The organism is Taylorella equigenitalis ATCC 35865 (assembly GCF_000276685.1).
Lineage (GTDB): Bacteria > Pseudomonadota > Gammaproteobacteria > Burkholderiales > Burkholderiaceae_B > Taylorella > Taylorella equigenitalis.
On record NC_018108.1, the window covers coordinates 865,073 to 1,095,758 of the forward strand.

Consider the following 230,686-nt stretch of genomic DNA (forward strand, 5'->3'; position numbering starts at 1 on the left):
AAAGAAATCTCTGAAGATGATGATAGACGTGCTCAAGAAGTAATTCAAAAGATGACAGATAAATTTGTTGGTGAAATCGACAAGATAGTTTCAGAAAAAGAAGCTGAAATTATGAAAGTCTAACTTAATGTCAACTACAAGCTCCACTTTACAAGTTCCTGAACAAAATGTAGTACCAAAACACATTGCCATCATTATGGATGGCAATGGTAGGTGGGCTACTAAAAAAAATCTTCCCCGTACTTCAGGACACATAAAGGGTGTACAAGCTGTACGCAATGCAGTAGAGTTTTGCATACGTAATGGGATAAGTTATTTGACCGTATATGCTTTCAGCTCCGAAAATTGGAGAAGACCTGCTAGCGAAGTTGCTCTTCTTATGAAGTTATTCAAAAAAGTATTAACTAAAGAGATTGTAAAACTTCATAAAAACAATATTAGGGTATGTATAGTGGGGGATAGGTCAAGCTTTTCAGAGGATCTTCAAAAACTTATGGATTCTGCTGAAGACTTAACAAAAAATAATTCCGCCCTTTGCGTTAATATTTGTGCAAACTACGGCGGAAGATGGGATATTCTAAATGCAATTAATGAATTAATTAAAAACAATAATTATTCGTTTTCTTCTATACCTATAAAAGAAGAGGATTTTGCTCCGTACATATCATTAAGTGATATACCAGAACCAGACTTGTGTATTAGAACAGGTGGTGAGCAAAGACTATCAAATTTTCTTTTATGGCAAACTGCATATAGTGAGCTTTATTTCACTAATAAATTTTGGCCAGATATGAAATTAGCTGATTTTGAAGATGCATTAAAAGCTTTTCAAGCTAGAGAAAGAAGGTTTGGCATGACTTCGGATCAATTATAAAAATGCTTTTTACTAGAACTATTACATCTGCTATTCTTCTAGCTATCATATATTTTGTTTTCACCACTGGAAACCAATTCTTTTTTGCATTTTTTATTAGCCTAGTATCTTGTATAGGTTTATATGAGTGGCTCAAGATGCTTTATTATTCTAAAAAAAGAAAAACTAAAGCCTTGATTATTACTCTAATAACAGCAACTGTATTTGCTTTGTTATATTGTTTAATCTTTAAGGACAATCAGATTATTTCTGCCCTTTCCCATCCTAAAATATTTAACCTTTACCCCTGGGGTACGGGTATCTTTGCATTGCTTATGACAATGCAATTTTTTATAAGTTTTACATGGTTATTCTTAGTGCCTATTCATCTTTATCAGCCTAAACTGGATATTAGCAATAATGGATTATTTCATCAGATTTTCGCTATAGTTGCAGTCTTAGGAGGATGGATTAGTGCCTTAACAATATATGAGTTTAAGGGGGCTTGGTATTTTCTAAGTATCCTTATTACAGTTTTTTGTGCAGATGTTTTTGCATTTTTCGGTGGAAAATTAATAGGTGGAAGAAAATTAAATGCGACTATAAGTCCAGCTAAAACATTATCAGGATTTATTTGTGGTTTAGTGGCTTCTGTAATATGGTTGGTTGCCAGTTATTTTATTAAGGGTACGTTTTCAAATTCCTTATCATCTGAGTTGAATATATTAGTAATCGCTTTTATTGGTGTATTGTTTGCCACTCTTTCTGTAATTGGGGACCTATATGAGTCCTTATTAAAACGCAGAGCTCAAATTAAAGATTCTGGTTCATTATTGCCTGGTCACGGGGGTTTATTAGACAGATTAGATTCCATTTTTCCTGTTTTATCTTTTTCCATGACTATAGTTTTTATTTTCCATCTGGTGATATAAAAGATAAGAGATGAATAGTAAAAAGCAAAGAATCGCTATACTAGGTGCTACAGGCTCAATAGGGTCTAGTACTTTAGATGTAATTAGGTCCAACCCTAAAAAATTTGATGTCTTTGCTGTCAGTGGATTTTCAAACATAAAAAAATTACACCAAATAGCTCAAGAATTTTCTCCATCATGTATTGTTCTTCCAGACGAAAGTTCTAGAGAGAAATTCCTTTCATTGCCATCCCTAAATTATCAATATGAAATTCTTTTAGGTGAAGAAGGGTTGTGTTCAGTAAGTACAGCTACAGAGACAGATGTAGTAGTTTGTGCAATAGTAGGGGCTGCGGGACTTAAAAGTGCCTACGAGGCAGCAAGAAAATCAAAAAAAATTCTACTTGCAAATAAAGAAGTATTAGTTACAGCTGGCGCTTTGTTTATGAGTGCTATATCAAAATATGGTGCCCAATTAATTCCAGTAGATAGTGAACATAACGCCATATTTCAATGTTTGCCACCATCTAAAAATTCAACTTACATTAGAGATATAAAAGATTTAAAAAGAGTTCATATCACTGCATCTGGTGGTCCTTTTTTAAAAAGACCGCTTGATACTTTTGAATCTATAACATTAGAAGAGGCTTCTAAACACCCAAATTGGTCTATGGGACGCAAAATTACAATAGATTCGTCCACTATGGTTAATAAAGGCTTAGAGATCATAGAGGCAAAGTATCTATTTAATTTAAATCCAGAGCAAATAAATGTTCTTGTACATCCTCAAAGCATTGTGCATTCATTTGTTGAATATATAGATGGTTCACTGCTCGCACAGCTTGGTCATCATGACATGAGAATTCCTATTTCATATGCATTGGGATATCCTGATAGAATTAATCATACTGGAGCTCAATTTGATATTAAAAACTTGTTTGGACTTGAGTTCTCAGAGCCAGACTATAAGAGATTTCCCTGTTTGAAATTAGCATTTGAAGCACTTATGGATGGAAATGTTGCCTGTCAAATTTTTAACACATCAAATGAAATTGCCGTTGAGAGTTTTATAGCTGGAAAAATAAAATATATTGATATTCCTAAGATAATTGCAAAACAACTTGAAACCATTTCGCAAACTGAACTCTTAGAAATTAACGATATTATTGAATTTGACTTTAGAATCAGAGAGTTAACAAAATCTTATATTACTAAATGCTAATTAGCTTAATCGCCTTCATAATTACCATATCAATCGTTGTAGTCTTCCACGAATGGGGACACTATTTATTAGCAAGAATTAATGGTGTTCATGTCGAGAAATTTTCTCTAGGCTTTGGTCGCACTTTGCTTTCAAGGGTCGATTCTAAGGGTACAGAGTGGGCTTTATCCATGCTTCCTTTAGGAGGGTATGTAAAGCCTCTTGATATTGCTGATCCGGATCATAGATTTTACAAAATGGGCAAAAGCATATCAGAAAAAAGTGCATTTCAAAAGGTAATAATTTATGCTGCTGGACCTTTTTTCAGTTTCTTATTGGGCATCATAATTTATTTTTTAATTTTTATGATTGGCGTAAAGGAACCCATTGCCATACTCGGTCAGCCATTTGAACAATCAATTGCCTATAAAGCTGGAATTAGGGCTGGAGATAAAATTGTTTCGATTGATGGGTACGATGTTAACAGTTGGCCACAAGCATTGGAGATGTTATTAGGACCAGCAACTTTAGGTCAGGAGACTACATTAACCCTTATAAACAGTGAGGGCTTAGCTAAAAAAGCAACTTTTAAATTCCCTGTGGCTAAGGGAAGCCTTGAGGAATATGATGTATTCGGACAAGCGGGATTAAACCTTAAATTACCTAAACCTAAAATTATAAAAATTATTAAAGACAGTGCCGCTGAAAGATACTCTTTAAAAGAAGGAGACCTGATATTAAAAGCAGATGGGGTTAATATAGCCGATAGTTTGCAGTTAATACAAACTATTAAGAAATCTCCAAACAAAGAGATATTGCTTGAAGTTGACAGAGGAGGCTCTGATATTTTAATCCCCGTTATTCCAGAGATGCATGAGGAAAAATCAGGTATTAAAGTCGGAAGATTAGGAGCTCAATTAGGTGGAGATTATCCTTCAACTCTTGTTAGATATGGAATCACAGACTCTATTCAAAAGGCCACTAATAAAACTTGGAATACAGCCACCATTTCTCTTAAGCTTTTAGGTCGTATGATTACAGGAGATCTTTCTATTAAAAATTTATCTGGACCCATTTCTATTGCTCAATATTCAGGACAAGTTGTTCAGACAGGTTTTATGAACTTTACGCAATTTATTGCTTTAATCAGTATAAGTATCGGATTACTGAATTTGCTTCCTGTGCCAGGTTTAGATGGGGGACAGATGCTTATTCATACTGTTGAAGCTATTTCTGGTAGGGAATTATCCGAAAAGTTTATGAAAGGTGTTGTAACTGTAGGATATGCCTTGCTCTTATGTATGATGTTTATAGCTTTTCGGAATGATATCCTAAAGCTTATAAATTACTTTTAAAATTCGCTTTAATGCTAGAATATAGTGTTAAATTTATTATAAAGATTTGGAACTATTTATGTCCTCTTCGTTACAAAAAAAACAATCTAAAATATTAACTTATTTATTTGGGGTCCTTCTTTCTGCACTTACTTCTTTTTCAAGTGCCTATGCCCAGTTTCAACCTTTTAAAGTAAAAGACATTATCGTTAGTGGTTTACAAAATACCGAAGCAATTGCGGTATTTGGATTTATACCTGCTAGGGTTAATTCTACATTTACTCCTGAAATCGCTAGTGATACTGTGAAGCGTATGCATTCTACTGGTTTATTTGAGGATGTAAAAATATCACATAAAAACGGTATTGTTTATATTGATGTTGTAGAGAGACCAGTTATAGCATCTGTTATTTTTGATGGAATGAAAATTTTCGATTCCAAACAAATCACACAAAGTCTAAGTGATTTAGGATTTGGTGAGGGTAGACCTTTAAATCCATCATTATTAAATCGGGCTGTGGGTGAAATTAGAAATCAGTATGTTAATTCTGGTAATTATAGTGTTGATATTCAGCAAGTTTTTACTCCATTGCCAAACAATCGGGTAGGCGTTAATTTTCAAATCAATGAAGGTAGAAAGTCTAAGATTAGAGATATAAATTTCGTCGGAAATAAGGACATTTCATCTTCTAGACTTAGAAGTCAAATGAATTTAACTACTCCTGGATTTATGACTTGGTATACTGGTACCGACAAATTCTCTAGAGATAAGCTTAATCAGGACATAGAAATAATCCGTGATTATTATATGGATAGAGGTTATTTGGATGTACGCATTGACCCTCCGCAAGTAAATATCTCCCCAAATCTAGAAGATATAGGGATTAATATTACCCTTTCCGAAGGGAAACCTTATAAGATTCGTAGCATTAAATTAGCTGGCTACACAGAAGGGCTTAATGAGGAAATTTTAGATCGTGTTGTTAATCGTGTAGGCAGGACATTTAAGGTTTCTGAAACCCGTGCCTCAGTAAATGATATTAAATTGTACCTAGGAAGCCTTGGTTATGCTTTAGCCGAAGTAAACCCTGTTCCTACACCAGTTTCTGGCACTCAAGAAGTTGATCTTGTTTTCCATATAAACCCAGGTAAGCGTATGTATGTTCGCCGTATAAATATCGGCGGTAATACTAGAACTCGCGACGTTGTGATTCGCAGAGAGCTACGTCAGGATGAGGGTGCGTGGTATGATGCAGAACGTCTAGGTCTTTCAATAAACAGAATTAATAGACTTGGGTATTTCAATGATGTATCTATGTCTCAAGCTCCTGTACAGGGTACAGATGATCAAGTTGACGTAAATATCGATGTTCAAGAAAAACCGACAGGTATTATTAATGTTGGCGTTGGTTATGGATCAACAGATAAATTATCTTTCCAAGCAGGTATAAGCCAGGATAATATTTTTGGTTCTGGTACAAATTTAGCTTTATCATTTAATACTGCCAAAACCAATAAAAACCTTAATCTTGTACATACTGATCCGTATTGGACTAGCAACGGAATAAGTAGGACTACAAATGTTTATTACCGTTTGGACAAACCTTACAGTAACTCCGTTGATCAAAAAGAAGATACCTATCAAATTAGGGGTATAGGTCTAAATATGTCCTTTGGAATTCCAATATCCGAATACGATAAAATCTTTATGGGGTTAGGATTTGAGAGAAATGAAACAATTCTACCATCCGTTGAAAGTGGTTATTTAATTCCCGCAGCCTACCGAGATTTTGTTAAGGAATATAAAGAGAAAAATAATTCTTTTACCTTCAGTATAGGTTGGTCTAAAGATACTAGGGATAATGCGATTGCCCCTACAAAAGGTTACTATACGAATATAAGTGTTCTAACCTCAGTTGGAGATTTAAAGTACTATAAACTTTCTGCTCAACAACAATACTTCCTACCTCTTAATAAAGATTACATTCTAGCTTTTAACCTAGCAGCTGATTGGGGTCGTACTTTTGGTAGTGATAAAAAATTCCCAATCATTAAAAATGTTTTTGCTGGTGGTATCGGATCAGTAAGAGGGTATGAAGGTGCTTCCCTAGGTCCAAGAGATGTTTTAACTGGTGACTATTTAGGTGGAAACTCTAAAATTATTGGTAATATTCAGTTGTACTTACCTTTCCCTGGTACGCAAAATGACCGTTCTTTGAGATGGTTCTTATTTGCTGATGCTGGTAAAGTTGGCGTTTCAGGCGGTAAGAATAACTGCACAACGGGAAATCCGAATTATGGTGGTATAGTGGATGACCCTTGTGGATGGCGTTATTCGGCTGGTGTTGGTTTGTCGTGGCAGTCTCCTATTGGACCGCTTCAACTATCCTACGCTTACCCACTTAAGGATAAAGAAGGGGATAAAAAACAAAGATTCCAATTCCAAATTGGTGCCTCTTTCTAAGATAATTTTAATAAGGATTTAAAATGATTAAAATTAATAGATTTTTAGTTTTTTCGGTAGCATCTCTTGCTTTCAGTGTTTCTGCTATTGCCCAAAATCAAAAAGCACCAGCACCAGTAGCTAAAGATATTACTAAATCAACAGAAACCAAACAAACTGAAACCAAAACGACAGAAAATAAATCTTTTGTTCCTAAGATTGGATTTGTAAACACAAATAAACTTCTCTCCGAATCTGCGCCTGCTAAAGAAGCAGAGAGAAAAATCGAAGAGGAGTTCAAAAAACGAGATACAGAACTTCAAAAATTGGCAAATGATTTGAGAACTAAGTACGAAAACTTCGATAAGAATGCCCCTGTTATGACAGATTCTGATAGAGCGAAGGCACAAAGAGAACTTTCTGACTTAGACACAAATCTTCAAAGAAAAAGAAGAGAGTTCCAAGAGGATTTCAATCGACGTCGCCAAGATGCATTTGCACAAATCGTAGATAAAGCTAACTCCGCTATTCAACAAATTGCATCTGAGGAAGATTATGACATTATTATTCAAGAGGCAGTAGCTGTAAGTGATAGAGTTGATATTACCGAAAAAGTTATAAAGGCTCTTGAATCTAAGAAATGATTCAAATTGAAAGTTTTGTCGAATTAAATTCATTAATTTCTGAAATTGACGAATCTGGGTTGCCTCGTGAAGTAAAAGTCTATTCTGACGAGCAACCCAAAATAAAAGGGATTGCCTCACTAGATGAGGCAGATCATAACCAAATTTCTTTTTTATCCAATCCTAAATTTTTTCCTCAATTAGCCACTACCAAAGCGGCTGCAGTTGTGCTTACACATAAAGCATTTGATGCATTGAGTGTATTGCCAGAGATAAACCCATCTAATCCTCCTTTTGCTGTGGTTATATGTGAAGACCCTTATTTGATGTATTCACGATTAACTCAGTGGTTTTATAAAAAAAATCGCTCATCTAGAATTCCTAAAATTCACTCAAATGCTGTTATAGATACTTCAGTTGATTTAGGTGAGAATCTAAATATTTCAACTAATGTTGTAATAGAGGAAAATTCTAAAATTGCAGACAGCGTTTATATAGGTGCCGGGTGCTATATAGGTAAAGGAGTGCACATAGGCGAAAATACATTAATACATCCTAACGTAACCATATACGATGGGGTTATTATTGGTTCAAATTGCATTATACATAGTGGAGCTGTTATTGGATCTGATGGCTTTGGCTTTGCTCCCGATAATTCAATTTCTAAAGGAGGATGGTCCAAAATTTACCAGTTAGGTACTGTTGTTATCGAAGACGATGTAGAAATAGGGGCTAATACATGTATTGATAGGGGTGCTCTAAAAGACACCTTGATTAAGAAAGGTGCAAAATTAGATAATCTCATTATGATTGCACACAACTGCCAGATTGGTCAAAATGTTGCTATAGCTGCATGCGTAGGCATCGCAGGCTCTACCACTATAGGTGATCGATGTACTTTAGCAGGTGCTGCGATGGTTTCTGGTCATCTTAATATATGTGATGATGCCCATATTTCAGGTGGTACTGGAGTTATGGAAAATATTACAAAACCCGGAAGATACACTGGTTTATACCCAATTGAGGCTCATAAAGATTGGCAAAAAAATGCGGCTACTTTAAAAAGTCTACATGACTTAAGAAAGAGGGTCATGGAGCTTGAAAAGTTAGTTAATAATACCTTATTATCAAGTAAAGATTAATTTTTAAAAATATTAATAGGTCTGAAGAATGTCTGAGATTAATGTTGCACAGTTAGATATAAAAGAGATTATGGAGAGAATTCCCCACAGGTATCCTATGCTTTTGGTGGATAGAGTCCTTGAAATGGAACCTGCAAAAAGAATTGTTGCCATAAAAAATGTGACTGTTAATGAACCCTTTTTTACGGGACATTTTCCTGAAATGCCTGTTATGCCAGGTGTATTTATTATTGAAGCTATGGCTCAATGTGCGGCTATTTTTTCTTTTGCCAAACCTAATTCCAGTGCAGTAGATACGCAAGAAGAAATTTATTATTTGGTTGGTGTGGATGATGCACGTTTCCGCAGACCTGTAGTGCCAGGAGATCAACTAAGATTTGAGGTTGATGCGATTAGAATCTCAAAGGTTATGTGTAAGTATGATGCAAAAGCTTATGTAGACAATCAGCTAGTTGCAGAAGCGAAACTAATGTGTGCTGTTAGGAAAGTTACTGAATAGGGGGTTAAGTTGTCTAATTCCACTCTGGATTCATCTAATAGGGATGTAACTTCAATTGTATATGAAGGAGCTGACTTGCATCCTTCTGTTAAAGTAGGTGCATATTCAATTATTTATCCTAATGTTAAGATTGGAGCTGGTACAGTTATTGGGGACCATTGTGTTATTGATGGTCACACTACCATTGGAGAAAATAACAGGTTTTATAGATTTTGTTCTGTTGGGGGTATGCCTCAGGATAAAAAATACAACGCAGAAGATACCAAACTTGAAATAGGTGACGGAAATACATTTCGCGAATTTGTGACCATAAATACTGGCACTGTTCAAGATGTAGGTGTCACTAGAATTGGAGATAACAACTGGATTATGGCTTATGTACATATTGCCCATGATTGCCAAATCGGAAGTAATACTATACTAGCAAATTCAGTTCAATTGGGCGGACATGTCCATATTAATGATTGGGCAATTATTGGAGGTATGTCTGCTGTACATCAGTTTATTCATATAGGAGCTCATTCTATGACAGGAGGCATGTCAGCTATTAGACAAGATATACCTCCATTTGTTTTAGGTGCTGGACAGCCTTATAAATCTGTTGGAGTAAATTCTTTAGGGCTTAGACGTCGTGATTTTACAAACGATCAAATTCAAGACATTAAGGAAGCCTACAAAATTATTTATTCCAAAGATTTAGTGGCTGATGATGTAGCAAAAGAACTTATAGCCCTTAAGGAAAGTAGCCCCTCATCTAAGAAATATATTCAAATGTTTATAGACTTTTTGGAGTCCAGTGCAAGGGGTATCTCTAAAGAATCATAACCCAAATTTAAACCTTAATATTCCTTAATTTATTCATATGACATCAATCTCAATTGTGGCTGGAGAACCCTCTGGCGATTTGCTTGCTTCAAGAATAATTCGAGGACTTAATCAAAAATTCAACGATCTAGAAACCTATGGTATAGGTGGTGATCATATGGCTAAGGAGGGATTTAAAACCCTGTATCCCATGTCTATACTGACAGTATTTGGATATGTAGATGCTTTAAAAAGATTACCCTCACTAGTGTCTACATATAAAGGGTTAAAGAGGACTTTAATTAAAAACAAACCTGACGTATTTATTGGGATTGATGCCCCAGATTTTAATCTTAGGCTTGAAAAGCAACTTAAAAATAATTCTATCCCCACGCTTCATTTCGTAGGTCCTTCAATATGGGCGTGGAGATACGAACGCATATATAAGATAAAAGACTCAGTTTCCCATATGTTGGTACTATTTCCATTTGAAGAGGAAATTTATAAAAAAGAGGGGATATCAGTCACCTATGTTGGACACCCGTTAGCAGCTCAAATTCCACATGAAGTAAATAAAAATATTGCCAGAAAATCTTTTGGTTTAAACCTTAAAGAAAATGATATTGTTATGGCAATACTACCTGGAAGCAGGAATTCTGAGATTAACCAACTATCAGATTTGTTTTTTCAAACGGCATTGAGGATTCAAAAAGCCATAGAAGGGATTCAATTTTTAGTTCCCGTGGCAAATGAAAGCTCTAAAAAACTTATCGAAGATAAATTAACTCAATTTGAGAATGATAATATTCATTTAATAAGCACTAATCGTCTAGATTCGTCAAAACCAGCTTCTTGGGCCGTTATGCAAGCGTGCGATTGTGCATTGGTATCTAGTGGTACGGCTACATTAGAGTTGGCTTTACATAAGAAACCTATGGTAATTTCTTATAAGCTAACACCACTTATGATTAAGATTATGAAGTGGAAATCGGGTCAAACTAAACCTTTAGTTCCTTGGGTAGGATTGCCAAATATTTTATTAAATGAATTTGCCGTACCAGAATTTTTACAGGATGAAGCTACTGTAGAAAATCTTTCTTCTGCTTGCTTAGATATGATCAACAATATCGGGTCTCAAAAAGAGAAAGAATTGATTTCAAAATTCTCTGCCTTGCATAAAACCCTAAATATCAACACTCCACAAATTGTGGCAGATGTAGTTGCTTCCTATGTTTGAAAAATTAGTAATTGGTGTAGATGAAGCTGGTAGAGGACCTTTAGCTGGTGATGTGTTCGCAGGAGCTGTGTTATTAGGAAGTCCCGAAATTGTTGGTTTAACAGATTCAAAAAAATTAAGCCCCAAAAAGCGGGAAGAGCTTGAGGTACTGATAAAAGGTGCATCAGTTAGCTATTTTGTAGCTTGTAGCACTGTAGAAGAGATCGATTCCTTAAATATTCTTAATGCAACTCTTCTTGCTATGAACAGAGCAATAGATGGGGTATTAGGTGCATTGCCACCAAAATACCAATCTTCCCAAATTAAAGTGATAATTGATGGCAATCAAATCCCAAATCCATTAAAGAGGGAAGGGATATTTGACTATCAAGGTTTCAAGATAGAAGTAAAGTCCCAAATTAAGGGAGATTTACTTACTCCTACAGTATCTGCCGCCTCAATTTTAGCTAAAACAGCTAGAGATAGGCATATATTGCAATTACATGAAAGTGTGCCTCAGTATAAATTTAATGAGCATAAAGGCTATGGTACCGCCTTGCATCTTGAAATGATTAGAAAATACGGACCAAGTATTTTTCATAGGAAATCTTTTAATCCAGTTAAATCCCTTATACAGGGAAATTTATTCTAGTTTTTCCCATTAATTGCCACAAAATATTACAGAAACACGAAAAATCTTACACCGTTTGAAAATTAAGTGTTATTATTAGAACAATTTTTTAAACACGGTTTTAAATACTATTTAAATATGACACCAGATAAAACAACTGACATGGGTCTAAACTTAGATCCTCGTCCATTGGCTCCGAATGAACAACTTCCTCATAGAAAGATTATTCGTAGCTGGACACAACCTTTTGCTTCTAAAAACACAGCATGGGGATTATTTCTTATAGCTATAGATTTTGTGATTTTAGGTGCTTTGCTTTTCGGTACAGTTCATTTTTACGCTTGGTGGGCTAAACTAATATTTGCCCTTTTAGCTGGCTTCTGGATTGGCCGTATTTTCGTGATTGGTCATGATTTATGTCATCAAGCTTATTTTCAAAGCAGAAAACTTAATCATATATTTGGAAGAATATGTATGCTTCCATCTGTATCGCCATATAGCTTATGGGATATTGGGCACAATGTTGTACATCATGGGTATACAAATCTTAAAGATGTTGATTTTGTTTGGCAACCAAAATCCCCTGAAGAATATAAAGCCATGAGTGCTGGACGAAAATTTTTAGAAAGAATCTACAGAAGCGGTTTGGGTTCTGGTATTTACTACATCATTGAAATTTGGTGGAAAAAAATGATGTTCCCATCTAAAAAGCAAATGCCTACTCAAAGAAAAATTTTCTTTTGGGATAGTATGTTATGTGCAGGCTTTGGTATATTGTGGGCGGCTGTAGTAGTTTGGGCTGCTTACGCTACTCATCAATCTCCTTGGGTGCTGTTGTTCTTCTCTTGGTTTTTGCCACTATTGATGTGGTTTTACATGATAGGCTTTGTAGTTTACGTCCATCATACCCATACTAAAGTTACATGGCATGAAGATAAAAAAGAGTGGGCAGCTGCACAACCTTTCGTTTCTACAACTGTGCATTTAACTTTCCACTACAACATGGGTGCATTAGTGCATCATATTTTTGAACATACAGCTCATCACGTTGATATGTCTATACCCTTGTATCACTTGAAATCTGCACAGGCTAAGCTTGAGCATATCCTACCAGAAAGAATTGTGATTCAACCATTCTCATGGGGCTGGTACTTTAGAACAGCAGGTGCTTGCAAACTTTATGATTATAAAAACAAAGTTTGGACTGATTTCGATGGAAATCCCATAACAAAACATCAAGTTTAATTCTTGATTTTTGATATTAGCCTTCATTATGATTATTAATGAAGGCTTTTATATGCACATCTAAATGGAAATAATTACCTCAAAAGAAAATCTATACTACAAAAACTTAAAAAAAGCATTGAGCAATAACAAATGCACTCAAACTGTGCTCGAGGGTCCACATTTAGTAAAACAATGGCTCGATTCTGGTAGGGCATTTAATAAATTTGTTATGTCTGAAACCCTCTACAATAAAGGAGGTAATGATTTTGAAGGCTACACAATTTCAAATCCAATTGTTCTATCTGATAATTTATTTAAATCACTTAGCGAAGTAGTAACAAACCAAGGAATCCTGCTTCTTATAGATATCCCTACTTACAACATTAATAATCTAAGTATGCAAAATACTATAGTCCTGCTCGACTCAATCCAAGACCCTGGAAATCTAGGAACTCTTTTAAGGACTTGTGTCGCTGTTGGGATTAGTGATGTTGCACTCAATAAGGGGTGTTCGAGTGCTTGGTCTAGTAAGGTTCTACGCTCTGCTCAGGGCTCACATGCCTTTTTAAAGATATATCATCACGTTGATTTAATTGGCTTAATTGAAATATTACAAGCTGGAGGTTATGAAATCATTGCCACGGCATTGGATTTAAGCTCCAAAAACTTATTTGAATTAAATTTAAATAAAAAGATTGCTTGGATATTTGGCAATGAAGGTAACGGCGTTTCATCTGAGATTCTTAGTCTAGGGCTTGAAAAATGCATCATACCGATAAACCAAAATATTGAATCTCTCAATGTAGGGGTAGCGGCCAGCATTTGCCTATATGAGCAATATAGACAGAAAACTAGCCGATAGTTTTAGGGTCTATTTTAAGAATCTGTAAAATTTGAGTTGATATCTCTTCGATTGATTTAGTGGTAGATGAAAGCCAAGAAATATTTTCCATTCTGAGCAGTCGTTCAGCTTCAGCAACTTCATAACGGCACTGCTCGATAGAAGAATATTTGCTGTTGGGGCGTCTTTCACTTCTAATTTCGCATAATCGATCTGGATGTATGGAAAGCCCAAATAATTTATGTCTAAATGGTTGGATTGTTTTAGGAAGTTGACCTCTTTCAAAATCCTCAGGAATTAGTGGAAAGTTAGCTACTTTTAGGGCGTACTGCATGGCCAAGTAAAGGCTAGTAGGCGTTTTACCGCTTCGTGACACACCGACTAATATTACATCTGCCTGCTCTAAGCCATGAACAAACTGTCCGTCATCGTGAGCAAGAGTGAAATTAATGGCTTCAATTCTCTGTCTATAAGCATCAGAGCCCACATTGTGATGCGATAAACCTATGGCAGGTTGAGATTTTACGTTTAAAGATAGCTCAAGAGTATTAACACAGGCAGTAAAAATGTCTAAAAAAATTCCTTTTGAATTTCGGATTTTCTCTACAATTTCCTCTTGAACTAAAGTACTAAAGATAATAGGAGGTGAATCCTTAGTAGCTATCTCATCAATTCTTCTAATAATATCCTCAATTTGAGGTACAGTCTTGATGAAAGGCTCACGAACCATCTTGAAACGGTAATGATGCAGAAACTGGCTTAAAACAGAATTTCCGAATGTCTCAGCAGTAATACCTGTACCATCAGATATAAAAAAAACGGTCTTAATGGGCAAGGTCATCTACTATCCTCGTTGCATTTCATTTAGTAATCAAAAGGTTTACAATATTCTGACATAAATTATAAATAACTATTTAATTCAAGAGGCTTATTTATTTAAAAATTTTTTTACAGATTTTTTAATAAATTGGCTTTTTTTATTATTGGAGAGACCTATGTCTTATGTTATACCTTTTGAGCATCTTCGTATGCAGGATGTAGATATTGTTGGGGGCAAAAACTCCTCGCTCGGTGAGATGATTTCTCAGCTATCTTCAGCTGGTGTTAGGGTGCCAGGTGGCTTTGCCACAACTGCACAAGCTTTTCGGGATTTTTTGAAATATTCAGGACTTGAATCAAAAATTTCAGATAAGTTAAAAGCACTTAATCCAGAGGATGTTCGCGAATTGGCAAGTGCCGGTCAGGAAATCCGTCAGTGGATAATTGAAGCACCCTTTTCAAAAGAATTTGAAAGTGCAATCAGAGAAGAGTTTGCAAAATTAGATTCGGATGGTAATGGAAGTTTTGCAGTTCGCTCTTCTGCTACTGCTGAGGATCTTCCAGATGCATCATTTGCTGGTCAACAAGAAACATATTTAAATGTTGAGGGTATAGACGATGTGCTGGACAAGATTCGCCACGTTTTTGCCTCTCTTTATAACGACAGGGCTATTTCCTATAGGGTTCATAAGGGTTATGAACATGCTGAAGTGGCGTTGTCAGCAGGTATACAAAGAATGGTGAGATCAGATGTAGGTAGTGCAGGTGTAATGTTTACTATGGATACAGAATCTGGTTTCCCTGGGGTTGTATTTATTACATCATCATATGGCTTAGGTGAAACTGTAGTACAAGGTGCTGTAAACCCTGATGAATTCTACGTTTCCAAAGAATCTTTGAATCAAGGAAAATACCCTATCGTTAATAGAAGGATAGGCTCTAAGTTCATAAAAATGGAATTTAATAGCGAGCGTAAACCAGGGGAATCATCAGTAAGGACGGTTGACGTTTCACCAGTTGAACGAAATAGATTCTCATTATCTGATAATGAAGTTATTGAGCTAGCTAAATACGCAATGATTATTGAAAAGCATTACCAAAGACCCATGGATATAGAGTGGGGTAAAGATGGTGTTGATGGTAAGTTATATATTCTTCAAGCGAGACCTGAAACTGTTAAATCGTCTGAGGGGTCAAGCGGTGCTTCTCAGCAAAGGTACAAACTTAAGGCTACTGGTCAGGTAATTTGTTCTGGTAGAGCCATTGGTCAAAAAGTTGGAGTTGGCAAAGTAAAAGTTATTCACGACCTTGATCAAATGGATGAGGTTAAAGAAGGTGATGTACTGGTAACCGATATGACTGACCCAAATTGGGAACCAGTTATGAAGAGAGCTAAGGCCATAGTTACAAATCGTGGCGGTCGAACATGTCACGCAGCGATTATCGCTAGGGAACTTGGAATTCCTGCCGTTGTTGGCACTGGCAATGGGACTGAAGTCCTTCTAAATGATATGCAAGTTACTGTATCGTGTGCCGAAGGAGATGAGGGTAAGATTTATGACGGTTTACTTGAAACTGAAGTTGAGGATGTAGTACGTGGGGACATGCCACAAATTCCTGTAAAAATCATGATGAACGTAGGTAATCCACAGTTAGCCTTTGATTTTGCCCAAATTCCGAATAACGGTGTAGGTTTAGCTAGGTTGGAATTTATTATTAATAACAATATTAACATCCATCCTAAAGCAGTTTTGGATTATCCAAACGTAGATTCTGATTTGAAAAAAGCGGTAGAGTCTGCAGCTAGAGGATATGAAAGCCCAAGAGCCTTTTTTGTGAAAAAGCTAGCTGAAGGAATCGCTACTATTGCCACAGCCTTCTATCCAAAACCAGTAATAGTTCGTATGTCCGACTTTAAATCTAATGAATATCGTAAATTAGTCGGCGGAACTCGTTATGAGCCAGAGGAAGAAAATCCTATGTTGGGTTTTAGAGGTGCTTCACGATACATTGCCGATGATTTCCGTGAATGTTTCAAAATGGAGTGTGAGGCATTAAAACTAGTTCGTGAAGATATGGGGCTAACAAATGTTGAAGTCATGATTCCTTTTGTTAGAACAGTTAAGCAAGCTCAAAGAGTTGTAGAACTTCTTGCTCAAAATGGTTTGAAGAGAGGGGAGAGTGGTCTACGTCTAATTATGATGTGTGAACTTCCTACTAATTCTATTCTTGCTGAGGAATTTTTAGAGTATTTCGACGGGTTCTCAATCGGATCAAATGATATGACTCAGCTAAGTTTAGGTTTAGATAGGGATTCTGGTATGGAACTACTAGCTCAAGATTTTGATGAAAGAGATCCTGCAGTTAAATTCCTACTTGAACGTGCCATTGGAGCATGCGTCAAAGCAAACAAATACATTGGAATTTGTGGTCAGGGACCTTCAGATCATCCAGATTTTGCTAAATGGTTGATGGAAAAAGGTATAAAATCAATTTCTCTCAACCCTGATACTGTAGTCGAAACTTGGCAAAAACTAGGAGAATAATATGATGTGGGTATGGTTTGCCCTGTCTGCTATTTGCTTAATCTTAGAGCTAATGACGGGTGGTTTTTTTCTGTTATTTATCTCTATTGGGTTACTAGCAGCAGGTGTTCTTGCTTTCTTTGAGTTGCATTTATATTGGTCTTTAGGTGCTTTTGCACTTATATCCCTTTCTAGCATTTTCTTTTTAAGAGTGTTTGGTATACGAAAATCACCTGCTAAAAAACCTGCACTAGATAAAAACGTAAATCTTGATATTGGAACTTCGATTTTTGTAAATTCATGGAATGGAAATCGTCGTACACAGGTAAATTATAGGGGTGCTCAATGGCAGGCAATTTTGGCAGATCATATCACTTCTATACCAGAAAATAGCGGTTACTATAAAATAATGGCAATCAATGGTTTAGTTTTAGTTTTAGAACCAGTTGGATTTAAGGTGGAATAAGGGGGAGAGATATATGTCACCATTAGATATATTTTGGATAATTCTGATTGTCCTTGTGATTATTTTAATTTTCAAATCGGTAGCTATTGTTCCTCAACAACATGCTTGGGTTGTAGAGCGATTAGGTAGGTTTGATAGGGTTCTTACACCAGGACCTCAATTTGTTGTGCCACTAATTGAAAAAGTTGCATATAAACATATGCTAAAAGAAATTCCATTAGATGTACCGTCTCAAATTTGTATTACTAGGGATAATACTCAACTTCAAGTAGATGGTGTCTTATATTTCCAAGTAACTGATCCAAAACTTGCTTCTTATGGTTCATCTAACTATATTTCTGCTATTACACAATTAGCTCAAACTACATTACGTTCCGTTATCGGTAAGATGGAACTAGATAAAACTTTTGAGGAACGTGAAGTTATCAATGCGGAAGTGGTTTCAGTATTGGATGAGGCTGCAGCAACTTGGGGAGTAAAAGTACTCCGTTACGAAATTAAAGACTTAACACCTCCAACTGCAATTCTTCAAGCCATGCAACAACAAATCACTGCTGAACGCGACAAAAGGGCTAGAATTGCGGTTTCTGAAGGTGAAAGTAGAGAGAAAGTAAATATTGCAGAGGCTCAAAGAACTGCTGATATTTATAGATCTGAAGGTGAAAAACAAGCCCAAATCAATAAAGCAGAAGCTGAAGCTGAATCGGTTAGAAGAATTGCTGAAGCTACTGCAAAAGCGATTTCAGAAGTTGCTCAAGCAATTAATCAACCTGGTGGACGTGAAGCTGTAAACCTTAAAATAGGTGAACAGTACGTTGATGCTTTTGGAGAACTAGCTAAGAAAGGTAATACTCTAATTTTACCTAGTAATATGGCTGACATGGGTGGTTTAGTTGCTTCTGCTCTTACAATATTGGATACACATAAAAATAATAAAATAAATCCTTAATGAGCATTACCGAAAACAAAAGAGCCCGTCACGATTATTTTATAGAGGATAAGTTCGAGGCGGGCTTAGTGTTAGAAGGCTGGGAAGTCAAAGCCATTAGAGCTGGAAAAGTTCAATTGCATGATACTTACGTTATAGTTAGAGATGGAGAACTTTTCTTGCTTAACATGCACGTAAATCCGCTTTTATCTGCATCTACTCATGTTCATCCTCAAGCATACAGAACAAGAAAACTTCTTATGCATCGTAGAGAAATCAATAAACTAATAGGTAAGGTTGAACAAAGAGGGTATACATTAATCCCCTTAAATCTCCATTACAAAGCAGGAAAGATTAAATTGGATTTTGGTCTTGCAAAAGGTAAAAAAGACCATGACAAGCGCGACACTCTTAAAGAACGAGATTGGCAGCGCCAAAAAGAAAGAATAATGAAAACAAATAGGTTATAAGCAAAATGCCTGTTATTAAAAAATCTGTTTTAGTTCCATATTCTGCGAGTCAAATGTTTGAATTAGTTGATAACGTAAAAGAATATCCAGAATTCATGCCATGGTGTGGTGGTGCCACGGAAATACAAAGAACTGACTCAACACTGATAGCTACAGTTGTTATTAGTATTGCCGGACTAAAACAGTCATTTACTACTAAAAATCTTAATACTCCTCCAACAAAAATCAGTCTAACTCTTGTAGAAGGTCCTTTTTCCGCACTGTCAGGAGAATGGAATTTTAAACCTCTAGCAGAAAACGCCTGTAAGGTCTCATTCGACCTTAAATATGATTTTAAAAGTAAACCCTTAGCATTAATAGTAGGGCCTGTATTTAATACCATTGCAAGCACCTTTATAGATTCTTTTACCAAAAGAGCACAAGCCAAATATGGAGAAGCAAGTCTCTAATCTTATAGTCGTTGAATTTATTTGTTCAAACTCCGACGGCACTATTGAATCTAAAGATCTATTACTAAAACAAGGCACCCTTATGTCCGATGCCCTTGCACATTGCCCCTTTGAAACATCAGGTCGTGGTATTTCTATATTTGGAAAAAAAGTCCCTAAAAATTATGTTCTTCGAGACAAAGATAGAATTGAAATTTGCAGACCCTTAATATTTGACCCAATGATTTCACGTAAGAGAAGGGCAGATATAGCCAAAATGGGCATACTAAAAAAAGAAGCTCAAAAAAGAAGAAAAGTTAAGTTTGACTCAAATTAATCATGTATGGAAGAGGAATCAATTCCAGGTCAGATTGATTATGTAGGCTCTCTAAACTACTTAGCTGTATTTCAGCTAATACATAGTTACCCCCCTCAAAGTGAGAAATATTAATAACACTTCCGAAATCATAAATGTCAGCACCCTCTATAAGAGAATGCTCACTAAACCTCACAGGAAATGCACGTCTTTTAGGCTTGCTCTTGTAATGTAATCTAGCAATAACCTCCTGACCCACATAACACCCTTTATTAAAACTTATTGCATTTATGATATCTAAATTCAAGCTTTGAGCTAAGAATTTTTCATACGTTTTATCAGTAATCCACGGCAAACCGCTAAGAATATCTTGAGTAGCCCATTTCTGGTCTTCATCTTCTCTTTCAACACCCTTATGCTCAATAAGTTTTATTATTAATTTCCTACTAATATTAGCGTTAGGGCTTGGAAATCCTACAGAAAACAAACCAGCACCTTTATCGCAATGCAGTAATGGAAAATGAGGCGTACCTCCGTTGGTTAAGTCGCTTTCAGGTTCATATACCGCCTGAATTGAAGACTCTACTTGTTCTATTAAAACTTTTGCCCTTAAAACAAACATACTTAATCGTTTTTGTAGCAAGGTGGCAATGCTTTTGTGAACCATCATAAAGATTGATTCATCTATATTAGTTTCGTCAACACTATCAGACCACATAACTCCTGTAGCAAGTAATCTTCCTTGATTATTGCAGTAACCAAAAAATTGTGCCTGTCCAGCAGATACTCGATTTATATCCTGTGTAAGTTGACCTTGAAGGAAATTTCGAACATCAGCTCCTGATAGTTTTAATAAAGCAAATTGATTAATCATAAGAATAAAAAAACGATTTTTATTAAGCTTACTTCAATTGGATTTCCTTATCAAATAAGACCCTACATATAAGCTAAAATACTAAGACACCTGTTTATCAAGCCCAACTATGATCAAATTTATATTCAAATTTTTAATTATCCTCTTCCTATTAACAGTTATAATTCTTGGTATAGGAGGTTATTTAGTTTATAAAAATTTGAATAGTCCTTTAGAAGTTAATGGACATAGACAATTAATTGATGTACCCAATGGAAGTAATCTGACACAAGTTGGAGAATTAATTGATAAAGCGACTAACTCTGATGCGTCTAGTGTAATCATAAGAATTTATGCTAAATACAAAGAGCTTCAAAATGCACCTATTAAAGTTCATCCAGGTGCATATGAATTAAATGATGGTCAAACCCTAATCCAAATTTTAGAAGAGATGGATAAGGGCGATAGATATTACAGCTCACTAGTGCTTATTGAGGGATGGAGCCTTAAGCAGATAAAACAAGCCTTTGCATCTAAAGACGATTTAAAACAAAGTATATCCAATCTTACTGATGAAGAAATTCTTAAAAATTTCGGTGCTCCCTCAGAAATCAAATCACTTGAAGGTTTAATTCATCCAAATACATATAAATACACACCAGGAAACCTAGACATTGATATTCTTAGAGTTGCTTATAAGAAAGGTAATGAAATCATGGATAAAGAGTGGGCAAATCGAGCACCTGATTTACCTTTGAAATCACCTTATGAAGCTTTGATTCTTGCTTCAATAATAGAGAAAGAAACTGGTCAGAAATCAGACAGAAGCAAAATCGCTGGAGTATTTATAAATAGATTAAACCACAATATGCTTTTACAAACTGACCCTACGGTTATTTATGGAATGGGGGACAAGTATCAAGGCAAAATTAGAAAAATTGATTTAATGACCGACACTCCTTGGAACACCTATATTCGTAAGGGATTGCCACCGACTCCTATTGCCAGCCCAGGACTCGAGTCTATAAGAGCCGCACTACATCCAGAGAGGCATGATTATTTATATTTTGTTTCTAAAGGTGATGGGACAAGTGCATTTGCTAAAACTTTATCTGAGCATAATGCAAACGTGAATAAATATATATTGAAGAAAAATTAATATGCGAGGGTATTTTATAACACTTGAGGGTATCGATGGAGCTGGAAAAAGCTCACATATTGAATATATTGTCGATTTTTTTGAAAGTTTGGGTAGGGAGGTAGTAGTTACCAGAGAACCTGGGGGCAATGCTCTTTCGGAGGTGCTTCGTGGAATTCTGCTAACTCAACCTATGAATTCACTTACAGAGGTGCTATTGATGTTTGCCTCAAGAAGTGAAAGTGTGTATGGGATTATATTGCCAGCCTTAAGAGAAGGAAAAATAGTTATCTCCGATAGATTTACTGATTCGACTTTAGCTTACCAAGGTGGTGGTCGAGATTTTTCAATTGATGTGATTAATGATTTAAAAAATATCGTACATCCTGATTTAACTCCTGATTTGACTTTGTTGTTTGATGTTCCCTTGGAAGTTGCTAGGGATAGATTATCTAATGGTAGGTCTGTTGATAAATTTGAGGTGCTTGATGAAGATTTTTTTAATCGAGTTAGAAATCAGTATTTAAGCATGGCAAATTATGAACCTGACAGAATTAAAATTATCGATTCTTCTCACTCAGTTACTGTTGTTAGAAGACTTGTTAATCAAGTTTTAATGAATTTTATTGGCGCTTGAAGTGGAAGTTAAAGAGTTTTACCCTTGGCATTTAGATATAGCAAAAATTTGGATTCAATCCAAAGATAGATTCTCGCATGCATGGCTTATCTATGGTCAAGAAGGGATTGGTAAATTTGATTTCTGTTTAACAGCTGCTAAGACTATACTTTGCAAAAATGCTAACCCCTTTGCTTGCAACTGCTGTTCATCATGTCATTTGATGGATAAGGGCAATCATATCGATTTTAGAGTTGTTGTGCCTGAAAGTTTGAGAGAGCATTATCAAATTTCGAATAAAGAATTAGAGGAATATTCGTCTTTTAATCCTTCGACAGGAGGAAAACCTTCTTTAGAAATTAAGATAGATCAGATTAGAGAATTAGAAGAGTTCTTTACTCTTAGTCCATCTCTAGGAAGTAGCAAAGTTATAGTTTTAGGTCCAGTTGAAACATTAAATCAGGCTTCCTCTAACTCATTACTTAAAATTTTAGAAGAGCCTCTAGGGGATACTGTTTTTTTATTATTTACTCATGCTATTCAAAAAGTATTGCCAACTATTTTATCTAGATGTCAAAGACTTTCATTGCCAATCCCAACCCCAGAAGTAGCGACCGATTGGCTTATAGAAAAAGGGTTACAAAACGCAAATGAATTGTTATTAATGGCATCTGGAGCTCCTTTAAAAGCCCTTGAGCTAAGTTCATCGGAGTATGAACCAGTTCATTTTTGGATTTCAGATTTTATAGAAAACCTTAATTTTGGAACTCAAATTGATTACGATTTTTTTGTAGATAAGTTAGACAAAATCCCAAACACACAGTGGGTCAATAGTTTGCAATCTTTGGTTGCTGATTTGCTATTATCAATAAACGGGCTAGAAGTTAGGTTCTATAAATCTTTAGAGGGCGAGATTAGGAGCATTGCCACAAAAAGTAGTGCCCTTAAGCTTACAGATTTATGGAAATATTTGATTGATAGGCAAAGGCTTTCATCTCATCCGCTAAATAAGAAGTTATTTATTCATTCATGCCTACAAAAGGTTTATATATGCGTTGGAAAATAAGGATAAAAATATGTTTGTAGACTCGCATTGCCATTTGGATTTTCCTGAACTAATTCAGGATTTAGATGATATTTTGGATAGAATGAAGCGAAATTCTGTAGAACACGCTTTATGTATAAACGTTAATAAACCTGACTGGGATAATGTATTAAATTTAGTAGAAAAGCATGCTAATTTGTCCGCATCTGTTGGTGTGCATCCAGATTATGAGGACACAGAAGAGCCTAGCGTTGAAGATCTAGTTCAATATACCAGACACCCTAAAGTTGTTGCTATTGGGGAATGTGGATTAGATTATTATCGATTAAGTGAGCCATTAGAGTGGCAAAGAGATAGATTTCGTATTCATATTAGAGCTGCAATTGAAGCTGGGGTGCCGTTAGTTATACACACGCGACAAGCACCAAAAGATACTATTAAAATTCTTAAAGAAGAGGGGGCTGAAAGGTGTGGTGGTGTTATGCACTGTTTTACTGAGGACATAGATATGGCTAGAGAATCCTTAAATTTGGGTTTCTACATATCCATGTCAGGAATTGTCACTTTTAAAAACGCAACTCAAGTTCATGAAGTTGCAAAATTCGTGCCATTAGACAAGCTTTTAATTGAAACTGATTCACCCTATTTAGCACCTGTACCATATAGAGGAAAAAGAAATGATCCATCTTATGTAATGCATGTTGCGGAGAAAATCGCCGAACTTAAGGAAATTTCTCTGGATGAAGTTGGCGATCAAACTACTAAAAATTTTTACAACCTATTCTCTAAAATAAAACAAATTTCTTAGGAGGAAATATGTATTTGAAATCACTAATCTCATGTGTTTTATTAAGTGCAGTAACTATGGGGGTTGCGAATGCTGATAATGCATCATTTTTCAATGCAGCTGAGAACAACAAGGTTAAATCAATTACGGAGCAAATTGAACAAGGGCAAAATCCAAATATAGTAAATAAAAATGGTCACACTCCGTTTATAGTTGCAATACGTGAAAAAAACAGAGAAGCTGCTATGGAAATTGCTCAGAGCCCTAAATTCAATGTTAATCATGAAAATAGTTTTGGAGAATCACCTCTAATGTATGCCGCTATAACAGGCGATATTGAGATGGCACAATTACTAATCAAAAAGGGAGCAAAGGTAAATAAATTTGGATGGACTCCTTTGCATTACGCTGCATCTACTGGTAAATCAGATATGGCACAGTTTTTACTATCTAAAGGTGCAATTCCTAATCCACCTTCACCAGATGGTTCATCACCTCTGATTATGGCTGTTAAGGCTTCAAGTATAGAAACAGTTAAAATTTTATTAGAGGCTGGGGCTGATCCCAAAGCGATTGACCAAAAACGCCTAAGTGCGATTGATTACGCTAAGCAAAAAAATCTTAAGTCAATTTATGATTTGATGATTAAGTATGACCCTAGAACTGGAAAAAAACCCAACTAATTTAATCATGTATCCCCAATCTTTCCATTCTTAATGTATAAGAACGTAGCATCAAAGATGTAGAGATTGGGGAGGTTATAAATAGCACTATAACTAAAAGAATTTCGTGAAAAAACACTCTGTCATGAAGAAAATACGAAAATGCCATAGAGGCAATCATGACTAAGAGTGTACCTAAAGTACTACCCAGAGCAGTTGCGTGAATTCTACTGGAAAAGTTTTTAAATTTAACTAAACCTATAGATCCAATCATCGTAACAGTGCTACCAATAACTAAAAATATGGCTATTAAAATAGTCGCCCATAATGGTATATCGTTCATGGTTCTATGACCTCATCTCTCAATAAAAACTTAGCAAGTGCCACAGTTCCAACAAACCCCAAAAGAGCCATTAGAAATGCGATTTCAAAATACCAAGATGATTGGAATAACATACCAAGAATCACAATTATAAGCATGCCGTTAATATAAATTGCATCTAATGCCCAAGCTCTATCTTCAGGACTTGGTCCTTTAAAAACACGATACACACTCGCTAGTGTACCTATAGAAAGACACAACAATGAGTAGTAAATCGAATAAATAATAATATCTATACTCACTCAAAAATCTCCATTAGAGGCTTTTCGTACCTATTTTTAATCGTTTCATACCAAACATGTTCATCATGTAAATCCAATACATGAAGTCTAAGAATATAGTCCTTTTCAGATAGACTAGCCCAGACAGTGCCAGGCGTGTAAGTAACAATACAAGACAAAAATGCAATTGCATGAGGATCCCTAATCTTTAAGGGTATATATACATAACCAGGATTAACATCTTTACTATTCCAAAGAATATGTCTTATAAGATGTAAATTTGATGTAATCATGTCAAATAAAACTAATCCGCAGAGCTTAAAGATGGTAAAAATTTTTCTGGGATATGCTAAATGTGGTCGCATTCTTAATGAAAGCATAACCATAATCATGCTTACAGTGAAACCCAACAATACCTGAGAAGCATCTAACGAATTTGATAGTAATACCCATATTACAGTCAAAATCAGAGTCAAAGGCACCCAAAAAAACATTTTATTCATAATGGATTTCCCTCTGAGTTATAAAAGCCTGATGATTGTTTAGCAGGTTTTTTACTAAAGACGGCCTCTACATATTCTGCAGGATTGTCTAATGATTTTGCTGTCGCATTCATGTAGACCATTACATCATTAACAAATATAGTTATATATAAACATAAACCAATCAATATAGATATTGGCAATGCCTCTCTAATACTCAATTTTGGAGAGTTTAAATTTTTGTTAGCCCAAAACACTCTAATACCAGTTCGGCTCATTACTATAACAGTCACCATTCCTGAGAAAATCATAAATCCCACTAAGAACCAAGCATAAATTGGTGCCGATCCTGACTGAATACTTGTTAATGATACAGCTTGAGACAAAAGTGCAAATTTAGCTATAAACCCAGAAAAAGGTGGTAGACCCGCAATAATTAATGTGCAGACAATAAATGCTGAGCCTAAAAAAGCCAATGCTGCTGGTATTGAAACTCCTACAACTTCTCCAGAATAGTCAGATTGATTATCAGAATCATCAATCCCAAAAGCTTCAAGAGTTGTGTTTAAAACGTTTTGTGGAGTATCTTCTGTTCTTGAAATTATCTCAACTAACAAAAAAGCAGTGGCGACAGCAAATACGGAACTGACTAAATAATATAAAGATGGGCCAGTTAAGGCAACTCCTGGCATACCTAAAGCTGTTAATAACGTACCTGATGAAATAATGACGCAAAATGAAACCATTCTAGAAAATTTCTTTTCGCTTAATAATCCCAGCGAACCGTATATAAGAGTGCCTAATCCTATGAAGTAAAGCCATTGCCCCCCAAAGGCACCAGGAGCACCTGTAGGCAATAATAAAGATCCTACCCTTAATAAGGCGTAAATCCCAACTTTGGTCATAATTGAAAAAAAAGCGGCCACAGGTGCTACTGCCGATGAATAAGCATTAGTAAGCCAAAAGGAGAGAGGCCATGCAGCTGCTTTTATTAAGAAAGCTGTGGCTAACAAAGCACAGGCCACTTCGAAAAGGGTTCTGTAGTCAGAGGTCATTTCTCCAGCTTTTAGGGCGATATCTGCAATGTTCAATGTTCCAGTTACTGAATAAATCATTGAAATCCCAATAAGCAGTAAAAAAGAGCCAATCAAATTGACCACTATATATTGGAAACCTGAAGTCACACGAGATTGATTGGAACTGTGCAAAAGCAGACCGTATGAAGCTGATAAAAATATTTCAAAAAATACAAATAAATTAAATAAATCTCCAGTTAAAAAAGCACCATTAACGCCCATTAAAATAAAAGAAAACAACGGATAGAAATGCACTCCAGCCCTATCCCATAAAGAAGTAGCATAAATTAAGCACATTAATCCCAAAATACTTGAAAGCAAAACCATTAAGGCTGAAAGTCTATCTACTACAAGTAGAATTCCATATGGAGCCTCCCAATTACCTAATAAATAAACATAGATATTATTAGGTGCTGATTCAGTGAATTTTCCACTAACTGCCTGCATTAAAGTAGCAGAAACCCATAACAAAGTAATTGTTGAAATAATGGCTATGATTTTATTGATTGGTCTTCTTTTCTCTTTAAGCCATAACATCAATGCCCCAGAAAACATGGGTATTAATATACATAAAAGTGGCAAATGAGAAAAAATATAACTGTTACGCATCAACTAATCACCTTGACCATCAACGTGATCAGAACCTGTAAGACCTCTTTGAGCCAAAATCATAACTAGTATTAAAGCAGTTAAAGCGAAACCTATAACAATCGCTGTCAATACGAGTGACTGAGGAACAGGGTCTGCATAAACCAAGGAATCAGAACTTTTTTGAAGAAGAGGGGCTTTACCAACAACAAGTCGACCTGTACCAAATATAAAAAGATTAATTGCGTATGAAAGTAAGCTAATTCCTATAAGAATTTGAAAAGTTCTCTGCCTCAACAATAGCCATACACCTGACCCTGCTAATACACCAACTGCAATTGAATAAATGAGTTCCATAATAAACCTTTAAGATTTGCTCGATCTAAGTGATTGATGGGCTAAGGCAACCAACATATATGTAGTTGAACCAATAACAAGCATAAAGACCCCAAGGTCAAATAGTATTACGCTTGAAATATGAATATCTCCCAATAATGGCAGATGAAAATGATAGGCCATCGCTGAAAGAAATGGTAACCCATGAAACATAGGATAGATGCCAGCTATAGCTGCACATAATAAACCTCCTGAAAGAAGATTATGAGGTCTAATTCTAGATAACTCCTCTACCCAACGTATACCACTTATCATATATTGAATAATTACACCAATAGCAAAGATAACTCCAGCTATAAACCCCCCTCCAGGTAAATTATGCCCTCTAAAAAAGAAGAAGTAGGCTATAACACTAATTAAAGGCATAATAAGTCTAGCTAGTACTGTTGGGGCTAGCATAGTTCCTTTAGGAAGGTGTCTAGATTCAGATATAGGAACTATATCTGGTGATAGAGTACGATTGCGTTTAGATGATTTAACCAAAGTCTCTTTGGGAGGTCTAAATCTCCTAAGAAGAGCATAAACAGTAAGTGCCACAATACCTAAAACAGTTATCTCACCATAGGTATCAAATGCACGGAAATCAACCAAAATCACATTTACTACATTTCTACCACCACCTAAAGAGTAAGCATTATCCAAAAAGAACTTACCTACAGATGGAATTGTGTCACGTGTGGTAATTTGATAGGTTAAAAATGCAAGCCCCAGTCCTATAGTAACTGCCAATGCACCGTCTCGAATATATCTTAAATGCTTAGCTGTATAAGCTTCTATTTTTTCAACCTTTGTCACTCTAGGCAGCCATCGCAAACCTAATAAAAGCAACACTACATTAATTACCTCAATAACAACTTGTGTAAGTGCTAAATCTGGAGCAGAAAGCCATACAAAGGTAATGCATGTTATTACTCCTGCAACTCCCGCTAAAACTATAGCCCTAAATCTATTGTATTTAGCTTGATAAGCTGCTCCAACGGCACTTGCACAGCCTGCTATCCACAAAATTGCAAAAGAAATATCAAAATTTAATTTTGGCAATCTATACCATTTGTCGAAACCTATTAATGGCAATGTAGCCACAACAACAGAAACAAACAATATGGCAAAAATTTGAGACTGTAATTTATTAGATGAAATGTAATTAATTATGGTGTAGGCAATATTATCTATTCTATCCAGTATCCAATCGAAAATATCTCTACCTTCAAACCTTCGCAGTCCTATAGGTCTATTTAGAAATGTTTTGTTATATGGTTTAAGAATAAGGTATACGATAAACCCAAACGAAAGGGCAAGTATACTCATTACTAGGGGTATGTTAAATCCATGGAATACATGCAAACTAAATTCAAAATCCTCATAAGGGAATAAAGCGGACATCGCCACCTTAAGAATTGGTTCAACGATATAACCTGGCAAAATACCAATAGCAATACACATAAACACCAAAAATGCACTTGGAAGAAGCATGAATTTATTTGGATCGTGAGGCTTTCTAGGAAGGTCAGTTGGGTTAGGGCCAAAAAACACTTTGATAACAAATCTGAAGGAGTAAGCTACACTAAAAATACCCGCAATCAGTGCCAATATGGGAAGTATATAAGCACGTGCATCGTCAGTTGTAAGAGTTTCAGAGAAAAACATCTCCTTAGAAATAAACCCATTTAACAACGGAACACCTGCCATGGCTGCAGCGGCAACTATAGCTAAAGTGGTAGTAATAGGCATATAACGCCTTAATCCACTAAGTACAGACATATCACGAGTTCCAGTTTCGTGGTCTACAATGCCTGTAGCCATAAAGAGAGAAGCTTTAAAGGTCGCATGATTTATCATGTGAAAAATGGCTGCAACTAGGGCTAGCTTACTATTTAAACCTAGTAGTAAAGTAATCAATCCTAGGTGACTTATAGTTGAATAAGCCAATACCGATTTCATATCTCTTTGAAAAGTGGCAATGTAGGCCGCTAACGTCAAAGACAATAAACCCGATAATCCGACTGTCCAAAACCACAAATCGGTACCTGCCAAAACTGGCCAAAATCTAGCCAATAGAATTACACCAGCTTTTACTAATGTAGCTGAATGAAGGTACGCTGATACTGGCGTTGGGGCAGCCATAGCATTAGGCAACCAAAAGTGGAATGGGAATTGAGCACTTTTTGTTAAGGCACCAATTACAAGTAATATTAAGATTATCGGGTAATAGGGATGATCTGCTATAAGTTCAGTGGAATCAAGAACAGCTTGAAACTCGTAGGATCCGACAACATTGCCAATTATAAGCATAGCAGCTAATAGGCAAAATCCCCCAAGAGCTGTAACCGTCAAAGCAATTCTAGCTCCCCTTTGAGCATCGGACCTATGATGCCAGTATCCTATAAGCATAAAAGAACTTAAGGATGTCATCTCCCAGAAAATAACAAGCTGAATTAAGTGCCCCGATATAACGACACCCATCATGGAGGCCATAAATATCAGAAAGAAGGAAAAGAAGCGAGGGACAGGATCAGCAGGATCCATGTAATAACGGGCATAAATAACAACCAAAAGACCCATCACAGATACTAATAAAGCAAATACCCATGAAAAACCATCTAATTGGAAGATAAAATTTAAATGTAAAAAAGGTAGCCAATCGATTTTCTGTATCAGGATATCACCACTAAAAATATCTGGTGCACAGTAAATCAAATATCCTACACAATAGGTAGCAACTAAACCAGATAACCATGCTTCTCTATTACGAGCATTTGTAGGCAAAAGCATGGCTATAAGACTTGCAATCAAAGGAATAAGAACAAGACTTGATAATGGCATGTTGTGAAATCGAAGAAGAAGGTTTTTATAATTGTATTTTATAAGAATGGAGATAGTTTTGAGCAAAAAAACCAAGAAAATTATTGAACCTCATCCTATATACGATGAGCCAAGCATCTCCATAGAAAACGGCATGAAGTATCTTCACTTTGGAAGTCGGTTTATTCAAGGAGCGATGCAACTGACACATCCTAATCACTTGTATTTTATGTATACACGTCAGATGATGGCTTGGTTACTTTTTCTTGAAACATCTCAAGTTAAAACAGTAAATATTTTAGGACTTGGTGCTGGATCTCTGCTTAAGTCTTGTTATAGATATTGCACAAAAAATACTTCATTTAATTGCATAGAATGGAATCCTCAAGTAACGCAATGTGCAATTGCAGAATTTAGATTGCCAGACTCCGATAGGATTACTGTCATACATGCAGACGCTAGAAAGTGGATAAAACATAATTTAATAGCCTGCGATCTGCTTTTAGTTGATTTGTATAACTATGAAGCTGAAGGACCTGTAGCAGGAAATAAGAAGTTTTATAAAGATTGCTATAACAATCTAAATGATATCGGTGTGATGTCAGTAAATCTTTTTGGCTATCACAAAAGTTATAAAAAAAATGTAAAACATATAAAAGATATTTTTGATTTTGCAGTTGAATTCGAGGAAACTTTGGATGGCAATAGGGTAGTTCTTGGTTTCAAAGGACCCAAATTAAATATAAGTTACGAATCGCTTTTAAAAAGGGCGAAAGTTGTACAAAATCATACTGAACTTGAAGCGGTAGAGATGTCAAAAGAGATAGGTAGTTATTTAAAACTATTTAAGTAATTGATAGAAATAATTTGAATCTATCCTTTTAATTTATATTTACTAGTATTTTCCCTTAGGTTTATAAAAAATCTTAACATATCTATTTCTATTTCAAAATAATATATATGAGTTCTCTGAAACTGTCTAACAAATTGATGTGGTCAGTGGTTGTCATTGGGTTGTTTTTGACGGCCTGCTCAAAAGAAGACCCTTCAAAAGCCGACCAATCTAAAAGACCACCTATGAATGTTGCTGTAACAAAAGTGACTCGATCGGACAGTGTTTTGACTAGTAAATTATCAGGAAGGGTATCTGCAATAAAAAACGCCGAAATTAGGGCGAGAGTTAGTGGAATTGTAGAAAACATTAACTTTGAGCAAGGGTCAAAAGTAAAAGAGGGGGATGTACTTTTCGAAATAGATCCTGCAACTTATCAAGCTTCTTATGATGCAGCTATAGCAGCATACAATCAAGCCTTAGCAGCCTCATCTCAGAGCAACTCTCTAGCGTCACGATATAAAAAATTAATTAATTCAAAAGCCATTTCACAGCAAGAATACGAAAATGCTATGGCTAATGTTAAACAAGCTCAAGCAAGTGTTACCGCAGCTAAAGCAAATGTTGAGCAGGCAAAAATCAATCTATCCTACACTAAAGTTTCATCTCCTATCGATGGAACCATTGGAGAGGCTTTAGTTACAGAGGGTGCATTAGTAAGTGCTGCACAGGCTACACCCTTAGCTCAAGTTCAGGATTTATCTCGTGTCTATGTTGATTTTTCACAATCTACTGCCGAGTTATCTAATCTTAGAAACATAGCTTCATCTGGAAAAATAAAATTTGCATCTAAAGAGGAGTTACCTGTTAAATTGGTTCTTGAGGATGGTTCCATATACAAAGAAACAGGTAAATTACTTTTCTCGGGAGTCTTCGTGGATCCTAGTACAGGAATGGTAAAGCTTAGAGCTATATTTCCAAATCCTGATACCACATTATTGCCAGGTATGTATGTTCAAATTTTAATTGAGCATGGCGTTACAAATAATATGGTAGTAGTGCCATACCAAGCTGTTATGAGGCGTGATGATGGCTCAAGTATGGTTTTTGTTGTTGAGCAAGATAAAGTAGCAATTAAGCCTGTAAAACTTGGTAGACAAATTGACCAAAACATAATAATTGAGTCTGGTTTAAATGGAGGTGAATCTTTAATCGTCGAAGGTATCTCTAAAATTGGACCTGGCATGCCCGTTAAAGGTATACCTTGGTCTAAAGAGCAAAAAGGAGTTATGGGCACTAAACCTAATATGCAAAATGCACAATCTAAAGATGCCAGTGCTAGACAAAAAGAAAACACTAAAGCAAATCCAAAACCACAAACTAATAAAAATGGAATGAAGAATGGCTAATTTCTTTATCCACAGACCCATATTCGCATGGGTTGTCGCTATATTGATTTCATTATTTGGGTATATTTCTCTTACAAATATGCCTATATCACAATATCCAGAAGTAGCACCTCCAAGTGTTACTGTATCCGCTATATATCCAGGTGCTTCTCCGCAAGAGCAATCTGATCAAGTTACATCAGTAATCGAATCGCAATTAAGTGGTGTTAAGAATATGATTTATTATTCTTCTACCACAAGTACCAATGGAATGGCATCGACCACTGTAACATTCGAGCCAGGTACAGATCCAGCTTTAGCACAAATTGACGTTCAAAATGTCGTCTCAAATATAACTTCACAACTACCAGCAGCAGTAATTCAGCAAGGTTTAACTTTTAGTAGAAAAAATTCAAATTTTTTGATGATTGGCTCGTTATATTCTCCTAATAACGAATTCACTCCATTGGAATTAGCTGACTACATAGAAAACAATATAAAAAATAGTTTGACCTCTCTTAAAGGCGTCGGTCAGTTTCAGGTTTTTGGGGCAAATAAATCTCTTAGGGTATGGGTTAATCCTAACAAATTGTCTTCCTTTAACCTAACAATTACTGATGTAGTTAATGCTATAACAAGTCAGAATATAAGTATCTCAGCTGGAGTTCTGGGTTCACCTCCTGTACCCGAAGAGCAAACGTTTACTGCAGTAATAACTGCAAATGGACAACTCCAATCGGTAGAAGATTTTAAAAATGTAGTTTTAACAGCCAGACCAGATGGTTCTAGTGTGAAGCTTAAAGATGTTGCTAATATTGAAATTGGTAATTCATCTTATGCTTTCTCTGCAGCCTTAAATGGAAAAGCAAATGTATCATTTGCCATATCTCTAGCACCTGGGGCTAATGCAATCGAGACTAATGGTTTGGTATTAGAAGAACTAAAACAATTGTCTTCATTTTTTCCTGAAGGTATTAAATACTCTATCCCGTATGACAGCACACCTTATGTTAAATCTACTTTAAATAAAGTTTTTAATACCTTAATTGAAGCTATAGTTCTAGTGTTTATCGTTATGTTTCTATTCTTACAGAATTGGAGATATACACTTATTCCTGCGATTGTGGTACCCATAGCCCTATTAGGAACAATAACTGTGCTCTTGGCTTTAGGTTATTCAATAAACATTTTATCTATGTTTGCAATGGTGCTAGCCATAGGTATTTTAGTTGATGATGCCATTGTGGTTGTAGAAAACGTTGAAAGGATTATGGCCACCGAAAAACTACCACCTAAAGCGGCCACTATCAAGGCTATGCCACAGATTTCGGGAGCCATAATAGGTATTACATTAGTACTAATTGTTGTGTTTTTCCCTCTAATATTTATGTCAGGATCTGCAGGCATTATTTATGAGCAGTTTGCAGTTACCATGGCAATTTCAATAGCATTTTCAGGGTTTTTAGCAATTACGTTATCTCCAGCATTATGTGCCACATTGCTTAAACCAGTAACTAAGGACCCGCATAGTAAAAGAGGCTTTTTTGGATGGTTTAATAGATCTTTTGAATGGGTAACTGGAAGATATTCAAAAGGTGTAGCCTCACTTATAAGAAAAAGCTTCTTTATGATGATTCTATATTTAGGATTAGTTTTTGGAACCTTTTTTACATTCTCTCGATTACCTACTTCATTTCTACCTCAAGAAGACCAGGGGTATGTGGTGACTAATATAGTTCTACCTACTGGCGTTTCTGCAAAAAGAACGCAAGATGTTATCGATCAAGTTGGTGCTTATTACATGAAAAATCCTCTAGTTGAAAACTTTATAGGTATTAGGGGATTTAGCTTTAATGGAACTGGATTAAATGCTGGTTTAGCATTTACAACACTTAAACCCTTTAATCAAAGATTGCGTCCAGATCAGTCCGCACCTGCTATAGCTGGGGCAGCTACTGGAGCATTGATGTACGGCATTCCAGATGCGATTGTATTTAGTATTGTGCCTCCGTCCATACCATCTTTAGGTACTGCCCAAGGGGTTGAATTTCAACTTCAGGATAGGGGTAATTTTGGTTCTTCAGAACTATATAAAACAGCAAATGAACTAGTAAAACATTTAAACGAATCAGGTATTGTAGTTAATCCTCGTATTTCTGGAATTGGTCCAGGTCCTCAATTGGACCTCAAAATTAACAGGGAAAAAGCTGCAACTTTAGGTGTGCCAATTGCATCTATAGCAAATGTCATTAGGGTGGCAATGGGATCCTCCATGGCAGGTAAATTTCCACTTGAAGGAAGATTAAGAAATGTTTGGGTACAAGCTGAGGGTGACTATAGAGATAGCTTAGACGATATCCTTAAACTAAAAGTTAAGAATATTAATGGCCAATTAGTAGATATAAGTAACTTAGTTACTACTTCGTGGTCAAACGGACCATCTCAAGTTAAAAGATTTAATGGCTATGAAGCTATAAATATATCTGCAACACCAGCACCTGGCTATGCTAATGGTGATGCTATGAAAGCAGTAGAAGACACAGTTAGTCAAAAACTTCCAAAAGGCTATGGTGTAGAGTGGTCTGGGCTTTCCTATCAAGAAGTTCAAGCTGGAAATCAAGCACCTATTATGCTTGGTTTAGCTGTATTGGTCATTTTTTTAGTTTTGGCTGCGTTATACGAAAGCTGGACTATACCATTAGCCGCAATTTTGATTGTACCAATGGGTATATTTGGTACAGTTATGATTACTCGTTTTTTAGGCTTAGCTAATGATATTTATTTTCAAGTTGGATTAATAACGGTAATGGGGCTATCAGTTAAAAATGCAATTTTGATTGTGGAATTCGCTAAGGATGCTGTCGCTGAAGGAAAAGATTTATGGGAAGCAGCTGTAGATGCTGCTCATCTTCGCTTTAGACCTATTGTTATGACATCTTTGGCCTTTATTATGGGTGTCATACCTCTAACTATGGCTACAGGCGAAGGTGCTGCAAGTCAAAAAGCAATAGGATTTAGCGTATTAGGTGGTATGCTTGCTGCTACTCCTTTTTCTGTAACTTTTGTACCTGTGTTTTTTGTGGTTGTTTTAAAACTCTTTAAACCTAAAGCAAAAATATCTGATTCTTCAAAATTAAGAATTGAGGAAGAAGAAAAACTTACTCACCTCAAACAGGATATATATGAGACAGAAAGAGAACTTTCTGGCATAGAAGGAGAGTAATTATGAAATTTATTCGATTGTCTATCATTGCCAGCACTGCGTTTCTAACGGCTTGCAACTTCGCACCTAAATATGAAACTCCAGATATTTCTCTTCCTGATACTTTTAATAACAATTCTACTAACCAGGTTTCAGTTGCGAATTTAAAGTGGGAAAGTTTTTTTGTAGATCAAACATTAAAAAAACTTGTTCAATTAGCATTGGAAAACAATCATGATCTCAAACAAGCATCGCTTAACGTGTTAGCAGCCCAATCGCAATATGGAATTTCAGTTTCAGAGTTAATTCCAAAAGTAGGGGCATCTTTTAGGCAAAATGTATCTGAGGTACCCAGAGCAGGCATACAAAGAACATATATTGTGGGATTGGGTATAAATAATTTTGAAATTGATTTTTGGGGAAAAATAAGAAATCAAAATGAATCCGCCCTTCAAAAATATTTTGCAACTGAGTCTGCTCAAAAAGCTGCTCAGATAAACCTAATCGCAGCAGTTGCAAATACTTATTTTGCATATGCGGTTTTAAGTGAAAATGAAAAAATCATTAGAGATATTCTTAACTCATACAACACTACTTATAATCTAATCAAACAAAAATTTAGTGTAGGTCTGGCTTCACAACTCGAATTGAATCAAGCTCAATCATCAGTTTTAACCGCTCAAAGCAAACTTGAAGAGACTCTTAAAAATAAAGCTCTTACATATAATGCATTGCAACTAATGACTGGTATTTCATTTAAGGATGTTCTGAATTTGAATAATCAGACTAATGTTTTTAATAAAAAAATAGTTCAAGACTTGCCTCCAGGTTTGCCTTCATCATTGCTAACAAGACGACCAGATATTATTGCTTCTGAACATAACTTAAAATCAACTTATGCGGATATAGGTGCCGCTAGAGCTGCTTTTTTTCCTTCCATTTCATTAACTGGATTGTTTGGGTTAGTTAGTGGTGATTTAAATAAATTATTTACACCTAACCATGAAACTTGGAATTTTACTCCTACGGTAACATTGCCAATCTTTGCAGCAGGTGCTCTTAAAAATGCCAAAGATTTAGCAACTGTTAGAAAAGAAATTGCAGTTGTAAACTACGAAAAAACCGTTTATACCGCCTTCAAGGAAGTTAATGATGCTTTGATTACTATCGAATCAAGCGAGAATCAATTAAAAAACTCTTCTGAACAAGCAAAATTAATGGAGCAAAATTCAAAACTTGCCTTTATGAGATATGAAGCTGGCATTGATAATTTTTTACAAGTCCAGCAAGCACAATTAGGCGTTCTAAACTCTAAACAAGCATACCTAAATTCTCTTTTGCAAAGTCTTCAAGCTAAAGTTAATTTATATAAAGCTTTAGGAGGCGGATGGGAGCAATCAACCAAATGATTAAACTAGGCGTAAATATTGATCATGTAGCAACCCTTAGACAACAAAGAGGAACTCTTTATCCAGACCCCATAGAAGCTGCTTTGTTGGCTGAATCTGCTGGGGCAGATTTTATTACTTTACATTTACGTGAAGATAGAAGACATATCCAGGATAAGGATGTTTTCGAAATGAAAGACAGGCTTTTGACTCATATGAATCTTGAATGTGCTATCACCGAGGAAATGTTGAGCATTGCCATAAAAGCTAAACCTAAGGATGTATGTCTTGTACCTGAAAAAAGGGAAGAGCTAACTACTGAGGGTGGGTTAGATGTGGTAACACATTTTGATTTAATTAAAAGTGCAGTGAGTAAATTATCTGATTCTGGGATTAGAGTTTCATTATTTATAGACCCCGATGTAAATCAAATTAAAGCCGCATATGATGCTGGTACGAAAATTATTGAACTCCATACGGGAGCATATGCAGAATTGTCCGATAAGTCGAGTGGGGCAGAGGTAAATACTGAATTAGAAAGATTAAAAACATGCATAAGAGAGGCTAAAACACTAGGTCTCAAAGTTAATGCAGGTCATGGACTAAACTTTAAAAATGTTGTTCCCATCATTAAGTTAGAAGGTATTTCTGAATTAAATATTGGGCATTCTCTTATTGCACAATCTGTTTTTGATGGACTTTATAAAGCCGTAAGTGACATGAAAGCATTGATTAGATTAAATGAGATTTCCTATGGAAAATAAATTAATTACTTCAATTATTAACCGTTCTTCGATGAAAGATATTGCAGATCCTGCACCAAGTATGGATGAGCTGAATCTTGCTTTCAGAGCTGCTATGGCTGCACCTGACCATGGAAAACTTAGACCATGGCGATTTAAGGTGATTGAGGGCAGGGAAAAGATTCTTAAATTTACTAATTATGCTATCGATATTAGGCAGAATTCTGACCAACGTATGCCTGAAGATAAAGTAGAAATCATAAGAAAACTATATTCTAAAGTTCCTATGATTATTTTAGTTGCATGTCATATGGACTATCAGAACACTAGAATCCCCGAGGATGAAAGAGTTATATCAACTGCGTGTGCAACTATGAATTTAATCAATTGTCTTGAAAGCATGGGGTACGGATTGTTTTGGTCTACTGGTATTGCCACATATTTTGATGAATTTCAATCAGCCATAGGTTTTAATTCATTGGATTATAAATACATGGGGATGATTTTAGTTGGTACACCTCAGTCGGAAAAACCAGTAAAAGATAGACCAGATGTTGCCGATCATGTTGAATTTTGGGATGGAACTTTTAAAAACTTATAACTATTTTATTTAGTGATAAATCCGTTATTCCATATTAAATTTAGATACCAGAAATCAATATAAATTTAATTTCAACATAGTCATCAATACCGTATTTAGAACCTTCACGACCTAATCCAGATTGTTTAACTCCTCCAAAGGGAGCAGTTTCATTGGTGAAATTGCCCGCATTTATACCTACCATACCATACTCAAGCTCTTCAGATGTCCTGACTACACGCCCTAAATCTTGAGTATACACATATGAAGCTAAACCATAGGGTGTATCGTTTGCCATGGTTATAACTTCAGCTTCAGTTTCAAAAGGTATTACAGCAGCTAAAGGTCCAAAATTCTCTTCATACACAACCTTCATATCCTTATTTACATTAGTAAGGACTGTAGGCTCAAAGAACAGACCTCCCAACGAAGATACTTGACCGCCAACTTCAACTTTGGCTCCTTTAGATAATGCATCTGCCACATTTTCCTTAATCTTAATTAAAGCATCTTCATCTATTAAAGGACCAGTAGTGGTATCAGCATCAAGGCCAGAACCTAGCTTCAAATTTTTAACGCGAGCTAAAAATCCTTCTAAAAAATCCTGATATATGCCTTTTTGCACGTATATGCGATCAGCACAGGCACAGGTCTGTCCCGCATTTCTAAATTTACTGACTATAATTCCGTCCAAAGCTTTTGTTAAATCTGCATCATCATAGATGATAAAAGGTGCATTGCCACCTAATTCAAGTGAAACTCGTTTAACAGTGTTCGCACATTGTGACATAAGCCTTTTACCAATATCAGTTGACCCTGTAAAACTAAAATGTTTAATTCGATCATCTGTAGTTAATAGGTTGGCAATATCATGGCTTTTTGACGTAATTACATTAAACACTCCCGCAGGAAATCCAGCATTATGAGCCAATGAAGCCAGTGCAAGGGCTGTAAGAGGGGTTTTAGAAGAAGGACGCAATATAAAACAACAGCCTGCAGCAAGAGCTGGAGCCGCTTTACGCAATATCATAGAACAAGGAAAATTCCATGGGGTAACTGCTGCACAAAGACCTATAGGCTCCTTGGTCACGATAACCCTACGGTCATCGGAGGGTCTTGGTATAGTATCTCCATATATTCTCTTTGATTCTTCGGCAAACCATTCGATATATGCGACCCCTGACATTATTTCACGTTTAGCCTCTGCTAAAGGCTTACCTTGCTCAATAGTCATAATACGGGCTAAATCATCTATATTCTCCAAAATCAGCTCATACCATTGTTTAAGAAGTTTGGCTCTATCTTTGGCAACTAGTTTTTTGTATGTTTTTTGAGATTCTGCAGCTTTATTAATAGCATTAAGGGCTTGTTCTATAGATAAATCAGACACATGGGCAATAACTTCCCCAGAAGCTGGGTTAGTTACCTCGAAATTTTTATCGGTGACAAACCAATTTCCATCGATATATGAATTTGACTGAAAGAGAAGTTTATTTTTAAGCTTATCCATCTAATATAGTTCCGTAGATAACTTTACATAATATACATTATGCGAATAATATAACAAGGTTTATAAATGACCGCCAAGTGCTTTTATAAGTTCGATTTGATTTTGAACGAGCTTTAATTTTAAATTTAAATTTTTAATCTCGGCATTAATATTGCTGTTTTGTACTTGGATTACATCTAAATAACTTACAAGTCCTGCCAAATATTGGTTATTTGTAATTTCAAGGGATTTTCTAGAAGCTTTTAATGCTTCAGATTGCAAATCTAATTCTTTAGATGTCATTTCAATTTTTGTTAAGGCATTTTCTACATCTCTAATCGCTTCAATAACGGTTTCTCTGTACACTGCCACGCTAAACCTATAATCAGCTTTAGCCGAATTAAGAGCTGCTCTTTTGGACCCACCATCAAAAATTGATAAAACCAATGCTGGTCCCAACGACCATACAGTTGCAGGCGAACTGATTAAATCATTTATGGCAATAGCTTGATTAGCTACAGAAGCACTAAGTGTTAAATTTGGAAACCATGCAGATTTAACTACTCCGATTTTATAATTCGCTTCCTGAACTCTTTTTTCCGCTATTTTGATGTCAGGTCGCATAGCAAGTAATAAACTTGGATAAGAAACAGATATTTTCGCTGGTAATAACTCATATCTCTCAGACTCAATCCTGAATTCTCCAGGTGTTAGCCCAATCAAAGTAGAAATAGCATTTTCTAACTGAATTCTTGAAGATTGGGTTGCCACCAATTCTGCCTTTGCATTTAAAAGCTGTAGGTCACTAGATATTACATCGGCCTTTGCTATAACTCCTTGATTATATAGATTTTTATTTATATGGTTAGATTTTTCTAAATACGAAATAATTTTTTCTAATGCTGATATTTTTACATCAGTTTCCCTTAAGGAAAAGTATGTATTAGCTAATTGTGCTTGCAAACCTAATTGAGTTTGTTCGATAGTTAATGATTGAATCTCACTATCAAGCCTTGCTATATTAGTTTTATCGCTAAGTTTTCCCCACAAATCAATTTCCCATTTCAAGCTAGACCCATAATTAAATTTATCAGATTCTGCTCTGTTAGATCCTCCAGATTTAGAAGCTGATGCATCTAGGCCTACTGATGGGAAATATGAAGCTTGAGCTGATTTTATTTGTGCATTACTAGCTTCATACTTAGCGACAGCTTGCTCAATTGTGTAATTTCTAATATTTAATTGATTGATAAGTGTATTTAGAAATTTATCTTCAAATGCCGTCCACCATGGCTTATTAAATTCAGTAAATTTTATTTGATCAAAAGCCACCCAACGACTAGAACTCATAAAAGAGGCTTTATATTTCTCTGTCATATATACATCTGGCACCTTATATTCAGGTGCCATCGAACAGGCTAATAAACTTGTACAAATAAATAGACTATACAGTTTTTGCCTTATATGCATTCTTTTTCCTGTTGAAAATTTTATCTAAGTACACATACATCACAGGCGTTGTGTAAAGGGTTAATAGTTGGCTCATTATTAATCCTCCCACTATAGTAACACCTAGTGGCTGTCTCATCTCTACCCCTGCTCCAGTCGCTAATATAAGTGGCAATGCCCCGAAAATCGCCGCAAATGTAGTCATCAATATAGGTCTAAATCGAACAATACATGCTTCATATATAGCCTCTTTTGAACTTAACTTCTCTCGTCTTTGCCTATCTAAAGCAAAGTCAATCATAATTATGGCATTTTTCATTACTATACCAATTAGTAAAAACACCCCAATAAGGGCAATAACTGAAAATTGCATATCTACCAATTTAAGAGCTAGGAATGCACCAATTCCAGCCGAAGGTAGTGTAGAAAGTATGGTTAGTGGATGAATAAAGCTCTCATATAAAATACCCAACACTATATAAAGCATAAATATCGTAAGAAGTAGCACCAATGGTTGTTGCTTGGTAACTTCTTTAAATTTATCCGCAGACCCAGCGAACTTAGCTTCAATTTGATTAACAGGCACCCTGAGAGATTTGATAGTATGCTCTATTGCAGATGTCGCTTGATCTAATGTCACCCCCTTTGCCAAATCAAATGTAATCGATTGAGAGAGCATGCCATTATTTTGTTTAATTCTTGTAGAAGTATTGCTAACTTCAAGCTCAGCAAAAGCACTTAAAGGTACTAATTCCCCGTTAGGCGTAAGAAAATTAAGCTCCTCAAGATCAGAAATTTCTTCTGCATATTTTTTTGAAGCTGATAGTATGACTTTATATTGATTCAAATCTTTATAAATTGTACTTACCGATCTAGAACCATATAAATTGTTTATGGTGTTAATGAGTAGTCGCATGTCTACCCCCATATTTTTAGCCTTCTCTCTATCTATTTTTAATTCAACTTGAAGGGCCCTATCCTCTCTTCCATTAGATACATTAACAATTTCAGGTATTTTCTTGAATGAATTTCTAACAAGATTTCCCCATTTTTCCAATAATCTTAAGTCAGAACCTCTTAAGCTATATTCGTATAAAGCTTCTTCTTGCTGTCCACCCCCTACACGAATATCCTGTTGAGGTACTAAACTGACCCTAGCCCCAGATACCCCAGTTAATTTATTTCTAAGTTTTTCGACGACTTGTTTTGCACTTAATTCCCTATCCTTAAATGGCTTAAGTTGCACAGTAATGTAACTAGTGGACGCACCACCTCTTCCACCTACATAGCCACTAACATTTTCCACATTAGGGTCACTCAAAATAATATCCCTATATGCATGAAGTTTAGGTATCATCGTCTGAAAAGAAGTCCCTTTGTCTACTTTAAATGAACCCCTCAACATACCAGTATCCTGTTCAGGAAAAAGCGTTTTAGGAAGAGAGCTAAATAGAACAACATTAAGAACTAAAACACCCATAAGTAAAAGCAAAATTACAAATCTAAACTTAAGTGCCAGTTTCAGAGTACTTTTATAAAACTTCAAAAATATATTTTCATTTTGGGTGGCAATGTTTTTTTTCTTTAATACGTGAGCACATAAAGTCGGGGTTAAAGTTAGAGATACCAATAATGAGATTAAAACAGCCGAAGACAGGCTAAAAGAAAACTCAAAAAAAAGACGGGCTAGCATCTCATCTAATATTAGCAGTGGTAAAAAAACTAAAATTAAGGAGATACTCATAGTTAAAACGGTTGTACCTACTTCTTTTGCCCCTTTATTTGCCGCATCTTTTGGCGAATAGCCCATGTCAATATAACGAGATATATTTTCAGTGACTACTATAGAATCATCCACTACAAACCCTGAAGCAACGATTAAGCCCATCAGAGAAATAATATTTAAAGAAAACCCCATAAAAAACATACAAACAAAAGTACCCAATAAAGAAATGGGTACCGCTACTGCGGGTATTATGGTTGCTCTCCAGCCTCTTAAGAAAATTAATACAATTATGATTACCAGCATCACAGAGATTAATAAAGTTAATTCTGTCTCATGAAGAGTTGCCCTTATGCTAGGGCTTCTATCCTGGGATATATTTAAATCTACTCCATCTGGCAATGAAGCTTTTACTTCTTTAATTTGATTTCGAATTGAATCTACAGTTTTTATTACGTTAGCTTCTTCTTGCTTTCTAACTATCAAAGTAACAGCTTCTTTTTTATTGAAAAAACCATGATTAAATTCATCTTCAACTGAATCAAAAACTTCTGCTATATCCTTTAATCTAATAGCGTTATTTGCATTCCATTTAACAATTATTTTCTTATATTCGTTTGCTTTATTTAAGGTATCAGATGCACTTATAAGCCATTGATGGTTGTTATTAACTATGGACCCTCGAGGTGATAATTTATTTGAATTTGCTATAGCATTTTGTACTTCAGATATGCTTATACCATAAGAGCTTAACTTTTTGGGGTTAACTTCTACTCTTACAGCAGGCATGGATCCCCCACCTACATCAACCTCTCCTACTCCTTCAACTTGCGAAAGCCTTGGAGCTAGGATATTAGAAGCAATCTCATATAAAGAACTTAACTCCATGGTTTCTGAACTTAAAGTCAAAACCATAATTGGAATTGATGAAGGATTTAACTTCTTATAAATAGGTGGGGTACGCATATTAGAAGGAAGTTGAGGCTTTGCTTTATTAATGGCTGCTTGAACTTCTCTGGCAGCATCATTAATGTCTTTTGACATTTTAAAAATAGCAAATACTGTAGTCCTACCTGAAGAACTACTAGATGAAATTTGATCTATACCAGATATAGTACCTAGGGCTCTTTGAAGAGGCATTGCCACACTAGTAGACATAGTTTCTGGACTTGCACCAGGAACACTAGCAGTTACAAAAATCGCAGGTATAGCCATGTTTGGAAGTGGAGCTACTGGCAATTTAAAATACGTAAATATCCCGGCCACTAACATAGCAACAGCTAATAAAGTAGTTGCTATTGGTTTATTTATAAATGGCTCAGATAGGTTCATTTCACTTACTCTTAACCAACCTATCAAAATAAAGATAAATTACTGGTGTTGTAAACAAAGTTAGAATTTGGCTAAGCATTAAGCCTCCAACCATTGTTAAGCCAAGGGGTGTTCTAAGCTCCGCACCTACTCCAGTTGAAAACATTAGTGGAATCGCAGCGAATAATGCTGCCAGAGTTGTCATAAAGATAGGTCTAAACCTAAGCAACGCCGCCTTTTTTACAGCTTCAATTGGTTTTAATCCATGCACTCTTTCTTCATTTAATGCAAAATCGATAACCATAATAGCGTTTTTCTTTACTATACCAATTAAAAGAATAATTCCAATTATGCCCACCATATCCAATTCTCTACCTACCAAAATAAGTGCAAGAAGTGCACCAATAGTAGCTGATGGCAATGTAGATAAAATCGTTATTGGATGAATAAAACTCTCATAAAGCACACCCAATACTATATACATAACGAAAATAGCTGCCAACAAAAGCCAAATCGTATTTTTTTGAGAATACGCATACGCCTTTGTGGAGCCTTGGAGATTCATATAAACGCTTGCAGGCATTTTTATAGCCGATTGAATTTTCATTATTTGTGGAATAATGTCTGAAAGTGCATATCCGTTATTCACATTAAATGAAATCATTACTGATGGAAATTGATTAACTCTTTGTATCTCAAGGGTTGTTTTCCCCATTTGAATGTCAGCCAAGTCTGTTAATTTAAGTAAAGATCCACTAGTTTGAGACTTTATAAATATATTTTTCAAATCCTGAGGACTAGTGCTAAATTTTGGATCTATTTCTATAACAACTCTGTATTGGTTAGATTGAGTGAACACGGTTGATATAAGTCTTTGACCGTAAGCGTTGTATAAAGCCTCATCTATTTGGGATATAGATAAACCCATCTTGGAAGCCAAGTCACGATTTATATTTATAAAAAGTTCCAAACCATTGTTTTGAAGATTATCAACAACATCCCGTACCCCAGATATGTCTTTTAATTTATTTTTAAAAGGGGATATCCATTTATTTAATTCTTCAGCATCAATAGATGACAACGTTAATTGATAGCGACTTTGAGAAATCACTGCATCTAGGGCTAAATCCTGATTTGGAAGGATAAAGGATTCAAGTAGAGGATGTTGATTCGTAGTAGTTTTAAGATTTTCTATAATGGCTGGCAAATCACCTCTTTGTGTGTGAGGCTTTAATGAAACTTGCATTCTAGCCTTATTCATTGAGGTATTACTATTATCCACACCAACATAGGAAGTTATAGATTTTACATTTGGGTTTTTTAATAAATCATCTATGAGACTGTTAATATCACGGGTCATTTTGATAAATGACGATGATTGATCTGAAGTGGTAATTATTTGAATTTCCCCAGTATCTTGCTCAGGAAAAAATCCTTTAGGTATATAGATGTAAAGAAAAACAGTTAAGCCCAATGTTGATAAAGCTATAAGCAATGTAATAAATTGATTTCGTAATACCACATCGAGGGCTTTTGAATATAAAGAAATTATTCCATCTATATACTTCGAGGTAACACCGTGAAAACCTTTGTATTGCTTAGTATCGGCGATGTTGTTTTTATCATTTAATAACCGAGCACACATCATAGGAGTAAGTGTTAGAGAAATAAATAATGAAATTAATATAGCTACCGCCAAAGTGATTGCAAATTCACTAAATAACCTTCCTAATATGTCCCCCATAAATAAAAGCGGAATTAAAACAGCAATTAATGAAAAAGTTAGTGAAATTAATGTAAACCCAATCTCTTTAGAACCCTTAAGAGCCGCATTCAAAGGTGAATCACCCTCTTCTACATGTCTTGCTATATTCTCAATCATGACTATGGCATCATCAACCACAAACCCTGTAGCAATAGTCAAAGCCATCAAAGTTAGATTATTAATGCTATAACCCAAAAAAAACATAACAATAAAAGTTCCAATAATTGATAATGGAACTACGATTGAAGGTATTAAAGTGGCAGTAATGCTTCTTAAAAATATAAACGTGACTATCACTACTAATGCAATAGAGAGCAAAAGTTCATTTTTCACATTATCGATTGAAAGCCTAATTGATTCCGTTCTATCCCCCACCACCTGAATATCTATTGTTTGTGGCAATGATGCCCTTAAATCAGGCAATACTTTATAAATTTCATCAACTACATCTATAACATTTGCACTTGGCTGTCTTTGAATATTTAGCAGTATCGCTTGTTTATTATTAATCCAAGCCGACTGATATAAATTCTGTGCATCTCTTACAACCTTAGCAACCTGCCCAAGTCTTAAGGGAGAATTATTTTGAAAACTTATGATTAAATTTTCATAATCTTCTACAGATTGCAATTGGCTTTGAGCGTGAATTACAGTAGATTTTTGTTCACCATTTAATGTACCAAGGGGTGCGTTAATGTTGGCCTGTGATATTGCAGACCTTAAATCTGCAAATGTGAGTCCACTATTTGCTAGCAATACTGGATTAACCTGGATTCTGTATGCAGGTTTCTGACCACCAGCAACGTTTACCAATCCTACACCAGAAATTTGAGAAAGATCTTGTAGAATTCTAGTTTCAACTAAATCCCTAACCTCATGTAGTGGCAATGTATCCGATGTAATAGCTAATGTGATGACTGGAGTATCAGCAGGATTTACTTTGTTATAAACTGGTGGCGATGGTAATTCGCTAGGGATACTGTTCGAAGCTGTATTTAGTGCCGCTTGAACCTCTTGTTCAGCTACACTCATCTCAACATTTAAAGCAAATCGAAGTGTTATTAAAGAAACTCCAGCAGAACTTGTTGATATCATCTGTTCCAAGCCAGACATCTGCCCCAATTGCTTCTCTAAGGGAGAGGTTATCAGTTTCTCAATAATTTTGGGACTTGCACCAGGAAATTCAGTTGTAACTTGAATCGTGGGATAATCGACGTCGGGCAATGCAGAAATGGGAAGATTTTTATAAGTGAATAAGCCTGCAATAAGCAAAGCTATCATAATCAGAGTAGTTGCTATTGGTTTTTTTATAAATCCTTCGGAAAAATTCATTAGTCCACTACATCTACACTAGACCCATCCTTAAGTCTATCAACACCCTCAAGCACCACCCTATCATTTAAATTAAGCCCTGATAAAATCTGAGTTAATCCCTTATATGAAATTCCAAGCTTTATAGGTACTAATTCAACATTTTTACTTGAGGTAATCCTGAATACAAAAGCCCCTTGCTTTCCATATTGTATAGCTTCATTTTTAATAGCCAAAGCATCTTTAAATTCTTCTACTATCAACTTAACACTTACAAACTGATTTGGAAACAGCATGAACTCTGAGTTATCAAAACTTGCTTTTAGTTTCACAGAGCCTGTTTTTGTATCAATTTGATTATCCATTGAAACCAATTTACCAGTTGAAATTAATTCTCCATTTGAAGCTTCAACCAAATCAACTTTTAGTTCAACACCCTTATAAAATTTAGGTGCTACCTTAGAAATATATTTGTCAGGAATAGAAAATTCGACTTCCATTGGATTAGTATTAATAATGCTAACTAATCCACCTTCACTATTAGTGGTGGCAATATTTCCTACATCAATTTGAGAAATTCCAAGCCTGCCATCAATAGGTGCTTTCACCGTAGTGTAATCTAAATTAATTTGGGCTTGAGCTACTTGAGCTTTAATCCCTTTAAGCTCTGCATCTAGTTGATTAACAAGGGCTTGTTGCTTTTCAACTTGTTGTCTTGCTATAGAATCTTGTTTAAATAAAATCTGATATCTTTTTAAATCCTTTTGAGCAGTAATTAGTTTAGATTCCAACACTAAGGACTGAGCTTTAATTTGATTTAATTCAGCTTTATACGTGCTTGAATCTATTTCAAACAAAGGGTCTCCAGCATTTACAAAATCTCCATCCTTAAAAAATTTTTTAGTAACTGGACCAGAAATTTGAGGTCTAACAATAACTTTCTCTGAAGGTACGGCATTACCTATAGCATCAATCGTAAGATACAAATCAGCTTTTATCACATTAACGGCTGATACTAAATTTGAATCCCTTATTTTTGCTTTATCTTGAGCAATTGAACTAAACGAAACAATACAAGCAATGAATAAAAACAAATACTTACGTATCACAACTTATGACCTCTTATTTCTATATCTTTTAGCTAGATACTCTCCCAATGCAGATAGGAAAGCACCTACTACTACAAGACACGCTCCTAAATATGCCAAGAAATTTAAATCAGGGGTCTTAAATTTATCTGGATAAATTAAAGCAGCTATATGGGCAAATATTATTGTGGCAATGGGTAATAACGTAAGCACAGTACTTACCTTAGCTACTTCCCAGCGTGCAATAGCTTCACCGTATGCCCCATAAGCAAATATAGTGTTTAAACAGCAAAATACTAATGCCCAAATACCATATGTAGATAGCCCGTTTAGCTGGTTAAAGTCAGCTATGGGTAGATAGCAAATAAAACAACCTGTATAAACTAAAAGTAGAATTTGTTGGGATTTAATAACTTTTAGTAGTACCTTTTGTGCCATTGCATATATCACCCAGATCATAGCGGCAAATAAAGCAATAAAAATCCCAAAAGAATACTCGTTATAAGAAAGGAATGCTTCATATCTCTGATTGAAAAACAAAGCCAAACCAATAATCACAATTATTAAACCAACTATATTAGATCTCTTAACAGTTTCATGAAATATAACTACTCCCGCAAATATCATAAAAAACGAATTTAGGGGATTGATAACTTGGCTAGTTTCAGCTGGAATAAAGTTTAATGCATAGTTAAATAAATAAAAGTTAGCTGCTAATGCAAGCACCCCCATTATTAAAATAAACCAGTCCTTTTTAGATAAACGACGTAAATTAGGTAACTTTTTGGAAAACAGTAATATAAAAAATAAGGCTATTGAAGCTGTAAAAAATCTAAAAAACACTATAGTTTCTGCGTTCATCTCAGCTAATAAGCCTTGAAGTGCAATAGGTAATAAGGCCCAAAGCGTCACAGTTACTAACGAAAATAAAAATCCAGCAAGTGGTTGATACACAGGAATTATCCTAAATAGTAAAATTCACAAACGAAACATTCTACTCTTTAGATATGTATATTTAAAGATTATTAACCCTTAATTTGAGTAAGATTTTTTAATGAAATTTGGAAGAATTCTCATTGCTTTTTTAATTGCCGTTCTAGCTACTTTAGCTGTAAATACATTTTTTAAAAAACAATACCCTGCCGATATATCTCAGGATTTATTTGATCAATGTTTTTTTTCAAGACCAAAAGCTGATTCTAATAACAGGGAGCAAGAAGTAAAGTTTTGTAAAAAGGCAGTTTCCGAATTCCAAAATTCAGTACCCTATGATGCATATGAGGATTTTTATCAAAACCTTTATGAGAACTACAAAAGAGCGTTTTCTCATAAATACCGGAATGAAGACTTATTTACAAGCATCTCCCCTTCTGATAAATCCATTTTCAATGTTATGGATACTACTATTTATAAAGATGCCTCAGCTGAGCAGGGGTTTATGGAAAGTTCTAGGGTTTATTTTGACCCAGCTCGTTTTGAAGAGCATTTTAATAAAGACCAAACTTATAGGACGATTGATAGGAATATTGCCATAAATATATGTATGGTTTTTATATATGGACAGAATTACAAAACGTTTCCAGCACAAGAAGATCAGTTTAAATTATGTGAAAATAGGTTTAATTTTTTGCAAAATACACTATCATTTAAGGAATTTCTGAATTCAAAATTTGATTATTCAGGTCAAAATAAAGAAAATCTCTACTACAACACACTGTATGGAATTCCAACCAAAGAGGATTAATTTCATGAATTTAAAACGACTTTTATTATCTTCAGCTTTTTTATTAAGTTCTGCGGTTGCTATAGCCTCTGATGTGTGGCCATCTAAAGAGCTTCATCTTATAGTACCATTTGGTCCTGGTTCTAATCCTGATCAGATTTCTCGCATGGTAGCCTCTGAAGCTAGTAAGTCATTAGGTCAAACTATTGTGGTAGAAAATAAGCCTGGTGCAGGAGGAAATATAGGAACTGCTGCTATTGCAAATGCCAAACCTGATGGCTATACCTTTGGTATGAGTATAAATGGACCACTAGTTTACAACCAGTATATTTACGACAACTTAAAATTTAATGCTGATACTGATTTATCCCCTCTTACACTAGCTGTCACTCAACCAAATCTTATTGTAGCCAGCAAAACTTTTGGTGTTAGTACACTAGAAGAACTTATAAACAAACTTAAGGCTGAGCCTGGTAAATATAACTTTGCTACTGTAGGAAAGGGCTCTGGCTCACACCTTACTAGTGAGTTATTTTTAAAGGGTACTGGAACCGAAGCAGTAGCAATTCATTACAAGGGCTCGCCTGATGCAGTTAATTCCCTTCTAGCAGGAGACACTCAATTTGCCTCTATGAATCCTCCGTCAGTTATGCAATTAGTTAAAGATGGGAAATTAGTTGTTCTTGCTCAAGCATTTGACAATAGAAGTCCTGCGTTGCCAGATGTACCTACCATTAAGGAAACTGGTGCAGGGGATATCACAAGCGAAGCTTGGAATGGCTATGTAATTTCAAGTAAAGTAGACCCAGATGTAAGGACAAAATTACAAAAAGCTCTTTTTGATGCTTTGAGTAATCCTGAAATAGCTGAAAAATTAAAATCACAGTATATGACTCCTATCCCTAGTTCTCCTGAAGATTTTTCGAAGAAAATGGAATCTGAAAAATTAAAATGGAAACCGATTATTGAAAATTTAAACCTTAAAAAATAGTTTTCCATGAACGAGCAAATACTTAGTAAAGAGCTTCTTGCTGTTGCCCAAGGTAACCGCAAGGCTTTAAAAAATATTTTCAACATCGAATCTGATAATCTTTATACTTTTGCATTACAAGTTTTAGGTAAAGAAGAACTAGCCCAGGAAGCGGTTATAAATGCATTTATTGCCATATGGAAAAATGCTAGTTTTTATAATGAGAAATTAAATTCCAGGGGGTGGATCTATACAATTTTCCGCTTTGGTTTAAATCAAATTGCAAAATCTCATCTAAACTCCCTACACCCCTCTCCCACCGTTGTACATAATTTACAGAGGGAAGTTGAACAATTTAAATCTGATGGGTCATTTTATAGGGTTTTTGAAGAGCTACCTTTACACACACAAACTAGCTTTTTGACACTTTACTTTTCCCCACATCACGTTAAGGATATTGCTAATGCTTTAAGTATGAGCGAGGAGGAATTACGTAATTCCATAAAAATGGGAGTAAAGCACTTATCCTCAAATCTTAGCGGGCTTAATACTGCTCACACACTTAATAGCAAAATTGGCGAACTAATTCTTGGAACTCTTTCAGAAGAGGAAGAGCACGAATTGAATGGAAAAATTGCTATAGATCCAGAAGCTGACCTTTTTACCTACCAGTGGGAGAATCTATATTTAGAATTTCTAAAACAAATTCCTTTAAAGAGGGTTCCAAAAAATCTTTGGTTAAAAATTCAAAAAGCCATTCTTAAGTTAGATTCAGGTGAATCAGAAGCTATAAAAGAGCTAGATGAAAGCATAAATCTAGAGGATAAAGTTGTAGATTCTAAAACTTCTTCTTTCTCTAAACCCATATATCTCATAAAAAAATGCTGGATTAGTAGAACATTTTGGAGACTTACTAGTCTATTACTAACTGCATTCATAATCTGGATTCTTGTATCAAATCCATTTACTAATCAGCCAAAATTTGTGTCCATACTTAATCAGTCGAGCTCAAATCAACTGGCTTATCTTATAAAAGTAAATAATTCCCTGGAGATTATTCCTGCTATTAGTCAAAATGTCGACTCTAAAAGTGACTTAAAACTATGGCACTTAAATGCTAGTGGTTATTTAACTCCATTGGGTATTATTAATCCCAATTCAACAACTAAAATTAAAAATAATTTGAGTATTACCTCAGGTGACTCATTTATCATATCCTTAGAACCTAAATCTGCAGTAACTTCTGTAGCAGAGACATTAAATACCAGTCCCGATTTAAATCACTCTCAGGTACCAGGTCCTACACTTTATAGCGGGAAAATTGCTAAATGGTAACCCTAACTGTTGCCAGCTGGAATGTAAATTCTCTTAACGTCAGGCTTGATCAAGTTTTAGATTGGTTAAGAGAGTTTGATGTAGATTTATTATGCCTACAAGAGTTAAAGATGGAATCTCAAAAGATAGACTCCTCTCTTTTTGAGTCTATAGGTTATGGTATCTATGCTTTGGGACAAAAGACATATAACGGGGTAGCTCTAATTTCAAAACATCCTATAACCGATTTAGTAGAAAATTTACCCAACTATGAGGACCCACAAAAAAGACTTTTAGCTGGAACACTAAGTATAGATAAAAAACAAGTTCGGATAGTTAATGTATATTGCCCTAATGGTAGTGATTTAGAAAGCCCAAAATTTTCATACAAAATGGAGTGGTTTTCTGCACTTAGAACTTATATTGAAGACCAGTTAAATACAAATGAAAATTTAATACTGACTGGTGACTTTAATATTGCCCCAAAAGATGAAGATATCCATCCAAAATATCTTGGACCTATATTGATTTCACCACAAGAAAGAGCACATTTTGAAGCATTGTTAGATTTAGGTTTAGTTGATACTTTTAGGCTTTTTGAACAAGAGCAAAATTCTTTTAGTTGGTGGGATTATAGGCAATTTGGCTTTAAAAGAAATGCTGGGCTTAGAATCGACCATATACTTGCAAGTAGTTCTCTAGGTAAAAAATGCTATAAAAGCTGGATAGATAAAAAACAAAGGGCACATGAACGCCCTTCTGATCATGCACCCGTTTTAGCAGAATTTAAGTTATAAGTTCTACTTTAATCCCCATCAAGAATACGACGCTCTAAAGTTTGAGCTGCACTAGCACTTTTCATTGGAATAGCTATAGAGCCGTTTGAAATCATCTGGTCTATAGGGAAAATAGCGACCAACTTTTGTTTCATAGTAGCAATATAAAATTTACCGATATTATTTGCACTGTGGCGACTCAATTTGCGAGCACCTTCATCATTAAGTTGAAGTTTTACATGCGGTCTATTGAATTGGTCTACAACTGCAAGTGCATCTTGTAAGTCGTTATACACAATGGTTTGTCGAGGATCTACATAAACAGTTGTATTGCCCTGTTGAACAGGTGTGAAACCCTGAACAGGCTCAGTGGAACCTACATAAATTACGAAAGTAGAAGACGATTTAGCAGGAGGGGCTTGAGTAATTGGAGTAAACGACTGACCTGCTTGTGGGAATTGTGGAACAGCTGTACCTTGACCTTGTGGTAAGTTTTGAATGTTAGCCGCAGGGATATTATTATTTGGTACAAATGATGATTGCATCTGATCAGCACTTGGTACTTGTACTTGTGGAGCATTTGGTACTTGTACTTGTGGAGCATTTGGTACTTGTGGTTTCTCCTCACCAAGAAAATTGTCTATAGATTCACAACCAGAAAGGAGTACAGCAAGGGACACAAAACAACTTTTATAGTTCATAAAATCCTCTTTCAAAATGGGGGTTCAGTTTATTTTAAGTGTAAAACTAATTATTTCAATAAAGTTTAAATTGTTTATTTTGTAATTTGATTACAAAAACCTTTCAAATGGCTTGAGATATCTCCACTTTCCTGTAGGTAAGTCAGCCAAGGTCACATTACCCATACGAACTCTTTTTAAACCTATTACTTTCAATCCAACTAACTCACACATACGTCGGATTTGCCTCTTTTTCCCTTCCCATAGAATAAATCTGAGCTGATCATCGTTAATCCACTCCACTTCTGCATCTCTTAGAGGTTGACCGTCAAGGCTTAATCCATGATTTAATAATTGAAGCCCTCTTTCGCTAAGTTTCCCTTCAACCCTGACTATATACTCTTTTTCAACTTCAGAGTCTTCTCCTATAAGTTGTTTGGCAATGCTTCCGTCCTGAGTCATCACAAGTAATCCCTGCGATTCAATATCGAGCCGCCCAGCAGTAGCTAACCCTTTTAGATGAGATTCAGAAAATTCATTATGAACCCTATCGTACTGGTTGGCTTTTGTAATAAGTGATAGAGCCGACTTATAGTTTTTTTCAGGTTGAGAAGAAACATATCCAACAGGTTTATTAAGGATTATCGTTACCTGTTTTGATTTGCTCTCTAGTGCTTTTTTATCTAAAGTTAATTTTGCGTTTGGTAAGACCTTGGTTCCTAGGGATACAACATTACCATCAGCTTTTACCCACCCTCTTTCTATAAATACATCTGCCTCACGACGAGAGCATATCCCCTGTTCACTTAAAAGTTTTGAAACTCTTACCTTTTCCATACTATATGGCTTCTTCTCCAGTTTCACCAGTACGTATTCTAACAACTTGCTCAACATTGGTAACAAAAATTTTTCCATCACCAATTTTTCCAGTTCTTGCAGCCTCTACAATGGCTTCAAGAGCAGAATCCACCTCCGTATCCTTTACTAAAAGTTCAATTTTTACTTTTGGAAGAAAATCTACCGCATACTCGGCACCTCTATACAATTCTGTGTGTCCTTTTTGACGTCCAAAACCTTTAGTCTCAGTTACCGTAAGCCCAGTTATACCAACCTCTCCTAAGGCTTCTCGAACCTCATCTAGCTTAAATGGCTTAATAATTGCAGTTACTAATTTCATATTAAAACTTATATTTGTGTGTTACAGGAACATTCCATCCGCTAAAGAAAGAACGCTTAGATATTTTAGGACCAAGTGCAGCCTGCCTTCTTTTGAACTCGCTTATTTTTAAAAGTTTTGAGGTTTTATCTATCTCTTCAGGACTTAAGCTAGTAGTAATTTTTAGCTCAGAAGACGATTTATCATTTAATACAAGGCCATCTATTATTTGGTCCAAAACATCATAAGGTGGCAATGAATCCTGATCCACCTGCCCTGGTGCCAATTCTGCACTTGGGGCCCTTTCGATAATACGTTGAGGGATAGTTGAAGATTGAGAGTTTCTCCACATTGCCAACCTATAAACTAAGGTTTTTGGAACGTCACTAATAACAGAAAAGGCACCGACCATATCACCGTAAAGTGTGCAGTAGCCAGTGGCCGATTCCGATTTATTTCCTGTACTTAAAACCAGTGCATTTTTTTTGTTAGCCAATGCCATCAATATCACGCCCCTAACACGTGCTTGAAGGTTTTCAAGTGTGACATCTTTAGATTGAGTCTCTATTTGTTCAAGTAAAGGTTTTAATGAATCGTGAATTACTTGATACATTGGCCTTATAGGGACTATGTCATATTTAACTTTTAGAGTACTACACATAGTCTTAGCATCGTCATTAGACATTTGGGCTGTGAATTCCGACGGCATAGATAATGCGTGACAGTTTTGAGCTCCAATAGCATCAGAGGCAATGGCTAACACTAAGGCGGAATCAATACCTCCAGAAAGCCCCAAAACAATCTGAGAAAAATTATTTTTTCTAATATAGTTATTAGTCGCTAAGCATAATGCCGACCAGATTTCAGCCTCAAGGCAATCAAGTTCATATAATGTTTCTGAATTTAAAGAATTTGATGAATACTCAATAAACTCGTGATGCGTAACTTCATCATCAAAAATAGAAATTTCAAATACATTAAGACCCTGCTTAAATCTAGTGCCCAAGGCCCTAACTTCTCCATCTTCACCCATAACAAAACTCGTACCATCAAAAACGCACTCGTCATGCCCGCCCAAAAGATTGCAATACACTACCTTTAGGCCTTTGGAACAGATATGCTCTTTTAATAATTCTACGGTTTCGTTAAATGATTCTGTGTGATATGGTTTTGCATCTAATACAATTGCAAATTGCGAAACCTTAGAAAGTGCTTTATCTACTAGTTCAGGTTTCATCCATGAGTCACCTGAAAATATAGCGTATCCAACCCTTTTGTCATTTTCAGTTGTGGTTACGAATAATTCGCTATCTAGACCCATGTCGTGTGTTACGGGAATTTGTGGCCTGCTCTCTACTAATTTTAAGGATGAGTAGACGCTATTATTATCATTATCAAAAGACGTGGTAAAAATACTCCCACTAAACGAGTCTGCTACTACCCTACCAAAATGGTCAACAGTTTGGAATTCCTTGTTTAAGTAATCTTCTCTAAGCATCAAGCCATCTGATCCATATCCAGAAAATGAGAATTTAGGATAAACCAAAACATCTATATTATTTTCTTTGGCAATAGTTAAATAATCTGTCATGAGCTTTTCATTGCCATCGAAATCGCCTGTTATAGGGTTTAATTGAGCAAGTCCGAATCGGATATACATTACTTAATCCTTGTAATTTATTTGGTTCTCACAATTATAATGATAGTTTTAACTTCAAGGTAAAGCTTATGAACGATAGTACAGAAAACCAATTCGACAAAAAAAATAAAGCTTGGTCTGCACGATTTTCAGAGCCTATGTCTGAACTAGTAAAAAGGTATACTGCCTCTGTATTTTTTGAACAAAGGCTTGCACCTTTTGATATTCAAGGCTCCTTGGCTCATGCTGAAATGTTAGCTTCTGTGGGAGTTATAAGTAAAAAAGATTTTGAAGATATTACTAAAGGTCTAAACCAAATTTCCTCTGAAATAAAAGAAGGGCATTTTTCCTGGTCTTTGGATTTAGAAGATGTACACCTAAATATTGAAAAACGTCTAGTTGAACTTATAGGAGATGCAGGAAAAAGGCTACATACAGGCAGATCTCGAAACGACCAAGTAGCCACTGATATTAGATTATGGCTTAGGGCTGAAATTGATATTGCCACAGAATTACTAAAAAAATTACGAAAAACTCTTTCCGAATTGGCAATAAAATTTAGTGAGGTTATTTTGCCAGGATTTACACATCTACAAGTAGCACAGCCTGTAAGTTTTGGACATCACATGCTTGCATATGCTGAGATGTTCGGAAGAGATTTAGACCGTCTGAAAGACTGTAGAAAGCGTACAAATACTTTGCCTTTGGGGGCGGCCGCATTGGCAGGTACTAGCTATCCATTGGATAGACAGAAGGTCGCTTCTCTACTTGGTTTTGAGGATATAACTCATAATTCACTGGATTCAGTTTCTGACCGCGATTTTGCTATTGAATTTTGTGCAGCATCAAGTATATGTATGATGCATATTTCACGACTTTCTGAAGAGCTTGTTTTATGGATGAGCCAGCAGTTTAGTTTCATAGCATTGCCAGATAGGTTTTGTACTGGAAGCTCTATCATGCCTCAAAAGAAAAATCCAGATGTTCCTGAGTTAGCTAGAGGTAAAACTGGGCGAGTTTATGGGGATTTATTATCTCTTCTAACACTTATGAAAGCCCAACCTCTAGCATATAACAAAGACAATCAAGAAGACAAAGAAGCTCTTTTTGATGCGGCCGACACACTTAGAGACACCTTAACTATATTTATAGACATGCTGTCAGGATTAGAAGTTAACGAAAAAAATATGAATGTAGCTGCATTTAAGGGGTTTGCTACTGCTACGGACTTAGCAGATTATCTTGTAAAAAAAGGTGTGCCTTTTAGAGATGCACACGAAGTTGTAGCAAAAGCTGTAAAGGATTGCGAATCTCATGAAAAGGATATTTCCGAGTTAAGCCTAAATGAATTGAAAAATTTGAATACTTTAATTGAGCAGGATGTTTTTGATGTTCTTACACTTGAAGGATCCGTCAATTCAAGACAGTCACTTGGTGGTACAGCTATAGAAAATGTAGTTAAGGAAGCTAATTTAATATTAAATGATGAGCGATAAACTTTTGTATTTCTATATAACTCTCGTCAATATTTAATTTTGAAAAATCATTCCCCTGCTCTGAACTTAAGGATATGGATAGTCTATTAGGTTCAGAGCTACAAACAGTCCATCTCAAAGCGTTACTAGATTTAAAATTCGGGAAAAAACCTATGTTTGGAATATTCAATAACCCTGCAATATGTAGTGGTCCTGTAGAACCAGCTATAAAAACTGATGTGGTTGAAATAATATGGACAAAATCAACCAATCCATAATTACTTTCATATATAAAAACTTTATCTAAATATTTTTTATCTAAATAAGTTACAACATCAGCTGCTTTAAAGCCCTCATTTGGACCAGTTGTAAGCACAAGTTGCACATCGAAATCGCTTAATATATTTTGAATTAACTTTGCAATATGTGAAGGTGGCAATGTTCCAGCAGTACCACCAGTCGTCACATGAACAAATATCCAAGGTTTTTCTGAATTTAATCCAAGTCTCTCTAAAACAATTTCTTTATAATTTTTTTGTAAAACTAGATATGGGGGCTCTATATTTTGTATATCGCTAACACCAACACATCCAAGAAAATATCGTGCTAAATCAAGATTATATTCATATTCAGGCTTTAAATTATAAGATCTTTTTTGTCGGAGTCTATGGTTATGAAATATCTGAAATAGCTTTGTAGCAGGTGCGAATCTGTGAGGGATTTTAAGTTTATTTACTAGTTTTGTATTATGCCATGTTGAATAAAAACATATAGAAGAGTCAAATTTGTGTGCTTTTAAAATTTTATAAAACTTTTTTGATTGTTCTGGTGTGACTTTGGGATTTATGTGCCTGCCATCCAGACTAATATCCACTATAACCTCATCGATATAAGGACAAATAGAAGCCAGTGGGGCTACATAATCTGAAACCAATGCGGTAATTCTAAGATTTGACAATGAAGATTTGAGTAGTTTTAGTGCAGGCCATATAAGTGCAAAATCACCTATCTTATCGTTCCTAATTACAAGCAAGTTCATAATTAATCTATTACTTTCCTAATAATTTCCGAGGTAAAGCCACGTGATAGTAAAAATCTATACTGTTTTGATTTGGTTTTAATGTCAGAAGATTTCTCTCCCTTGAATTTACTCATCCATATAGATTTTGCTAACTCATACTCATCTATATCAAAATATCTATCAAAGTTAGTTAGTATATCTTCACTTAGCTTATGCTCTTTAAGAGCTTGCTTAATTTTAGATTTGCCCCACTTACTTGCGTGTGTACGAATAAAAAACTCTAAGAATCTAAGGTCTGATTGCAAATCAACCTTTTGTAAATAAGATATAGTTTCTTCAATTTCGTCCTGATTATCGGTATATCTTGAAAGTTTTGAGGTCAGCTCAAATGCAGAATGCTCTCTTCTATATAAAAGCGAGATGGCCCTGTGCTTTAAATTTACTTCCAAAATTAATCGTCCATACCAGCAATTTCATCATCCGAATCTGAGTGTGACATATCTGTAAAGATATCAGAGCCACCAACCCCCATGGCTTCTCTAATTTTGCCTTCGATTTCCTGAGCAAGTTCAGGATTGGATTTTAGATACTCCCTAACGTTATCTTTTCCTTGTCCAATTTTATTTCCGTTATATGAAAACCAAGAGCCTGCTTTATCGACTATGCCTGCTTTAACGCCCAAGTCGATAATTTCACCTTCACGCGATATACCTGTTCCGTACATAATGTCAAATTCAACCTGCTTAAATGGAGGGGCAACCTTATTTTTAACTACTTTTACCCTAGTTTCGTTACCGATAACTTCATCTCCTTTTTTAATAGAGCCTATACGACGGATATCTAAACGTACAGATGTGTAAAACTTAAGTGCATTACCCCCTGTGGTGGTTTCAGGACTACCAAACATAACCCCAATCTTCATGCGAATTTGGTTAATAAAGATAACAGTGCAATTAGTCCTTTTTATGGAAGCCGTAAGTTTTCTAAGAGCCTGACTCATAAGTCTAGCCTGCAACCCGGGAAGGCTATCACCCATATCACCTTCCAATTCAGCTTTAGGTACTAGTGCCGCAACTGAGTCCACTACAATCAAGTCAATAGAGCCAGATCTAACCAAAGCATCGGTAATCTCTAAGGCCTGCTCACCCGAGTCTGGCTGTGAAATCAACAATTCATCTAAATTTACTCCAAGCTTAGCTGCATACTGAACGTCTAATGCATGCTCTGCATCTATAAAGGCACAAGTTCCGCCTAATTTCTGCATCTCTGCAATCGCTTGCAGTGTCAGGGTGGTCTTACCAGATGATTCTGGCCCAAAAATTTCAATTACACGACCACGAGGCAAACCACCAACACCAAGTGCAATATCTAGACTTAGAGATCCTGTTGAGAAAACTTGAATATCATGCTCTACTTCACTATCTCCGTAACGCATGATAGAACCCTTACCGAATTGCTTTTCAATTTGAGCTAAGGCTGCAGTAAGAGCTTTTGCTTTCTCCTTATTATTTTTATCTTCCATAATTCCGACTCCTTATTTGTAGTTAGAAATATTATGCCATTAAAAATACTGTATGTCCATACAGTAGATTTTTTAAACTACAATAAAGGGAAAATTTTATGGCAATTTAACAATAATGATATTTAAAAATCTAAAACTATTTAATTTAAATCCTGATTGGTCCGTAAGTGCATTAAAACTACATGAAATGCTTAAAACTTATACATTTGAAGAGGGTAATTTTATTGATTCTGGCATGGCAAATGTAGGTTGGACCAAAATTCACGAAGAATATGAATCCGAACACGATTTGGTTTTGGAAGTTGGACATCACTTAATAACAAAATTCAAATACGAAAAAAAATTATTGCCAACCTCAGTTATAAACCAATTTACTAAGGAGAAAGCTTTAGAACTTGAGGAAGAACAAGGGTTTAAACCATCTAAAAAGAAACTAAAAGAGATAAAAGAATTTGTCACAGATCAACTGCGCCCTAAGGCTTTTAGTATTTTCAAAGAGGTATGGGTAGTTTTTGATATAGAAAATTCTATATTTTGGATGGACACAACATCTAACTCATTGGCTGATGATATTGTCACCCTAATGTCCAAGTGTCTAAGCCCATTGCCACTTACAAACTTTCAGACTGCTATATCACCAACAAGTGCTATGACTACTTGGATTGTCGAAGGGGCACCTAGTCCATTTTCCACAGAACAAGACACAGAGCTTAAGGGAATTCTTGATAGCAAAATTTCTGTGAGATATGCAAATTACAACCCAGATATAACTGAAATTAGAAATCACTTAAATAGCGGAAAAATTTGTACAAAATTATCCCTTAACTGGAACGATAAAATTGTTTTCACTCTTAATGATGCACTAGACATAAAAAAAATTACTGCACTTAATTTAGCGGAAGATATTGAAAAATCTGACGATAAGTTTGAAGTGTTTTTGAGTGAAATCTCGCTTATGGCATCTGAACTTTCAAGTATGATTATGGATTTGTCTGAAGTATTAAATAAAGCAGACTAGGTATGAAGCTTAGAAAAGATTCAAAGAACGCTATATTAATCATAATTTTTCTAGTCACAGGTCTTGAATTTTATTTATCAGGACCTGATGAAACCCCTGAGCCCCAACCAATCCAAACGCATGTAAGCACAGATAAAAATATTAATAGCGTAACTAGGGATTCTTTGACTAATGTCACGGAGACATTTGTGCTATCTGAAAATGGGTACAATTTTGAGGGGTTTATCAAAGGGATAAGCTATTCAAGTTTTAGTTTCTTTATGGAACTAAACGAAACCATTCAAATAGATCTTGAGGCACATAAAGACTTGGAGATGATGTTATATGGTACAAAGACCTACTCTTTAAAAACCAAAGACAAGTTTGTCGCACCCGAACCAGGGATATATGAACTAAGGATATTCTTTAAACCTAATATTGAATTTAATTTATCTCCAAATAGAAGTGAAAGCTTCAAACTAAAAATCAAAAAACTAAAGTGATAAAAATTTTTCCTTCAATTTAGAAAGTTGATCTCTAGCCTTTGCCGCTTCCTCAAACTCAAGATTTTTAGCATGTTCAAGCATTTGTTTTTCTAATTTTTTAATTTCTGAGCTTAACCTTTTCTCATCTTTAAGAAGATCAGACATATCTATAGTTTCTTGCATATCTTCTAACGAGTCATGGAGTACTCCGTCGATAATATCCTTAACAGCTTTTTTAACAGTTTTAGGTGTGATGCCATGGGCTTTGTTATAGGCCATTTGTTTTTCACGTCTTCTTTCAGTTTCATCAATAGCCTTTTTCATCGAATCGGTAATCTTATCGGCATATAGAATTGCACTACCATTTATATTTCTCGCAGCTCGTCCAATAGTTTGAATTAAACTTCTCTCTGAACGTAAAAATCCCTCTTTGTCTGCATCAAGTATTGCCACCAATGAAACTTCAGGGATATCTAAACCTTCACGAAGCAAATTAATCCCAACTAACACATCAAATACACCTAGCCTCAAGTCTCTGATTATCTCAACTCGCTCAACAGTATCAATATCACTATGCAAATACCTAACTCGTAAAAAGTTTTCGGAGAGGTATTCCGTTAAGTCCTCAGCCATACGCTTAGTAAGAGTAGTAACAAGCACCCGCTCCCCTTTAGCTATTCTAAGTTTAGCTTCGCCTAGAAGATCATCAACCTGTGTCAATGCAGGTCTTATTTCAACTGTAGGATCCACAAGACCAGTGGGCCTTACAACTTGTTCAACAATATTATCTGATCTTTCAAGTTCGTATTCAGCTGGTGTAGCAGACACAAAAATTGACTGCTTCATACGAGCCTCAAACTCTTCCATCTTCAAGGGCCTATTATCCAAAGCAGATGGCAATCTAAATCCAAATTGAACTAATGTTGCTTTTCTTGAATGGTCACCTCTATACATCCCCCTTAACTGCCCCATCATTACATGACTTTCGTCAAAAAACATCAATGCATCTTTAGGCAAATAATCAATCAATGTGGGCGGTGGGTCACCTGGTTTAGCTCCTGATAAATGCCTTGAATAATTCTCGATACCCTTACAAAAGCCCAATTCGTGTAACATCTCTAAGTCAAATCTTGTCCTTTGTTCAATTCTTTGTGCGTAGACCAGCTCTCCCCTATCTAAAAACTCTTTAACCCGTTGCTTCAATTCCTCCTTAATTGTCTCAATTGCCCTTAAAACAGTACTTCTTGGAGTTACGTATAAGGAACTTGGATACAATGTAAATCTAATAATATCTTGACGTATCCTGCCAGTTAGAGGGTCAAATAATTCAAGTTTTTCAAGTTCGTCATCAAACAAAGTTACCCTTAAAGCAAGCTCTGGACTTTCTGACGGAAAGATATCAATAATATCTCCACGGACTCTAAAATGGCCACGTGCAAACTCCATATCGTTTCTCTCATACTGCATAGAAACTAATCGTTCTAAAATGGATTCACGTGAAATTTTGTCCCCAGTCCTTAAAATCAAGACCATGGCTTGGTAATCACTAGCATCCCCAATACCATATATGGTTGATACTGTACCTACAATGATGGTATCTCTTCTTTCTAAAAGACTTTTAGTAGCCGACAGCCTCATCTGTTCTATATGATCATTAATATTTGAGTCCTTTTCTATGAATAAATCTCTACTGGGAACATAGGCTTCTGGCTGATAATAATCATAATAAGATACAAAATATTCAACCGCATTTTTAGGAAAAAATTCCCGCATCTCTGCATATAGCTGAGCTGCAAGAGTTTTATTGTGTGCAAGAATTAGAGCTGGTCTGCCTAGTTGAGCAATAACATTTGCCATAGTGAAGGTTTTACCGCTACCAGTCACACCTATGAGAGTCTGGTTCATAAGACCATCCTGCACCCCTTCTACCAGACTTTTTATTGCTGAAGGCTGATCTCCAGATGGTTCCCATGATTGATAAAGCAAAAATGGACTGTTTGGATACTGTATGATTTCCGTCATTTAAGTGGCAATGCTTAAGGAAAATAAACTTTTTATTTTATACTTATAAGTCAATTTGTTAAACAGTATAAAAATGTCTAAATTATTTTCTAATATCGAATTAGCCCCAATCGACCCTATTTTGGGGCTTTCTGACTTATATAGGGCTGATAGTAATCCAAATAAAGTTAATCTTGGTGTTGGAGTTTATTATGACGAAAACGGAAATATTCCAATACCTAAAGCAGTAAAAGTAGCTTTAGAAAGATTTGTTCAAAATAGCAAACCCTTTAGTTATAGAGCTCAAAACGGAACAGCTGATTATACAGAAGCTGTTAAAAAATTAATTCTTGGTGAAGAGTTGTATTCTGAAAAATCTAAGGTTTGCTGCACAGTACAATCATTAGCTGGAACTGGTGCTTTAATGCTAGCAGCAAATTTTCTTCACAAAATCACACCTAACTCCACTGTTTACGTCTCTAACCCTACATGGGGTAATCATAAGACTATATTTGGATTGGCTGGATTCAAAATTGATGAGTACCCATATTACAATGATAAAACTATGTCTCTAGATTTTGACGGCATGACTGAAAAGTTAAACTCTTTAGAACCTAAAAGCATTATTGTTTTACATACTTGCTGCCATAATCCTACTGGCGTAGACCTTAATGAAGAACAATGGAAAAAGGTCGCTGAAATTGTTAAGGCTAAAAATCTTATTCCTATATTAGATACAGCTTATCAAGGTTTTGCTGAAGGACTTGAAGAGGATGCAAAAGCAATTAGAATTTTCGCATCTGAAAAAATTGAAACTTTTTTTACTACATCATTCTCTAAAATTTTCTCTCTATATGGAGAAAGAATTGGTGCATTAACAGTAATTTGCTCTGATGAATCTGAAGTTGAACCAGTTCTTAGTCAAATCAAAGTGTTGATTAGATCTACTTATTCAAACCCCCCAACCTTTGGTGCGAGCCTCGTTTCCACTATTCTTAATGACAAAGAATTATATGAAATGTGGAAAAGTGAATTAGAGTCTATGCGACAAAGAATTTTAAAAGTTCGCAAAGATTTAGTAATCAAAATTAAAGAGGCTGGAGCTAAGAGATCTTTTGATTTTATAGTTAATCAAAAAGGTATGTTCTCATACACAGGACTAAGTAAAGAGCAAGTCCAACAATTAAAAGAAGATAAACATCTATATATTGTCAGTTCTGGCCGCATTTGCGTTTCAGCTATTAACGATTCTAATATCGATTATGTAGCTAATTCTATAGCCTTAGCTTAAACATTTTATGGTCTAGTTTTTCTAGACCTTTTTATTGACTATAAGACTGTATACTTATACAATTTGTTAATAAGTACACATAAGGATTTGGCTATGAGCTCAAAACTCACATCTAGACAAATTGAGGTTCTAAATATAATCAAATCTCATATTTCTAAGAGTGGTATTCCACCTACTAGAGCCGAAATCTCTTCTGCATTAGGATTTAATTCACTTAATTCAGCTGAGATGCACATTAAAGCACTTGTAAAAAAAGGAGCTTTGATTGCCATCCCAGGAGTTTCACGAGGTCTTAGAATAAACCCAGCATTTGAATCAGAATTTTTGGATTCAGTTAAAGATGAATTATCTAACTCTGAAGCATCTAATGATTTTTTATCCCTACCGATTGTAGGACGAGTAGCTGCTGGTAGTCCTATAGAAGCCATTGAGCACCATGAGGATCAATTACTGTTTCACTCATCCATATTCTCTCAAACTCCTGATTATCTACTAAGAGTCAAGGGGGACAGTATGATAGATATAGGAATTATGGAAGATGATCTTTTAGCAGTAAAACGTGCAGATGAGGCTAATAACCGTCAAGTGATTGTGGCTAGACTTGACGGTGAGGTTACTGTTAAAAGGCTTCGTAAGTTACCAGATCATATAGAACTTATACCTGAAAATTCTGCTTATAAACCAATAGTAATTAGACCAGATCAGGATTTTTCAATTGAAGGCATAGCCGTGGGTCTAATTAGAAACCACGGCTTAGATTAATTGTGCAGGTTATAGATTAAGACTTTTATACCTAACCTTTAGATTTAGCTATTAAGCTTTCATGGTTTGAGTACTTCTTAGTTGGGGGTATAAAGTACCTTCCCTTCTTCCTCTTCTACCCTGAAGCCACCAAACTAATCCAATCAAAATAAAGGCAGGAATAAACATAATCGCAACATTAGGTTTATTATGATTAGGAACCATAAGCTCAACCACATCCCATTGATTCTCCCACCTAGCTTTAGCTGCCTGAGAGCCGAATTTAACTTGTCCAACTTGTACCGTATCACCTAAAGGCATCAATGTTAAGCCAGTTCTGCGAAGCCTTTCCTTACCGATTTGATCAGGAGTTTTGCCCTTTGTATCTTCCAAATCTTGAAGGTTCACAGATACTAACTTAGATAAATCATTACCTTCTAATGTCATACCCTGAATACGAGCAACGAATCTACCATTATTTGGAACCTCTGCTGCAACCTTATAAATTTCTGACAATGGCTTAGTTTCATATTCAGGATACATACGATTCATATACCAATCTGGTCTGAACATCATAAATGCCGCAATCATAAGTAAAAGAGACTCTAAAAAAGTACTTCTAATCCTAAAGAACAACATAGTTGATGCTGCAAAAATCATAGAGGCAACTATGGCACCAAAGATCACAACGACCAAATTCACAGTTGAATCAACCCCTATTAATAATAGCATAGGGTTGAAAACAAATATAAATGGCAATATAGCCGTCCTCATTGCGTAAACCACACCTTGAATCCCTGTTTTTATAGGGTCCTCTCCAGATATGGCGGCTGCGGCAAACGTAGCCAAACCAACTGGGGGTGTAATGTCTGCCATAATTCCAAAATAGAATACAAAGAAATGGACGGCGATTAAAGGAATAATTAAATCGTTTTGAGCTCCTAATTCCACAACAACTGGAGCCATTAAAGTAGCCATCAAAATATAGTTTGCTGTAGTAGGCATGCCTAGACCCAATATTAGGCAGACAAATGCAGTGAAAAACAGCATTATAAGTACATTACCCATTGAAACCAATTCAACAAAGGCAGTCATCCTTAAACCTAGTCCTGTCAAGGTAATAGCACCGACAATCAAACCAGCTGTACCGCAGGCGATTGCAATACCAATCATGTTTCGAGCACCCTCTTCTAAACCTTGAACAGTTTCAATAAATCCTCTTTTAAATGCCCCTGAAGAATCCTCTCTTCTAAATAAAGACATCAAAGGGCGTTGTGTCATCATTAAGAAAACTAAAGAAAGAACCGAATAAAATGCTGATAAACCTGCAGATAGCATTTCGATGCTTAAACACCAAACCAAAATCGCTATGGGTATTAAGTAAAACAAACCTGCCCTAACTGTAGGCCAAGTCTCAGGTTTAACAGGACTAGTAATATTAATATCAGTTGGTAAGTCTTCGTATTTTGAAGCAATAAATATCAATCCCAAATATAGTGCTACAAGCAACCCCACTAAAATCCAAATTGCAGATGCCCCTGCCAAAGCCTGAACACCAGTACCAATGTAGTAAAACGCACCCATCACAGCAAGAGTACCCGTAATGCCTAGCAAATAACCTATTAATTTTTGATTAAATGTTCTATTAGTATTTGCGGCCATCATAGGCTGAATACCAAGTTTAAGTGCCTCTAAATGCACTATATAAAATAAAGAAATGTAGGAAATAGTTGCTGGCAAAAATGCATTTTTAATAATTTCTGTATAAGGTACACCCACATACTCAATCATAAGAAAAGCAGCCGCTCCCATTACTGGAGGCATGATTTGCCCATTTACAGAGGATGAAGTCTCAATAGCCCCAGCTCGAATCCCCCCATAACCAGCCTTCTTCATTAAAGGAATTGTAAAAATTCCGCCTGTCACAACGTTCGCTACGGAAGATGCAGAAACAATACCATTTACTGCAGAAGAAACAACTGCAACCTTAGCTGGACCCCCACGCAAATGCCCCAACATAGCAAAAGAAACTTGCATTAGATAATTTCCAGCTCCGCACTTATCTAGCAGAGATCCAAGTAACACAAATATAAAAATATAAGAAGTAGATACGCCTAACGCTACTCCAAATACACCTTCTGTTTCAAGCCACATATGTGAAACTAGACGATTAACTGAAGCCCCTTTATGCGATAAAACATCTGGTAAATATGGACCTAAAAAAACATAAGCAAGCATAACCATACCAAGTATAGTCATGGGCCAACCTAAAGCTCTGCGTGTAATTTCTAGAAGTAGTAATACGCCTAAAGTGCCCGCAATCACATCAAGAGTTGTCGGAATACCGGGTCTAGTAGAAAGTTCTTGATAAAAAAGATATAAATACGCACCACAAAATCCAGCAACAATAGCAAGAATCCAATCATAAGCTGGCATTTTATGTGAATGGCTCTTTCCAAGAGGGTAAGCCAAAAGACCCAAAAACATTGCAAATCCTAAATGTATAGAACGAGCCTCGGTATCATTAAAGATACCAAAATTAAATTCAAACGGTAACGGCGACGCAATCCATAGTTGAAAAAATGTCCATAATAAAGCCCCGATAGCTAAAACATGCTTGGCAATACCCTCTACTTTTCTGCCACCCCTGTCAACATCTGCCACCATTTTTTCGAGTTCAGCTAATTTTTTTGCGTCTGTAACCATTAATAATCCTACTTAATAATTATGGACAAACCGCCAAGACCTTAGTCATTAGCGGTTTGAGGAAGTAAAAATAATAAAGAAACTAAATTATTTAATTAAACCAATTTCTTTGTAGTATTTTTCAGCACCTGGATGAAGAGGAGCAGTTACACCATTAGAAATCATACCTTCTTTAGTTAGATTACCTAATGCTGGATGAAGTTTTTTGAAGTCATCAAAATTTTCAAATACTGCTTTAACGATTTTGTACACAGCATCCTCATCTGTTTTAGCAGATGCAACAACTAGTGCAGTAACACCATAAGTGTCAGTTGCTTCATTTCCTGCATAAAGACCTGCTGGAATTTGAACTTTTGCGTAATATGGATATTTGGCAACAATTTTATCTACTACTTCACCAGTAAGAGGCATAAGTTTAGCACCGCAAGTAGTGATAGGATCTTGAATGTTAGCTGATGGGTGACCTACGCCGAAAATAAACCCATCAATTTTACCGTCACATAAGGCAGTACCATGTTCGTCTGATTTAAGCTCAGAAGCAACAGAAAAGTAAGATTTATCTGTACCTAACTCAGACAAATACTGTTCAATTGAAGCACGACTTCCAGAACCTGGATTACCTACGTTAAATCGTTTACCTTTAAGATCTTCAAAACCTTTAACACCTGAATCTTTTGATACAACAATTGTTAATGGTTCAGGGTGAAGGGCGAATACTGTACGTAAATCCTTGTAGGGACCAGCATCTTTAAAATTAGCCTCACCGTTATATGCATTGTATGCAACATCTGACTGAGCAAATCCTAAATCTAATTCACCAGCCTTGATTGTGTTTACGTTGAAAACTGATGCACCAGTAGATTCTACAGAACAACGAATTCCATGATCTTTGCGATCTTTATTTACAATACGGCAGATAGCACCACCAGCCGCATAATACACGCCAGTAACTCCACCTGTACCAATACTTACAAATTTTTGATCTGCTGCAGTAGCAACAGGTGAAACTGTAAATGTAGAAAAGACGGCAGCAACACTAACAGCTAAAGATATTTTTTTTAGGATTTTCATAGTAACACCTATCAACGTTATTAAAACTCGCCTATATGTATACCAAAATTACATATACATCCAAATAGGAATTTCCCTAACATTAGTCTCTACATAATTGGTATTGGGACCCATAGAGTTCAGCCCTAGAAGCCACTTTTGAAGCTATAGTCTTAAGCCAATCTTTAGACTCATAAGTTCCTCGTGAATACCCGCCCCACCCTTCGTGATAATTTAGATATTGATTATAGGTATCCCATCTACTTACCGCATTTACACTGTTAGACTTTGCCATATACCAACCAATAAAGTCCACAGCATCGCTAAAAACATCTCTCCTGGCACCACTATTGTTAGTATCTCTAATATAGTCCCTCCAAACATCATCTTTTGCTTGTGGATATCCATATGCATCACTAGGACGTCCAAGCGGAACTAAACCTAAAGCCCATCTTTTCGCAGGTCTTGCATCATGAACAAATTTAGATTCTTGATAAATAATAGCCATGACTACTTGTGGTGGAGCTAGCCATTTTTCCTTAACTTGCTTAAGTGATTCGTGCCATTGAGGCTTCTCACTCAAAATCGAACAAATATTATTAGAATCTTTTGGAGGAGCTGTATCTACAATAGTTTTATTAGAGGCACAAGACACCAAAAAGAAAGTTGTAACTAGTAACAAAATATTAAGTTTCATACTATTGGCTTTACAAATGTAGGTATAATCACATTATTTTATTATCTTGGAAATTTCATGCAAAGTAAAAACCGCGTATTTTATGGGTTCTACATGGGGCTTTTGCTCTTAATAACCATAGGCTTCATTTGGGTACTAGCACCATATTTTTCTGCCTTATTTTGGGCCGTTATATTTGCGGTTTTATTTAGACCTATTTATCTAAAACTACTTGAAAAAATGCCAGGTAAAAGAAATTTATCTGCACTTCTAACGCTTATACTTGCTATTATTCTTGGAATTATTCCTATAGGGATTATTGCCACTTCACTTACATCACAAGCTGTAGATTTGTATCAAAAAGTTGAATCAGGTCAAATTAATTTTGGAGAATATGTTGATTTGGTTTATAACAATCTTCCATCTCCTATTCATTCTTTTCTCGAAAAATTCCATATTACTAGTGAATTTAGTTTCAGAGAAAAACTTCTTCAATTATTCAATCAGGGCTCTAAGATGATGGCCACTGAATTAGTAAACATTTCCCAAAATACATTCACATTCATTATGGATTTGGGTATTATGCTTTACTTAATGTATTTCTTTATTAGAGATGGTGAAACCATTAAGGAGTACATTAAACGTTTTACTCCTCTAAGTGGTAACCATAAAATTAAATTATTTAGTAAATTCCTAACAGTAGTTCGTGCTACCGTTAAGGGAAACATGCTTGTAGCTATTGCACAGGGTGCCCTTGGGGGATTTATATTTGCCGTTCTAGGTATACCATCCCCTATTCTTTGGGGTGTAATCATGGCTTTCTTATCACTACTACCAGCGATTGGAGCAGCTCTTGTATGGTTACCAGTAGCTATTTATCTACTGGTATCTGGCTCCCTAGTGGAAGGTATTATTTTAATGGTTTGGGGTGTGGTCGTTATTGGTATGTCAGATAATCTTCTAAGACCTATTCTAGTAGGCAAAGACACCAGACTTCCAGATTATTTAATTCTAATAACAACCATAGGCGGTATGGCAGTTTTTGGTTTAAATGGATTTGTGATTGGACCTTTACTTGCTGCTTTATTTATAACTTTCTGGGGTGAACTCCCTAATGCCGTTGGTCTTCTCGAAGAGGATGATGTAGCAGCTATTGAAAGTAATCATGAGGAATATATTGCACTTTCAGAGACTCACCCTGAAGAAACAGTAGAAGCATTAGAAAAGAAAATGGAGAAGTAAAAGTAGTATATCTACAACTTAACTAACATTATTTATTAGATATTTCTCATTTAATTGAAAATTTAACACTTATAAGTTAGAATTATTTTCTTTTAGCGAGCGTGGCGGAATTGGTAGACGCACTGGATTTAGGTTCCAGCGCCGAGAGGTGTGAGAGTTCGAGTCTCTCCGCTCGCACCACTGAAGAAGATGGGGATTACCCATCTTTTTTTATATTTCAAAATTACAAATATATTTAATATTTTATTTATACAATTTTAGAAATTTTTAATTTTTTTAATTGTATGAATATGAAGACTAAGGGCATTGCCACCTTATTAATTTCTCTACTTATAGGTTGTGATGAAGTAAAGACAGCTTATAACCAGACATTCCATCCTCAAAGTGAATCAAACGAAGCCTTAGAAGCAAAATACAATGCAGTATTTGCCCAAGCCACTGGTAAAAGTAATAATCTAAATCCTCCTCCTAATCTTAACTATTCAAAACAAAATCTAGAAGATTCAATCGGTCAAAATGACTCAATATACAACTTGAGCGGAAATGAACTTAACTATATACGGGATGAACTAATTAGGATGTTTGATGGGAAAATGCCTAAAGTATTAACTAACACAGCTATATACTTTCATACGGATCATATAAATATATTAATTAACGATCCTAATAATATAGAAAACGTTGATAGGTACACTTATAGTTATACCGATCAAAAATGGGCAAAAGACAAGCATTATAAGTTATCAGCCAAACAACTACAAACATTGCCACAGGAGACTTTACCATTAAGTATTGTTGATTTTAGTGGCTTGCGTAGATTAATTGAAGGCGCCATTCAAAATTCAAATAGTCTTGAAGAGGCTAAAATTCAAAACTATGCTATATCCTACTTATATTTAGATGGGACGCAAACATGGGACATTGGTATAGAGACCCCGAGGGGAGACTATATTTACAGCACAACTAACGATGGCATTAAATACAAATTAGAGAGGAAATAAGAATGAATAATTATTATGAATATCTAATTTTAATTTTAGATAACTTCTTTCTCACATTAATTTCACTATTCTTTATTTTGTTTTTAGTCACTTTATTGCTATTTAGATTTAGACTTTTAGTTGCATTCTTAACTTCAATAATTTTTAGTATTTTTGCTTCCGCAGCTATTCAAATACTGGCACTAACTGGTATAGATCCAGTTAAAAATATAACTAGAGCATATCTTTCTGATAATGGCGGTCACACTGAAGGCGTTTTTTATAAATCCGCACCATCAGGTACAACAATTAATGATAGAGTTATAGATGATTACTACATTATTTACAAAACTGAAGACGGACAAATTATTGATACAAAAACACTTGAAATCAATTTAGATCCACAAAAAAGGAATTTATTTACCATATACAATGTACGATATCTTAAATTAGATCCGACAGTATTTGAAATTTTTTAATTGGGTGTTGTATGAATTTTTGGCGTTTATTCTGTGCAGGTTTTACCTTTGTATTTCCAATATTTTTTGTATACGTTGGTTTTTGGCCGACATCGGCTATGGTTTCCACTATCTCACTAGTTCTAGGGATTGTTCTTTGGAGTATTTTTGCTTTAATTGAATTTAGAAATTTTGTTTTAAAACCTGCTAGAGCTGATGCCTATTACAGGCGTATATATAACTCTAGTCCTAATTCTTATGCTACTGTAGAGAGTATTAGCAATGTTGGAACCTCTTCAAAACCTAAGTATAAATATCTTTTAAAGTTCCAAAATTTATCAGGTACTACTGTGCATTTTTCTATCGAAAACAAAAAAGATTTATCATTAATGGCTGGTCAATCTCTACCGATATACATCAATACAGATGAAGTAAATCCCGATCCCCCATTTGTAATAGCAGACAATAGATTTTCATTTAAACCTTCCTTTAATCCAGCTTCTGGACTTTTTTACGTTCTTTTTATAATTGCTTATGCTGTAGGGTTCTTTTTAGCTTGCTATGCTTTATTTTCCAATGGATATGGTTGGAGATTTATGTCCCCATGGCACCCTTGGGTTTGGGCCCCTATCATAGGTATTTTTACTACAAAAGTAATTGGTGGAGTAGACAAATATATAACTACATCAGGTACTAATCAGAAATTGTTTAACAAACTAGTTACAAGAGGCTTAAAAGCTGAAGGAACTATAATTTCTAGAGAGCATACAGGTACAACAATAATGAATTCTCCTCTTATGAAATTTATAGTCCAATATTCAGATAAACAAGGAATTCAACATCAGGCTGTAATAAAAGAGCTCATTGCATTCAATGATATTTATAAATTTGAATTAAATAAAAGACCTGTTCTTTATCTGAAAGATGATCCAAGTATTGCTAAATTTGAATACATAGAACGATCAATGACTGAATTTGCTCATACGGAGCCTAGTGATGCAAGTTATATTATGTTTGATAATATGATTAGTGATTAATCCTCACTGGATATATTTGTACAGGATTCTTTATAACAAAAAACATAAAAATGAAAAAAAACTTTGAAGATTTAATTAATAGTGCTTGGGATAACAAAAGCGAATTAACCCCACAAAATACGGAACTTTTTCAAATTGTCGAACAAGTTATTGACGATCTAGATAAGGGTAAAATTCGTGTGGCAGAAAAAATAAATTCTGAATGGCGGGTTAATCAATGGGTTAAAAAGGCTGTTTTACTTTCATTTAAGCTTAGAGAAAATAAAGTAATAAACGAAGTACCTCTACAGTATTTTGATAAAGTCCCTTTGAAATTTGAAAATTTCACTTCCGAAGATTTTAAAAATTCTGGTTTTAGAGTCGTACCTCCTGCAGTGGCTAGACGTGGGGCATTTATAGATAAAAACGTAGTACTTATGCCCTCCTACGTAAATATTGGAGCATATATAGGTGAAGGTACTATGGTTGACACATGGGCTACAGTAGGCTCGTGTGCACAAATTGGAAAAAACGTACATCTTTCAGGGGGCGTTGGTATAGGTGGTGTTTTAGAGCCTCTTCAAGCAAATCCAACCATAATTGAAGATAATTGCTTTATAGGTGCTAGATCTGAAATTGTTGAGGGTGTAATCGTTGAGGAAAATTCTGTATTATCAATGGGGGTTTACCTTTCTCAAAGTACAAAAATATATAACCGTGATACAGGTGAAATTTCCTATGGACGAGTACCATCTGGTTCAGTCGTTGTACCAGGCAGTCTGCCTAGTAAGGATGGTAGTCACAGTCTTGCTTGTGCTGTTATTGTAAAACGAGTTGATGCAAAAACTCGCTCAAAAACAAGTATTAATGACCTTCTTAGAGCTTAACATGAACACTCAAAATATAACCACACTTGAACTGCTTAAAGATTTAATTTCACGTGAATCCATTTCACCAAACGATGCTGGATGCCAGGATGTATTAGCAGATCTTCTTAAAAAACAAGGTTTTAAAGCGGAATTCATGGAGTTTGGTGCTGTAAAAAACCTTTGGATTCGTCATGGAGACCTAGCACCATTAGTAGTATTTGCTGGACACACTGATGTTGTACCCTCTGGACCTAGGGATTTGTGGGATTCTCCACCTTTCGAACCTACTATTCGAAACAATAAACTTTATGGACGTGGGGCTGCTGATATGAAAGCAGGAGTTGCTGCAAGTGCCATTGCCAGCTATGAATTTGTTAAAGCATATCCAAATCATAATGGTTCAGTTGCTCTTTTGATTACCTCTGATGAGGAAAGTATCGCTATCGATGGCACGGTAAAAGTCTGTGAAGTCCTTGAAAAACGCGGTGAATCTATTGACTACTGTGTCGTAGCCGAACCTTCATGTGTAGATAAATTGGGAGATACTATTAAAATTGGTCGTCGTGGGTCTTACGGGGCTACTTTGACTATTAAAGGTAAACAAGGACATGTAGCTTATCCACATAAAGTCAAAAATCCTATTCATTTAGCGGCACCTGCTGTTGCTGAATTATGTAGTACTGTTTGGGATGAGGGTAATAAATTCTTTCCCCCTACTTCATTTCAGATATCCAATTATCGTGCTGGTACTGGTGCAGCAAATGTAGTCCCTGGAATTGCTCACATTGAATTTAATTTCAGATTCTGCACTGAAAGCACTCCTGAATCATTAAAAAATCGTGTTGAAGAAATACTAAATAAACACAACCTAGACTATGAAATCGAATGGATTCTAGGAGGCGAGCCTTTTTTAACTGAAGCCGAAGATTTAACAAAAGCGATGATTGATTCCATCAAAGAAGTAACTGGTGTTGATGCTCAATTGAGCACTACTGGTGGTACATCAGACGGCAGGTTTATCGCAAAAATGAATCCTAAACCAAAGGTTTTGGAATTTGGTGTAATTAATGCCAGCATTCACCAAATAAACGAGCATGTTGATGTAGATGACTTAGAAAAAAGCAAAGACATTTACTTTAAAGTATTAGAAAAACTTTTAGCTTAATGAAAAATAAAGAAATTCATTCTGAAATCCTAAAAGAGCTTAAATCTGTTAGGGATTTTGTTCGATACTGCACCTCAAAATTCTACGAAAATGAAATTTTTTTAGGACATGGAAATACAGAATATATAGATGAAGCTATACAACTTGTATATTCTGCCCTACATCTCAAGCCAGTTGATATCGATATATTTCTAGATGCATTAGTCACAGAAGATGAGAAAACAAAGATATTGGATTATCTTAATAAAAGAATAGTGGATCGTATGCCATTGCCATACATAACTGGATCCGCATGGCTTCAAGGACTTGAATTTATCGTTAACTCGGATGTTTTAATACCGCGCTCCTTTATTGCAGAGCTTTTATCTCAAGATTTATTTGAACAGGACATCCTAAATACGGAACCCTCTAAAATTCTTGATATGTGCACAGGTTCAGGGTGTTTAGGTATTCTAGTAGCATTAATTTACCCCTTTGCGGAGGTAGACGGTGTGGATATTTCTGATGCAGCTATTAAGATAGCAAAATTAAATAAAGACAAACACAATGTACAAAACTTTCACCCTATAGTCAGCGATTTATTTAGCTTTAATCCTGATTACAAATATGATTTGATCATATGCAATCCGCCCTACGTAAACAGCGTATCGATGCAAAATTTACCTCCTGAATATGGCTATGAACCTCAATTAGCATTAGCAGGTGGTGAAAAGGGCATGGATACAATCAAGCGTTTTCTAACTGAAGCTTTAAACTTTACCCATGATAACACCTCTATAATTCTTGAAATTGGCAATGAGTACGAGTACTTTGTTAAAGCATTTCCAAATTTACATCACATTTGTTTAGAAACAGCTACTACGACAGAAAGCGTTGTATTTATCAAGGGTCGTGACCTACATGATTCGAGCAAACTCTCTAAGTTTAAGACGTGGCAGTAAACCCCTTTTAGAAAACACATCATTCACTATCAATTCCAATGAAAGAATTGGTATAGTTGGTAGAAATGGCGCTGGAAAATCTAGTTTATTCGCATTGATATTAGGGCAAATCGATCAAGAAACTGGAGATATAAGCATTCCTAAAGAGTGGAGAATCGCTCATGTTAGACAGGATGTTTTATTAGGAAATCAATCAGCTACCGAATTTGTAATTGATGGTGATATTAATTTAAGAAACCTTCAAAGTGAATACGCTAATACAGACACTAATGACGGCGTTAGATTATCGGAACTTGAAGCTGCTCTTTCAGATGCTGGCACCTACACGGTCCAGTCGAGGGCAGAACAGCTTCTGTCTGGATTAGGTTTTGGTCCATCCGAATGGTCTAAAGCTATTGGTGAATTCTCTGGTGGATGGCAGATGAGACTAGCACTAGCCCGAGCTCTAATGATGCCCTCAGATCTGCTATTACTAGATGAACCAACAAACCATCTAGATTTAGATGCAATGATATGGCTTGAAAAATGGTTATCTAGATATGACGGAACGGTTCTAATTATTTCGCATGATACAGATTTTCTGAATTCCACCGTTCAAAACATTTTAAGCTTTGAGAACAAACAACTTATTCGATACAAAGGCAATTATGATCAACATCTAATTCAAAAAGCTGAGAAACATAAACAGCATATCGCTGAAATTGAAAAACAAAAGAGAGAAAGCGAAAGGCTACAAAACTTTATAGATAGGTTTAAAGCAAAAGCCTCTAAAGCAAAACAAGCACAAAGTAGAATTAAAGCCCTCTCAAGAATGCAGAAATTAGCCCCTTTGCAAGCTGAAGGAGCGATACACATAACATTGCCAACAAATCCAAATATGCCAGACCCTCTTCTAGTTATGGAAGATTTAAGTGTGGGATATGAACAAAAACCTGTTTTGCAAAATATATCCCTAATGTTACGTGGTGGAGATAGGATTGGAATGCTTGGTATGAATGGGGCTGGGAAATCAACTCTAGTAAAAACTCTAGCTGATGGATTACCTCTAATTTCGGGAGCAATAAAACCCTCAAAAGGCATAAAAATAGGATATTTTGCTCAACATCAGCTTGATATGCTTAATGATGAATCTACTCCCCTCCAACACCTACAACTCATAGCTGATCCCAACACCACCGAACAAGAACTTAGAAATTATCTCGGTCAATTTGCTTTTACTGGCGATGTAGTTTGCGAACCCATTGCCCCCTTTTCTGGAGGAGAAAAGGCACGTCTAGCTTTGGCTTTAGTTGTTTGGAAAAAGCCGAATTTACTAATTTTAGATGAACCAAGTAATCACCTTGATATAGTTACAAGAGAGGCTTTAGCTGAGGCTCTTGCTCAATTTGATGGGAGTATGCTATTAGTATCCCATGACAGACAGCTATTAAAGTCTACAATTGATAAATTTTGGATTGTTTATGATGGCAATGTTCACGAATTCGACGGTGATCTTGATGACTATGCCAAATGGATTGAAGAAAGAAAATCTAATTCAACTAAAGTAGATCAAAAAAATAAATCTGATTCTACTGTAGATAAAAAGGCTACCAAAAGGCTCGAAGCTGAAGAGAGGCAAAGAAAATTTAAACTCAAAAAACCTCTTGAACAAAAAGCTTCTTACATAGAAGAAAATATCAACAATCTTGAAAATAAAATATCTGAATATGATGCATTGATAGCGGATGAAAGCTTTTATGCAGAATCAAATAGAGATAACAGACTTAAAATATTAAATGATCATCAAAAATCCGTTAATGAGCTAAAACATCTAGAAGAAGAATGGTTTGATGTTTTAGCCCAAATAGAAGAGTTGGAAAATAATTAATTTCCCAACTCTATAGAAATATCAGCAAATAGTCCTACGATATCATCAAGCTGTAAGTTTTTTTTGTCCTGACCTTGTTTATCCAGAACAATTTTACCCTGATGCATCATAATAATTCGATCGCCATATTGAAGAGCATATCTGAGATTATGAGTAACCATCAAAACTGTGCAATTCATAGTATCCACGAGCTCTTGAGTAAGCTCCATAATTCTATCTGAAGACTTAGGATCTAATGCTGCCGTATGCTCGTCAAGCAAAACTAAACTTGCATGAGAAAGACTAGTCATCAATAAGGCTAGAGCTTGCCTTTGACCACCAGATAAATTACCTGTTTTCTGATCTAGATAATTCTCTAGGCCCATGTTAAGTTTTTTTAAAGACTCTCTGAATAAATCTCTATCACGAGTTTTATACCCAAGACCTAATCCATAAAATTTACCCTTATTAGCAGCTAAAGACAAATTTTCTAATACAGTTAAATTTCCAGCTGTACCCATAGATGGATTTTGAAACACCCTGCCTATAGTTTTATATCTCGAAGATTCGGAGAGCTTACTGGTATCTCCTCTATCAGATAGTATTATTTTTCCTGAATCAGGTTTTAAAGTTCCTGATATTAAGTTTAATAAAGTGGATTTACCAGAGCCGTTTGATCCAATAATAGAAATGAATTCCCCTTTAGGAGAGGACAAATTAAAATTTTTGAACACCCTAACTTCATCAGGCGTTCCTATATGAAAGCTCTTATTTAAATTACTAACTGTAAGAAAATCAGACATCTTTTGCCCTCCTGAAATTTAAACTTTTCATAAGAGGGGTTCTGACTTGATCGCTCATAAGAATAAGTAAGAATAACAATGCTCTAACCATATTTAGTAAATATGCTGGAGTACCTAAATTAATGGCCAACGCTACCAAGGCTTTATACAAAATTGACCCTAAAATTACTTGCGTAGTTAACTTCAAAAATCTGACATTTGTAAATAAAACAAGCCCAATAATACAAGAAGCTAAACCAGTAACCATAGCCCCAGTACCCATACTTATTTCAAAATAACCCTGCTGCTGAGATAAAACTGCACCCGATAACGCTACAAGAGAATTAGCTAATGATAAGCCGATAATCCGCATGGTACCAGGTTTTACAGCTAGCGATTTTACGATTTGTTCATTGTCCCCTGTCGCCCTGAGCAGTAAACCAGCCTTGGTTTTAAAGAAATAATCCAAGGCTAATTTAATAATTAAAACAATAAGACCAACAACAAACAGGATGAGTAAGCCTTTATTATTTTCGAAAATAGATAGACTAGATAATGATCCTTTGAAAATTGTAATCTTATCGAATATAGATTGATTTGCCCTACCCACAACCAAAAGATTGACTGAATAAAGCAAAGTCATAGTTATAATGCCTGCAAATAATGCATTAATTTTAAGCTTTTCATGTAGAACTCCTGTAAAAGCCCCAGCTAAAGCACCGGCACATGCTGCTAGAAACAGAGAAGTCCATGGATCTAAACCTGACATCAATGCCCAAGTTGAAATAGCAGCTCCAAATGGAAAACTACCGTCAACAGTTAGGTCGGGCAAATTTAATACTTTAAAACTTATAAATATACCCAGAGCAAGCAAAGAATAAATTAATCCTTGCTCAAAAATATCAGATAAGATTGCTACGTAATGCATTTTATTTAGCTAAGTCTTTTGCGTGTTTATAGCTTTCAGGTAGTGTAAGGCCTAATTCATTAAGTGTTTTTGAATTATAAAAAGGGCTCGATTCAGAAATTTCTGGTATAGGCAATTCTTCTGGTTTTTTACCTTCAATAATCGCCGCAGCCATCTTACCTGTAGTTTTACCTAAGGCAACATAATCAAGACCTTCAGCTGCTACTAAACCCAAAGCCACTTGCTCTTGCTCAGAACCAAAATATGGAATCTTCGCCTCTTTTGCTTTCTCCATAATAACTTGCATATTTTGAACAACCATATTGTCTGTAAGATTGGTTAAAGCATCAACCTTAGATATCAATGATTGAGCTGCTAATGGCACATCACCTGCATTAGTAATAGCCTGTGTAACGATCTCAAACCCATAGTCAGGTGCAAGTTTTTCATAAATTTTTATAGAGGCTAATGAATTATCTTCTGCTGTGTTATACATAATGCCAATCTTTTTAGCTTCTGGCAAAAATGCACGTATCAATTCAAGTTGCTGTTTGATAGGAAGGCGGTCATTAGTTCCTGTAATGCCAACCATATTAGATCCGTCTTCGTTTTGAAGTTTTGCAAGTTTTGGATCTGTCACCGCATTAAAAATCACTGGGATATTGTTTTTTCTACCTTCATTAAAAGCTGCTTGGGCTGCGGGTGTGGCAATGCCCACAATTAAATCAGCCTTATTACTTGAAAAATTTTGAACAATCTGATTAGTTAAACCTGTATCAGCTTGAGCAATCTGATAATCAATCTCAATATTTTTACCGTCTTCGTAACCCGCTTCTTTCAGACCTAATACAAAACCATCATGGCAGTTTTTCAAAGAGCCATGTTCAGCAAACTGAACCACACCGATTTTAAATTTTTTTGAACTATCTTCTGAAGATGCAGTTGATTCCTTTTTATCGCCACAAGCAACCAATGCACTTGCGGTCAATAAAGCCATAACAATATTTTTGGCATTAATGTTTTTAAAAAATTTCATGTTTTAACCTAAATTTTTAATTCTAAAATTTAATAATTGATTTTTTATTCTATACAAAAAAATTTTTAATTCCACTATATAGCGTGAATTAAACTTCTAAAAGGAGATTCAATATCAAAAAGTTGTGGTATCTCATACTCTTCAGGATAGTCAACTCTCGCAAAATACAACCCATCGGGCATAAATGTGGGAGCAGTGAACATCCTGTTTTTAGCCTCAATAAGATCAGGGATTTTCGAAGGACTAAACCTACCCATACCAACATAAAGTATTGTGCCTATAAGATTTCTGACCATATGATGCAAAAATCCATTAGCCCTGAGAGTAAATATAATGAATGGACCCTCAGCATTTATTTTAAATAAATCTAGAGTCCTTACGGGACTAGAAGCCTGACATTGAGAAGATCTAAAACTAGTGAAATCATGAGTACCAATCATCTTTTCTTTGGCAATGTTCATGCTTTCAACATCTAGATTATGAAAATCCCAACCAGCCCTGCCACTCCAAATAGGTGACATAACTCTCTCATTTCTAAGCAAATAAACATAGGTTCTGCTTACCGCAGAAAATCTAGCACTAAAACTATCAGGAACAATTTTTGACCAACGAACTCTTATAGAGTCAGGTAAATGAGAATTAACTCCCCTAATCCAAGATTCAAGATTTCTATCAACCTCAGTATCAAAATGCACAACTTGGCCAAGAGCATGAACTCCAGTATCTGTACGTCCAGCACAAATTGTGCTTACTTGATGTCTTGTGAATTCCCTAAGAGCTGCCTCTAATTTATCTTGTACAGTCAGACCATTAGGCTGAGTTTGCCAACCTTGAAAATCCCTACCATCATAAGATATACCAAGTGCAACTCTATAGCTCATTATGCATTTGAAAAGTCTAAAACAATATTCAGCATACGTCTTAAGGGTTCAGCCGCACCCCATAAAAGCTGATCACCAACAGTAAAAGCAGAAATGTAATTAGGACCCATATTTAGTTTTCTAACTCTGCCTACTGGGATATCAAGCGTACCAGATACCGCAACAGGAGTTAGTTTATGAATAGCGTCCTCTTTATTATTAGGTATAAATTTAGACCACTCTGTACTATTAGAAATTATGTCTTCTATATCAGAAAGTGGTACATCCTTTTTAAGTTTTATTGTTAGAGCCTGACTGTGAGAACGCATAGCACCAATTCTTACGCATAGACCATCAATAGGAATTATAGAATCGCCTTTTAAACCTAAAATTTTGTTTGTCTCAGATTGAGCCTTCCATTCTTCTCTAGATTGTCCATTTTCCAACTGGCTATCAATGTAAGGAATTAAATTTCCGGCTAATGGAACTCCAAATTGAGTAGTATCTATGTCTCCTCTTTGCTTAGATAAAACTTGCTTATCTATCTCTAAAATCCCAGAGGCAGGATCATCTAAAAGATTTTTAACTTCGTTATTTAAAGTTCCAAATTGCGTTAGTAATTCACGCATATGCTTAGCACCACCGCCTGAAGCAGCTTGATAAGTCATTGAAGTCATCCACTCAACTAGTCCACTTTTAAATAAACCTGCTATACCCATAAGCATACAACTAACAGTGCAATTTCCACCTGTAAATAATTTACCACCTGAATTTAAAGCTGAATCTATTACTTCACGATTTACAGGATCTAGAACAATAACTGCTTCTTCGTTCATGCGAAGTGCACTAGCAGCATCAATCCAATACCCATGCCAACCAGATGATCTTAATTTCGGATAAATTTCTTTTGTGTAGTCACCTCCATGACAGCTTAAAATAACTGGCAACTTTGATAATGCTTCAACAGAATATGCATCCTGAAGAGGGCCAGAATCTGCCCAGTTTGGAGAATCTCCACCTGCACTACTGGTAGAGAAAAAAATTGGATTTATTCGATTGAAATCACCTTCATCTCGCATCCTCTGCATAAGTACAGAGCCCACCATACCTCTATATCCAACGAAACCAACATCTAATCTCATTTTTATCCTTATTATTTTGAAAGTTTACTAATTACGGCATCGGCCATTTCTACTGTGCCAACAATATTTTGACTATCTTCATTGCTTACAATATCTAAAGTTCTATAGCCCTCCTTAATCACTTCAGCCACTGCACTTTCAAGCCTCTTAGCTTCATCTTCCATCTTAAAGCTATATCTAAGCATAAGAGCAGCAGACAATATAGTGGCTAGTGGATTTGCCTTATTTTGACCAGCTATGTCAGGGGCTGACCCATGGCTTGGTTCATACAATCCTTGAGAGCTAGAGTTCAAGGAAGCGGATGGCAACATACCTATTGAGCCAGTTAGCATAGATGCTTCGTCAGATAAAATGTCGCCAAACAAATTCCCTGTAAGAATTACATCAAAATCTTTTGGAGCTCTAACAAGTTGCATAGCTGCATTATCAATATACATATGAGATAGCATCACATCTGGATATTGCTTAGAAACTTTGATAACAACGTCCCTCCACAACTGTGAAGTCTCAAGAACATTTGCTTTATCTACTGAGCAAAGTTTTTTACTTCTAAAAGAGGCAGTTTTAAACGCAATATGGGCAATGCGTTCGACTTCACTCTCCCTATAGCACATAGTATCAAAGCCTTCGCTTTCACCATTGGGTAAATCTCTTATACCCCTAGGCTTACCAAAATAAACATCTCCTGTCAACTCGCGAACTATGACAATATCCAACCCTGAAACTACTTCAGGTTTAAGGGTAGAAGCTTGTGCTAACTCAGGATATAAAAATGCTGGCCTAAGATTTGCGAACAAACCCAAATTTTTTCTAAGTCCTAATATAGCTTGTTCAGGTCTTAATTCTCTATCTAAACTATCGTACTTCCAATCGCCAACAGCTCCAAATAATACAGCCTGTGATCGATTGGCTAACTCTAAAGTTTGTTCTGGCAATGGATGCCCAAATTGGTCATAAGCTGCTCCTCCAACAGGAAGTTCTTCGAATTCAAGACCAAGATTTAATTCCTTAAGAACTCTTACAGCTTGCGAAACGATTTCAGGACCAATTCCGTCTCCTGGTAATACTGCTACTAATTTATTCATTTATACCTCTTAGCCAACTGTGAGTTTGAAGCCTATTATTTTGAAAATTAGTAATATCTTCTGTACTTCCTAAAGTAATACCTATATCATCAAGCCCCTTTAAGAGACAGTATTTCCTAAATTTATCAATCTCAAAAGAAATTTCAGACCCATCAGGTTTAACCAAAACTTGATTTTCTAAATCAACTGTCAGCGAATAACCTTCAGTGGATTCCACTTCTTTGAAAAGCTCATCTACTACTTCCACAGGTAATTTAATAAGTAATAATCCATTTTTAAAACTGTTATTGTGAAAAATATCAGCAAAACTGCTTGCTAATATCACACGAAATCCATTTTGTAGTAAAGCCCAAGGGGCGTGCTCACGCGATGATCCACAACCAAAATTACTTTTAGTTAATAGTATGCTAGCTCCCTTATATCTAGGAAGATTTAAAACAAAATCTGGATTAAGAGGTCTTTTTGAATTATCCATACCAGGCTCTCCATGATCCAAATAACGCAGTTCATCAAAGGCATTTGGTCCAAAACCAGATCTGGAAATTGATTTTAAAAATTGCTTAGGAATAATTAAATCTGTATCTACATTATCCCTATCAAGTGGCACGACCAATCCTGTATGTTTTATAAATTCTTGCATACTTAGTCCCTATTGATCTTGATTTAAACTTGAAAAATTTCGAACATCCACAAAATGTCCAGCTATAGCAGCAGCCGCTGCCATGGAAGGACTTACAAGATGAGTTCGACCTCCATGACCCTGACGACCTTCGAAATTTCTATTTGATGTAGAGGCACATCTCTCAAGCGGACTTAATCTGTCATTATTCATAGCTAAGCACATAGAACAACCAGGAGATCTCCACTCAAATCCGGCATCCGTAAAAACTTTATCTAATCCCTCAAGTTCAGCTTGCTCTTTTACAAGTCCAGACCCTGGAACAACCATCGCCAATTTAATATTGCTAGCAATTGTTTTTCCTTTAACTATTTCAGCTGCACTTCTAATATCTTCAATCCTACTATTGGTACAGGAACCTATAAAAACTTTGTCTATTTTTATATCAACTATTTTTTGATTCGGTTTCAAGCCCATATATTCTAATGCCCTGGCAATGCCCTGTGACCTAGTAGAATCAGATTCTGCAAATGGGTCGGGAACACTATCCTCAATACCCAAGACCATCTCAGGTGACGTACCCCATGTAACTTGAGGTACCACTTTTGAAGCATCAATATTTATAACCTTATCAAAATGGGCACCTTCATCAGAATGAAGAGTTTTCCAATACCCAACAGCCTCTTCCCATTTTTCTCCTTTTGGAGCAAATGGTTTGTCTTTAAAATACTCAATTGTCTTATCGTCAACAGCAACTAATCCAGATCTAGCACCTGCTTCTATAGACATATTGCAAATAGTAAGCCTAGACTCAATAGACAAATTTCGTATAGTGGAACCTGCAAATTCAATAGCATATCCAGTCCCACCTGCTGTCCCTATCTGGCCAATAATATATAAAATCAAATCTTTGGATGTACAGGCTTTAGGAAGTTTACCCTCAACCTTAATCAACATATTTTTATCTTTAGTTTTAATTAGTGTTTGTGTTGATAGTACATGCTCAACCTCAGAAGTGCCGATTCCAAAAGCCAAGGCTCCAATAGCACCGTGAGTACTTGTATGTGAATCTCCGCAAACTACAGTCATCCCAGGCAATGTAGCTCCCTGCTCTGGTCCTACAACATGGACAATACCATTTCTCACATCATCCACATCAAAAAAAGTGATTCCAAACTCTTCGCAATTTTTTCTTAAAGTATCAACTTGCAATTTGGCAATGGGCTCATCTATCCCATTTTGTATATTTTTAGTGGGAATATTGTGATCTACAACAGCAAGATTCGCATCAATTCTCCATGGCATGCGGTTATTAAGCTTTAGCCCTTCAAAAGCTTGCGGACTGGTGACTTCATGTAAAAGCTGCCTATCAATATAGATTAAAGATGTTCCATCATCGGATTCTTTAACTACATGAGCATCCCATAATTTATCGTATAAAGTCTTTTTCATTTGATTCCCTATGATTTTTTTTCTTTGCTTTATAAGCTAATTTAGCAGGTCTTAAATATGCAAGTGAGCATATAAAAATGCCCGTAGATAAAACAAATTCAACCAGACCAAGTATGTTTGAAATACTAGTAGTATCAGACATCATGCGTACAATGCCTTCCATTACATAAAACAAAATAACGAGTGATAACCACTGAAGAAGATATATGTCACCCTTATATGTGCCATACAAAAGAAAAAACAATGGCATAACTTTTAGAACATATAAACTTCCACCTGGAACTAAAGGATCTAACCATAGTTCCCAAAAAACGTTAAATATTATTAGTGTTAGTAATAATAAAAATAAAACTAACTTTATAAAATTGTTCTGAGATTTCTCCACAATCTTTAATAGATTAACAAAAAAATGTAATTTTTCATTTTAACGAATTTAATCTTAAGATTGTTATACTTACATCAGGTCAAATTACGGGGTAAATAATGTCTGACATAGTCGATGAGGCTGAACAACTAGAGCAAATTCAAGAAGTTCATGAAATCGAGGAATCTAATAATTTAGAAGGCATAAAAACCAAAATATCTTGCAGAGAAACTCTTTTATATATCTATAACAGGGTCCTTAAAGAAAACATTACTCAAGTTGCTGGCACCCTGACATACACTACTGTTCTAGCTATAGTTCCCCTGCTCGCTGTAATTCTGTCTTTATTTACTGCTTTCCCTATGTTCAACACAATGCAAGGCGATTTGCAAAATTACATGACCAGCAATTTGATGCCCGAAAGCATATCAGATCAAATCATGAATTATCTAAATCAATTTGCTGAAAGTGCAAGAGGCATGACCGTAGTTGGGTCTGTATTCTTAGTCATAACATCTATTATGCTTATGAAGACAGTAGATGAAGTCCTTAACAAAATGTTTAGGGTAAGTAAACAAAGACCTCTTTGGGTAAGGATTCTTATATATTGGGCTATTCTTTCGGTTGGACCATTTGTATTTGCAACTAGTATTTGGGCTAGCTCGTATGTAACTAGGGCAAAATTAGGGATGGGGGTTGATTTAAGTTTTGTACAAAACTTAGTTGGGACTATTTTCCCATTTATTTTGTCATTTATTTCCTTTTCCTTAATCTACAAAATTGTTCCTAACAGACAGGTACACTGGAAGGATGCACTCATCGGCGGTGCTACCGCCGCTCTGCTTTTTGAGGGACTTAAATTAGGCTTTGCTTACTATATCTCGAGATTTCCTTCTTATACTTTAATCTACGGAACATTTGCCACCATACCATTATTTTTATTATGGATTTATATTTCTTGGATTATCGTGCTAGCAGGTGCATTGCTTGTTTCTATGCTACCCCAATTACGATATGGTTTTGATCAAACATATAACAAAATTGGAGCTGATTTTATACAAGCTATAAGAATTTTAAGATTGCTTGATCAATCTAGAAATGAAAATCCACCTGGTAAAAGTACCAACACAATTGTGTATGATATTCATGGTGAGATAGCCCACACATTAATGATTCTTGATAAATTAAAAACACTTGGATACATAGTTAATACTGAGGGTAAACGCTCTGAAAGATGGGTTTTAGCTAGCGACTATGATATGGACATGTCTAAACTAAAAGATATGTTTATCCTAAGTAGTTCTATAGACAAAATAACAGATAAAAATATGAAGACTCAAATGGCCAGGCTTTTATTAGATGAAAATGTTACTTTAGGAGATCTACTTTCTACTAATGCTAAGAGGATTAGCAACACTAAGTTCAGTAGAATCGATGGAACAATCCAAAATAATTGAATCCTTAGCCTTACAGCAACAAGGTAAAATCTCGTCAGGTCCTATATAAGCAAGTGGATCCAATAAGTACTCTACCTCTCCTACCCTTATTTTAGTTCTGCATGTCCCACAAAAGCCTGAACGACAATGGCTTGGAACATTATGACCAGTCCGCTCCAATCCCTCCAGTAAAGTTTCATTTTCTAGAGTGTGAAAACCAAGGCTTTGCGTTATGACATAAGCCATGATTTAAAGATCATCAGCACTAAGTTCGTCAATATCTAAATTTGAATCAACCTGTCCTACGAGATAAGAAGTTAATTCAACTTCTTGAGGTGCAACTTGAACATTATCAGATGTAAGCCATGTATTAATCCATGGAATTGGGTTTTGTTTTGATTGTGGAAATGCTTCCTCAAGCCCAACAGCGGACATACGAATATTTGTAATGTACTCAACATATTGAATAAGAATTTCTTTGTTTAGACCAATCATAGATCCATCTTTAAACAAATATTCAGCCCAAGCTTTTTCCTGTTCAGCTGCACTTTTGAACAACTCAAAACATTGATTTTTTAATTCACTTGCAATATGAGCCATTTCAGGATCATCTGCACCAGAACTCATAATGTTAAGCATATGTTGCGTACTAGTTAAATGCAGGGCTTCATCTCTTGCAATTAGCTTAATAATTTTGGCATTACCTTCCATAAGTTTGCGTTCGGCAAAAGCAAATGAACATGCAAAACTTACATAAAATCGTATAGCTTCAAGAACATTAACTGCCATAAGGCAAAGGTAAAGACGCTTTTTAAGTTCATAAATGCTCACCTTTATTTCCCTACCGTTTACGTTATGTACACCCTCACCAAACATTTCGTAAAACTGAGTTAGTTCAATTAACTCATCATAATATTTTGAGATGTCTTGGGCTCTTTCTAAGATATGCTTATTTCTAACAATATCATCAAAAATAGAACTCGGATCAACTGATATATTTCTAATAATATGTGTGTATGACCTTGAGTGAATAGTTTCAGAAAATGACCATGTCTCAATCCAGGTCTCTAATTCAGGAATAGATACCAACGGTAGAAAAGCTACATTTGGACTTCTACCCTGTATTGAATCTAAAAGAGTTTGATATTTAAGATTACTAATAAATATGTGCTTTTCATGATCAGGCAACCCTGCATAATCTATTCTGTCCTGTGAAACATCAATTTCTTCAGGACGCCAAAAGAATGAGAGTTGTTTTTCAATTAACTTTTCAAAAATCTCATATTTTTGTTGGTCATAGCGTGCAACATTAACTGATTGACCAAAAAACATAGGTTCTTTTAATGCATTATTTGGTGTCTGACAAAACGTACTATATTTCATAATTAATCCTTAGGGTGCAAAATTATATTTTGCAGGCACCTCCTGCACAATCGTCTTCCTTAGATGTATCTTGTATATCATCAGATCCATCCCTCGTATTATGATAGTACAAAGTTTTAACTCCGTACTTATACGCTTTGAGCAAATCTTTGATCAATTGCATCATAGGCACGAGACCATTTTCAAATTTCTTAGGATCGTAATTTGTATTTGCAGATATGGATTGATCCACAAACTTTTGCATAATTCCGACTATTTGAAGATAGCCATCCATATTTGGTAGCTGCCATAAAGTCTCATATTTGTCCTTGAGTTCTTTGTAATCTGGAACTATCTGCTTAAGGATTCCGTCTTTAGATTGCTTAACTGTAATAAGCCCCCTAGGTGGTTCGATACCATTGGTAGCGTTTGATATCTGACTAGAGGTCTCTGATGGCATAAGAGCTGTTAATGTAGAATTTCTCAACCCATACTTAACTATATCAACCCTTAAAGTATCCCAATCTAAACGCAATGGCTCCTTACAAAAATCATCAACTGATTTTTTATAAGTATCAATTGGTAAGACACCTTGAGAATATTTGGTTTCATCAAAAGCTGGACACGGTCCAAATTCTTTAGCTAAATTCATTGAAGCCTTTAGCAAGTAATACTGAATAGCTTCAAAAGTCTGGTGTGTGATAGCATTGCCACTACCATCAGAATATTTTGCTCCATTTTTTGCTAGGTAGTATGCGAAATTTATAACTCCAACCCCAAGCGAACGACGGTTCATAGTACTAATTTGAGCAGCTTTAATCGGATAATCTTGATAATCAAGAAGTGCATCTAATGCACGCACAACAAGGTCAGCTAAATGTTCTAACTCATCTAAACTGTCGATGGCACCTAGATTAAAAGCTGATAAAGTGCAAAGTGCAATCTCACCTTTTGGATCATTAATATCATCCAAAGGTTTAGTTGGCAATGTAATCTCCAAGCATAGATTGCTTTGTCTTATAGGTGCTTTTTTAGGGTCAAAAGCTCCATGTGTATTGCAATGATCTACGTTTTGTATGTAGATACGACCAGTACTAGCCCTCTCCTGCATAAGCATAGAAAATAAATCATTCGACTTAACTTGACGCTTCCTGATACTAGGGTCCTGTTCATATTTAGTATATAGTTGCTCAAATGTATCTTGATCCTCAAAAAATGCATCATAAAGACCAGGTACATCGGAAGGAGAAAATAAAGTAATGTTCTGACCTTTCACAAGCCTTTCATACATAAGACGGTTTAGCTGCACCCCATAATCCATGTGACGCACACGATTAGCTTCTACACCCCTATTATTTTTAAGAACAAGAAGCGATTCCACTTCCAAATGCCAAATAGGATAGAATAAAGTCGCTGCTCCACCACGTACTCCCCCTTGAGAGCAACACTTTACAGCCGTTTGGAAATGCTTATAAAAAGGAATACAACCAGTATGCCTAGCTTCTCCACCTCGAATTGGACTCCCTTCAGCACGAATTCGCCCTGCATTAATCCCAATACCAGCTCTCTGAGAAACATATCTAACAATCGCAGAACTTGTAGCATTAATCGAATCCAAACTATCACCACATTCAATCAAAACGCATGAGCTAAATTGACGAGTTGGAGTTCTGACACCAGCCATAATTGGGGTTGGCAATGAAATCTTAAAAGTTGAAGTCGCATCGTAGAATTCTCTTATGTACTTTAAACGAACATCCTTAGGATACTTAGCAAATAAGCATGCTGCTACGAGCACATATAAAAACTGAGGTGTCTCGTAAATCTCTCCACTAACACGATTTTGAACTAAATATTTTCCCTGCATCTGCATAACAGCCACATACGAGAAATCCCAATCTCTGTCATGCACTAAGTAGCTGTTCATCTCTTCAAATTCATCTTTTGAGTAATCTGAAATTATATTTTTGTCGTAAACACCCTTTTGAATTAAGGATGATACATGGTCATACAAATGGGGTGGAACATGATCACCATAAGCTTTTTTTCTGATATTTATCATCGCAAGTCTAGCCGCTAAATACTGATAATCAGGTGTATCCGTGGAAATTAAATCAGCAGCTGCTTTAATGATTGTTTCTTGTATATCTTGAGTTTGAATACCATCATAAAATTGAATTTGAGAATTAAGTTCAACTTGTGATGTAGAGACATTATCCAGGCCATTTGCGGCCCAATCGATTACACGATGGATTTTTTCAAGGTCTAACGGCTCAGATCGGCCATCACGCTTGATAACAGAGATGGTATTAGTGTTCATATAAAGTCCAGCAAAGATTTACAGGACTAAATATAGACTCTTGTTAAAATCTATATTTAGTAATGTTTATATGCCCAAGGCACAATATATAGTATCTAATTAAATAAATAACTACAAGAAAATGCCTACGTGTTATACATCGTTAAGAATTAGGATTTAACTTGCTATCAACAATTTCTACTAGAGAATATTTTTTTTAGTTTTGTTGATTTTCATCAACAAATTTCATCTAAGTTATTTTATAAAAAAGGAGCAAAAGCTTCGCCTATTATTGAAATATCATTTCTCTTAAGTAAGTCAGGATTAGATAATATCTGTCTAAATTTTCTTGCACCTTTTAAACCATTCATAAATCCAAGAACAGGATTAACAACCTCTCTTAGACTGCCACCATTTTCTATGTTTTTTTTAGCATAACCAATTAAAGCATCTCTTATAAATGTAAAGTTTGGAGGTTCAGACCTTTCAAATTCTGTAGTGGCAATATTCATAAACGCACGTGGTTCATGCCAAGCTAATCTACCCAGCATTATCCCATCAAACTCCTCTAATAGCTGCATAGCCAATTCATAATTTGATATTCCTCCATTGATTACAAAATTTGCATCTGGAAAATCAGCTTTCAGCCTAGAGACATAGTCATATTTAAGTGGAGGAATAGAACGATTATCCTTAGGACTCAATCCTTTAAGAAACGCATTTCTAGCATGTGTAATAAATAGACGACATCCGACATCATATAGCTTACTTACGAAATGGTATACGAATTCATAATCATTATGATCATCAACTCCAAGACGGTGTTTAATAGAGATTGGTACTGTGGTGCACTCGTTCATTGCCACCCAGCAATCGGCAACCAAATCAGGCTCGAGCATTAAGCATGCACCAAATGATCCCTTCTGAACTCTATCTGACGGGCATCCACAATTTAAGTTTATTTCGTCATATCCCCATTCTTCACCTAGCTTTGAACAGTAAGCTAAATCCTTGGGTTCTGCTCCTCCAAGTTGCAATGCAACTGGGTGCTCCTCAACATTAAAGTCTAAATGACGAGGCACATCTCCAAATATTAATGCACCAGTAGTGACCATTTCAGTAAAAAGCAGGGCTTCGGGAGAAAGCAATCTATGAAAAAAACGGCAATGTTTATCAGTGACATCAAGCATAGGGGCTACAGATACCCTTCTGCCTCTGTTAAGTTTTTGATCTATCATTTTCTAATGTCTACTGCCTTGTACCCTCGTCTTTCATCAATTTTTTTAATCTCAGAAAGTTTACGAAGTAGGTCTGACTTATACACCAAGCCAACTAGCTTAGGTTTTTCACTATTATCAACGACTGGAAGCCTTTCACCGTTATAAGAAAAAAAGCTATTTTGAACTTCATCCAAACCCATATCCAGTTTGAGGGGGTCCACAAAACTTCTTTGAATAAAGTCTGCAGGTATCGGCTCATCAAGGGGACTGCTAGACATTATGCCTTGAGTTATGTTTTTATTAGTTAGAATTCCTAAATATTCACGATCTTGAGAAATAACAAAAAGATTTTTTACTCCAGTGTTTGCAAAAATAGCCAAAGCCTCTCTTAATGTTTGAGTTGGATCTAATGTTGTGTCAACTGGGCTAAGTAAGTCTCTGACTTTTAATTGAGAGATTCTCAGGCTTACTAAATCTTGTTTTTCTCTTTTGGTTGTGATACCAAACATCACAGTACCAGTAAATAGACGAGAAATATAAAAAGATATAACTGAAGCAAAAATTAAAGGTGCTGCGATCTGTAGACTATTAGTCATCTCCATTAGCAAAACTATAGCCACAATAGGTGCAGATGTCCCTGCTGTTAGAAATGCACCCATACCCACTAAAACAAACACTGGAGTGAAGTGCAAAACACTAGGGTGAATCAGGGCAAAGGCATGAGTTACTATCATAGCCGTACACGCACCAATAAACATAATTGGCGTAATCACCCCTCCGACAGCACCCGAACCTACACTCACACTAGTAGAAATTAATTTAATAATTAAAATAAAAACAACTGACCTTAAAACCCAGGACTCATCAATCATAAATGAGTGAATAAGCGTGTCTCCTTTGCCCGCAGCAGTAGGTTCAATTAAAAAAATACATCCTAAAAGAAAACCCGCCAATGTCATACGCAAAGGCAATGCCATACCTGTTTTTGAGTACAAGTCACGAGTTAATGACAAAAGTTTTAAAAACAGTGGAGCACCAAATCCTGATAGGATACCAATCACAATTGATAGTAGTAGCTCCTTTTCGCCCACTAAATATATAGGAGGCAATTGGTATAACCAAGGCTCGTAACCAAGTATTGTTATAGTGATATAGGCAGATGAAGACGAAATAAGTAATGGTGCTAATACATGGCTAGCCATACTTCCAAGAACAATTTCAGCGATAAAAAGTGCACCAGCAATTGGAGCAAAATATGCCGCAGAAACCCCAGCAGCCGCACCACAGGCCACTAGCATTCTTAAATAATTCCCTTCAATTTTATTTGCCCTACCTAAAGCTGAGCCAACCATTGAAGCTAAGTGAATAATAGGACCTTCTCGCCCCAAAGACCATCCAGTGGCTGATACACTAAGTGCTGACCCAATACGCAACAATCCTTGACGTAGTGAAAGGTGCCCATTACCTATGGCAACTGCCTCCATATAATCTGAGTTAGCATCAACTTTAATTTTTGAAGCATAGTAAAGTCCAAGTCCCCCTAAAAGACCACCTAAGGAAGGAATCAAAAGCTTCTCCCAAGTTGACCAATTTGAAGCAATTTGTACTACATCTCCGTATGTCCCGCTATGCAAATCCTGGAGTAATTTCACACACTCATGAAATGCCACAGTAGTTAAGCCACCTGCAACTCCAAGCAAAGCAGCCCACAAAATAATCGAGGGCTCAGAAAAAAGATTAACCTTGTTAAAAAGGCTTGTAAGTCTAAAATTAAACGCAGCTTTCACTTCGTGGCAATGTGCTTCTTTTGATAAAATGAAAAATTATTTTAGCAATCTAGCATAAATATATCTATGGCAGTATTCACCTCTATTACAGAAGAAGAATTAAAAAAATTTTTAAGTGAATTCAACATCGGAGATTTAATTAGTTTTGAGGGTATAACTGCGGGCATCGAGAACTCTAACTTCTTTGTATACACCACAAAAGGAGAGTTTGTTCTAACTATTTTCGAAATCTTGAAAGTAGAACAATTGCCCTATTACATTGAATTTATGCTTCATTTAGCTATAAAGGGGCTTCCAGTACCCAAACCTCAAAGAAATAAATCTCAAGAACTTATTTGCATTTTAAAAGGCAAACCAGCAATTATTGCCACAAAACAAAAGGGTAAGCACGTTATACACCCTAATGCCTTGCATTGCTCAATAGTGGCTAATGTGCAGGCTCAAATGCATATTGCCTCAAGGGATTTCACAATTTATCAAGAAAATTTCAGGGGCCTATCTTGGTGGACTGATGTCTACCCCAAGCTAAAACCTTTTTTAAATGCTGACCAAAACTCTCTATACGAATCTACTTTAAAAAAACAAATAGAGATACAAAATAGCGAGCAATGGTCTAGTGGGATTCCAAAGGGTGCTTGTCATTGTGACCTTTTTAGGGATAATGTTTTAATTATTAATTCCGAATCCGATAGTCCATCAGTTGGCGGGGTGATTGATTTTTATTTCTCTGGAGTAGATAATTTTATTTTTGATATTGCAGTTGCTTTGAACGATTGGTGCATCGATAGATCAACTGGAGAGCTTGATTTTGAATTAGCACAGGTTTGGCTTGATAGCTATTCGAAAGTGAGACCCTTTGAACCTTTAGAAGCACAATTATGGCCTTACGCATTACAAGCGGCTGCTTTACGCTTTTGGAGTTCGCGTTTGTATGATTTCTATCTACCTCGTGATGCCCAAAATTTAAAACCACATGATCCGACTCATTTTGAGCGAATCTTAATTAAAAGACTAACAGAAAATATCATTTCTTTACCTTTATAAAATATGAGCATTACAAAATATAATACTTTTCCAATAAAAACAGGGCTTAAATGGCTAACCGAAGGGTTCGATATGATAATTAAAAATTTCTTATCATATCTAATCATTAATTTATCAATAACTTTTCTTCTAACTATTTTTATTTTTGGATCATTATTACTAGGTTTTTTTGCTGTAGGGTTTGTTATAGCTATATTTCAAATGGTCTACTTTAATGCCTCTTACAGCATTTATAAAAACAAAAAGCTTATTGTGTCCGACCTTTTTAAGAAGTTCACTACAAACAAAACGCTTCTTGGATTTTTCACTGTTGGATTACTTTATATAGTCGGGGTTTTATTAATCGCTACCTATTTATCCCATTATGACCCAAATCTTGCAAAGTGGTTTAGTACTCAAGATTTTAAAAACAGTTATTACCTTCATAACTATTTATTTATTATTGGAACGTTTTTATTAATTTACTTAATTTTTATTTTTTTACTTTGGGTACCAGTACTTGCTAGCTGGGAAGATTTGGATATTAAAGATGCTGTAGTGGTTTCGTTTAAAGCCACTATAGATAATTTTTTAGCTCTTTCACTTATGTATGCATCGATATTTATAATGCAAATAGGCCTTATCGTCTTATTAGTGAATTCGCCAAATCTATGGATTTTTGAAATAGTTTTCTTCTTAGGTGGTATGTTTATAAATGTGCTAATTTACGTAGCTGCATTTAACGCATATAAAGATATTTTTATGAATAGGCCCAAAGATTTAATAGAGTAAAACTAATGGGCCATATATTGCTAATTCTTTGAATTATAGGGCTGCGTTCAGTTGAGGTATTATTTCAAATAAATCACCAACCAGCCCATAATCAGCAATATTAAAAATTGGTGCCTCTGGATCTTTATTTATAGCTACTATAACTTTTGAATCCTTCATACCTGCTAAGTGCTGGATCGCACCTGAAATACCTACTGCTATATATAGCTGAGGGGCTACGATTTTTCCAGTTTGACCTACTTGCAAATCATTTGGCGCGAAACCCATGTCCACTGCTGCACGTGAAGCTCCTACAGCTGCACCTAATTTATCTGCTAATTCGTATAGCATTTGGAAATTTTCAGCACTTCCTAAAGCCCTACCACCAGATATAACTATTTTTGCATCTGAAAGTTCAGGTCGTTCACTCTTAGTCATCTCTTGAGAGATAAACTTAACTCGAGAATCAGATTCTACAGTTTCTACAGATTCTACAGAGGCAGACCCACCAGATGTTCCAACTGCATCAAATGCTGTAGCACGCACAGTAATAACAACTTTAGGTTCAGATGTCTGAACAGTTGCAATAGCATTTCCTGCGTATATTGGTCTTTCAAAAGTCTGAGAATCAATAACGGATGTGATTTCAGATACCTGAGGCACGTCTAATTTAGCTGCTACTCTAGGGGCTGTACTTTTACCAACTGATGATGCAGAAAATAAAATGTGAGAATAAGATTCTGCTAATTTTAAAACCTGCTTACTTAAATTTTCTGCTAGGTTATGATCTAATGAGTCCCCATCAGCAACCAAAACTTTACTAACACCTTGATATTGAGATGCAATTGAAGCCACTGATTCTACACCTTTACCTGCCAACAAAAGGTCTATATCCATAGATAATTTTTGAGCGGCTGCTATGGTAGATAAAGTAGATGGCTTAATGACACCCTGCTCATAATCTGCGATAACTAATACTTTCATTAAATCACCTTTTTCTCATTTTTTAATTTATCAACTAAAGTAGCTACATCTGGAAGAATTTCACCACCAGAACGATTAACAGGTTCTGTTACTTTTATTGTTTTAATCTTAGGAGTTACATCGACTGATAATTCTTCAGGAGTAAATTTATCTATAGGCTTTTTCTTAGCTTGCATAATCTTAGGTAGAGTCGCAAATCTAGGTTCGTTTAGGCGTAAGTCAACAGTAATTACAGCAGGAAGTGAAACTTCAATAGTTTCAAGACCGCCATCTATTTCTCGTGTAACAACTGCTTTATCTTCCAAAAGCTCAATTTTGCTAGCAAATGTAGCTTGAGGCCAGTCCAACAAAGCTGCAAGCATCTGACCAGTTTGGTTAGAATCATCATCTATAGCTTGTTTTCCTAAAAGAATAAGTTTTGCATCTTCTTTTATAGCAACTTCTTTTAGTAGCTTTGCAATTCCTAATGGCTGAACAGATTCAGTGGTTTCAACAAGAACACCTCTATCAGCTCCCATAGCCATAGCCGATCTAAGCTGATCTTGAGCTTGAGATACGCCCACAGTTACAGCTACAACCTCTGACACTTTACCTGCTTCTTTCATTCTGGAAGCCTCTTCCACTGCAATCTCATCAAAGGGATTCATAGACATCTTAAGATTGTCGGTATCTACAGAAGAGTTATCAGATTTAACTCTAACTTTGATATTAAAATCTACAACCCTTTTTACAGGGACTAAAACTTTCATCAAAAACTCCTACTCAGTTCTCATAATAGGCCATGCAGATTTTAAATAAACCCACATAGAAATAATTGTTAATATTGTGGCACATATCAGTAAAACATGCCCTGTATAGTGAACCCAATAATAACCAAAAGAGTCCAAAAGTAACATAGGGATTGCCATCATTTGAGTTGCAGTTTTCCATTTACCTATGGAATTTACGGCTACTACGTCACGTGCATTTCTAGTTGCCATCCATTCCCTCAAAGCTGAGACTGTAATTTCTCTGGCAATGATAACAAACACAATAACTACATTAACTCTTCCAAGGTTAAGCAATATCAACAAGGCTACACAAACCATAAGCTTATCAGCCACTGGATCTAAAAAAGCTCCAAAGGCGGATGTTTGATTCCATTTGCGTGCTAGATATCCGTCAAAATAATCTGTAACAGATGCAATAACGAATATTATGCAGGCAATCGAATCGCGATATTGCAAATATAAATCTCCTCCAATCCAACCATTTGGAATTAGAAAGCAAATTAAAAATAAAGGAATCAAATAGACTCGTAACCAAGTTAGAGTCATAGGAATATTTTTCATGCACCTACCTCAGAGCATAATAAATTTTCTCGGCAATCTCACGTGAGATACCTTCTACAGACTGCAAGTCAGCAATACTTGCATTGCAAACTTCAGTAAATCCCCCAAATCTTGCAAGCAACTTTTGCCTTCTCTTAGGACCTACACCATCAATATCTTCAAGTCGAGAAACGTTACGCTGTTTAGCCCTGCGATTACGCATTCCTGTAATTGCAAATCTATGAGCTTCATCTCTTATGCTTGCAATAAGCATTAAGGCAGAAGACTGTACACCAAGTTCTAAAGGGGCACGTCCATCTACAAAATGCAAGGTTTCAAGACCAACTTTGCGTCCTTCCCCTTTTGCAACACCAACAATTTTACTTAAATCTAGACCAAGTTCCTCGAATACCCTTTTGGCTACCCCAATCTGCCCCTTACCGCCATCAATTAAAACAATATCTGGAAGATCGATACCATCCTTCAAAAAGTTTGAATATCTGCGAGTTAATACTTGTTCCATAGCAGCATAGTCATCACCTTCAGTTATGCCATTAATATTGTATCGACGGTAACGGGAAGACTGCATATCATGATATTGGTAAACCACGCAGGAAGCTTGCGTAGCCTCCCCTGATGTGTGACTGATGTCAAAACACTCAATTGATAATTCATTAAGTGAGTCTAAATCTGTGGACAAACCGAGCACCTGTGCAAATGCTAAAGTTCGTTTTTCTGCTTTAGTAGATTCATTAAGTTCACGTGCCAAAGCAAGTTCAGCATTTTTAATTGCTAGTTCAAGCCATGTCTTCTGCAGAGAATTTGCCCTAGCTACAATGTGTACCTTTTTGTGATATTTACTTTCAAATAACTCAATAACACTTCTATCATGTAACTCATGTGATAACACCAAAGTCTCTGGAATTTCATGATTTAAATAGTGAGAACTAATAAAAGCCTCTAGTATTATGCTAGCCTCATCTCCATGTACATGTGTAGGTATTATTGATTTATCTCCTAGGTGACGACCCTTACGAACCATGGCTAGATTTATACAAGTTTTGCCGTCAAGTTGTGCGATGGCAATAATATCCGAATTAATCTTAGGAGAAACTTCCATAGATTGTGAATTCATAATCGTACCCAATGCCTTTATTTGATCGCGGTAAATGGCGGCCAACTCATAGTTCATTACTTCTGAGGCCGTAAGCATTTTGGTCTCAATATTTTTCAATACATCTGGAGTTTTGCCATCTAAAAAATCAACGGCATTTTTTACATCACTTTCATATTCTTCTTTGCTTATAAATCCCGTGCAAGGACCAGAACATCGCTTTATCTGAAATTGCATGCAAGGTCTTGAACGATTTTGAAATACACTATCTGCACACGTCCTTAGTCTAAAAACCCTCTGTAAAACTTCAATAGTCTGCCCAACTGCATAACCATTGGGATATGGTCCAAAAAACTTACCTGGTTTATTTGTAGAACCTCTATAAAATGAAATTTGCGGAAATTGATGAGCACTGAATTTTAAAAACGGATATGTTTTATCGTCCCTAAAAAGAATGTTATATCTTGGATGTAAATTCTTAATAAGATTATTTTCTAGAATCAATGCTTCAGATTCTGAATTCGTAACTGTGTATTCAGTGCGTACAACTTTTGCCATCATCAAAGCTACACGAGGACTTTGTAGGGTTTTTGCGTAGTACTGGCTTACTCTTTTTTTTAAATTCTTTGCCTTCCCAACATATAAGACCGTATCCGAAGCATCAATATGTCGATAGACTCCTGGAAGATCAGGTAGCTCTTTAAGAAAAGACTTTATCTGTTGCGCATCTTGCATTTTTATAAGTAGTGGATTGTGCTAATTCATCCCATTCTACAGTTTTATATTTGGGAAATAACTCATTTAATCTACGTTCTAAATTAGGGTTTTGATTCGGATTGTAGTCAAGTTTTTCTAAAAGCTCGTCAGCTAGATTAGGTTTATTGCAAACCATAACCATATCACATCCTGCATTCAAAGCAGCCTCTCCTCTAGCTGTTATATCTCCTATGTAACTTGCTCCTTCCATAGTCAAATCATCTGAGAAAATCAAGCCATCATAACCTAAGCGATTGCGCAAGATATCTTGCACCCAAACCTTGGAGAAACATGCATTATGCTTATCAACCTTTGTATAGATAACATGAGCAAGCATTACTGATGGCAATACTAAATCACCCAACCATTCATAAGGTTTCGTATCCCTAGATAAAATTTCATCTAGAGTTCTATCATCTTCAGGTATGGCTATGTGTGAATCAGCTTCTACATATCCATGTCCTGGAAAATGCTTTCCACATGAAGCCATCCCAGCTTTAGACAAACCCTGAATAAATGCCCGCGATAATATAGCTACAACTTTGGGGTCTTTATGAAAAGCCCTGTCTCCAATAACTGTACTAAAGCCATAGTCCAAATCAAGCACAGGTGCATAAGAAAAATCAACTCCGCATGATAAGAGTTCCATTGCCATAATATACGCAAATTCAGTTGCAACTTTTATTGCACTTTCGGGATATCTGTCATAAAGCCTACCCAAACTAGCCATAGAGACTATATGTGTAAACCCCTCTGTCTTGAATCTTTGAACTCGTCCTCCCTCATGATCCACGGTAATTAGTATCTTTGAATCAGTTGATGCAGCCCTAGCTTCTTTTATCTGTTGGGTAAGCTCTTTAAGTTGAGATGGATCTTTATAATTGCGTGAAAACAGAATCAATCCTCCTACTAGCGGATGCTGAATACGATCGCACTCATGGGATTGCAATTCATACCCTTCGATGTCTACTAAAACTGGTCCTGCCATATCTAATCCTTTCTTTCTAAAACTACGAATGCCATAACAATATCTGATTCGTCAGTAAGCGAAACATGCCCATGTCCAAAACGTTCTTCATACCAATTTTTGAGAGGGCCGTTAAGAATAATTTCGGTTTTTCCACTTTTTGCGTTGAGAATTTGAATCCTCGACCAGTACATCGGACTATGGATACCCAATCCTATAGCTTTTGCAAATGCCTCTTTCGCAGCAAACCTAGTCGCAATGTACCGAATCCCCCTTTTTTGATCCCTTTCAAAGCGATTTTGAAATACCTCCAGTTCATCAAGTCCAAGAACGCGAGTGGCAAACTTTAATCCAAATTTATCGTATGCTTTTTGAATTCGTGCTAAATGAAGTAAATCAGTACCAATACCAGCTATATACGGTCTATTTAGTGGCAATGCTATTCCTTTATAAAGTGCTCTCTGTAGTGCTTTAATTCTTCTATCGATTCATATATATCCGCTAAAGCCTCATGCTTACCTTGCTTTTTAAAGGAATTGTAGACTTCTGGTTTCCACCTTTTAGCTAACTCCTTAAATGTAGAAACATCTACTGTCCTATAATGAAGATACTTTTCAAGCTTAGGCATGTACTTAAACATAAATCTCCTATCTTGATTTACAGAGTTTCCGCATAACGGTATGCAACCTTCTGGTATATGCTCCTTAAAGAATTTAAGTAAAGCCTCTTCCACTTGGGCTTCATTTAATTTTGATTCTTTAACTTTCGAAACAAGACCTGATTTTGTGTGGGTTGAGGTATTCCATTTGTCCATAGAATTAAGGATAGCATCATCCTGATGTATAACATAAACAGGAGCTTCTGCGACTACAGACAAATCCGCCTCGGTTATGATTACGGCAACTTCAATTATTCTGTCCTGATCAGGATTCAGACCAGTCATCTCCATATCAAGCCATACCATACGATGAGATTTATTTGGCATTAAAATAACCTTTTCTTTTAAACAAATCATTTTAAGCGATGAACATAGATAATGCCATACAAGCACAAGTCATATCAGCATTTGGCAAAAATTTTAAAGTTAAAGTCCCAGTGGATGGCTATGAGAAAGTCTATCATTGCTACGTCAAAGGAAAACGGGCTGGTATTTGTGTTGGTGATATGGTTGAACTAGAATTCCCAGAAGGTGCGGATTCTGGTGAAGCCTTAATAAAATATGTTCTAAATAGAAAAAATTTGCTGTATCGTTCAGACGATATGAGAATAAAGCTATTTGCTTCAAATGTTGATTTACTAGCTATTGTCGTTGGTGTGGAGCCTGAGTTTAGTCAGGATTTGTTAGGTAGGGCTATAGTAGCTGCGACTAGCGAAGGAATAGAACCGCTAATAATACTTAATAAGGTAGATTTAGAAAGTGCTGATATTGCTCGTGCAAAACTTGCAATTTATAAAGAATTAAATCTATCTATAGTAGAAACTTCAAAAAAACATCCCACTAAAGTGATAAGTACCTTGAAGCCATATTTTGAAGGAAAGACTTCCATACTTTTAGGGCAAAGTGGCATGGGCAAATCAAGCTTGCTTAATATCTTAGTTAAAGATGCAAACGCCTCAACTCAAGAATTTTCCGTGGCTTTAGGTAGTGGCAAACACACCACCACTACAACTCACATGTATGACATATCAGATTTTAATGGTCGGATTATAGATTCACCAGGGTTCCAGACTTTTGGTCTAAAGCATTTAACTCAAAACGAATTAACAGAAGGTTTTCCAGAATTTATGCCTTACGTTGGAAAATGCAAATTTTACAACTGTCAGCATTTAACCGAACCAAGTTGTGCTATCACAGAAGCACTAAGAGAAAATAAAATCAGCCAAGATAGGTACGATTTATATACCAGAATCTTGGCTGAGTGCAATGCACCTGAGAGGTATTAGTTAAAGTTAACCTAAATACCAGCAGCTAATGACATATTGCCCTCACCATTTGAGGTAAAGGCTGATTTTAACGCCATGCAACCTAACTTATTAAGTGAAGTTAGATCTAAAGCTTATTCAGATACAGTTGCTTTTCTAACTAATTTTTCTTTAATACGTGCTGCTTTACCTGAACGGTTACGTAAATAATAAAGTTTCGCACGTCTAACAGCACCACGACGTTTAACTTCAATTGAAGCTATCTGAGGTGAATAAAGCTGAAATGTACGCTCTACTGCTTCACCAGATGAAATTTTACGTACGATAAAAGCAGAGTTTAAACCACGATTACGTTTTGCGATAACCACGCCTTCATAAGCCTGAACACGCTTACGGTTACCTTCAACTACGTTAACGTTTACTACTACAGTATCACCAGGAGCAAAGTCAACTACAGGTTTGCCCCCTGTAAGACGAGCAATCTCTTCTTGCTCTAAAGTTTGAATCAAATTCATATTATGTCCTTATTCATCATACATGGCTAAAAATTAGTTTTATTATTTATTCCTAAGAAGCAACCGTGCTACTTAAAACCACTAGAGGATGAGAAACCAACTATTCTAAACTAAATTAACTAATTAACAAAGTTTTTTTATCCAAATTAGCCACATCTAGATACTGTAAATAAATACAACAGTTAAACAAAACATCCTTGAAATTAATACTGTAAAGATGTACAGTATTAAAAATACTGTTAATTTATACATATATCATGAAAGACTTAAAACTTAATAATTCATCTGACTCCAAAATCTCAGGATTAGCTAAATTTTTTTATAAATTTGAAGATTTTTTAATTATTGCACTTTGGGCTTGTGTAATTCCTGGAATTCATTATGGAACTAAGCTCTGTTTAAACATCATAACTTTAATGAATTCCTAACTGCTTTTACTATTTCTACATAAGACATGTAGTCCTCAGCACCCCTATCATCCGACTCCGATCGGGTGTGCTTGCTAGCTAGTGGAGGACCTTCAATCACATATTTCGCTCTTGAGCAAAATTGGGTTCTCCATGGTGCTAGTTTCTCCTTGACTTTTATTAATTCAAAACTATCACCTACAAATATCACATCTATATGCTCACTCATAAAAAAAGTATGTACAGAATTGCAATTCTCAATCAGTAAAAAATCAAAATTCCTCCGCTTTTTCGAACCTATCATCCCCACCAATTTTTCTCTAAAAGTACTTGCTATTGCCACCCTCTTTTGATTGCCACAAATGTCAATAACCAATACATTTTTAAATCTCATGTGCTTACCAACTTTCTAATATCTGCATAAATACAGGGAATAACAGGACTATAAATGTGCATGGGAAAATAAAAAATACTAGAGGAAATAACATTTTGACTGGAGCCTCAAAAGCAAGTTTTTCAGCCATTAAGTATCTTTGTTTTCTTATATAGCTAGCTTGGGCTCTGAAAGCACTAGCTAATTGCAATCCCAATTGATCAGCTTGTTTAATATTGTTAACCCACTGTTTTACTACATTTAAATCAGATCTTTGTGCCATATCATCAATGGCTTCTAACTTAGGTTTGCCAGCTTGCATCTCCCTAATAGTAAAACCTAATTCGTCCTTTAAAACTCCATTAGGTAAGGAATTAAAAGCATATTGCAAACTCATAGTGAAATTTTGTCCTGAAGATAAGCTTACACTTAAAACATCAAGAAAAAATGGAAAAATTTCGCTTAATTCAGTTCTTCTTTTCGATATATATCTTTTTATATATGCTTTAGGCCACAATAAAGTAATAAAAATAAATATAAACAAAATATAAAGATACAGGATTTGCAAATCAGCTAGAATCACCCATAAAACCAAGACCAGCTCAAACAAAATAACAAATGCAACTAACCCAACCAATTTATGAGGGGTCCATTTAGTACTTAAACCTGATTTAGCTAAAGAGACATTTAAACCTGCACCAAATTGCCAGCCCAAAATTTTAATTATTTTCTTTCCTAAACCATCTAAACTAAAGTCACCAACTAATAATAGTATCAACCCAGCTAGAGATAATAATACTAATAAAATAGTTAAGGACATCCACATCATATAACTCTAATTTTCATAAGTTTTTTCATAGTTAGAAAGCCACCAATTTCCATTATTACAATTAGGGCTAGGGCAAAATATCCATATTTATGCTCCCAAAAATAATTAGTTAGATTTGGAGCCACTACTGATAACACCATAAGTAGAAATATTGGAAGTAAAGTCATAATCCAGGACTGCATTCTGCTTTGACTTGTAAGTGCATCAATCTTCTTTATAAGCAAATTATTTTCTCGCATATTAGTAGAGAGAACCTCTAGCATGTTGGCTAAATTACCCCCAGTTTTATATGAAACTTTTACTAGAGTTACGAATTGGCTCATATTCATTGAAGGGTTTCTTTGTAGTAAAACAGTTAAACTTTCTTCAACAGAACTACCTAATCTAATCTGGTGTAAAAATAATGCAAATTCTTGAGAAATAGGTTTTTCGCTCGTTTCATTAATTAACTTAATAGAATGCTGTAGACCAGCTCCTGATTTAAGGGCGTTTGATAGGGATAATAAAAAATCTGGAAACTGCTGTATTAATTTCTTTTGACGTTTTTTTATTAACCACTTAGCTCCTAGTGGAGGAAGAATTAGAATCACTACAGCAAAAACTATTGAAAACATCCAAGATCGAGTAAGCAAGTATATAAATAAACCAACACACACTGATGCAACGGCAGCCATAGTCCAAATCTTACTACTTGGTATCAATATAAAACTTTCCCAAAGACTTTGACCAAGCGACATATTAAAAGTTTTTTTGTAGCGATCAAGTATTTTTGATCCTATCCAAAACAATACTACAAAAACTAGTGTCAGCGATATTGCCAAAATAAAAATAAAGTAATCCATTTCTTATATGAACATAGTTTGAGGGATGGGCTGACCGTTTTCTCTGAGATTTTCAAAAGCAGATGGCATCAGACCCGAGTAAATAAAAGTACTAGAGGATTTTTTATAGCTATAGAGTTCTTGAAGTTGAATTATGCCCGAATCTACTCCACCAACTTCAACAATACTTGAGATGATTCTTCTACCATCATTAAGTCTAGTTAGTTGAACTATAAAATTTACGCTACTTGCAATATGTTCTCTGATTGCACTTAATGGCAACTCCATTGAAGCCATTAATATCATAGTCTCAAGCCGATTTAATGCTTCTCTTGGACTATTTGCATGAAGCGTCGATAGGCTTCCCTCATGCCCAGTATTCATAGCAGATAGCATTTCGAAGGCTTCCGCTCCCCTACATTCTCCAACTACAATTCTGTCAGGTCTCATACGAAGGGCGTTTCTTAGAAGATCCCTAATAGTTACTAAACCCTGTCCCTCTGCATTAGCTGGTCGTGACTCTAAACTAACAGTATGTGGATGTTGTAATTGAAGTTCAGCCGCATCTTCTATAGTAATAAGTCTCTCTGTATGAGGTATAGCCGCTGTCAAGATATTTAGTACTGTGGTTTTACCAGTGCCAGTCCCTCCAGAAATCAAAATATTCATTTTGTTTAAGACAGCAAAATTTAAAAAGCTAGCCATCTCGGATGTCATAGTCCCCTTTTCGATTAAAGCCTTTACACCTAATATTTTTTTTGAAAATTTACGAATATTTATGCTGGCACCTTTTAGGGCTATAGGCGGTATCACTGCATTTACTCGCGAGCCGTCCTTTAATCTTGCATCTACCATGGGAGAATTTTCATCTATGCGTCGCCCTAATGGTGATACGATGCGGTCAATCACACTAAGAACAGCAGATTCACCAGAAAATGAAACTCCCGTTTTTTGTAGCTTTCCGCTTTTTTCAACGTAAATATCCTTATATGAGTTGACCATAATCTCACTAACATTTTCATCTTCTAAAAGCTCTTCTAACGGACCCAATCCAAAAGCTTCATTGATTACAAGCTTCTTAAGCTCATCTTTAGGATAAGCTGAAAATCTCTCGTCTCCAGTTTCAAAAATATTTTCCAAAACACTATCGGCTCTAGCTTTTAAATCTGTAGTAGATTCGTGAGAAGATTTAAGCTTTCTAAGATCCATTGCTGACAGTAATTCTCCGTGCAAAATTCTCAAAATATTTGAAGGAACCTTCTGTCTAACTTCATTTAAAACATCTATATTTTGGGTGGCAATGTTCCCGTTATTTTCCTTTTTCTGAGGAACTTGAAGAACCTTCATTTTGCAAGGTCCAATAATTAGCTCATCACCGATTTTTAATTTTTGTTGCTCTTGTATTTTTCTCCCATTTACAAACACCCCAAGTAAAGAATAATTATCGTTGATAAAGGTAGCCCCATCATCAAGAGTAATCGTCGCATGAAGCTTTGACACCCTCCACGATTTAATAACCAATTGATTGTCCTCTGACTTACCTATTTTTATTGGTAGTGGTAGGATTACTTTTTTCTTTGTTCCATTTTCGTATGTAACATCTAACTCAATCATCTTCTTATCCTCCTAGCTTTGATTCTCTTGGTCCTTGAGGCTTTGCGTGATAGCTTTAATTTTGTAGGAGAAGGCTTTTGGATATATCTTTCTGGAAATGCTTTAGTTAATGGTATATGTTCTACTGGAGCTAAGTAATGAGTCTTAGATTGAGTTTTAATATATTTAATATGTCTTTTTTCAGACTTATAATATTTCTCGGGTTCATCTTGAATAGGCACATTCAGAATAGGTTGTTGTTCAAATGTGGAATCTAACACAGACTTAGTTCTATGAACTTTAGTCTTCATAGTTTTATCCCCTGGTTTAACAACGTAAGGTCTAACTATGATTACTAATTCCGTCTCATTATTTTGAAAGTTTCTAGATTTAAACAATTCTCCTAATATCGGTGTCTCAGCTATGCCAGGCACTTTCGTCATGCTTTGCATTTGATCTCTTGATATGAATCCAGAAATCACAATTGGCTCCCCAGATTTTGTATTGAATTCTGTTGAGGTCCTTCTAGTTTTGAGGGCTGGACCTCCATTTAAATTCATGGAAGTGTCTACTGTGCTTACTTCAACATTTATTTTTGATCTAACCGTTCCGTCACGTTGAATACGGGGTGTTATATTTAAACTAACGCCATAGGGTTTAAATACTGTTTGTGCTTGTCCTTTGTCATCAACCATTGAATATGGAACTTCACCTCCAGCTAGAAATTCTGCTGTAGTTCCGTTTCTAGCTGTGAGTTGAGGTTGAGCTAATACAACAGCCTGTCCTTCAACAGCCATAGCATTAATACTTGCATTTAAGAATGCGTTAATTCCACCAAAAAATGCTGGGTTCGCTATTGCACCAGCATTGCCAACACTATTAGCTAAAAGATTACTTTGATATGCAAATGCTTTTTTAGCTGTTGACCCTTCTAAGGTAGCACCAATTTGGACACCGCCCTCTGCCGTAGTCCCCCATCTCAATCCGAGTTGCTGAACGAATTGACGCGGTAGCTCAACGATTTGAACATCGATCATCAACATTTCATCCCAACCTACCTGGCTAGACATATCTATGATTTGCGGATAATGTTTTGTAAGTTGAACAACCTTTTCTCGGTCAAAGTCTGATAATTTATCACCCTCAACAATAACCTTATCAGCAATTACAGATGTTTTTACATTTGGAATTTTATTTAGAATTCTTTGAATATCTTTTAATAATTTATTTTGATTTGCTGACTCTATAACCACTCTGTAACTACTAATAGATCCCCCTTTATCCCAAACCTGTAAAGTTGTGAATCCTTCGCTAAGACCAAAGAGCACAAGCTCTTTATCGTCACTAGTGGTGGCATTTAGTAACTTACTATTTCCCACAGCTACACGACCAATACTTTGAAAGTTCAACACCTCTATTTGACCAATCTCCATTTTTATAGCTTTTGGCGTATTTGTCGTTTGAGCATAGGCTTCTTGATAAATTGTGGGAACGTGTAATAACAAAAAATTTAATATAAGAATCCTACTATATCTACTCTTCATCTACATCTTCCTCTCTTTTTGAGATTTCATTATCATTAGGGGTAGCGACTTCTTTTTTCTTAGCATTTTCAGAAATCCATGAGCTAACAATGTCTTCCTGTCCCGGGATATTTATTACTGATTGCTGTAGAATTTCTTCCTTAGTAGGTGTGTGGTCTTCGGAATTGTTAGCAATTTCTGTCATTTTTTTTGACCCTTGATCTCCATAGATAACTGACGCTTTTTTTCTAACTATAGGTCCACTTGTGGCAATGCCAAGTATGCTAGCCAAATCACCTTTCACACCTTTCTGACTTGCTTTTTTATCATCTGGATTTCTCAAAAAGGCTGTAATTACACCATCTTGACGAGCAGCAACTAATTTTGCTGCCTCTTCAGGAGATGTATCTAAAGTTACTGTTGAGAACTCACGTTCAGATCCATCGTTAGTTAGTTTCGATTCCTTATCAGTTGCTAATACTAGTACGCCCTGTAAAAGTGGTGCTGTTATATCTCTATTCCTATACTTAAAGGAAACGTATAAATCTATTAAATCGCCTGGCACAATCAAACCCGAAACTGAGTTAATGGTATCGACAGGCATAGTGACCGCCCGTCTTCCAACAGCAACTTTTTCAGAGAATGGACGTCTACTAACTGTGCTAGTGTGAGCCCACAAGACTGGATCTCCCGCTGTCAAAGGACTTGTAATAATCTTTCCCTCTATGCGTTCAAATTCATCTGGACTTAAACTGTCACTACTAACCCAATTTTCTGGAATATCACGCACTGCTAAAATTGACGAATCAATAATGGTTCCCTCAGGTATATCCCCTGCAGCTACTATTCTCGGAATCATCACTTGTCTATGATTCGCTTCAATTTGTGATATCTTTTCCTTCATATATTTGTTTGCTGAAAATGTAGCCAAAATTCCAGCTCCAATTGCAAACCCAGCTATATACCAAGATTTTCTTATCCTTATCATCTACGCCCCTTAATTAACAATACGGCTCACACTCAAATAATCACGATTCTTTAACCTAATTTTTGATAAGAATAGATTTTCATTTGATTTGTTTATCTTTTTTTGCCATGTACTTATCTCTTTATTTGGCAATGTTTTTTTGTAAGTTTCGAACCACCCTTCTTTAGCTAATTTATCTAAATACTGCATAAGTCCCTTTTCTCCTTTAATTTCATATATGTAAATTTGCTTATTGTTCATTTCGTTTGTAAATAGAAGTTCTAATTGATCTGGTAGATAATTTTTTTGCGGTACCCTACCAACTATTACGCTTGGTTTTAATATGCTTAAATATGCTTTTAACTTGAGCTTTTTATCTTTTAAAAAGCGTTCATAATCAGTAATAAGAAGGGATTCGCTTTGATGACTGTCTTCAGGAAAAATAAATAAATCTGAATCAACTGCATGTATAAAAGCATGATTTTTTTCGCAACTATCCAGTAAATTATCAAATGAATTCATTAAAGATAGTTCATATATCTCAAGATTAAGTCCGTTAATTTTGGTCTCATACAAAAGACTGCTATTTTTAATTTCAAGTTCAATCCAATCAATCTTTTCTACGGGATTTGAATGAGCTGTACTAATCAATAAAAGAAGACTTAATAAAGATAAAAATACAGTAAGAAGAAAATATTTAAATCTAACCATTTGGTCTACCACACTTTTTTATGATGATTTGGAATTTCTCCAATCCACTTGCTAAACGAGTCAAATGTTGGAAGTTTTCTCTTAAGTGGTTTATCTACTGCACTAATAAGTGCATTTGATTTCGAGCTTAATTTTTGTGTTTTTGAATTAGCATTCTTCCAAGCTGTTTTACTGCTTGAAGATCTGTCATGGGCGGACTTTGATGATGCTTCATTTGAAATATCAAAAAGTATTTTCAACTCTTCTCTAAGCATAAATTTTTCTGCTAGAAATTTACTTTTTGTTTTATCTTTGATTGTTTTAAATGAGGAAGCAGTGATGATTCCCTTATCTTGAATACCCCACTCCTCTCGAAGAATTTTAGATTTTGCTAATAGCTGACCAGGTTGTGCCTCATCACTTAAAGAATTTGCATTTGAATAATTGGTTTTATATAAACTTTTAGCCCCATCTCCAGTTCGAATTGCATACTGAAAAGCCATGTATCTACTATCGTTTTGTAAAGACTGTTTTTCGTTGATTAACTTTCCTACAAATGGAATAGCCAAGTAAAACATAACCATTACTATTAAAAGCACAAAGCTTTCCACAAGTGCCTGTCCTTTACGAGTATTTATTTCCATTGTCTTAACCTCGCAAGCCAATTAGGGTGCCATAAATTTGGTTTTTCATCCCAGTGCTTATATTGCTCAAAATAACTTTCAGCCGCAGATACAGTTTCTACCTGGTGACCAAAAACGTTTTTATCTTTCAGCCTTACCCTAAATGAAGTAGCTGATGCACTGTGATTGATAATATCTACAAAAGGGACCAAACCACCAGATGACCACTTTAGACCTTGCTTAATTGCATATGAATTAGCTAATCCATTTTCTTGAGTATCAAAAATATTCCATCCAGAAGTTTTTTCCTCTATCCATTTAAAAAATGTCATAGCTGAAAAATTTGACGGCGGATCTTTTACATGAGGTATGCTTTCACCAATATAACTTGAATCGTGGTTTGTATATCCCCAACCCATTGGATATTCACGGTAGTAGCACATAACCTTTAATCTAAGCCTCAGTGAATGAAAACTTTGAGTGTCAATTGATTCCCAATCACCATCCTTATTAAGTTTTGTTTCACCTCGACGGATTAATCTATGTCTCAAAGTAGGGCATGATTTATATATAGGTGTTAGAAAACTACTCTTTAGAAAATATCTTTTCTGTAGAAATTTATACTTTTCACTAACATCTCTAATAAAGCTTATATACTTCCCCTTAGGGTTGTAGATAACTGATATCTCAGGATTTTCTATATCCTCTATATTCCAGCTAATTGTTTTAAGATCATCTTTTGTGTAATTTGATTGAATAAGTTCAAATACAGCTTTCGAGCGCATATCAAGTTGCGTGTCATGAATTGCTTTACTAGTTTCAAAAAGAACTTCGTTAATTATTTTTTGATGACTTTCAAATTGATTTTTTAAATCAGCAATATGTGATGATGCCCCAAGTTGTGCCCTTTTGCCTTTTAAATAGGCTCTAGAATATTTACTTCCAAAAAATCTTTTTATTAATTCTGCTTGAGGGTTTCTTTTTGTGACTTGCTTACCCATATTTTGACCCCACTGAGTCCATGAGCCCTGAGTAATTAAATGAGCTAAAGCAATCTGATTTGCAGTTTGAGCTAAATTAATATATGCCTGCATATTTAAAGCCCTTGCTTGAACAATAGCCCCTGCATAGGCTGCCGAGTCCACAACATGTGTGAGTTTTGTGCGTTTAGAAATAATTTGACTATTTCTATACATACCCAAAAAACTTATAATCACGATGGCAATCAAGGCAAGGCCAAGCACTAAAACTTGACCTTTCCTATAGCCCAGGGGCATCTTAATCATTTCTAGCCACCAGCCTGCTTAGCATTACCGGTAAATGATTTAAGTGTTTTAGCTTTAGTCTGTGATTCAGCTTTCTTAGCTGCAGATTGAGCTTTCTTAGATTGAGAGGTTCCATCTTCGCCTGCAATCTCTTTAGCCATAGCCGCTGTTTGAGAGCGAATAACTTGACCGAAGAGTTGATAGACAGCAATGGCAGCTACTGATACCAAAGCTACGATGATTATGTACTCAGTCATACCTTGTCCTAATCTTTTTTTAAGACTTGGTTTTCTTACTAAAGTTTTTTTCTGATTTTGTAAAACGAGATGCATATTAGTCTCCTGTTAAAAAGGTGACTACAGTTTGCTTTATTTGACTTGAGCTGCCAATTCGTAAAAAATGCTACGGACAAAAATGTCCTACTTTAATTCCCACAAAATTGGGGACATGCCGTGGCTAATTAAATAGTTGTTTGCTTTCGTAAAATGGTTACACCCGAAAAACCCTCGGTAGGCTGAAAGCGGTGATGGATGCGGGCTTTCAAGAATTAAATGTTTTGATTTATCAATTAATTTTGATTTGGTTTTTGCATTGCCACCCCACAAAAGAAAAACTACGTTTTGACATGAAAAATTTATTTGAGAAATAGCATTTGTTGTAAATATTTCCCAACCCCAATTTTTATGAGAATTAGGTTTTCCTTGCTCTACTGTGAGTACGTCATTTAATAGCATGACACCTTGTTTTGCCCAACTTTCAAGGCACCCATGAGATGGGATTTTAAAATTATCAACAGAGTTTTTTAGCTCAGTAAAAATATTTTTAAGTGAAGGTGGCAATGCTACTCCATGCTGCACAGAAAATGCCAAACCATGAGCTTGACCTTCGTTGTAGTAAGGATCCTGCCCCAAAATAACAACTTTTATTTCCGTTAAAGGCGTTAATTTAAAAGCAGAAAATACCATATCTTCTGGCGGATAGACTGTTGTGCTAGAACGAGCATTATCAATCTTTGATACTAAAGAATCAAAATAAGCTAGCTCAATTTGAGAATCAAAAAAACTTTTCCAACTTGGATGGATATTATTGATATTCATATTAGATTTACAATACAATACCAATCTATTTTACAGGCGGTTAGCTCAGTTGGTTAGAGCGCTACGTTGACATCGTAGAGGTCGCTGGTTCAACTCCAGTATCGCCTACCACTATATCTCAAATTTTACCCATGCTAAACTTTTATATATCCACTATTTTTAAATAGTTTTGCATGTCAAAATTTTTCAAAAAATTCCTTAAAGTTATCACAGATTTTGCCATGGCTGAGACAAATGGTTTAGAAGCCATGGATTACAACATGGAGGAACTTTGTGAATTAGCTACTAAAGGTGATCCTAAGGCACAATATTATTTAGGACTTGCATACATATCAGGCTTTTATTTTCACAAAGATTTCAAAACTGGTCTTAAATGGCTAGTTCTTTCCGCAAATCAATATTATGTTCCAGCCGAAAGTAAGATTTCACAGTTGTTTTTGGCTGAAGCAGCTAAATATCCACGTTCTGAACTCGCTGAGCAAATAGCGAATTGGGCTGAAAATGCGGCTTATAGGTCAGATTCAAGTGCAAAAGGCGTTTGGGGTTACATGCTACTTGAGGGTATTGGAACTACAAAGGATTATAAGCAGTCTATATACTTTCTAAAACAAGCCGCTGATGAAGGTATTACCAAAGCACAATACCTATTGGGCAAGGTGTATTTTGAAGGAACTGGAGTGACTAGAGACTTGGGTATTGCCACCCATTATTTAGAAATGGCATCTTCAAATAAATATGGTCCAGCTAAAGAACTATTAGAAGACATCAAAAAGGGCCAGTTTAACTGACCCTAAATTTAACTGTTTTCCAAGAAACTCTTAAGCTTATCAGCCCTGCTTGGATGCCTTAATTTACGCAAAGCTTTAGCTTCAATCTGACGGATGCGTTCACGTGTCACATCAAATTGCTTACCCACTTCTTCGAGAGTTTGATCAGAACTCATACCTATACCAAATCTCATGCGAAGAACTTTACCCTCTCTTTGCGTCAAGGAGTTTATAACCTCATCAAACACCTCACTCATAGAACGTTGAAGTGCGGCTTCTTCAGGTGACAAGGTTGAAGTATCCTCAATAAAATCTCCAAGATGAGAATCATCATCATCGCCTATAGGAGTCTCCATAGAAATAGGATCTTTAGAAATCTTAAGTATTTTTCGTATTTTCTCTATAGGCATATCCATTTTTTCAGCAAGCATAGCTGAATCAGGCTCTACGCCAGTTTCTTGTAATATCTGACGAGTAATTCTATTAATTTTGTTAATAGTCTCAATCATATGTACTGGGATACGAATAATACGTGCTTGATCAGCGATTGAACGCGTGATAGCTTGACGAATCCACCAAGTAGCATAAGTTGAAAACTTATAACCCCTGCGGTACTCGAACTTATCAACGGCCTTCATAAGTCCTATATTACCTTCTTGAATAAGGTCTAAGAACTGTAAACCACGGTTTGTGTATTTTTTGGCAATGGAAATAACTAATCTCAAGTTAGCTTCAATCATCTCATGCTTAGCTTTCTTAGCTTTAGCTTCACCATTTACCATACGTTTGTTAACGTCTTTTAATTCCTTGATGGGAAGAATAACTTCTTTTTCAAGATCAATAAATTTTTGCTGAATCTCATGAATATCAGGAATAGAACGCTCAAGTTTTTCAGCATATTTAGGCTTTTTCTTAAGCTCATCATTAACCCATTCAAGATTGGTTTCATTCCCTGGGAATGAGTCAATAAAATGCTCCCGAGGCATACCAACTTTATCCACGCAAACACTAAGCATAGCTTTTTCTAATTCACGAACTCGCTCTATTTGCTTACGCAAAATCTCAGCAAGTTTTTCAACCATCTTAGCGGTAAATCTAACACCAGAAATTTCATCATGTATTTGCTGATTGGCCTTGTTGTATGCTTGTGATTGAAATCTTCCCTTCTCGTATTCAGCCTTCATTTTATCGAAAGCCTTTTGAACTCTATCAAACTTAGCTAGAGATTCCTCGCGAAGTTTCTCGATTTGAAGGCTACTCATGCCTCCAGTTTGAGCTTCTTCTGACTCTTCGTCAGCATCGGCAGCACCAGAACCAGCATACTCTTCGCCATCATCAGAAATTAATCCGTCCACGATTTCTTCGATTTGAGCTTTGCCATCTCTAACTTTTTGTATGTGCTCTAAAATTTCATTAATAGTAGTTGGAGAGTTGGCAATGGCCATAACCATATGCTTTAAACCCTCTTCTATTCGTTTAGCAATCTCAATTTCTTTTGTACGATTAAGAAGTTCAACAGAACCCATCTCACGCATATACATACGCACAGGGTCAGTAGTCCTACCAAATTCGGAATCTACAGTTGTAAGAGCCACTTCAGCTTCGTCATCTACGTCATCGTCATCGTTTACATTTGAAGGTTCCGCTAGAATTAAGTCCTCTGCATTAGGAGCTTCCTCATAAACAGGAATGCCCATGCTTTCAAGAGTTGAGACCATAGATTCCATCGCTTCAGAGTCAACGATATCATCCGATAACACGTCATTAATTTCGGCATAAGTTAGATACCCGTGATCCTTACCCTGTTTGATCAATGAACGAACTAACTGACGCCTTTCTTCGTCAGAGATTTTTTTACTTTCAGCTTTGGAACGAAAGGATTTAGAACCCTTAGAAGTAGAATCATCGATATCATCAAGACTTTCAGAGTCCTCATCTGATGGATCCCCTAAATCAAAATCTTCTGTAGATTTAGCTTGAGTTTTAGGTGCATTTTTGCTTCCAGGCTTACGACCACGTCTAGAAATTTTAGGCATGAAATCATCATCACTATCAATAGACATAAGTTCATCTATATCTCTATTAGAGACTATATTTCGTGTGGGTTTTGCTGTTGAAGTTTTAGACGTAACTTTTGAACTACTTTCTGTGGCAATGCTTTTTTTAGCAATTGATTTAGTTTTAATAGAAGTTTTGCTTAAAGGTTTAGCTTTTGTATTTGATTTTTCTATCTTTGTAGCAGAACTTGAACTAGCTCTTTTAGGTGCAACAGTTTTAGTTGACTTATCTTGAGCTTTAGCACTACTAGAGCTAGTACCCTTGGATATATTACTCTTGGAAGCTGGAGCTTTTGTAGATTCATTAGTACTAGACTTTGAAGTTTGTTTAACTGTCAATTTAGAAGCTGTCTTAGCCACAGACTTAGGGACTGACTTAGAAACTTTTTTAGTTGAAGTTTCTGCTTTTGTAGTTTTGAGACTAGGTTTAGCTTTAGTAGCTACAGGTTTTGATGCTACAGTTTTAGTGTTAGGTTTGGTAGCAGGCTTAGACATAGAGGCCTTTGTAGATTTAGCTGTAGTTTTAGGAGATGTCTTAGTTGCAGTAGGTTTCTTTAAGGAACTATTTTTAACCGAAGTTGTAGCCACACTTTTTGTAGCTTTACTTGAAGTTGAACCTTTAGTTGTACTTGCTGACTTAGTTGACTTAGTTAAAGCATCTTTTTTATCTTGCTTTTTCACGTCTTTACCTATCCCTTTGCTAATTTATGTAACCTTAAATTATAGCTTAAATTAATGATTTCTAAGTGCTATATATCTGCGATTTAACCTCTGAAGCATAGACTCTTTTTGAGAGTGCTCCAAATCCTCACGCTGAGCTATTTCACTCATTTCTGTCTGAATAAAATCTAACTCAACCCTCTGTAGTGTGTCCTTAAGAACTTCTTCAGGACTTTCAACCTCGTCCAAATTTAACGGACTCGATTCAATACTATCTAGAATTTGAAGTAAATCAACATCAATATCAACTTGATTTAAAAGCTGACTGTACACAGATATCTGGTGTTTATAAATTAAATTTATAAACTCGTGTACAAGTCTATATTTGGGGAATTTTTTTAGTATTTCAATATGCCTAGCTGATAATTTTTGGGTGAGGTAAGGATACATTGCCAACAGTTTAATAAATTTATATTCAAGTGGCTCAACAGAAACTTTAGAAGTGCGAGTGCTTTTCTTGATTTTTGTTTTTTTGTATGAGCGGTCTGCTTTCTTAAAATCTGTATCTGAAAGTCCTAAATCTGCTAAAAACTCTTCATGTGTGAGATTTAAAAGTTTGCTTACCTCTTTCTCCATTTGTGTTTTTATAGCAGATTTTGGAATGGTAGCAATCAAAGGCTTTACAAAACTATAACAACCAGCCCTACCCTCTGCTTCATTCAAATTAAAACGAGTTTTGAGCTCATCAAGCAGATAAATCGATAGAGGCTTAGAAGATTTAATCTGATTTTTAAATTGAGTACCACCATAAGCTCTCACGTATGAATCAGGATCATGCTCAGGAGGTAGAAATAAGAATCTTATTGAATGCCCTTCTTTTAATATAGGTAAACACTCATTTAAAGCCTTCCATGCAGCCTCTCTTCCTGCTGTGTCGCCGTCAAAGCAAAATATAATAGTACTAGTGTATCTATATAATTTTTGAATATGAGTTTGACTTGTAGCCGTGCCTAGAGTGGCAACGGCATAGTCAAAACCATGCTGACTTAGAGCTATTACGTCCATATAGCCTTCAACGACTAGGGCTTTTTTCTCTTTGATTATTCCTTTTTTATTTTCAAATAATCCGTAAAGCTCTTTACCTTTATGAAAAACCTCAGTTTCAGGAGAATTTAAATACTTAGGCTGATCATTATTCAAAGTTCGACCGCCAAACCCTATGGTCTTACCATTCTCATTCAAAATTGGAAACATTAGCCTATTTCTAAAACGATCCCTTTTTCTAAGCTCCTCATTTTGTAGAACAAGACCTACATCCATTAATAATTTGTCATCGTAATCGGGAAATTTATGGGCTAAATTTTTGTATTCAGAACCTGACCAACCTAGTGAAAATTTCTTTATTGAATCCTCGTTTAGCTCTCTTTTAGCAATGTAAGTTTTAGCCTCTTTGCTGTCTTGTAAATTAAAAACGTAATATTCTTGAGCTTGCAAGAGGCAGTCGCACATAAGCTCTTGACGTGATTTTTTATTCTTTAATTCTTGTTGTTCTCTTTCAGTAAGCCTGTGCCTTTTGGGCATTTCAAGACCAAGCTTATCTGCTAAATATTTGCAAGCTTCAGGAAATGTCATGCCGTTATACTTCATCAAAAAAGTAATAACATTACCGCTTTCTCCACAACTGAAGCACTTATAAATTTGCTTAGCTGAATTAACGGAAAATGAAGGTCGCTTTTCATTATGAAAAGGGCATAAACCGATGTAGCTAGCTCCTGACTTTCTTAAGGTTAAATATCCTCCGATAATATCTACTATATTGGTTCTACTTAGGAGCTCGTTAGTAAAGGAATCAGACATATAAAAAAATAAAAAATGCAGCTAAACCCAGAAGTGATTAGCTGCATATTTTAAACTAAACTAAAGATGTATTTAGTATAGGCGCGGTGGTAATTGCTGGCTACGGATACGCTTGTGATGACGCTTAACAGCAGCTGCGTGTTTACGCTTACGCTCTGTAGTTGGCTTTTCATAAAACTCGCGAGCACGAAGATCAGTTAGTAAACCAGTTTTTTCGATAGTGCGCTTAAATCGACGCAAAGCCGATTCAAATTGTTCATTTTCTTTAAGGCGAACACTAGGCATAAATAATAAAATTCCTAAAAATTAATTTTTATAAAAGATAAGTTTTTTGCCCAGCAAATAAAAATTCACCACCTAAAATGCTGGGAGAGCATATTATTAGTAAAGTCTATCATTTTAAGATAGACTTTTGTTTATTGTCAATAGGTTAAGTTGGCTTGTGACCTAAATGCTACTTTTCGGGATGTCCTTTTCGAATCCAAGCTTCTAATTGATGTGGTCTAATAGAATCGTACTCTTCAAAAGGCTGATGAATCCATGGATTAGTTGGTAGTTTTTCTATATAGAAATCGGGGGTAATTGTCGAATGCCCCTTCCACCATAAGACTGCCGATTTCATCTCTTTAATCTGAGGGAATTCTGACTTTAAATGGTCTTGTACTTTGCTAAAAGTTAGACCTGTGTCTACCATATCATCAACTAACAATACTCTACCTTCAAGAGTGCCTTTAGTAATAGTAATAAATTTGGCAATATCAAGCTGCCCTTGTACAGTACCTGCAACTTCACGGTATGAGCTAGTAGCAAGTATACCTAATGGAACATCAAAAATTCTTGAAAGTACATCCCCTACTCTAACACCTCCTCTAGCTAAACATATGATTTGGTCAAACGCCCAGCCAGACTTATAAACTTCAAATGCCAATCTTTCAATAAGATGATTGTATTCATCCCACGACACCCATAAGTCGCTTTCTGTACTTTGTGGAAAATTAGAAGTCATATACTATTCCAAAGGATTTTTTAACATAATAGTTTCTTTACGGTCAGGTCCTGTAGAAATTAGGGCAATATCCACACCACTTACCTCTTCCATACGTTTTAAATATTTTTTAGCATTTTGAGGTAAATTATCATACTCGGTAACCCCCTTAGTGGATTCATTCCATCCAGGCATCATTTCTAAAACAGGCTTAACCTTAGACACCTTTGAAGCTCCATATGGAAGTACATCTATAACCTTTCCGTCTAACTCATAGCCGACACAAATACCTACTTCACTAAGACCATCAAGAACATCAAGCTTAGTAACACAAAGACCCGAAATACCATTAAAAATAGCTGACCTCTTAAGTGCAACAGCATCAAACCAACCGCATCTACGCGGTCTTCCTGTTACAGAGCCGAATTCCTGTCCTACTTTGGCAATATGATCGCCAAGTTCACCAATTAATTCAGTTGGAAAAGGTCCAGATCCAACTCTAGTTGTATATGCCTTAGTGATACCTAGGATGTAATTCAAGTGATGAGGTCCAATGCCAGCACCAGCAGAAGCTGTACCTGCAGCGCAATTACTACTAGTTACAAACGGATAGGTACCATGGTCGATATCTAACAAGGATCCTTGTGCTCCCTCAAATAAAAAGTTCTTACCTTCATTTAAGTGGTTGTACAAATCTAGGGAAACATCGTCAACCATAGGTTTGAGTTCATCACCCCAATCCTTTAATTTTGCAAATAACGGCTCAAACTCTATCTCTGAGGCCTTATATCTTTCTTTAAGAATAAAGTTGTGATAACTAAGAACAGAACGCAATTTCGTTTCAAGAACTTCTAGATCATACAAATCCTGCACTCTTATCGCTCTTCTTGCAACTTTATCTTCGTAAGCAGGTCCTATACCACGACCAGTTGTTCCTATTTTATTATCACCTCTAGCAGCCTCTCTAACCTGATCTATTGCTATATGATATGGCAATACCAAAGTGGCCGCTTCAGAAATATGAAGCCTTGATCTAACTTCTACACCAGCAACTTCAAGCTCACTAATTTCACCCAAAATAGCTTCTGGACTAAGTACTACACCATTACCGATAAAACATTGGGTATTTGGATGCATAATGCCTGAAGGTATAAGACGTAAAATCGTTTTTTTACCGTTAATCCATAGTGTATGACCAGCATTATGACCACCTTGGAATCTAACAACTCCATATACACTTTCTGATAACCAATCGACGATTTTACCTTTGCCTTCATCACCCCATTGGGTACCAATTACAACAACATTTTTCATAATTAAACCTTAGTTTGAATTTTCCTGAGATGATTGTTTTAGGTACTTAAAGAAATCCGAGCTTGGATCGATAACCATAACATCCTTATCTTGTGAAAAGATATTTTTATAAGCATTAAGACTGTTATAAAAACTATAGAACTCTGGATTTTTACCATAAGCTGAAGCGTAAATTTCAGTAGCTTTAGCGTCACCACTTCCCTTTGTATTTTCAGCTTCAGCTTGTGCTTGAGCAAGAATTTCCTTAACTTGTCTATCAGCATTGGCCCTTATTTTTTCGGATTCTGCAAAACCATTAGCTCTTAAACTATTTGCCTCTTCTTTACGTTCGGCCTGCATACGGTTATAAACTGAATCGGACACCTCTTGAGAAAACTCAATTCTTTTTAGTCTTACGTCAACTACTTGAATTCCAAGAGGTTTAGCTCTTTCTTCTACATTTTTTAGAATTTCTGCCATAACAACATCACGCTCTTGTGAAATAACAGCTCGTACAGTCCTAGTATTTACAGAGGCATTTAATGCATCTCGTATCTGAGCTCCTAAACGGGATTGTGCATTTTCAGCACTAGGTCCGAATGATATATAAAATCTTAGAGGATCGTTAATTCTCCATTTAATATATGAGTCAATAATTAAATTTTTCTTTTCAGATGTCTGAATCCTTTCAGTATCTCCTGACTCAATTGTTTGGACCCTTTTGTCCAAATAAATTACATTTTGGAATGGAGATGGCCATTTAAAATGCAATCCAGGCTGACTGATAGTTCTTTGCCACTCACCTAATTTGAATACTAAAGCATAATCACGTTCACCTACTATAAATAGAGTAGATGATATGAACCATGCAAGAATACCAAGAAATATAATACCTAAAATTGAACGATTCATAACTACCTCTTAGCGAACACGGTTACGATTAAGAGCTCGGGATCTGATATCCTGCTTATCAATAATTTTATTAGCCTCATCCTCCACAGAAGTAGAATTATCCTTTTGTTCAATCTCTGGTATATAACCTTCAGATACTCTATTAAAATTAGTTCTAGTTGAGGCAGATAGTTTATCTATGGGTAGATAAAGTAGAGGTGAGTTATTTTTTGAATCTACCAAAATTTTGGGAGTATTTTTTAATAATTCCTCCATAGACGATAAGTACATCCTCTCACGGGTAATTTCTGGAGAATTTGTAAATTCAGTTTCAATTTTTTTGAACCTCTCAGCTTCACCAGTAGCTTTTTGAATAACAACTGCTTTATAACCTTCTGCCTCTTGTTGAATACGAGAGGCACGTCCCCGTGCTTCTGGGATAACTTTACTTGCGTAGGCATAACCTTCATTTTTCTGACGCTCATAATCCTGACCCGCTTTAATTGCATCTTCAAATGCAGCTTGAACCTGCTCTGGTGGTTGAACGTTTTGAATAGCTACAGTTATAACTTCAATACCAGTTTTATACCTATCAAGAATTTGTTGCATCAATTTTCTTACATCTATAGCTGCTTGAGTTCTACTTTCATATAAAATCTTATTCATGGATTGCTTACCAACAATTTCACGCATAGCAGTTTCAGCAGCTTGCCTTACTGATTCATCAGGAGCTCTAGTTTCAAATAAATAATTTGCAGCAGGACTATTTTTGCCATTTGTCCCTTGCATATCTGCTTTTAAACGATACTGAACGTCAAACTGAACATCAACAATATTCTCGTCCTCAGTTAGCATTAAAGCCTCTGGTAGAACTTTATTTCTAGCATTATCTCTATAGCCAACAGAAAAAGATCTAACACGAGATATATCTACAATCTCAACATTTTCAATTGGTGTTGGTATATGCCACTGAAACCCAGGGGCAACGGTTCTCGAGTACTTTCCAAATTGAGTTACAACACCAACTTGGCCTTCTTTAACAATATAAAAGCCACTAATTAGCCAGGCGATAAGAAGACCAATAATAATTACGAAAAAGCCAAACTTAGATAAAATCTTTGAAGTTGGTTTTTTAGGACCACCTGGAGGGACTCTACCAAAATTACCCCTACGCTTCGAATCCTTATCGAACATACCTTTTAGTTTATTTGCTAAATCTCCAAACACCTGATCTAGTTCAGGAGGAGCATCACTCCTTGGTTGTTTTGGATTTTCTTTTGGGTTTTCTGAGGACTGACCTTTGCCCCAGTCGGGATCATTAAGATTTGCGATCAAATTGTCTTTCAATGGAAATTTTCCCTAAATGTTACTTTTAAATTCTGCGATTGCTTTACGCAATAAATTCATACCTTCACGAGTTTTAGAACTCACAAATATTCGGTTTATTTTACCTTGTTCATCGGTTTCTATTCTAGCTCCCTGCTCGAGAAGGTCAATTTTGTTATACACCAGTATTGTTGGTATATCTTCAGCATTAATTTCTTTCAAAACCTTATTTACTTCAAGAATTTGCTCATCTCTTTGAGGATTTGCGGCATCTACTACATGAAATAATAAATCTGCATGTACAGTTTCTTCTAACGTGGCCTTAAATGCGGCAATTAAAGTTGTAGGCAAGTCTCTAATAAATCCGACAGTATCTGAAATTGTGACCTGACCAACATCTTCTATCCAAATCCTTCTGGTAGTCGTGTCCAATGTAGCAAATAATTGATCTGCCTCATAAGTGCCTGCACGTGTCAATGCATTGAATAAAGTGGATTTTCCAGCATTTGTGTAGCCAACTAGAGAAACTGAAAGCATATTTGATCTAGCTCTTGCTCTTCTTTGAGTAAGCCTCTGGGTATCTAATTTAGCAAGTCGCTCTTTAAGTTGCTTTACTTTATCCCCAATCATACGTCGATCCATTTCAAGTTGAGACTCACCTGGTCCACGCATACCAATACCCCCTCTTTGACGCTCCAAGTGAGTCCAAAGACGAGTTAGCCGAGTAATCAAATGCTGAAGTTGAGCTAATTCAACTTGAAGTTTACCTTCATGGCTTTTAGCCCTAAGAGCAAATATATCAAGAATTAAAGTGACCCTATCAATAACACGCAATCCAAATGCTCGCTCTAGATTTCTTTGTTGAGCTGGACTAAGAGCCTGATCAAAAAGGATAATTTCTGGTTTATAAATAGAAATTAAACCAACAACCTCTTCCACTTTACCGCTTCCGATAAAGAATTTAGCATCTGGTTTGTCTCGCTTTGCAACAACAGTTTCAAGTATCTGTGCTCCAGCACCCGTTGCTAACATTTGAAATTCACTTAAATGAGAGTCGAAGTTTGAATCGTTAAAATTAACGCTAATTACTATTGCTTTCATCAATATAGTGAACTCCACCAATTACATGGTGGACTAAATCTAAACTCCTTAGATTGGTTCTTCAGATTCAGAGTTTTCAACTACTTCAGTAAATTCTGTTATTTCATTTGGAAATGGGACAGCTCGTGCTGGTACTACTGTAGAAATTGCATGCTTATATACCATTTGAGTTACAGTATTTCTTAATAGGATTACATACTGATCGAAGGACTCAACTTGTCCTTGTAATTTAATACCATTAACTAGATAGATCGAAACAGGAATATGCTCTTTTCTTAGGGCATTAAGGAAAGGATCTTGTAGTGTTTGTCCTTTAAAACTCATTGTAAGTGCTCCGTGTTGTTTTTATAAAAGCAAGTTAGTTAGTTCATATTAACGTAAGAAAATTTAACTAACAAGACATAGAAGTTCACTTGTAAAAATACTACATATTAATTTTTATCAAGGTATGGATTTTTTGTTGATTTAAATTCTATTCTTAAGGGTGTACCTTCTAGTTTAAAAGCCTTCCTAAATCTAGTCTCCAAATAACGCCTATAAGAATCGGGTATAGCATCAAGAGCATTGCCATGAATGATAACAAGTGGAGGATTCTGACCACCCTGATGTGCATATCTCATCTTAGGTCTGAAAATGCCTTTTCGTGGAGGGGGTTGCTGATCCACGGCAGCTTGAAGTTCACGGGTAAGTTTAGGAGTAGGAAGTTTTCTAAAAGCTGCTTCGTGTGCCAGGTTTACAGACTTAAGTAAAGATTTAATTCCTTGAGATTTCAGTGCAGATATAAAATGAACTTTTGCGAAAGAGAGAAATCTTAGTTTTCTTTCAAATTCTCTGATTACCCAATCCCTTTTATCCTCATCTAAACCATCCCATTTGTTTATGGCAACGACCAATGCTCTACCGCTTTCTAATATAAACCCTGCAATGTGGGCATCCTGCTCAGAAATTTCACTTTGAGCATCTAAAACTAAAACAACCACATTACAGGCTTCAATAGCTTGAAGAGTTTTAATCACTGAGAATTTTTCTATTGACTCAAACACTCTACCCCTTTTACGAAGTCCAGCGGTATCTATTAATTTATATTTTTTGTTGTTATGTTCAAAATCGATTTCAATTGCATCTCTAGTTGTGCCAGGTAAATCAAAAGCAATTACTCTTTGTTCGCCAATAAGTGAATTTATAAGAGTTGATTTACCCACATTTGGCCTTCCAACAATCGCTAATTTAATTTTATGATCGGTGAATTCTTGGTCAGCATCAGGTTCAGAATTTAACTCTTCTTCAGATTGGGGAATTTTAGATAAGGCGATATCTATCAAATTAGCTACCCCATCTCCGTGTGCGGATGAAATAGCCAATGGCTCTCCAAGTCCTAACTCATGAAATTCTGCATTTGCCTGGTTTGGTTGAAGCCCCTCAGCTTTATTAACTGCTAATAGCACAGGAACACCCACCTTTCTAAGTTTAGTGGCAATATCATGGTCCTGTGCATTTATACCTGAACGAGCATCAACTAGAAATATAACTACATCAGATTCTGAAATGGCTAATTCAGTCTGCCTGGCCATTTCTTTAAGAATTCCAGTTTTAACTTTAGGTTCGAAACCACCAGTATCAATAACGAGAAAGGGTCTATCACCAATACGCCCCTCTCCATAATGCCTATCCCTAGTTAAACCAGAATAATCTGCCACAATAGCATTTCTACTGCGAGTCAGTCTGTTAAATAGTGTAGATTTACCTACATTAGGTCGACCAACTAAAGCTATAACAGGCTTATATGACATTAATTAACTCGAAACAATAATAAAGATCCACTACCACTTTGAACAATTACACCTTTTTCAGTGCCAATCAATGGAGAAACAATATCCTTATTTGACCCTACTGTAGTACGACCAACTATAGTGCCTTTTTCGCTATCGAAAACATGAACGAGACCATCTAAGTCTCCAACGAAAACATAGTTTTTAAAAACTACTGGATTAGTTAAACCACGATTTTTAAGTGTTTGGTCAGACCAAATTAATTCACCATTAGCCAAGGCAAATTTTGCAACTGTACCATCAATTCCAGATGCATAAATTTTTGAGCCGTCAGTACCTAAGCCAACTGCTGACGAAAATGGATTAATCCAAATCGGTGTTAGACCTTTGTTAGTAACTCTATAGCAGGAAACATTTCCTTGATAGCTAGAGGTACATACACCATCGTTAAAAACTATAGGTTGACCAACCACATCTGTAACACTATCAATATCACTAGGTCCCTTAGCAGAAGCAGATAAAATTTCCCAATTCACCACACCATCACTAATACCCAGACCCACAAGTTTACCAGTAGGAACAGCCACAACAACAGAATTATCGGCTAGAGACATCCTAGAATTCGTTTTTAGAGAAAGTAATGGATTAGTCCTAACAAAACTCCACGAAAGTTTGCCGTCTTTAATATCAAAGGCTTGAACACGAAAATCATCTGCTCTCACAATAACTTTACCTTGAGCAACAATTGGCGGAGTAGTTGAGCGTGTTGAAAGCTTTGAGTCCCAGATTGTTTTACCAGATTGAGCATCCAAAGCGTACACTTTAGCATCTTTATCTGTCACAACAACTAAGCCATCACCTACACCAACACCACTTGTAAGTTTCGATCCTAATTTTACGGACCAAATTGGACTTCCATTATCTAAATTAAGCTTTACTACATTTCCGTCTGGAGTAGCTGCATAAACACTATTATCCTGCACAACCGGGGCGAATCCAGTACCTCCACCAGATCCAATATTACTTTGCCAAACAGCTTGCAAACTAACAGTTTGCTTGATTTCTTTAACTTTTACTGGCTCGTATCTACTATCTGCTTTAAATATACTGCAAGCACCCAAAAAGGAAGTAAGGACTACAACTGTAATAAATTTTTTATTAAAAGTTAATTTCATTATTCCGCTCCGTAAACCTTTAACTTCATGTTTATAACTTCCAAAAAGTTTTCATCCAATGTTTTGATTTGTAATAAAGATTTCCATATTTTGAAAGCTTCCTCTTTTTTTCCCTCAGACATGTAAATATCTGCCAATCGGTCATCGAATAGTGCTTTGAAATCGTCGCTTGGATTTTTCAATAAGTCCTTAGCTTTTTGAATTTCACCCTGAGCCAACAGAACTGAAGATAAATTTAATTTAGCAGTTTCTTTTATACCAACATCATCGGAATTATCCAAAACCCAATTCAGATTTAATGCAGAAGAAGCTAAATCCTTATTTTTAAAATATATATTACTTGCTATTAAAATAGCTCTATCTGTGTAAGCTGAAGAACTAAAGTCATCCTTAAGAACTTTAATAGCCTCCTCAAGCCTCTTTATATCTGATGACTGAGGATTAAAGTTTTGAGAAACGCTATATACGATATCGTAGTAAATTAAAGATTTCTTGGCTTGACGATTTTCATACCATTGATATCCTTGAAATGCTAGATACGCAACAGCAATCAATGTCAATAAAGTAGTAACTATATTTCCGTAAGAAGCCCACCAACTTTTTATCTGATCAATCTTTTCTTGTTCTTCTAAATCATAAGCCATTTATGCATCCTTTTTATTAATAAGCTTAAGCAAGTTAACTACGACATCACTCGAAGGGATAGTAATTTGTTCGATTGATGACCCGTCAGGATTGGGACGTAGTTGTTTAAGGGAAACTGTATCGTTTTGTAATTCAGATTCTCCGATAATTATTGCATAGTTTGCACCCGAAAAATCAGCCCTTTTGAATTGATTTTTAAAATTTTGAGAGCCAGCGTGAACTATGACATCAATTCCAGAATTTCTACAAAGCTCCGCTAATTTAGAACATTTGCGAGCAGCTTCGCTATTCTGATGAATAAAATAAACCTGTGTTTCTTGACCAATATCAGTAAATTTACTTTTTATTTCAGCATTTTTAGAATCAGAAATTATAAGACTGATTAATCGCTCAAGACCTATAGCAAAACCAACGCATGGAGTGGGCTTTCCACCTAACAGTTCGAATAAACCATCATATCTACCACCACCACAAACTGTGGCTTGAGCACCTAGACTACCTGTTACCCATTCAAATACAGTTAGGTTGTAATAATCTAACCCTCTAACAAGCCTTGGGTTAATTCTGTATTTTATGCCAGCCTCATCAAGCCTAATTTTTAGCTCATCGAAGTGAGCCTTAGACTCCTCACCTAAATAATCAAATAGTTTAGGAGCTTCATTTGCCATAGACTGCATGTCAGGATTTTTTGTATCCAAAACACGAAGCGGATTACTGTACATACGTCTTTTGGCATCGTCATCTAAAACATCTATATTTGCTTCAAGATGCTTAATTAAAGCCTCTCTGTGGGCTAATCTTTCATTGGGTTGACCTAATGAATTAATTTCTAAATGTATATCCTCAAGACCAAAAGTCCCCCATAGTCTAGCTAACATTATGATTTGTTCTGCATCAACATCTGGTCCAGAAAACCCCATGGCTTCTACTGATAGCTGGTGAAACTGTCTATATCTACCCTTTTGAGGTCTTTCGTGTCTAAACACAGGACCCATTGTGTACAATCTTTGGGCTCTATCAAATGTAATACTGTGTTCAATAGCCGCTCTAACAACCCCTGCAGTAAACTCAGGTCGCATCGTAAGCATATCAGCCTTATCTTGTGACATAGAAAAGGTATACATTTCTTTTTCAACAATATCTGTAACCTCTCCTATCCCTCTAGCAAATAATCTAGTCTGCTCTAGAACAGGAGTTCGAATATTTTTGTATCCATAAGACTTCATAAGAGAATGAAGCATATCCTCTAATATAAGCCACTGAAAAGATTCCGTTGGCAATATATCATTCATTCCTCTAATGGCACTTATTTTTTCGTATTTTTTTGAGTTCATTTAGTTTGACCGAATCTGCGTTCTATATAATCCAAAACAATTTTTTGGAATTCTTTGGCAATGCCTTCCCCTTTAAGCGTAACTGTCCTCTCACCATCAATAAATACAGGAGCTGCTGGCACTTCACCAGTGCCTGGCAGGCTGATACCTATATCTGCATGCCTGCTTTCACCAGGACCATTAACCACACATCCCATAACTGCTACGTTTAAATTTTCAACTCCAGGATATTGCTCTTTCCAAATAGGCATCTGAGTTCTTAAAAAATTTTGAATATCATCTGCCAAATGCTGAAAAAAAGTACTTGAAGTTCGCCCACAACCTGGACAGGCAACAACCATAGGTGTAAATGCTCTTAAACCCATGGTTTGTAAAATCTCCTGAGCGACTATTACTTCTTTTTTGCGATCCCCTCCTGGCTCTGGAGTTAGAGATATTCTGATAGTATCTCCTATACCTTCTTGCAATAATACTGATAAAGCTGCAGTCGATGCGACTATACCCTTACTTCCCATACCAGCTTCAGTTAAACCTAGATGCAACGCATAATCACATCTGCTCGAAAGGTTTCTATATACACTAATTAAATCTTGAACATGACTTACTTTACACGAAAGAATTATCTGCTCTGGCTTCATGCCTAATTGAACAGCATAATTAGCATTATCTATTGCGGATTTAACTAAAGCTTCTTTCATTAAATCCTGTGAAGACCATGGATGCTGACGATTGTTATTTATGTCCATTAACTTCGCCATCAAGTCGTGGTCCAAACTTCCCCAATTCACACCAATACGCACAGGTTTATTATTTTGGATGGCAACATCTATCATCTGAGCAAAGTTATCTGCCCTTTTTTTGCCACCCCCAACATTACCTGGATTTATTCTATATTTTGATAGAGCTTGTGCACATGCTGGATAGCCTGAAAGTAATTTATGACCATTAAAATGAAAGTCCCCAACTAATGGCACATCCAAGCCCATTCGATCGAGCTGATCTCTAATTGCTGGCACAGCCTCTGCAGCTTCAGGAGAATTAACTGTTATGCGTACAAGCTCAGATCCAGCCATAGCCAACTCTTTAATTTGAATGGCTGTGGCAATGACATCCGCAGTGTCTGTATTAGTCATGGACTGAACCACAATAGGCGATGCATCACCTACAAATACAGAATTAGCCCCCCATTTAATCTCAACTTTATAAGTCTTCTTTCTAGGCTTAGGACCTGATGGATACGGGCTGTCAGTTAAATCTGAGATCATAACCCTAAATCTTCTAATGTAAACATACCTTGGTTATAAGCAAGATATGCCACCACTCCTAGGATTAACAAAATAATTAATATCCACAAAAGCGATCCACCAGAACGTTTTGGCTGCTCTGTATCAGGTATAGATTCATTTAACTCAGTAGAATTTATGGTTTTAATATTTTTAACTGTAGAAGGTGCAACGTTACCCGTAGCTTGCGCTAATTTTTGCAGGGCAACCTTATCATCCGCCCCAATGGCTAAAGCAAATTTTTTTACTAACGCTCTAAGAACAAATCCATCTGGCAATGAAGACCACTGCTCTTGCTCTACAGCTTTTAGTTGACTAGTACTAAATTTAGTTTTATCGCTTATCTCAGTAAAATCAAACCCATTAGAGGTTCTAATTTTATGAAGGTAAGCACCAACTGAATCACTACTAATAGTCGAATTAGAAGACTCTCTTAATTCAGGTGTAATTTCTTTATTCATAATATTTCCTTAGTAATAGGAATGGATTTTCTTTGCTTCATAAGCTCAGATATTTTACTTTTATCTTTTATATCACCTGCGAGTTGACCGCAAGCAGCATCTATATCATCGCCCCTAGTTTTTCGAGTTGTAGCAACTATCCCCGCATCATTTAGAATAGCAGAAAAAGCCTTTACTCTTTGTGAACTTGACCTTTTTAAACCTGATTCGGGAAATGGATTAAAAGGAATCAGATTTACTTTACTTTTAACTTCCCTACAAATCTCAATTAATTGATTTGCGTGTATATCAGTATCGTTCACGTCCTCCAACATTATGTACTCAAATGTAATGAAATCCCTAGGTGCGAATTCAATATATCGATTACAGGCATCTATAAGTTCTTTTAAGGGATACTTCTTATTTAAGGGGATTAACTGATTTCTTAATGCATCATTTGGAGCATGTAAGGATACTGCTAAAGCTACAGGACAGTCTTGAGATAGTTTATCCATAAAGGGAATTACACCAGAAGTCGATACAGTTACTCTCCTTCTAGATAAACCATAAGCATTTTGATCTACAAGCATCTTTACCGCTGGCAATACCTGATCATAATTTAAGAGCGGTTCTCCCATACCCATAAAAACTACATTTGAAATAACCCTATCACCAGGCAACTTCTGGATATCAGTAGAAGAATTTAAAATTTCCTTTCTGGCTAACCAAACCTGACCAATAATTTCTGAAGTCGTAAGATTTCTGTTAAAGCCCTGGTGTCCAGTAGAACAAAATCTACAGGCTACTGTACATCCTGCTTGACTTGAAATACATAGGGTGCCTCTGTCGTCTTCTGGAATAAAAACTGTTTCAATGGCATTATTGTTTTGTACATCAAAAAGCCATTTTGTAGTTCCATCTGTTGAAACTTGTTTAGTTAATTCTTTTGGAACTGATATCTCTGCAAATTCAGCTAAATTTTTTCTAAAATCATTAGCCAAATTTGTCATATTAGAAAAATTGGATTCACCTTTTTGATGAATCCAATTCATGAGTTGTTTTGCCCTAAATGGCTTATGCCCCCACTTAGCTACAAGCTCAGTGAGGACCGTATAATCAAGACCAATAAGATTTTGCTTCTCTAGTATGGTCACAGCTTAGAATTATTTACCAAAAAAGTATTCAATCTCAGTTTTAGCTGTTTCAGCTGCATCAGATCCATGTACTGCATTAGCGTCAATACTTTCAGCAAAATCAGCACGAATTGTACCTGGCTCAGCCTTTTTAGGATCTGTAGCACCCATAAGTTCACGGTTTTTAGCTATAGCATTTTCGCCTTCTAAAACTTGAACGAAAACTGGACCAGAAATCATAAACTCAACTAAATCGTTAAAAAATGGACGCTCTTTATGAACCGCATAAAAACCCTCAGCTTGTTCGCGAGTTAATTGAACTAATTTAGCTTCTACAACTTTTAAACCAGCTTTTTCAAAACGTGTGATGATTTCACCAATTACATTTTTTTTAACTGCATCTGGCTTAATAATAGATAGTGTACGTTCGATAGACATATAAATCCTTTGAAAATAATTTAGTCGATTATTTTAACATTCAAAGCCTTCAATTTCTCTATTTGAAGTGCCTCAAAAATAGCAATAATACTTCTCCTAGATTAAAATAATCCTTTTATAGTTTTAAGCCTAACGATGTCCCATTCTGAAAGAATAAAAATAGATTTAAATGCTTCTTATAATCCACAAGAAATAGAGTCCAAAATATACAAAAATTGGGAATCTAGTAATGCTTTTGAAGCTGGTCAGTATGTACAAACTGATTCCAAATTCTCGGGCGAACCATTTGCTATTCAATTCCCTCCTCCGAATGTTACTGGCTTTCTTCATATGGGTCACGCTTTCAATCAAACTATTATGGACGGTTTGGTTCGCTATTACAGGATGAATGGAAGTGATACTGTGTATATTCCGGGATCCGACCATGCGGGCATTGCCACCCAAATAGTTGTAGAAAGGCAGCTAGATGCAGAAGGAGTATCGAGACACGATTTAGGAAGGGAGAAGTTTCTCGAGAGAGTTTGGGACTGGAAAAACATCTCAGGTGGAACAATTCACAAACAAATTCGTAAATTAGGAAGTTCGGCTGACTGGTCACGTGAGTATTTTACGATGGACGATCAGATGAGCAAGGGCGTTATAGAGACATTTGTTCGTTTATATGAACAAGGCTTAATTTATCGAGGAAAACGACTTGTGAATTGGGACCCGGTATTAGGGACAGCAATTTCCGATTTAGAAGTGGAGAATTCCGAAGAAGATGGTCATATGTGGCACATTCGCTACCCTCTTACTGAACCAGTTGATTCAACCGCTTATTTAGTTGTAGCCACTACACGCCCTGAAACTATGTTAGGTGACGTTGCTGTTATGGTTCATCCTGAAGATGAGAGATATAAGCACCTAATTGGGAAATTTGTATCATTGCCACTCACTAGTCGTCAAATTCCAATAATTGCAGATGAGTATGTTGATATGGAATTTGGTACTGGTGTAGTTAAGGTGACTCCAGCTCACGATTTTAACGATAATGCTGTTGGGCAAAGGCATGGTCTTGAGCAGATAAATATTTTTACATTGGATGCACATATCAACGAGAATGCACCTGAAAAATATCGTGGTCTTGACAGATTTGATGCTAGAAAAGCAGTTGTTGCAGATCTTGAATTACTTGGATTGTTACAGGAAGTTAAGCCACACAAATTAATGGTTCCTAGAGGCGATAGGACTAAAACCGTTATAGAACCCATGCTTACTGATCAATGGTACGTTGCCATGACAAAGCCTGCACCTGAAGGAACATTTAATCCTGGCAAGTCTATAACAGAAGTCGCTTTAGAAGTAGTCAAGAAGGGTGAAGTAAAATTCTACCCAGAAAATTGGACAAATACTTACAATCAGTGGCTAGAAAACATTCAGGATTGGTGTATTTCTAGGCAATTGTGGTGGGGACATCAGATTCCTGCTTGGTATGGAGAAAATGGTGAGATTTTTGTTGCACGAAACGAGGAAGAAGCTCAACAAAAAGCATCAGACTCTGGATATAGAGGAGTTTTGAGGAGAGATGAGGATGTTCTTGATACTTGGTTTTCATCAGCCCTAGTTCCATTTACAACCATGGGATGGCCGGAAGAAACTGATGACTACAAAAAATATCTACCGTCAAATGTGCTTGTAACTGGCTTTGATATTATCTTCTTCTGGGTAGCCCGAATGATTATGATGTCTATGCACTTAACAGGACAAATCCCCTTTAAAGTCGTTTATGTACATGGTCTTATCTTAGATGCACATGGACAGAAAATGAGTAAGTCAAAGGGAAACACGATAAATCCAGAAGATTTGATAGATGGTGTTGATTTAGAGACCCTTGTAAATAAACGAACTCAGGGCTTAATGAATCCAAAACAAGCTAGCAAAATCGAAAAAGAAACACGTAAAGACTACCCGAATGGTATTAATGCTTATGGTACGGATGCACTTCGGTTCACCATGGCAACCTACGCAACGTTAGGACGTAATATGAATTTTGACCTTAAACGTTGCGAGGGTTATCGAAACTTTTGTAATAAGCTTTGGAATGCTAGTAGGTTTGTACTTATGAATGTTGAGGACAAACCTATTCACAAATATTCTATATGGGATGATGATTTCGATTTTGATGATATCAGGATTGTTGACCAGTGGATAATTAGCGAATTTCAATTATTTCTTGAAGAAATACATAAGGGCTTTGAAGAATATAGATTCGATAATATTGCCAACAATATATATAAATTTGTTTGGGATGAATTCTGCGATTGGTACTTAGAGTTATCAAAAGTACTTCTTAATACTGCAGATGAGGAAGAGCAAGCTATTACTAGACGTGTCTTAATTGATATTCTTGAGGGGATTCTTAAAGTTGCACATCCTATCATTCCATTTATAACGGAAGGTTTATGGCAAAAAGTTTCTCGTATTACGGGGACATACTACATAAATAGCGATGATGATTCTGAAAAATTTCTTTGCCATCAGGCATATCCTCATCATAGAGATTACTTGATAGATGAAGATGCTTTAGTTGAAGTTAAGGAGATTAAAGAGACGATAGAAGCAATTCGAGCTCTTAGGGGTGAAATGCAGATTTCCCCAGCACAGAAAATCGATTTATACTTAGTGCAATCCTATGATATGAAGGATTACTATCCTTATATTAAATCATTAGCTAAGGTAGAAAATATTGAAGTCGTTGACTCCCTACCAGATATAGGGGCACCTAGTACAATCCTAAATCATTGCTCCCTTATGTTGAATGTAAAAATTGATATAGAAGCAGAAACTGCAAGACTTAATAAAGAAATATCTAATTTAACTAAGGAAATAGATAAAGCTCAGGGTAAACTCAATAATCCAAACTTTGTTCAAAAAGCCCCTCATTCAGTTATTGAACAGGAAAAAGCTAGAGTTGAACAATTTACTGCTTTATTGGATAAGGTTAGAGATCAACTTTCAAAGTTGAAATAAAAAATCCCGCCTAGGCGGGATTATGAAGCATAGCCCAAAACTATTGTTGAGGGAATGAAGCTTTAACTTGATCAAATGCTTGTTTAGCTTGATTGCATGCTTGAACCATTGCATCTTTGTTTGGAGCTTGTTTTAAAGCTGCACGAGTTTGATCCTCTGCCATTTTAATTTGGTCTTTAACCATTTGAGATTGAGGACCTGCAAATTTATCAGCAAACTCTTGAATAGATTTGAAGTAATCTTCACATTCAGCTGGTAAATCACCAGAAGCAGTAGTTGTAGTTTCAGTAGTTGTAGTTGTTGTTTCTGCAGCAGGAGCAGTAGATTCTGCAGCTGGAGCAGTAGTAGTTTCAGTAGTTGTAGTAGTAGTTTCAGAAACTTTAGTTTCATCTTTATCGCCGCAAGCAGCAAGAACTACTGCAGAGAAAAGTGTAGCTAAAACCAATGATTTTTTCATAATATCCAAACTCCTATAAAATATATTGGATTATTTTGTGAAATATTAAATTTTTAATATTTCGACTTTATTACATAATAAATTAGTACATGACTTTATATAAGGGTACAGAAACGCAAATAAACAAAATTTACTCTTTGTAAGATTTTTGAGCCTCAATTATTTCTTTTTTGGCACCTTCAAGTCTCTCAAATCCTGTCACTTTTACCCATTTACCCTTTTCCAAATCTTTATAGTGCTCAAAGAAATGTTTAATTTGAATTAAATCTTGCTCAGGTAAGTCATTGATATCATTAAATTTAGCATACGGAGGATAAAGTTTAGTAACTGGAACAGCAAGCAATTTTGCATCTAAACCAGATTCATCTTCCATTTTTAGAACACCAAGGGGTCTACATTTAATTACAGATCCAACTTGAAGTGGGTGTGGCGTTTTAACCAATACATCTACGGGATCCCCATCTGGTGAGAGTGTCTTAGGTATATATCCATAGTTATAAGGATAATACATAGCAGTTAGCATAAATCTATCCACAGTAACGGCTCCTGTCTCCTTATCCACTTCATATTTGACTGGATCCGAATTCATTGGGATTTCAATAATTACATTAAATTCATCTGGCAAGCTATCGCCAGACTGAACATTTTTTAGACTCATAGGTACTCCTAATTTAATGGTTTTTCTTGGTAGGATTTGACATTATTTTCTAGAAAGTGATCGTCAGGTTTTTCTAGATTTTTTACATCTGGCGGTGTAGATGGATCATTACTTATATCAGCAGGTTCAATAAATAAGAAATTATCTTGAGCCGACAAATCAATATTTGAAAGGGATGCTTTTCTCCAGTGGCTTAATGCCTTTGAGTGCTCACCTTGTTTATCATAAAGGACACCAAGCAATGCGTGAATTTTTTCATTATCTTTAATTTTTAAGCTCTGATTAAGATATTTTTCCGCTTGACCCCATAAACTATTTGCCAAACATAACTGACCAATGGCCAACAGTAAATCAGGATTATTGGCATCAGCATTCAACCACTTTTGAGCTTTGTGCAATCTTTCATTGGCAACGGATTCATGTGCCCTCGCATAATAAGCAAGTACAGAAGGACTAAGTTTTGCATTTAGCGATGTTTCGAGAGCTTGAGATGATTTTGAATACTCTTCAAGTTGATCAAAACGTCTAGATATAGCTAAGGCTATATTTTCTAATTGCTTTTCTTCTTTTGAAAGAGAATTATAAAAATTGACCGCACCATCATATTTAGATCTGGAAATAAATTTAGGTCCAAACTCATCAAGCAAGTCCATGTATTCTTCTTTAGAAATGGATTTTTTTCTAAACAGAAATCTAGCAGTATCTAATAACTTCGTCTCCTGATCTGTCTGCTCATAGGCTCTTAGTAATTGGTGCTTAATATGCAATTGGCGACCATCGACTGAATCAGCATACTCAAGGTACATCAAGGCATTATGTGCTTGCCCTTGTTCTATCAGTAAATCTGCTTGAACGGCAACAACAGCAGCATCTAACTTGGGATTGTTTTTACTCAACAACCTTGCATCTTTTAAAAGATCATCTCTTCTTGCATAATCACCTATAGCATGTACTGCTCTAGCAGCTCCAATATTAGCTAATATCTGTCTATCTGTACTCTTTGTATGATGGGTAAGCTTAAGGAAATTTTTTTCAGCATCATAATGACGACCCTCAAGTAAATCTACCCACCCTCTTTCTAAGAGAATAATATCTTTTTTATGATGCCTCTCCTCCGACCAATCAGCCACTGCTTTAGGTCTACTTAATATCCAACTTAAAATTCTAAATAAAAGATATAAAGTAAGAAATGCAACCAACAGAAAAACTACGGCTGTTAATAATGACACCGTCCTTCTTTCATTGCCAGTGACAAGCATCACAACATCATTGTTATCTTTGAAAATCAAAACAAGACCTATAGCAAGTCCAAAGAAAATTATTAATTTAATTAATGCTTTCATGTTTAGGTCCTAATTTGATTCAGTACTCATAGGAGTAGACGGATAAAGTTTGTTATAAACTTTCAAAGTCTCCTCCATAATTGGATATTTTGTGGCAATAGGTTCGTTTAAGAGTTTATCAAGTACAGCAACAATGTGGACTGCTTTAGGAGAATCGGGCGTTGTGTTTGATTGCACAATTGATTTAACTTCATTTAATGAAGACTTCCAATATTCATAATCGCCACTAACGAGAGCAGATTGTGCAAAATTAAGCTGATTTACCGCTGATAACTTGATTGCTTTAACTTCCTCAATACTTAAGGTTGCAGTTGATGCATCTTCAAATTTCTCCACTTTTACCAATGACTTAAGGTCTTCCTTAACACCGTGATATATATCACTAGGTAAGCTTTCTACTTTTGACCATTGCCTACTAAACCAGTTTCCTTTGGGTTTTCTTTGTTCTGTAGTGCCAGTTTCATTTGAACTTACATCTTCCTCTTTAAAAGTAGTTTGTGGTATCTCATTAAGCTGAATATCAGATTTTTTGGACGCACTATTAAAAGGCAAATCATATATTAGTTTTTGTAAATCTCTAGTCACACTAGCTATTCTAGCCTGATCAAAACCCTTTATAGATTCAATACTTTCTTTATCCTTTGTAATGGCATTCCTCAGCTCTTCGGGCATATCCTCTAATAAGAGTAAGGAAATTACGCTCAGAGCTTTAGGTCTATCTTTAAAGACCAAAAGCAAGTGATTAGCTTCATCAATTCTAGTTTTAATTTGAGCAATTTTCTGTCTATATACGGGATCCTGCTCTGGTGGCAATGCCGTAGGACCCTTAGTATCAACAGATTCTACTGGAGTACTAGGCTCTACAGGCTCTTGTTCTATTGGTGTAACAACAGGTATATCCATTTCAGATGAGGTTGGCTTATTTTGCTCCTTTGAATTAGTGTCAGTAGCCATATCCTTTTGAGCATCAGGATTAATTTCCTCTACTGCCTGTTCAGCATTCGAAGATTCGCTTTCAGTCGTCTGCTCATTTTCAGGTTCAATGCTTTCAGTCGTCTGCTCAGTTTGATCAATGGTAGGGGTATCTTCTGTTGATGTTTGAGAACTTTCTTCTTGTTTTGGTTCATTAGGATGGGGTAAATTGCTAACATTATCTGCTGGCAATACATCTTTTTGATTTGTTGTGTATTGATCAGCTGGAGTTACAAATTCCTCAACTACATCGGGTTCTCTTTGATCATTTTCTGGATTTTTAAATTCATTACTTCCAAATAATTGTGGATCTAAATCAACACTTTCAGATTTGGGAATAATCTCATCTTTGTTTTGAACTGATGCTTCTGTACTTGAGTCTTTAGATGTTGATACTTCTGCTGTTTGATCTGAAGCAGTCTGATTACTACTTTCTTGTGGCTGAGCAATGCTGGATTCGATCTTCGAATTAGATTGAACATCTGAATTAGTAGTTATGGATATATCTCCTTCAGATTTAGTCTCAGAATCAGATACGTTAAGTTCTGATTTATTATCTGAACCTTCCATGATAATTTCAGATTTAGTCTTGGAATCAGCTATGTTAACTTCATTAGTTTCAGATTTCTGACTCTCAATTTCCTGAACTTGAGCCCCTTGATTTTGAGGCTCTTGAACTAGAGTTTCATGAACTTGAGCCTCTTGATTTTGAGGCTCTGAAATTAATTCCTCTTTAGGTGTTGAGTTTGGAGAAGGTTCCTCCATAAGAGTAGTACTGCCCTTACCATCTGAAAGAGCGGTACTACTGTCCCCTTTTTGTTTTTTATAAAAATAATATCCCCCACCAACAATTAGAGCCAAAATCAAAATGATAATAATTGGACTAAAACCACTTTTTTTAGGAATGCTTACGTCAGCTACATCTTCTTTATTTATAGCTTTAGCATCTGCGGAATATGGGGTACTTTCTAAATCTTTAAAATTGTGTGCAGGAGGTTCTTCAATTTCGATATCAGAATAGATTACGTCATCTTTAGTTTGATCCACAACAACTTCGTCATTTGAATCAATATCAGATTCTGTAGCAGTATCAGTAACATCAATGCTTTCCTGATGCTCAATAAAGTCCGCTTCCTGATGTTCGGCATCGAATTCAGAATCTAATATCTCAACTTCATCCTCGAATTTTTTCTTAGTTTCAATTTGAGTTAATTCTTCAACATCTTCAAATGACTTATCTTTCATTGATGCACTCTCAGGTATTTTGACGTTTAATATTGTACTTCATAGCAAATATTTCTTATTAAAATAATGCTTTATAACTTCTATAAAACTTGCTTTATTTAATTGAATTGTTTCACAATGAGGATACTCAATAATTTCCCTTAAACGATCATGAATCACAAGGAATAGAGATTTTCTCAAAATCTCTTTTGTTAGAAATTTCTCAATCTGTGGTAATAAACACTTTACCCCTTCTGTGCTTGTAAACACAAAAACATAATCATCATCTAAATGCTTTAAATTTAATTCATGCAAAAATGAATCGGTGTATTTGTGGCAAAGCCTTTTATAAACACATATTTCAAAAACTTCGTGGCCAGTTCTTACTAAAAAGTCTTGAAACTCTCCTCTACCCCCTTCACCTTTTACAATTAAAAATTTAGCTTTATATGCTAACAAAGGTGAAAGTTTCTGCAAAAGTGCTTGGGAATCTTGGGCATTGCCATCAGGAAAAATTATTTCAAAACTCTGACAATAGTGTCTAATCTGCTCAGCAGTGCTTAATCCTACACACAAAAATTTTATGTTTGATGGCAGTAAAGCCACTAAATCCTCAAAATCTTGGAAGAAAATATCAACCGCATTTCTGCTAACAAAAAAAATATAGTTTAGATTAGGAAGCTGTGATTTAAAAAATGTTAATTTGGGCCTAGGGAGCTTTTCAATTTGAAGGGCGGGCAAATCGTGAAAATTTGCATTTATAAAAGAACCGAAAAGGCTAGAAAGCTCCCTATTTCGGCTAGAATTACTCGTCAATACCAAGTGAAGCATTAATTATTTCTCTTGCCCCTTGGTCAATAAGATTTAGGGCCACAGTTGTAGCTACACTCTCATATTCGTCGGGGGATCCGAAGCTTTCAGCACGTAGTATCCGTGAACCATCAGGAGAAGCCACCAGTGCACGAACTTGAAATAAATCATTAATAACACAAGCGTGAGCAGCTAACGGAACCTGACATGAACCTCCTAAATATTGGGAAACGATTCTTTCTGCACTAACGCATTTAAAGGTTTCTTCGTGATGAAGATATGACAGCATTTCTTTTAAGGCGAACTTATCTTTTAATATTTCTATTGCAAGTGCTCCTTGTCCTACAGCAGGAAGTGAATCGTCGATAGAAACAAAAGATTTTATGCGATCCATCATATTGAGTCGTTTAAGACCAGCCGCTGCCAATATAATCGCAGAGTACTGCCCATCATCAAGCTTTTTAAGTCGAGTATCTAAATTTCCTCTCAAAGGTTTAACAACAAGATGAGGAAATTTTGCTCTAATTTGTGATTCCCTTCGAAGGCTAGAAGTCCCAACTATGGCACCCTCTGGCAAATCCTTAAAAGTTTTATATTCATTAGATACAAATGCATCCATAGGATTTTCTCTTTCGAGAATACAAGCGATTTCAAATTCATCATTGAGTTCAACTGGTACATCTTTAAGGCTATGAACTGCTAAATCAGTCACACCAGATAGTAAAGATGATTCTAATTCCTTGATAAAAAGCCCTTTGCCACCTATTTTGGAAAGAGTTTTATCTAAAATTTGATCACCTTTAGTCGTCATCTTGTGAAGTTCAACATTAAGGTGTGGAAAGATTGATTTTAATTTTTTCTGTACGAATTCAGCCTGCCACACTGCTAGACGACTTTCACGTGTAGCAATTCTAAGATTTTTTATGCTTAAAACCATAAGTTTTAAATGTTTTTGTTATCGATAAATTATTCAATGGTCTCAGGATTGTTTTTATGGCGATATTTGATAAATAGACCTATGCCCATTACTAAAAGAGCTCCAGCTATTTTTGCACCCCAGTCGAGTTCTTCACTTGGCGGTTGATTATGAAGTACATACTTATCAAATGTCACATCAGTAATAATCATATGACCAGCAATCCAACCTAAAAGCCCTGCACCAAATAAAACAATTATTGGGAACCTATCTATCAATTTAAGAACCAATGTAGAACCCCAAATAATAATTGGAACAGACAGAATTAAACCGAAAATCACATAAAACAATTGATGATCAGGATCTGCAGTTTCAGCTGCACCAGCAATTGCAATAACATTATCCAAACTCATAACCAAATCTGCAATTAGGATAGTTTTCACTACTGAGAGTACAGTCTCACCACCTTGTACATTATCATGATCATCATCATGGGGAACGACTAACTTAATGCCAATCCATATAAGTAATAACCCTCCCACAACTTTCAGAAATGGGATATCAAGCAATCTCATAGCAAAGAAAATCAATATTACGCGCATCGCTATGGCACCAACCGTACCCCAAATAATGCCCTGCATTCTTTTAGCTTTTTGAAGATTACGTGAAGCAAGAGCGATAACCACGGCATTATCCCCGCCGAGAAGAATATCGATCATAATAATGCTACCAACTGCAGCCCAATTGATAGTCTCAAACCATTCCATCATAGTAGTTTGCCCTAAAAAACTTATACTTTGATGATAACAAAAACCGCTGATATATGTCTACATCAGCGGTTTTATAGGGGATTATTAACTAATCAATTAAAGAATTGATTTAAGCAGTTTACCCATTTCAGAAGGATTGCGAGTAGTTTTGATTCCGCATGCTTCCATAATTTCAAGTTTGGCATCTGCAGTATCAGCACCACCTGAAATCAGAGCACCAGCGTGACCCATACGTTTTCCTGGAGGAGCAGTTACACCGGCAATAAAGCCAACAATAGGTTTCTTCATATTATCTTTAGCCCATTCAGCTGCATTTACTTCATCTGGACCACCGATTTCACCAATCATAATAACTGCTTCTGTTTCTGGATCATCGTTAAACATCTTAAGCACATCAATGTGTTTTAAGCCATTTATAGGATCGCCACCAATACCTACAGCTGATGATTGACCCATACCAAGTTCAGTAACTTGAGCAACTGCTTCATAAGTTAAAGTACCAGAACGAGAAACAATACCCACTTTACCCTTGCGATGAATATGGCCTGGCATAATACCAATTTTGATTTCATCAGGTGTAATTAAACCAGGACAATTTGGACCTAGAAGAAGAGTTTTACTACCTAGGTCTTTCATACGTTGACGAACAGTGAGCATATCCCTAACTGGTATGCCTTCAGTGATACAAATTACTAAATCAAGTTCTGCTTCTACTGCTTCAATGATAGCTCCAGCAGCAGCCATAGGAGGAACGTAGATTACAGAAACAGTAGCACCTGTAGCTTCCTTAGCCTCTTTAACTTTAGCGAAAATAGGAATTCCTTCGAAATCTTCACCAGCTTTTTTAGGATGAGTACCTGCAACGAAACACTCTTTACCATTAGCGTAATCACGGCACATGTGTGTATGAAATGCACCAGTGTTACCTGTAATACCCTGCGTAATTACTTTAGTATCTTTATTAATTAATATAGACATTGCAAATTCCTTCTTATTTAGCAGCTTCGACTACTTTAGTAGCAGCTTCAGCCATAGTGTCGGCACTGATGATTGGTAATCCAGATTCAGCAAGGATTTTTTTACCTTGTTCTTCGTTAGTACCTTTCATACGAACAACCAATGGCACTTTCAAATCTACAGCTTTGCAGGCAGCAACTACACCTTCAGCAATTACATCACAACGCATAATTCCACCAAAGATATTTACTAAAATTGCTTTAACGCTGTCACTTCTTAGCATAATTTTGAATGCTTCGGTCACTTTTTCCGCAGTCGCTCCACCACCTACATCAAGGAAGTTAGCTGGTTCGCCCCCGAAAAGTTTAATGGTATCCATAGTAGCCATTGCTAATCCAGCACCATTAACTAAACAACCAATATTACCATCTAACTGAATATAAGCTAAATCATATTTACTTGCTTCGATTTCAGCAGGATCCTCTTCGTCTAAATCCCTATATTCAACAATTTCAGGATGACGAGAAAGTGCATTTGAATCGAAATTAAACTTAGCATCAAGGGCAATAACTTTACCGTCTCCTGTATGAATTAGTGGATTGATTTCAGCTAAGGTTGCATCTGTCTCCCAGTAAGCTTTGTAAAGTTTTTGAATTAAATCTATAGCTTGATCATGTAACTCCGAAGGCATACCTATACCACGAACAAGCTCTAAACCTTGCTCGTATGAAACATCATGACCTGGGTCGATGAAAACTTTAATGATTTTTTCTGGAGTTTCATGGGCAACTTCCTCAATATTAACCCCACCCTCACTTGAAGCCATGATGCAATTTCTTTGAGATCCACGGTCAGTAACGATACCAAGGTAATACTCTTTTTGAATATCAGCACCTTCTTCAATAAGAAGACGATTAACTTTTTGACCTTGCGGGCCAGTTTGATGAGTAACTAATTGCATGCCAAGCATCTGAGAAGCCAAATCGCGAACTTCATCAATAGACTTGGCTAGTTTGACGCCACCGCCTTTTCCGCGACCGCCAGCATGAATTTGAGCTTTAACAACCCAAACATTACCACCTAATTCTTCAGCAGCTTTAACTGCCTCTTCTACTGAAAATGCTGGGATGCCGCGAAGCACATTTACCCCGAACTTTTTCAGAATTTCTTTGCCTTGATATTCATGAATTTTCATTGAAATCCTTTTGAACTAGTTACTGAAAGTTGTAATTTTATATGATTTCGTATTTTGAAATTATTTCATTGTCATAAATTTAATATTTCTTCTTTTTTATACCATTGTGGGTAATGTTCTTTGACAACCTCTGAGTCTAATCGGAGAGAATAGCACTTATTAAGTTGAAAAGGTTTTTTGTCAGATTGTGTCTCTCTGTAGTTCCTAAGCCCAGAAGTGGTTTGAACAAATACTGTTGGCAATAATGAGCACATCTCTGTTATATGTGTACAGCCCTTAATATTCGCAAACTTTTCACGCACTGCAGGTATGAATTTTTGTAATAAATGAAGCCCCACCAAATCCCTATAAAATGGAGCAACATCCATACACTCTTGACCATATGGAACTGCACCATGCTTTACTGAAGCTTCATGAATAAGCCCATCTATATCAGCTGTAACTGTCAAAGTTATGTGGTGAATGGGAACTCCAGCCTTGTGGATTTCATTATTTAGTTTTTTAAAGTCATAGGCTTTTTCATCCCAAAGAGTAGCTTCAATATCAAAAAGTCCATCTTCTCTTTGAAATGAATTAACTTCATATCTTCTTGTATGAATAGGTTTACGGTTCATATTAACTTCTTAAGAAAGGATTTGATATTTTATAAAAAAGCCCAAGCTTAAGACTTGGGCATAGGAATATGAGTATTTAAAATTCAGTTCGAGGGTCTTTGCCTCCGTAGAAAATACCTGTTTCTGGGTCTCTAATAATTGCATTAACATCACCCATATCAGGTTTTTCTTTAAGGTTATAGCCTCTTTCAATCAAACTATTTTCTACATCTTTAACTAGAGTTAAATCCTCAACACGAAGTTCATCTGGCAACCACTGCATATGAAAACGAGGATGGGCAACTGCCTTTTGAATATTCATCTTATGATCAATAACATTAGATATAACTTGCAAAACCGTAGTTATGATGCGTGTACCTCCAGGCGACCCAACAACCATAAAGATTTGACCATCTTTTAATACTAATGTAGGGGACATAGAAGATAGTGGTCGCTTTCCTCCCTCAATTGCATTAGCATCGGAACCTACTGCTCCAAACAAATTAGGTACACCTGGTTTGGCAGAGAAATCATCCATCTCATCGTTTAATAAAAAACCCGCTCCTTCAACAGCAGCACCAGAACCAAATGACCAGTTAATCGTATAAGTTATAGAAACAGCATTACCCTTAGAATCTATAACAGAGTAATGTGTGGTTTGATCTGATTCATAAGGCATATCTAATGCGGGTTTAACTTTATCGCTTGGAATAGCCTTACCCTTTTGAGAAATAATGCGATTGTAAATTCTTTTTGCGTAAGCTTTATCTAAAAGTTTATCTACAGGTACCTTAACAAAATCAGGATCCCCCATATATTCAGATCTATCTGCAAATGCTTGACGTTCTGCCTCAGCCATCAAGTGCATAGTTTCACTTGATAAAGCACCCATCTTTTCTATATCTGCATTTTCCATAATGTTTAGGATTTGAATTATATGAGTACCACCTGATGACGGTGGAGACATGGAAATAATGTCATATCCTCGATATGTCCCTCTTACAGGCTCTCTCCAAACTGCTTTATAGTTTGCTAAATCATCTTTCGTAATTAGCCCCTTATTAGCTTCTTGATCTTTAACTATTAAATCTGCAGTTTCACCCTTATAAAACTCATCAGGACCATTTTGTGAAATTCTTTCTAATGTCTTAGCTAGGTCCTCTTGTTTTAAGACTTCACCCTCTTTATATGGACTACCATCTTCTTTATAGAAATACTTTTTAGTTGCAGGATACTTCAGCATACGGTCCTTCTCTTCGACAAATGATTTGGCTTGTCTTGAAGTGAGTTTGAAACCATTTCTCGCAGTATCAATTGCAGGTTGAATAAGCTCTGAAAGATTCATAGTTCCATACTTATCTAAAAGCTCACTCATCCCCTTCACTGTACCAGGTACGCCTGCTGATAGATGCCCAGTTATACTAAGTCCATCAACTACATTTTTCTGCTCATCTAGGTACATATCTCTCAATGCACCCCTAGGAGCCATCTCACGAAAATCTAGTGCTACTTGCTTTCCATCAGCTGTATGAACTAGGGCAAATCCACCACCCCCCAAATTACCCGCAGCAGGATGGACCACGGCTAGCATATATCCTACTGCTACCGCAGCATCAATAGCATTACCCCCTTTATCGAGAACACTTTTACCCACTGCATTTGCTAATTCGTGAGTACTCAACACAATACCTGTAGTCGTATCCTTTATAGGATCTTTAACTGCAGCTTCTACAGATATTGCTGGCAATGTCAAAGCCGCCAATAGAGGTAGTGTTTTTAATACAGTCTTCATATTCACACCCAATATAGTTTTAGGAGATTTAAGATTAACAATATTAGAAAATCCTACAATTAGGGAATATGCTAGAAAGCCCTCTTAAAATAAATTAAGTTCATTAAAATATTCTGCTTTCAAAATATATACTTTCAATTTTTTATCAAAAATAAACATTAATTACGAGAAGAAAATATTGCCACCAATGAGAAAACAAACCATATCAAAGTACCTATCAAGTTATGCCACAAAAAAACACAAAGCCTATATGGAAAAGCTAATTCCTCATGTAGACAGGGACAGAATTATGGGGGTACCCTCGCCTATAGTAAAAAGGGCAGCTAGAGATTTGTATTATTCTAAAGGCATAGAAAAGTTGAGAGGATTTCTTGATGATATTCCACATTTCTTTATCGAAGAAAGCAATACTCATGCATATATCCTAAATTGCATTGAAGACATTGAATTGCAGTACTACGAAATTGATAAGTTTTTGCCAGAAGTTGATAACTGGTGGACTTGCGATGTTTTAAAGGTTTCATCCCCCATAAACGAACCACATGATTTATTTTTGCAAGAGCATATAAATAAATGGCTAAAAAGCGAGGATTTATATGCTGTGCGATTTGGGATTGTGACTACTATGAACCATTATTTGCAGGAGCGTTTTGATAGAAAGCACTTAGATGCTATTGTGGCTGTTAACTCAGGTGACTATTTTTATCTACATTCAGCCGTGGCTTGGTTTTTCTGTACCGCTCTGATTTTTCAGTGGGATGAGGTATTGCCATACATGACAGAACATAAATTACCCAAACTGACACACAACTACGTAATTATAAAGTGCAGAGACTCGACTAGAATCTCTGATGAGAGAAAGAAACTATTAGATTTATTAATTAGAAAAAGATAATTCACCTAAGTCCTTTCAAAGACCGCAATCGATTCGACATGTGCAGTGTGTGGGAACATATTAATCACCCCAGCACCTAGCAACTTGTAAGCTCCTGAGTTAACTAGTACATCAGCATCTCGGGCTAGTGTACTTGGATTACAGGACACATAGACAATTCTTTTGGGTCTTAAGCTTGGATTCATAGCAGTTAGAGCCTTACATACGGCAAAAGCCCCATCTCGAGGGGGATCTAGTAGCATCTTATCAAACGCACCTAACCCTTCAAGCCAAGTCGAATCAACTTCAAACAAGTTTAGAGTCGAAAATTTAACTTTATCTTGTAAGCCATGATTTTGAGCACCCTGCATGGCACGTTTAGTTAAAGACTCACTGCCCTCTATGCCTACAACTTCCTTAGCTATGGTAGAAAGTGGCAATGTAAAATTACCCAATCCACAAAATAAATCTGCCACTCTATCATTTTGATGTACCTCTAGCAAATCCAATGCTCTACGAATCATAGTCCGATTAATGAACGGATTTACTTGAGTAAAATCGCTAGGCTCGTAATACATCCTCAAACCAAATTGAGGCAAGTCATAGTACAGATTGTTTTTTTCTGAATCGAGTGGATCTAGTGTCTTCAAAGAATCCAAGCCCTTAGCCTGAGACCACCAAACAATTTTATGCTCATGAGCAAACTCCTTCAACTTAGCGAAATCACTTGAACTTAAAGGGACCATATGACGCAAAGCTAAGACAACTGTCTCCTCTCCGACAGCCACTTCAATTTGAGGAATTTCCTCTTTGCAATCAAGTTCTTTCAAACAAGCCCTTAATCTTGGAAGCAAGTCCGAAACTGGTTTTGCCAATACAGGACAGGTACGCATGTCGACAACATACCGACCCTTTTTCTCCCTAAATCCTACTAAAACATCTTCCTTTTTTCTTACATATCTGACTGAAAGACGAGCCCGATATCGATAATTCCAATAAGGACCATGAATTGCTGGCAATACTTTTGGGATTTTTATTTTGGCAATGTGCTTGAAGTTATCTTCTAATGTTCTTTGTTTAACTGCAACTTGAGTTGAAGGGTCAATGTGTTGCATTGAACAGCCACCACAGAGACCATAATTAGGGCATTTTGGAGATACACGTGAAGAAGACTCCTTTAAAATTCTTTCGGTATGAGCAACTTCAAAGGAATCTTTTTTTTGATAGATATTTGCTTCTACTATTTCGTTAGTAATAGCCCCTTCAACAAAGATGGCCTTACCATCTCTTCGGGCTACACCACGACCGTTATTATCTATAGAATCAATTTTAAGTAATTCTGACATCAAAAAAAGAATTTATTTATATTGCTGAGCTTTTTTTTCATCTTCTTCAAGTTGTATTTCCAATTTTTCAAAATCAGACATAACTTTATTACTATGCTCCATTAATTTTTCATAACCTTCAGGGTTATATGAATCTTGATAAATCATCTGTAACGCTTCATCACCTGGATCAACCGCAGTAGGTTGGGGAGCTGGTGCAGGCTGAGCCTGAGCTGGTGGTTGAGCTACAGGTGCTGGTTGACTCTGGACAGGCGGTTGGTATTGAGCGGAAGGTTGAACATTAGTGGGTTGCACTGGAGAAGGTGATATATAAGAAGGCTGAGTGTAAGTAGGTGTCGCTGTTGAGGGTGCGACCGTTGCAGGTTTAGCAGAAGTAGGTCGCATATTTTCTGGAACTTTATCTACATGAAGCATACTTTCAGGAGGTACACCCATAGCTTTCAACATATCCTGAGTATATTTTTTAGGATCAGCATCGATAGCTTCTATTTTTTTATCTAAATGTTTATTAGTCTCATCAAGTTGTGCGTTATACTTATCAATTAGAGCATTTAATTCTTCTAACTCCTCATCTTGTTTTTTAGCACGATCCATCGAACTATCTTGGCCTTCTAAAGCTAAAAGTTGAGAGTCAGTGGCAGGCATAACAATAGTAGACTCAAATGTAATAGGCTTTACGCTATTGTTAATTTTATTTTGGTATGCTGATACAAGTTTATCTTTTTGAGATTTATCTAAAGAATTCCAAAATTTCAATAGCCTAGACTGATATTCTTTAGTTTTTAAAAGAAATTCTTCCATTACTAAATTATCAGCTGAAAACACGGCTTCTAAATTTGGAGTATTAGAACTAATTAAAGTTAATTGTGATTGACGATTAGCTTCTGACTTTTCTTTAAGCTCTTTAGTCATAGCTTTATGAAAATCTAGTGCATCTTTAAATAATAATTTTTGCTCATTATTTAGTGTAAGTTCCTTATTTATACTCTTAGGATTCAAAAGCTGAAAAGCAACTGAATCATGATGGAATGAACCATGATGAGCAGATTTAGCATCAATATGACCTTCAAATTGAGTCGCAGAAATTGCAACACTTATAACACCAAAGGAAAGCATAGAAGCTACGATGAACTTATTTAAGCCAAACATTATTAACCTTCTATTAAAATAATGTATAAAGTAATCTCTAAAAAAGTTATGAGTTTTTAGAAAACTCAAGGTAGGTATGAAGCAGGATTTACTGGTTTACCGTCACGTCTAATTTCAAAATGTAGCTTAGGAGAAGGTGTATCAGAAGATCCCAATGTAGCAATTTGTTGACCTTTAGTTACTTTTTGACCCTCTTTAACTAAGATTTTATCCGTATGTGCATAAGCTGATATAAAAGGTTTTTTGTGAGTAATAAGTATTAAATTACCTAGACCGCGTATACCATTACCTGTATAAGAAACAGTACCAGACGCAGCCGCAAGTACAGGATCACCTACAGACCCACTGTAATCAATACCCCTAGAGGCATCATCATATCCCTTGATAATTTGACCAGCTGTAGGTTTAGCCCAAGATATCAAACCAGCATCTGTAGCTTTTCCTGATGCGGTAGTTGTAACAGCTGAACTTGAAGAACTGTTATTTGTTTTTTGAATATTTGACTTTGCAGAAATACGCAATACCTGACCTGGAAAAATTCTGCTTATGTCCTGTATATTATTTAATCTAGCTAATTCTTCGACGGATGTATTGTATTTACGTGCAATTAAGCTAAGTGTCTCACCCCTCTCAACAGTATGTGGAGGATATGTTTGAGTGTAGTCCTCTACAGGTGCATTGTGAGTGCTAGTACAAGCAGAAAGAACTGTAACTAACAAAAGACTTAATAACTTAGTTTGCTTGTTTAAATACATATAACCCGTCCCAATAATATCAACATATTATACTTGTATTCCTGACTTCAAGGGTACAAACCGTGTAGACTCATAATCCGTACTCGACCAATTTGTATCAGAAACCCTTCTAATTGTTACAATTTTTTGCTCTACAGAACCTACTGGTGCCACTAAAATACCACCAATATTTAATTGATTAAGTAGTTCTGTAGGGACTTCTAATCCAGCTGCTGCCAAAATAATTGCATCAAAAGGAGCATGTTTTGGCAAGCCCAAAATGCCATCACCTAATGTTATATTAATTTTTGGCAAATCAATAAATTTTGCAAGATTTGACATTGCCAACTTATATAAACCAGTAACTCTTTCTATGGAATAGACTTCTTTATATATACAGGACAGTACAGCAGCTTGATAACCACATCCTGTCCCGATTTCCAAAACCCTATTTAGCATATTATTTTGTAAGGCCAAAGATATCATACGAGCCACAACTGACGGCTTAGAAATAGTTTGACCATAGCCAATTGGAAGTGCTTCGTCTACATAAGCCCTACTTCTAGTACCAGGATCCATGAAGACATGTCTCTGAACTTGCGTTAATGCATCCAACACTCTTTGGTCGTTAGTAATACCAAATTCCTTAAGGGCATTAACCATGCGTAATCGGTGAATATCAGAATTCAATCCCGTATTAAGCTCCAAGGCTTTTTGGAGTCTATTTTTAACTTCAGGAGATGGTCCTTTTATGCCAATATTTCTAGAACCTGAAGATAGTCTAGTATTGCTATTTGTGGAAATGATTTGTTTTTTTATCATTATTCCACTTTAGAATTAACTTGTCCTTCTAACCAAGCTTTAGTTGATTCAAGCTTTTTATAATGAGTCATATCAAGCTGGATAGGTGTAACAGAAATAAAGCCATTATCCACAGCATAGAAATCTGTATCCTCTCCAAAATCCATAATCTCACCAGATGCACCAATCCAAAACAAATCCTGACCAAATGGACTTTTAGTCCTTTCTACTGGTTGGGATTGATGTCTGCGACCCAATCTAGTCACCCTAAAATCTTTTAAACTATACGATTCCTTAGGGGGAATATTAATGCTTAAAAGAGTTTTAGTTTCTGTAGGATTAGCTACTATCAATTTCACAAATTCACTTGCAATGTTAGCAACTTCATCTATTTGTGGCCAATTATAGTGAGTTAAAGAAAATGCTATAGATTGGTAGCCAAAAAGATACCCTTCAGTAGCGGCAGCAACAGTACCTGAATAAAGAGTATCCTCGCCTAAATTAGCTCCGTTATTAATACCAGAAACAACAATGTCAGGTACAAAATCTAAAAAATTTGTAAGTGCAACATGCACGCAATCGCTAGGAGTACCGTTGATAATATTAAAACCTTTTGAGGATTTTTTAAGGCTTAGTGGTCTATTAATTGATAGTGAATTAGAAGCACCACTGTGGTTAGTTTCTGGTGTAAAGACCACAACTTCCGCCCATTTAGAAAGCTCTTCATATAGTTTTTCTAACCCAAGAGCGTAATAACCGTCATCATTTGCCAATAGGATTTTAGTAGTCATAACAATTCTTTTAAATTCAAAGTAATTTATTTTAATATATAAAAAAATAATAATTGAGGTTATAAATGACGGATTATTTGGCTATTCCAATTGCATATTTAATAGGATCCATACCCTTTGCTGTAGTAATAAGTAAACTTTTTGGTTTAAGCGATCCTAGAACCTATGGCTCTGGAAATCCAGGTGCTACTAATGTACTTAGAAGCGGAAATAAATTAGCAGCAGCCTTAACTTTTTTAGGTGATGCATCTAAGGGTGCTATAGCAGTTTTGCTGACATTTCATTTCTTACCCAATGTCTCATCTACAGTAATAGCTTTAGTAGCTTTAGCAGCATTTCTAGGACACTTATTTTCACCTTTTCTGGGGTTTAAAGGAGGTAAAGGTGTAGCTACGTCATTAGGAATCTTTTTAGCATTGGATTTTTATTTTGCCATTGCCCTTTTATCTGTTTGGGTTTTAGTTGTAGTGCTTTTTAAAATTTCCGCTTTAGCTGCAATCATCACTGCATTATCAGCACCATTCCTATACATATTTTTAAATATTAACAACTATATACAATGGCCTATATTTGCAGCAGTTTTAATTATGGCCACCCTTCTTCTTTATAAACACAAATCCAATATAGATAAATTATTTAATAAAAAGCATTAACCGATTCTAAAGACCAATTAGCTCTTACTGGTTGGTCATATTTCTTCTCTAGTTTTACAAGGCCAGCTTTTATCCTTTCACTAGCTGCGTGGGCAATCATTGCCCCATTATCTGTGCAAAATTCCATAGGTGGAAAATAAACTTTTGCTTGAATTTTCTCGCACTCATTTTTTAGAAACCCCCTTAATTTTAAGTTAGCTCCAACACCGCCAGCGACAACTAGAGTATGTATACCAGTCTCCTTTAGGGCTTGCATAACCTTGAATCCAAGGACATCAACAATCGCTTCTTGCGTTGAGGCTGCAAGATTAGATAAGGAAATCTCATCATGTTCCGTTAATTCTAGCTTTTTATACTGATTCATAACCGCAGTTTTCAATCCGCTAAAACTAAAATTTAAATCCCCACTATGCTTCATAGGTCGTGGCAATGCAAACGCATTTGAGTCACCATTTATTGCCAACCTTGCTAAGTGGGCTCCGCCTGGATATGGTAAACCTAAAATTTTCGCTGTTTTATCAAAAGCCTCTCCCGCAGCATCATCCAAAGTTTCACCCAAAAGTTTGTAATAACCCACCCGCTCTACAAGCATGATTTGAGTATGCCCGCCACTTACAAGTAGAGCTATAAATGGAAATTCTGGTTTAGGCTCAGAAAGTAATGGCGACAACAAATGACCCTCTAAATGATGTACGGGAACTAACGGCAAACCCCTGCTCCAAGCCAGTCCATGGGCAAAGGATGATGCAACAAGGAGTGCACCCTGCAAACCAGGTCCCGCAGTGTATGCAATAACATCGACATCATCCAAGGTTTTGTTAGTATTAAACAAAAGCTCATCCAAGAGTGGCAACAAATTTTTAATATGGTCCCGTGAAGCTAATTCTGGTACAACACCCCCATATTCTCCGTGCATACTAATCTGGGAATGCAAGGTATGACCTAACAGCCCTAACTCAGTGTCCACAAGGGCTAAACCAGTTTCATCACAGGAACTTTCAATACCAAGAACTAACATATATTGTTGTTATAAAAAAACATTTACTTACAAATATAGACTTTAAATAAAATTTTAATATATATGACTTTTAACAATAAGAGTAATCCCTTAAATACGAATTAAAATTACACATTCTTTCACCCACTTGGAGTTTTAATCATGTTTGAGAAAATGTTCAAACTTTCTGAACATCATTCAAATATAAGAACAGAGGTTCTTGCAGGCATAACAACCTTCCTCACTATGTCCTACATTATATTTGTTAACCCTAATATTTTAGGAACTACTGGTATGGACACTGGTGCAGTTTTCGTCGCTACCTGCTTAGCAGCAGCCGTTGGATCATTTATTATGGCATTCCTTGCTAACTGGCCAATTGGTATGGCTCCAGGTATGGGGCTTAATGCATTTTTTGCGTTCGGGGTAGTTGGTGCTATGGGCTACACATGGCAACAAGCCTTGGCTGCGGTATTCCTATCTGGAGTTATCTTTATGATACTAACTCTGACTGGAGCAAGAAGATGGCTAATTGAAGGCATACCACAATCCCTAAGATCTGCCATAGTAGCAGGAATTGGTTTATTTCTTGCATTTATTGGGTTTCAATCATCTGGGATTGTTGTCGATAATCCAGCTACTCTAACAGGACATGGTGACTTCTCCTCACATCAAGTTAAGTTAGCTATAGTTGGATTTTTCCTAATAGTTATTCTTGATTGCTTAAGAGTTCGTGGAGCTATTTTAATAGGAATTTTATCTGTATCAATTCTATCAATCATATTAGGTCATACTTCTGTACCACATAGCATTATTTCATCTCCTCCATCTATAAGTTCCACCTTTCTAGCACTAGATATACCAGGTGTTATGGAAAAAGGTTTAATTAGCGTTTTATTAGTTTTCGTTCTAGTCGAAGTGTTTGATGCGACTGGAACTATGATTGGTGTTGCTAAGAGAGCCAATCTTCTTAAAGATGGTCCCAACCACAAAAGCAACCTAGGTAAAGCATTAATGGCTGATTCTGCTGCCATTCTTGCAGGATCTATTATCGGCACATCAAGTACTACAGCTTATGTAGAAAGTATGTCTGGAGTTCAATCTGGAGGACGTACAGGATTAACTGCATTTGTCATTGGCTTAATGTTTTTGTTGGCATTATTCTTCTCTCCTTTAGCTGCTGTGATTCCTGCATATGCAACGGCTCCTGCTCTTATATATGTAGCCTTACTTATGTTAAGAGAAATCACCGAAATTGATTGGGAAGACATGACTGAGGTTGTACCTTCTGCAATTACACTTATATCTATGCCATTTACATATTCGATTGCCGAAGGCATGGCATTTGGTTTTATAAGTTATGTAGTCATTAAAGTATTTACTTTAAGATATAAGGAAGTACATCCAGCTACTACAATTATTGCTGGATTGTTCATTTTAAGATTTGCTATAGCCTAAGAATCAGATTTAATCCAAACCCCCTTACCCTTGGTCAGATTAGTTATGGTCTGACCAAGTTCATCTGCAAAATCAGTTTCAACTGCTAATCTCCAAACCACACCCATCTCTGAAAAATTTTCACTTAATACAGTAACTCTATTAATGAATTTTGATTTCACTTTGGCAATGTCCGAGAAAACGACCTCACATAAAATTTCTACAGTTGGAATAATCTCAATCTTGTGTGCTAGATCAAGGCACTTAGAAGTTACTCCTCCATAAGCCCTTGCTAGCCCCCCAGTACCAAGTTTCACACCGCCATAGTACCTAATAACAAGTGAAGCCACATTAATTAAAGCCTTACCATCAATTGCTTGTAGAATAGGACGACCAGCTGTTCCCCCAGGTTCTCCATCATCATTAAATCGATAATTATCTATCAGTTTATATGCCCAACAATTATGAGTTGCATCGGGTTTACTAAATTTAGAAAAAAATTCTAAAGCTTCTTCTGAAGATTGCACGGGAGCACAGTGACATATAAAGAGACTGTTTTTTATACGCTCTTCATAATACTGATGGGCTTCAATTTTAAATTGAATGGAGGGCATTAAATTTCAATTTGTCTAGATCGCAAATAGTCATCATAGCTTCCTTGATAATCGATTATTTCACCATTTGACAATATTTCTATTATCCTATCAGCTAATCCACTAACAAACTCCCTGTCGTGCGACACAAAAACTAATGTACCTTTAAATTTTTCAAGTGCCATCTGGAGTGATTCAATAGATTCCATATCAAGATGATTTGTCGGCTCATCAAGTAGTAAAACATTGTGCCTTCCTAACATCAAGCTCCCAAAGAACATCCGATTTTTCTCTCCACCTGACAAAACACTTACGTTCTTCACAATGTCGTCTGCTGAAAATAACAACCTACCTAGAATGGAGCGAATTTGCTGATCATCGTCTCCTTCTTGACGATATCTAGACATCCAATCAACTAGGTTCATAGGTTTCGTAAATGAACCAGATACATCCTGAGCCATATATCCAATATCTGCATTTTCAGACCATTTTATATTTCCCGAATCAGGTGGCAAATCCAATGCAAGCATACGTAAAAGCGTAGTTTTACCTACCCCATTACCTCCAATAATTGCAATTTTTTGGCCAGCATCAACCATAGCACTAAAGTCTTTAATTACTGGATTATCGTATGACTTTGAAAGTTTGCTAGCTTCAAATGCAAGTCTGTGAAGCGGTTTCTTTTGTTCGAACCTAATGAATGGATTTTGTCTTGAGGATGGCTTTATCTCAACTTGCTCAGACTTTATTTTGTCTATCTGTTTTAACCGTGAAGTAGCTTGACGGGATTTAGATTTATTGGCAGCAAACCTTCTTACAAAATCTTGAAGCTCTGAGACTTTTTCTTTTGCTTTTGCATTGTCTGATAGTAATCTTTCCCTTGCTTGTGCAGATGCAAGCATAAAATCGTCGTAATTACCTGGATAAATTCGCAATTCACCATAGTCTAAATCTGCCATGTGGGTACAAACTTGATTTAAAAAGTGTCTATCGTGACTTATGATAATCATCGTACTTTCGTACTGATTTAATATATTTTCTAACCATCTAATGGTATTAATATCTAAGTTATTTGTGGGCTCATCAAGTAAAAGTACATCTGGGTTAGAAAACAATGCTTGAGCTAAAAGAACTCTAAGCTTTAAACCTGGAGGAACTTCACTCATAGTGGCATTGTGCTTATCTATAGGTATTTCAAGCCCTAATAAAAGCTCTCCAGCCCTGGCCTCAGCGGTATACCCACCGTATTCAGCAAACTTTGCTTCTAGCTCAGCTGCATGCATATAATCATCTTCTGTAGCTTCAGGATTAGCATAGATAGCATCCCTTTCAGTCATAGCATCCCACAACTCTGTGTGACCCATTATTACAACGTCAAGTACTCGCTTATCTTCATAAGCAAATTGATCTTGTCTTAACTTTCCGAGCCTAATACCTGGATCCAGCGAAACACTACCAGAGGTTGGTTCTAAATCACCACCCAAAATCTTCATAAGAGTAGATTTACCAGAACCGTTAGCTCCAATTAATCCATACCTATTACCACCTGAAAATTTAACGCTCACATTTTCGAAAAGTGGCTTAGGTCCAAATTGAATTGTAAGGTTAGCTGTCTGTATCACTTATTTTTTCTCTTATACTTATGAAGTTTTAAACAATTTTCGGAGTCGATTTCTGATTTTGAGTGGTTGTGTTTATCAATTACTAAATGTGCCATGCCATTTTCGGTAGCTATGCCTACTTTTATACCTATCGGCAATGTGACCCGCACTTCTCCGTGTCCATAAGGAAGACCAGTTACAACAGGAACTTTGACGGTTTTACGTAGCCATTCAATTACAGAGTACATCGAGAAACCATTATCGTTATCAGCTAATTTATAGTCTGAGATATCTCCAAATACAATGGCTTTTTGAGATTTAAGTACGCCTGCTTGATGAAGTTGAATTAAAAGACGCTCTACCCTATATGGATGCTCACTTACATCCTCTAAAAATAAAATCCCTTTTTTAATTTTAGGAAAATAAGGGGTTCCTAATAAAGCCGTTAATAGTGCTAGATTTCCGCCCCACAAAACCCCATGTTCATCTACAGAATCAGACTCTTCAGAAACAAAGCTCAGAATCTCTAATTCACCCCTCATCATTTCTACAAAAATTTCTGTGGTCAGCTCATCCAGTTTGTCTGAACCGAAATCACTAACAGCATTTGGTCCAGTAAAACTAGGCAAACCAGTTTTTGCTAAAAGTGCTAAATTAAACGCTGTGAAATCACTGTAACCACAATAGGTTCTAGGATTTTCGGCTAATAATTTCCAATCGATTAGTGGCAATATCCTAGTAATACCATACCCACCTCTTGTAGGCATAATAATAGGAGCTTTTGACTCTTTTATAGCTCGAGTGAATGATTTAGCCCTTTGTATATCTGAACCAGCAAACCGTAAATACTTTTCAGTTGCATATTTATCTACTTTAACTTTAAAGCCAAAACTTTGTAAATTGGTCTTAGCTACTTGAATTCTTTCAGGCTCAACCAAAAAACTCGAAGGAGAAATTAAATAAATACCAAGTTTCTTTTCGTACTCCCTAACCTGTAAGGGCACGTCATCAGCTTCATCAAATAATATTTGAGCATCATTTATTAATTGCTCTAATTCATGATCGCATGGTTTATTTTGGAATTCACTCATTACCTACATCCTTATCGATGCGTTTTTCACGAAAAAAATCTTTTAGAATTTTAGAACATTCTTCTGACAATACCCCAACTGTAGTATGCATATGATGGTTTAAATCTGAGGCATGAATAGAAAGCCTTCCACCACAAGCACCAGTTTTAGGGTCGCGTGAACCTATAACTAAATGTTCAAGCCGAGCATGAATAAGTGCTCCAAGGCACATTATACAAGGCTCAAGGGTTACAAACATCGTGCATCCCGAGGGCAATCTGTAATTTTGTATACTTAAATTAGCCTCACGCAAAGCTACAATTTCTGCATGAGCCGTAGAATCGGAAGTCCCTATAACTTGGTTGTATCCTTGCCCGAGAATGTCTTGATTTGGTCCAACTAAAACTGCCCCGACTGGAACTTCACCCGATTTATATGCTTTCTCTGCATTTTGCAAGGCTAATTGCATGAATTTCTTATTATCAGCAATATTTAAAGGCACTGTACTTGAACCCTGTTCAAAGAATTAATACTTAGAATTTAATAAAATTTTAATGATTATCGGGAATTTTTCTTTCAAAAGAAAGGTCTAATGCTTTTGCAACTTCATTACCTATAAGTTTTGCGATATCTACTACGACTGAATTAGCTAATTGTATGTAAGCCTGCTTAGTATCTGGATTTAACTTAAAACTATCTGGGTATCCAAGTATTCTTGCACACTCTCTAGGATGCAAAGTACGAATTTTACCATTTATAAGATAGGCATCTGTATAAGTGAATGGCTTTGCCTTAGAGATTCCTATGGTTGAAGCTAGCCCCTTAGGGCTGAATATTTTCTCACCCGCTCGTCCCTCAATCATACGACCACTAGAGTATTCAGCTATTTTGTATAACTCCTTAACATAAGATTCAGGTTCAGGTCGTATGAACCTAATACCATCACCTTTATATACAAGATGCTCTGTTTCTGAGTCGGGAAGTAAATAATCCTCTAAATAGCTAGTAAGGGGAATCGGCTTAGGAAATTCAAACTCTCTTATATTCACGTCTTTTCGAATTGCAATCATGTAGACTCTTAAACGGTTAAGAGGTAGACCGTAGTCCATGGAATTTAATAATTTGGAATAAAAAACGTATCCAATTTTTTCAAATGTGTTTTTAATTACTTTATGCGTATTACCACAGTTACTTGAATATAAAGTGTATAAATTATCTAGAAATACAACTTTGGGTCTTTTTGCCTGCACATAACGAATAGTTGCAAAAAATAAGGAATCCCTGATTTCGTTTATATTGCGTCCTAAAGCTGATAATGAGATAGTCTCTGGCGGAAAACCTGCACACATAATATCGTGGTCAGGAACTATATCCATTGGTATAGTATATATATCATCATATGTTAGTTCTTTGAAGTTTATCCAGTAAGTTTCTTTTGCAAATGTATTATTTTCACATGAGAAAACACATTTAGCCCCTAGGCTTTCGAAAGCCACCCTGAAACCACCCATCCCAGCAAACAGGTCACTAAACGTAAAGCCCCAAAGGGGGAAATTGGCTATATGGATCATATTAAATTAAGTTTACAGAGCACTATCAATACTAAATATAAGTGTATTAGAGCCTTTTAGGAAATTCAGAAATATACCTATTCAGATTTATAAATATTTAGATCGATAACCCATTGATTTGAAATTACTAAATAAGATAAGTAATACAAATTTAACAGAAAAATTTTAACATTTCTCTAAGTAAATACATTTGTATCAAGGGGGTTAGTTATGAGTTGGAGTGAATTTGAAGTTTCATGCAAAGAATACTTGAACAATAATTACGATTGTAAAGACTTTAAATGTGTTGGAGGTTCAGATTCAACAGTTAGCGATATATCTTACAAAAGAGGTAAATTCTATATTGAATGCAAAATGCCAATAGCTCAATGCGGACAATTTGTCGTTAAGAATTTATCTGGCAAATTTGTTTATTCCGAGCAAAACAAAAATGAACTAAACCTCGAATCCAGAGCAATGATCAAAATTATGAATAATGATGAGGATGCTTTTGCTGAAGCAGGTACTAGCGGTAAAACTTTAAAGGTAGATGAGGACACAATTTTCCGCTGGATAGAAAAAGCAATGGAAAAGAAAAAAGTTGAATTTATTATCACTAAAAGTAATGGAAAATTTTTTCTTTTTAATAAAGAGCACCTTAAGCATTTTTTTAATGTAGAGGCTACTTACAGACAGAAAACTAGCGGATCAAATAAGATCAGTACAATTCATGAACCAAATTTTCTTAAGGAATTTAATAAGCACATCGGACAAAATGATAGTGGTGCCACTATTGAGGACAAAAGATTAATAACTAATTCAAACAGCAATTATCATGAATTGATTATATCTGCGAATGGTAGAAGATTCTTGCTTAAACAAGATCCACAAAGACGCAAAGGTGTATACAAAATTAGGCAATTATCTAACACCCATAATTCAAATGTTATTTTTTCAATAAGTTTTAAAACTATAAATGATGGCATGAATCAATATTTATTAGAAGCTGATAAAAAACTTAGAAAATTGATTGCTTCTAAATAGCCTTACCTGCAAGAGATAGGGTCCTTCCTATCTCTTGAGCGACACTTTGTACCACATCAACTACCACAGAATTACCTAATTGTTTGTAAGCTTGCTTTTCGTTGGGATTAAGCTTAAAGTCGTCTGGATAACCCATTAAACGAGCACACTCTCTAGGATGAAGTCTCCTAGTTTTACCATTAACCAAATAACCTGCCGTGTGAGCAAAAAGCCCACCCCCATTGGCGGAAAATGTCACAGACAAACCCTTTGGACTGTAAACCCTCTCTCCTTGTCCACCTTTTCCAACTATACCAATTCTGTAGGTTTCATTTACATTATTAAGTGGATCGGATCTATATAAACAAATATCATCTCTTTGGCGAACTAAATGTGAAGTTTCAGAATCTGGCAACAATATGTCTTCAACATATTTGTCTAAATTTTTTGGTGCAGGAAATTTAAATTCTTGATGCTTTAAGTCTTCACGAAAAGCAACCATAAAAATTCTCGCCCTGCTTTGCGGAATACCATAATCACAGGAATTCAAAACTTTCCAATCAAAACTATAACCAAGTCTTAAAAGTGATTCTTTAACAATCCTTATAGTGCGACCACCATCATGTTTAGCAAAATTTTTAACATTTTCTAAAAAAATAACTTTAGGGCGTTTTGACTTAGCGATACGGACCACATCAAAAAACAAAGTGCCTCTACTATCCTCAAACCCTAATCTTTTCCCGCTTATTGAGAATGCCTGACATGGGAAACCCGCACACAAAATATCATGATTAGGGATGGTGCACTCATCTATTTTGGTTATATCATCGTGTGCGATTTCATTAAAATTTAGCCAGTATGTTTCTTTAGCAAATTTATCCCATTCACTTGAAAAAACACACTTTGCACCTAGACTTTGCAAAGCCACTCTAAATCCACCTATTCCAGCAAACAGGTCGATGAAAGTTAACCCTTCGAGAAGTGGGTTTGTGATTTTAATCATGAAATTTTTAAGTGTCTACAACCATTTTAGACTTAATAAAAGTACCCGAACGCAATTCTTGAAATGCATGATCAAGCTCTTCTCGAGTATTCATGACAATGGGACCACCCCAAGCTACGGGTTCTTTCAAAGCTTTAGAAATCATGACCAAAACTTTATTTTCGCCCTCTGTAGCCTCAAGTTTCAACAATCCATCACCTGATATTTTGGCTGCAGTTTTTGGAGCTACCAAAGTATCACAGACTTTAACTGCACCTAGTAAAGTGAAAATCATAACTGATGAATTAGGAGGTACAGGTATATCAACTACTGCACCACTCTGCATGCTGACATCATAATAATTAAAAGGAGTGTATTTAGAAATAAAACCTGAGGAAGACTCTAAATTAGTTTCTTTAGAACTATCTATATCAGTAAGCGGAAAGCGACCAGCTAACAACCTTAATTGAGCTCCATCAAGGTCGATTTTCTTGATGTCAGGATTTTTAATAGGATGATACTCAGGGTCTTTCATCTTATCTGATGCTGGCATATTTAGCCAAAGCTGAACACCTAACAAATGATCAGCTTCAGGGATTTTTTCTTCGTGAAGAATACCCGAACCAGCTGTCATCCACTGAACTTCCCCGTTTGAAACAGTATCTTCATATCCTAAATTGTCCCTATGCTGCATGCCTCCACTAAATACATATGAAATTGTCTCAATACCCCTATGAGGATGCATAGGAAAACCCGCTGTATAGTCATCAGGGTTGCTACTATCAAAGGAGTCCAACATCAAAATAGGATCAAATGTCTCTACTGTATCATGTCCTAAAACTCTGATTAAACTAACGCCAGCTCCATCTTTAGTAGCAAATCCAGTTTGCATATTAGTTACCGTACAGGTCATAAACCTCTCCCCAATTTCTTTAACAAATGAATAAGGTTGTACTTATCGTCTTCATCCAGTATAGCAAATGAGTCAAGGATGCCCTTTTCGTATTCATCAATCAAACTATCCACAATATGCATGCCTTCGTGCGTAAGCCTAACTTGAATTACGCGTTTATCTTTGGGGCTTCTTAGCCTTTGAATGTAGCCCCTTTCAACCATTTGTAAAATCAAGCTATCAATATATCCAGGTCCATTGGGCAACCAGTAACGAAGTTCGGTTGCCTTAATAGTTCCATTGCAATACAACAAATGCAATAAATTAAATTGACTAATTCCGAGTTTAGCTTTTTCAGCTACCTTAGCGATTTTCTGATTTATGAAATAAGCGTTAAATCTCAAACATAGCAATAGATAATTGTCAAGTTCTTCCATATAACCCCCAAAAGTTAGTTAAATTATAAGCTTAAGGGGTGGCAATGCTTTAGTATCTATAATCTATGCTTAAAATCGCAGTGCGTCCTCTTGCATAATTATCCCCTACATGAGCAAAATCACCCGCTCCAGATTGAAATAAAAATTGATTTGCTGAATCATTTCCAGCATCAAGGGGATTTATATACCCTTTATTAAATACATTTTGCACCTCAAGTTTGACACTTAAATTCTCATGTGGCTGGTATGTTGCATATAAATCAACTATAACTGGTTGACTTTTAAGCGTGCCAGTTTTCTTCGTAAAACCACATAGGTGATTAATAATATATCCTGTGCCATCGACGTTAGGTCTAGCTGGTGCTCCGCTACAATCCATAGGTACAGCATCATAGGCTTTACTTATCTTACTAGGTCCATAGTATTTAGCTATGCCACCAATCGTTAATTTACGCTTAAAGAATCGTCCTCCCAATTCAATAGAAGCATAATCCTTAGGCAACATAGTAAGCTTAGTTAAACCATAACCCTGAAAGTATCTTTCACGACCATCTTTAGAATCAACATCTGGACTTGCATCAGTAAAGTTTAGTGGTTGATTTGTATTTTGTCTTGCGTATGCTAAATTAGCAAAAAATGCACCAGAATCATAATTTAATTCAACTTCTAAACCTTTTATATTCACAGGAACTTTGCTATTTTTGTGATAAATATACCAGTCAAATCCATATTTTCCATAAGAGTCTTCACCGATAAACCTATTTCCCTTGATGTTATAGATGTAGTTATCAATTTTAGTTTTATATGCAAGAAACTTAAATCCTATATAATCTCCTTCGGTAAATACATTTTCTTTAAACGTATTAAAGCCCGCTTGCATGGTTTTAGCTATTTCAGGTTTTAATCCTGAATCAACACCTGAATCTGATAATTCAGAAAAATACATTTCTGTGACATTTGGAGCTCTGTGAGTTCTTGAAAAATTCACAAATGGAGTAAACCAATCGCTTATGTTTGCAGCTAAACCTATATGATAATTTAGATATCGATTAGTACCTCGTTGTATTTCCTCATAGTTCCAATCTTTGGGATCTGAAGATACGGTATTAAATAAATCCTGTGCCATATCAAGCTTCATCTCCTCCCACCGCTTATCGACAAGTTGATCGATTTGATCTTTAGGTAAACCCTCTTTTTTCAAGCGTTTTCTTAACTTTCCTAACTCAGCAAAAGGATAAGAATTTCTTCTTTTTAAATCATCAAAGTCTTTATTATCGATTACACCATCAGGCATAACACCATCTTCATTTTCCTCTGTACCTCCAGCTATATCTAGCGTTTCATCGAATTCATAAATCAAATTTTCTGAAATAATTTTCTCATATTCGGGATTTGCAAATGAACCCTTATAGGAATTTTTTCCAAATGATGGATTATCGCTTAATGCAAATATATCTTTTGAATATTTTTCTTTTAGCCATGCTCTACGAGAAGGCCCGTTTAAACCTTTATACAAATAGACTTTGCCCCAGTGATCTGCCTTTGCATAATTAAGATTTACATCAAGCGTAAAGATACCCCAATCCAAACTATTATCTAAATATACAGAATGAAAATCCTGACCACCTTCAGGTTGAACGGTATTAGATAATCTTCCGCCAACCATGTAGTTACCATCAAATAAAGAGGTGTCAAAAAGCAGATTATTTGAGTTTGATATATAATTAATTTCGAACGGATTACGGTTCCGTTCATATTTATTTTTAAGTAAATTAAAACCAACAGTTGTTTTAAGATTAGCCTTTTCTGATAGCTTCATCCTAAAAGTATTATTAATATCTAAAGTGTCCGATGTGTTCTTTAGATCTAATTCTTTAAATAGCTTAAAACTTTGAAACCTAGCAGCTTTATCAAAGTGTTGTTTGCCTATTGTTCGTGCATAAAGAATATTGAAATCTAAGAAATTATTACCTTCTGGATGCAGGCTGTAATCAGCCTGATAAGTTTTTTGAGTTATTTTCCTACCAGACAACTCAGTACTGTAATCCCTATATTGAAGAGTAGCTTTATTTAAATCATCTAAATACTGAATTTTCGCTATATGACTTAAAGGCGTTTGCTTTAAATCCCTTTCTAATTTACTAGGGTCGTGATCATAGGAGTTTCCGTATTGATCTTCATATATATCGTATGGGACGGTAACTTTAATGGTTTTCTTTTCTACACCACCACCTTTTTTATTTCCCTCAACAACTCTAAGAACAGTGTTATAACCTTGGCGACCTGTCTTATGATAGACACGAGGTTGAACATTACCCCCTACTTTATAATCCTCGGAAATGTGACGTGTTGAGATGCCATACAGAAATGAAAGTTCACCATTTTGACCAACTGCATGTCTATAAGCCGTAATAACACCTGCATTTGGGCCAATTGCATTATTACCAACAGACCCATTTAATTGCAACCCAAAAGATTTACCCTCATTTATAATGTCACTCGCTTCAACAGTTTTAAAATTAGATGATCCCATAAGAGCATTAAGACCGCCCTTACCGGAAAACCCACCCCTATCAATTTCAATACCCTTTAAGAAATTCGGGTCAACCAAGCTTCCATATGTTGAAGTACCACCAGCCTTACTTCCGTTATCGGATGAAGCCGCATAGAATGTTTGAGAAACACCATCAATCATCGTGTTAACACGACCAAACCCACTTAACCCACGAATATTTACATTAACAGCACCTGAAGTTTTATCAATATTTGTAAACGCACCTGGCACCGATCGCATAATATCATCAACCGATTTTGTATTATTTTTTTCGATTTCGCGTACTGACTTTGCCGTCGGAGCAATATAAACCCCTTGCTTTGTTGCCGTTGAACTAGCATTTGAAATTACATCTATGGAGTTTAGCTCGGAAGAATTTGTTTGTGGCAATGCTCCTGAAGACCCAAATGCAAGCACTATCGCCGCATAATTTGTTAACACCTTTTGCATTCTTACCCTCGATAAAATATTACAGTTTGTAAACACGAAAGCAAGGATATCACATTTTAATGGTAATGATAATAATTATCATTACCATTCGCAAAGAATTGTGACAATCAAGATTAATTAGTTGTTGTAGGTTTTGCTATTCGAGGATTTGAATTTCCCCACACTGTATAAAGATCGGCAAGTAAGGCTCCGTTGATTTCCTCGATATCGGCCTGCTCTACTTTTGCATCTCCCTGAGTGCCAAAAATCACTACTTCTGCCCCCTCTAAAATATCAGGAAAATCTGTAACATCCACCATAGTAGTATTCATAGACACTCTACCTACCACAGGAACTTTATGCCCATTAATAAGAACATAACCTTTATTAGAAAAAATACGTCTATAACCATCAGAATACCCAAAGGGCAAATTCGCCAGCATTGAGTCTCTTTCTAATTTAAAAGTTCTGTCATACCCTACCGTTGAACCTTTTGGATAATGATTTATATTTGCCACTCTCGATTTAAATGAGAGTATACGTTTGTATTCAGTTCTCGTAGGTATAGAATCCCCATACAGAAGTCCACCTGGTCTAACCATATCGAAATGTGCTTCTGGAACTGTCAAGGTTGTATAAGAATTAGCAGTATGAATGACGATTTGATTGCGATTTAACCCTGCATTTTCGATTAGCCACTTGGAATCTTCATTAAAACGAACCAAATCCTTACGAATAATTTCCTCATTTTCTTCTGGATAGTGAGTCATAATACCCACTACTTTTAAATTAGAAAACTTAGTAAGCTCAAGTGCTTCTGCCCTACCATTATCTGTAGACATATCAATTCCATTTCTATCCATACCAGCAGAATTCAGTGAAATGTGAATTCGTACATCTTTCCCCGCTTCCTTAGCCAAAGCATTAATAGTTTGAGCTTGTGTCACATCCCCTACAAGCTCTTCCATATCATATTTAAGACCATCCTTAATTTCATTTATAGATGCCGCCCGAACCCTCATAATAGTGCCTTCATAATTGTGAGCTCTTGCGATTCGGGCCTCTTCATTGCTGGCAATACCAATGCATGGCACATTCATTTTTATAATACTAGGCATCAAAAGATTAATACCATGACCATAAGCATCAGCTTTAAGAATTGCACAAACCTTAGACTTACCATTAAGCAATTTTTGGAGTTCCGCAATATTATTTTCGAAGGCCTGAACATCAACCTCTATCCACGCATTAGCAGATAACTCTGATAACTGACTAACCTTCACATCATCTGTACTAAGTACAGGTGCAGAGTTACTTTGAGCAGCAAAAAGTGAAGCAATAACAATAGTTAGCGATTTAAGTGGGTACTTCATATTTCTTAACCTCAAAAAGTATAGGAACTTTCATGATAAGTTAAGAAATAAAATAAAAATCAGAGGGAAATTACTAATGTCGTTATGGAAAAAACGTTACAGTCTCAAATCTATCGATTGCAATGTTATTTTCTACAAAATACATTCTTCTCATTCTGTATATGAGATTAGCAAAAATATAATAATAGGAAAAGCTGAACACATAAACTCAAATAATGTAGTCAATCCCCTACCTGATAAAAGAAGGATATCTAATCATTCATTTTGGTTACCGAAAAAATTTCTTCAAAAAATTATTAATCAAAACGAAAAAAAGCTCGCTGATACATAGATTTTTTAAAATTGATTTATAGCCTCTTGCTTCGGCTTTATATCAATTTAAAAGTTTCTGAGCATGTTAGCCATTTAAACAACACATCAACAACTCGGCCACCAAGCGGAGTGAGACGGAGGTGCGTTGTCAGCACCGCAGTCGAACGAAGCCCACGAACGAAGCTCACAAACAAACCCTCATTCAAAACCTCGACCTCAACACTGGTTCACATCCCAACCGCCTCACCTAGATTCAATACACCTAAAACCATGAAACACCAACACATCAACAACTCGGCCAGCAAGCGGAGTGAGACGGAGGTGCGTTGTCAGCACCGCTAATCGAACGAAGCCCACGAACGAAGCTCACAAACAAACCCTCATTAAAAACCTCGACCTCAACACTGGTTGAAAACCTCAACCGCCTCCCCAGATTCAATACACCTAAAACCATGAAACACCAACACATCAACAACTCGGCCACCAAGCGGAGTGAGACGGAGGTGCGTTGTCAGCACCGCTGTCGAACGAAGCTCACTAACGAAGCTCACAAACAAACCCTCATTCAAAACCTCGACCTCAACACTGGTTGAAAACCTCAACCGCCTCCCCAGATTCAATACACCTAAAACCATGAAACACCAACACATCAACAACTCGGCCACCAAGCGGAGTGAGACGGAGGTGCGTTGTCAGCACCGCAGTCGAACGAAGCCCACTAACGAAGCTCACAAACAAACCCTCATTCAAAACCTCGACCTCAACACTGGTTGAAAACCTCAACCGCCTCCCCAGATTCAATACACCTAAAACCATGAAACACCAACACATCAACAACTCTGCCACCATGCGAAGTGAGACGGAGGTGCGTTGTCAGCACCGCAGTCGAACGAAGCTCTCATGTATAATTAACTAACATCTGACAACACGTACCCCAAGCGGAGTGAGTCAGAGGTGCATTGTCAGCACCGAAGACGAACGAAGCTACTGGAGTTCCCCCTATGAAACCGCTTCTCAACATTGTTTTCAATTTTTCATGTGCATTTGCACCTCTTATTTCTGCTGTAATTTCAACTTCAGTTTTTGCACAGGAATCGACTAGCAACTGGTCTATTGGTTTTGGTACATCAGGCAAAGCCACTGTCGAAAAGGAAAATTTAGTATCAAATTCCTCAAATAATAACCCTATCGATAAGCTAAATTCAGCACTGAATAAAACTGAACCAAATGTAAATCCATTGCCACTTTCGACTATTGAAGATAGAGCAAATAAAGGGGATGCTCATTATCAGTTTGAACTTGGATATATGTATTACAAGGGTGATGGGGTTACTCAAAATCATCCACTTGCTGTCCAATGGTATGAAAAGTCTGCTGCTCAAGGGTTCAACCATGCCATTACTAATTTGGGTTTTATGTATATGATGGGCTATGGGGTTGATAAAAATTATTCCAAGGCCATTGAGCTTTACGAAAAGGCTGCATCTAAGGATTTCACTGAGGCATATTTCCATTTAGGATACATGTATGAGAAAGGTTGGGGTGTGGAACCTAGTTTAGAAAAAACAAATGAGTTGTATGAAAAGGCCGCCAATAAAAATCACACCGAAGCTCAATATAACTTAGGAATTCATTATCAGTTCGGTAAGGGCGTGACCAAGGATGACAAAAAGGCTATGGAATGGTACAAAAAAGCCGCAGAAGCTGATCATTATTTAGCTCAAAGAAATTTAGCTTACCTATATGAAAAAGGCGAAGGTGTTGAACACGATTATGATTTGGCAATGGAGTGGTACAAAAAGGCCGCCAAACATAATGATCCTGTTGCACAGAATAATCTCGGATTGTTGTACGAGTACGGAAAAGGTACTTCTAAAAATTGGAAGAATGCAATTATGTGGTATACATTGGCATGTGACAATCATGAAAAAGCTGGATGCGAAGGAAAGGATCGCATAGAAGCTAAAATAAAAAAGGAAAACGAAGATAAGAATAAGACCAAGATAGAAAACCCATCGAAAAAATGAAACTAAATTTATTCATATTAGGCACAATAAGGGCTTCAAAGAATGCCCTTTTTCCTATACTGATTTTAAAAATATTAAATTTAGTAAAATAAGTAACATATTGAAAATTAAGTATATTTCATTCGTTGTAACAAGAATGTAATACTTTGTATTTAAAATCTCCTTATCAAATGGGAGGAACACATGGCAAACAAAATTAAACAAGCTGACTGGATGCAGTTTGAAATTGACTGCACAGACTACCTAAACAAAACTTACGGTAAGTTTTTCGATCATAAGGGTGGAGGTAACTCATATCTAAGCGATATCGAGTGCAAAAAGCCAGGTCATAACTTCTTTATTGAATGCAAAATGCCTAAGGCACAAAGCGGTCAGTTTGTTTTAAAACCTGATTTTGCTACTAAAAGTTTTGCATTTTCTACTAAAGAGCCTTCTGCAGGAATTTGGGCTCAAGCTATTCAAAAATATCTCTCTGACGAAAAAGTATTCGACAAAGTTGTAAACGGTAAAGAAGACGTAAATCAATTCATCCCTACTCTAGTTCTTATCCAATGGGTCAAAAAAGCAATGATCCAAAAAAGAGTTAAGTATGTAATTTCTGCTAGAGTTAACGCTAAATACACAGGTGATTTTAAAGTTCTACTTATTCCAGTTGAACAAATTCAAAATTATTTTGATATTAGTGCTTCGTACAGATTTAAATACAATGGTTCTAGTGAATTGAGTGCATCTGATAGAAGTGCTTCAATGCTTGGCATAATTCAAAGCAATTTCGGTGGTTCAAATTTAAGATGGGAAGTAGATGGTTCATTAAAATCTGACTCTGCCCTTCGTTTATCAGGAAATAACAGCACATCATTTGGTGCAACCAATCAATCAAGAGGATTTAGCATTAGAGAGATTGCACACAATACATACAAAGTAAACAAACTTTCTAATAGTGGCTCTATGACTTTGGCATTAAGTATCACTCAAAGACCTACTATTCTAGAGACGATGATTGATCAAAATATTGCCAAATTTGAATCAATTGAGGGCTTTACAAAATCTAAAAAAATCAATAAAGATGAAGAAAAAGTCCCTTTATTAGAAAGAGATCCAAAAGACCCATTTGGCTATCTGAAAAAGTTTGCTTCTAGAAGCGATAAAAATGCAATGAGCCTAAAAAAAGAAATTCTTAACCAAGCTTAGCAAGTAATAATTTTTCAAGTTCACCCTACCCTCAGTGACTGTTGTCCTGAGGGCTTTTTTATATAGTGGTCTAAATTGTGAGATAAATAGTAATAGATCTCGAAACAAAGCTCAATAACTGATATAAAGAAAAAAATGGGACCAACATCACACTATTTACTTCGGAGTACATTATGAAAAATATATTAAGTTCAATTTTGTTTGCTATGGGAATTGCGTTTGCATGGCCAACATATGCACAAAATCAAAAACTCCACCTGAAGCTAATGAACTAATTCTAAGATTCGAACAAGGTGATTCTAATGCAGCTTCTACTTTAGGATATAACTATTTATTCGGGGCGGATGGGTTTCCTAAGAATACTTCCTTGGCCAAAGAATGGCTCGAAAAGGCTGTGAAAATGAATAACTTAGATGCTGCGGTTACATTGGGCTGGATGTACTCAAAGGGTATCGGTGTTGAAAAAGATACTAGTAAAGCCTTCGAGCTCTATAATTTGGGGGCTGATGGCGGTCAAAGGGAAGGCTTATTCAATTTAGGCAACTACTTTATGAACAGAATTTATGTCCAAAAGGATTATGAAATGGCAATGAGATATTTTATTAAAGCTGCAAACCTTGGACAGACGAATGCCCTCAACAATATAGGATACATGTATGAAAGATCAATGGGTGTAAAACAGGACCTACCGATGGCTTTTAGGTATTATAAGAAATCGGCAGATTTTGATATTATTGCCGGTCAATTCAATGTCGCTAGAATGTATATGTTTGGTCTAGGTACTGAACGAAATAAAGATGAGGCTATTAGGATATTCAAACTTTCCTGCGAGAATGGCTATGAAAATTCATGTAAAGAGCTTAAGAAGATTAGTCCAAGTAGTAATTAAAACATCTTTTGAATAACCTATTGGATTACATACACGAATCCCCAACAATCCGCAACCAGCACACCAGTTACCCTAAAACAACTTCAAATGCCTCCATTACAGGATGTTCAGCATACATATGTTTATTGAGAGGTATGGATTTATGCATTTCTTTATAATTTTCTGAAGTTTTCCAAGACTCAAATGCTTCTTTACTTTCCCAAACACTGCAAGAAGAGAATACAACAATTTCTCCATCCAATTCTTTATCAAGTTTTAATAATTTGAAATCCACCAAACCCTGAACAGTATCGATATTTTTATAGGATTCATCCCAGATCCCAGGGTATTCACTTTCATATTTTGCGTGAATTTTAAAACGATTCATAGTCATGTATTTCATGATTTCTCCTTAAATATCTTCATAAATGTGTGGGCTGACTTGCGGATTTTCTCTATATCTACGCCACGGCAAATAAACAATAGCCTTGAAAGACCATCGCCCCAAAGTGGCTCCAGCAGGTGTTCTGGCGGATAGATGCAATGCTGAACACCATGCAAAAAAACTGGTTTTTCTTGCCCTTTTAAGTAGAGCATACCTTTTATACGCAATATAGACTCTCCATATTGTTTAAGCAAGATATTTAACCACAAACCGAACACAGTCCAATCCAAAAGCTTATCAAAAACTATAACACCAGACTGTGTTTCATTATGTATTTTAAAGCCCTCAGAAGAGAATGGTATATTATGAAACTCAGTCCGTGCTTCCTCGGTCGCAAATAAATTCGAAGTATTTACAAGTTTATCATGGTCTATCCATGCACCATTTGAGCCAAGCCCCTCAACTCTGCTCTTAATTAGCCTCTCTTCTTCTGCAGAAATTAAATCACGTTTAGATAAAACCCATGTATTGCTGGCAATGACTTGCGGAAGCCACTCAGGATGCGTGGTTGACTGAGTAATTGCCAACGTGCCATCAATAACGCATGTCATACCATGAACTACAAACTTACTTTTTAAATGAGTATCAAAGCTAAGGGTATTAAGCATTGAAGCGGGATTAGCTAGACCCGTAGTTTCGATAATAATATTTTTAAAAGGAGTAATTTTGCAGGCATTTTGATCAGAGAGCACTTTCAGCAGGGTTTCCTTAACATCGGAAAGCACAGTACAACAGATACATCCCGACGACAGCAAATAAGTGTTTTCATGGACTTGCTCTACAAGCAAATTATCGAGTCCAATTTCACCCAACTCATTAACCACAACAAGTGTGTCACTATTCGCCTCATGAGCAAGAATATTTTTAATCAGGGTGGTCTTACCGCTACCTAAAAACCCAGTTATAACGTGTATTGGAATTCGATCAGGCATCAAGTCTCGCAAGATAAGCCTCATCCAGAATATCAAAGCTTGGTTGCATAAGCTCAACTTTCAGCCACAACTCATGCAATCCATTCGCAAGTTCACGCCTACCAGTAGGTCCCTCTAAAACATAATTTACGCCCTGAGAATCGTAAACTTTAATATGGGTAGGTTTTAGTATTGCATTTATGATGGCAATACGCCTGTACCTCTCCTGCCTACGTGGAAGTTCATCCGATAATGTATCTGTCCAATCCGTTATTTCGGCGATTAGACCACAAAGTCCACACATATATCTTAAGACTGTGCGAGAAAGTGTATGAACCTCCTCTCACACAAGTTATCTTATTAATTTTGACGAGGACAGCGTTTTGCGAAATCATCTGCGATTTCGTTCATAGTCACAATCTTCACGCCATCATGCGATTTGATATGCTTGATTAGACGATCAAGCATAAGTAAAACTTGAGGGCGTCCTGACACATCAGGGTGAATAGTAATTGGGAATACAGCATAATCCATATTTTCGTAAACCCAGTCGAATTGATCACGCCACATATCCTCTATATCTCGTGGATTCACAAAGCCATGACTGTTTGGAGATTTTTTTATAAACATCATAGGAGGCAAATCATCGAGATACCAACTTGCAGGAATTTCAATTAAATCTGATTCCGTACCACGAACAAGAGGTTTCATCCATGATTCTGCATCTTGACTGTAATCTATTTTGGTCCACTTATCTCCCACACGTACATAGTACGGTGTGAAATCATTATGCATCAAGCTATGGTCATACTTTATACCCTTCTCTAGTAAAAGCTCGTTTGTTACATTGCTAAACTCCCACCAAGGTGCCACATAACCAGTTGGAGCTTTACCTGATAAATCCTTAATTAAATCGAAGCACTTATCAAGAACAGCTTGCTCCTGCTCTCTAGTCATGGCAATAGGATTCTCATGGCTATATCCGTGCATACCTACTTCGTGACCAGCTTTCACAACCTCAGCCATTTGCTTTGGAAATGTCTCAACTGAGTGACCTGGAATAAACCAAGTTGTAGTCAAACCATGCTTTGCAAAAAGATCTAGAAGTCGTAAAGATCCAACCTCACCCGCAAATAAACCGCGAGAAATGTCATCTGGTGAATCCTCTCCTCCATAAGAGCCAAGCCAGCCTGCAACAGCATCTACATCAATACCAAATGATACGAAAATTTCTTTAGCCATAATATGCCTCCTTACCTATATGTCTTTATGATATCACTATGATGTGACAACTAGTAGGCGGTTTCTAATCTCTAGAGTCTAAGAAATCTTCGAATACTTTTCTAACTCAATCCCAATTCTCGAACCAATATCAATAAGATCTTCTGAGTAGAACAATATCTCTTGCCCATCTTCTAAATCTGCATTATAAGCATAGTGAGCACCTTTAAATATACGTTCTTTTACAACAACCTGTAAATTCGCAAAATTACGTACATGTACATGCTGAGGGCGGACGAGAATATTGCCACCAATTGAAGGAAGGTTTAGGATGGAGCCTTTGCCGATAAATCTGGCAACCCACTCCGAAAGAGGCTTGTTATAAAGGTTCTCAGGGGTATCAAACTGTTCAACCCTACCTGCATTCATCACTGCAATCTTATCTGCAAGAGCCATAGCTTCGGCTTGATCGTGTGTCACATAGATAAATGTAGCACCCGTTTTGCGCTGAAATTCACGGAATGTGCGTTCCATCGAACCACGAAGATGCTGATCCAAATTCGCAAGGGGCTCGTCAAGAAGCACTATTTTAGGTGTTGATACGAGGCAACGTGCAAGTGCGACGCGTTGACGTTGACCCCCGCTTAGCTCATTGGGGTAGCGGTCTGCGAAATTCTCTAAATTAACGGCTTTAAGGGCATCATGCACACGGGACTTATACTCTTGCCCTTTTATACCCTTAAGTTTTAGGGCGTAACCGACATTTCCGTCAACGTGCATATGAGGCCAAAGTGCATAAGATTGAAAAACCATACTAATTTCACGTTTTTCAGGGGGTATATGAACTTGCTTATAAGGAGTGGCACTTGAAAGAATTTTTGAACCAAAGCGAATCTCACCTTCTGAAACGGGTTCAAATCCAGCAATCATACGAAGCAAGGTGGTTTTACCACATCCAGATGGACCAAGTAGGGCTATGAATTCACCCTTTTCGAACTCGAGTGATACATTTTGCACGACCTGATTGTGGTCGTAAAATTTAGAGATATTATGAAGAATAAGTCTAGTCATAGCTTTCAGGCAAATGTACGATTTTATCGTACATTTGAAATTTCTAAATAAAATCAATGAGTTATATAAAATTATAAGCTCATTAACTCCTCCACGGGATTACGCCCTTAGGAATGTACCTGGAAAACATATCCAATACAAGCATAAGCAAAACTACAATAGCCACAACCACAACAGACATAGCAGAAGCCATAATCCCATCACCACTCTCTTCCATATTAAAAATAAGGACGCCGACGGTTTCATTGCCAAAAGACCAAAGCAACGCAGATACCGTCAATTCATTGAATGCAAGCAGAAAAACAAGAATCATCCCCGCAAAAGAAGCAGGCACAAGCAATGGAAAAATTATGTCACGCAGACGTTGCATACGCCCCGCCCCGCACAACTGTGCCGCCTCCTCAAACGAATCGTCCATCTGCATCATAGTGCTCTCTATTGGCTTAAATCCAACCGTAAAAAAACGGGAAAGATAGGCAAAAAATATCGTCCAAATCGTACCATATAAAACAATATCAATAAGTGGCAATGGCCTAGCAAATAGCAGAATTACTGCGATCGAAAGAACAACACCTGGCAATGCATACGGGACATCCATCGCAATCTGCAACCAATTCACAAGACGACTTCGCGATTTTGTAAACCACAACGCAAGTGGAATCCCAATCATTACAATACACATAGCCGCACCGATAGACAAAAAGAAACTATTTTTAAATGCTCGCCAGGTCACACTTTGGGGCGTAAACAAATTCGCATAGCCATGAAGGCTTAGTGTATCCCATGTAAGAACAACTCCCTGAGCTGGAACTAAAGAGCTTATTACTAAAGCAATAAGAGGTACTACTAAAATTAAAGTTAAAAAAATAGCAATACCGCCTTCAATCCAAATACGCCCTTTCCCTAGCTTAAAACTAAGAGGCTTTCCAGGAAGTCCCATAATTTGCATCTTACGTTGAAAGTAATTTTGCAACCACACGACAATAAGCGATAAAGATGCAATCAAAACAGAAATTGATGCCACCTGATCTATCATGGTTGGCCCAAAATCAGCCATTTTTTGATAAACCAAAGTTGGCAATACATAAAACGAAGCTGGAATCCCTAGCATTGCAGGGATTCCAAAATTACCAAGTGCTGAAATAAATGCTATAGCTGCAGCTGCTACTATAGCATTTTTACAAAGTGGCAATATCATGTCCACAAGCACATCCCGAAGTGATGCCCCGCTTAGGCGTGCTGCCTCTATTAGCTCTTTAGGAATATTCAGTATATTTGTGCGAATAGTCAGAAACACCAAAGGTGCACTCTGAATACCCAAAAGCAAAATAATCCCCCAATCTGAATACAAAGGTTGCTTAGAGCCAAGATCAGGAGCAAGCCCTATCATTTTTAACAAAGCACTATTAGGACCCATCAGCTGAAGCCAACTTAAAGCCATAACTTGAGGCGGTATCATCATGGGCAACATAAACATCATGACGAAAAAGCTTTTAAATCGCACATTTGTTAATGTTATAAGTAGTGCAAGTGAACCTCCAATGATGAGGGATAGAAGCATTGCCAGCCCAGAAGTATATAGGCTATTAAATGTGGCCGTCCATGTAGAACTTTGGGCCATTATTTTGGAGAAAGAGGATTTATCGGCCTCTGCAATATCCATCAATACCTGCAGAACAAGTCGGGCAGTTGGTAAGACCGATATAATCAGAATAATAAAAACCAACCCCCAAATTATGGGAGTTGGCAATGAACTTCTCTTCAACGGTATGATTAATTAAAGATTTTAGAGAATTCTTCTTTGTCTTTTTCAGTATTTTCTAAAGCTTTAGCTGAATCGAACGGTAGAAGTTTTATATCCTTACGATCAGGGAAGCCAGCCGGAGGTGTTACACCATTTCGTGCTGGAAGATAGCCCTGTTTAACAACAAGCTCTTGTCCTTCTGCAGAAAGCAGGAAGTCCACAAACTTAGATGCGAGCTCCTGATTTTTTGAGCTTTTTAGAATCGCAACTGGCTCCGTAACCATAGAAACACCTTCTTGAGGAAATACAAATTCTACAGGTGAACCCTTAGCTTTTTCACGGATAGCAAGATAATCAACAAGCACACCATATGGTTTTTCGCCAGCTGCTATTGCTTTAAGAACACTTCCATTACCTTTTATTGGATTCATATCGTTTTCTTTAAGAGCCTTGTAGTAGTCCCAACCGAATTCAGGATTTGTAGTTAATGCTGACAAATGTATTAGAGCTGCACCAGAGTAAAGTGGGCTAGGCATAGCAGCTTGACCTTTTAATTCAGGCTTTGTTAGATCCTTCCAAGATGCTGGTTTAACTTTTGCATCCTTGTGATATGCAATACCGGTAGTAATCAATTTTGTACCGTAGTAATACCCTTCTTTATCGTAAAGAGCTTCATCATAATTTGATTTTTCTTTTGAGTCGTGAGTCGCTAGTAAACCCTCTTTTTTCAACTGCTCTAAAGTCACACTATCAGCAATAAGTAGTAAGTCAGGTTTTGTTACACCAGCCTCTAACTCTGCACGAAATTTTGTCATAAGTTTAGTAGTACCATCACGCACCCACTCAACTTTAACACCAGGGTTAGCTTTTTCGAATGCTTCCACAGTCATCTGAGCATCGGCTACTGGTTGTGAAGTATATAAAGTTAGATTTTGAGCTTGGGTTGCAGTCATAGCGAACAAGCCTGTAACAACTAGAGGAATTAATTTCTTGATCATACTCGTCTCCATAAAATTCTTGTAATTTTATGCAGTTATTGTTTAACTATGATTTCAAATATCCTTGTAAAAGTACAGTCTATATGATTCGGTTTCTAGTATTTATTTTGTTATCCTTTTCTTTTAGGGTGGCAATATCCTCCCCGCTTTACCCTATACCTTCAGAAAAACACAGTTATGTCGCTTGCATCGATAAAGAGGATAGTTCTGCTATTAATCAATGCCTTGAAGAAGAACTTAAAAAAATTAAAAGTTTTAATGAACGTTTATTAATGGGACCTGATGATTTAATTAGGAAAGTTAACGATCATGAAATTGATCCTTACTCAAGTAAAAATATTTACATCAAACATAATATAGAAATTTGGAATGAATACCTAAAAATATCCAGAGAAATTGACTATCTATCTCTAAAAAATAAAGGGATGGGTGGTAATTTTTCGTTACCTCTTTACTATGAACTCATTCAGTGGGATCAAAGAAGTGATTTCCTCAAAAATCTGCATGAATTCTACGAAAAGATTTTAAGTTTAAATTTTTTAGGTAAATTTAATACCAATTTAACTTTAGTGGTACCTTACGTAGATGAGTTAAAAGTTGAATCAGTGGAGCATAATTGCTCGTCAACTGAGGATAACTTAATTTGTCTTTTACAACTAGCGGAACAGGAAAAAACTAGATTCTTCATACTTAAAAACGCTTTATTAGCATTTGATTCAAGTAATCAAGTTAATTCATACGGGAAAACCAAACTAGGAAAATCTCTTAATCTTTGGGAAGACTATATGACTAGCTCATGTGATTTATATAAATTAGAAGAAATCTATAAGGGGTACTATTTCAAAGACTATCATAAGTGTAGATATGACTTTTATAAAAATAAAAATGATGAGATTTTAAATATCTACAAAGAAATTTCAAAATCATTTAATTCTGTTTTTGGGGACTATGAATGAGAATTTGGTTTTTCATGTTTTTATTTTTTAGCTCTTATTCATGGGCTGGAATTTGGCCTCAATATGAAGCTGAAAAAATTTTCACTAATCTAATAGGTGATTGTGAAGAGGTTATAGATCCTGATAAAACTCGTGAATGCGCAAACTTAAACGTTAATTTGCTTGAATCTGAAACTAAATCAAAAGTGTATGAAGCTGAGTTAATTTTAGATTTAGATAAAAAGACTGAATACAAGAGTACATTAAAAAATAATTTAAAGGAGGCTTTAGGTGAATGGAATATTTTTACAAATTCATATTGTGAGTTAAAAAATTCTGGCGGTTTCCCCGATAAAAAAGATGAAAAGTTAATTATAGATTTGTGCAAAGTACAATCATCAACTTTGATAAATTCTTTCTTGGATAAATTTATTTCATTTCAAAAAGAAAAACTTCTAGCCCAATTTGAATCCTCAGTACACCACAGCAAATATTATGAAGCTTCGTATAAATTATTAAAGCATAAAGATCATATAGATTGTGCGGTACACAAAGCATTGCCAACTTGTATTTATGATGAATTGAAAAAAATAAAGTTAAAGAGGATTTCTAATAAAGAAGAATTTGTTAGGGGGCTAAGGTGGATATCTAAAGAATCAGAAACGGAAGCAAATGTTGCAATTGAACAATTTGACCTCTTTGAAAAGGTTATGGATTCAAGTTCTAACTTTATCAGCAATTTTTGTGTTTTGGTAAATCCAAACCATATTGATAATTCCTATTTAGAACTTGAATGCACAAGAGATGGATATAAATTTTTCGACCTATTGCTTGAAATTTGGAACGATAATCATCACTGGGGTTTTGAATGAAAATTTTTAAATTTTTAATTCTTTTTTTTATGTCTTCTTTTGCATGTGCACAGGTCAACGAAAAGATAAACCCCATCAAAGAGGAGGAATGTTATAGTGCTTCAAGCCCGTATGCATTTGAAGATTGTTTAGCAAAAGTAATAAAGAATATAGATGCTCAAAATATGAACTATATAGCTAGACTTAAAAAATCTAACTTTTATGGTTTCAATATATCTGATGTAGATTCTGAACAAAACAAAAATTCTATCATCGATCAAGCATTTGGTGACTGGAAATTATTTCTAATAAATATATGTACAAGTAGAGAATGGTATCAAGATCAAAACTCTGATGGAGATTTATTTTGCACATTGCGTCTGACTAAACTTTTTTCTAAAGATCTAAACAATCTTGAGGTACATTTAAAAAACAACTCTAATCAAAATAAAGAGGAAACCTCCAAAAATACCAAGAAAAAGGAATTCAGCATAGAGACTTACAAAAGGGCAAACAAATCCTTAAATCTGATTTTCGAACTTATTAGACTTTCTTACTTTGTGCCTAAAGATAAATATCTTACGCCTAATAGTTTTATTAAGGAACATGAAATTATTAATTATGCTGAAAGTTCACTAACAGGTTACATAAACTTATATTGCATAATATACGCAACCGAAACTAATGAGAATTTCTATATTAATTCTGATTTCAATGAGCCTTCGTACGCTTCTTGCAAAACTAATTTGATTAATGAATATTTAGATCAAGTTAAAAGTCTGAGGTTGGGTGAATTAACTAAATTACATAAATATATCTACAGAAAACCTAAATGGTATTCTAATTAGGTTCTCGATAATTTGAGTGAAATATTGACGGACGCATTGCCACAAAAAAGGTCACCCGAAAGTGACCTTATACTCTTTAATGGTCGGGACACCCTAAAGTGACCTCAATCATAAACATATTTTATTTTCTATCTGCCATGTCAGGCACTGATCTACGAGTTTCACCCACATAAAGTTGACGTGGTCTACCAATTCTGTAATCAGGGTCAGATATCATTTCACTCCATTGAGAAATCCAACCTACTACGCGAGCTAGTGCAAACACCGCAGTAAATAACTGCGTAGGAATACCAATCGCACTTTGTACAATTCCTGAGTAGAAATCTACGTTTGGATATAGTTTGCGTTCTACAAAGTAATCATCTTCTAGAGCAATGCGTTCTAGTTCCATAGCTAGTTTAAATAAAGGATCATTTTCAAGACCAAGCTCTGCTAATACTTCCTTGCATGTTTGTTGCATCAATTTAGCACGAGGGTCGTAGTTTTTATAAACACGGTGACCAAAGCCCATCAAACGAACACCAGATTCCTTGTCTTTTACTTTTTCCATAAACTCGCCAACTTTAGCCACGCCACCATCGGCTTGAATTCTTTCAAGCATTTTTAAGCATGCTTCGTTTGCACCACCATGTGCTGGTCCCCATAGGCAAGAAATACCAGCTGAAATTGCAGCATATGGATTTGTACCTGATGATCCGCACAAACGAACCGTTGAAGTAGATGCATTTTGCTCGTGATCAGCATGAAGTATTAAGATACGGTCAATTGCTCTTTCAAGAACAGGATTAACTTTATATTCCTCGCATGGATTAGCGAACATCTGACGAAGGAAATTACCTGCATATGAAAGATTATTATTAGGGTGCATGTATGGTTCACCAATTGTGTACTTGTGAGCCATAGCAACTAATGTAGGCATCTTAGCTATAAGTCGAATTGAAGCAATTTCACGATGTTCTGGATTATTAATATCCAAACCTTTATCGTAAAAAGCAGCCATTGCACCTGTTAAGCCAACCAAAATAGCCATAGGATGAGAGTCGCGACGGAAGCCACGTAATAGCATGTGTACTTGCTCATGTACTAAATTGTGATGAAGCACACGATAAGAGAAATCTTCTCTTTGTGCTTGATTAGGTAGTTCGCCATTTAATAAAAGATAGCAAACTTCCATAAAATCACACTTAACAGCAAGCTCTTCGATTGGGTAACCTCTATAGTAAAGCTCCCCTTTAGCACCGTCAATATAAGTGATGTTAGACTCGCAAGATGCAGTGGACATAAATCCAGGATCATAAGTAAACATGCCTGTCTGAGCATAAAGTTTACGTATATCGATTACGCTTGGGCCAACTGATCCATCATAAATAGGTAGCTCAACGTTATCTTGGCCTTCAATGCTTAATACGGCTTTTTTTTCTGATGTTTTCATTGTGATACTCCTCAGTATTTTGTGTACTATACCCATCTAAGATTGCATAAGTTTAACAAGCCGCAAAATATTTGGATTGTTATAGGGACTTTCGAGTTCGGCTGACCCTAGTAAGACCTGCAACAGGGTATTATCATCAAGTTCAAAAAGAGTCATTAGGCTTTGGACATCGTCCTTAGTCAATGAATTCTCATATTGATCTAAAAATTTGGTAATAATCAGATCGTTTTCAAGAAGTCCGCGACGCGACCTCCAACGAAGTAGGTCACGTTCACTATCGGATAACGTAGCCATTTTAAACGGTACGTCTCACAAGCATTTCTTTAATTTTGCTGATAGCTTTAGAAGGGTTTAACCCCTTAGGACAGACATCCACACAGTTCATAATTGTATGGCAACGGAATAGTCTATATGGATCCTCAAGATTATCTAAGCGTTCTGATGTGGCTTGATCTCGGCTATCTGCGAGGAAACGGTAAGCCTGAAGAAGACCTGCTGGCCCAACGAATTTATCAGGGTTCCACCAAAATGATGGGCAAGATGTAGAACAGCAAGCACATAAGATACACTCATACAAACCGTCTAACTCTTCACGTGCCTCAGGTGATTGAAGACGCTCTTTTTCAGGAGGGTGATCCTCATTAATTAAGTAAGGTTTTACTGAATGGTACTGATTAAAGAATGATGTCATATCCACGATTAAATCGCGAATCACGGGTAAACCTGGCAATGGACGAAGTACAATTGGCTCTTTTAAATCACGTAAATTTGTGATGCATGCCAATCCATTTTTACCGTTAATATTCATGGCATCTGAGCCACATACCCCTTCTCGACAAGAACGACGAATTGAAAAGCTATCATCCACATCATTTTTAATGCGAACTAAAGCATCAAGTAGCATCTTATCGTTTGGTCCAAGCTCCACATCAAGCTTTTGCATGTATGGACGTTCGTCCTTATCAGGGTCATATCGGTAAATTTCAAATTTTACGGTGCGTTTAGTCATGATATCCAACTTAGAATGTACGAGGTTTTGGAGGGAAAGTATCAACAGTCAATGGTTTCATATGAACAGGTTTGTATTCTAGTGAATCCGTTTCTGAATACCAAAGAGTATGCTTCAACCAATTAACATCATCACGCTCAGGGAAGTCATTAAGAGCGTGAGCTCCGCGACTCTCGTCACGATTAGCTGCTGATTTGATAGTCGCTTTGGCGACTTCAATCATATTTTCAATCTCAAGTGCTTCCTGGCGGGCCATATTAAACACTTTTGATTTATCTTTAAAATGAATTTGCTTAACTTCTTCTGCACAAGTAGCGATTGCAGCTACACCCTTATTCAGAAGTTCTTTTGTACGGAATACACCGCAATGAGCCTGCATAGTGTTTCGTATTTTACTACCTACATCTTGAACTTTAAGACCACTAGAACGAGTTTCTAAAGCATGAACACGATCGAGTGATTTCTGTACATTCTCTATTGGTAGTTCTTGATGTGAATGTTGCTCAGTTAGTTTTTCTGAAATTATATGATTACCAGCAGAACGACCAAAGACAACAAGGTCAAGCAATGAATTCGTACCTAAACGATTTGCCCCATGAACAGAAACTGCTGAACATTCACCAATAGCATATAAACCATTTACCACTTTTTCTTCACCATCCTTCCATTGAACAACTTGTCCATGATAATTAGCTGGAATACCACCCATTTGATAGTGAATAGTAGGAACAACAGGAATTGGCTCCTTAATAGGATCCACATTAGCAAAGCGAATAGCAATTTCACGAATAGATGGAAGACGTTTTTTAATCACATCCTCGCCTAAATGATCAAGTTTAAGTGCTACATAAGAGCCATCACCTACACCACGACCTTCTTTAATTTCCTGGTCCATAGAACGAGACACAAAATCTCGAGGAGCTAAGTCTTTTAACGTAGGAGCATACCTCTCCATAAAGCGTTCACCATCTTTATTAAGAAGAATACCACCCTCTCCGCGCACACCCTCAGTAATAAGAACACCAGCTCCCGCAACTCCAGTTGGATGAAACTGCCAGAACTCCATATCTTGTAGGGCAATGCCTGCACGTGCAGCCATACCTAATCCATCACCAGTATTAATAAATGCATTTGTAGATGCTGCCCAAATACGACCAGCCCCACCAGTTGCTAATACTGTGCGTTTCGCTTCAAGAATATATATATCTCCTGTCTCCATCTCAAGTGCAGTAACACCCAAGACATCCCCATCATCGTTACGAATTAAATCTAAAGCCATCCACTCAACAAAAAAATGTGTACGTGAAGCAACGTTACGTTGATATAAGGTGTGAAGAAGGGCATGACCAGTACGGTCAGCAGCAGCACAGGCCCGTTGTACTGGTTTTTCACCAAAATTTGCTGTGTGACCTCCAAATGGACGTTGGTATATAGTTCCATCAGGGTTACGGTCAAAAGGCATACCAAAGTGTTCAAGTTCATAAACAGCTTCAGGAGCTTGACGGCACATAAATTCAATAGCATCTTGGTCACCAAGCCAGTCAGAACCTTTTACGGTATCATACATATGCCAGTACCAATTATCCTCAGACATATTACCTAATGAGGCTCCAATACCACCTTGAGCTGCTACTGTGTGAGATCGAGTCGGGAAAACTTTCGATAAAACCGCTACGTTAAGACCAGCCTGTGCAAGTTGTAGAGAGCAACGCATGCCTGAGCCACCCGCACCTACAACCACAACATCAAATTTGCGACGAGGTAAAGAAGATAAAACAACAGACATTAAAGACTCCAAATTACAAAACAGAAATACATAGACATAGCGATTAGCCAAAAAATTGTAAAGATGAATAACACCAAACGAAGCATCCAACAGTCAATATAATCCATCCAAACATCGCGAATACCAATCCATGCATGCCATGCTAAAGTAAAGAACACTAAGGTCACACAGATTTGGCCAGCAGGTATACTTAATACAGTGAAAGTGAAAAGGTGCAACCAATTTTCATAGGTTACAGGAGTAAATAAAAGGGTAAGTAGAAAAAACACAGAGTATATAGCAAGCAAAGTTGCCGTTAATCTTTGAACTATAAAACCTATAGTTCCGTAGTGAGCACCGACAGCCCTCTTTTTAGTACCGAACAATTCAGACATTACAGAACTCCAAACAGTTTAATAGCAAACACAAAAGTGAGGACAAGGCTCACAATGAAGACAATTTTTGCGCTTTTACGTGCAGAGACTTTATCCATACCTATATGCAAATCAAGTATAAGGAAACGGATACCAGCACAAAGGTGGTGCATAAAGCCCCATAATGCCACAATACAGACCACACGAATAATAAAGCCCGAAAAACCAGTAGCCAAACTATTAAACATAACAGGTCCTGATAGGCTGTTACGGAAAAGATGAATAAGAATTGGGAGGCTCAGAAAAATTAAAACACCGCTTACACGGTGCAAAATCGATAAAATCGCTGGCAATGGTAGTTTATAGGCCCTAGTAATTTTATCGAATTCAATGTTCCTAAACTCTCGGCGTGGCTTTTGAGTACTCTCAGACATGAATTGATACCTATTGTTAAATATAAAACTTGTAAGATTATAATATTTTTTAATCTACATGTTGAGTTTGATTAGTGAATTTGGGGCATTAATAGGTTTAAAATTAAACGTTTAAACAGAAAAATTTACGGAGTTATAAATGTCGAAACCTGCTGTTCGTGTAGCTGTCACTGGTGCTGCTGGCCAAATTGGATATGCAATTTTATTTAGAATCGCCTCTGGTGAAATGTTGGGTAAAGATCAGCCCCTAATTCTTCAACTTTTAGAAATACCAGACGAAAAAGCTCAAAACGCACTTAAAGGCGTAATGATGGAACTAGACGATTGTGCATTCCCTCTTCTTCAGGAAGTTACTGCTCATAGCGATCCAAAGACTGCTTTTAAAGACGTGGACATTGCCATCCTAGTTGGTTCTCGTCCTCGTGGACCAGGTATGGAGCGTAAGGATTTACTTCAAGCTAATGCTCAAATATTTACAGTTCAAGGTGCTGCTTTAAATGAAGTAGCAAAACGCGACGTAAAAGTGCTTGTAGTAGGCAATCCAGCTAATACTAATGCATACATTGCTATGAAATCTGCACCAGACCTTCCAGCTAAAAATTTCACTGCGATGGTGCGTTTAGATCATAATCGTGCATTGACTCAAATGGCACGTAAAGCTGAAGTAGATGTAAAAGATATAGATAAATTTGTTGTTTGGGGTAACCATTCTTCTACTATGTATCCTGATATCCGATTTGCTGAAGCTTCTGGCGTTAATCTAAAAGAGAAAATTGCTGATGATAATTGGATAGAAAACGAATTCATTCCTACAGTGGCTAAACGTGGTGCTGCAGTCATTGCAGCTCGTGGTTTATCATCCGCAGCATCTGCAGCCAATGCGGCGATTAATCATATTCATGATTGGGTTTTAGGCACAAACGGTAAATGGGTTACTATGGGCGTTCCATCTGATGGATCTTATGGTATCCCAGAGGGTATTATGTACGGCTTTCCTGTGACTACTGAAGGTGGTGAATACAAAATCGTCCAAGGGCTTGATATCGACGAAGATTCCCGCAAACGCATGGATGCTACTTTGGCTGAACTTGAGGAAGAGCGTGCGGGCGTTGCAGATTTGCTTAAGTGATTTTGATGTATGGGTTTTTGCAATAAAGCCCTGAATAACAAACTATTTGAGAGCCCTGCTATTGCGGGGCTTTTTTAATATATGATCTTAGAAAGCTTTCTCTCAGAGAGAGATAAAAAGAAAGCAATACTATCAAGCCCTTGAAAAGTTCCATACAAGCGAATCTTAAGAAAGCATGGAACTTTTATTAGCAAATTATTTATCTGAAAGACTAGATTTCTACATTTCTATTAGAGCTTAGTATCTAAGAAACATTACCCACGCAAATATATTTGATCTCCAGATAGTCATCAATACCATATTTTGAGCCTTCGCGACCGAGTCCAGACTGCTTAACGCCACCAAATGGAGCCGCAGCATTAGATATCAAACCAGTGTTTACGCCGACCATCCCATACTCGAGTTTTTCAGACACTCGAATAGTTTGATTCAAATTTTCTGTATAAATATAAGAAGCTAATCCGAAAATCGTATCATTAGCTAATTTGATCGCCTCGTCTTCATCTTCAAATTTAAATACGGGAGCGATAGGTCCGAAAATTTCTTCTTTCGCTACAAGCATATCGGTAGTGGCATTTGAAATTACTGTAGGTTCAAAAAACAAATCTTTACTTTTGCCACCAGTCAATATGTCAGCACCTTTATCGGTCGCATCTTTCAAAAGCTTTGTAGAATGTTCTAAGGCTTCTTCATTAATCATCGGACCTATGATTACACCATCGTCTACACCATTGCCAACCTTAAGATCTGCAACAGCTTTAGAAAATTTATCGCAAAATTCATCATATACCTTAGATTGAACATAAATACGATTTGCACATACGCATGTCTGTCCAGCGTTGCGGTATTTGGCTGCTACGGCACCTTCTACCGCCGCATCAACGTCTGCATCGTTGAATACTATAAAAGGAGCATTGCCACCCAACTCTAGGGAGATTTTCTTAATGGTCGAAGCCGATTGTTGCATCAATAAACGCCCAACTTCAGTAGAACCCGTGAAGCTGAATTTACGCACGATTGGACTTTCTGTGAGCACTTTGCCGATTTCGCTTGATTTACCTGTAATTACATTGAACACGCCAGGCGGAATGCCAGCCTCGAGAGCTAGAGCTGCCATAGCCATTGCAGAAAATGGAGTTTGAGATGCAGGGCGAGAAACAAATGTACACCCAGCAGCTAGAGCTGGAGCCACTTTGCGAGCAATCATAGCGTTTGGAAAATTCCAAGGGGTAATAGCAGCACACACGCCAACAGGCTGTTTTATAACCACTATGCGTTTATCGCCGCTTGGAGCTGGGATAGTATCACCATATACACGCTTAGCCTCTTCTGCAAACCATTCGATATAAGCTGCTCCATACAGAATCTCGCCCTCAGCTTCTTTGAGCGGTTTACCTTGCTCAATAGTTAGCAAACGTGCAAGCTCCTCCTTATGCTCGATCATAAGGTCAAACCATTTACGTAGCAAATTTGAGCGTTCATTTGCAGGAAGTGCAGACCAATTTGGCAATGCCATCTGAGCCTCCTCCACCGCCTGCTCTGCCTCTTTAGTGCCCATCTTTGGAACTGTGCCTACTGTTTCACCTGTGGCTGGGTTGGTTACTACAATGGTTTCGCCACTAAGTGCGTCCATCCACTGATCGCCTATAAGTGCCTGCTGTTTGAATATTAATGGATTGAATTTCATGCTACCCTCTTAATTTAGAACCTTGATGTGCCGCCACGTATATTTTACTAATATCCTGTGACACTCCCGCTCTCTTCGCAACGTCCTTAGATGATGGCATTTTATTTACTAGCTTTTTGATCGCCCTGTATTGTGAGAACTTTCCGATAATTGTCCTCTAACTCTTCAAGCGTTTCTGTACCCGTGCGAATATCGAAATATTTCCCATCGTGTTCAATCAGTAATGTAGGATACGAACTTACACCCAACTCCCGAGCTTGATTAAAATCATTTTCAGGGATTGTAGTATCATTCCAATTTGCTCGAATCTTTTCAATAATTTCTGTGGCAATGCCATACTTCTCAAAAATCGCTTTATACGCATCAAAATCACTCAAAGACTTGCCCTCGAGATACATAAGTTTTTGCATATCCCAACCAATATCGACCCATTTTTCTGATGGGACCACTTCACGCAATACACTAAACACTAGTCCTGGTTGATTAGAATTTAAAACGGTCGATCCCTCGTCTAGCATTGCATTGTAAGCGTCAGAAAATTCCACACCATAAATCTGTGAGATTTGAGCATTCGAATTTTTTATATAACTATACTCTCTTATAGGCTTTATGCGGTCCCCCGTAATCAGACCCCCCGAAACCATCTTCAATTCAAGCTCAGGATGATTTTGCACAAATTTGGTAAGCACAGATTCAAACCCATAACACCAACCACAAATCGCATCCCACACATAAATTAACTTCATATTATCTCCCTTATAACTATTTCTTATACTATAAGAGTTTAGTGGATTATTTCAAGTTATGGATGGCAATGGAAATTAAAAACGACTTAGATGCGGGATTGATATTTGCAGATGTTGACGGCCTGCGTGCATTTATTAAATATACATTGGATGGCAATGTCATGGATATCCTCTCAACTCAGGTCCCCTCAGAGATCGGCGGACGGGGTGTAGCTGCTGAATTGACTAAATTTGCTTTGGATTTAGCTAGAAAAAATAATTGGGAAGTTCGACCTACTTGTGGGTATACAAAAGCTTATTTGAAGAGGTATGAGCGTTAACTAGTTAGGGTGTGGCCAGGTATAGATTTTTTACTTTAATAATTAGCAAACGTAAACCAATAATAATGTAAAGGGTATCAATTTTACTGATTCAAATCTATAGACCATTTCTTGGCTTGGTCTCCAAGATATGGGCCATAAGCTACCAAATTATCAGCTTCTTCTAAACTGCATTGTTCCGAATGACCTAATATATTAATTTTTTCAGCTCGATTACCTATTTTTCTACTAAACAAAAAAAGGTTGCTTTCTTGTTCGCTTAATTTGAAATCAGATTCATGACCTATGATTCGCCATTCACCATCATCATGAAATTTTTTCTTATCCAATGCAGTATAGACATCGAGAATGAAATGTCTTCCAGCAATGGAGCTATTTAAAATCTCATCAACTGTTAAATCATTTGGTTCAGTGTGAATTATGTTAAACGGTCTGAATACAAAACCTGCACCAGTTTTGGCAATTAGTTGGCCATACGAATATTTTGAACCCTCAGAATCTAATTCATAACAAATAATATCCCCTACTTTAATATTTCTTAGTGGTGTGCTTTTTTTAATGACCATTCCCAAAGTTTAATATTTCTCAAAATACACCTAACGTTTACTGGATTTGTTTCTTCAAATAAGAATTTTGTTAGCCCATTGCTCGTGGTTAAATCACGTTACAATTATCAGTACGTTAAATATGAAAAGGTGTCATTTTCCTTGACGGAGTTTAGAGATACATTTATTTTCATATTCGAATAAAGCAAATATCAACTTAAATTTTTAAGCGATTTTTTAGTGAGATGATATTTTCTTTCCACAGTGGATAATCTTCTTCAGATTCTTGCCAAAGTTCATTTAGTTCTGAATTATCCCCTAATACTACCCCTAATGCTTTTTCTGCATAAGGTTTTAATTCCTCCAAAGATGTTCCTACATATAATTCCTGAAAATTATTAACATTACTTAGACCATCTTCTTCATCAAAATCGTTCTCATATTGTGTGCCATAAAAATAATTATCTAAATATGCTGCACTAATTAACACAGCATAAGCTTCGTCTTTTTCTAAATAATCAGTTTCAATGGCATCTTCAAAAGATGTTTTAAAAAACTGTATTGCATTTTCTTCAATTTGGTTAGAAAACTCGTAGGCCATATCATCTTCAAATATACCAACACCCCATGCACCCATTTAAAATCTCCTAACATTTTAATAAAACATATATGCTTAACTCATTAATCTTTCAAAACTCGATTTGTTAATGTTGTTTGATACTTAGACTCCTCACCCCTAAAATAACAGTTAAGTCTATCCTCAATGTGAACATCACTCCAGACCGCAGCTACTTCAAGCCCTATCAAATCATCTCTACTGCATGGGATCTCGGTGCCTCCTTCTATATATAAATAATGCCTACCCGAAATAACATCTCTCTTTGCGAAAACCAAAGGTTTAAGTTCCTCTTCTGTTAAGGGTATATGACCTATTATTGGGTATCGCCCTGAAGTAATTACATTATCCATCACCCAAACTTTAAAGATAATTTTAGTTTTATAAAGCTCATCAATACTTAATATTTCATTCGATTTGATATCATAAAATGCCATGGCGTTCTTTAGAACACGACCAAAAGCATATTCACCGTCTTCTAACGGTACTGCAAAAAAGTCTCCTGGTTTCCTACGTTGCCTTTTTTTCTCAATCATCTTAATAACTCTCCGAATATTTCAATCGCAGCATTTAGGTACTTAGCTCTCTTAGAATTATTTTTAGATATTCCATTAATTGCATTACCCGAGGTACCCCCTTGTGATTTAGCTTTTCCATTATATTCAATTAAATGTTGCTCTCTGCCACGAATAGCTTCTTTATTGCAGGAACACTTATCAAGTTCAGCAGGACCAAAACCTTGTTTATTCATATGATGTCCCTTATCTCTTCTACGCATAACCTGTTCTGGATCACCGTATCCACTAGTTCTTCCAGAATAAATTTCACCTGTCGCTTCATTTAGTTTCGTGTATGTTACATATATTTTTGTAGGTTTATTCTCCCATCCCAAAGGATCCACCCATTCCACAGGGTTAGGAGCATATTGATAGTTATTCAACCCTCCCAGTAATCCTATCGGGTCTAAGGATATATATCTACCAATCTCTGGGTCATAGTACCGGAAGGTATTGTAGTGAAGCTCACTTTCTGCATCAAAGTACTGACCTTGGAATCTATGATTGCTTATAACACCATCATCAGACACAGGAGCTGAGATTACAGTATCACCCCATGCCTTTGCTTGTGCCTCCCACACCACCTCTTGTTCTGCATTCATCAGGATCTGTGGAGTGCCTATCTGATCATTCACATAGTGATAGATGGCTGGAGCAACACCCTTCGAACCGCCGCCTAAGCTTCCATAACCAAGCCCTACAGCATCAGAGTTCGTATACTGCACAAGCGGTACAAACTCCTACATCCTTCTTACATCCTACTGCACTTATTAACTTTCCTATCTTATCTCTGATATTTATTATTTTGTTTTCTTTCTTATATGAGCTTGATGTTCTCCCTTCTTATCCTTACTTTCCTTAGATGCACTGTTCCAATCATACCACTTCTGTTCTAATTGCTCTATTATCTTTATATTTATTACTTTTTTTACTATCTTGCGTATACTTCTATCGATCCAGAGCCTAAGCTTACTTGCCATTTCCTAGAGCATCAGCACTACCTATTCGTATCAAGTAGTGGTACTTCTTCTTCATCCTCGTACAAGTCATGTGATTTTGATTTTAGCTTTTTTGAGTCTGAGTCTGCATCCATTCGAGTCTGAGCTGCTAACTGCTACTCCTTCCTATTCTCATACTCAATAGCTATGGTATGCCCGTCACAGTCAGTAAGCGTTAATTCCTATATAGCCTTAGCATTTACATCTATTTCTCTTATCCTGAGCCCTATCACATCATCGTGATAGTGGGTATCAGTATTAATCCTTGTTCACAGTCTAATTCCTCTAAATGTAGTAGACTTCATCTGATTGAATCCATCCCAATCAAATGTCTGTATTCCCTTAGCACTCTCTTTTTTGATTAAATTGCCTCTTTGGTCATAATCAAAGTGTGAGCCTGCAATGTGCCTTAGCAAATTGCCCATCACTTTAGATAAACCACTAGGAAGTGTGTTCTCTACTTGATGATGATATGTGCTTAAAGCACTATGCTCTTTACTTAAGATATTGTGTGCTGGGTCAAAGCTAAAGGTCTCCTCTCCCAATGGTCCCTTAGCATTGATTAGTCTTCCTATCGGGTCATAACGATAGCTAAGCTCTCCTTTGCGACTATCTTTAATGTTGATTAACTGATTGGCTCCATCATACTGATAGTCTCGATTGAGTATGCTTTTCTTAACGTATTTGCCACTTTGTGTGTGTTGATTAGCTAGACGACCTGCTGCATCATAGGCTGTGGTCTGAAGCATATCCTGAGCCCAATGGCGTTTTACTTCACGGTGATTGTCATCTCGTTCATAGTCAACGATTCGCTCTTTATCAAGCAACATCCCATGAAGATGACCTGATCCATATCTTAAGTAGTCAACCTCTTTTCCATCTGGTCTTACTGTTTTGATTAGGTTAGATAGCTCATCGTATTCAAATCTCCATAGCTTGGTGACATGATGATCAAAGATGTCGTATGAGTGAATCTCTCTTAACACATTACCTAATGCATCAAGCTCAAACTGATTCTCTGATGTTGGGTTTTTCGCTAAGGTGAGTCGCCCATTTAAGTCATAGTCATACTCACGAACTTCATCTGCACTAGAGGTCTTAGTCATACGACCCATAATGTCGTACTGGAAGCTTAGGGTCTGATCTACAAACGTAACACTATCTAAACGTCCTGTTAACTTGTTGACCTGATAACGCTTCTCTTTACCGTCAAACCCTCTTTCATAAACAAGCCTACTAAGCGGATCATACTCAAAGAGGTATTTGTCATTGTTTTCATTGATAAGCTTAGATAACCTACCAAGCACATCGTATCTATAGCCTACTTCATTATTAAGTGCATCGATGCGTGTTTCAATTCGACCTGCAGAGTTATATTCATATCGTGTCTCACGATCAAGCCCGTCTATGAACTTAAGTAGACGCCCTTCAGCATCATGCTCTAGGTATACAGGGTTGGTTTAGCTTTTATTTAGTTTGGCAATGTTAAAGAACACAGTTCAACACCCGCATTGAGGTTAGAGGACGTTTGAGAAAGAATTAAGAGGAACCTATAAAGCAATTACACAAAAAACATTACAGGCTAAATTGTCCTCGAAACTAGCCTCAAAGTTTAATTTTGTAAAATTAATTCTTAGTCAATTTTTGCTCTGCTACCCGTAAAGCCTCTTTCAAAATTATAATGTCTCCTTTAGGTACCTTCCAAGGGGATTTCATTTTGGGATGCTCTAGACATCTATCTAAAGAATCAATGATAAGTTTTAATCGTTGATTATAGTCTCCATTGAGAAAAGAGTGATAATCAATTTTGAAACGAAACTCTAAATCTTGCTTTTTTATGCTTCGTCTAGTTATCTCAGGTAACTCCATAGATTCCATTACTGGTCCTTCCAACATAGCAATGTATGCCCAGCACCAATCTTTATATTCATCCGAAAATTTTTTGTCTTCTAAGTAGAAATTTACAATTTTTTCAATTTCATTCGCAATCTTTATAAACTCTGACCCTACAGTATGCTCTGCTTCAGCAGATATCCATAATCTCATTTCATTAACTCCTAAAAACCATATCAAACTACCAATCAGATTTATTAAGTGGTGGACGGAATCCACCATGACTATTCTTGTAATTAAGAATTTCTTTATGTTGCCATTGATGCATATCCTTTTTAGACCCAGATGTGATTATTTCCATCCAAGCATTTTCATTCTCTAAGAAGGATTTAGAATATCGCTTCTTCGGATTTGTTGTTTCCCCAAATTTTAAAATCTCATCTGTATCTTTATCTTTCAAAACATACCCATAAGTCTTTTTACTACATTGATGGCTATTTCCATGTTTAGAATTGGCTTTACTATTAGGTCTTGGTCCTGGTTTTTTAGCAAATTGTCCATTTCTCCTTCGTCTGTATTTGACCAACCCCCACGGATCTACCCATTCCACAGGGTTAGGAGCATATTGATAGTTATTCAACCCACCCAATAATCCTATCGGATCCAGTGAAATGAACCTACCAATCTCAGGGTCATAGTAGCGGAAGGTATTATAGTGAAGTTCACTTTCTGCATCAAAGTACTGACCTTGGAATCTATGATTGTTTATTACACCATCATCAGACACAGGAGCAGAGATTATCGTATCACCCCATGCCTTTGCTTGTGCCTCCCACACCACTTCCTGATCAGCATTCATCAGAATTTGTGGAGTGCCTATCTGATCATTCACATAGTGATAGATGGCTGGAGCAACACCCTTCGAACCACCGCCTAAGCTACCTGACCCTCCAGAACCGCCTCCTGCAACACCATAACCAAACCCTACAGCAGCAGTATTCGTATACTGCACAAGCGGTACAAACTCTCCATCCTCATACAAGTACTGAACTTCTGAGCTTAACTTTCTTGTCTCTGAGCCTGCATCCTTTCTTATCTGAGCCTGAACTGCTAACTGCTCCCCAATCCTATCCTCTGAGGCAATTGTTAAACCATCCCAGTCATAAAGCGTCTGTTCTAATACCTCTTTAGTCCTTACATCTACTACTCTCTTACCTATCCTGCGACCAAACACATCATAGCGGTACTGAGTATCAAGCCTACTTCCTGCTCTAGCTCCTCTAAATGTAGAAGACTTCATCTGATTGAATCCATCCCAATCAAATGTTTGTATTCCCTTAGCACTCTCTTTTTTGATTAAATTACCTCTTTGGTCATAATCAAAGTGTGAGCCTGAGATGTGCCTTAGCAAATTGCCCATCACTTTAGATATGCCACTAGGAAGTGTATTCTCAGTTTGATGATGAGCTGTGCTCGAAGCACTATGCTCTTTACTTAAGATATTGTGTGCTGGGTCAAAGCTAAAGGTCTCCTCTCCCAATGGTCCCTTAGCATTGATTAGTCTTCCTATCGGATCATAACGATAGCTAAGCTCTCCTTTGCGACTATCTTTAATGTTGATTAACTGATTGGCTCCATCATACTGATAGTCTCGATTTAGTATGCTTTTCTTAACGTATTTGCCACTTTGTGTGTGTTGATTAGCTAGACGACCTGCTTCATCTAGCACTAGATATACTGAGTTGGTTTATGTTTTATTGAGTTTGGCAATGTTAATGAACACTGTTCAAAACCCTAGCTTTGCAGATAAAGGGTGTTGGATTTAAATAGTTATTATCTCTTTGGCAGTGGTTAAATAGATTACATACAGCCTCAAAATATTTTATTTAGTAATTTTATTAACCTAAACTGAAAAATTGATATTCAGTCATGTAACATACCAAAGAGAAAATATCTAAATCAAATTATAACTTTCAAGTTATAACTAATTACCTCTTGAATATTTATCCATTAAGTCTTGCATGGAAACCCCGTAAAAATTTTTAATAGAAAGATCTCCTCCATTTGCTAGAAGAATTCTTGCTGATTTATTAAATTTTTCTAGTTTTTGAGAAGGATAAACCGCTCTACTTATAGGAGTGTTTCCCCACTTATCCAATGAATTTACTTTAGCCCCATTTTCTAAAAGAATTTCAATCATTTTGTAGCGATTATGAATAGCAGCTAGATGTAGAGCAGTTAGCCCATCAGAATCACTAGCATTAACATCAAACCCTTTAGCAATCAAATATTTAACTAAATTTTTATTATTTTCAACCACTGCTGTGCTTAAAATTGTACGACCATCTCTATCAACTGAATCTGTTCCAAATTTATTAACGAATTCATCAATTTTATGTTTATCAATTTTTCCCAATACAATTGAATACATTTGATCTTCATCAAATTTTTTCATAAAAAATCCCCACAAATTATCCTGAACATTGGCCCTTGTAACTTTTATCAAATTTTTTCATATCACTTTCTATCCTAGACATTCTTCTTGAACTCCTAGGATCGTTCTTACTCATTTCAAACCTATGAGATGAATTAGAAGCTCCATCCTCTATTTGCCAGTGTTTTGTTTGACTCATATAAGCATCAAATTTCTTTTGATCCCACCCCAACTCTTCAGCTTTTTTTATCATCCTCCAGTTTTCACTGCCATGTTTATGACCCATAACAGGATTATCAGTTGTCATTAATGTATTTGGATCTATAAATTTATTCTTAGTTTTATCAAACAGACCCTTTCTCTTAGCATTTTCCATAATTTTTTCAATCAATTCCTTAGAAGGTTTATACCTTCTTATTAACCCCCATGGATCCACCCATTCCACAGGGTTAGGAGCATATTGATAGTTATTCAACCCTCCCCACAATCCTATCGGATCCAGTGAAATGAACCTACCAATCTCAGGGTCATAGTAGCGGAAGGTATTGTAGTGAAGCTCACTTTCTGCATCAAAGTACTGACCTTGGAATCTATGATTGTTTATTACACCATCATCAGACACAGGAGCTGAGATTACAGTATCACCCCATGCCTTAGATTGTGCCTCCCACACCACCTCTTGATCTGCGTTCATCAGAATTTGTGGAGTGCCTATTTGATCATTCACATAGTGATAAACAGCTGGAGCAACACCCTTCGAACCACCGCCTAAGCTACCTGCCCCTCCAGAACCACCGCCGAAGCTTCCATAACCAAGCCCTACAGCAGCAGAGTTCGTATACTGCACAAGTGGTACAAACTCTCCATCCTCATACAAGTACTGAACTTCTGAGCTTAGCTTTCTTTTCTCTGAGCCTGCTTCTTTTCTTATCTGAGCCTGAACTGCTAACTGCTCCCCAATCCTATCCTCAGATGCAATGGTCAGACCATCCCAGTCATAAAGCGTCTGCTCTAATACCTCTTTAGTCCTTACATCTACTACTCTCTTACCTATCCTGCGACCAAACACATCATAGCGGTACTGGGTATCAAGCCTACTTCCTGCTCTAGCTCCTCTAAATGTTGTAGATTTCATCTGATTGAATCCATCCCAATCAAATGTCTGTATTCCCTTAGCACTCTCTTTTTTGATTAAATTACCTCTTTGGTCATAATCAAAGTGTGAGCCTGAGATGTGCCTTAGCAAATTGCCCATCACTTTAGATAAACCACTAGGAAGTGTGTTCTCTACTTGATGTTGATATGTGCTTAAAGCACTATGCTCTTTACTTAAGATATTGTGTGCTGGGTCAAAGCTAAAGGTCTCCTCTCCCAATGGTCCCTTAGCATTGATTAGTCTTCCTATCGGGTCATAACGATAGCTAAGCTCTCCTTTGCGACTATCTTTAATGTTGATTAACTGATTGGCTCCATCGTACTGATAGTCTCGATTGAGTATGCTTTTCTTAACGTATTTGCCACTTTGTGTGTGTTGATTAGCTAGACGACCTGCTGCATCATAGGCTGTGGTCTGAAGCATGTCCTGAGCCCAATGGCGTTTTACTTCACGGTGATTGTCATCTCGTTCATAGTCTACGATTCGCTCTTTATCAAGCAACATCCCATGAAGATGACCTGAACCATATCTTAAATAATCAACCTCTTTTCCATCTGGCCTTACTGTTTTGATAAGCTTAGATAGCCTACCAAGCACATCGTATCTATAGCCTACTTCATGATTAAGGGCATCGATGCGTGTTTCAATTCGACCTGCAGGGTTATATTCATATCGTGTCTCACAATCAAGCCCGTCAATGAACTTAAGTAGACGACCTTCAGCATCATGCTCTAGGTATACTGGGTTGGTTTAAGTTTTATTTAGTTTGGCAATGTTAAAGAACACAGTTCAACACCCGCATTGAGGTTAGAGGGGGTTGAGTTTAAATATTAATGATTACTTAGGCAATGGTTAAGTGGATTATTGTTTTTTATAAAAGTTTTCACTTTCACTTATTTCCATTAATTCATTTTTGAAATCTTCAATGTCTAAGAACGCAACAATATCATTGCTATTACCTGATTTAACAATTTGATTCAGAATATCCATAGCTAATTCGAGGGGGGGCATTTCTTTTCCAAATAAATTTGAGTCAAGATTCAGACCAGCTATCACGCCATCTTGGTTCATACCCAAGCACCAGCTTGCAAGCAATTCATTCAATGGAATTTCTTTGAGTTTATATCCACTCCATTCAGCTTTTTTACAAGCTCTAGCTCTTAATTCACTTGACCATAAACACAATACTGGACATTCACAATCTTCGAAATCTGAATAATGATTTGAAGGAACTAAAGCACTGCCAGTTTCACCAATAAGTGCATAGGCCTTCCCCCCCTCAACTACTTCAGAAAGAAAAAGTTCGTATGATTCATCTATAAATGCTGTGTTCTTAATCATTATATGTTAATCCTGTTAAACATTAGTAAATAATAATAAATATCCCGTCTATTTCTTATCACAAGGTAATCTGTCTTGTTGAATTTCTTCTTTTGTTCTGCCCATATCTTTACCACTCCATCCTTCCTTCTGCAACCTCCCTCCTTTATCAATTTTATGTTGTGTTTTATGAAGTGATCTTGTATTTAAGTCTGTGTAGGTATAATCGTAACCTTTAGCAGATTCAAAACCTCGCCAATGAGCTAAATCCATTCCTGGCGGTAATCGTAATTTTTTCTTTATACCCATAGCTGCGAAGTCTTTTTGTCTTTTAATCTCATTTAGAACCCAACCCCTAACTGATTTAGGTTGTTTCATATCATACGCTAAAGCTCTTATTCTTGCCTGCTTCCCAGCTTCACTTCTTAGTCCCAATGGGTCAATATGAAAAATAGGATCTAATGCATATTGATAGTTATTCAACCCTCCCAGTAATCCTATCGGATCCAGTGAAATGAACCTACCAATCTCAGGGTCATAGTAGCGGAAGGTATTGTAGTGAAGCTCACTTTCTGCATCAAAGTACTGGCCCTGGAATCTATGATTGTTTATTACACCATCATCAGACACAGGAGCTGAGATTACAGTATCACCCCATGCCTTAGATTGTGCCTCCCACACCACCTCTTGATCTGCGTTCATCAGAATTTGTGGAGTGCCTATCTGATCATTCACATAGTGATATACGGCTGGAGTAACACCGTTCGAACCATCCGCATAAACTTCCATAACCGCCATATACAACATCCAAGTTAGCATACTGCGTATACTGCACAAGTGCTACATACTCATCAACCTACATGCACTTACTGACCTTCCGAGCTTAACTCTCATTTCGCTGAGCCTGATACTTTACTTATATGAGCCTGATGTGCTAACTGCTCATCATTCCAATCCTCAGATGCACCATCTCAACCATCCCACGCATGAACCAACAGCTCTAATACCTCTACATCCCCTACTTCTACAACTATCTTACCAATCCTTCTATCATACACATCATAGCGATACTGGCTATTTCGTGTACTTCCTGCTCTACCTCCTCTAGATGTAGAATACTTCAGCTGAATGAATCCATACTCATCTGATGGCAGTCTTCCCTTACTACTCTCTTTGATGATTATACCGCCTCGTTGATCATAATCAAAGGGTCATGCTGCGATGCGCATTAGCATGTTGATCATTACTTAAAATATGCCACTAAGAGTTGTATCCACTACATGATGATGAGAGGTGACTACAGCACGATGCTCATTACTTATGATATGGTGTGCTGCAAAGAAACTAGAAGTCTCTCTCAACGTGCTCCAGCAGCAATGAGTAGTCTACTAGGCGGGTCATGACGATAGATAAGCTCTCTTTGACGATCATCAATAATGATGATTAGATGAGCGGCTTCATCGTAATGATAGTGACGAAGTAGTATGCTCTTAATGAAGTATTCACCACGTGGAGTGTGATGATCGAGTAGACGACCTGCATCATCATATGCGGTGGTATGCAGCATATCATGACAACAATGGCGTACTACTTCACGATGATCGTCATGTTGATCATAGTCGACGATTTGCTCTTCATCAAGCATCATACCATGAAGACGTCATGCTCCTTATATGTAATCATCATCCTCTTCATCATGTGGCCCTGCTGTGATGAGTAGAGAAGATAGATCATAGTATTCTAATCACCATAGCGTGGCGACATGATGATCAAAGATGTAGTATGAGATAATTTCTAATACCTCATTTCATAATGCATCAAGCTCAAGATGATTCTATGATGGGGGGTTTTTCGATAAGAGGAGTCCACCATATTAGTCATAGTCATATTCACGGTCATCATCTGCAGTAGTGGTAGTAGTCATACGAACCATAATGTCGTACTGGAAGCTTAGGGTCTGATCTACAAACGTAACACTATCTAAACGTCCTGTTAACTTGTTGACCTGATAACGCTTCTCTTTACCGTCAAACCCTCTTTCATAAACAAGCCTACTAAGCGGATCATACTCAAAGAGGTATTTGTCATTGTTTTCATTGATAAGCTTAGATAGCCTACCAAGCACATCATATCTATAACCTACTTCATTATTAAGTGCATCGATGCGTGTTTCAATTCGACCTGCAGGGTTATATTCATATCGTGTCTCACGATCCAAACCGTCTATGAACTTAAGTAGACGCCCTTCAGCATCGTGATCTAGGTATACAGGGTTGGTTTAGGTTTTATTTACTTTGGCAATGTTAAAGAACTGGGCTCAACACCCTCGTTGAGGTTAGAGGGTGATGGTTATAAATATTACTGATTAATTTGGCAATGGTTAAGTTAATTTTTGTTCGTATTTATCGAAAAAACTATTAACTAAGTTCAATAAAAAAATTCAATTTAGAAAATTAAATTTTAAGTTAAATTAGTTTAATACTTAAATTTAAATAACTAAACTGTATACGGATATGATAATAAAGTATTATTTATTAAAACTAATTTAAGGTAGTAAATTAATCTGCCTCAGAGAATCTGTCTAAAAATTCTAGGTATTTCTCTTGTGAATTAAGATTCTTCGCAGACTCGTTTTCTAACTCATAAGATTCTTCGTCATTTGAAGATGAAATATATAAAACTAAATCTTTACGTCTTTCATCAAAAAAACCTTCATTATCTATGCTTTTTAAAGCTTCCTCCATACATAATAGTACCTTCTTTTTAAATTTTTTGAACTCATCACTGTCGGTCAATTTTAAAGATTCGTTCTTCAGATAATTACAAATGGGAATAAACTCTTCGTCGTATACGGCTTCATAACCCCATTCAGCACTACTCCATTTAAACTCAGCAATCTCATCATCTGATAATTTTAGGTCTAAAATTTTTTTATTCAGAGTTTCAATTGAATTAGCTGCAGGTAGAACAGTAATACAATCCTCATCTGTATAGAGAATGAAGACATAAAAATGCTCTTCAATATGTTTTTGAATAAGTCTATTAAAAGCACTTTTAGTAGCATTTACAATATCTTGAATTAATTTTTTTTCATCCATAATGATCCTCTTTAAAGTTAAGTATTTGGAAACACTTCCGAACCTATTCTCTGCAATTCTGCAATCATTCTATCTTGAGCACATTTTTCACAAGGATTTCCTCCATCTCTTTGTATTTTTTTGTCTGCTTCTTCAAGCATATCAGCAACCCTTTTGGCATTTTCTAAAGAGTGACCTTTATTAGGAGCCCACATTAATGTTCGCATGTCATGGACTGGGTCAATATTATACTTAGATAAGATATTTCTACTTCTAATAAGTTGTTCACGAAGTTTCGGTCTATGTAGATACATACCTTTGAATACAATATGATGTGCATGCGGTCTAATCATATCATCTGGAGGACCGCCAATAGCTTTGGTAAGTAATAACCCCCAATTTTCCAGTCCCCACGGATCCACCCATTCCACAGGGTTAGGAGCATATTGATAGTTATTCAACCCACCCAATAATCCTATCGGATCAAGTGATATAAACCTACCAATCTCAGGGTCATAGTAGCGGAAGGTATTGTAGTGAAGCTCACTTTCTGCATCAAAGTACTGACCTTGGAATCTATGATTGTTTATTACACCATCATCAGACACAGGAGCTAAAGATTATCGTATCTCCCCATGCCTTAGAATTGTGCCTCCCACACCACCTCTTGTTCTGCATTCATCAGAATTTGTGGAGTGCCTATTTGATCATTCACATAGTGATAGATGGCTGGAGCAACACCCTTCGAACCACCACCGAAGCTACCTGCCCCTCCAGAACCAAGCCCTACAGCAGCAGAGTTCGTATACTGCACAAGTGGTACAAACTCTCCATCCTCATACAAGTACTGAACTTCTGAGCTTAACTTTCTTATCTCTGAGCCTGCATCCTTTCTTATCTGAGCCTGAACTGCTAACTGCTCCCCAATCCTATCCTCAGAGGCAATTGTTAAACCATCCCAATCATAAAGCGTCTGCTCTAATACCTCTTTAGTCCTTACATCTACTACTCTCTTACCTATCCTCCTGCCAAACACATCATAGCGGTACTGGGTATCAAGCCTACTTCCTGCTGACAGACCAATACCTCTAAATGTAGAAGACTTCATCTGATTGAATCCATCCCAATCAAATGTCTGTATTCCCTTAGCACTCTCTTTTTTGATTAAATTGCCTCTTTGGTCATAATCAAAGTGTGAGCCTGAGATGTGCCTTAGCAAATTGCCCATCACTTTAGATAAACCACTAGGAAGTGTGTTCTCTACTTGATGTTGATATGTGCTTAAAGCACTATGCTCTTTACTTAAGATATTGTGTGCTGGGTCAAAGCTAAAGGTCTCCTCTCCCAATGGTCCCTTAGCATTGATTAGTCTTCCTATCGGGTCATAACGATAGCTAAGCTCTCCTTTGCGACTATCTTTAATGTTGATTAACTGATTTGCTCCATCATACTGATAGTCTCGATTGAGTATGCTTTTCTTAACGTATTTGCCACTTTGAGTGTGTTGATTAGCTAGACGACCTGCTGCATCATATGCTGTGGTCTGAAGCATGTCCTGAGCCCAATGGCGTTTTACTTCACGGTGATTGTCATCTCGTTCATAGTCTACGATTCGCTCTTTATCAAGCAACATCCCATGAAGATGACCTGATCCATATCTTAAATAATCAACCTCTTTTCCATCTGGCCTTACTGTTTTGATAAGGTTTGATAGCTCATCGTATTCAAACCTCCATAGCTTGGTGACATGATGATCAAAGATGTCGTATGAGTGAATCTCTCTTAACACATTACCTAATGCATCAAGCTCAAACTGATTCTCTGATGTTGGGTTTTTCGCTAAGGTGAGTCGCCCATTTAAGTCATAGTCATATTCACGAACTTCATCTGCACTAGATGTCTTAGTCATACGACCCATAATGTCGTACTGGAAGCTTAGGGTCTGATCTACAAACGTAACACTATCTAAACGTCCTGTTAACTTGTTGACCTGATAATGCTTCTCTTTACCGTCAAACCCTCTTTCATAAACAAGCCTACTAAGCGGATCATACTCAAAGAGGTATTTGTCATTGTTTTCATTGATAAGCTTAGATAGCCTACCAAGCACATCATATCTATAACCTACTTCATTATTAAGTGCATCGATGCGTGTTTCAATTCGACCTGCAGGGTTATATTTATATCGTGTCTCACGATCAAGCCCGTCTATGAACTTAAGTAGACGCCCTTCAGCATCATGCTCTAGGTATACGGGGTTTGTTTATGTTTTATTTACTTTGGCAATGTTAAAGAACTGGGCTCAACACCCTCAGTTGTATGTTAGAGGGTGTTTGAGAAAGAATTAAGAGTCACCTATAAACCATTTACACAAAAAACGTTACAGGCTCACGAAATTTGCTTGTTAGATAATGCCTCATCCAAATTTTTATTTTTATTATTGTGAAAGTGAGCAGGTAAAAACTGTCTTAAAACCAAATCGTAATATAAGATGGAATAATAAACTATTCCCAAAAATAAACCGATTTATTCAGTTCATACCAAGTCTTAATATCAAAAAGCATAGTATTCCTAAAGTTAGTTTCGATATAATTTTTTAAATCGGCATTAATTAAAAGTAAATTCCTTAAACCTTCAATATTTGACATAAAAATTTTTTTATTACCAACTTCATCGCAGGAAACCAATGATAAAGGTTCACCGTTATTCGAATATTTAATTTGTACAAGTTCAGACTTTATCTGCCAGCTAAAAACCCTTAAAAAATAAAAAACTTCCTTGGTAATTTGATTTCCCTTAGTATCAACTATAAATGCATTACATTTGTCGTCTTCATAGTCAAACCCATTAATTTTTAGAAATTTATAGAGGGCTTCTGAGACAATAAAAAAATTACCATAATTTACATAATCAAAATTAACTTGTTTATGACCTTTCAAACATATAAATACATGTTGAGGTAATTTTTGAATATTCTTAGTAGCACTTAACCTAACCCAAGGGAAGTCAAAATTTGGATGAGTATTTTTAGGATTAAATCGTTCTGATATACCAATTTCCCCTGAGGATGATAACGGTAATTTATTTTTACTAGCTATCTCAGTCATTCTAATAGGAACATCCCAAACTAATAATTCATTCTTCATCTTGCTTTACCTAGTGTAGTCTTACATGGTAATTAGCGTTTGCACTTAAACCAGTTCGAAGTTTATCTTGCAATTGAGTAACTTTTTGTTTAGCTATAGACTTGGCTTCACTCTGACACATACCCTTATTATTAACATTATCATCATATTCACTTTTAATAGAATCAATTTTCTTAGCAACATCAGCATTATAAGTTCCATGGCTTCCTCTATGCCAGAACATCCTACCAGCATTTTGTGCATCAACCATAGTTGAGGGCATATAAATTCCATTACGCCATCCATTTTTTCCGAATTCTGAACCAACCATACCAATCTCCTTCAAAAATGCACTTTCTTTTTTCCATACTTGTTGAGGAATTATGTGATGAGTTTGCCAAACAGCATTCCAAGACCCACTAGGTCGGAATATATTAACAGCCTCCATGTATTTTCTTAGTTTGTAGCCACTCCAACCAATAGGGTCAATCCACTCCACTGGATTTGGTGCATAAAGAAAACTATTCAACCCACCCAATAATCCTATCGGATCAAGTGAAATGAACCTACCAATCTCAGGGTCATAGTAGCGGAAGGTATTGTAGTGTAGCTCACTTTCTGCATCAAAGTACTGACCTTGGAATCTATGATTGTTTATTACACCATCATCAGACACAGGAGCAGAGATGATAGTATCACCCCATGCCTTAGCTTGTGCCTCCCACACCACCTCTTGTTCTGCATTCATCAGAATTTGTGGAGTGCCTATCTGATCGTTCACATAGTGATAAACAGCTGGAGCAACACCCTTCGAACCACCGCCTAAGCTGCCTGCCCCTCCAGAACCGCCTCCTGCAACACCATAACCAAACCCTACAGCAGCAGTATTCGTATACTGCACAAGTGGTACAAACTCTCCATCCTCATACAAGTACTGAACTTCTGAGCTTAACTTTCTTGTCTCTGAGCCTGCATCCTTTCTTATCTGAGCCTGAACTGCTAACTGCTCCCCAATCCTATCCTCAGACGCAATTGTTAAACCATCCCAGTCATAAAGCGTCTGTTCTAATACCTCTTTAGTCCTTACATCTACTACTCTCTTACCTATCCTTCTGCCAAACACGTCATAGCGGTACTGGGTATCAAGCCTACTTCCTGCTCTAGCTCCTCTAAATGTAGAAGACTTCATCTGATTGAATCCATCCCAATCAAATGTCTGTATTCCCTTAGCACTCTCTTTTTTGATTAAATTACCTCTTTGGTCATAATCAAAGTGTGAGCCTGAGATGTGCCTTAGCAAATTGCCCATCACTTTAGATAAACCACTAGGAAGTGTGTTCTCTACTTGATGTTGATATGTGCTTAAAGCACTATGCTCTTTACTTAAGATATTGTGTGCTGGGTCAAAGCTAAAGGTCTCCTCTCCCAATGGTCCCTTAGCATTGATTAGTCTTCCTATCGGGTCATAACGATAGCTAAGCTCTCCTTTGCGACTATCTTTAATGTTGATTAACTGATTTGCTCCATCATACTGATAGTCTCGATTGAGTATGCTTTTCTTAACGTATTTGCCACTTTGAGTGTGTTGATTAGCTAGACGACCTGCTGCATCATATGCTGTGGTCTGAAGCATGTCCTGAGCCCAATGGCGTTTTACTTCACGGTGATTGTCATCTCGTTCATAGTCTACGATTCGCTCTTTATCAAGCAACATCCCATGAAGATGACCTGATCCATATCTTAAATAATCAACCTCTTTTCCATCTGGTCTTACTGTTTTGATTAGGTTAGATAGCTCATCGTATTCAAATCTCCATAGCTTGGTGACATGATGATCAAAGATGTCGTATGAGTGAATCTCTCTTAACACATTACCTAATGCATCAAGCTCAAATTGATTCTCTGATAATGGGTTTTTCGCTAAGGTGAGTCGCCCATTTAAGTCATAGTCATATTCACGGACCTCATCTGCACTAGTGGTTTTAGTCATACGACCCATAATGTCGTACTGGAAGCTTAGGGTCTGATCTACAAACGTAACACTATCTAAACGCCCTGTTAACTTGTTGACCTGATAACGCTTCTCTTTACCGTCAAACCCTCTTTCATAAACAAGCCTACTAAGCGGATCATACTCAAAGAGGTATTTGTCATTGTTTTCATTGATAAGCTTAGATAGCCTACCAAGCACATCGTATCTATACCCTACTTCATTATTAAGTGCATCGATGCGTGTTTCAGTTCGACCTGCAGAGTTATATTCATATCGTGTCTCACGATCAAGCCCGTCTATGAACTTAAGTAGACGCCCTTCAGCATCATGCTCTAGGTATACTGGGTTGGTTCCACTTCTTTCTACTTTGCAAATATTGCTGTAGTAATCATAAGTGTAGACTTCCGTGGTACCGCAAGGTTCCGTCATCTTGACCACACGACCTAATAGGTCATAATCCCATTTAGTCGTTTTACCTGAGCAGTCTCTAAATGATGCTACCTCTCCAGTTGGATGGTATAGGATGTGTTTATTACCTCCTTTAGCATCCTGAATTCTAATCACTTGACCTTTTGTGTTGTACTGATATTTAGTGACATGGCCCAAAGGATCTATCTCAGACTCAACCAATTTCAAATTGTTATATGTCCTATGCCACTCATATCCCATTGGATCAGTAAGTGTTATTAGATTATTATCTAAGTCATAGTCATATCTAATGCTAGTATTATCTGGCTGTAATACTTCCACTAAATTATCAAATGCATCGTATACAAATTTACTAGTAGTCCCATCTTGATATCTAACCTGAGTGATATTGTTATATTTATCACGTTCATTGATTCGCTTAGTTCCATCGCAGTAGTGAATCTGCATTAAATAATTGTCTTCATTAAAGACATATTTTGTAGTTTGACCTAATGCATCCGTCACATAAGTGGATAATTCTTTACGCTCATATCTTATATACAATGCTTCCGAACCATCATCTAAACTTTCATGGACACAACGACCGTGACTACCATCAATCTCCCAAGATAAGTTAACACCACGTGCTGTCTTATCTTCATACCTGGTAATTAAGTGATTAGATTGATATTTGTATTTATTTGAAAGTGCATACCTATCTGTTGCCGTTATTAAGTTACCATCGGCATCATAGGAATATTTAGCAAGTACAACTTCAACCTTGTTGCCTGTCTCTAAATCAGTTTCGTAGTAGTAAACCTCATCAAACCTATTCTGATCGTCATATCTAAAATATAAGTTATATAAATCGTTTTCTAAATTAGATAAACGAGACTCATCATCATAGTCTAGTTTCAGTATGTTGTTCTGTGCATCAGTACATAGGTGCAATCTAAATACTGAGCCTATTTTCTTAAATATTAATTTATTGTCATTTTTATACCTGATCTGCAAAGTATCAGGATCAACTTGAGACCAGAATAATTCTTCATTCCTGTCATAGATTTCTTTATTTATAGGTAATTGTTGTGGACAACGCACCAACCTACCTTCAAAATTAACAAATACAGGAGTCTCTTCATGCAAATATATAAATTGCATGTAAGGTGTCATCCATCTTGGACCTAACGGACTTAATACTGACTGCTGATCAAAAGCATAGTTATTTGATCTATACATCCTAGTCCAAGATATTTTCTTTATCCCTGGTAGTGCAAAGTCTGTATGATAAAAACGCTCTTCACCTAGTGAAAAGTCAATTGAATGCGGTGATGTGGCTTGAGACACTGCACCAGAAGCCAAATCCATACCAATATCAACTATGCCATCTACAGCCATCCCTACAACTGGTGCTAATAGAATCTTACTTGATGATAAACCCTTACATTCCTTACAATCTGCACTTGGTTCATCGGATTTTTTATTCTTATCTTTTCCTCCCTTATCATCTCCACCACCTTCTTTTTTATCGGATTTTCCTTTACCTGAACCTCCCTTGCCAGATCCACCACCACTATCAGGCCCAGAGAACCAAACTTTAAGACCTCGATTAAACCTCAATCCCACTAAATCAGTTGCCAAACTTCCATCTTTATTTTCTTTACCTATGAGTTGACCACTAATACCAGAAGCTCCAACACTAAAATATTGTTTACTATTATTTTGAACAACTCCACTAAGGTATATAACATTAAGACCTAAAGTCTGTGCTCCAACAGAACCTTTTACACCCGTTAAACTAATACTAGTTGAAACATCATTGACATGGGTAATCTTATTTTTAGACGATAAAAGTTCAAATTCAAATTTTAAAGGTGCCTTATTCGTTATGGATGCTTCTGTCTGCATGGTATAACCAAAAATTGCACTAACATCTACATTTGATGCAGAGTCTATTTTCGTAGATGAACTTTTAGATTCAATACCTAATTTAGGTGTCTTCCAAGATAACGAGCCAGTGTTTAACTTTGACTTAGTATTTATATTAAAAATTTCATCTACACCAACACTTTGAACCACATCTCCAGTTACTTCTTCCTCATCAGAGGTCTCAGAATTTAGGTGATAACCAAGCATAGTATGAGTAGCCACACCACTAACTGTACTTGTAAACGTACCCTTAATGGTTTCATCAACTCCATCCAAATAGTCCTCTTTTAAATTACCGCCAATCTTCTCTGTTAATTGAGTTTTAATCAGTCTCTCATGATCGCTCTCATACTTTGCCTCTCTACCACTTTTTAAAGTTACATCTGAAGTACTATGTGTAGTATGAGATCGGAAACTTGAAATTGATGAAGTTACATTGCCATCAATTGTTTGAGTTTGCTTATCCTTAACGTGAGTGTTCATATCACGCTCTGCTACAAACGATAGCAACTCATTGCCTGGACTATCCTCAAACATCATGCGGTTTGCATTGCTAGCATCACCGTTTTTACTACGAGTAAAGAAGCCACTTTGAGTCGCATCATCTGGAAGGTTTACAGGAGGCATGTTTTCATTGTTATATACACGTCCTATCACCACTGGACGATCAGGCTGACCATCTACAAAGTCAACCACAACCTCTTCACCTACACGTGGAATTTGAACACCACCAAATCCAGATCCAGCCCAAGGACTTGATACACGTACCCAGCAAGAACTATTTTCATCTCTCTTACCGTCCCTATCCCAGTGAAACTGTACTTTAATTCGACCATATTTATCTGTCCAAATCTCTTCACCTGCTGGACCTGTAACTACTGCCGTTTGTGGACCACCCATCTTAGGTTCTTTATGAATCCTAGGTGCTCTATACTGAACATCAGCTGGAATAAGGAGAGCTGATGTCTGAAGGTTGTAGTTAACATCATCTCCTGATACATAGGATTGAACCGATATGTCATACTCAGTTTTGACTACAAGATATTCGCCATCATCTGCTGCGTATGGTGCTTGTTTTAGTTCTATCTTATATCCTGATGCTAGGTCTCTTAGACGTGTGCGAGCCTCAGCATAATCCTGAAGAGCTTGCAAGGATTCTAGATGCACTTTTGCATAATGTTCAGACTCATCAGCTGAGATATACCCACCAAACGGCTCGTAAATATCAAGCTCTCTTCCTGCAGAGTATTTACTACCTACGTTGCTCTCTCCAGATAAATCTCCACGAGGATTCTCAAAGTTATAGTCTTGGGTCGAATATGAACTTGATGTAATCTGACCTCCAGATTGCCAATCAAACACATGTTGATCGTGAGCATAAGCCACTTTATCTTCATGATAAAAATATGCTGTTCCGTTTACTGGAAGCTTCGGATGCGTGTCTTTTGAGTCTGTAAGAACCAAATAATGTTTTTTATCATCATGTCGGAACCAGTAGTAAATACCTTCATGCTCTAATAGGCGACTTACAAAAGAAAAATCTGTCTCGTTATACTGAACGCAGTAATTCCACTTTCTATAACTTTCAAATAACTTATTCTCAATATATACATCGTAATCTTCAAGAACCTTTTTGACCACATCCACTGCAGTCATCTCTTGAAATATGCGACTATTGTTAGTCTGTGTGCTATACCATAAGTGCGGAACCACTGTGAACTCATATATAAAATACTTACGAGCATCCTCTATCTTCTCACTAACCTTACGCACTGAGCTGATCATACCGTTTATGTATCTGAGGGATTTCTCGGTATCAATCTCAATGCTTACATCCGTACCTAGAAGTTGAGTTTGATCTATAGGCTTATCTTCAGCAACTGCCTGTACACGGTACTCAAACAAATTTGATAGCTCATCTTTACCCTTAAGAGATAGAAATCTTAGACTATCACCAAAAATGGTTTTAAGATTAACGATACGATTCATGATAGTGGCCCTTTAGTATCGGATACTTGTGTTGTATTTGGAGAATTGGTTCTAAATTGTTCTGACCATAGCTCAGCTTCAAATAAAGCTACATCCTTTTCTATAGCTCCAGGAGCTGTCTTAAGATCAGACTGTTCTGTTAATGCTCGATGAAATCGTGTCTCTCTTAGATTTGATTCATCGAAAGTTGACTCATTTAAATTTGAGTAAGAAAAATCCGTGTAATAGAGATTGCAATTATTAAAACTGCAGTTAATTGCACTGGCTTTTTTCCAATGCGTTAGCGATAAATCAGAATTGTCAAAATGTGATTTTTCAAAGTTAGCTTGAGCGAATACAGCTTGTTTTAAATCTGCATTTTGTATCGATAAGTTTTGCCCATGAGCCTCAACAAAAACTGAGAAGGGTGCGATACACTCATTCATAAGCACATTGTCTAATTTACTACCCTTGAAAGAACATTGAGTAAGGTTAGCTTTATTAAAAGAAGAATTTGTTAAGTCACTGTCTGTAAATGAGCATAATTTCAAATCATATTTATCAAAATTTGCACCAATAAGTTTAGATTTAGACCAGACAATATGATTAAGTTTGCAATTCTTAATCTTTATAGACCGACAATCTAAGTCGTAGAAAATTGCTTTGTACATTTGACAATTTTTAAAACTTACTTCAGTCAAATCTACTTCTGCAAACAATGTTTCACTTAGATCAGAAGTTAAGAAAGATACATTACTAAGGGTACATCTTAAAATGGCACCCTTTGAAAAATATGAATTAAATACAGAAAACTTAATTAATTTAGAATTTGTCCATTTAACACTGTAAAAATAAGAATCTTTGATGTAGAAATTTTCAGCTTTAGAATCATTTATAAAAGCATCCAATACATAACAATCTTCAAACGAACATCCAGTCAAATCGCACGAATTGAAAGTCGTTTGACTTAATCGAACATCAATAAATTTCGTGTTAGAAAAATTAATATTATCAAATACTACTCCTGACAAATCCCAATGATTAAATGTTCTATTGCTTAAATCCAATCCTTTTAGGGGTACACCATTATCAATCCACTCTTTAAGAAGTTTGTCATTAAGATGCATCTGACACCCTCCCTTCAGTTGGCTCTAACTGTATAAGCTCCATATAATTCTCATGTTCAATGCAGTCATCCTTAATAATCGTGTGACCCATCTCACATCTAAAAAAGTTTACGTGTGTAAAGTTAACTTCAGAGAATATTGAGTGAGTGAAAGTCCCTGTCATCAAATTAGAATTCGTGAAATCAACTTTTGAAAACTTTGAATGCCTAAAGAGAGAATCAGGGACCTCAATACCTGTCATGTCAATATCTACAAAACTGGAATGAGAAAGTTCTGAGTTCTCTATGATTGAATTATTAAAAATGCAACCTCTAAAATTTTGTTTTCTTAAAGAACTATTTTTTATATAGCATTCAGTAAAATCTATTTTTACTAAGGGGTTATCACTAATTACAGAGAGTGCCTCTAGCCATGATGATTTAAAAGATGAGTTTTCAATATCCGTTAGAGTGAGAGCAAAACGATAAAAATAATTTTTATTAAAATCACAATTTTCTATACTGCATTCAGTATATGCACATCTTTGCCATTCACAATCTAAATATTCACAGTCTTTATAACTACTCTGAACCATAGAGAAACCATCGTGAACACATTCTTTGAATTTACAATTCAAAAAGGTTGATTGATGAGCCAGAATCTCTTTGAAGTAACAAGATTCAAACTGACATTTAAAAAATGAGTATTCAAAGATAACTAATTTTTCAAATTTACAATTTTTAAAATAGGACCCATCAAATTTTGCTTGATTAAAATTTGTAGTTAAAAATTCACAATCATCGAATACAACGTTGTTCAGTATGGCAAAAGAAAAAGCTGCCTCATTAAGCTTACACTTAATAAACCTACACCCTGTTAAATTAGTGCCCTTAAATATGGCAAATGAAAAATCAATATTTTCAAATTCAAGTTTTGATAAATCTGCATCTGTTAGATGAATTCCCTCAACCGATTCGGCCTTTGCAATCATTTCAATCAGACCGTCTCTATTTACTTTTCTAGCTAATGAATTTATTAAATATTCACCCTGATCAAATTGAGCAGTTAAAGACCACATTTTTTTCTTTAATTTATCAATTCTCTGGTCACTATTTTCTTCAGAATACATCTCTTGTAATTTAGATAGTTTAGTATCCTCAAGATTAGGATTTTGTTTAATATTTTTTAAATCGCTGGTAGCAAATTCATATAATTCATTTGCCCTTGTTAATTCATCAAATTCTTTATCCACGCCCTTGGACAAAACATATCTTTTACGTGCAGCTTTTACATCATTAAAGTGATTTCTAAGTTGTTCAACTCTTTCATCTTGCCATTTTTGTTTTTCATTTAAGAACTTTAGGTTTGATCTAGGCTGAGGACCAACTTCTTGGGGTAAATAATAAGATCCGTCTAATCCAATTTCATTAATATGTTCTCTGGTAATTTTTTTAACATAGTCTTGAAACTTCAAGAGCTTTTCTGTTAACTCTCCCACTTCTGCTGGTTCAGAATCAAAACCTATATGTTTTACATTCTCTGGTAGTAAATCCTCATCTGAAAAGGCTTTAAGTGCTGAGGTATAGTGATCCTCTCTCAGAGACATGAACTGCATATAATGATCTGCTGGCTTAGGGGAATGTCCCCACTCTAAAGAGGCTAAAACATGAATAATTTCTGTTCCATCATCAAACCAACTAGGGATTGATTCCTGAAAAATCAAAATATATTTTTCTAAATGAGGGACGAGCCAAAGAGTTTTAAGTTTAAGAGAAACATCAATAACCTCAGCTTCATGATCAGGTGTTTTCTGAAGTTTTACTAGGCAGCGTCCAGACCAAGCAGGAATTATACCTTTCCAAACTTCCTTTTCGGGATGCATATTAATCACTGAAAAGTTAGTATTATTTGGAAAGCAATCTAGATTTTTAAATATTTGATCATCTTGAGCTGCATTAAACATGGTTGGATCCATATCAGGAAAGAAACCTGGGAAGTCTCTTTTCTTCCACTCTTCACTATAAGTGCCAACCTTGCCGAATCTAACTGGCCATACCATGGATTGGGGTCCAAAGTTATAACTTTTATATTCATCTCTGAGCTCAACAATTAAATGGTTTGGATTTTCAATGTTAGGTAGTATTATTGGTTCATTAGATTGTTCATCATTTTTTTTAATATACCCCTTACCCATAGGATTGTTCTCAAAGCCCTCACCTCCATAACTATTGGCCCATGTAAGAGGGATTTCCTTAAATTCCTTAGGATTAGTAATTTTTTTATCTATATATTCTCTTTCACCGAATACTCTAAGTTGTCGAACCAAATCATTTACTCTGACAGTTAAATCAACCTTAGTTTTGTCTTTAGAAAAATTTGAATATGCTTTGCCAGAGACCAAAAACTCAGGATTAACTTTAGGAATACCATATTCAATAACTCCACCTGAGTCTAATTCAGTATTAGCTAATTCCCATAATTTCTGTTCTGATTCAATTACTGGAACAAGCTCTGAAGCATCAACTAAAACTATTATGCTGAGTCCTATCCTAGACTGGCCTCGCCACCTATAGGGTCTAACTTGAAGACTAAGAGGAAAGGGTTTAGATATTTTCATATTAAAGGATTACTTTTAAAGCCCTATGCTCTTCTTCTTTATATTCGTCAAAGTCTATACCTATCAAGTTACCTGCAATATCTTCTTTATCGTTTGTTTTTATTACACCTTTTAGGTTAAGACCTGCGACACCCGCTTTAAGAAGTTGTTGACTCAAATCCCTAATAACAAAATTGAACTTGAAATTAGTAAAGTCGTTATAGTAGAGAACCATTTTGTCTTCAAAGCCAGTAATTTTAATTTTTAGTGAATCACTTTTTTCTTTATGTTCACAAGTTGAATCTAAATTATTCATAATACTGATATGGGTCATCATCGCACCAGCCTCAGATTTGGTATTTTGATTAATACCTAATAATGGACCTACAGAACTAAATTTATAATCTCCAACGGTCATACCAACGTTTTGTGCGGTTTGTTGCATTCCCGATCCGCTAACAGTTACAGAAGTTTCTCCACCCACAGTGACATCTTCATCTATTTCATAACTATTGATACGATTTAACGAAATAGAATCCTTTCTCACACCAGTTATATTTTGCTTAACACCTGTTTTATATCCATGGATTGCAGGTTCACCAGTTACTGTAAAAGATTCAGTGCCAGTTGTTGTTTCAGTATTAGGACCTTTATAAGCTCTTTTTTGACGTTTATGAACAGTATCTTTACTATGTCCAGAAACTTCTACTGTATGACCTTTATCATGTTGATAGGTTGCTTTACCTGTAACTTTTTTATTCAGTAAACCACCGTAATTCCAAGTGTGTGCACCTACGATATTTGTAGCTGATGCACCTCCAACTGAGTGATTACTATCATTTTTAACGTAGTAATCCATATTTTTCTGAGCAACCATTTTTAAAAGTTCTTGCCCTAATGCATCTTCAAATAACAAGGAGTTAGCTTGGTCTGATGTTCCATCTTTAGTTCGAGTATGAAAGCCACTTACCGTTGCATTGGCTGGTAGCTCAACTGGAGGCATATTATCTGCGTTGTAAAGCCGCCCAACAATAACTGGTCTATCTGGATGCCCCCCTAAGAAATCAATGATTACCTCTTCGTTGACACGTGGGATTTGCATACCTCCAAAACCACCACCAGCCCATGGGCTTGAAACACGCACCCAGCAAGAACTATCACCATCTTCAATTTGTGCAGAGTCCCAATGAAATTTAACCTTCACTCGACCATACTCATCTGTATAAATAGATTCACCTGGAGGTCCCATGACAACAGCCGTTTGAGGACCATAGGTAAAAGGAATTGATGTTACTTTTGGATGACGATATTGAGTAGATGCTGGAATCATTAATACCTTAGTGATTGCATAAGTTTTCTGATTTTCATTTGTTGCGTATGAGGCTTCAGAAAAATCGTAGTCAATACTTGTGATTAGGTACTTCTGGTTTTGTGAATCGTTTGGGTGTTTTTCCAGAGATATAGTGCTACCAACTGTAAGCAGTGGACTATTAGAGGTTCCATGATATTTTTTACTTTGGGCCTCGAATATTTCCACGTTTATATCAGCATATCTTTCACCCTCAGAAGTTTCTGTGTAATCCCCAATTGAATGATAAAACTCAAGATCAACTCCATGATTATTTTTAAGAGATGAATCTTTCTCTACATACAAACTAGCATCAGGCTTATTTAGGTTGTAATCAACAGAACTAAATTTAGTAGGTGTGATGCTTAATTTAGGCTGCCATTCATAAAAATGCTCTTCAGTATGATCTAAACCAAGACCATGATCATAAAAACTTATGCTATCGAATGCCTCGACTGGCTTATGAGAGTTTTTACTATCAGAGATTATAAGTTTATGCTTACCTTCACTATGCTCAAACCAAAAGTACATACCCTCGTGTTCCATTAAGCGGGAAACAAATTCATAATCAGTCTCATCATATTGAACGCAATATCCCCACTCACGATAACTTTCTTCTGTATTAATTTCCAACTCAAAGGGATATTCTTCAAGAGTTTCTTTGATTACTTGAGGAATGTTCTTCTTTTGAAAAATCTTGTAGTGATTAGTTTTTGTAGCAAGCCATAACCATGGTCTTACGATAGCCTCGAAAATAAAATATCTTTCAGTTGTTGTTTCTTGACCCACACGTTTTGCTTGAGTAACTAATCCACTAAGAAATCTGCTTTTACCACTGTTATCAACTGTAAGTGTTAACTCTTTTCCAATAAGTGAACGTGCATCAAAATTTTTGTCCTTGCTTAGGAATTCAAGTTTAAATTCATAGAGTGATGATAAAGATTCATTGCCAATCAAAGATCTAAATAACAAACTTTCTGAATCAAAAGAACCGCTAATTTTGTAAGTTCTACTCATTTAATTCTCCATTTAAGCGGCCAGAATAGTGATATTCGGACAACTAGGGACAACCGTGAATCCTACGGTGTTTATGTTATTTTGGGGACCACCACATCCCATGCGGTTAGCAGGAGTGCCAAAAATCAGTGTTGTATATGAATTCATTAATACTCTTCTACTAGTTGCAGAAACAGTTTGAGAAATTAGCCCCATTGCAACTCCTGGCAAATCACCAACCGTCACTGGTATCTGAGTAGCCAAATTGTGAGCAAACACACTGTTAAAAAGCACATTTATGGCAACAGGAATTGCAGCCATAGGGAATGCCAAATCAGGGTATGGAATTGGTATTAAAGCAGGCGGAGTCTTACAAACATCTGGGAATGCAAAATCAAGACCGACCATTTGATTAGTAGCAAACATAAAATTTCCTTAAACTATGGGTTTTTAAAAACCACACCAATAATTACATTCTTGACTATATCGCCGCTAGATTTTTTAAAAGCTTTTTTAAGTTTTATTCCTGTTATATCGCCCTTAAGTTGTGAGTTTTCACATTGATTAACTAAACCTGCGATTTTCACACCTGATATACCAATTTTATTTACTTGTGCAGCTTCGCTTAAACCTGTAAGGGATAATCCTAAATTAATATTATTTGTACTCTGTACAGTTGCAGTATTCTTGAAAAGGGCAACGTCAATTTTTTGAGTATGATCTTCAGTTACACAAGGTGAGGTATGAGTAATAATCAAGCTCTTAACGGTCATATTCGAGCCAGCTTTATTTTCATGATCTGTCTTAGATGAAATCGTAGTATCACCTTTCACATCTATAGATGCTAATCCACCACTCTGAATTTCAATAGGTCCACCACTTACAGATTTACTATAAACAGACCCAACTGTATAAGTTTCGCCTCCTGAAACAGTTCTCTTAACGGTACTTTTAGCACTGTGGGTGTAGTCAGTGTTCACAGTACGATTTCTTCCTGCTCCATAGGTATATGTTGCTAATCCTTCATCAACATTTCGCACAAATCCACGGCCCATATTTATCGTAGCATTTGAACCAATTGAGTGAGAGCGTGGTCCTTCAACGATTTCGTCAGAGGTCCCTATAATAGTCCTTACTTGATTAGCCTCATTAGTTTCGGTAGAAGCATCTTTAAAAATATTATCGTCATATCCACCCACGGACAAATCAGTTGTTCCGCCGTGAGTACCTTGCTGTTCACCCGCTACACTGATATCTTCATTGTTTTTAACCAATGTGTCCATGTCTTTCTGTGCTTGGAAACTTAGTTTCTCATCGCCTGGTTTATCTTCCATGAGCATCTGATTGAATGTAGACGAATCGCCATATTTTGAACGAGTGACGGTACCGCTTTGCGTTGCATTTGCAGGAAATTCCAATGCAGGCATATTGTTCGCATTGTACACACGGCCAATCACCATAGGTCTATCAATATGTGCTCCTACAAATCCCACAATAACTTCATCTCCGATACGTGGAATTTGAACGCCACCAAATCCACCGCCCGCCCATGGGCTAGATACGCGAAGCCAGCACGAACTATTGTCATCTGATTTACCCTTGCGGTCCCAGTGGAATTGAACTTTGATGCGCCCATATTTATCGGTATAAATTTCTTCGCCTTGAACACCGACAACTCTAGCTGTCATTGGTCCCTGAGCTTTTGGAATTGGTGTAATTTTGGGAGCCCTAAATTGAATCTCTTTTGGCAATGCATGCATTTTCACGTGCATGTGGTGAAGTTCGGGAGCATTGCCACCAGCAGAGGCATACTGATTTTCATGCAAGGTAAATTCAGTACTCAGAATCACATACGGATTTTTAGCATCCTGAATGCGATCCACGGAAAAAGTAGAACCGCAACTCACAAGCGGATAATTCGTTTCAACTAGTACAGTCCTTGCTTTCCACGCTTCACTCTCAGCGGCAACCTTAACGTATTTCTCACCGTCTTCAAGCTCAATATAACCTGGAAGTGGATCGTAAATCTCCATCTTACGTCCATTATTTTTATTAATAGAATGCGAAACATCTAGTTTTGCTTTCGATTTCTCAAAATCATAATCGACCATGGTGTGTTCATTGCTGTAAAGAGAATCTACATTCCCCCAAGCAGTTATAACAGGTCCATGCGATGGCAATACCTGATCTTCCGCATGATACGTCAATGTAGATTCACCTGCTATATCTTTATGGACCGCACTACAATCAGTGAATATTAACTTATGCTCTCCATCAGTATGCTCAAAGAAGTAATAAATACCTTCATACTCACATAAGCGACTTATAAACGCAAAATCACTTTCTCCATACTGAACACAATATGGCCAAGTCCTGTAGCTGTCCATGGTCTTGAACTCATGCTTAAACGGATACTTTTCTAGCACTTCCTCAATAATATCTGGAACTGAAATCTTCTGGAAAATCCGATTATTTTGAGTTTGCGTAGCTAGCCACAACCATGGACGAAGCTGAAATCGATACACATGTTCACGCTTAGTGGTGTTCAAAGGTTCAAGGTATTGTGCATTAATAACCAACCCTTGGAAGTATCTTTTCCCCTGATCAATATCAACCGTAATATCAATCATAGTGCCTAAAATCTTCTCTAAATCTAGATTACCTTTCTCTGAAACGAGATCTACAGTGTAATCAAATAAATCAGAAAGTTTTTCTACTCCCTCTAGGGATTTAAACTTTAATTCATCACCATAAACGGTGCTAGCTACTAAGTGACGTTCAGACATAATTTAAGCCAATATATAAAAGACGGTTGGGCAAATTGATATAGTCGTGCTAAGAGTCTAAGTCCCAGGGTTCTCAGAAACCACTAATCTACGACATAATCAATCTACGTAAAATTACTTACGTATCAATTCTATTATATGAATTTTAAGTTTTCATTACACATATGGATAAATCAAGTAAAATCATATAGTTATCTGAAATAGATTTAACAGACTGAAACTATTTTTACAAATTTTATGATTTATGAGTTAATTTTTTGGCTAAGTCTGTGGCTTGGTCTGAGGTTTATTGTAGACTTAGAGGAGGATGTTATGTATTCAGAATAAGGGTTAGCCACCTCCTAACCCATGTGGATTTGCTCACTATCAACCTTAACGAGTTCGCCAGCGGTAACCATAGTGTACTTCGAATGCACACGAGCACTGTCTTCAGCTTGATAGTCAATGGTACCTGCACGAGTCTGATCAATCTGCTCAGTTATACGAACTGTATTTCTACTCATCTGTGCCAGCCTATCAGTAATCAGCTCATAAACTTTACCTACAAATCTAAAAATACTGACGGTTGACCTAAGTTCACTACCAACATAATCCGCAGAATCAACAACCACCTCCGCTGTGTTTGATTTCATTTGTAGGTGATCAGATTTCAAATCAACTTTTTTACTTGCACGAAACGAAAGCTCTTCGGCTTGAATCGTCAAGTTTCCAGGAATTTTTACTTTCGAGTTTGAAGTCTCTTTTTGTTTTACGATGGCAATGATAAAGAGTTCATCACTATTTGGACCACTTACTAAAACCTTATCTCCCACGGAAGGCTCTAGCAAACAGCTCGCAGCTCTTTCGCAAGAAAGGACATTACCATCCAAAGAAACAGAATATGATTGATTTTCTTCAGAATAATTAATGACCTCACAAATTGAGTGAATAGCCTCATTTTTAGAAATATGAGCTCTTTGAACACTCATAAGTTTTTCTAAGTCACTAACTACCTTAGTAAGTTGTGATTGAACATCAGGATTTTGTGAATCTTCAGTCTTCATTCAGTGTGGTATAAGATTTAAATGGAGATAATTAGGAATTATAGTGTTATTAAATGACAGAAAAAATTCGATTTCTATTCACAAAATAATGTGAATTTATTTCATGGCCTTTAACTCTTCTGCTTAACTTAACTTTACATATCTGACCATAGTATAAACAAGAACCCATACTGCAACGGCATAGAAAGTCAAAACAAAAGTAAGCATCTTTATTCCTTAATACGAAATCTTAATAGGCTACCCATAAAGAACAACCCAAAAGAAATAAAATTAGTGAAAGAAAATAATAAAACCTTAGGGAATAATACAACTCACTAATCATTGTAACAAGAATAGCAATTAGAGATAACTTTAAACGAAAGCGGACGTCTCAAGGTGTATTGCTACAAAAAAGGGCAGAAAAAATCTGCCCCCATACGCTTAAAAACTAAGATTTACTCGCAAGCTGTTCTTCAAGTTGCTCTACTCGCTCTCTGAGCCTTTCTACCATAGCCCTTTGAACTTCAAATTCTTCACGTGTAACTAAATCCATTTTGCTAAAAGTCTGAGCCATAAAAGCCTTAACGTTTTTTTCTATATCAGCTGCTGGACTGTTACGAATCAAATCCTGAATCTTAGACTGCAAATCTTCAAAAAAATTTTTTTTATTCATACCTGTCTCCTATGTTAGGGTCACACGATAACAACCCTAATTAATTGCTAAATATAAACTGATCGCTAGCCTCATCAAAACCCACTTTGACAGTATCTTTTGCAGAGAACTCCCCTTGCAGAATCCGCTTAGATAAAGGATTTTCGATTAGCTGCTGAATAGATCGTTTCAGAGGACGTGCTCCAAACACAGGATCAAAGCCTGCTTCAGCAATTTTAGCAATTGCTTCATCCGATATTTCAAGATTCATCTCAAACTGAGCCAATCTCTGAGCCAAGCGTTTAATCTGTATTTTGGCAATGTTCGCAATCTGCTCTTTCTCCAATCCATGAAATACTACGATTTCATCGATACGATTTAGAAATTCAGGGCGAAATGAATCCTTCAACTCATCCCAAACTACATCCTTAATCTTCTCATAAGGTTCACCACTCATTTTCTGAATTTGCTGTGATCCAATATTTGAAGTCATAACAATTACAGTATTGCGAAAGTCAACTGTACGTCCTTGACCATCTGTCAATCGCCCGTCATCAAGCACTTGAAGCAGAATATTGAACACATCTGGATGAGCTTTTTCTATTTCGTCAAGCAAAATCACACTATACGGTTTACGACGAATAGCCTCAGTCAAATAGCCACCTTCTTCGTATCCAATATATCCAGGAGGGGCACCTATCAAACGAGCCACAGTATGTTTCTCCATAAACTCACTCATATCAATGCGAACCATATGCTCATCTGAATCAAATAAGAAATTTGCAAGAGCCTTAGTCAATTCAGTTTTACCCACACCAGTCGGCCCTAGGAACAAGAAAGAACCATACGGTTTACTAGGATCCGCAAGCCCCGCACGCGAACGCCTAATCGCATCAGAAACCAGACGAACGGCCTCATCCTGACCAACTACACGCTCATGCAAACGATCTTCCATAGTCAATAATTTCGCCCTCTCACCTTGCATCATCTTGGATACAGGTATACCAGTAGCACGAGAAACAACTTCTGCAATCTCCTCTGTGCCAACCTCGGTGCGCAATAATTGATTTTTAACTTCACCTTTTTCAGCTGATTTCAGACGAAGCTCAAGGTCTGGCAATTTTCCATATTGCAATTCCGATAGCTTTTCATACTCACCCTGACGTTGATATTCAGCCATCTGTGCCTTAACCTTATCGATATCTTCACGTATGGACTGCACACTATGAACAGAAGATTTCTCCGCCTTCCAAATTTGCTCATAGTCATCGTATTCACGTTGCAATCTTGCAAGTTCATCCTCAATCAACTGAAGTCGACGCTTAGATGCCTCATCATCCTCACGACGCACAGCTTCACGCTCGATCTTAAGCTGAATAATGCGACGGTCCAAACGGTCCATAACTTCTGGCTTAGAATCAATCTCCATACGGATGCGAGCTGCCGCCTCATCGATTAAATCAATTGCTTTATCAGGTAGAAACCTATCAGTTATATATCTATTACTTAATTCCGCAGCCGCCACAATTGCAGGATCGGTAATCTCCACCCCGTGATGGATTTCATAGCGCTCTTTCAAACCACGAAGTATGGCAATAGTCGCCTCCACATCAGGCTCATCAATAAGCACCTTTTGGAAGCGTCGCTCAAGTGCAGCATCTTTTTCGATATATTTTCTATATTCATCTAAAGTGGTCGCCCCTATACAATGCAACTCTCCTCGTGACAATGCAGGCTTAAGCATATTCCCCGCATCGATAGCACCCTCAGCACCACCAGCACCAACCATAGTATGAATTTCATCAATAAAAACGATATTATTACCCTCGTCTTGTGCAAGCTCTTTTAATACAGCTTTTAAGCGCTCTTCAAATTCACCCCTAAATTTAGCACCAGCAAGTAAAGAAGCCATATCTAATGACAACACACGTTTTCCGCGTAATGACTCTGGAACCTCATCGTTAACTATTCTCTGTGCTAGTCCTTCCACAATAGCAGTTTTACCCACACCAGGCTCACCAATAAGGACTGGATTATTTTTACTTCGACGCTGTAAAATCTGTATCGCACGACGAATTTCATCATCGCGACCAATTACAGGGTCAAGTTTGCCCATACGAGCACGCTCAGTTAAATCGGTCGTATATTTTTTCAATGCTTGTCTTTGAGATTCGCCTTCTTGATCTGATACTGTACTATCTCCACGAATCGCCTCTATAGCAGCGAGTAATGCCTTTTTCTCAAGACCACAATCTTTCAAAATAGTCCCTAGTTCGCCTTTATCCTCTGCTAATGCAACCAAAAACAATTCGCTAGCAATAAAATTATCCCCACGCTTAGAAGATTCTTTATCAGTTTTTAACAGCAGTTGATTCAAATTTCGACTAATTTGGATTTCATCCGCCCCTTCAACCTTAGGCAAGTTTTTCAACGCCAAATTTAGCTTAGTTTGCAATTGATTAACGCGAACACCCGCCTGTGCAAGCAAACTGGTAATTCCAGAACTATCATCAGCCAACATCGCCGACAACACATGATGACCTTCGATATACTGATTGTCGTTACGAGAAGCTAAACTCTGAGCATCCGCAATTGATTGCTGGAACTTAGTAGTAAATTTTTCAAAACGCATAATAGCCTCACAAATTTTTCTATGATATGTATATATGGGAAATTATTTATTTATCAAGAGTCTAAAATAACTATTTTGCCCTTTTCATGACAACTAGCGATTCCTCGGGAAACATTCCACCTCTTACAATTATCGATACATGCGTAAATATGCATTACTTTACGTTGGCAATGTTTCTGCGACTGCATTCCCACGGTCTTTGCCAGCCTATATGGAGCGAAGAAATCGGACGTGAATGGCGCCGAAATGCTGCCTCGATATGGAAAAAACCACAAGAATTTATTGATTCTGAATGGATGAGATTTAATGAAATTTGCCCGAGTGCTAATCTCGGGGAGCTCAATATATCGGAACAGATTTACACAAAAGCTCTACGTTCCACAGATCCAAAAGACAGACATGTCGCTTTGGCTTCCATTGTTGCACAAAAGAGGTTTAATCAAAATTGTAGCGTTTTAATTACTTGGAATTTAAGGGACTTTAGTCGCTCAAACCTTAGGGACAATCGTGTTATATTGAATACTCCTGATGAGCTACTGACTGCCTATTTTGAAAAATATCCCGACCTAGTTTTTCAACTAGTTAAAGAAGGACTGGAGGAACGCGATTTTTTAGAATTGCCTAAACTTACGCGAGATCAATTATTAAAACGTGAAGGGTTAAACAGGTTAAATCGCAGAATAAATTCTAGTTACAATTAAATTCAATACTTATGGATCAATAAACGTCTATGCAGATTCCTTCAAAAAATGTCCCTAAGCTCATAAAAATTCTTATATTTGTATTGACTTATTTAGTAACCCTATTGGTTTTAACAAATAATTTATATTATTAGATACTTAAATATATGTTCCAACCTTTATTTTCTAACTTAAGTTTTAAGTATGGTTGGGGGGATATAACAGAAATTTAATTTTACCTATTGCTTCTTATTAATATCATTCTGTCTATATTAATTTACAAGTTGATTTTATCTTTAAATCAGAAAAAAAATAATCTCTCATCCAAACTACTAAATTAACGATCTTGTTTAGCGCCTTTATCTTTCTTAGGATTGTTATGTGGAACTTCCGTTTGGGAATTTAGATTCGGCTTCTGTACATTCGACTTAGTTGGCTCCACGACTCGCACAAATATCTGATCCTTGCTAATCATATTCATTTCTTGACGTGCTATGTCCTCAATAGCCTCAGTACCCGTGGACAAGTCCTCAATCTCCGCCTGCATAGCATTATTCCTAGCGGTCATCGCTGCAGACTTGTCCTTTTCGTTTTGAAGTTGTTCTTTTAATTCTTCCACTCTTTTATAACCTTTACTGCCAAAATAAAGCGGATATTGGATGGCAATGCAAGCAAATATGAGTACTAGAATTAATCGACGCATAAAAAGCTACTACAAACTACGATAAGTTATAAAATGCATCGCTACCTGGATACTTAGCTACTTCTGCAAGCTCCTCTTCAATGCGCAGAAGCTGATTATACTTAGCCATGCGGTCAGAGCGACTTAGTGAACCAGTCTTTATTTGCATAGCATTAGTAGCAACGGCTATATCCGCAATTGTAGAGTCTTCAGTTTCTCCTGAACGATGAGAAATAACAGCAGTATACCCAGCTTGTTTTGCCATTTCGATTGCAGCAAAAGTTTCTGTCAATGTACCGATTTGATTGATTTTAATAAGGATAGAGTTAGCAATGCCTCTTTGTATGCCCTCTTTCAATATTTTTGTATTAGTGACAAACAAGTCATCACCCACTAGTTGAACACGATCACCGATTCGATCTGTTAATACTTTCCATCCATCCCAATCATTTTCAGCCATGCCGTCTTCTATTGATACGATAGGATACTTATCGCACCAATTAGCAAGCATATCAGCAAATTCGCTAGAACTTAAAGAGGCACCGCCTCCTGAAGACAAATTATAAACTCCATCAGAATAAAATTCTGAACTTGCACAATCTAATGCAAGAGCAATATCTTCGCCAGCAACATATCCTGCTTTTTTGATGGCTTCAAGAATTAATTCGATAGCTTCTTCGTGAGAACCCAAATCTGGAGCAAAACCACCCTCATCTCCCACTGCTGTAGACATGCCTGCATCGTTAATAATTTTTTTCAATGCATGGAAAACTTCAGCCCCCATACGAAGTGCTTCTTTAAATGATTCTGCACGTACTGGCATAATCATAAATTCTTGTATATCTAAAGAGTTATTTGCGTGAGCACCACCATTAATAACATTCATCATAGGGACAGGCATATGTTTTGGGCCAAAACCTCCAAAATAACGATAAAGAGATTGACCTGACTCCTCGGCTGCCGCACGTGCAACAGCCATACTTACGGCCAACATAGCATTTGCCCCCAAATTGCTTTTATTTTCTGCACCATCTAAATCGATTAGAGTATGGTCTATAAATGTTTGTTCCTGAGCGTCCAAGCCCATCAAGGCTTCAGAAATTTCTCCATTAATATTTTCAACAGCTTTTTGAACAC

207 protein-coding genes, 2 tRNA genes and 4 pseudogenes (2 of these 213 cut by a window edge) are annotated in these 230,686 nt (G+C 36.4%); 69 read left to right on the forward strand and 144 right to left on the reverse strand.

Going from position 1 to position 230,686, the window contains the following annotated elements:
* The 14 genes from frr to KUI_RS04015 form a co-directional block, all read left to right on the forward strand.
* Positions 1-123, forward strand: partial view of a ribosome recycling factor gene (gene frr, locus KUI_RS03950; protein ID WP_013522552.1) — the end only. 438 nt of this gene lie to the left of the window's left edge; 123 of the gene's 561 nt are visible here — the last part of the coding sequence; the start codon falls outside the window, past its left edge; the stop codon is at positions 121-123.
* 4 nt (positions 124-127) lie between these two features.
* A complete protein-coding gene (gene uppS, locus KUI_RS03955; RefSeq protein ID WP_013522553.1) occupies positions 128-874 on the forward strand; it encodes a polyprenyl diphosphate synthase in 747 nt (248 codons plus the stop codon).
* A gap of 2 nt (positions 875-876) precedes the next feature.
* A complete protein-coding gene (locus KUI_RS03960; protein WP_081482428.1) occupies positions 877-1,785 on the forward strand; it encodes a phosphatidate cytidylyltransferase in 909 nt (302 codons plus the stop codon).
* A 10-nt stretch (positions 1,786-1,795) separates the two neighbouring features.
* Complete coding sequence (gene dxr, locus KUI_RS03965; protein ID WP_014840357.1) at positions 1,796-2,986, forward strand: 1-deoxy-D-xylulose-5-phosphate reductoisomerase; 1,191 nt, start codon at positions 1,796-1,798, stop codon at positions 2,984-2,986.
* Positions 2,980-4,320, forward strand: a complete 1,341-nt coding sequence (gene rseP / locus KUI_RS03970) for an RIP metalloprotease RseP (protein WP_014840358.1) — start codon at positions 2,980-2,982, stop codon at positions 4,318-4,320. Before dxr ends, rseP begins: the two co-directional genes overlap by 7 nt.
* Before the next feature lie 58 nt (positions 4,321-4,378).
* Positions 4,379-6,763, forward strand: a complete 2,385-nt coding sequence (gene bamA, locus KUI_RS03975; protein ID WP_014840359.1) for an outer membrane protein assembly factor BamA — start codon at positions 4,379-4,381, stop codon at positions 6,761-6,763.
* 23 nt (positions 6,764-6,786) lie between these two features.
* Complete coding sequence (locus KUI_RS03980) at positions 6,787-7,386, forward strand: OmpH/Skp family outer membrane protein (protein ID WP_014840360.1); 600 nt, start codon at positions 6,787-6,789, stop codon at positions 7,384-7,386.
* The gene (gene lpxD / locus KUI_RS03985; protein WP_014840361.1) at positions 7,383-8,507 is read left to right on the forward strand and encodes a UDP-3-O-(3-hydroxymyristoyl)glucosamine N-acyltransferase; all 1,125 of its coding nucleotides are present in this window, start codon (positions 7,383-7,385) and stop codon (positions 8,505-8,507) included. Before KUI_RS03980 ends, lpxD begins: the two co-directional genes overlap by 4 nt.
* A 28-nt stretch (positions 8,508-8,535) precedes the next feature.
* Positions 8,536-9,006 (forward strand): 3-hydroxyacyl-ACP dehydratase FabZ, encoded by a 471-nt coding sequence (gene fabZ, locus KUI_RS03990; protein ID WP_013522560.1) that lies wholly within the window; start codon positions 8,536-8,538, stop codon positions 9,004-9,006.
* A 9-nt stretch (positions 9,007-9,015) separates the two neighbouring features.
* Positions 9,016-9,831 carry an acyl-ACP--UDP-N-acetylglucosamine O-acyltransferase gene (lpxA, locus tag KUI_RS03995; protein WP_013522561.1) on the forward strand — a complete coding sequence of 272 codons (816 nt, stop codon included), beginning with the start codon at positions 9,016-9,018 and terminating at the stop codon, positions 9,829-9,831.
* A gap of 37 nt (positions 9,832-9,868) precedes the next feature.
* The gene (lpxB, locus tag KUI_RS04000) at positions 9,869-11,047 is read left to right on the forward strand and encodes a lipid-A-disaccharide synthase (RefSeq protein WP_013522562.1); all 1,179 of its coding nucleotides are present in this window, start codon (positions 9,869-9,871) and stop codon (positions 11,045-11,047) included.
* Positions 11,040-11,678 carry a ribonuclease HII gene (locus KUI_RS04005; RefSeq protein WP_013522563.1) on the forward strand — a complete coding sequence of 213 codons (639 nt, stop codon included), beginning with the start codon at positions 11,040-11,042 and terminating at the stop codon, positions 11,676-11,678. The genes lpxB and KUI_RS04005 overlap by 8 nt, the downstream gene beginning before the upstream one ends.
* Before the next feature lie 117 nt (positions 11,679-11,795).
* On the forward strand, positions 11,796-12,902 hold the full coding sequence (locus KUI_RS04010) for a fatty acid desaturase (protein WP_013522564.1): 1,107 nt from the start codon (positions 11,796-11,798) through the stop codon (positions 12,900-12,902).
* A gap of 64 nt (positions 12,903-12,966) precedes the next feature.
* A complete protein-coding gene (locus KUI_RS04015) occupies positions 12,967-13,746 on the forward strand; it encodes a TrmH family RNA methyltransferase (protein ID WP_013522565.1) in 780 nt (259 codons plus the stop codon).
* On the opposite strand, the gene ppsR is transcribed toward KUI_RS04015, so the two are convergent.
* Positions 13,736-14,566, reverse strand: a complete 831-nt coding sequence (gene ppsR, locus KUI_RS04020; RefSeq protein WP_014840362.1) for a posphoenolpyruvate synthetase regulatory kinase/phosphorylase PpsR — start codon at positions 14,564-14,566, stop codon at positions 13,736-13,738. The two genes, KUI_RS04015 and ppsR, sit on opposite strands and share 11 nt — an antisense overlap.
* 154 nt (positions 14,567-14,720) lie before the next feature.
* Between ppsR and ppsA the strand changes: the two genes are divergently transcribed.
* The 6 genes from ppsA to KUI_RS04050 are packed head-to-tail and all read left to right on the forward strand — an operon-like array spanning position 14,721 to position 19,698.
* A complete protein-coding gene (gene ppsA / locus KUI_RS04025; RefSeq protein WP_013522567.1) occupies positions 14,721-17,090 on the forward strand; it encodes a phosphoenolpyruvate synthase in 2,370 nt (789 codons plus the stop codon).
* A 1-nt stretch (position 17,091) separates the two neighbouring features.
* A complete protein-coding gene (locus KUI_RS04030; protein ID WP_013522568.1) occupies positions 17,092-17,535 on the forward strand; it encodes an NfeD family protein in 444 nt (147 codons plus the stop codon).
* Between the two features lie 13 nt (positions 17,536-17,548).
* Complete coding sequence (locus KUI_RS04035) at positions 17,549-18,484, forward strand: SPFH domain-containing protein (protein WP_013522569.1); 936 nt, start codon at positions 17,549-17,551, stop codon at positions 18,482-18,484.
* Positions 18,484-18,933: an SsrA-binding protein SmpB gene (smpB, locus tag KUI_RS04040; protein WP_013522570.1), complete on the forward strand. Its 450-nt coding sequence runs from the start codon at positions 18,484-18,486 to the stop codon at positions 18,931-18,933. Before KUI_RS04035 ends, smpB begins: the two co-directional genes overlap by 1 nt.
* 5 nt (positions 18,934-18,938) lie before the next feature.
* On the forward strand, positions 18,939-19,382 hold the full coding sequence (locus KUI_RS04045; protein ID WP_014840365.1) for a type II toxin-antitoxin system RatA family toxin: 444 nt from the start codon (positions 18,939-18,941) through the stop codon (positions 19,380-19,382).
* On the forward strand, positions 19,363-19,698 hold the full coding sequence (locus KUI_RS04050) for an RnfH family protein (protein ID WP_225971966.1): 336 nt from the start codon (positions 19,363-19,365) through the stop codon (positions 19,696-19,698). Before KUI_RS04045 ends, KUI_RS04050 begins: the two co-directional genes overlap by 20 nt.
* Here the strand turns inward: KUI_RS04050 and ygfZ are convergent.
* Entirely contained in the window at positions 19,679-20,551 is an 873-nt protein-coding gene (ygfZ, locus tag KUI_RS04055) for a CAF17-like 4Fe-4S cluster assembly/insertion protein YgfZ (protein ID WP_014840366.1), read from the reverse strand. The genes KUI_RS04050 and ygfZ overlap by 20 nt on opposite strands.
* Before the next feature lie 109 nt (positions 20,552-20,660).
* On the opposite strand from ygfZ, the gene mltG reads away from it, so the two are divergent.
* Genes mltG through KUI_RS04080 form a run of 5 tightly spaced genes read left to right on the forward strand, consistent with a single transcriptional unit; the run spans position 20,661 to position 24,799 of the window.
* Complete coding sequence (gene mltG, locus KUI_RS04060) at positions 20,661-21,689, forward strand: endolytic transglycosylase MltG (protein ID WP_014840367.1); 1,029 nt, start codon at positions 20,661-20,663, stop codon at positions 21,687-21,689.
* Between the two features lies 1 nt (position 21,690).
* The gene (tmk, locus tag KUI_RS04065) at positions 21,691-22,305 is read left to right on the forward strand and encodes a dTMP kinase (RefSeq protein WP_014840368.1); all 615 of its coding nucleotides are present in this window, start codon (positions 21,691-21,693) and stop codon (positions 22,303-22,305) included.
* The gene (gene holB, locus KUI_RS04070) at positions 22,295-23,350 is read left to right on the forward strand and encodes a DNA polymerase III subunit delta' (RefSeq protein WP_225971967.1); all 1,056 of its coding nucleotides are present in this window, start codon (positions 22,295-22,297) and stop codon (positions 23,348-23,350) included. The genes tmk and holB overlap by 11 nt, the downstream gene beginning before the upstream one ends.
* A gap of 10 nt (positions 23,351-23,360) precedes the next feature.
* On the forward strand, positions 23,361-24,137 hold the full coding sequence (locus KUI_RS04075; RefSeq protein WP_013522577.1) for a TatD family hydrolase: 777 nt from the start codon (positions 23,361-23,363) through the stop codon (positions 24,135-24,137).
* A gap of 8 nt (positions 24,138-24,145) precedes the next feature.
* Positions 24,146-24,799 carry an ankyrin repeat domain-containing protein gene (locus KUI_RS04080; RefSeq protein WP_013522578.1) on the forward strand — a complete coding sequence of 218 codons (654 nt, stop codon included), beginning with the start codon at positions 24,146-24,148 and terminating at the stop codon, positions 24,797-24,799.
* 1 nt (position 24,800) lies between these two features.
* Here the strand turns inward: KUI_RS04080 and mnhG are convergent, their stop codons facing one another.
* The 6 genes from mnhG to KUI_RS04110 are packed head-to-tail and all read right to left on the reverse strand — an operon-like array spanning position 24,801 to position 30,746.
* The gene (gene mnhG, locus KUI_RS04085; protein WP_013522579.1) at positions 24,801-25,121 is read right to left on the reverse strand and encodes a monovalent cation/H(+) antiporter subunit G; all 321 of its coding nucleotides are present in this window, start codon (positions 25,119-25,121) and stop codon (positions 24,801-24,803) included.
* Entirely contained in the window at positions 25,118-25,402 is a 285-nt protein-coding gene (locus KUI_RS04090) for a K+/H+ antiporter subunit F (protein ID WP_014840369.1), read from the reverse strand. The genes mnhG and KUI_RS04090 overlap by 4 nt, the downstream gene beginning before the upstream one ends.
* Entirely contained in the window at positions 25,399-25,884 is a 486-nt protein-coding gene (locus tag KUI_RS04095) for a Na+/H+ antiporter subunit E (RefSeq protein ID WP_013522581.1), read from the reverse strand. Before KUI_RS04095 ends, KUI_RS04090 begins: the two co-directional genes overlap by 4 nt.
* The gene (locus KUI_RS04100; protein ID WP_014840371.1) at positions 25,881-27,548 is read right to left on the reverse strand and encodes a monovalent cation/H+ antiporter subunit D; all 1,668 of its coding nucleotides are present in this window, start codon (positions 27,546-27,548) and stop codon (positions 25,881-25,883) included. The genes KUI_RS04095 and KUI_RS04100 overlap by 4 nt, the downstream gene beginning before the upstream one ends.
* 3 nt (positions 27,549-27,551) lie before the next feature.
* A complete protein-coding gene (locus tag KUI_RS04105; protein WP_014840372.1) occupies positions 27,552-27,884 on the reverse strand; it encodes a Na+/H+ antiporter subunit C in 333 nt (110 codons plus the stop codon).
* Between the two features lie 9 nt (positions 27,885-27,893).
* Positions 27,894-30,746 (reverse strand): monovalent cation/H+ antiporter subunit A, encoded by a 2,853-nt coding sequence (locus KUI_RS04110; protein WP_013522584.1) that lies wholly within the window; start codon positions 30,744-30,746, stop codon positions 27,894-27,896.
* Between the two features lie 58 nt (positions 30,747-30,804).
* On the opposite strand from KUI_RS04110, the gene KUI_RS04115 reads away from it, so the two are divergent.
* From KUI_RS04115 to KUI_RS04140, 6 genes are all read left to right on the forward strand, one after another.
* Complete coding sequence (locus KUI_RS04115; protein ID WP_013522585.1) at positions 30,805-31,578, forward strand: class I SAM-dependent methyltransferase; 774 nt, start codon at positions 30,805-30,807, stop codon at positions 31,576-31,578.
* 107 nt (positions 31,579-31,685) lie between these two features.
* Positions 31,686-32,966, forward strand: coding sequence for an efflux RND transporter periplasmic adaptor subunit (locus tag KUI_RS04120; RefSeq protein ID WP_225972080.1), 1,281 nt, complete (start codon positions 31,686-31,688; stop codon positions 32,964-32,966).
* Positions 32,959-36,168 (forward strand): multidrug efflux RND transporter permease subunit, encoded by a 3,210-nt coding sequence (locus KUI_RS04125; protein ID WP_013522587.1) that lies wholly within the window; start codon positions 32,959-32,961, stop codon positions 36,166-36,168. The genes KUI_RS04120 and KUI_RS04125 overlap by 8 nt, the downstream gene beginning before the upstream one ends.
* A 2-nt stretch (positions 36,169-36,170) precedes the next feature.
* Positions 36,171-37,556, forward strand: a complete 1,386-nt coding sequence (locus KUI_RS04130; protein ID WP_013522588.1) for an efflux transporter outer membrane subunit — start codon at positions 36,171-36,173, stop codon at positions 37,554-37,556.
* Positions 37,553-38,299, forward strand: a complete 747-nt coding sequence (locus KUI_RS04135) for a pyridoxine 5'-phosphate synthase (RefSeq protein ID WP_014840374.1) — start codon at positions 37,553-37,555, stop codon at positions 38,297-38,299. Before KUI_RS04130 ends, KUI_RS04135 begins: the two co-directional genes overlap by 4 nt.
* Positions 38,289-38,879 (forward strand): nitroreductase family protein, encoded by a 591-nt coding sequence (locus tag KUI_RS04140; RefSeq protein ID WP_225971968.1) that lies wholly within the window; start codon positions 38,289-38,291, stop codon positions 38,877-38,879. The genes KUI_RS04135 and KUI_RS04140 overlap by 11 nt, the downstream gene beginning before the upstream one ends.
* A 40-nt stretch (positions 38,880-38,919) precedes the next feature.
* Here KUI_RS04140 and KUI_RS04145 read toward each other — a convergent pair whose 3' ends face one another.
* The 6 genes from KUI_RS04145 to KUI_RS04170 are packed head-to-tail and all read right to left on the reverse strand — an operon-like array spanning position 38,920 to position 49,948.
* Positions 38,920-40,368, reverse strand: coding sequence for an NAD-dependent succinate-semialdehyde dehydrogenase (locus KUI_RS04145; protein WP_013522591.1), 1,449 nt, complete (start codon positions 40,366-40,368; stop codon positions 38,920-38,922).
* A 60-nt stretch (positions 40,369-40,428) separates the two neighbouring features.
* Positions 40,429-41,817, reverse strand: coding sequence for an efflux transporter outer membrane subunit (locus tag KUI_RS04150; protein WP_081482429.1), 1,389 nt, complete (start codon positions 41,815-41,817; stop codon positions 40,429-40,431).
* Positions 41,792-44,851 (reverse strand): efflux RND transporter permease subunit, encoded by a 3,060-nt coding sequence (locus tag KUI_RS04155; protein ID WP_014840377.1) that lies wholly within the window; start codon positions 44,849-44,851, stop codon positions 41,792-41,794. Before KUI_RS04155 ends, KUI_RS04150 begins: the two co-directional genes overlap by 26 nt.
* A 1-nt stretch (position 44,852) precedes the next feature.
* Positions 44,853-47,927: an efflux RND transporter permease subunit gene (locus KUI_RS04160; protein ID WP_014840378.1), complete on the reverse strand. Its 3,075-nt coding sequence runs from the start codon at positions 47,925-47,927 to the stop codon at positions 44,853-44,855.
* Positions 47,927-49,015, reverse strand: coding sequence for an efflux RND transporter periplasmic adaptor subunit (locus KUI_RS04165; RefSeq protein WP_013522595.1), 1,089 nt, complete (start codon positions 49,013-49,015; stop codon positions 47,927-47,929). The genes KUI_RS04160 and KUI_RS04165 overlap by 1 nt, the downstream gene beginning before the upstream one ends.
* 3 nt (positions 49,016-49,018) lie before the next feature.
* Positions 49,019-49,948 (reverse strand): DMT family transporter, encoded by a 930-nt coding sequence (locus KUI_RS04170; RefSeq protein WP_013522596.1) that lies wholly within the window; start codon positions 49,946-49,948, stop codon positions 49,019-49,021.
* A 100-nt stretch (positions 49,949-50,048) separates the two neighbouring features.
* On the opposite strand from KUI_RS04170, the gene KUI_RS04175 reads away from it, so the two are divergent.
* The 4 genes from KUI_RS04175 to xth are packed head-to-tail and all read left to right on the forward strand — an operon-like array spanning position 50,049 to position 53,798.
* Complete coding sequence (locus tag KUI_RS04175) at positions 50,049-50,738, forward strand: hypothetical protein (protein WP_013522597.1); 690 nt, start codon at positions 50,049-50,051, stop codon at positions 50,736-50,738.
* Positions 50,739-50,742: 4 nt separating this feature from the next.
* Positions 50,743-51,708, forward strand: a complete 966-nt coding sequence (locus tag KUI_RS04180; protein ID WP_014840379.1) for a Bug family tripartite tricarboxylate transporter substrate binding protein — start codon at positions 50,743-50,745, stop codon at positions 51,706-51,708.
* A gap of 6 nt (positions 51,709-51,714) precedes the next feature.
* A complete protein-coding gene (locus KUI_RS04185; RefSeq protein WP_013522599.1) occupies positions 51,715-53,022 on the forward strand; it encodes a sigma factor in 1,308 nt (435 codons plus the stop codon).
* Positions 53,016-53,798, forward strand: a complete 783-nt coding sequence (gene xth, locus KUI_RS04190; protein ID WP_013522600.1) for an exodeoxyribonuclease III — start codon at positions 53,016-53,018, stop codon at positions 53,796-53,798. The genes KUI_RS04185 and xth overlap by 7 nt, the downstream gene beginning before the upstream one ends.
* Before the next feature lie 8 nt (positions 53,799-53,806).
* Here the strand turns inward: xth and KUI_RS04195 are convergent, their stop codons facing one another.
* The 4 genes from KUI_RS04195 to KUI_RS04210 form a co-directional block, all read right to left on the reverse strand.
* Entirely contained in the window at positions 53,807-54,478 is a 672-nt protein-coding gene (locus KUI_RS04195; protein WP_014840380.1) for a SecDF P1 head subdomain-containing protein, read from the reverse strand.
* Between the two features lie 90 nt (positions 54,479-54,568).
* Positions 54,569-55,294, reverse strand: coding sequence for a pseudouridine synthase (locus KUI_RS04200; protein WP_013522602.1), 726 nt, complete (start codon positions 55,292-55,294; stop codon positions 54,569-54,571).
* 1 nt (position 55,295) lies between these two features.
* Positions 55,296-55,634: a P-II family nitrogen regulator gene (locus KUI_RS04205; RefSeq protein ID WP_013522603.1), complete on the reverse strand. Its 339-nt coding sequence runs from the start codon at positions 55,632-55,634 to the stop codon at positions 55,296-55,298.
* 1 nt (position 55,635) lies between these two features.
* Positions 55,636-57,273 (reverse strand): NAD+ synthase, encoded by a 1,638-nt coding sequence (locus KUI_RS04210; protein WP_013522604.1) that lies wholly within the window; start codon positions 57,271-57,273, stop codon positions 55,636-55,638.
* Positions 57,274-57,341: 68 nt separating this feature from the next.
* On the opposite strand from KUI_RS04210, the gene argH reads away from it, so the two are divergent.
* Positions 57,342-58,748, forward strand: a complete 1,407-nt coding sequence (argH, locus tag KUI_RS04215) for an argininosuccinate lyase (RefSeq protein ID WP_013522605.1) — start codon at positions 57,342-57,344, stop codon at positions 58,746-58,748.
* On the opposite strand, the gene KUI_RS04220 is transcribed toward argH, so the two are convergent.
* The 3 genes from KUI_RS04220 to recA are packed head-to-tail and all read right to left on the reverse strand — an operon-like array spanning position 58,720 to position 61,270.
* Positions 58,720-59,766, reverse strand: a complete 1,047-nt coding sequence (locus KUI_RS04220; protein WP_013522606.1) for a glycosyltransferase family 9 protein — start codon at positions 59,764-59,766, stop codon at positions 58,720-58,722. The genes argH and KUI_RS04220 overlap by 29 nt on opposite strands.
* A gap of 2 nt (positions 59,767-59,768) precedes the next feature.
* A complete protein-coding gene (locus tag KUI_RS04225; protein WP_014840381.1) occupies positions 59,769-60,197 on the reverse strand; it encodes a regulatory protein RecX in 429 nt (142 codons plus the stop codon).
* Between the two features lie 2 nt (positions 60,198-60,199).
* Complete coding sequence (gene recA / locus KUI_RS04230; RefSeq protein ID WP_013522608.1) at positions 60,200-61,270, reverse strand: recombinase RecA; 1,071 nt, start codon at positions 61,268-61,270, stop codon at positions 60,200-60,202.
* A gap of 115 nt (positions 61,271-61,385) precedes the next feature.
* Between recA and KUI_RS04235 the strand changes: the two genes are divergently transcribed.
* Positions 61,386-62,288 carry a recombination-associated protein RdgC gene (locus KUI_RS04235; protein ID WP_013522609.1) on the forward strand — a complete coding sequence of 301 codons (903 nt, stop codon included), beginning with the start codon at positions 61,386-61,388 and terminating at the stop codon, positions 62,286-62,288.
* A gap of 2 nt (positions 62,289-62,290) precedes the next feature.
* Positions 62,291-62,770: a hypothetical protein gene (locus KUI_RS04240; protein WP_013522610.1), complete on the forward strand. Its 480-nt coding sequence runs from the start codon at positions 62,291-62,293 to the stop codon at positions 62,768-62,770.
* Here the strand turns inward: KUI_RS04240 and uvrB are convergent.
* Positions 62,762-64,774, reverse strand: coding sequence for an excinuclease ABC subunit UvrB (gene uvrB, locus KUI_RS04245; RefSeq protein ID WP_014840382.1), 2,013 nt, complete (start codon positions 64,772-64,774; stop codon positions 62,762-62,764). The genes KUI_RS04240 and uvrB overlap by 9 nt on opposite strands.
* Positions 64,775-64,847: 73 nt before the next feature.
* Between uvrB and KUI_RS04250 the strand changes: the two genes are divergently transcribed.
* Both KUI_RS04250 and lexA read left to right on the forward strand, forming a co-directional pair.
* The gene (locus tag KUI_RS04250; protein WP_014840383.1) at positions 64,848-66,044 is read left to right on the forward strand and encodes an amino acid aminotransferase; all 1,197 of its coding nucleotides are present in this window, start codon (positions 64,848-64,850) and stop codon (positions 66,042-66,044) included.
* Positions 66,045-66,137: 93 nt separating this feature from the next.
* Positions 66,138-66,806, forward strand: a complete 669-nt coding sequence (lexA, locus tag KUI_RS04255) for a transcriptional repressor LexA (RefSeq protein WP_013522613.1) — start codon at positions 66,138-66,140, stop codon at positions 66,804-66,806.
* 51 nt (positions 66,807-66,857) lie between these two features.
* On the opposite strand, the gene KUI_RS04260 is transcribed toward lexA, so the two are convergent.
* The 3 genes from KUI_RS04260 to KUI_RS04270 form a co-directional block, all read right to left on the reverse strand.
* The gene (locus KUI_RS04260; protein WP_013522614.1) at positions 66,858-69,491 is read right to left on the reverse strand and encodes a TRAP transporter permease; all 2,634 of its coding nucleotides are present in this window, start codon (positions 69,489-69,491) and stop codon (positions 66,858-66,860) included.
* Between the two features lie 87 nt (positions 69,492-69,578).
* Positions 69,579-70,562, reverse strand: coding sequence for a TAXI family TRAP transporter solute-binding subunit (locus KUI_RS04265; protein WP_013522615.1), 984 nt, complete (start codon positions 70,560-70,562; stop codon positions 69,579-69,581).
* A gap of 82 nt (positions 70,563-70,644) precedes the next feature.
* Positions 70,645-71,238: a transglycosylase SLT domain-containing protein gene (locus KUI_RS04270; RefSeq protein ID WP_014840384.1), complete on the reverse strand. Its 594-nt coding sequence runs from the start codon at positions 71,236-71,238 to the stop codon at positions 70,645-70,647.
* A gap of 57 nt (positions 71,239-71,295) precedes the next feature.
* Between KUI_RS04270 and KUI_RS04275 the strand changes: the two genes are divergently transcribed.
* From KUI_RS04275 to KUI_RS04315, 9 genes are all read left to right on the forward strand, one after another.
* A complete protein-coding gene (locus KUI_RS04275; protein WP_013522617.1) occupies positions 71,296-72,459 on the forward strand; it encodes an AI-2E family transporter in 1,164 nt (387 codons plus the stop codon).
* Between the two features lie 95 nt (positions 72,460-72,554).
* A tRNA-Leu gene (locus KUI_RS04280) sits at positions 72,555-72,639 on the forward strand.
* Positions 72,640-72,749: 110 nt separating this feature from the next.
* The gene (locus tag KUI_RS04285; RefSeq protein WP_225972081.1) at positions 72,750-73,460 is read left to right on the forward strand and encodes a hypothetical protein; all 711 of its coding nucleotides are present in this window, start codon (positions 72,750-72,752) and stop codon (positions 73,458-73,460) included.
* Positions 73,461-73,462: 2 nt separating this feature from the next.
* On the forward strand, positions 73,463-73,918 hold the full coding sequence (locus tag KUI_RS04290) for a hypothetical protein (protein ID WP_013522619.1): 456 nt from the start codon (positions 73,463-73,465) through the stop codon (positions 73,916-73,918).
* Positions 73,919-73,929: 11 nt separating this feature from the next.
* Positions 73,930-74,934: a hypothetical protein gene (locus KUI_RS04295; protein ID WP_014840385.1), complete on the forward strand. Its 1,005-nt coding sequence runs from the start codon at positions 73,930-73,932 to the stop codon at positions 74,932-74,934.
* 50 nt (positions 74,935-74,984) lie between these two features.
* Positions 74,985-75,800, forward strand: a complete 816-nt coding sequence (dapD, locus tag KUI_RS04300) for a 2,3,4,5-tetrahydropyridine-2,6-dicarboxylate N-succinyltransferase (protein ID WP_014840386.1) — start codon at positions 74,985-74,987, stop codon at positions 75,798-75,800.
* 1 nt (position 75,801) lies between these two features.
* Entirely contained in the window at positions 75,802-76,947 is a 1,146-nt protein-coding gene (gene dapE / locus KUI_RS04305; protein ID WP_014840387.1) for a succinyl-diaminopimelate desuccinylase, read from the forward strand.
* A complete protein-coding gene (gene prmB / locus KUI_RS04310; RefSeq protein ID WP_013522623.1) occupies positions 76,947-77,888 on the forward strand; it encodes a 50S ribosomal protein L3 N(5)-glutamine methyltransferase in 942 nt (313 codons plus the stop codon). The genes dapE and prmB overlap by 1 nt, the downstream gene beginning before the upstream one ends.
* Complete coding sequence (locus tag KUI_RS04315) at positions 77,848-79,755, forward strand: ABC-F family ATP-binding cassette domain-containing protein (RefSeq protein WP_014840388.1); 1,908 nt, start codon at positions 77,848-77,850, stop codon at positions 79,753-79,755. The genes prmB and KUI_RS04315 overlap by 41 nt, the downstream gene beginning before the upstream one ends.
* Here KUI_RS04315 and KUI_RS04320 read toward each other — a convergent pair.
* The 9 genes from KUI_RS04320 to KUI_RS04360 all read right to left on the reverse strand — a co-directional run bounded on the left by KUI_RS04320 (position 79,752) and on the right by KUI_RS04360 (position 88,002).
* On the reverse strand, positions 79,752-80,537 hold the full coding sequence (locus KUI_RS04320) for an ABC transporter ATP-binding protein (protein WP_014840389.1): 786 nt from the start codon (positions 80,535-80,537) through the stop codon (positions 79,752-79,754). The two genes, KUI_RS04315 and KUI_RS04320, sit on opposite strands and share 4 nt — an antisense overlap.
* On the reverse strand, positions 80,530-81,444 hold the full coding sequence (locus tag KUI_RS04325; protein WP_013522626.1) for an ABC transporter permease: 915 nt from the start codon (positions 81,442-81,444) through the stop codon (positions 80,530-80,532). Before KUI_RS04325 ends, KUI_RS04320 begins: the two co-directional genes overlap by 8 nt.
* A gap of 1 nt (position 81,445) precedes the next feature.
* A complete protein-coding gene (locus tag KUI_RS04330; RefSeq protein ID WP_013522627.1) occupies positions 81,446-82,459 on the reverse strand; it encodes an ABC transporter substrate-binding protein in 1,014 nt (337 codons plus the stop codon).
* Between the two features lie 74 nt (positions 82,460-82,533).
* The gene (gene truA, locus KUI_RS04335) at positions 82,534-83,340 is read right to left on the reverse strand and encodes a tRNA pseudouridine(38-40) synthase TruA (RefSeq protein ID WP_013522628.1); all 807 of its coding nucleotides are present in this window, start codon (positions 83,338-83,340) and stop codon (positions 82,534-82,536) included.
* Positions 83,340-84,461: an aspartate-semialdehyde dehydrogenase gene (gene asd / locus KUI_RS04340; protein ID WP_014840390.1), complete on the reverse strand. Its 1,122-nt coding sequence runs from the start codon at positions 84,459-84,461 to the stop codon at positions 83,340-83,342. Before asd ends, truA begins: the two co-directional genes overlap by 1 nt.
* Before the next feature lie 11 nt (positions 84,462-84,472).
* Entirely contained in the window at positions 84,473-85,546 is a 1,074-nt protein-coding gene (gene leuB, locus KUI_RS04345; protein WP_013522630.1) for a 3-isopropylmalate dehydrogenase, read from the reverse strand.
* On the reverse strand, positions 85,539-86,186 hold the full coding sequence (gene leuD / locus KUI_RS04350; RefSeq protein WP_014840391.1) for a 3-isopropylmalate dehydratase small subunit: 648 nt from the start codon (positions 86,184-86,186) through the stop codon (positions 85,539-85,541). Before leuD ends, leuB begins: the two co-directional genes overlap by 8 nt.
* Before the next feature lie 9 nt (positions 86,187-86,195).
* Positions 86,196-87,617 (reverse strand): 3-isopropylmalate dehydratase large subunit, encoded by a 1,422-nt coding sequence (gene leuC, locus KUI_RS04355; RefSeq protein WP_013522632.1) that lies wholly within the window; start codon positions 87,615-87,617, stop codon positions 86,196-86,198.
* The gene (locus KUI_RS04360; RefSeq protein WP_014840392.1) at positions 87,595-88,002 is read right to left on the reverse strand and encodes a DUF2069 domain-containing protein; all 408 of its coding nucleotides are present in this window, start codon (positions 88,000-88,002) and stop codon (positions 87,595-87,597) included. The genes leuC and KUI_RS04360 overlap by 23 nt, the downstream gene beginning before the upstream one ends.
* A gap of 98 nt (positions 88,003-88,100) precedes the next feature.
* Between KUI_RS04360 and KUI_RS04365 the strand changes: the two genes are divergently transcribed.
* On the forward strand, positions 88,101-89,438 hold the full coding sequence (locus tag KUI_RS04365; RefSeq protein ID WP_013522634.1) for a YihY family inner membrane protein: 1,338 nt from the start codon (positions 88,101-88,103) through the stop codon (positions 89,436-89,438).
* Here KUI_RS04365 and yfaE read toward each other — a convergent pair.
* From yfaE to KUI_RS04385, 5 genes are all read right to left on the reverse strand, one after another.
* Positions 89,364-89,663 carry a class I ribonucleotide reductase maintenance protein YfaE gene (yfaE, locus tag KUI_RS08125; RefSeq protein WP_081447342.1) on the reverse strand — a complete coding sequence of 100 codons (300 nt, stop codon included), beginning with the start codon at positions 89,661-89,663 and terminating at the stop codon, positions 89,364-89,366. The two genes, KUI_RS04365 and yfaE, sit on opposite strands and share 75 nt — an antisense overlap.
* 3 nt (positions 89,664-89,666) lie before the next feature.
* Positions 89,667-90,800: a class Ia ribonucleoside-diphosphate reductase subunit beta gene (gene nrdB / locus KUI_RS04370; RefSeq protein WP_013522635.1), complete on the reverse strand. Its 1,134-nt coding sequence runs from the start codon at positions 90,798-90,800 to the stop codon at positions 89,667-89,669.
* Between the two features lie 22 nt (positions 90,801-90,822).
* Positions 90,823-93,099 (reverse strand): class 1a ribonucleoside-diphosphate reductase subunit alpha, encoded by a 2,277-nt coding sequence (gene nrdA / locus KUI_RS04375; protein WP_013522636.1) that lies wholly within the window; start codon positions 93,097-93,099, stop codon positions 90,823-90,825.
* Positions 93,100-93,338: 239 nt separating this feature from the next.
* On the reverse strand, positions 93,339-94,316 hold the full coding sequence (dusA, locus tag KUI_RS04380) for a tRNA dihydrouridine(20/20a) synthase DusA (protein ID WP_013522637.1): 978 nt from the start codon (positions 94,314-94,316) through the stop codon (positions 93,339-93,341).
* Complete coding sequence (locus tag KUI_RS04385; protein WP_013522638.1) at positions 94,313-96,085, reverse strand: chloride channel protein; 1,773 nt, start codon at positions 96,083-96,085, stop codon at positions 94,313-94,315. The genes dusA and KUI_RS04385 overlap by 4 nt, the downstream gene beginning before the upstream one ends.
* Before the next feature lie 66 nt (positions 96,086-96,151).
* On the opposite strand from KUI_RS04385, the gene KUI_RS04390 reads away from it, so the two are divergent.
* Positions 96,152-97,129 (forward strand): homoserine kinase, encoded by a 978-nt coding sequence (locus KUI_RS04390; protein ID WP_014840393.1) that lies wholly within the window; start codon positions 96,152-96,154, stop codon positions 97,127-97,129.
* Positions 97,130-97,132: 3 nt separating this feature from the next.
* Positions 97,133-97,900 (forward strand): BPSS1780 family membrane protein, encoded by a 768-nt coding sequence (locus KUI_RS04395; RefSeq protein WP_014840394.1) that lies wholly within the window; start codon positions 97,133-97,135, stop codon positions 97,898-97,900.
* Positions 97,901-97,933: 33 nt separating this feature from the next.
* Here the strand turns inward: KUI_RS04395 and KUI_RS04400 are convergent, their stop codons facing one another.
* The 7 genes from KUI_RS04400 to orn are packed head-to-tail and all read right to left on the reverse strand — an operon-like array spanning position 97,934 to position 103,995.
* Entirely contained in the window at positions 97,934-98,863 is a 930-nt protein-coding gene (locus KUI_RS04400; RefSeq protein ID WP_013522641.1) for an electron transfer flavoprotein subunit alpha/FixB family protein, read from the reverse strand.
* Entirely contained in the window at positions 98,863-99,612 is a 750-nt protein-coding gene (locus KUI_RS04405; protein ID WP_013522642.1) for an electron transfer flavoprotein subunit beta/FixA family protein, read from the reverse strand. The genes KUI_RS04400 and KUI_RS04405 overlap by 1 nt, the downstream gene beginning before the upstream one ends.
* 9 nt (positions 99,613-99,621) lie before the next feature.
* Complete coding sequence (pgsA, locus tag KUI_RS04410; protein WP_013522643.1) at positions 99,622-100,194, reverse strand: CDP-diacylglycerol--glycerol-3-phosphate 3-phosphatidyltransferase; 573 nt, start codon at positions 100,192-100,194, stop codon at positions 99,622-99,624.
* A gap of 4 nt (positions 100,195-100,198) precedes the next feature.
* Positions 100,199-102,022 (reverse strand): excinuclease ABC subunit UvrC, encoded by a 1,824-nt coding sequence (uvrC, locus tag KUI_RS04415; RefSeq protein ID WP_014840395.1) that lies wholly within the window; start codon positions 102,020-102,022, stop codon positions 100,199-100,201.
* A complete protein-coding gene (gene nagZ, locus KUI_RS04420) occupies positions 101,988-103,031 on the reverse strand; it encodes a beta-N-acetylhexosaminidase (RefSeq protein ID WP_014840396.1) in 1,044 nt (347 codons plus the stop codon). The genes uvrC and nagZ overlap by 35 nt, the downstream gene beginning before the upstream one ends.
* Positions 103,032-103,033: 2 nt before the next feature.
* Positions 103,034-103,447, reverse strand: a complete 414-nt coding sequence (gene acpS / locus KUI_RS04425) for a holo-ACP synthase (RefSeq protein WP_014840397.1) — start codon at positions 103,445-103,447, stop codon at positions 103,034-103,036.
* 2 nt (positions 103,448-103,449) lie between these two features.
* A complete protein-coding gene (orn, locus tag KUI_RS04430; RefSeq protein ID WP_013522647.1) occupies positions 103,450-103,995 on the reverse strand; it encodes an oligoribonuclease in 546 nt (181 codons plus the stop codon).
* 38 nt (positions 103,996-104,033) lie between these two features.
* On the opposite strand from orn, the gene rsgA reads away from it, so the two are divergent.
* Complete coding sequence (rsgA, locus tag KUI_RS04435; protein ID WP_014840398.1) at positions 104,034-104,954, forward strand: ribosome small subunit-dependent GTPase A; 921 nt, start codon at positions 104,034-104,036, stop codon at positions 104,952-104,954.
* 113 nt (positions 104,955-105,067) lie between these two features.
* On the opposite strand, the gene rplS is transcribed toward rsgA, so the two are convergent.
* The 12 genes from rplS to ung form a co-directional block, all read right to left on the reverse strand.
* Positions 105,068-105,448 carry a 50S ribosomal protein L19 gene (rplS, locus tag KUI_RS04440; RefSeq protein ID WP_013522649.1) on the reverse strand — a complete coding sequence of 127 codons (381 nt, stop codon included), beginning with the start codon at positions 105,446-105,448 and terminating at the stop codon, positions 105,068-105,070.
* Between the two features lie 405 nt (positions 105,449-105,853).
* Positions 105,854-106,249, reverse strand: coding sequence for a DUF192 domain-containing protein (locus tag KUI_RS04450; RefSeq protein WP_014840400.1), 396 nt, complete (start codon positions 106,247-106,249; stop codon positions 105,854-105,856).
* A gap of 4 nt (positions 106,250-106,253) precedes the next feature.
* The gene (locus KUI_RS04455; RefSeq protein WP_225972036.1) at positions 106,254-107,048 is read right to left on the reverse strand and encodes a type II secretion system F family protein; all 795 of its coding nucleotides are present in this window, start codon (positions 107,046-107,048) and stop codon (positions 106,254-106,256) included.
* 5 nt (positions 107,049-107,053) lie between these two features.
* Positions 107,054-107,899, reverse strand: a complete 846-nt coding sequence (locus KUI_RS04460; protein ID WP_013522652.1) for a type II secretion system F family protein — start codon at positions 107,897-107,899, stop codon at positions 107,054-107,056.
* 3 nt (positions 107,900-107,902) lie between these two features.
* On the reverse strand, positions 107,903-109,492 hold the full coding sequence (locus tag KUI_RS04465; protein ID WP_014840401.1) for an ATPase, T2SS/T4P/T4SS family: 1,590 nt from the start codon (positions 109,490-109,492) through the stop codon (positions 107,903-107,905).
* The gene (locus KUI_RS04470; RefSeq protein ID WP_014840402.1) at positions 109,489-111,015 is read right to left on the reverse strand and encodes a type II and III secretion system protein family protein; all 1,527 of its coding nucleotides are present in this window, start codon (positions 111,013-111,015) and stop codon (positions 109,489-109,491) included. The genes KUI_RS04465 and KUI_RS04470 overlap by 4 nt, the downstream gene beginning before the upstream one ends.
* The gene (gene cpaB / locus KUI_RS04475; RefSeq protein ID WP_013522655.1) at positions 111,005-111,982 is read right to left on the reverse strand and encodes a Flp pilus assembly protein CpaB; all 978 of its coding nucleotides are present in this window, start codon (positions 111,980-111,982) and stop codon (positions 111,005-111,007) included. Before cpaB ends, KUI_RS04470 begins: the two co-directional genes overlap by 11 nt.
* Before the next feature lie 9 nt (positions 111,983-111,991).
* Complete coding sequence (locus tag KUI_RS04480) at positions 111,992-112,672, reverse strand: hypothetical protein (protein ID WP_014840403.1); 681 nt, start codon at positions 112,670-112,672, stop codon at positions 111,992-111,994.
* Between the two features lie 5 nt (positions 112,673-112,677).
* Positions 112,678-113,295, reverse strand: coding sequence for a hypothetical protein (locus KUI_RS04485; protein ID WP_013522657.1), 618 nt, complete (start codon positions 113,293-113,295; stop codon positions 112,678-112,680).
* Positions 113,286-114,560, reverse strand: coding sequence for a Tad domain-containing protein (locus KUI_RS04490; RefSeq protein ID WP_014840404.1), 1,275 nt, complete (start codon positions 114,558-114,560; stop codon positions 113,286-113,288). Before KUI_RS04490 ends, KUI_RS04485 begins: the two co-directional genes overlap by 10 nt.
* Positions 114,561-114,562: 2 nt before the next feature.
* Positions 114,563-114,871: a Flp family type IVb pilin gene (locus KUI_RS04495; RefSeq protein WP_013522659.1), complete on the reverse strand. Its 309-nt coding sequence runs from the start codon at positions 114,869-114,871 to the stop codon at positions 114,563-114,565.
* Between the two features lie 87 nt (positions 114,872-114,958).
* Entirely contained in the window at positions 114,959-115,636 is a 678-nt protein-coding gene (gene ung, locus KUI_RS04500; RefSeq protein WP_013522660.1) for a uracil-DNA glycosylase, read from the reverse strand.
* A 34-nt stretch (positions 115,637-115,670) separates the two neighbouring features.
* Between ung and KUI_RS04505 the strand changes: the two genes are divergently transcribed.
* A tRNA-Val gene (locus tag KUI_RS04505) sits at positions 115,671-115,747 on the forward strand.
* A gap of 62 nt (positions 115,748-115,809) precedes the next feature.
* Positions 115,810-116,424, forward strand: a complete 615-nt coding sequence (locus KUI_RS04510; RefSeq protein ID WP_013522666.1) for a tetratricopeptide repeat protein — start codon at positions 115,810-115,812, stop codon at positions 116,422-116,424.
* Positions 116,425-116,432: 8 nt separating this feature from the next.
* Here KUI_RS04510 and rpoD read toward each other — a convergent pair whose 3' ends face one another.
* The 17 genes from rpoD to ndk all read right to left on the reverse strand — a co-directional run bounded on the left by rpoD (position 116,433) and on the right by ndk (position 134,790).
* Positions 116,433-118,730 (reverse strand): RNA polymerase sigma factor RpoD, encoded by a 2,298-nt coding sequence (gene rpoD, locus KUI_RS04515; protein WP_406848864.1) that lies wholly within the window; start codon positions 118,728-118,730, stop codon positions 116,433-116,435.
* Between the two features lie 462 nt (positions 118,731-119,192).
* Positions 119,193-120,977, reverse strand: coding sequence for a DNA primase (gene dnaG, locus KUI_RS04520; protein ID WP_014840406.1), 1,785 nt, complete (start codon positions 120,975-120,977; stop codon positions 119,193-119,195).
* A gap of 72 nt (positions 120,978-121,049) precedes the next feature.
* A complete protein-coding gene (gene rpsU, locus KUI_RS04525) occupies positions 121,050-121,262 on the reverse strand; it encodes a 30S ribosomal protein S21 (protein ID WP_013522669.1) in 213 nt (70 codons plus the stop codon).
* 169 nt (positions 121,263-121,431) lie between these two features.
* A complete protein-coding gene (locus KUI_RS04530; RefSeq protein WP_013522670.1) occupies positions 121,432-121,983 on the reverse strand; it encodes a phosphoribosyltransferase in 552 nt (183 codons plus the stop codon).
* Positions 121,984-121,986: 3 nt separating this feature from the next.
* Entirely contained in the window at positions 121,987-123,279 is a 1,293-nt protein-coding gene (locus KUI_RS04535; protein WP_044953967.1) for an adenylosuccinate synthase, read from the reverse strand.
* A gap of 6 nt (positions 123,280-123,285) precedes the next feature.
* Positions 123,286-124,167 (reverse strand): protease modulator HflC, encoded by an 882-nt coding sequence (hflC, locus tag KUI_RS04540; RefSeq protein WP_013522672.1) that lies wholly within the window; start codon positions 124,165-124,167, stop codon positions 123,286-123,288.
* Between the two features lie 9 nt (positions 124,168-124,176).
* Positions 124,177-125,493 carry an FtsH protease activity modulator HflK gene (gene hflK, locus KUI_RS04545; protein ID WP_013522673.1) on the reverse strand — a complete coding sequence of 439 codons (1,317 nt, stop codon included), beginning with the start codon at positions 125,491-125,493 and terminating at the stop codon, positions 124,177-124,179.
* A 12-nt stretch (positions 125,494-125,505) separates the two neighbouring features.
* Positions 125,506-126,573 carry a GTPase HflX gene (gene hflX / locus KUI_RS04550; protein ID WP_013522674.1) on the reverse strand — a complete coding sequence of 356 codons (1,068 nt, stop codon included), beginning with the start codon at positions 126,571-126,573 and terminating at the stop codon, positions 125,506-125,508.
* A 48-nt stretch (positions 126,574-126,621) separates the two neighbouring features.
* Positions 126,622-126,897: an RNA chaperone Hfq gene (gene hfq, locus KUI_RS04555; RefSeq protein ID WP_013522675.1), complete on the reverse strand. Its 276-nt coding sequence runs from the start codon at positions 126,895-126,897 to the stop codon at positions 126,622-126,624.
* A gap of 107 nt (positions 126,898-127,004) precedes the next feature.
* Positions 127,005-128,363, reverse strand: coding sequence for a ribosome biogenesis GTPase Der (der, locus tag KUI_RS04560; protein ID WP_013522676.1), 1,359 nt, complete (start codon positions 128,361-128,363; stop codon positions 127,005-127,007).
* Positions 128,363-129,517 (reverse strand): outer membrane protein assembly factor BamB, encoded by a 1,155-nt coding sequence (bamB, locus tag KUI_RS04565; RefSeq protein ID WP_013522677.1) that lies wholly within the window; start codon positions 129,515-129,517, stop codon positions 128,363-128,365. The genes der and bamB overlap by 1 nt, the downstream gene beginning before the upstream one ends.
* The gene (locus KUI_RS04570; protein WP_013522678.1) at positions 129,517-130,161 is read right to left on the reverse strand and encodes a YfgM family protein; all 645 of its coding nucleotides are present in this window, start codon (positions 130,159-130,161) and stop codon (positions 129,517-129,519) included. Before KUI_RS04570 ends, bamB begins: the two co-directional genes overlap by 1 nt.
* The gene (gene hisS, locus KUI_RS04575; protein WP_013522679.1) at positions 130,162-131,496 is read right to left on the reverse strand and encodes a histidine--tRNA ligase; all 1,335 of its coding nucleotides are present in this window, start codon (positions 131,494-131,496) and stop codon (positions 130,162-130,164) included.
* Entirely contained in the window at positions 131,493-132,761 is a 1,269-nt protein-coding gene (ispG, locus tag KUI_RS04580; protein ID WP_014840409.1) for a flavodoxin-dependent (E)-4-hydroxy-3-methylbut-2-enyl-diphosphate synthase, read from the reverse strand. Before ispG ends, hisS begins: the two co-directional genes overlap by 4 nt.
* Entirely contained in the window at positions 132,758-133,240 is a 483-nt protein-coding gene (locus tag KUI_RS04585; protein WP_013522681.1) for a helix-turn-helix domain-containing protein, read from the reverse strand. Before KUI_RS04585 ends, ispG begins: the two co-directional genes overlap by 4 nt.
* Positions 133,237-134,373, reverse strand: coding sequence for a 23S rRNA (adenine(2503)-C(2))-methyltransferase RlmN (gene rlmN, locus KUI_RS04590; RefSeq protein WP_013522682.1), 1,137 nt, complete (start codon positions 134,371-134,373; stop codon positions 133,237-133,239). The genes KUI_RS04585 and rlmN overlap by 4 nt, the downstream gene beginning before the upstream one ends.
* 9 nt (positions 134,374-134,382) lie before the next feature.
* A complete protein-coding gene (ndk, locus tag KUI_RS04595; protein ID WP_013522683.1) occupies positions 134,383-134,790 on the reverse strand; it encodes a nucleoside-diphosphate kinase in 408 nt (135 codons plus the stop codon).
* A 135-nt stretch (positions 134,791-134,925) separates the two neighbouring features.
* Here ndk and KUI_RS04600 point away from each other — a divergent pair, with 135 nt between their 5' ends.
* Positions 134,926-137,799 carry a valine--tRNA ligase gene (locus KUI_RS04600; RefSeq protein ID WP_013522684.1) on the forward strand — a complete coding sequence of 958 codons (2,874 nt, stop codon included), beginning with the start codon at positions 134,926-134,928 and terminating at the stop codon, positions 137,797-137,799.
* Between the two features lie 40 nt (positions 137,800-137,839).
* Here KUI_RS04600 and KUI_RS04605 read toward each other — a convergent pair whose 3' ends face one another.
* The 11 genes from KUI_RS04605 to ggt form a co-directional block, all read right to left on the reverse strand.
* Positions 137,840-138,256 carry a DUF5339 domain-containing protein gene (locus tag KUI_RS04605; RefSeq protein WP_013522685.1) on the reverse strand — a complete coding sequence of 139 codons (417 nt, stop codon included), beginning with the start codon at positions 138,254-138,256 and terminating at the stop codon, positions 137,840-137,842.
* A gap of 130 nt (positions 138,257-138,386) precedes the next feature.
* Positions 138,387-138,914 carry an inorganic diphosphatase gene (ppa, locus tag KUI_RS04610; RefSeq protein WP_014840410.1) on the reverse strand — a complete coding sequence of 176 codons (528 nt, stop codon included), beginning with the start codon at positions 138,912-138,914 and terminating at the stop codon, positions 138,387-138,389.
* A gap of 8 nt (positions 138,915-138,922) precedes the next feature.
* Positions 138,923-140,257, reverse strand: a complete 1,335-nt coding sequence (locus KUI_RS04615) for a heme biosynthesis HemY N-terminal domain-containing protein (RefSeq protein ID WP_013522687.1) — start codon at positions 140,255-140,257, stop codon at positions 138,923-138,925.
* Between the two features lie 9 nt (positions 140,258-140,266).
* Positions 140,267-142,474 carry a uroporphyrinogen-III C-methyltransferase gene (locus KUI_RS04620; RefSeq protein ID WP_013522688.1) on the reverse strand — a complete coding sequence of 736 codons (2,208 nt, stop codon included), beginning with the start codon at positions 142,472-142,474 and terminating at the stop codon, positions 140,267-140,269.
* 39 nt (positions 142,475-142,513) lie between these two features.
* A complete protein-coding gene (locus KUI_RS04625) occupies positions 142,514-143,284 on the reverse strand; it encodes a uroporphyrinogen-III synthase (RefSeq protein WP_013522689.1) in 771 nt (256 codons plus the stop codon).
* Positions 143,259-144,200: a hydroxymethylbilane synthase gene (gene hemC, locus KUI_RS04630; RefSeq protein ID WP_013522690.1), complete on the reverse strand. Its 942-nt coding sequence runs from the start codon at positions 144,198-144,200 to the stop codon at positions 143,259-143,261. The genes KUI_RS04625 and hemC overlap by 26 nt, the downstream gene beginning before the upstream one ends.
* Positions 144,201-144,229: 29 nt before the next feature.
* A complete protein-coding gene (locus KUI_RS04635) occupies positions 144,230-144,949 on the reverse strand; it encodes a TerC family protein (RefSeq protein ID WP_044953970.1) in 720 nt (239 codons plus the stop codon).
* 96 nt (positions 144,950-145,045) lie between these two features.
* On the reverse strand, positions 145,046-145,927 hold the full coding sequence (gene sucD, locus KUI_RS04640; protein WP_014840412.1) for a succinate--CoA ligase subunit alpha: 882 nt from the start codon (positions 145,925-145,927) through the stop codon (positions 145,046-145,048).
* Between the two features lie 13 nt (positions 145,928-145,940).
* Positions 145,941-147,101 (reverse strand): ADP-forming succinate--CoA ligase subunit beta, encoded by a 1,161-nt coding sequence (gene sucC, locus KUI_RS04645; RefSeq protein WP_013522693.1) that lies wholly within the window; start codon positions 147,099-147,101, stop codon positions 145,941-145,943.
* 71 nt (positions 147,102-147,172) lie between these two features.
* The gene (locus KUI_RS04650; RefSeq protein ID WP_013522694.1) at positions 147,173-147,715 is read right to left on the reverse strand and encodes a DUF2889 domain-containing protein; all 543 of its coding nucleotides are present in this window, start codon (positions 147,713-147,715) and stop codon (positions 147,173-147,175) included.
* 76 nt (positions 147,716-147,791) lie between these two features.
* On the reverse strand, positions 147,792-149,486 hold the full coding sequence (ggt, locus tag KUI_RS04655) for a gamma-glutamyltransferase (protein WP_044953971.1): 1,695 nt from the start codon (positions 149,484-149,486) through the stop codon (positions 147,792-147,794).
* 187 nt (positions 149,487-149,673) lie between these two features.
* Between ggt and KUI_RS04660 the strand changes: the two genes are divergently transcribed.
* Positions 149,674-150,381 (forward strand): DNA alkylation repair protein, encoded by a 708-nt coding sequence (locus KUI_RS04660; RefSeq protein ID WP_013522696.1) that lies wholly within the window; start codon positions 149,674-149,676, stop codon positions 150,379-150,381.
* A 5-nt stretch (positions 150,382-150,386) separates the two neighbouring features.
* Here KUI_RS04660 and rlmD read toward each other — a convergent pair whose 3' ends face one another.
* From rlmD to surE, 5 genes are all read right to left on the reverse strand, one after another.
* Positions 150,387-151,706, reverse strand: a complete 1,320-nt coding sequence (gene rlmD / locus KUI_RS04665; protein ID WP_014840414.1) for a 23S rRNA (uracil(1939)-C(5))-methyltransferase RlmD — start codon at positions 151,704-151,706, stop codon at positions 150,387-150,389.
* Positions 151,707-151,718: 12 nt separating this feature from the next.
* Positions 151,719-152,855 carry a hypothetical protein gene (locus KUI_RS04670; protein WP_014840415.1) on the reverse strand — a complete coding sequence of 379 codons (1,137 nt, stop codon included), beginning with the start codon at positions 152,853-152,855 and terminating at the stop codon, positions 151,719-151,721.
* A gap of 65 nt (positions 152,856-152,920) precedes the next feature.
* Positions 152,921-153,610 carry a LysM peptidoglycan-binding domain-containing M23 family metallopeptidase gene (locus KUI_RS04675; RefSeq protein WP_014840416.1) on the reverse strand — a complete coding sequence of 230 codons (690 nt, stop codon included), beginning with the start codon at positions 153,608-153,610 and terminating at the stop codon, positions 152,921-152,923.
* Between the two features lie 27 nt (positions 153,611-153,637).
* Complete coding sequence (locus tag KUI_RS04680; RefSeq protein ID WP_013522700.1) at positions 153,638-154,411, reverse strand: protein-L-isoaspartate(D-aspartate) O-methyltransferase; 774 nt, start codon at positions 154,409-154,411, stop codon at positions 153,638-153,640.
* The gene (gene surE / locus KUI_RS04685; protein WP_013522701.1) at positions 154,411-155,181 is read right to left on the reverse strand and encodes a 5'/3'-nucleotidase SurE; all 771 of its coding nucleotides are present in this window, start codon (positions 155,179-155,181) and stop codon (positions 154,411-154,413) included. Before surE ends, KUI_RS04680 begins: the two co-directional genes overlap by 1 nt.
* Positions 155,182-155,246: 65 nt before the next feature.
* Between surE and plsY the strand changes: the two genes are divergently transcribed.
* A complete protein-coding gene (plsY, locus tag KUI_RS04690) occupies positions 155,247-155,834 on the forward strand; it encodes a glycerol-3-phosphate 1-O-acyltransferase PlsY (protein WP_014840417.1) in 588 nt (195 codons plus the stop codon).
* Here plsY and tsaD read toward each other — a convergent pair.
* Complete coding sequence (gene tsaD, locus KUI_RS04695) at positions 155,818-156,852, reverse strand: tRNA (adenosine(37)-N6)-threonylcarbamoyltransferase complex transferase subunit TsaD (protein ID WP_013522703.1); 1,035 nt, start codon at positions 156,850-156,852, stop codon at positions 155,818-155,820. The two genes, plsY and tsaD, sit on opposite strands and share 17 nt — an antisense overlap.
* 141 nt (positions 156,853-156,993) lie before the next feature.
* On the opposite strand from tsaD, the gene KUI_RS04700 reads away from it, so the two are divergent.
* Positions 156,994-158,289 (forward strand): NCS2 family permease, encoded by a 1,296-nt coding sequence (locus KUI_RS04700; protein ID WP_013522704.1) that lies wholly within the window; start codon positions 156,994-156,996, stop codon positions 158,287-158,289.
* Here KUI_RS04700 and KUI_RS04705 read toward each other — a convergent pair.
* From KUI_RS04705 to KUI_RS04725, 5 genes are read right to left on the reverse strand one after another with little or no spacing between them, the layout of a single operon-like run.
* Positions 158,286-158,882 (reverse strand): IMPACT family protein, encoded by a 597-nt coding sequence (locus KUI_RS04705; protein WP_013522705.1) that lies wholly within the window; start codon positions 158,880-158,882, stop codon positions 158,286-158,288. The two genes, KUI_RS04700 and KUI_RS04705, sit on opposite strands and share 4 nt — an antisense overlap.
* A complete protein-coding gene (locus tag KUI_RS04710; RefSeq protein ID WP_014840418.1) occupies positions 158,882-160,483 on the reverse strand; it encodes an ABC-F family ATPase in 1,602 nt (533 codons plus the stop codon). The genes KUI_RS04705 and KUI_RS04710 overlap by 1 nt, the downstream gene beginning before the upstream one ends.
* Entirely contained in the window at positions 160,480-161,553 is a 1,074-nt protein-coding gene (locus KUI_RS04715) for an LD-carboxypeptidase (RefSeq protein WP_013522707.1), read from the reverse strand. The genes KUI_RS04710 and KUI_RS04715 overlap by 4 nt, the downstream gene beginning before the upstream one ends.
* The gene (tadA, locus tag KUI_RS04720; RefSeq protein WP_013522708.1) at positions 161,546-162,034 is read right to left on the reverse strand and encodes a tRNA adenosine(34) deaminase TadA; all 489 of its coding nucleotides are present in this window, start codon (positions 162,032-162,034) and stop codon (positions 161,546-161,548) included. Before tadA ends, KUI_RS04715 begins: the two co-directional genes overlap by 8 nt.
* Before the next feature lie 49 nt (positions 162,035-162,083).
* Positions 162,084-163,103, reverse strand: a complete 1,020-nt coding sequence (locus KUI_RS04725) for a DNA cytosine methyltransferase (protein ID WP_014840419.1) — start codon at positions 163,101-163,103, stop codon at positions 162,084-162,086.
* Between the two features lie 210 nt (positions 163,104-163,313).
* Here KUI_RS04725 and KUI_RS04730 point away from each other — a divergent pair, with 210 nt between their 5' ends.
* Positions 163,314-164,126, forward strand: a complete 813-nt coding sequence (locus tag KUI_RS04730) for a PDDEXK family nuclease (protein WP_014840420.1) — start codon at positions 163,314-163,316, stop codon at positions 164,124-164,126.
* On the opposite strand, the gene KUI_RS04735 is transcribed toward KUI_RS04730, so the two are convergent.
* From KUI_RS04735 to alr, 5 genes are all read right to left on the reverse strand, one after another.
* Positions 164,119-165,108, reverse strand: a complete 990-nt coding sequence (locus tag KUI_RS04735) for a DNA cytosine methyltransferase (protein WP_013522711.1) — start codon at positions 165,106-165,108, stop codon at positions 164,119-164,121. The two genes, KUI_RS04730 and KUI_RS04735, sit on opposite strands and share 8 nt — an antisense overlap.
* 7 nt (positions 165,109-165,115) lie before the next feature.
* Positions 165,116-166,000 (reverse strand): pirin family protein, encoded by an 885-nt coding sequence (locus tag KUI_RS04740; protein ID WP_014840421.1) that lies wholly within the window; start codon positions 165,998-166,000, stop codon positions 165,116-165,118.
* Positions 165,997-166,416 carry a MarR family winged helix-turn-helix transcriptional regulator gene (locus KUI_RS04745; RefSeq protein WP_014840422.1) on the reverse strand — a complete coding sequence of 140 codons (420 nt, stop codon included), beginning with the start codon at positions 166,414-166,416 and terminating at the stop codon, positions 165,997-165,999. Before KUI_RS04745 ends, KUI_RS04740 begins: the two co-directional genes overlap by 4 nt.
* Before the next feature lie 49 nt (positions 166,417-166,465).
* Positions 166,466-169,420 carry a TonB-dependent receptor domain-containing protein gene (locus KUI_RS04750; protein WP_174263868.1) on the reverse strand — a complete coding sequence of 985 codons (2,955 nt, stop codon included), beginning with the start codon at positions 169,418-169,420 and terminating at the stop codon, positions 166,466-166,468.
* Between the two features lie 113 nt (positions 169,421-169,533).
* Positions 169,534-170,772: an alanine racemase gene (gene alr, locus KUI_RS04755; RefSeq protein WP_013522715.1), complete on the reverse strand. Its 1,239-nt coding sequence runs from the start codon at positions 170,770-170,772 to the stop codon at positions 169,534-169,536.
* 1,271 nt (positions 170,773-172,043) lie between these two features.
* On the opposite strand from alr, the gene KUI_RS04770 reads away from it, so the two are divergent.
* The 3 genes from KUI_RS04770 (at position 172,044) to KUI_RS04780 (ending at position 175,191) form a co-directional block, all read left to right on the forward strand.
* The gene (locus KUI_RS04770) at positions 172,044-173,111 is read left to right on the forward strand and encodes a tetratricopeptide repeat protein (RefSeq protein ID WP_225971969.1); all 1,068 of its coding nucleotides are present in this window, start codon (positions 172,044-172,046) and stop codon (positions 173,109-173,111) included.
* A 183-nt stretch (positions 173,112-173,294) separates the two neighbouring features.
* The gene (locus KUI_RS04775) at positions 173,295-174,302 is read left to right on the forward strand and encodes a PDDEXK family nuclease (protein ID WP_014840425.1); all 1,008 of its coding nucleotides are present in this window, start codon (positions 173,295-173,297) and stop codon (positions 174,300-174,302) included.
* Positions 174,303-174,525: 223 nt separating this feature from the next.
* On the forward strand, positions 174,526-175,191 hold the full coding sequence (locus tag KUI_RS04780) for a tetratricopeptide repeat protein (RefSeq protein WP_014840426.1): 666 nt from the start codon (positions 174,526-174,528) through the stop codon (positions 175,189-175,191).
* Between the two features lie 67 nt (positions 175,192-175,258).
* On the opposite strand, the gene KUI_RS04785 is transcribed toward KUI_RS04780, so the two are convergent.
* The 7 genes from KUI_RS04785 to KUI_RS04815 form a co-directional block, all read right to left on the reverse strand.
* Positions 175,259-175,573: an antibiotic biosynthesis monooxygenase family protein gene (locus tag KUI_RS04785; RefSeq protein WP_013522720.1), complete on the reverse strand. Its 315-nt coding sequence runs from the start codon at positions 175,571-175,573 to the stop codon at positions 175,259-175,261.
* Positions 175,570-176,547 (reverse strand): CobW family GTP-binding protein, encoded by a 978-nt coding sequence (locus KUI_RS04790; RefSeq protein ID WP_014840427.1) that lies wholly within the window; start codon positions 176,545-176,547, stop codon positions 175,570-175,572. The genes KUI_RS04785 and KUI_RS04790 overlap by 4 nt, the downstream gene beginning before the upstream one ends.
* On the reverse strand, positions 176,540-176,830 hold the full coding sequence (locus KUI_RS04795) for a hypothetical protein (RefSeq protein ID WP_013522722.1): 291 nt from the start codon (positions 176,828-176,830) through the stop codon (positions 176,540-176,542). The genes KUI_RS04790 and KUI_RS04795 overlap by 8 nt, the downstream gene beginning before the upstream one ends.
* Positions 176,831-176,886: 56 nt before the next feature.
* A complete protein-coding gene (locus KUI_RS04800; RefSeq protein WP_014840428.1) occupies positions 176,887-177,768 on the reverse strand; it encodes a polysaccharide deacetylase family protein in 882 nt (293 codons plus the stop codon).
* Between the two features lie 78 nt (positions 177,769-177,846).
* A complete protein-coding gene (locus tag KUI_RS04805; RefSeq protein ID WP_014840429.1) occupies positions 177,847-178,818 on the reverse strand; it encodes an ABC transporter ATP-binding protein in 972 nt (323 codons plus the stop codon).
* A gap of 82 nt (positions 178,819-178,900) precedes the next feature.
* Positions 178,901-180,583 carry an ABC transporter permease gene (locus KUI_RS04810; protein ID WP_014840430.1) on the reverse strand — a complete coding sequence of 561 codons (1,683 nt, stop codon included), beginning with the start codon at positions 180,581-180,583 and terminating at the stop codon, positions 178,901-178,903.
* A gap of 8 nt (positions 180,584-180,591) precedes the next feature.
* Entirely contained in the window at positions 180,592-181,560 is a 969-nt protein-coding gene (locus KUI_RS04815) for an ABC transporter substrate-binding protein (protein WP_014840431.1), read from the reverse strand.
* 83 nt (positions 181,561-181,643) lie between these two features.
* On the opposite strand from KUI_RS04815, the gene KUI_RS04820 reads away from it, so the two are divergent.
* Genes KUI_RS04820 through KUI_RS04830 form a run of 3 tightly spaced genes read left to right on the forward strand, consistent with a single transcriptional unit; the run spans position 181,644 to position 184,194 of the window.
* Positions 181,644-182,516 carry a hypothetical protein gene (locus tag KUI_RS04820; RefSeq protein WP_014840432.1) on the forward strand — a complete coding sequence of 291 codons (873 nt, stop codon included), beginning with the start codon at positions 181,644-181,646 and terminating at the stop codon, positions 182,514-182,516.
* Positions 182,513-183,367: a hypothetical protein gene (locus tag KUI_RS04825; protein ID WP_014840433.1), complete on the forward strand. Its 855-nt coding sequence runs from the start codon at positions 182,513-182,515 to the stop codon at positions 183,365-183,367. The genes KUI_RS04820 and KUI_RS04825 overlap by 4 nt, the downstream gene beginning before the upstream one ends.
* Complete coding sequence (locus KUI_RS04830; RefSeq protein ID WP_013522730.1) at positions 183,364-184,194, forward strand: hypothetical protein; 831 nt, start codon at positions 183,364-183,366, stop codon at positions 184,192-184,194. The genes KUI_RS04825 and KUI_RS04830 overlap by 4 nt, the downstream gene beginning before the upstream one ends.
* Positions 184,195-184,315: 121 nt before the next feature.
* On the opposite strand, the gene gltA is transcribed toward KUI_RS04830, so the two are convergent.
* Genes gltA through sdhC form a run of 6 tightly spaced genes read right to left on the reverse strand, consistent with a single transcriptional unit; the run spans position 184,316 to position 189,208 of the window.
* The gene (gltA, locus tag KUI_RS04835; RefSeq protein WP_013522731.1) at positions 184,316-185,626 is read right to left on the reverse strand and encodes a citrate synthase; all 1,311 of its coding nucleotides are present in this window, start codon (positions 185,624-185,626) and stop codon (positions 184,316-184,318) included.
* A 36-nt stretch (positions 185,627-185,662) separates the two neighbouring features.
* The gene (locus tag KUI_RS04840) at positions 185,663-185,920 is read right to left on the reverse strand and encodes an FAD assembly factor SdhE (RefSeq protein WP_013522732.1); all 258 of its coding nucleotides are present in this window, start codon (positions 185,918-185,920) and stop codon (positions 185,663-185,665) included.
* Between the two features lies 1 nt (position 185,921).
* A complete protein-coding gene (locus KUI_RS04845) occupies positions 185,922-186,638 on the reverse strand; it encodes a succinate dehydrogenase iron-sulfur subunit (RefSeq protein WP_095675571.1) in 717 nt (238 codons plus the stop codon).
* A 7-nt stretch (positions 186,639-186,645) separates the two neighbouring features.
* Entirely contained in the window at positions 186,646-188,421 is a 1,776-nt protein-coding gene (gene sdhA / locus KUI_RS04850; RefSeq protein ID WP_013522734.1) for a succinate dehydrogenase flavoprotein subunit, read from the reverse strand.
* Positions 188,421-188,795: a succinate dehydrogenase, hydrophobic membrane anchor protein gene (gene sdhD / locus KUI_RS04855; RefSeq protein WP_013522735.1), complete on the reverse strand. Its 375-nt coding sequence runs from the start codon at positions 188,793-188,795 to the stop codon at positions 188,421-188,423. Before sdhD ends, sdhA begins: the two co-directional genes overlap by 1 nt.
* Complete coding sequence (gene sdhC / locus KUI_RS04860; RefSeq protein WP_013522736.1) at positions 188,795-189,208, reverse strand: succinate dehydrogenase, cytochrome b556 subunit; 414 nt, start codon at positions 189,206-189,208, stop codon at positions 188,795-188,797. The genes sdhD and sdhC overlap by 1 nt, the downstream gene beginning before the upstream one ends.
* 139 nt (positions 189,209-189,347) lie before the next feature.
* Here sdhC and KUI_RS04865 point away from each other — a divergent pair, with 139 nt between their 5' ends.
* The gene (locus KUI_RS04865; protein WP_014840435.1) at positions 189,348-190,337 is read left to right on the forward strand and encodes a malate dehydrogenase; all 990 of its coding nucleotides are present in this window, start codon (positions 189,348-189,350) and stop codon (positions 190,335-190,337) included.
* Positions 190,338-190,581: 244 nt separating this feature from the next.
* On the opposite strand, the gene KUI_RS04870 is transcribed toward KUI_RS04865, so the two are convergent.
* A complete protein-coding gene (locus tag KUI_RS04870) occupies positions 190,582-192,024 on the reverse strand; it encodes an NAD-dependent succinate-semialdehyde dehydrogenase (RefSeq protein ID WP_013522738.1) in 1,443 nt (480 codons plus the stop codon).
* A gap of 101 nt (positions 192,025-192,125) precedes the next feature.
* Positions 192,126-192,770 carry a DsbA family protein gene (locus tag KUI_RS04875; RefSeq protein ID WP_013522739.1) on the reverse strand — a complete coding sequence of 215 codons (645 nt, stop codon included), beginning with the start codon at positions 192,768-192,770 and terminating at the stop codon, positions 192,126-192,128.
* 68 nt (positions 192,771-192,838) lie between these two features.
* Here KUI_RS04875 and KUI_RS04880 point away from each other — a divergent pair, with 68 nt between their 5' ends.
* On the forward strand, positions 192,839-193,090 hold the full coding sequence (locus KUI_RS04880; RefSeq protein ID WP_013522740.1) for a GNAT family N-acetyltransferase: 252 nt from the start codon (positions 192,839-192,841) through the stop codon (positions 193,088-193,090).
* Between the two features lie 83 nt (positions 193,091-193,173).
* On the opposite strand, the gene KUI_RS04885 is transcribed toward KUI_RS04880, so the two are convergent.
* The 25 genes and pseudogenes from KUI_RS04885 to clpB form a co-directional block, all read right to left on the reverse strand.
* Positions 193,174-193,656 (reverse strand): Imm26 family immunity protein, encoded by a 483-nt coding sequence (locus tag KUI_RS04885; RefSeq protein WP_013522741.1) that lies wholly within the window; start codon positions 193,654-193,656, stop codon positions 193,174-193,176.
* Positions 193,657-193,852: 196 nt separating this feature from the next.
* Positions 193,853-194,272, reverse strand: coding sequence for a DUF4259 domain-containing protein (locus tag KUI_RS04890; RefSeq protein WP_013522742.1), 420 nt, complete (start codon positions 194,270-194,272; stop codon positions 193,853-193,855).
* A gap of 44 nt (positions 194,273-194,316) precedes the next feature.
* A complete protein-coding gene (locus tag KUI_RS04895; RefSeq protein ID WP_013522743.1) occupies positions 194,317-194,787 on the reverse strand; it encodes an immunity 26/phosphotriesterase HocA family protein in 471 nt (156 codons plus the stop codon).
* A pseudogene (locus KUI_RS08550) lies at positions 194,784-195,749 on the reverse strand (RHS repeat domain-containing protein); the annotation flags it as partial. The gene KUI_RS04895 and the pseudogene KUI_RS08550, both read right to left, overlap by 4 nt.
* Before the next feature lie 71 nt (positions 195,750-195,820).
* A pseudogene (locus KUI_RS04905) lies at positions 195,821-197,113 on the reverse strand (RHS repeat-associated core domain-containing protein); the annotation flags it as partial.
* 319 nt (positions 197,114-197,432) lie between these two features.
* Positions 197,433-197,852 carry an Imm44 family immunity protein gene (locus KUI_RS04910; RefSeq protein ID WP_013522745.1) on the reverse strand — a complete coding sequence of 140 codons (420 nt, stop codon included), beginning with the start codon at positions 197,850-197,852 and terminating at the stop codon, positions 197,433-197,435.
* 28 nt (positions 197,853-197,880) lie between these two features.
* A pseudogene (locus KUI_RS04915) lies at positions 197,881-199,362 on the reverse strand (RHS repeat domain-containing protein); the annotation flags it as partial.
* A 261-nt stretch (positions 199,363-199,623) separates the two neighbouring features.
* Positions 199,624-200,094: an ankyrin repeat domain-containing protein gene (locus KUI_RS04920; RefSeq protein ID WP_014840439.1), complete on the reverse strand. Its 471-nt coding sequence runs from the start codon at positions 200,092-200,094 to the stop codon at positions 199,624-199,626.
* A 16-nt stretch (positions 200,095-200,110) separates the two neighbouring features.
* The gene (locus tag KUI_RS04925) at positions 200,111-201,826 is read right to left on the reverse strand and encodes an RHS repeat-associated core domain-containing protein (RefSeq protein WP_013522748.1); all 1,716 of its coding nucleotides are present in this window, start codon (positions 201,824-201,826) and stop codon (positions 200,111-200,113) included.
* Between the two features lie 264 nt (positions 201,827-202,090).
* On the reverse strand, positions 202,091-202,570 hold the full coding sequence (locus KUI_RS04930) for a DUF2750 domain-containing protein (RefSeq protein ID WP_013522749.1): 480 nt from the start codon (positions 202,568-202,570) through the stop codon (positions 202,091-202,093).
* A gap of 48 nt (positions 202,571-202,618) precedes the next feature.
* On the reverse strand, positions 202,619-203,347 hold the full coding sequence (locus KUI_RS08565) for an RHS repeat-associated core domain-containing protein (protein WP_049886016.1): 729 nt from the start codon (positions 203,345-203,347) through the stop codon (positions 202,619-202,621).
* Positions 203,348-203,906: 559 nt separating this feature from the next.
* Positions 203,907-204,197, reverse strand: coding sequence for a hypothetical protein (locus KUI_RS08300; RefSeq protein ID WP_049886017.1), 291 nt, complete (start codon positions 204,195-204,197; stop codon positions 203,907-203,909).
* A 225-nt stretch (positions 204,198-204,422) separates the two neighbouring features.
* A complete protein-coding gene (locus tag KUI_RS04940; RefSeq protein ID WP_044953981.1) occupies positions 204,423-204,767 on the reverse strand; it encodes an RHS repeat protein in 345 nt (114 codons plus the stop codon).
* 340 nt (positions 204,768-205,107) lie between these two features.
* A complete protein-coding gene (locus KUI_RS04945; protein WP_014840440.1) occupies positions 205,108-205,647 on the reverse strand; it encodes a DUF4303 domain-containing protein in 540 nt (179 codons plus the stop codon).
* A 383-nt stretch (positions 205,648-206,030) separates the two neighbouring features.
* Positions 206,031-207,736, reverse strand: a pseudogene (locus KUI_RS04950) (RHS repeat-associated core domain-containing protein); the annotation flags it as partial.
* A 394-nt stretch (positions 207,737-208,130) separates the two neighbouring features.
* Entirely contained in the window at positions 208,131-208,772 is a 642-nt protein-coding gene (locus KUI_RS04955) for an Imm43 family immunity protein (protein ID WP_014840442.1), read from the reverse strand.
* A 10-nt stretch (positions 208,773-208,782) separates the two neighbouring features.
* Positions 208,783-215,070 (reverse strand): type VI secretion system tip protein TssI/VgrG, encoded by a 6,288-nt coding sequence (gene tssI / locus KUI_RS08140; protein ID WP_014840443.1) that lies wholly within the window; start codon positions 215,068-215,070, stop codon positions 208,783-208,785.
* On the reverse strand, positions 215,067-216,176 hold the full coding sequence (locus KUI_RS04965; RefSeq protein WP_013521196.1) for a pentapeptide repeat-containing protein: 1,110 nt from the start codon (positions 216,174-216,176) through the stop codon (positions 215,067-215,069). Before KUI_RS04965 ends, tssI begins: the two co-directional genes overlap by 4 nt.
* The gene (locus KUI_RS04970; protein WP_014840444.1) at positions 216,166-218,772 is read right to left on the reverse strand and encodes a DUF2169 family type VI secretion system accessory protein; all 2,607 of its coding nucleotides are present in this window, start codon (positions 218,770-218,772) and stop codon (positions 216,166-216,168) included. Before KUI_RS04970 ends, KUI_RS04965 begins: the two co-directional genes overlap by 11 nt.
* Before the next feature lies 1 nt (position 218,773).
* Positions 218,774-221,116, reverse strand: coding sequence for a type VI secretion system Vgr family protein (locus tag KUI_RS04975; RefSeq protein WP_013521198.1), 2,343 nt, complete (start codon positions 221,114-221,116; stop codon positions 218,774-218,776).
* A gap of 12 nt (positions 221,117-221,128) precedes the next feature.
* Positions 221,129-221,521, reverse strand: coding sequence for a DUF4150 domain-containing protein (locus KUI_RS04980; protein WP_013521199.1), 393 nt, complete (start codon positions 221,519-221,521; stop codon positions 221,129-221,131).
* A 14-nt stretch (positions 221,522-221,535) separates the two neighbouring features.
* On the reverse strand, positions 221,536-223,881 hold the full coding sequence (locus KUI_RS04985) for a type VI secretion system Vgr family protein (protein ID WP_013521200.1): 2,346 nt from the start codon (positions 223,879-223,881) through the stop codon (positions 221,536-221,538).
* 341 nt (positions 223,882-224,222) lie between these two features.
* Positions 224,223-224,924 carry a DUF3540 domain-containing protein gene (locus KUI_RS04990; protein WP_013521201.1) on the reverse strand — a complete coding sequence of 234 codons (702 nt, stop codon included), beginning with the start codon at positions 224,922-224,924 and terminating at the stop codon, positions 224,223-224,225.
* Positions 224,925-225,351: 427 nt separating this feature from the next.
* Positions 225,352-225,576, reverse strand: a complete 225-nt coding sequence (locus KUI_RS04995) for an accessory factor UbiK family protein (RefSeq protein ID WP_013521202.1) — start codon at positions 225,574-225,576, stop codon at positions 225,352-225,354.
* A 40-nt stretch (positions 225,577-225,616) separates the two neighbouring features.
* Positions 225,617-228,187 (reverse strand): ATP-dependent chaperone ClpB, encoded by a 2,571-nt coding sequence (gene clpB / locus KUI_RS05000; protein WP_013521203.1) that lies wholly within the window; start codon positions 228,185-228,187, stop codon positions 225,617-225,619.
* Positions 228,188-228,273: 86 nt separating this feature from the next.
* Here clpB and KUI_RS05005 point away from each other — a divergent pair, with 86 nt between their 5' ends.
* Positions 228,274-228,888 carry a PIN domain-containing protein gene (locus KUI_RS05005; protein WP_014840445.1) on the forward strand — a complete coding sequence of 205 codons (615 nt, stop codon included), beginning with the start codon at positions 228,274-228,276 and terminating at the stop codon, positions 228,886-228,888.
* A 316-nt stretch (positions 228,889-229,204) separates the two neighbouring features.
* Here the strand turns inward: KUI_RS05005 and ftsB are convergent, their stop codons facing one another.
* Positions 229,205-229,570 carry a cell division protein FtsB gene (gene ftsB / locus KUI_RS05010; RefSeq protein ID WP_013521205.1) on the reverse strand — a complete coding sequence of 122 codons (366 nt, stop codon included), beginning with the start codon at positions 229,568-229,570 and terminating at the stop codon, positions 229,205-229,207.
* A 16-nt stretch (positions 229,571-229,586) separates the two neighbouring features.
* Positions 229,587-230,686 carry the 3' portion of a phosphopyruvate hydratase gene (eno, locus tag KUI_RS05015; protein WP_013521206.1) on the reverse strand. The gene runs 187 nt beyond the window's last position, so only the last 1,100 of its 1,287 coding nucleotides appear in the window; the start codon falls outside the window, past its right edge — the gene reads right to left on this strand; it ends in the stop codon at positions 229,587-229,589.

What these genes read in the sequence shown, in the direction of transcription:
- uppS (WP_013522553.1), top strand. Translation starts at nt 128, where the DNA reads ATGTCAACTACAAGCTCCACTTTACAAGTTCCTGAACAAAATGTAGTA.
- KUI_RS03960 (WP_081482428.1), top strand. Translation starts at nt 877, where the DNA reads ATGCTTTTTACTAGAACTATTACATCTGCTATTCTTCTAGCTATCATA.
- dxr (WP_014840357.1), top strand. Translation starts at nt 1,796, where the DNA reads ATGAATAGTAAAAAGCAAAGAATCGCTATACTAGGTGCTACAGGCTCA.
- rseP (WP_014840358.1), top strand. Translation starts at nt 2,980, where the DNA reads ATGCTAATTAGCTTAATCGCCTTCATAATTACCATATCAATCGTTGTA.
- bamA (WP_014840359.1), top strand. Translation starts at nt 4,379, where the DNA reads ATGTCCTCTTCGTTACAAAAAAAACAATCTAAAATATTAACTTATTTA.
- KUI_RS03980 (WP_014840360.1), top strand. Translation starts at nt 6,787, where the DNA reads ATGATTAAAATTAATAGATTTTTAGTTTTTTCGGTAGCATCTCTTGCT.
- lpxD (WP_014840361.1), top strand. Translation starts at nt 7,383, where the DNA reads ATGATTCAAATTGAAAGTTTTGTCGAATTAAATTCATTAATTTCTGAA.
- fabZ (WP_013522560.1), top strand. Translation starts at nt 8,536, where the DNA reads ATGTCTGAGATTAATGTTGCACAGTTAGATATAAAAGAGATTATGGAG.
- lpxB (WP_013522562.1), top strand. Translation starts at nt 9,869, where the DNA reads ATGACATCAATCTCAATTGTGGCTGGAGAACCCTCTGGCGATTTGCTT.
- KUI_RS04005 (WP_013522563.1), top strand. Translation starts at nt 11,040, where the DNA reads ATGTTTGAAAAATTAGTAATTGGTGTAGATGAAGCTGGTAGAGGACCT.
- KUI_RS04010 (WP_013522564.1), top strand. Translation starts at nt 11,796, where the DNA reads ATGACACCAGATAAAACAACTGACATGGGTCTAAACTTAGATCCTCGT.
- KUI_RS04015 (WP_013522565.1), top strand. Translation starts at nt 12,967, where the DNA reads ATGGAAATAATTACCTCAAAAGAAAATCTATACTACAAAAACTTAAAA.
- ppsR (WP_014840362.1), bottom strand. Translation starts at nt 14,566, where the DNA reads ATGACCTTGCCCATTAAGACCGTTTTTTTTATATCTGATGGTACAGGT.
- ppsA (WP_013522567.1), top strand. Translation starts at nt 14,721, where the DNA reads ATGTCTTATGTTATACCTTTTGAGCATCTTCGTATGCAGGATGTAGAT.
- KUI_RS04030 (WP_013522568.1), top strand. Translation starts at nt 17,092, where the DNA reads ATGATGTGGGTATGGTTTGCCCTGTCTGCTATTTGCTTAATCTTAGAG.
- KUI_RS04035 (WP_013522569.1), top strand. Translation starts at nt 17,549, where the DNA reads ATGTCACCATTAGATATATTTTGGATAATTCTGATTGTCCTTGTGATT.
- smpB (WP_013522570.1), top strand. Translation starts at nt 18,484, where the DNA reads ATGAGCATTACCGAAAACAAAAGAGCCCGTCACGATTATTTTATAGAG.
- KUI_RS04045 (WP_014840365.1), top strand. Translation starts at nt 18,939, where the DNA reads ATGCCTGTTATTAAAAAATCTGTTTTAGTTCCATATTCTGCGAGTCAA.
- KUI_RS04050 (WP_225971966.1), top strand. Translation starts at nt 19,363, where the DNA reads ATGGAGAAGCAAGTCTCTAATCTTATAGTCGTTGAATTTATTTGTTCA.
- ygfZ (WP_014840366.1), bottom strand. Translation starts at nt 20,551, where the DNA reads ATGATTAATCAATTTGCTTTATTAAAACTATCAGGAGCTGATGTTCGA.
- mltG (WP_014840367.1), top strand. Translation starts at nt 20,661, where the DNA reads ATGATCAAATTTATATTCAAATTTTTAATTATCCTCTTCCTATTAACA.
- tmk (WP_014840368.1), top strand. Translation starts at nt 21,691, where the DNA reads ATGCGAGGGTATTTTATAACACTTGAGGGTATCGATGGAGCTGGAAAA.
- KUI_RS04075 (WP_013522577.1), top strand. Translation starts at nt 23,361, where the DNA reads ATGTTTGTAGACTCGCATTGCCATTTGGATTTTCCTGAACTAATTCAG.
- KUI_RS04080 (WP_013522578.1), top strand. Translation starts at nt 24,146, where the DNA reads ATGTATTTGAAATCACTAATCTCATGTGTTTTATTAAGTGCAGTAACT.
- mnhG (WP_013522579.1), bottom strand. Translation starts at nt 25,121, where the DNA reads ATGAACGATATACCATTATGGGCGACTATTTTAATAGCCATATTTTTA.
- KUI_RS04095 (WP_013522581.1), bottom strand. Translation starts at nt 25,884, where the DNA reads ATGAATAAAATGTTTTTTTGGGTGCCTTTGACTCTGATTTTGACTGTA.
- KUI_RS04100 (WP_014840371.1), bottom strand. Translation starts at nt 27,548, where the DNA reads ATGCGTAACAGTTATATTTTTTCTCATTTGCCACTTTTATGTATATTA.
- KUI_RS04105 (WP_014840372.1), bottom strand. Translation starts at nt 27,884, where the DNA reads ATGGAACTCATTTATTCAATTGCAGTTGGTGTATTAGCAGGGTCAGGT.
- KUI_RS04110 (WP_013522584.1), bottom strand. Translation starts at nt 30,746, where the DNA reads ATGCCATTATCAAGTCTTGTTCTTATTCCTTTGATTGCAAGTCTTATA.
- KUI_RS04120 (WP_225972080.1), top strand. Translation starts at nt 31,686, where the DNA reads ATGAGTTCTCTGAAACTGTCTAACAAATTGATGTGGTCAGTGGTTGTC.
- KUI_RS04125 (WP_013522587.1), top strand. Translation starts at nt 32,959, where the DNA reads ATGGCTAATTTCTTTATCCACAGACCCATATTCGCATGGGTTGTCGCT.
- KUI_RS04130 (WP_013522588.1), top strand. Translation starts at nt 36,171, where the DNA reads ATGAAATTTATTCGATTGTCTATCATTGCCAGCACTGCGTTTCTAACG.
- KUI_RS04135 (WP_014840374.1), top strand. Translation starts at nt 37,553, where the DNA reads ATGATTAAACTAGGCGTAAATATTGATCATGTAGCAACCCTTAGACAA.
- KUI_RS04140 (WP_225971968.1), top strand. Translation starts at nt 38,289, where the DNA reads ATGGAAAATAAATTAATTACTTCAATTATTAACCGTTCTTCGATGAAA.
- KUI_RS04145 (WP_013522591.1), bottom strand. Translation starts at nt 40,368, where the DNA reads ATGGATAAGCTTAAAAATAAACTTCTCTTTCAGTCAAATTCATATATC.
- KUI_RS04150 (WP_081482429.1), bottom strand. Translation starts at nt 41,817, where the DNA reads ATGCATATAAGGCAAAAACTGTATAGTCTATTTATTTGTACAAGTTTA.
- KUI_RS04155 (WP_014840377.1), bottom strand. Translation starts at nt 44,851, where the DNA reads ATGAACCTATCTGAGCCATTTATAAATAAACCAATAGCAACTACTTTA.
- KUI_RS04160 (WP_014840378.1), bottom strand. Translation starts at nt 47,927, where the DNA reads ATGAATTTTTCCGAAGGATTTATAAAAAAACCAATAGCAACTACTCTG.
- KUI_RS04175 (WP_013522597.1), top strand. Translation starts at nt 50,049, where the DNA reads ATGAAATTTGGAAGAATTCTCATTGCTTTTTTAATTGCCGTTCTAGCT.
- KUI_RS04180 (WP_014840379.1), top strand. Translation starts at nt 50,743, where the DNA reads ATGAATTTAAAACGACTTTTATTATCTTCAGCTTTTTTATTAAGTTCT.
- KUI_RS04185 (WP_013522599.1), top strand. Translation starts at nt 51,715, where the DNA reads ATGAACGAGCAAATACTTAGTAAAGAGCTTCTTGCTGTTGCCCAAGGT.
- xth (WP_013522600.1), top strand. Translation starts at nt 53,016, where the DNA reads ATGGTAACCCTAACTGTTGCCAGCTGGAATGTAAATTCTCTTAACGTC.
- KUI_RS04195 (WP_014840380.1), bottom strand. Translation starts at nt 54,478, where the DNA reads ATGAACTATAAAAGTTGTTTTGTGTCCCTTGCTGTACTCCTTTCTGGT.
- KUI_RS04200 (WP_013522602.1), bottom strand. Translation starts at nt 55,294, where the DNA reads ATGGAAAAGGTAAGAGTTTCAAAACTTTTAAGTGAACAGGGGATATGC.
- KUI_RS04205 (WP_013522603.1), bottom strand. Translation starts at nt 55,634, where the DNA reads ATGAAATTAGTAACTGCAATTATTAAGCCATTTAAGCTAGATGAGGTT.
- KUI_RS04210 (WP_013522604.1), bottom strand. Translation starts at nt 57,273, where the DNA reads ATGTATATCCGATTCGGACTTGCTCAATTAAACCCTATAACAGGCGAT.
- argH (WP_013522605.1), top strand. Translation starts at nt 57,342, where the DNA reads ATGAACGATAGTACAGAAAACCAATTCGACAAAAAAAATAAAGCTTGG.
- KUI_RS04220 (WP_013522606.1), bottom strand. Translation starts at nt 59,766, where the DNA reads ATGAACTTGCTTGTAATTAGGAACGATAAGATAGGTGATTTTGCACTT.
- recA (WP_013522608.1), bottom strand. Translation starts at nt 61,270, where the DNA reads ATGGAAGATAAAAATAATAAGGAGAAAGCAAAAGCTCTTACTGCAGCC.
- KUI_RS04235 (WP_013522609.1), top strand. Translation starts at nt 61,386, where the DNA reads ATGATATTTAAAAATCTAAAACTATTTAATTTAAATCCTGATTGGTCC.
- KUI_RS04240 (WP_013522610.1), top strand. Translation starts at nt 62,291, where the DNA reads ATGAAGCTTAGAAAAGATTCAAAGAACGCTATATTAATCATAATTTTT.
- uvrB (WP_014840382.1), bottom strand. Translation starts at nt 64,774, where the DNA reads ATGACGGAAATCATACAGTATCCAAACAGTCCATTTTTGCTTTATCAA.
- KUI_RS04250 (WP_014840383.1), top strand. Translation starts at nt 64,848, where the DNA reads ATGTCTAAATTATTTTCTAATATCGAATTAGCCCCAATCGACCCTATT.
- lexA (WP_013522613.1), top strand. Translation starts at nt 66,138, where the DNA reads ATGAGCTCAAAACTCACATCTAGACAAATTGAGGTTCTAAATATAATC.
- KUI_RS04260 (WP_013522614.1), bottom strand. Translation starts at nt 69,491, where the DNA reads ATGGTTACAGACGCAAAAAAATTAGCTGAACTCGAAAAAATGGTGGCA.
- KUI_RS04265 (WP_013522615.1), bottom strand. Translation starts at nt 70,562, where the DNA reads ATGAAAATCCTAAAAAAAATATCTTTAGCTGTTAGTGTTGCTGCCGTC.
- KUI_RS04270 (WP_014840384.1), bottom strand. Translation starts at nt 71,238, where the DNA reads ATGAAACTTAATATTTTGTTACTAGTTACAACTTTCTTTTTGGTGTCT.
- KUI_RS04275 (WP_013522617.1), top strand. Translation starts at nt 71,296, where the DNA reads ATGCAAAGTAAAAACCGCGTATTTTATGGGTTCTACATGGGGCTTTTG.
- KUI_RS04285 (WP_225972081.1), top strand. Translation starts at nt 72,750, where the DNA reads ATGAAGACTAAGGGCATTGCCACCTTATTAATTTCTCTACTTATAGGT.
- KUI_RS04290 (WP_013522619.1), top strand. Translation starts at nt 73,463, where the DNA reads ATGAATAATTATTATGAATATCTAATTTTAATTTTAGATAACTTCTTT.
- KUI_RS04295 (WP_014840385.1), top strand. Translation starts at nt 73,930, where the DNA reads ATGAATTTTTGGCGTTTATTCTGTGCAGGTTTTACCTTTGTATTTCCA.
- dapD (WP_014840386.1), top strand. Translation starts at nt 74,985, where the DNA reads ATGAAAAAAAACTTTGAAGATTTAATTAATAGTGCTTGGGATAACAAA.
- dapE (WP_014840387.1), top strand. Translation starts at nt 75,802, where the DNA reads ATGAACACTCAAAATATAACCACACTTGAACTGCTTAAAGATTTAATT.
- prmB (WP_013522623.1), top strand. Translation starts at nt 76,947, where the DNA reads ATGAAAAATAAAGAAATTCATTCTGAAATCCTAAAAGAGCTTAAATCT.
- KUI_RS04315 (WP_014840388.1), top strand. Translation starts at nt 77,848, where the DNA reads ATGATTCGAGCAAACTCTCTAAGTTTAAGACGTGGCAGTAAACCCCTT.
- KUI_RS04320 (WP_014840389.1), bottom strand. Translation starts at nt 80,537, where the DNA reads ATGTCTGATTTTCTTACAGTTAGTAATTTAAATAAGAGCTTTCATATA.
- KUI_RS04325 (WP_013522626.1), bottom strand. Translation starts at nt 81,444, where the DNA reads ATGCATTACGTAGCAATCTTATCTGATATTTTTGAGCAAGGATTAATT.
- KUI_RS04330 (WP_013522627.1), bottom strand. Translation starts at nt 82,459, where the DNA reads ATGAAATTTTTTAAAAACATTAATGCCAAAAATATTGTTATGGCTTTA.
- truA (WP_013522628.1), bottom strand. Translation starts at nt 83,340, where the DNA reads ATGAGCTATAGAGTTGCACTTGGTATATCTTATGATGGTAGGGATTTT.
- asd (WP_014840390.1), bottom strand. Translation starts at nt 84,461, where the DNA reads ATGAGATTAGATGTTGGTTTCGTTGGATATAGAGGTATGGTGGGCTCT.
- leuB (WP_013522630.1), bottom strand. Translation starts at nt 85,546, where the DNA reads ATGAATAAATTAGTAGCAGTATTACCAGGAGACGGAATTGGTCCTGAA.
- leuD (WP_014840391.1), bottom strand. Translation starts at nt 86,186, where the DNA reads ATGCAAGAATTTATAAAACATACAGGATTGGTCGTGCCACTTGATAGG.
- leuC (WP_013522632.1), bottom strand. Translation starts at nt 87,617, where the DNA reads ATGAAAAAGACTTTATACGATAAATTATGGGATGCTCATGTAGTTAAA.
- KUI_RS04365 (WP_013522634.1), top strand. Translation starts at nt 88,101, where the DNA reads ATGTCTGACATAGTCGATGAGGCTGAACAACTAGAGCAAATTCAAGAA.
- yfaE (WP_081447342.1), bottom strand. Translation starts at nt 89,663, where the DNA reads ATGGCTTATGTCATAACGCAAAGCCTTGGTTTTCACACTCTAGAAAAT.
- nrdB (WP_013522635.1), bottom strand. Translation starts at nt 90,800, where the DNA reads ATGAAATATAGTACGTTTTGTCAGACACCAAATAATGCATTAAAAGAA.
- nrdA (WP_013522636.1), bottom strand. Translation starts at nt 93,099, where the DNA reads ATGAACACTAATACCATCTCTGTTATCAAGCGTGATGGCCGATCTGAG.
- dusA (WP_013522637.1), bottom strand. Translation starts at nt 94,316, where the DNA reads ATGATAGATCAAAAACTTAACAGAGGCAGAAGGGTATCTGTAGCCCCT.
- KUI_RS04390 (WP_014840393.1), top strand. Translation starts at nt 96,152, where the DNA reads ATGGCAGTATTCACCTCTATTACAGAAGAAGAATTAAAAAAATTTTTA.
- KUI_RS04395 (WP_014840394.1), top strand. Translation starts at nt 97,133, where the DNA reads ATGAGCATTACAAAATATAATACTTTTCCAATAAAAACAGGGCTTAAA.
- KUI_RS04400 (WP_013522641.1), bottom strand. Translation starts at nt 98,863, where the DNA reads ATGAAAGTATTAGTTATCGCAGATTATGAGCAGGGTGTCATTAAGCCA.
- KUI_RS04405 (WP_013522642.1), bottom strand. Translation starts at nt 99,612, where the DNA reads ATGAAAGTTTTAGTCCCTGTAAAAAGGGTTGTAGATTTTAATATCAAA.
- pgsA (WP_013522643.1), bottom strand. Translation starts at nt 100,194, where the DNA reads ATGAAAAATATTCCTATGACTCTAACTTGGTTACGAGTCTATTTGATT.
- uvrC (WP_014840395.1), bottom strand. Translation starts at nt 102,022, where the DNA reads ATGCAAGATGCGCAACAGATAAAGTCTTTTCTTAAAGAGCTACCTGAT.
- nagZ (WP_014840396.1), bottom strand. Translation starts at nt 103,031, where the DNA reads ATGGCAGGACCAGTTTTAGTAGACATCGAAGGGTATGAATTGCAATCC.
- orn (WP_013522647.1), bottom strand. Translation starts at nt 103,995, where the DNA reads ATGCCAAATAAATCTCATCGTATGGTATGGCTTGATATGGAGATGACT.
- rsgA (WP_014840398.1), top strand. Translation starts at nt 104,034, where the DNA reads ATGAACATAGATAATGCCATACAAGCACAAGTCATATCAGCATTTGGC.
- rplS (WP_013522649.1), bottom strand. Translation starts at nt 105,448, where the DNA reads ATGAATTTGATTCAAACTTTAGAGCAAGAAGAGATTGCTCGTCTTACA.
- KUI_RS04450 (WP_014840400.1), bottom strand. Translation starts at nt 106,249, where the DNA reads ATGAGATTTAAAAATGTATTGGTTATTGACATTTGTGGCAATCAAAAG.
- KUI_RS04455 (WP_225972036.1), bottom strand. Translation starts at nt 107,048, where the DNA reads ATGTCCTTAACTATTTTATTAGTATTATTATCTCTAGCTGGGTTGATA.
- KUI_RS04460 (WP_013522652.1), bottom strand. Translation starts at nt 107,899, where the DNA reads ATGGATTACTTTATTTTTATTTTGGCAATATCGCTGACACTAGTTTTT.
- KUI_RS04465 (WP_014840401.1), bottom strand. Translation starts at nt 109,492, where the DNA reads ATGATTGAGTTAGATGTTACATACGAAAATGGAACAAAGAAAAAAGTA.
- KUI_RS04470 (WP_014840402.1), bottom strand. Translation starts at nt 111,015, where the DNA reads ATGAAGAGTAGATATAGTAGGATTCTTATATTAAATTTTTTGTTATTA.
- cpaB (WP_013522655.1), bottom strand. Translation starts at nt 111,982, where the DNA reads ATGATAAGGATAAGAAAATCTTGGTATATAGCTGGGTTTGCAATTGGA.
- KUI_RS04480 (WP_014840403.1), bottom strand. Translation starts at nt 112,672, where the DNA reads ATGGTTAGATTTAAATATTTTCTTCTTACTGTATTTTTATCTTTATTA.
- KUI_RS04485 (WP_013522657.1), bottom strand. Translation starts at nt 113,295, where the DNA reads ATGGAAATAAATACTCGTAAAGGACAGGCACTTGTGGAAAGCTTTGTG.
- KUI_RS04490 (WP_014840404.1), bottom strand. Translation starts at nt 114,560, where the DNA reads ATGATTAAGATGCCCCTGGGCTATAGGAAAGGTCAAGTTTTAGTGCTT.
- KUI_RS04495 (WP_013522659.1), bottom strand. Translation starts at nt 114,871, where the DNA reads ATGCATCTCGTTTTACAAAATCAGAAAAAAACTTTAGTAAGAAAACCA.
- ung (WP_013522660.1), bottom strand. Translation starts at nt 115,636, where the DNA reads ATGAATATCAATAATATCCATCCAAGTTGGAAAAGTTTTTTTGATTCT.
- KUI_RS04510 (WP_013522666.1), top strand. Translation starts at nt 115,810, where the DNA reads ATGTCAAAATTTTTCAAAAAATTCCTTAAAGTTATCACAGATTTTGCC.
- dnaG (WP_014840406.1), bottom strand. Translation starts at nt 120,977, where the DNA reads ATGTCTGATTCCTTTACTAACGAGCTCCTAAGTAGAACCAATATAGTA.
- rpsU (WP_013522669.1), bottom strand. Translation starts at nt 121,262, where the DNA reads ATGCCTAGTGTTCGCCTTAAAGAAAATGAACAATTTGAATCGGCTTTG.
- KUI_RS04530 (WP_013522670.1), bottom strand. Translation starts at nt 121,983, where the DNA reads ATGACTTCTAATTTTCCACAAAGTACAGAAAGCGACTTATGGGTGTCG.
- hflC (WP_013522672.1), bottom strand. Translation starts at nt 124,167, where the DNA reads ATGAATCGTTCAATTTTAGGTATTATATTTCTTGGTATTCTTGCATGG.
- hflX (WP_013522674.1), bottom strand. Translation starts at nt 126,573, where the DNA reads ATGAAAGCAATAGTAATTAGCGTTAATTTTAACGATTCAAACTTCGAC.
- hfq (WP_013522675.1), bottom strand. Translation starts at nt 126,897, where the DNA reads ATGAGTTTTAAAGGACAAACACTACAAGATCCTTTCCTTAATGCCCTA.
- der (WP_013522676.1), bottom strand. Translation starts at nt 128,363, where the DNA reads ATGTCATATAAGCCTGTTATAGCTTTAGTTGGTCGACCTAATGTAGGT.
- bamB (WP_013522677.1), bottom strand. Translation starts at nt 129,517, where the DNA reads ATGAAATTAACTTTTAATAAAAAATTTATTACAGTTGTAGTCCTTACT.
- KUI_RS04570 (WP_013522678.1), bottom strand. Translation starts at nt 130,161, where the DNA reads ATGGCTTATGATTTAGAAGAACAAGAAAAGATTGATCAGATAAAAAGT.
- hisS (WP_013522679.1), bottom strand. Translation starts at nt 131,496, where the DNA reads ATGAACTCAAAAAAATACGAAAAAATAAGTGCCATTAGAGGAATGAAT.
- ispG (WP_014840409.1), bottom strand. Translation starts at nt 132,761, where the DNA reads ATGATCTCAGATTTAACTGACAGCCCGTATCCATCAGGTCCTAAGCCT.
- KUI_RS04585 (WP_013522681.1), bottom strand. Translation starts at nt 133,240, where the DNA reads ATGAATAAAGAAATTACACCTGAATTAAGAGAGTCTTCTAATTCGACT.
- ndk (WP_013522683.1), bottom strand. Translation starts at nt 134,790, where the DNA reads ATGTCTATCGAACGTACACTATCTATTATTAAGCCAGATGCAGTTAAA.
- KUI_RS04600 (WP_013522684.1), top strand. Translation starts at nt 134,926, where the DNA reads ATGTCCCATTCTGAAAGAATAAAAATAGATTTAAATGCTTCTTATAAT.
- KUI_RS04605 (WP_013522685.1), bottom strand. Translation starts at nt 138,256, where the DNA reads ATGAAAAAATCATTGGTTTTAGCTACACTTTTCTCTGCAGTAGTTCTT.
- ppa (WP_014840410.1), bottom strand. Translation starts at nt 138,914, where the DNA reads ATGAGTCTAAAAAATGTTCAGTCTGGCGATAGCTTGCCAGATGAATTT.
- KUI_RS04615 (WP_013522687.1), bottom strand. Translation starts at nt 140,257, where the DNA reads ATGAAAGCATTAATTAAATTAATAATTTTCTTTGGACTTGCTATAGGT.
- KUI_RS04620 (WP_013522688.1), bottom strand. Translation starts at nt 142,474, where the DNA reads ATGAAAGATAAGTCATTTGAAGATGTTGAAGAATTAACTCAAATTGAA.
- KUI_RS04625 (WP_013522689.1), bottom strand. Translation starts at nt 143,284, where the DNA reads ATGCTTCACTTGGTATTGACGAGTAATTCTAGCCGAAATAGGGAGCTT.
- hemC (WP_013522690.1), bottom strand. Translation starts at nt 144,200, where the DNA reads ATGGTTTTAAGCATAAAAAATCTTAGAATTGCTACACGTGAAAGTCGT.
- KUI_RS04635 (WP_044953970.1), bottom strand. Translation starts at nt 144,949, where the DNA reads ATGATGGAATGGTTTGAGACTATCAATTGGGCTGCAGTTGGTAGCATT.
- sucD (WP_014840412.1), bottom strand. Translation starts at nt 145,927, where the DNA reads ATGTCTATATTAATTAATAAAGATACTAAAGTAATTACGCAGGGTATT.
- sucC (WP_013522693.1), bottom strand. Translation starts at nt 147,101, where the DNA reads ATGAAAATTCATGAATATCAAGGCAAAGAAATTCTGAAAAAGTTCGGG.
- KUI_RS04650 (WP_013522694.1), bottom strand. Translation starts at nt 147,715, where the DNA reads ATGAACCGTAAACCTATTCATACAAGAAGATATGAAGTTAATTCATTT.
- ggt (WP_044953971.1), bottom strand. Translation starts at nt 149,486, where the DNA reads ATGAAGACTGTATTAAAAACACTACCTCTATTGGCGGCTTTGACATTG.
- KUI_RS04660 (WP_013522696.1), top strand. Translation starts at nt 149,674, where the DNA reads ATGAGAAAACAAACCATATCAAAGTACCTATCAAGTTATGCCACAAAA.
- rlmD (WP_014840414.1), bottom strand. Translation starts at nt 151,706, where the DNA reads ATGTCAGAATTACTTAAAATTGATTCTATAGATAATAACGGTCGTGGT.
- KUI_RS04670 (WP_014840415.1), bottom strand. Translation starts at nt 152,855, where the DNA reads ATGTTTGGCTTAAATAAGTTCATCGTAGCTTCTATGCTTTCCTTTGGT.
- KUI_RS04675 (WP_014840416.1), bottom strand. Translation starts at nt 153,610, where the DNA reads ATGTATTTAAACAAGCAAACTAAGTTATTAAGTCTTTTGTTAGTTACA.
- KUI_RS04680 (WP_013522700.1), bottom strand. Translation starts at nt 154,411, where the DNA reads ATGATAAAAAAACAAATCATTTCCACAAATAGCAATACTAGACTATCT.
- surE (WP_013522701.1), bottom strand. Translation starts at nt 155,181, where the DNA reads ATGACTACTAAAATCCTATTGGCAAATGATGACGGTTATTACGCTCTT.
- plsY (WP_014840417.1), top strand. Translation starts at nt 155,247, where the DNA reads ATGACGGATTATTTGGCTATTCCAATTGCATATTTAATAGGATCCATA.
- tsaD (WP_013522703.1), bottom strand. Translation starts at nt 156,852, where the DNA reads ATGTTAGTTCTTGGTATTGAAAGTTCCTGTGATGAAACTGGTTTAGCC.
- KUI_RS04700 (WP_013522704.1), top strand. Translation starts at nt 156,994, where the DNA reads ATGTTTGAGAAAATGTTCAAACTTTCTGAACATCATTCAAATATAAGA.
- KUI_RS04705 (WP_013522705.1), bottom strand. Translation starts at nt 158,882, where the DNA reads ATGCCCTCCATTCAATTTAAAATTGAAGCCCATCAGTATTATGAAGAG.
- KUI_RS04715 (WP_013522707.1), bottom strand. Translation starts at nt 161,553, where the DNA reads ATGAGTGAATTCCAAAATAAACCATGCGATCATGAATTAGAGCAATTA.
- KUI_RS04725 (WP_014840419.1), bottom strand. Translation starts at nt 163,103, where the DNA reads ATGATCCATATAGCCAATTTCCCCCTTTGGGGCTTTACGTTTAGTGAC.
- KUI_RS04730 (WP_014840420.1), top strand. Translation starts at nt 163,314, where the DNA reads ATGAGTTGGAGTGAATTTGAAGTTTCATGCAAAGAATACTTGAACAAT.
- KUI_RS04735 (WP_013522711.1), bottom strand. Translation starts at nt 165,108, where the DNA reads ATGATTAAAATCACAAACCCACTTCTCGAAGGGTTAACTTTCATCGAC.
- KUI_RS04740 (WP_014840421.1), bottom strand. Translation starts at nt 166,000, where the DNA reads ATGACCTGTACGGTAACTAATATGCAAACTGGATTTGCTACTAAAGAT.
- KUI_RS04745 (WP_014840422.1), bottom strand. Translation starts at nt 166,416, where the DNA reads ATGGAAGAACTTGACAATTATCTATTGCTATGTTTGAGATTTAACGCT.
- KUI_RS04750 (WP_174263868.1), bottom strand. Translation starts at nt 169,420, where the DNA reads ATGCAAAAGGTGTTAACAAATTATGCGGCGATAGTGCTTGCATTTGGG.
- alr (WP_013522715.1), bottom strand. Translation starts at nt 170,772, where the DNA reads ATGAAGTACCCACTTAAATCGCTAACTATTGTTATTGCTTCACTTTTT.
- KUI_RS04775 (WP_014840425.1), top strand. Translation starts at nt 173,295, where the DNA reads ATGGCAAACAAAATTAAACAAGCTGACTGGATGCAGTTTGAAATTGAC.
- KUI_RS04780 (WP_014840426.1), top strand. Translation starts at nt 174,526, where the DNA reads ATGGCCAACATATGCACAAAATCAAAAACTCCACCTGAAGCTAATGAA.
- KUI_RS04785 (WP_013522720.1), bottom strand. Translation starts at nt 175,573, where the DNA reads ATGAAATACATGACTATGAATCGTTTTAAAATTCACGCAAAATATGAA.
- KUI_RS04790 (WP_014840427.1), bottom strand. Translation starts at nt 176,547, where the DNA reads ATGCCTGATCGAATTCCAATACACGTTATAACTGGGTTTTTAGGTAGC.
- KUI_RS04795 (WP_013522722.1), bottom strand. Translation starts at nt 176,830, where the DNA reads ATGTGTGGACTTTGTGGTCTAATCGCCGAAATAACGGATTGGACAGAT.
- KUI_RS04800 (WP_014840428.1), bottom strand. Translation starts at nt 177,768, where the DNA reads ATGGCTAAAGAAATTTTCGTATCATTTGGTATTGATGTAGATGCTGTT.
- KUI_RS04805 (WP_014840429.1), bottom strand. Translation starts at nt 178,818, where the DNA reads ATGACTAGACTTATTCTTCATAATATCTCTAAATTTTACGACCACAAT.
- KUI_RS04815 (WP_014840431.1), bottom strand. Translation starts at nt 181,560, where the DNA reads ATGATCAAGAAATTAATTCCTCTAGTTGTTACAGGCTTGTTCGCTATG.
- KUI_RS04820 (WP_014840432.1), top strand. Translation starts at nt 181,644, where the DNA reads ATGATTCGGTTTCTAGTATTTATTTTGTTATCCTTTTCTTTTAGGGTG.
- KUI_RS04825 (WP_014840433.1), top strand. Translation starts at nt 182,513, where the DNA reads ATGAGAATTTGGTTTTTCATGTTTTTATTTTTTAGCTCTTATTCATGG.
- KUI_RS04830 (WP_013522730.1), top strand. Translation starts at nt 183,364, where the DNA reads ATGAAAATTTTTAAATTTTTAATTCTTTTTTTTATGTCTTCTTTTGCA.
- gltA (WP_013522731.1), bottom strand. Translation starts at nt 185,626, where the DNA reads ATGAAAACATCAGAAAAAAAAGCCGTATTAAGCATTGAAGGCCAAGAT.
- KUI_RS04840 (WP_013522732.1), bottom strand. Translation starts at nt 185,920, where the DNA reads ATGGCTACGTTATCCGATAGTGAACGTGACCTACTTCGTTGGAGGTCG.
- sdhA (WP_013522734.1), bottom strand. Translation starts at nt 188,421, where the DNA reads ATGTCTGTTGTTTTATCTTCTTTACCTCGTCGCAAATTTGATGTTGTG.
- sdhD (WP_013522735.1), bottom strand. Translation starts at nt 188,795, where the DNA reads ATGTCTGAATTGTTCGGTACTAAAAAGAGGGCTGTCGGTGCTCACTAC.
- sdhC (WP_013522736.1), bottom strand. Translation starts at nt 189,208, where the DNA reads ATGTCTGAGAGTACTCAAAAGCCACGCCGAGAGTTTAGGAACATTGAA.
- KUI_RS04865 (WP_014840435.1), top strand. Translation starts at nt 189,348, where the DNA reads ATGTCGAAACCTGCTGTTCGTGTAGCTGTCACTGGTGCTGCTGGCCAA.
- KUI_RS04870 (WP_013522738.1), bottom strand. Translation starts at nt 192,024, where the DNA reads ATGAAATTCAATCCATTAATATTCAAACAGCAGGCACTTATAGGCGAT.
- KUI_RS04875 (WP_013522739.1), bottom strand. Translation starts at nt 192,770, where the DNA reads ATGAAGTTAATTTATGTGTGGGATGCGATTTGTGGTTGGTGTTATGGG.
- KUI_RS04880 (WP_013522740.1), top strand. Translation starts at nt 192,839, where the DNA reads ATGGAAATTAAAAACGACTTAGATGCGGGATTGATATTTGCAGATGTT.
- KUI_RS04885 (WP_013522741.1), bottom strand. Translation starts at nt 193,656, where the DNA reads ATGGTCATTAAAAAAAGCACACCACTAAGAAATATTAAAGTAGGGGAT.
- KUI_RS04890 (WP_013522742.1), bottom strand. Translation starts at nt 194,272, where the DNA reads ATGGGTGCATGGGGTGTTGGTATATTTGAAGATGATATGGCCTACGAG.
- KUI_RS04895 (WP_013522743.1), bottom strand. Translation starts at nt 194,787, where the DNA reads ATGATTGAGAAAAAAAGGCAACGTAGGAAACCAGGAGACTTTTTTGCA.
- KUI_RS04910 (WP_013522745.1), bottom strand. Translation starts at nt 197,852, where the DNA reads ATGAGATTATGGATATCTGCTGAAGCAGAGCATACTGTAGGGTCAGAG.
- KUI_RS04920 (WP_014840439.1), bottom strand. Translation starts at nt 200,094, where the DNA reads ATGAAAAAATTTGATGAAGATCAAATGTATTCAATTGTATTGGGAAAA.
- KUI_RS04930 (WP_013522749.1), bottom strand. Translation starts at nt 202,570, where the DNA reads ATGATTAAGAACACAGCATTTATAGATGAATCATACGAACTTTTTCTT.
- KUI_RS08565 (WP_049886016.1), bottom strand. Translation starts at nt 203,347, where the DNA reads ATGGCGGTTATGGAAGTTTATGCGGATGGTTCGAACGGTGTTACTCCA.
- KUI_RS08300 (WP_049886017.1), bottom strand. Translation starts at nt 204,197, where the DNA reads ATGATGCTTGATGAAGAGCAAATCGTCGACTATGATCAACATGACGAT.
- KUI_RS04945 (WP_014840440.1), bottom strand. Translation starts at nt 205,647, where the DNA reads ATGGATGAAAAAAAATTAATTCAAGATATTGTAAATGCTACTAAAAGT.
- KUI_RS04955 (WP_014840442.1), bottom strand. Translation starts at nt 208,772, where the DNA reads ATGAAGAATGAATTATTAGTTTGGGATGTTCCTATTAGAATGACTGAG.
- tssI (WP_014840443.1), bottom strand. Translation starts at nt 215,070, where the DNA reads ATGAATCGTATCGTTAATCTTAAAACCATTTTTGGTGATAGTCTAAGA.
- KUI_RS04965 (WP_013521196.1), bottom strand. Translation starts at nt 216,176, where the DNA reads ATGCATCTTAATGACAAACTTCTTAAAGAGTGGATTGATAATGGTGTA.
- KUI_RS04970 (WP_014840444.1), bottom strand. Translation starts at nt 218,772, where the DNA reads ATGAAAATATCTAAACCCTTTCCTCTTAGTCTTCAAGTTAGACCCTAT.
- KUI_RS04975 (WP_013521198.1), bottom strand. Translation starts at nt 221,116, where the DNA reads ATGAGTAGAACTTACAAAATTAGCGGTTCTTTTGATTCAGAAAGTTTG.
- KUI_RS04980 (WP_013521199.1), bottom strand. Translation starts at nt 221,521, where the DNA reads ATGTTTGCTACTAATCAAATGGTCGGTCTTGATTTTGCATTCCCAGAT.
- KUI_RS04985 (WP_013521200.1), bottom strand. Translation starts at nt 223,881, where the DNA reads ATGTCTGAACGTCACTTAGTAGCTAGCACCGTTTATGGTGATGAATTA.
- KUI_RS04990 (WP_013521201.1), bottom strand. Translation starts at nt 224,924, where the DNA reads ATGAAGACTGAAGATTCACAAAATCCTGATGTTCAATCACAACTTACT.
- KUI_RS04995 (WP_013521202.1), bottom strand. Translation starts at nt 225,576, where the DNA reads ATGAATAAAAAAAATTTTTTTGAAGATTTGCAGTCTAAGATTCAGGAT.
- clpB (WP_013521203.1), bottom strand. Translation starts at nt 228,187, where the DNA reads ATGCGTTTTGAAAAATTTACTACTAAGTTCCAGCAATCAATTGCGGAT.
- KUI_RS05005 (WP_014840445.1), top strand. Translation starts at nt 228,274, where the DNA reads ATGACAACTAGCGATTCCTCGGGAAACATTCCACCTCTTACAATTATC.
- ftsB (WP_013521205.1), bottom strand. Translation starts at nt 229,570, where the DNA reads ATGCGTCGATTAATTCTAGTACTCATATTTGCTTGCATTGCCATCCAA.